Source organism: Streptomyces sp. M41(2017), assembly GCF_002078175.1.
In the GTDB taxonomy this organism is placed as follows: Bacteria; Actinomycetota; Actinomycetes; order Streptomycetales; family Streptomycetaceae; genus Streptomyces.
Map to the genome: position 1 here is coordinate 2,234,333 of NZ_MWFK01000001.1, position 230,686 is coordinate 2,465,018.

A 230,686-nucleotide genomic window follows, 5' to 3' on the forward strand; every position below is an offset into this window, starting at 1 on the left:
GCGCGGGCGTCCGCGATGTGGCCGCCGGGCGGGCCCGTCGCGATCATGGCGAGGGCCGCTCCCTCACACCTTCCGGAGCCCGACGACGCCCCGCCGCGGATGCTGCGGGAGGTCGCCGAGGTGCTGGCCCGCTGCCAGGAGTCCCTGGCCCGCCGCGGCGCCGCCGAGCAGCAGGCGGCCGACGAGCTGGGTGCCCTGCTGGCCCTGCCCGCCGGATCCGAACTGCCTTCGCTCCAGGCGGCGTTGCGGCTCCGTGGGCTGGAGGGTGAGGGGCTCCACCGGGTGATCGTCGCCGAGGCCGCGGCCGTCGGGGCAGGGAGCGCCGACCGGACGGGCGTGGCGGTCCCGGCCGAGGGTGCGCTGGCCGAGGCAGTCGCCCATCTGGACCCCGCGCACGCCGTGGTGGGCCGGCTCCCCGACGGCACGGCCTTCGCCGTCCTCCGCGAGGGCGCACCGGATCCGGCCCCGGGGACGGCGGCGGCGCGGGGGCGGGGAGCGCGGTCCGGAAAGGACGGCCAGGACAGCACCCGGGACACGGCCGGCCCGGGGCGGCGGACCGCGACCGCGGTACGGCCCGCCACGGGAGCCGCGCCGGACCTCCCCGCCGTCTGGGCGCTGCTGTCCGCCGCCGAGCCCGCCGTCGCGCTGCACGGCGGTACCGGCCGGGCCGACAGCGCCGAGGAGCTCAACGGGGCGCTGGCACAGGCCCGTTACGCCCTGGCCTCCGCCCGCACCACTTCGCCCGACGCGTCCGCCGTCATCGACGCGGCGTCGCTCACCGGTCTCGGCACGCTCCTCACCGGCATACCCGCCGAGGTGCGCACCGCCTTCAGCCGGACGGTGCTCGGTCCCCTCTTCGAGCCGGCAACCCGTCCTTCGCCGCCCTGCTGGAGACCCTGGAGATCTTCCTCGCCTGCGACGGATCCTGGTCACGCACCGCCGAGGCCCTCCATCTGCACGTCAACACGGTCCATTACCGCGTGCAGCGCGTCGAGCACTTCACCGGACGCGACCTGTCGAGCCTCTACGACCGCCTCGACCTGCGGGCCGCCCTGCTCTGCCGCCCGGGGCGACCGGCACGGCCATGACCGTGACAGGGGGGTCCGGTGTCTGCGACGCTGGCCCGCCGACGGGAGGGGGCGCATGCTGCTGCGTCAGCTGGAGTATCTGGTCGCGCTCGCCAGGGAACGGCACTTCGCCCGCGCGGCGGACGCCTGCTTCGTGTCGCAGCCGTCGCTGTCCGCCGCGATCCGTCGCCTCGAACACGAACTGGCCGTGCCGATCGTGCGCCGCGGCCGGCGGTACGAGGGCCTCACCCCGGAGGGCGAGGTCGTGCTCGCCTGGGCGCACCGGATCCTCGCCGAACGGGACGCGCTGCACCAGGAGTTGTCGGCGCTGCGCGGCGGACTGACCGGCACCCTGCGCCTCGGCGTCGTGCCAACCGCGCTGCCCGCCGCCTCCCTGCTCACCACCCCGTTCTGCGAACGCCACACGGCGGCCCGGGTCAGCCTGGAGTCGCTGTCGTCGGCGGACATCAACCACGGACTCGCCGAGTTCGAACTCGACGCGGCGATGACGTACCTCGACGACGAGGACCTGCGGCACGTGCGGCGTTTCCCGCTGTACGAGGAGCGCTATGTCCTGCTCACCCCCGTCGACGGCCCCCTCACCGGTGCGACGACGGCGCGCTGGGCGCGGGCCGCGGCCCTCCCGCTGTGTCTGCTCGGCCCGCGCATGCGCAACCGGCGGATCATCGACGAGTGCTTCGCCGCCGACGGTGCCCGGGCGAACCCGTCGATCGAGTCGGACAGCGTCGCCGGCCTGTACGCCCACCTTCCCGGGGGCCGCTGGTCGAGTGTCATCTCCCATGCCTGGCTGCACATGTTCGGGGTGCCGGAGGGGATGCGCGTCGTGCCGCTGGAGGGTCCCGCGCACGGGCCCCGGGTCGGCCTGGTGGTCGCCCGGCACGAACCCCGGTCGGTGCTCGCCCAGGCCTTGCTGACGGTCGCGCGAGAGGCGGGTGTCCGGGATGCGCTCGACGCCCTGCTGAACGAGCACCTGGGCCGGGCCCGCTCATAGCCGCCGGCTATCGGCACATAGCGAGGTTCGCTTTGACCAGCGACTTCGGCCCCGAGGATGGTGGAAAGCACCTTCCGAACAACGGAGTTGAGGAGAGCCGCGTCATGGCCAAGGTGCTCTGCGTGCTGTACGACGACCCGACCGACGGATACCCCACGACGTACGCCCGGGACGACCTGCCCGTCATCGACCATTACCCCGGCGGCCAGACCACGCCCACCCCGAAGGGCACCGACTTCACCCCGGGGAGCCTGCTCGGCAGCGTGACCGGTGAACTCGGCCTGCGGCGCTTCCTGGAGGAGCGCGGTCACACCCTCGTGGTCACCTCCGACAAGGACGGCGCCGACTCGGTGTTCGACCGTGAGCTCGCGGACGCGGACGTCGTGATCTCGCAGCCGTTCTGGCCCGCCTATCTCACTCCCGAGCGCATCGCCGCCGCCAAGAACCTGAAGCTCGCCGTCACCGCCGGTATCGGCTCGGACCACGTCGACCTCGACGCGGCCATCGAGCACGGCGTGACCGTGGCCGAGGTGACCTACTGCAACAGCATCAGCGTCGCCGAGCACGTGGTGATGATGACGCTCTCCCTGGTCCGCAACTACCTGCCCTCCCACCGGGTGGTGCTCGACGGCGGCTGGAACATCGCGGACTGCGTGGCCCGTTCGTACGACCTGGAGGGCATGCACGTCGGGACGGTCGCCGCCGGGCGCATCGGGCTCGCGGTGCTGCGACGGCTCGCCCCCTTCGACGTGAAGCTGCACTACACCGACCGGCACCGGCTGCCGGAGGAGGTCGAGCGGGAGCTCGGGCTCACCTTCCACGCGTCCGCCGAGGACATGGCCCCGCACTGCGACGTCGTCACGATCAACGCGCCGCTGCACCCGGAGACCGAGGGCCTGTTCGGCGACGAACTGCTCGGCGCGATGAAGCGCGGCGCCTACCTCATCAACACAGCGCGCGCCCTGATCGTCGACCGGGACGCCGTTGACCGGGCCCTGCGCGGGGGCCAGTTGGCCGGGTACGCGGGAGACGTCTGGTATCCGCAGCCGGCCCCCGCCGACCACCCCTGGCGGACCATGCCGCACCACGGGATGACCCCGCACATCTCGGGTTCCTCGCTCTCCGCGCAGACCCGCTACGCGGCGGGCACCCGGGAGATCCTGGAGTCCTGGCTGGACGGCACACCGATCCGCGACGAGTACCTGATCGTCGACGGCGGCGCGCTCGCCGGTACGGGGGCCCACTCGTACTCGACCACGACCACCTCGACGACGACCACGAGCACGTCCTGAGCAGGGCCGCCTTCCCCTGACCCCGGGCAGGGTCCGGACCGGACCGGGACCCGACCGGGACCCGGTTCAGGTCCGGTCGATGTGCACGTTGGTCGACTTGACCCGGGCGGTGGCCTCCATGCCGACCTCCAGGCCCAGTTCCTCGACGGCCTCGCGGGTCAGCAGGGAGACCAGCCGGTGCGGTCCCGCCTGGATCTCCACCTGGGCCGCGACGTCGCCGAGCTTGACGGCGGTGACGATGCCGGGGAACGCGTTGCGCACGGAGGTGTGGGAGGGGACGCCGTCCTCACCGCCGGTCCTGGCCAGCTCCACCGAGAACGCGGCGAGGTCGCGGCCGTCGATGAGCCGCCGGCCGCCCTCGTCGCGATGCGTGGTCACCCGCCCGGCATCGGCCCAGCGCCGGGCGGTGTCGGGACTCACCCCGAGAAGCCGGGCGGCCTGGCCGATGGTGTAGGACTGCATACGCGCGACCATAGGCAGGTGGTCCACGCCCCTGCAAGCCGGGCCCGGGAAGGTCACACACCCCGTTCGAACAGGTCGGAGACGGGTCAGAGCGCCGAGGACTCCGCCGCGTACCGCACCATGATGTGCCGCGCCCAGAACGGTCCGAACGCCTTGCGCAGGACCGGTTCGGCCGCCGCCGGGTCGTCGACGCCGAAGTACACGAACCCCCGCGGGTCCGGCGCCACTTCACGCAGCTCGAACCGGCCGTTCCAGCGGCCCATGTCGTCACCGACCCGCTCGACCAGCGCCGCGAGCCGGACCCCGCTGACGTCCGTGGCATGCAGGCGCACCCGGACGCCCTTCTCCGCGTGGGAGCAGACGTCCGCGTCGAACGCCCGGGAGGGGATGCGGTACACGTGGGCGGTCCGCCGGCCCTGGTCGACCGACGAGCCGGTGAAGACGTTCCGGAAGCGGGTGGCGCCGCGCTTCTCGGCGTAGTCGAGCACCCGGTACACGGCGGGTCCCGGCCCCGGCAGGCTGCGTGCCGGCCGGGTGCCGGCACACTCCGTCGTACGCCCCGACGCGAGAGCCGGCCCGGCGTCCGGCCCCCCGGCCGCCGTCGCGCCCTGGACCGCCGCCCCCGGGATCGCCACGAGCGCGACGGCACTCGCCGCCACGACGCCCACGGTCCCCCTGATGCTCCTTCGCCCACCCATCCGGTCCTCCCCGTCCACCGCCGGCCGGTCGCGGCGATGCGCGCGACCGGTACGGGGACGCACGGGAGGGCCGTCCGGTTCACGTCAGCGGCCGGGCCGGCCGCTGACCGCACGGGCAGACCCGCCGACCGCCGGGCACACGGCCCCGTCCACGAGCGACTTCGTCGACGTGATCCGACGGGCCCGTGGTGGAGGTGCCGGCGAACATCCCGCGCCAACAGCCGTCGACGTTCGCCGTGACGGTGGTCCTCGGCGCTCCGGTGGATCCGGACTTCGCCGTCCTCACGATGGAGTACGCGGAGCCGCGCCGTGACCGTCCTTCCCGCGGCCACCGGCTCCGGGGAAGCGTTCACGGTGGCCTCGGCCCTGCGCCTGGCGGAGTGCGCTGGGCGGGCCGGTCCCGGATTGCTGGGGCCGGCCCGTTCCCGTTCCTCCCCGCTCACCCGGCCCGGGCGGTCACCAGCCCGTCAGCAGCAGGTGGTTGAGGAGCAGGGCCAGGGCGGCCTGCGCGATCAGCCAGGCGCGGGGGCGAGGGAGGAACGCGCACGCCGGGAGCATCCACAGGACGAACGGCAGCCAGATGCGTTCGGTCTCCGCCTTGCTCATCCCGGAGAGGTCGGCGGCCAGCAGCGCGATCGACGCGGCGACGACGAGAACGGCGAGCCGGGGAGCGGCCGAACCAGTGCCGGCGCCGGTCGCGATGCCGGTGCCGTCGGCGGTGCCGGGCCGGGGACCGGGGGCGGGCGGCGCGGTGGGGGGCGCCGGACGGCGCAGGGCCGCCGCGGCCAGCCGTACCGTCGTCACCCCCGCCCGGCGCAGGCCCGCGACCGTCGCCGGGCCCCCGATCAGCACCGTGCAGGCGAGGTTCGCCCAGACCCAGTAGCCGTACGGCCGGACGCCGCCCGCTCCTTCGTAGTAGCGGGTGACCAACAGGTGATAGGCATCCCACCAGTTGAAGCCGAGCAGCGTGAACACCAGCGGGACCACGGCGAGTCCGGCCAGCACGAACGGCAGCGGACGCAGCCGGGACCGCGAGCCGAGCAGTACCGCCGCGCCCGCGATCACCGCGAACAGGGTCAGCCCGTACGAGAGATACGCGGTGAGTCCGAGGAGGAGCCCGGAGGCGAGGCCGGCCGCGCGGGGCCGGGGGCCGGTGACCGCGAGGGCGAGGAGGGCCACGGACCAGGCGGCGACCGCGGCGAAGTAGCCGTCCGCGGAGGTGCCCATCCAGACGGCCGCCGGGGCGAGGACCAGGAAGGGCGCGGCCCGCCGGGCGAGCGCCTCGCCCGCCAGGGCCCGGACGGTGACCAGGACGGCCGCCGCCGCCGTCGCGCCGACGGTCACGCACCAGACCCCCGCCCAGGCCCCGCCGCCCAGACCGATCCGGTCGAGGTACACGAACGTGAGCGTGGCGGCCGGCGGATGCCCGGCGATGTGCGCGGGCCAGTGGCCCGGGGAGTGGATCAGGATGTGGTGCGTGAAGTCCCGCAGGGCTGCCGGGATGTCGTGGAAACGGTTCACCGGGGAGATGACCTGGAGGTACTCGTACCGTGCGGTGAGGCGTCCGGCCACACCGCGCTGCCAGCCGTCGATCAGCGCGAGGGAGAACGTCCACGCCGTTCCCGTGCCCCAGGCGGCGGGCAGCAGCCACCGCCAGGGCAGCCGGGCGGCGAGGGACGGTCCGTACAGGACGACGGCGACGGCGACGGCGATCGCGGCCGCGGTACCGGGTCCGACGTGGGGGCCCCAACGTCCGTACAGCGGGGCGGCACTGACGAACAGGGTGCCGTCGCTGTGCTCGATGACGTATCCGACGACCGCCGCCGTCGCGACGAGCAGCGCGGCGGCGACGGCGACCGCCAGGTCGCGTCGGGACTGCCGCGGCCGGTCGCCGAGCAGCGCGCCGGAGAGTTCACCGGAGCGGGCCCGCGCCCGGACCCGGGAACCGGCCGCGGCCAGGGCCCGCGCGACGCCCCGGGACCCGGCCGGAGCCGCGCCCGGTGCGGGACCCGTCGAGACGTCCGCGGCGTCCGGGGTGTCCGAGACATCCGGAGCGTCCGGGGAATCCGGGGAGGGATCCGCGGTGGAGGTCCCGGACGAGGGCGGAGCCGGGGAGGGGACCGGGGACGGGGCGCGGGACACGCCTCCCTGGCGGTCGTCGAGCAGATCGCGGGGGAGGTCGCCGGGGATGTCGCGGGGAAGATCGCGGTTCACCCTCGCACGCTAGGCCGGACAGCCCCCGAGAGAGCCGTGACAGGGGTGGACGTCAGAGTTTCGTCATGGTTTGAGAACCCGTTCGGGGGGTCCCCGCGGCCTACGGTCGGGGCATGCCACGGTCCCCCTCCTCACCCGCGTTCTGGCGCAGTCCGCTGCGCGGTCCCTGGTTCACCTCCCTGCTCGGCGTGGTGCTGCTCGTCGGCATCACGGTGATGTTCGTGACCGGACTCCTGTCGTACGCCGCCTACAACCCGAACCTCGCGGCGGTGAACGACAAGACCCCCGACAAGGGGATCCTCGGGTTCTACCTGTTCTCCTGGCCGACCCATCCGGTCTGGCTGTACCGCCTCACGCAGGGCGTGCACGTCACGCTCGGCATCACGCTGATCCCGGTGCTGCTGGCGAAGCTGTGGTCGGTCGTCCCGAAGCTGTTCGCGCTGCCGCCGGCCCGCTCGCTCGCGCACGCCGTGGAACGGCTGTCGCTCCTGCTGCTCGTCGGTGGTGCCCTCTTCGAGTTCGTCACCGGCGTGCTCAACATCCAGCTCGACTACATCTTCCCGGGCTCCTTCTACACGCTGCACTTCTACGGCGCCTGGGTCTTCATCGCCGCCTTCGTCACCCACGCGGTCCTGCGCGTGCCGATGGCGCTGCGCAACCTGGGCGGGATGCGCCGCCGGGGCGCGTGGCCCGAGGGGGCGGACACGGAACGGTCCGGCGGGCAGCACGCGGCATCGCCGGAGGGGGCTGCCGCGGTGCCGGGGTCGTCCGACACGACGACCGACGGCCCGGGGGCGCCGTCCGGCGACCGGGGTTCGGCGGCTGACGGGCCGGGCCCGGTGTCCGGGAGCCCGGGCGGTTCGCCGGGACCGGCTTCCGACCGGACGGGACCGGCCTCCGACCGGACGAGCGCGGCACCCGAGGGACCGGCTTCGGCAGCCGGGCGGCCGGGTCCTTCGGCCGGCACTCCGGGCCCGCACCCCGGCGTGTCCGGTGCCGTGCCCGTGGAGCCGGGTTCCCTGTCCGACCGTTCGGGCCCGGTGCCCGGCGACGCGGGTCGCGCGCCGGGTGGCGGCGGCGCCGTGTCCGGTGGCGCGGCTGGTGGAGGTGGGCCGGGGGCGTCCGCGGGGGCTGCGCGCGGGGAGGAGAGGCCGCGCGGCGGCCAGGACCGAGTGCCGGGGCAGTCCGTTCCGGCTCCGGCGGCCGGTGAACCGGCGCGTCCCGAGGACGAGTTGATCTCCCCCGACCCGCTGCCGCCCACGGTCTCGCGCCGCGGGGCCATCGCGTTCGTCGGCGGCGGGTCCCTCCTCCTGGCCGCCACCACGGTGGGCCACAGCTTCGACGCGCCGGTGCGCGAGACCGCGCTGCTCGCCCCGCACGGCGGCCCCGAACCGGGTTCCGGACCCGGCGCCTTCCAGATCAACAAGACGGCCGCGTCGCGAGGCATCGACCCGAAGGAGACCGGCGCGGACGCGTGGCGCCTGGTCGTCGCGGGCAACGGACGCACGGTCCGGCTCAGCCGCGCTCAGCTCCAGGAACTCCCCCTGCACGGATCGGCGTTGCCCATCGCCTGCGTCGAGGGCTGGTCGACGTCCGACCAGGCGTGGCGGGGGGTACGACTGCGGGACCTCGCGAAACTCGTCGGCTACGACACCGGCACCGCTCCCGACGTCGTCGTGGAGTCGCTCCAGCGGGCGGGGGCGTTCCGGGTGGCGGCGCTGCGGTACAACCAGGTCCGCGACCCGCTCTCCCTGCTCGCCCTGTCGGTGAACGGCGCCGACCTGACCCCCGACCACGGCTACCCCGCGCGGATCATCGTCCCCGCCGCGCCCGGTGTGCTGAACACCAAGTGGGTGTCCCGGATGACGTTCGGGGCCCTGTGATGACGCGACGGAGGCCTGGGATGGGCGAGGAGAGCGGGACGCGAGGCCGGCCCCCGATGCGGCGCCGTCTCGACGCGCTGCGACGGGGTGCCGCGGCGCGGGGGCGGCGCCTGAGGACGCGGCTGCCGGAGCGGCGCCCGGTGACGCCCCGGGAGGTGATCGGCAGCCCCTTCCAACTCCTGATGCTGGCGTTCACGTTCGCGCTCGCCGCCTACGCGGCGGTGCGGCTGCTCCAGGGGGACTGGTTCAAGGTGGCGCTCTGGTTCGTCGGCGCCGCCGTCCTGCACGACCTGGTGTTCGTGCCGCTGTACGCGGGTGCGGACCGGGTCGTGTCGGAGACGCTGAAGGCGACGGGCCGCCGGAACCTGACGATGTACGTCCGCGTTCCGGCGGCCTTCGCCGGGCTCCTGCTGCTGATCTGGTACCCGCTGATCAGCGGCCAGGTGGCCGACCACTACCGGTCGGCCACCGCCCTGCCCGGCGACAGCTTCCTGGCCCACTGGCTGCTGATCACGGCGGCGCTGTTCGCGGGGTCGGCGCTGCTGCTCGTCCTGCGGTCGCTGCGGCCGCCCCGTCCGGGACCGTTGCGCAGCGCCACGAAGGAGCGGCCGCCGGCCTCCCACTGAGCGACCGTGCGCCACCCGGCCGGGACCGCGTGGCGCAGCAGGGCCGGGGTGCCGACCCGGGCCCACGGGAAGGCGGCCCGGTCGGCGGACGGGCCGCCTTCCAGCCCGTCGGCGTCCTCGCGGGCCGCGTCGTTCCCGGCGTCGCCGGGGTGCGCCGCGCTGACGATCCGCACATCGACGCGTTCGTCGACGTCCGCGCCCGCCACCGTCTCGGCGATCAGCAGCCCGCCGGGAGCGAGCAGTTGGGCCGTACGGCGCAGGAGGGCGGCCGGGTCGCCGCCGATGCCGATGTTCCCGTCGACGAGCAGGGCGGTGCCCCAGCGTCCCTCGCCGGGAAGCGGCTCGAAGACCGACCGGCGCAGGGCCTGGCCGCCGAGCCGCACGGTACGGGCGACGGCGGCCTCGCTGACGTCGATGCCGAGCGCGGGCCGCCCGAGGGCGGCGAGTTCCGCGACGAGCCGGCCCGGCCCGCAGCCCACGTCGAGCACGGTGCCCTCGCAGTGGGCCAGCACCTGGAGGTCCACGGCGTCGGCGCGGGCGCACCAGCGCTCCACCTCCAGCGGGAGAAGCCAGCCGTCGGTGCGCCGCAGGAACAGCGGCCCCCGTTCGGCCCCGAGGGCGTCCGCATAAGGATCGGCGGCCCAGGACCGCCCCCCGCAGCGGGCCCCTTCAGCACCGGCCCTTTCACCACCGGCCCTTTCACCACCGGCACCTTCTCCCCCGACCCTGGCCCCGGACCGGGAACCGGTATGCGCCCGGGTCCGGACTCCAGGATCGCCCCCGGCTCCCACCCCGGCGGGACGGCCCGAGTCCGACGCGGCCTCCCTCCGGGGCGGGAGCGCCGTCCCGGGACGGGAGCCCGTCGCGGACCTGGCCTCCGGGCGGCTCACGTCCTCCGCCGGCGCATGGGTCCCGGCCGCGGCCCCGGGGTCCGTGCTCCCGGACGGGAGCGTCGACGCCGGGTGGGAGTCTCGGCCGATCCGGGGGTCCGTTCCGGTCCGGGTTCGCGGCTCCGGCCCTGCCTCCCTCCCGGGCGCGAGCACCGTCCCCGGCCGGGAGGCCGTGGCGGACGCGGCCTCCGTCCGGGCCGGGACCCCCGCACCTGCCCCGGGCTCCGCTCCGGACCGGACCTCGGTCCCCCGGGCCGTCTCGGGCCCGGGCGTGGCGATCTCCGGGACCGGTCGGGGCCTTCGGGGACCTGTCACACCGGGCGGGGTCGTCCCGCGGGCGGCGCTCATCGGGCGGTACCCCGTCCGACGGTCGCGCGCGCCGTGTCCTGGACCCTGGTGTCCCGCGCCGGGACCCGACCCGGAAGCGGGCTCGGAACCGCGAGCGGAGCCGGTGCCGGGGACGGCAGGGCTGGAGCCGCCGGGCCGCGCAGGCGCGTCAGTTCCGCGGCGAAGGACCCGCCGGGTGCCGCCGCAGCCGCCGCCGTGGCGTCGGGTGCCGTGTCGACGTCGCGCAGCCGGGGGAGGTCCCGGACCCGCAGCCCCGCCTCGACGAGCCGCGCCCGCTGCACGGCACCCGTGGTGTCCGTCGACATCGGTACGCCCCGCAGCAGGGCCGGATCCGGTTCGGCCAGCCCCAGCGCCCAGAAGCCGCCGTCCTCGGCCGGCCCGAAGTAGGCGTCGCAGCCGGTGAAGTCCACGGTGAGGAGCTCGGGCGTCACCTGCGGGGTGTCCATGCCGACGAGCAGCGCGGGCCCGTCGCACCCCGCGAACGCCGCCGCCAGCCGTTCGTCCAGCGTGCCCGCGCACTGGTGTACGACGTCGAAGCCGTCCAGCAGCCAGGCACCGGGCGCTCCGTCCAGGACCAGCACCCGGCGCCGCGCGGGCGTCGCCGCCACCGCGCGCAGGGTGTCGACGAGGGCCGCCTCGGCGAGCGCGGCCGCCTCCTCGGGGGTGAACGGCGGTGTGAGCCGGGTCTTGACCCTGCCGGGCAGCGGCTCCTTGGCGATGACGAGCAGGGTGACGCTCTCGGAGCCCTCGGGGCTCTCGGGACACGCAGGGTCCACGGGACCTGCGGGGCGTGCGGGGCTCACTGGACGGATCCTCCTCGGGGCGATGCGGGTGCCGACGCGGACACGGGGGCCGGCGCCGGTGGGGGAGCGGTGGCCGAGGCGGGCACCGGGGTACGGCCCGGGGCGTCGGCGCCGGGCGGGGCCTGGGCGGGCACGCCGGTGGACCGGGCGGCCGCCGTACCGGGGGTGGACACCGGCGGTTCGGCCAGCACCTGGCTCATGTCCCGGACGGCCTGCCAGGTGCCGCGCCAGGTCCCGGTGACCTTGGAGACACCGGTGCGCGGCAGGTACGGCACGTCGTGCTCGGTGACGCGCCAGCCGGCGTCGGCGGCGCGGACGACCATCTGGAGCGGATAGCCGCTGCGCCGGTCGGTGAGTCCCAGTCCGAGCAGCGCCTCACGGCGGGCGGCACGCATCGGTCCGAGGTCGTGCAGCCGCAGGCCGGTCCGGCGCCGGAGCATGCGGGCCAGCGCGACGTTGCCCGCGCGGGCGTGCGGCGGCCAGGCGCCGCGTTCCCGCGGCCTGCGCCTGCCGAGCACGAGGTCGGCCTCGCCCGCCAGGACCTCGGCGACGAACGGCCGGAGCAGACCGGGGTCGAGGGAGCCGTCGCAGTCGCAGAAGCAGACGATGTCCGCCGTGGCCGCGGTCAGGCCGGCGTGGCAGGCGGCGCCGAACCCGCGGCGCTCCTCGCGTACGACGGTGGCCCCGAGTTCACGGGCCAGTTCGGCGGAGCCGTCGGTGGAGCCGTTGTCCACGACGAGCGCCCGCCAGCCGGGCGGAATGCGGGACAGGACCCAAGGCAGGGCGCCGGCCTCGTCGAGGCAGGGCAGCACCACGTCGACGTCCGGGTTCGGTACGGGATAGGTCGTCACGGCCTCACCCTACGAACGCGAAAGGGATATACCGGACTTCGGGACCTTACGAAACTCGGACGTCGGTGGCGGGAAGCCGCGCCGCGCCCGCCCGGGTGGGACGCTGAAGGCATGCAGCAACCGCACGAATCCCCAGGTACCGGCGCCGACGAGGGCCCGCGTCCCGGCGCGGACACCGGTGTCCGGTCCGGGACGGGCACCGCCGCGAGGAAGGAGACCGCTCCCGGCGTGGCGGCCACCCGCGTCCTCGTCGTGGACGACGACCCGACCGTGGCCGAGGTGGTCTCCGGCTACCTCGACCGTGCCGGCCACCTCGTGGACCGGGCCGCGGACGGTCCCACCGCACTCGCCCGGGCCGCCGCGCACCGCCCCGACCTGGTGGTGCTCGACCTGATGCTGCCGGGCATGGACGGCCTGGAGGTGTGCCGACGGCTGCGCGCCCAGGGCCCCGTCCCGGTCATCATGCTCACCGCGCGCGGTGACGAGGACGACCGGATCCTCGGCCTGGAGGTCGGCGCCGACGACTACGTCACCAAGCCGTTCAGCCCCCGCGAACTCGTCCTGCGCGTCGAGTCGGTGCTGCGCAGGGCCCGCCCCGCCCCGGCCGCGCGCCCCCTGGACGCCGCCGGGCTCACCGTCGACCCGTCGTCCCGCCGCGCCGCGAAGGACGGCGTCGAACTCGCGCTGACCCTGCGGGAGTTCGATCTCCTCGCCTTCTTCCTGCGGCATCCCGGACGGGCGTACGCGCGGGAGGACCTCATGCGGGAGGTGTGGGGGTGGGACTTCGGCGACCTGTCGACGGTCACCGTCCATGTGCGCCGCCTGCGCGGCAAGGTCGAGGACGACCCCGCGCATCCCCGCCTGATCCAGACGGTGTGGGGGGTCGGCTACCGCTTCGCCGACCCCGAGGGCGCGGCCCCCGCCCGTGCCGACCACGCGGCCCCGGCCGACCGGACAGCCCCGGCCCACCCGGACTCCCCTGCCGCACGCCAGGAAGGGGCCCGCCCGTGAACGCGATAGTGGCCATGGCCCTGTACGCCTTTCTCGGCGCCGCCGCGGCGGGCCTGGGCGGGGCGGGCGTCCTGTGGCTGATCCGCCGTCGCTCGCTGACCGCCTCGCTCGCGGTGGTGGCCGCGGTGGCCGTCTGCGCGATGCTGGCGGGCACGCTCGTGGTGGCCTGGGCGATGTTCCTGTCCTCGCACGACCTGTACGTGGTCACCACGGTCGTCGCCATGGCCGCCGTGGTCTCCCTCGCCACCGCGCTGCTGCTCGGCCGGTGGGTGGTGGCGCGCAGCAGGGCACTCACGCTGGCCACCCGTTCCTTCGGCGACGGCGGTGACTTCGCGGCCCCGACCGGCCCGGCGACGGCGGAACTGTCGGCGCTCAGCCGGGAGTTGGCCGCCACCAGCCGCAAACTGGCGGAGTCCCGTGACCGCGAGCGCGCCCTGGAGACCTCGCGGCGCGAACTCGTCGCCTGGATCTCGCACGACCTGCGCACCCCGCTGGCCGGACTGCGCGCCATGTCCGAGGCGCTGGAGGACGGGGTCGCCGCGGACCCGGACCGCTATCTGCGGCAGATCCGCACGGAGGTCGAGCGTCTCAACGACATGGTCGGCGACCTCTTCGAACTGTCCCGCATCCACGCGGGCGCCCTCGCGCTGTCCCCCTCCCGGGTCTCCGTCTACGACCTCGTCGGCGACGCCCTCGCGGGAGCGGACCCGCTGGCCCGGGAGCACGGCGTGCGGCTCGTCGGCGACCGCATCGAGCAGGTGCCGGTCGAGGTGGACGGCAAGGAGATGAGCCGGGTCCTCGGCAACCTGCTGGTCAACGCGATCCGCCGCACCCCCGCCGACGGCACCGTCGCGGTCACCGCCGAACGGTCCGACGTGGGCGTCGTCCTGTCCGTCACCGACGGCTGCGGGGGCATCCCGGAGGAGGACCTGCCGCGCGTCTTCGACACCGGCTGGCGTGGCACCCACGCCCGGACCCCGCCCGCCGGAGCGGGCCTCGGCCTCGCCATCGTCCGCGGCATCGTGGAGGCCCACAGCGGCCGGGCCGCCGTCCGCAACGTCCCCGGCGGCTGCCGCTTCGAGGTGACCCTGCCGATGGCGGCGGGCGCCTGAAACCACACGACACACCGGCCCCCCGGCGTCACCGGCCTCACGGGACCCACCAGGGTCACGGGGCCACCGGCCTCACCGGGCCACCGGCGTCACCAGGCCACCAGCGTCACAGGGCAACCGGCCTCACCGACCCCACCGGCCCCACCGGCGTCATGGGGCAACCGGCCCCACCGGCGTCATGGGGCAACCGGCCCCACCGGCGTCACCAGGCCACCGGACCCACCGACGTCACGGGGCCTCCGGCCTCACCGGGCCTCCGGCGTCACCAGGCCACCGGCGTCACGGGGTAACTGGGCTACCGGACCTACCGGCGTCATGGGGCAACCGGCCTCACTGGGCCACGGGCCCCACCGGCGTCACGGGGTAACTGGGCCACCGGACCCACCGACGTCACGGGGCCACCGGCGTCACCAGGCCACCGGCGTCACGGGGTAACTGGGCTACCGGACCTACCGGGCCCACCGGGTCCCTGCCGGCCTCACCGAGCCACCGGCCTCATCGGACGCACCAGCGTCACGGGGCAACCGGCCTCACCGGGGCCACCGGCCTCATCGGACCCACCAGCGTCACGGGGCCACCGGCCCCACCGGCGTCACGGCGTAACTGGGCCACCGAACCTACCGAACCGGCCGGGGCCACCGGACCCACCGGACCCACCGGGTCACCGGTCTCATCGGGTCCCCACCGGGCCACCGGCGTCACCGGGCCACCGGACCCACCGGGGTCACGGGGCCACCGGCCCGGTGGGGCCGGCTCCGTACCGCCTACTCCCCCTGCAACCTCGCGCCCGCGAACTCCCGCATCCCCTCGGTGAATCCGACCTCCGCCTTCCAGCCGAGTTCGGCGCGCAGCCGGGCCGAGTCGGCGGTGATGTGGCGGACGTCGCCGAGGCGGTACTCGCCGGTCACCACCGGCTCGGGGCCTCCGTACGCGGCGGCCAGCGCGTGTGCCATCTCGCCGACGGTATGAGGGTCGCCGCTCCCGGTGTTGTAGACGGCCAGCGCTCCGGACGGTGAACCCGCCTCCAGCGCGGCCACGTTGGCGGCGGCCACGTCCCCCACGTGGACGAAGTCCCGCCGCTGCCCGCCGTCCTCGAAGACACGCGGCGCCTCACCGCGGGCCAGCGCGGAGCGGAAGAAGGAGGCGACACCGGCGTACGGGGTGTCCCGGGGCATCCCCGGACCGTAGACGTTGTGATAGCGCAGCGACACGGCGGAACCGTCCGTCGAGCGGGCCCACGCGGCCGCGAGGTGCTCCTGCGCCAGCTTGGTCGTCGCGTACACGTTGCGCGGGTCGACGGGCGCGTCCTCCTCCACGAGCCCCGGCGTCAACTCCTCGCCGCAGCGCGGGCACCGCGGCTCGAACCGCCCGGATTCCAGGTCGGCGACGGCCCGCGGCCCCGGGCGCACCACGCCGTGCCGCTCGCACGCGTAGCGCCCCTCCCCGTAGACGACCATCGACCCGGCGAGCACCAGCCGCCGTACCCCCGCGTCCGCCATCGCGGCGAGCAGCACGGCCGTTCCGAGGTCGTTGCGCGACACGTACTCGACCGCGTCGCCGAACCCCACGCCGAGACCCACCATGGCGGCCTGGTGGCAGACGGCGTCGACGCCCGCGAGCGCGCCCGCGACCGCCTCGGCGTCCCGTACGTCCTGTCCGTCCCGCAGGTCGAACACGACGGGTTCGTGCCCGCGCGCCCGCAGCGCCTCGACGACATGACCTCCGATGAACCCGGCCCCGCCGGTTACCAGTACACGCATGCGTTGAACGCTAGGACCGGCAGACCGTTCCGCGGTGGCACCGCGCCCGACACGTCACGGCTCCGTAAGACCTCGCCCGGCCGGCGGGCTCACATGCGCAGCAGGCGCTGGGTGATCTCCCGGTACTCCCGCAGCGCCTGGCGGAGTTCGTCGCCCTGGGTCTCCGGGTCCCGGTCCTGCCAGCCGTCGTGGAGGGCGGCGCGCCGTTCGGTGAGGGCGCTCATGACATGGGCGGCCGCCTCGTCGAACGCGGTCTCGGCCTCTCCGAGTGCCTCGCGCGGGTTGTGCGCGAAGGTGTTGAGGGCGTGGTTGAGCCGCTGGGTGAGTTCGCCCCGCTCGTCCGGCCCGAGCAGGGGGTCAGGGCCTGCCGCGCGACGCCCGGAGGAGCCGGGCTGCCGGTCCGGGGGCTGCTGGGCGCGTGTCTGGTCGTACATCATCGTGGGCCACTTCCTGTACGGCGTACCGGCCGGGCGCGTGAGCGCGATCGGTCGGTACGGTCGAGGACCCGCCCGCGTGGGCTGCCGTCGCGACGACGATCACCTCGGTGATCACTTCGCGGACCGCTGTGCCGGTCACGTCGGTGACCACGGCTGCCACGGTCGTCGGAGAGGCGTGGGCCGGCTGTGCACCGGGCTGTCAGTCAACGCCGGGTGCCTGCCCGTGTCAACGCGGTCTCCGCCCTCGGACGGTTCGGCCGGTGCGGGCGCCGGATCAGTCCGAGGCGGCGGCAGCGCGCCGGTACTCCGCGTTGATGCGCTGGGCCTCCTCCAGCTGGTCCTCAAGGATGACGATGCGGCACGCGGCCTCGATCGGGGTCCCCTTGTCGACGAGTTCGCGCGCACGGGCGGCGATCCGCAGCTGGTAGCGGGAGTAGCGCCGGTGGCCGCCCTCCGAGCGGAGCGGGGTGATCAGGCGGGCCTCGCCGATCGCCCGCAGGAAGCCCGGCGTGGTGCCGAGCATCTCGGCCGCCCTGCCCATCGTGTACGCGGGATAGTCGTCGTCGTCGAGACGACCCGTGAGTGGAGTGTCCGCTGTCATTTCACCTCGTTGTGGCACGCGTCGAGGGGCCCCGATGCCGTACGGCACCAGGGCCCCGAAGGAAATTGAACACCATCTGCCGGCTCCACTGCGGAGCCGACCGTCTGTTTCCGCTCCCTGGCCCGGGTGTCGGGCGGGTGAGCGGGGATCGCGATTGCGTGACCGGGGACCACCTTCCAATCCTGGTCTTGCGGTACCCGCGCCCGAATCCCTCTCGGACGGGGCGATCCTGATGGCGTCTGCTTCCTCAGTCCTTCCTCTGGAGGGATCTCGAGTCGGACCTGCCCGGAACTGCGGCGGCCCGCGATGTCTACAAGAGAAACCCTAATCAAGCGAACGCGCGATGTCTACCATGACGGCGATAGATTTTGGTTCGCTCGTGTCGCAGGAATACTGGGGTGCGCGGGGGCCGGAGCGCCGGGCGGGGCTGCTGAATAGAATCGGCTCCCATGTCGAACCCTGACGAGCTCCTCGTTGACATCTCCGCCATGGTGGAGTCCGGGCACAGTACGCAGATGTCGCTGACGGTGGTCGTCGGCGGCGCCGTCATCACCGGCCGGCTGGCCCCCGAAGCGGTGTGGCGGGAGCGGGTTTCGGAGGTCCTCAGGGACTCGGACCGCCTCGGCCCGTTCTCCGACATCTTCGGCTCCGGCCGGGCGGCGGCCCGTTCCGGGAACGCCCCGGCACCCACCCATCTGCACTTCCACCTCGCCCGCATCCTCCAGGGCAGCGTGGGCATCCCCGAGACCGGCGGCATGTACCGCGTCGCGATCGAGGACGTGGGGGCCTGGACGGTGGGTGACTTCAGCTACTCCGACCACTGAGCCCGTACCGACAACGACAGCGACAGCGTTGGCCACCGGGCGGGCGTGCGGACGCCGCGCGCCCGGTCGCCGGCCGGAACGTCATGAGGGCCCCGCCGACGTGTCGGCGGGGCCCTCATGGCCGTGTCCTGCTCCGGAAGTCCGGACCCGGTGGGTCCGTCGTCCCGGTGGCGTGGGGTGTCCTCAGGGTTCGAGCGGGGCGGGGCTCCCGAGCAGCGCGGACGCGTTCTGCAGCGGGCTGAGCGCGCGCGGCACGGGGGCGACCTCGGGCGTGCGGCAGGTGAAGCCGAGGCGGGCCATGGCGCGGGTGACCTCCCCGCTGGTGAAGTCGCGGCGGTCCTGGCGGGTGATGACCTCACCCACCTGCTTGACCGGGTAGTGGCAGCGGCCGATGATCACGGATTCCCCCGTGATGGGTTCGGGCTTGACGCCCTTCATCGAGTCCAGCACACCGCTCTTGGTGAGATCGAACGGGAAGCGGGCGATGACACAGCGCATGGTGCCTCACAGGTGACGAGAGGAAGCGGGGAACGGGGAGGAGCGGAGGAGAAGCAGCGGAGGGTGCGGCCGGGCGTGTCGCCCAGCGTACGGGCGCCGCGGGGGCGGCAGACCCGGACGCTCAGCCGGACAGGGCGAGGACGCCCGGTGAACGGCGGCGGGCGAGGACGTCCCGGACACGGACGCGGTCGGTGTAGGCGGAGCCGGCGCGGACGACGGCGAGCTGCGCCGCGGTGACCGAGTCCGTGCACTGGTCGTCCTCGTCGCAGACGAGCAGGTACGCGACGCCGGCGCCCGCCATGACGGACAGCGCCACCTCGACGGTCATGTCGGCCCCCACGCGCGGCCCGGAGAGGTCCTCCCGGTCGGCGAGACCCGCGGCGACGGCCCCGGCGGAACGCGTCCGCGCCGGCTGACCCTGCTGCCTCGGCGGAAGCTGAATGATCGTCAAAGGTGCCTCCTGCGGCGTTGTTGCGGAGAGGACGTACGGGGCTGAGCCGGAGCCCGCCGAACGCCGCACCGGAGTCCGGCCCGCGCCGCCGACCCCGCAGGGCGAGCGGCCGGACCGGACGGCTGACGTGCGGCGCGCGATGGGTCCGGTCCGGACTAGCGCTCGGCCGTGGGGCGCGCGGCGGCCTCGGCGGGACGCCGCCCGCCCGCCTCGGACGGGCGGTGCGCGCCCGTACCGGTGGAGCGGCCACCGCCCTGACCGGAGCGGCCACGCCGGCCGCGGGAGGAGCCGGAGACCCCACGCCGGGGCCGGTCCGACACGGGCGCGCGGATGACGACCGGCACACCCGAAGGCGCCTGGGCACCCGTGATGCGGGTCAACTCGGCTTCACCGGAACGGACTTGACTGGTCTGCGGGGTGATCCCGGCAGCCGCCATCAGGCGGGTCATGTCGCGACGCTGGTTCGGTGTCACCAGGGTCACGACGCTGCCCGACTCACCGGCGCGGGCCGTACGGCCGCCACGGTGCAGGTAGTCCTTGGGGTCGCTCGGCGGGTCGACGTTCACCACCAGGTCGAGCTGGTCGACGTGGATGCCGCGCGCCGCGACGTTGGTCGCCACCAGGACCGTCACGTGCCCGGTCTTGAACTGGGCCAGGGTCCGCGTGCGCTGCGGCTGCGACTTGCCGCCGTGCAGGGCCGCGGCCCGCACACCGCTGTTCAGCAGGTGCTCGGTCAGCCGGTCCACCGCGTGCTTGGTGTCCAGGAACATGAGCACCCGGCCGTCCCGCGCCGCGATCTCGGTGGTCGTACGGTTCTTGTCCGCGCCCTGCACGTGCAGGACGTGGTGCTCCATCGTGGTGACGGCACCCGCGGACGGGTCGACGGAGTGGACCACCGGGTCGTTCAGGTAACGGCGGACCAGCAGGTCCACGTTGCGGTCGAGGGTGGCGGAGAAGAGCATCCGCTGCCCGTCCGGACGCACCTGGTCGAGCAGCTCCGTCACCTGCGGCATGAAGCCCATGTCGGCCATCTGGTCGGCCTCGTCGAGGACGGTGATGGAGACGTCGCCGAGGCGGCAGTCGCCGCGCTCGATGAGGTCCTTGAGACGTCCCGGGGTGGCGACGACGACCTCGGCGCCGCCGCGCAGCGCGCCGGCCTGGCGGCCGATCGACATGCCGCCGACCACCGTGGCGAGACGCAGCCGCAGGGAGCGGGCGTACGGGGTGAGTGCGTCGGTGACCTGCTGCGCCAGCTCGCGCGTCGGCACGAGAACCAGGGCGAGCGGCTGACGCGGCTCGGCGCGCCGGCCGGCGGTCCGGGTCAGCAGCGCGAGGCCGAAGGCCAGCGTCTTGCCGGAGCCGGTGCGGCCCCGGCCGAGCACGTCACGTCCCGCGAGGGAGTTCGGCAGGGTCGCGCCCTGGATCGGGAACGGGACGCTGACGCCCTCGTGCCCGAGTGCTTCCAGCAGCGGCGCGGGCAGGGCGAGGTCGGCGAACGCCTCCACGGCCGGCAGGGCGGGGGTCACCGTCACCGGCAGCGCGAATTCGCCCTGCAGGGAGGTCTGCCGGCGTCCGTAGCCCTTCGACCGGCTGGGGCCGCCGGAACGGCCGGAGGACGCGGACCCGAAGCGGCTGCCACCGCTCCTCTTGGGGCCGGCGCCCTCGGATCGGGAACGGGCGAAACGATCGTTCGTGCGCGTGCGGTTCATGCGGAACCTTCCTTGAACGGGCGCGTATCAAGGAATTCCCGCAGCGAATGTGCAGCGCTGAGAATCGCGAGAACGAGCCGAATGAAATACGACACCGAAAGGGATCGGACCGATATCGGTCCGGAGCGGTGAAGAATTCGAGCGGGACGCGGGGCCGGAAATCCGGCACTGTCCCGAAAGCGATGGGTCCGAAACGGCGACGGTGCCGTGCGTCGGAACCGGAGGTCGATGCAGCCGTGCAGGAAACCGGCGGCGGAGCCGAGAAGCGAAGAGGGGGAGCCGGGGCGGTGCCACCGGCGGAACCAGGATTTTCGCGGGCGGTCCCGAGGGGATTCATACCCACGTTCGGGTCGGCCACTCTCGTACGGCGGTCCGGGTGAGGGGTGCTCGGGGGCGGGGCGGGCGACGCCTGTCGCGTCGGCCGGTGCCCGTATCCGTACCCGGGAAAGCGGCGAGCTGGGGCCCGCACCCCAAGGTGCGGGCCCCAGCTGCGCTGTGCGTGCGGGTGTCAGGCGGGAACGATGTTCTCCGCCGTCGGGCCCTTCTGGCCCTGCGCGATGTCGAAGGAGACCTTCTGGCCCTCCTGCAGCTCGCGGAAGCCCTGCGCGGCGATGTTCGAGTAGTGGGCGAAGACGTCGGCGCCGCCGCCGTCCTGCTCGATGAAGCCGAAGCCCTTTTCCGCGTTGAACCACTTCACGGTGCCAGTAGCCATGTCAATTCTCCTTCGGGACGGTGCTCGGAGTCCGCAGTGCGCGGATTCCGCGTCGCCGTGATGATTACCCCGCCGGAAAAAGACCGGAGACACAAAAGAACTCCACCGCAGAAACAAGGGTGGAAGCTCACAAGTTTTTGGGAACCACAACTGCAACTGTTGTCGACAGTAGCACGATGAGATCGCTCATGGGCGCTGCATAACGCCGCACCCCAAACGGATCAAGAAATCCTGAGTGCGTCCGACGCCCATTTCTCACGTGGCGGTCACAGATATTGACTCGCCCGGGTCGCAGCGTTTCTTCGTTTTTTCCTCGGCCCGCCCCCGGCGACGGCAGGGGGCGGGCGGGGGCGGGCGTCGCCGCCGGCCGTGGGGGGGCGCGGACGTCCGCGTCAGTGGTCGTCGTGGATGCTGGTCGCGATGCCGTTGCTGATCACGACCTCGGCGCTGAAGCCCTTCTTGGCGGCCGTCTCCAGCTCGTCCTCGGTGCACTTGGCGCCGGCCCCGCCGGCCTGGGCAGCGTCGCCGCAGATGTCGTCGTAGCCCAGGATCTCGGTGTCCTCGGCGACGAGGAACTCCTGCTCGGTGCCCTTCGTGTCGGAGACCGTGTACTTCCCCGGAGCCAGGAAGGTGACGTTTCCGAACCAGGTGCCGTTGACGCCCTTGCCCTGGTCGATGCCCTCGACGGCGGTGTCACGGGAGTCGGAGCCCGCGTCGGATCCGGAGCCGGAATCCGAGCCGGTGCCGGAGCCCGAGCCCTGCCGGGCGGCGCGCCGCTCGGTCACCAGGGTCGCGACGCCGTCCTTCATCCGGACGTCGGCGCCGACGGCCCCCTTCTTCGTCGCCGTCTCCAACTGGTCCAGCGTGCAGGGCGCGTCCACCTTGGCCCCCGCCTCGCCGCAGATGGTGCCGGCGCCGTAGACCTCGGTGTCGTCGGCGACGAAGAACTCCTGGTCCTGCCGGCCCGGCACCGACACGATGTACTTGCCCGGGGCGAGGTAGGTGACCTTGCCGTTCTCGAACGAGCCGCTGACGCCCTTGGACGTCGCGGCTTTCCTGGCGTCCGAGGCCTTGTCCGCGACGGCCGACGAACCCGATCCGCTCTTGCCGGACGCGTCGGCGCCGGTGCCGTTCTGGCACGCCGTCATCAGCAGCCCGGCGGTGATCGCGGCGGTGGCGAAGACGGCCCTGCGCAGGTGGCGGTTCATCACGGGAGTTCCTTCCGGCGGGACGACGGGGAGCCGGCGTTCCCCGCCGGACTCTCGCTCTGTGTCGACTATGAGGGGCCGGAGAGTCCGCAGGTCACGCCCGTCGTCCCTTCCGGACACCCCCGTGGCAGCGTCGTGACACGGCAACACTTCGGCGGTGAAGGGCGGTTCGGTGACGCGCCGCCTTGCCGCGGAGCGCGGGACGGCGTGCGGCGTGGCTTCTCGCGGGGCCCGCGTCCCGGGGCCACGCGAGAAGCCACCGGCCGGGGGCCGGTGGCTCAGGTGACGCGGGTGGGGCAGGTGGCTGCGCGGTGGTGGCCGTGGTTCACCGCACGGGGAAGCCGAAGGAGTAGCCCTGCTGCTTGAGCCAGGGCAGGACCCGGCGCAACGCCCCGACGGTCTGGGAGCGGTCGCCCCCGGCGTCGTGGAAGAGGAGCGTCGGCCCGTTGGGGAGTTCCTGCTGGACGGTGGTCACGATGGCGTCGGTGCCCGGCCGCTCGAAGTCCTTGGTGTCCACGTTCCAGCCCAGCGGGCGCATGCCCCGGGACGCGGCGAGCTTGCGGCTGTCGGGAGTGAAGGCGCCGCCGGGGGCCCGGTAGTACATCGGGCGGACACCTCCGGACGCCTTGGTGATCATGCGCTCGGCGTCGAGGATCTGCTGGGAACGGTAGGCCGGGGACTTCTTGTCCATGGTGGTGTCGTGCGACACCGTGTGGTCGCAGAGCCGGTGCCCGGCGGCGACCACCTTCTTCACCAGGTCGGGGTGGGCCTGCGCCTGCGTCCCCACCATGCAGAACGTGGCCTTCACCCCGTACTCCCGCAACACGTCGAGCACTTGGGGTGTCCATACGGGGTCAGGGCCGTCGTCGATGGTGATGTTCACGCCGTGGGCGCCCTTGTCCGAGGCGTGCGCGATGCTCATGGCGACGGTCCGGACGGCGGGCTTGACCGGCGCGGCCGCCTTCGCGGAGCCGCCCACGGCGTCGGCCTGCGCGGTCCACACCGAGGCCCCGACCGCGAACAGCGTCACCCCGAGTGCCGCCCCGACCACCTTGCCGTACCAGCCCCGCGTTCCGCCGTGCCGCGCCATGTCCGCCCCGCTCTCACCCAGTGACCCGTCGATGCCCGGTCGCGACGCGACCACTTGGCAGGACGAGAGATGTGCACGAGGGGATGCGCCCGTTACCGATCACGGACAATCCCGGGGGAGTTCAGGGACAACCACTTCGGCGCACGGGTCCCGCTCGCCGACCACTCCGGTGATCATCGCGGCGAGCTGACCGCGGGAGGCCCGGGCGAGAACACGGGCGACGGCGCGGTCTGGTCGCTGCGCGGCGCCTCCGCCGGACCGACGACGGCCGGGGCGCTCTCCTTCGGCCCGTCGGCCACCGGGGTCTCCTGAATCGCCCCGGGCCTCGGACCGCGATCGGTCCGGAGCCTTCTGCCTGGTGCCCCGAGACGGATCCCCATCCGCAGTCGGCCGGTTCGCCGTGCGGACGCGGTGCGCGGCCTGCCCGTTGGTCCGGACAGCAAAAACCCCCGGGTCGTGGACCTGGGGGCTTCATCGGTATCTGTGGAGCGGGTGACGAGAATCGAACTCGCACTCTCAGCTTGGGAAGCTGATGTTCTACCACTAAACTACACCCGCGTAAGACGCCGGTTGGACCGGTGTCGAATGCCCGCTCACTCTACCTCATGCCCGGCTCCCGGCGTCGAAGCCGCGGGGCCCGCCTGTGTCCCACGGGGTGGATGAGGCTGCGGCGAGCCGGAGTTGAGGCGTACGGTGAGGGTCTTCGCGTGGGTCCGGACGGCACCGGAGTGCCGCCTGGAGCTCCGTCCCTTTGATCCCGTAATGTGGCTTTCGTTGTCAGGGCATCAGCCTGACAACGGCTCTTGGGGAAGGGACTCTGGGACTTGATGGAGCACACCGTCGTCCGTTGTGCCGAGGGGCACGTGTTCAGCACCGCGTCGTTCCCGATGCAGCAGGCCGAGCGGCTCGGCCCCGGACGGCTGGTCCGGTGCCCTCGCTGCGCCCGGCTCCGCAGTGTGGTGCCGGTGACCTTGGAGAAGCATTGACGCGGTGAGCCGGTCATGTGACGCCCCGGCACCGGGGCGTCACATCACCGGTGCACGGGAGCGCGGTGCCGTCGCGATTGTGGTGGCCCCGCGCCCCTTGCGTATCCTCAGGGCGTGCTTCTCTCAGACAAGGACATCCGGGCCGAGATCGACGCCGGGCGGGTCCGGATCGATCCCTACGACGAATCCATGGTGCAGCCGTCGAGCATCGACGTGCGGCTCGACCGCTATTTCCGGGTGTTCGAGAACCACCGCTACCCCCACATCGACCCCTCGGTCGAGCAGGCGGACCTCACGCGGCTCGTCGAGCCGGAGGGGGACGAGCCGTTCATCCTGCACCCCGGTGAGTTCGTCCTCGCCAGCACGTACGAGGTCATCTCGCTGCCGGACGACCTCGCCTCGCGCCTCGAGGGCAAGAGCTCGCTGGGCCGTCTCGGTCTGGTCACCCACTCCACCGCCGGGTTCATCGACCCCGGGTTCTCCGGGCACGTGACGCTGGAGCTGTCGAACCTCGCGACGCTGCCGATCAAGCTCTGGCCGGGCATGAAGATCGGCCAGCTGTGCATGTTCCGGCTCAGCTCGCCGGCCGAGTTCCCCTACGGCAGCGACCGCTACGGGTCGCGCTACCAGGGCCAGCGCGGGCCGACGGCCTCCCGGTCCTTCCTGAACTTCCACCGGACCCAGGTCTGAGGCGGTGACCATGTCCTCCGAGTCCTCCGAGTCCTCCGAGCGCGAGAACCTCACCTACGAGAAGTTCGGTGTCGCCGTACGCGAACTCGCCCAGACCATCGCCGACGACGGCTACGAGCCCGACATCGTCCTGTCGATCGCCCGGGGCGGCGTCTTCGTCGCGGGCGGGCTCGCCTACGCCCTCGACTGCAAGAACATCCACCTGGTGAACGTCGAGTTCTACACGGGGGTGGGGACGACGCTGGAGATGCCGGTGATGCTCGCCCCCGTCCCCAACGCGATCGACTTCTCCGACAAGAAGGTCCTGATCACGGACGACGTCGCCGACACGGGCAAGACGCTCAAGCTCGTGCACGACTTCTGCGTCGGCGAGGTCGCCGAGGTCCGCAGCGCCGTGATCTACGAGAAGACCCAGTCCCTCGTGAAGTGCGAGTACGTCTGGAAGCGCACGGACGAGTGGATCAACTTCCCGTGGAGTGTCGAACCGCCGGTGATCCGCCGGGCCGGGCAGGTGCTCGACTCGTAGGCGGTCGCCCGCACGGCGCGACGGCGGTTCGTGGACGTGACGTGACGCGAGAGGGGCTCCCGGTGGTGTGCCGGGAGCCCCTCTCGCGTGTTCTCGGTGCCGTCGGCGTCAGAACGTGCCCAGCTTGATGATCGACAGGATCGCGATGAGCTGGATGGATGACGCGGCGAGCGCCTTCGGCCAGGGGAGGTCGTGGGACTTGCCGACCATCAGGGTCAGCAGCGCGCCCGCGGCGACCCATGTGGCCCAGCCGAGGAGCTGCACGAACGACGCGTCGCCGCCGAGGAACATGGCGACGAGCAGACGCGGGGTGTCCGTGATGGACATGATCAGCATGGAGAGGCCGACCGTGGGCTGCCAGGCGCCGTCGCCGCCGAGCTGGCGGGCCAGGGTGTGGGTGACCACGCCGAGGATGAACGTGCTGAGCACGATGGCGACGGCGGTCGTCAGGACGATCGGGATCGCGTTGGAGAGCGTCGCGTTGATCGCGTCCTCGCGGGCGCCGTCGAAGCCGAACACCGCCAGCAGGCCGTAGACGAACGTCACGACCAGGGCCGGGCCCCACATCGCGTAGTCGCGCATCTGCAGGAAGGTCCTGTTGGGGGCGGTCACGATGCCCCTGAGCAGGTCCTTCCAGTGCAGCCGCGGTCCGACGGGCGGAGCGGTCGCCTGGCCGGCGCGGTACGTGTCGCCCTGGCTGTACGGGTCCTCGCCGATGGAGAAGGCCTGCGTGTGTCCGGGGCTGTTCGCCGCGTACGGGTCCGGGCCCTGCTGCGGGTGTCCGTCGCCGAAGTACTCCGGCTCGCCGTGTCCGCCGCCGCCCTGGGGCCAGCCGCCCTGCGCGTTGCCGCGGTACTGCTGACCGCCGTCCTGCCGGCCGCCGTACGGCGGCTGTCCCCCGTACTGCGGCTGCGAAGGCGCGTTCGGATGACCGTACGGCTGCTGCCCGCCTCCCTGGGGGGCCTGCTGTCCGTACGACGGTTGTTGTTGCGGTCGCGCCTGCGAAGCACGGTTGTCCCGGCCGCCGCGTCCGATCCTGAATCCAGCCACGTTATCGAACGTACCTGGTCCCGGAGAGTGACGTGCCGGGCCCGGGGGATCGGGCCCGGCATTGGGTCCGAGCTGTGACATCCCCTACGGGGCAGACGAGGCAGCCCCCTACGGGTCCCGGAGGGGGCCGCGGAGCAGATCAGCCCGCCAGGACGTTGCCGAAGTAGGCGTCGCCCGAGGGGCCGCCCAGGGTGGTGCCGTTGAAGGACTTCGAGCCGGTGGCGGTGATACCGGAGGCGCCGGCCTTGAAGTACCAGACCGCACCGTCGGCACTGTTCTCGCCGAGCGCGCCGACGACCAGCTCGGCGCGGCCGTCGCCGTTCGCGTCGGTGAGCCGGACCGCGTCGCCGAAGTAGTCCTGGGCCTCGGCGGTGCCCGGGACCCCCGCGCTGTTCTGCGAGAAGGACGTGGAACCGGTGCCGGTCAGGCCGGAGGCGGAGCCGCGCAGGACAGTGACCTGGCCGGCGTGCTTCACCGACCCGATGTACTCGCTGTCCGAGCCGATCGCGACGTCGGCGTATCCGTCGCCGTTGGTGTCGCCCGAGGACAGGCTCCAGCCGAAGCCGTCGTTCTTCTCGCCGGCGCCCGGCACGCCCGCCGAGTCCTGGGTGATCCGCTTCGGCGTACGGGTGCTGAGGCCGCCCGCGGCACCGTACGTCACGGTGATCGCGCCGCCGAGTCCGCCGTCCGGCTCGGTCGACGACTTCTCCATGAAGTTGCCGGTGACGATGTCGCCGTAGCCGTCCTTGTCGACGTCGGCGATCGTGCCCGCGTAACCGCCCGCGAGCTTCTTGCCGAGCTTCGGGCCGGTGGTGGAGCCGGTGTAGAGGACGCTGCGGGTGCGGTAGGCGCCCCCGCTGGTCTCCTCCTGGCCCATGACCAGGAGATCGGTCCTGCCGTCGCCGTTGACCTCGCCCGCGACGAGCTGGTCCGGGTAGACGGTGCTCTGGGCGATCGTGTCGACGCCGATGCGTGCGGCGGCCTTGCCGGTACGGGAGATGGGCCCCCGGAAGATGTTCAGCGCGGGTGTGGCGTTGTTCGCGGCGGCCAGGTCGGTGTGGCCGTCGCCGTCGAAGTCGCCGGCCGCGACCTGCCAGCCCAGCTCGTTGAGGTACTGCGGCAGCGGTGAGGCGATGTCGGTGCCGGACTTCACCCCGCTCGCGCCGCCCCACAGCACCGTGAGGGTGCCGGAGGAGTCGGTGGAGCCGATCCGCTCGCCGTGCACGCCCACGACGATGTCCGTGTAGCCGTCGCCGTCCATGTCACCCGTGGTCACGCGGTCGCCGAAGTAGTCGTACGACTCCGGGGTGCCCGGGACACCGGTGGTGGCCTGGCTGATGATCTGCCGCTTGGAGGTGTCGAGGCCGCTCGCGGTGCCGTAGACGACGGCGACGTAGCCGGCTCCGGACTTGCCGGACACCTTGGCGAGCGGAGCGGCGATGGCCAGGTCGCGGTGGCCGTCGCCGTTGAAGTCACCCGAGAGCCCCGAGGGCGCGGCGGTGGCCGGGGTGGCGGGCAGGGCGGTGAGCAGGCCGGTGGTGAGGGTCGCGGCCAGCAGGAGGGTGCGCTTGCGCAAGGCGGGACTCCGGTAGCGGAAGGGGCGAGTGGGACGGGTGGGGATACCGCCGGACAGGGAGACACGCCGGGCCCGTGAGCGGTGCGGGCCCGGCGTGTCGGGAACGGGGCGCTCGCGGAGGAGCGCCCCGGGTGGTGCGTGGACCGGCCGGCCCGAGGGCCGGCCGGGGACGGGCGGACGGGCCGCCGGGCGGGACTAGTCGGCGAACAGGGCGCCGAACTGCGGCGATCCCGTCGTCGAGACGCCCGAGGTGCTCGGGGACAGGGTCCGGGAACCGGACGTGGTGATCGTCGTGCCGTTGGAGGGCAGGTAGGTGACCGAGCCGTTGCCGGCGTTCTCGTACGAGCCGACGAGCAGGTCCGCCCGGCCGTCGCCGTTGACGTCGTCGAGCTTGACGTCGGCGCCGAACAGGTCGCTCTTCTCGTCGCTGCCGGGGACGCCGGCGGTGCTCTGGGCGAAGGACTGCGTGCCGGAGGAGACCTTCACGCCGCTCGACGAGCCGTAGAGGACGGTGACCATGCCGGTGTCGGTGACACCGTCGATGTCCTCGTTGGGGGCGGAGACGACGAGGTCCTGGAAGCCGTCGCCGTTCACGTCGCCGAGGTCGAGGTCCCAGCCGAAGCTGTCGCCCTTCTCCGAGGTGCCGGGGACGCTGCCGGTGTTCTGGTTGATCCCCGTGGTGCCGGCGGGGCCGGAGGCCGAGCCGTAGGTGATGTTCGCCTGGCCGCCGTCGGAGGAGTCCGGGATGGTCTCGCCCTCGTCGGTGTGGTGGTCCCAGCCGGCGCCGCTGACGATGTCGCCGTAGCCGTCGCCGTTGATGTCGCCGACGCCGGTGATCTGGCCGGGCTTGAGCGCCTCCGCGGAGGCGACGCTGAGGCCGCTCGCCGTGCCGGGCACGAAGTAGTTCGTGTTCCAGCCGGTGCCGTTCTCGAAGCCGTCGACGATCAGGTCGGTGCGGCCGTCGCCGTTCACGTCGCCGGCCGTCAGGCTCAGCGGTCCGTACGGGAAGTCGTTGGAGCCGGACTGGATCGGGGGCTTGACGGTGTAGCGGCCGCCGGGGGTGCCGGCCGTGGTGAAGCCGCCCTTGTAGACGTAGACCGTGCTGGTCGAGCTGCCGACGGCGAGGTCGGCCTTCCCGTCGCCGTCGAAGTCGCCGGCGGCCAGGTCCTTGCCCCAGTAGTCGTGCGAGGAGGGGGAGGGGTCGGTGATGGTGACGCCCTTGCCGGTGAGGCCCGCGGCGGAGCCCCACAGGATGGCGACGGTGCCGCTGTTGGTGTCGGTGCCGACCTTCTCCCACGGGGCGGCGACGGCGAGGTCGTCGTAGCCGTCCTTGTTGAAGTCGGCGTACGCGGTCTCGCCGCCGAAGCCGTCGCCGGCCTCGGCGGTGCCCGGGACGCCGGAGGTGTCCTGGCTGATCGTGGAGCGCTTGGCGGAGGAGACGCCGGTGGCGGTGCCGTAGAGGGCGACGATCTGGCCGGCGGCCTTGTGGCCGCCGACGTACGCGGCGTGCGCCGAGAAGACCACGTCGCCGATGCCGTCGCCGTTGAAGTCGGCCTGCGCGACGTGCGCGGAGTCCGCGGCGGTCGCGGTCGTGACCGAGAAGGTGAGCAGTCCGCCCGTCAGCGCGGCAGCGGTGGCCGTCGCGAGGGCGATACGCACGGAGTGCGGGTGACGCTTGTGCATGCGGGATTCTCCTGCGGCATGCGGGGATGTCTGGCGGACATCCCCTGTCAATGGGGTTCCGACTGCCCGTGTTTGCCGGGAGTTGTCCATGGGGCGTCCGGCGGTTCACTGGGTGATCGGCGAACAGGAGACCGCCGATGGGGGGCGAGGGTTGTACGTGAGTTCGGAAATTCTTTCGTGACGGTCGGGGCCGGTGGGGTGTCCGGGGCGGGGCGGCCGGAGGGGGCGGTGGGCCGGCCGGGCGCGGGGACGCACGACACCCCCGTGTTCCGGGGAACACGGGGGTGTCGGTGGTGCCGGCCGGGGTGAACCGGGCGGCCGGGGGCGTTACTTGACCGGCTCGGGTTCCGGTGCGTTCTCCGACTCCGCCGCGCCCGCCGGGGGCTCGTCGTCGCCGTCGGTGTCGGCGACCGGGGTCTTGACCGAGTCGAGGAGGAGCTGGGCGACGTCGACGACCTGGACGGACTCCTTGGCCTTGCCGTCGTTCTTCTTGCCGTTGACCGAGTCGGTCAGCATGACGAGGCAGAACGGGCAGGCGGTGGAGACGATGTCGGGGTTCAGCGACAGGGCCTCGTCGACGCGCTCGTTGTTGATGCGCTTGCCGATCCGCTCCTCCATCCACATCCGCGCGCCACCGGCACCGCAGCAGAAGCCGCGTTCCTTGTGGCGGTGCATCTCCTGCTGGCGCAGGCCCGGGACGGCGGACATGATCTCGCGCGGCGGCGTGTAGATCTTGTTGTGCCGGCCCAGGTAGCACGGGTCGTGGTAGGTGATGAGGCCCTCGACCGGGGTCACCGGGAGCAGCTTGCCCTCGTCGATGAGGTGCTGGAGCAGCTGGGTGTGGTGGATGACCTCGTAGTCGCCGCCGAGCTGCGGGTACTCGTTGCCGATGGTGTTGAGGCAGTGCGGGCAGGTGGCGACGATCTTCTTCGCCGACTTCGGCTTCTTCGACTCGGGGGTGCTGTTGCCCTCGTCGTCCATCTCCTCGCCGAACGCCATGTTCAGCGCGGCGACGTTCTCCATGCCGAGCTCCTGGAAGAGGGGCTCGTTGCCGAGGCGGCGGGCGGAGTCACCGGTGCACTTCTCGTCGCCGCCCATGATCGCGAACTTGACGCCCGCCATGTGCAGCAGCTCCGCGAAGGCCTTGGTGGTCTTCTTGGCGCGGTCCTCGAGGGCGCCGGCGCAGCCGACCCAGTAGAGGTACTCGACCTCGGTGAGGTCCTCGATGTCGCGGCCGACGACGGGGATCTCGAAGTCGACCTCCTTGGTCCACTCCAGGCGCTGCTTCTTGGCGAGGCCCCAGGGGTTGCCCTTCTTCTCCAGGTTCTTGAGCATCGTGCCCGCCTCGGACGGGAACGCGCTCTCGATCATCACCTGGTAGCGGCGCATGTCGACGATGTGGTCGATGTGCTCGATGTCGACCGGGCACTGCTCGACGCAGGCGCCGCAGGTGGTGCAGGACCACAGGACGTCCGGGTCGATGACGCCGTTCTCCTCGGCGGTGCCGATGAGGGGGCGCTCGGCCTCGGCGAGGGCGGCCGCGGGAACGTCCTTGAGCTGCTCCTCGGACGCCTTCTCCTCGCCCTCCATGGTCTTGCCGCCGCCGGCCAGCAGGTAGGGGGCCTTGGCGTGCGCGTGGTCGCGCAGCGACATGATGAGGAGCTTCGGGGAGAGCGGCTTGCCGGTGTTCCAGGCGGGGCACTGCGACTGGCAGCGGCCGCACTCGGTGCAGGTGGAGAAGTCGAGCAGGCCCTTCCAGGAGAACTGCTCGACCTGGGAGACGCCGAAGACGTCGTCCTCACCGGGGTCGGTGAAGTCGATGGCCTTGCCGCCGCTGGTCATCGGGAGCAGTTCGCCGAGGGCGGTCGCGCCCTTGGCGTCGCGCTTGAACCAGATGTTGGGGAAGGCGAGGAAGCGGTGCCAGGCGACACCCATGTTGGTGTTCAGGCCGACGGTGATCGCCCAGCCCATGGTGACGCCGAGCTTGATCATGGCGGTCAGGTAGACCAGCGTCTGCAGGGTGGAGAGGCTCAGTCCCTTGAAGGCGGCGACCAGGGGGTACGAGGCCCAGTAGGCGGCCTCGTAGTGGTCGACGCCGTGCAGGGCGCCCTCGAGGCCGCGCAGGGTCATGATGGCGAGGCCGATGACGAGGATCACGGCCTCGACGAAGTAGGCCTGGCCGGTCTTGGAGCCCGCGAAGCGCGACTTGCGGCCGGGCTTGGACGGCCGGTTCAGCTGCCGGACCGCGATCAGCACGAGGATGCCGAGGGTCGTGAACAGCGCGATGAACTCGGTGTACAGCTCGTAGGGGAGCCATCCGCCGAGCACCGGGAGGGTCCAGTCGGCCTTGAAGAGCTGACCGTAGGCGGTGACGATGGTCAGGCCCAGGGTCAGGAAGCCGACGGCCACGAACCAGTGCGCGACGCCGATGATGCCCCACCGGTTCATCCGGGTGTGGCCGACGAACTCCTTGGCCAGCGTGACGGTGCGGGCCTTCCAGTCGTCGGTGCGGCTGCCGGCGGGAACGGGCTGGCCGAGCTTGATGAACCGGTAGATCTGTGCGACGGCCCGCGCGATCAGCGCGACGCCGACCACGGTCAGGACCAGCGACACGACGATCGCGGCGAGTTGCATTCGGGGGCTCCTCGGGCCTGCGAGGTGTTCTTCGAGTGCGACCTCGAAGTGATTACTAAGCGGTAACTTATGCAGTCCGTCTGAGACTACCCACTTCTTCCGCCGCACTGTAGCCAGAGGTGCGGTGATCTGCGTCGCTGAGGCAAACCTGAGTGGGTGCGTCGCGGGCGGGCAGACGGTTCCTTTCGTGCCCCCGGGCGTTCTGGCGCAAGGACACGTAAACCCGATCGTGTTATTCGCACAATACTGTGACAATTACCCCTAAATTAGCGATGTGCTGTACGGAATCGCGGCCGCCACGGCCGCTCTGCTCCTGACCGCCGCGCTCACCGCGCTGCTGCGGTCGCTCGCCCTGCGCCTCGGTGCCGCCGGCGGGCCGGGGCTCCTCTCCGCCCCGACCCGGCCCCGCCCGTCCGGCGCGTCCGTCCCGTCCGGCCCGTCCGGCCGGGACCGGCGGGTCCCGCTGCTCGGCGGCATCGCCGTGGCGGGTGCGACGGCGCTCGTCGGCTGCGCCGGCGACTGGACCGGGGCCGCCCCGCTCGGCCCGGAGACCGGCCGTCTGCTGGTCGCCGCCCTCGTCGTCGCCCTGGCCGGTCTCGCCGCCGACCTCCTGCCCGTGCCGCCCGCGCTGCGGCTGACCGCCGTCGCCGGTGCCGCCGTCCTCGCCGTCCCCTACGACGCGCTCGGCGTGCCCGGCGGGGTGCTCGCGGCCGGCTGGATCGTCCTCGTGACCCACGCCTTCCGCTCGCTCGACCAGTCCGACGGGGTGCTCGGGACCGTCGGGGTCGTCACCGCGTTCGCGCTCAGCGGCTGCGCCGCCGCCGAGGTCATGGACGGGCTCGCGGCCCTGCTCAGCGTGCTGGCCGCGGCGCTCACCGGCTTCCTGATGCACGCCTGGCCGCCGGCCCGGATCGCCGCCGGGCGGTGCGGTTCCCAGTTCGCCGGGTTCGTGCTGGCCTCGGCCGTCGTGCTGGTGCACGCGGAGCGGCCCGCCGGGCCCGGGTTCGGCGCCGCGTTCGCGCTGACGGCTGTCGTCAGCGCCGACGCCGTCCTGGTCCTCGTGTCCCGGCGGCGCGCCGGGCGGCCGGTGCTGCGGTCCGCGCCCGACCATCTGGTGCACCGGCTGCGCCGGGCGGGGCTGACCCGGCAGGGCGTCATGGTGGTGATGGGGCTCGCCGCGTTCGCGGGTGCGCTCGTCGGGCTGTCCATCGACCTCGGCTGGCTCGGTGCTTGGGCGGCCCTGTGGGTGGCCGGCGCCGTGCTGCTCGTCGGGGCCGCGGCCGCCCTGCGTCCCGGACCCCGTCCGCGCCGCCCCGGCGTCCGGCCCAGGTCCCGTCCGCATGCGATCCCCGCTCCCGGGGGACCCGCCACAGGGGCCGCGCACCGACCCGGAGGTCTCCTCCGTCCCTCGGCGGATGTGGCGAACGGTGCGGTGAAAGTCCCCTAGCTCCCTGTGAAAAGAGCAGGTCACGGGCTTCCTGCGCGTAAGGAACGGATAAGAGTTGAGCCCCCACGACTCAGGTCTGTTGACCGAGTGGCGGGCGTCGTGCACACTTGAGCCTGTTCCACTCAAGTCATTGTTGGAGGAATCGAAATGGCACGTGCGGTCGGCATCGACCTGGGCACGACTAACTCAGTCGTCAGCGTTCTGGAGGGCGGCGAGCCCACCGTCATCACCAACGCCGAGGGCGCCAGGACCACGCCGTCCGTCGTCGCCTTCGCGAAGAACGGTGAGGTGCTTGTCGGCGAGGTCGCCAAGCGCCAGGCGGTCACGAACGTGGACCGGACCATCCGTTCGGTGAAGCGTCACATGGGCACGGACTGGAAGATCGAGCTCGACGGCAAGAGCTTCAACCCGCAGCAGATGAGCGCCTTCATCCTGCAGAAGCTGAAGCGCGACGCCGAGGCGTACCTGGGCGAGAAGGTGGCCGACGCGGTCATCACCGTCCCGGCGTACTTCAACGACTCCGAGCGTCAGGCGACGAAGGAGGCCGGCGAGATCGCGGGCCTGAACGTCCTGCGCATCGTGAACGAGCCGACCGCCGCCGCCCTGGCGTACGGCCTCGACAAGGACGACCAGACGATCCTCGTCTTCGACCTCGGCGGCGGCACGTTCGACGTGTCCCTCCTGGAGATCGGTGACGGCGTCGTCGAGGTGAAGGCCACGAACGGCGACAACCACCTCGGTGGTGACGACTGGGACCAGCGGGTCATGGACTACCTGGTCAAGCAGTTCCAGGCCGGTCACGGCGTGGACCTGTCCAAGGACAAGATGGCCCTCCAGCGCCTCCGCGAGGCCGCCGAGAAGGCCAAGATCGAGCTGTCCTCGTCCACCGAGACCTCGATCAACCTGCCCTACATCACGGCGTCCGCCGAGGGCCCGCTGCACCTGGACGAGAAGCTCACGCGCGCCCAGTTCCAGCAGCTGACGGCCGACCTGCTGGAGCGCTGCAAGACGCCGTTCCACAACGTCATCAAGGACGCCGGCATCAACCTCTCCGAGATCGACCACGTCGTTCTCGTGGGTGGCTCGACCCGTATGCCCGCCGTCGCCGAGCTCGTCAAGGAGCTGACCGGTGGCAACGAGGCGAACAAGGGCGTGAACCCGGACGAGGTCGTCGCCATCGGCGCCGCCCTGCAGGCCGGTGTCCTCAAGGGTGAGGTCAAGGACGTCCTGCTCCTCGACGTGACCCCGCTGTCCCTCGGCATCGAGACCAAGGGAGGGATCATGACCAAGCTCATCGAGCGCAACACCACGATCCCGACCAAGCGGTCCGAGATCTTCACGACGGCCGAGGACAACCAGCCGTCCGTGCAGATCCAGGTCTACCAGGGCGAGCGCGAGATCGCGGCGTACAACAAGAAGCTCGGGATGTTCGAGCTGACCGGTCTGCCGCCGGCCCCGCGCGGTGTCCCGCAGATCGAGGTCGCCTTCGACATCGACGCCAACGGCATCATGCACGTGACCGCGAAGGACCTGGGCACGGGCAAGGAGCAGAAGATGACCGTCACCGGTGGCTCCTCGCTGCCGAAGGACGAGGTCAACCGGATGCGCGAAGAGGCCGAGAAGTACGCGGAGGAGGACCACGCCCGCCGCGAGGCCGCCGAGACCCGCAACCAGGGCGAGCAGCTCGTCTACCAGACGGAGAAGTTCCTCAAGGACAACGAGGACAAGGTCCCCGGTGACGTCAAGACCGAGGTCGAGGCGTCCGTCGAGGAGCTGAAGGCCGCGCTCAAGGGCGAGGACACCGCGGAGATCCGCACGGCCACCGAGAAGGTCGCCGCCGTCTCCCAGAAGCTGGGCCAGGCCATGTACGCCGACGCGCAGGCCGCGCAGGCCGCGGGCGGCGACGCCCCGGGTGACGGGGCCCCGAAGGCCGACGGCGCGGACGAGGACGTGGTCGACGCCGAGATCGTCGACGAGGACCGCAAGGACGGTGCCGCGTGACGGAGGAGACCCCGGGCTTCGAAGAGCAGCCCGACGTCCCCTCCGGCGCCACCTCCGACGACGCCGACCCGAAGCCCGCCACCCCCTCTGCGGAGGGGGCGGCGGCCCCGGACGGGGACGACAGCGCACAGTTGGCCGGCCTGACGGCACAACTGGACCAGGCACGCACGGGTCTCACCGAGCGCACCGCCGACCTCCAGCGCCTCCAGGCCGAGTTCCAGAACTACCGCCGCCGCGTCGAGCGTGACCGGATCGCGGTCAAGGAGATCGCCGTGGCGAACCTCCTGACCGAGCTCCTGCCCGTGCTCGACGACATCGGCCGCGCGCGGGAGCACGGCGAACTGGTCGGCGGATTCAAGTCCGTCGGCGAGTCGCTGGAGACCGTCGCGGCCAAGATGGGGCTCCAGCAGTTCGGCAAGGAGGGCGAGCCCTTCGACCCGACGATCCACGAGGCGCTGATGCACTCGTACGCGCCGGACGTCACGGAGACGACGTGCGTGGCGATTCTGCAGCCGGGGTATCGCTTCGGCGAGCGCACCATCCGCCCCGCGCGGGTGGCGGTCGCCGAGCCGCAGCCCGGAGCGCAGACGGTCAAGTCCGACCAGTCGGCCGAGCCGGCCGAGGCGGACGAGACCGCCAAGGACAAGGAGAGCGGTGGCCCGGACGAGGGCTGAGCTTGAACGGAAGAGGAAGGAGGGACGTCGGGGATGAGCACCAAGGACTTCATCGAGAAGGACTTCTACAAGGTCCTCGGCGTCCCCAAGGACGCCACCGAGGCCGAGATCAAGAAGGCGTACCGGAAGCTCGCCCGCGAGAACCATCCGGACGCCAACAAGGGCAACGTCAAGGCCGAGGAGCGCTTCAAGGAGATCTCCGAGGCGAACGACGTCCTCGGTGACCCCAAGAAGCGCAAGGAGTACGACGAGGCCCGCGCCCTCTTCGGCAACGGCGGCTTCCGGCCGGGTCCCGGCGCGGGCGGCGGGAACTTCAACTTCGACCTGGGCGACCTCTTCGGAGGCGGTGCCCAGGGCGGCCAGGCCGGCGGAGCCGGTGGCTTCGGCGGCGGCATCGGTGACGTCTTCGGTGGCCTGTTCAACCGCGGCGGCGCCGGTACGGGAACCCGTACGCAGCCCCGGCGCGGCCAGGACATCGACACCGAGGTGACGCTCAGCTTCACCGAGGCGGTGGACGGCGCGACCGTCCCGCTGCGCATGACCTCGCAGGCTCCCTGCAAGGCCTGTTCGGGAACCGGCGACGCGAACGGCACACCCCGTGTGTGCCCGACGTGCGTCGGCACCGGCCAGGTCGCCCGCGGTTCGGGCGGTGGCTTCTCGCTCACCGACCCGTGCCCGGACTGCAAGGGCCGCGGACTGATCTCGGAGAACCCGTGCGAGGTCTGCAAGGGCAGCGGCCGTGCCAAGTCGTCCCGGACCATGCAGGTGCGCATCCCCGCCGGCGTCAGTGACAGCCAGCGGATCCGGCTGCGCGGCAAGGGCGCTCCCGGTGAACGCGGGGGACCCTCCGGCGACCTGTACGTCACCGTCCACGTGGACGCCCACCCGGTCTTCGGCCGCAAGGGCGACAACCTCACCGTCACGGTGCCCGTCACCTTCACGGAGGCGGCCCTCGGCGGCGAGGTGAAGGTGCCCACCCTGGGCGGCCCCGCGGTGACGCTGAAGCTGCCGCCGGGCACACCCAACGGACGCACCATGCGCGCCCGGGGCAAGGGCGCGGTCCGCAAGGACGGCACACGGGGCGACCTGCTCGTCACCGTCGAGGTGGCCGTTCCGCAGGACGTGTCGGGCAAGGCTCGTGACGCGCTGGAGGCGTATCGCGAGGCGACCGCGGGTGAGGATCCGCGGGCGGAGCTGTTCCAGGCCGCGAAGGGAGCATGACGGAGCCATGGACACCACCGGTCGGCGGCGCAACCCGTACGAACTGACCGAGGAGACGCCGGTCTACGTCATCTCGGTGGCGGCCCAGCTCTCCGGACTGCACCCGCAGACCCTGCGTCAGTACGACCGGCTCGGCCTGGTCTCTCCCGACCGCACGGCCGGCCGGGGCCGCCGCTACTCGGCCCGTGACATCGAACTGCTGCGTACCGTCCAGCAGTTGTCGCAGGACGAGGGCATCAACCTGGCCGGCATCAAGCGCATCATCGAGCTGGAGAACCAGGTGGCGGCGCTCCAGTCCCGGGTCGCCGAGCTCCAGTCGGCCCTCGACGGCGCCGCCGCGGCCATGCAGCAGCGCGAGGCCGCCGTGCACGCCTCCTACCGGCGTGACCTGGTCCCGTACCAGGAGGTCCAGCACACGAGCGCCTTGGTGGTCTGGCGTCCCAAGCGGTCGCCCGATCAGTGACCGAAGCACCCGAGAAGGGGCCCGGAGGTTTTCCTCCGGGCCCCTTCTCTCGTGCTGGGCGGAGTCCGTGACCGTTTCCGACCGGTCGCGGTCCGTGGTGGCTCGATCTTTACGGTCCGGGCGGAATGGGGGGGTTGACCGCATTCGTTCGGACGCCCGCAGGACGTGGTCGCGGGATCCGGTGCCGCGCGACGGCTCGCGCCGAGGCTTGATTCCCGGGGTTTACCCGGATGTCAACAAGCCTTAAAGGCAAGGTGGATGGGGTCGCGCGGTCCGGGGCGGCGGTCGCGACGTGTGGATGACAGAGGGTGAAGCTGGGGGGATTGCTGGAACCTCGGGCGTAACCTCTTCCCACCGTGTTCACTTGTGGAACACAGAATGCTGTTGCCATCTCGTTAAGTGGCTACTCCTTGACGCTGAGGTGATCGCCGCGTTGGCTTTCAGCCACCTGGGTCGCAATGCTGCAACCTCGCCCGGAAGGCACCTGATGTGAACACTCGTAACACCGGTCTCCGTCGTACCGTCATAGCCCTGGCCTCGTCCGCCGCCGCCCTCTCGCTCGCCGGCTGCGGGGTCGTCGACGGGCTCGGTGGAAGCGACGCCAAGGCGAGCCCCACGAAGGGCGACGACATCAAGGTGGGCCTCCTCCTCCCGGAGAAGGAGAACACCCGTTACGAGAAGTTCGACTACCCGATCATCGAGGAGCAGGTCAGGAAGCTCACCGAGAAGAAGGGTGAGGTCGTCTACCGGAACGCCGAGCAGGACGCGGGCAAGCAGCTCAGCCAGCTCCAGGAGATGGTGGACGACAAGGTCGACGTCATCCTCCTGGACGCGGTGGACTCGAAGTCGATCGCGAAGGGCGTGAAGAAGGCCAAGGACGCCGGCATCCCCGTCATCGCCTACGACCGGCTGGCGCAGGGTCCGATCGACGCGTACATCTCCTTCGACAACGAGCTGGTGGGCGAGGTCCAGGGCAAGGCCCTGGTCGGCGCGCTGGGCGCCAACTCCGCGGCGAAGAAGATCATCATGATGAACGGCGCGACGACCGACCCGAACGCGGCCCAGTTCAAGTCCGGCGCCGAGGCCGAGCTCAAGGACAAGGTGATCGTCGCCGACAAGTACGACACCAAGGACTGGAACCCGGTCAACGCCAAGGCGAACATGGAAGAGGCGATCCAGAAGGTCGGCCTCGACAACATCGCGGGGGTGTACGCCGCCAACGACGGCATCGCCGGCGCTGTCATCGACGCCCTGAAGAGCGCGGGCGTCAGCAAGGTGCCGCCGGTCACCGGCCAGGACGCCGAACTCGTCGCCGTGCAGCGGATCCTCAAGGGCGACCAGTTCATGAGCGTCTACAAGTCCTACCCGCAGGAGGCGAGCGCCGCCGCGGAGATGGCGGTCGCCCGGGTGCAGGGCCGCTCGATCGAGTTCGACGCGCTGACCCGCGACAAGGTGAACAGCCCGACGAACAAGGACATTCCGGCGCAGCTCGTTCCCGTGGTCGACCTGACCAAGGAGAACATCGAGGACACGGTCCTGCAGGACAGCATCTACACCGTCAAGCAGATCTGCACCGCCCCCTACAAGGCGGCCTGTGACGCTCTGAAGCTCAAGTAGCACCGGGGGCGCCGGAAAGGCCGCCCGGCAGCGGCGGGAGCCTCCTGGCACCCCTGGGGCGGCGCACGACATCGAGGGCCCGGGACATCCGTCCCGGGCCTTCTTCGTGTTCCGTGCGCGTTCCGGACACGGCTCCCCGCCGGACGCCGTCGCGGAGGGGGATATCCGGCCAAGCCCGGGCGGTGCTCCGGGGGTCTTTCGGGGGTCGTTCCCGCGAAGTCCCGGGCGTCCGCGGGGTGCTGCTTGCAGCTTGTTGCAACGGGCGGGGCGGAGGTGCGGATTTATGGTGATCAGGAGGGGCGAAACGGCGCGGGGGGACGGCGCAGCCGTGTTGCGGTGCCGGACGCGTCCGCGCATAGTTGCGCTGCGGAGGACGCCCTGACGCGGGGCTCACGCCAGGGGTCGGAGCTGGAGCCAGAGGTGGGAGATGGCCGGGCACGGGACGGACGGGCATCCGCACGGCGCTGACCGACTGTGCGAGGCCGGCGACCGGGTGTACTCGCGGGCGGTGCGGCGCGGCCGGGTGCCGCGCGACGACGCCGGCCCGGTGCCGTGCCTGCTGGAGCTGGCGCTGCTGCACCCCGACCCCGACGACATGGGCTGGCTGGTGCCGACCTCCCCGCAGGAGGTCATGACCCGGCTGCTGCGCGGGGTGTACGAGGAGGTCAGCGCCAGTCAGGCGCGGGTGGGTGACGCGGTCTCCGCGTTCGAGTGGTACGCCGGTCTCGGCGGCCGCGTGCAGGCGCCCGCGGAGGGCGCCGCGATCCGTGTCCTGGACGGACTGCCGCGGATCCGCGCCGCCATGGACAAGGCGACCGAGGAGTGCGCGAGCGAGGTCCTGACGGTCCAGCCCGGCGGTATCCGGCGCGAGGACGAACTGGTGGAGGGGCTGCACCGGGCGCTGGAGATGCGGCGGCGCGGGGTGCGCATGCGCGACCTGTACACGCATGTCGCCCGGCACGGCCAAGGCCTGCTGAACTACATGGAGTTGATGGGGGACGCGGCGGAGGCCCGGACCCTCGACGAGGTCGTGGAACGGCTCATCCTCTTCGACCGCAAGGTCGCCTTCATCCCCGCCAACTCCGACCGCACCATCGCGCTCGAACTGCGCCATCCGGCGCTGATCGACTACCTGGTCACGGTGTTCGAGCGGTTGTGGCGCCTCGCGATCCCGCTGGCCTCGCCGCTGCCGTCCACCGGCATCGAGGGCATCACCCACCGCGAGCGCTCGATCGCCGCGCTGCTGGCGGAGGGGCATCAGGACGCGGTGGTCGCCGAACGTCTCGGCATCAGTGTCCGCACCTGCCGGGCCCACATCGCCCGGCTCTCGGAGACGCTGGGGGCGGCCAGCCGTACGCAGTTGGGCGTGCGGATCGCGCAGGCGGGGCTGGACGGGCCGCCGCGCTCGCCGGAGCCGTCCCCCGTCACCGTGCCCCGGCACGGCGCGGGTGCGGCCGCCGGCCCCTCCGTGACCGGTCCGGGCGCGGCCGGTGTCCAGGGGCTGCCGGGTCAGGGCTCGCCCGCCCAGCGCTGAGCGGCCGGCCGGTCAGTGGTCCTGTTCCAGGATGCCCGACTGGGCGATCAGGAAGCCGAGTTGGGCGCGGCTGCCGCTGCCCAGGGAGGCCGCCAGCTTCGCGATGTGGGCCCGGCAGGTGCGGACGTTCATCCCCAGCCTGCGGGCGATGGCCTCGTCCACGTGGCCCTCGATGAGCAGCTTGGCTATGGAGCGCTGGACGCCCGTGATGCCGTCCGGGGTGGACTCGTAGGTGACTTCCTCGCGCAGCGGGGTGGCACGTCGCCAGAGCTGCTCGAAGACCCTGGTCAGATAGCGGACGAGGCCGGGGTGGCGCAGTTCGAGGGCGAACTGGTTGTCGTCGCTCGCCGGGATGAAGGCGACGGTGCCGTCGCAGATGATGAGCCGCTCGATCAGCTCCTCCAGCGTCCGGATCTCGATCTTTCCGCTGGCTATCCGGTCCATGTAGGCGGCGGTGCCCTGGCTGTAGCGGACCGTGTGCTGGTAGAGCGTGCGGATGCGGACGCCGCGGTCGGTGAGCGGGCGGTCCCGTTCGAGGGCCTGGTTCAGGATGTGCTCGCTGCGGCGGCCGCCGGGCTGGATGGTGAGCATCTCCGTGTGGCACTCGGAGGTGGCGATGTCGAGCGCGGCGTTGATCCGGTCGATGCCCTCCAGCACGGTGATGGCGTGGGTGGGGGCGGGTGCCATCGCGCTGACCATCATGAACGGCTCGAATGATTCGGTCAGTTCGATGGTGCGCCGCCTGCGCTCCTGGATCTCGCGCTCAATAGGGTGGAGACGCTGGGTGAGCGCGACGGACGGCGGCACCGGGCGCAGCCAGTTGGAGTCGTCGGGATCCGGGCGCAGCAGGGCGAACTCCAGCAGGCATGGCGCTGCCGTCGCCTCGGCCCGGGCGATCCGTCCGGTGCTCAAAGCGCTCGTGTACAAGCGTGCCCCTTCGTCACAAAGTTCCGTGACGGGATGGGGATGTGTCTGGTTTGTGCGTTCTATGGGCAAATCGCCACCCCCCAGGGTCCTGAACATGCAGGAACATGATGCATCGTGTCGGTGGTGGTGACGTGCCTGAATGAGACATCGTCTTCATTACCGGGGGAGAGGATCCGATCAAGTGAGGACGAAGCCGACTATGTACAGGAGAATGCTTCGCTCGGTACTTGCCACCGCTTTCTCCGCGGTTGTGGCTGTCGGGGCCCTGAGTGGTGTGGGTCTCGCGGCGGGGGGTTCGTCGACCACCTCCGCGCCACCGGACAGTGGCTGGGGCAGTGAGCCCGCGGTTCTCTCCCTGGACAGTGGCTGGGGCAACGGGCCGGCGGCTCTCGCTCTGGACAGTGGCTGGGGCAACGCGGCGAAGGCGCTGCCCGCCGACAGCGGCTGGGGCAATGTGGCGAAGGCGCTGCCCGGCGACAGCGGCTGGGGCAATGTACGGACGGACCTGGCCGACAGCGGCTGGGGCAACGCGAAGACGATCGTGCTGGCTGACAGCGGCTGGGGTTTCGTGGCTCCGGCCGGCAGTGCTTCGAGTGACGTCACGAAGGCTTCAGTGGACTCATGACTACACCACCCGACGACCGTTCGTTCCGGCGCGAGATGGCGACCGCGTACCGCTCCGGCTGGCATTTCATCGACCTGGTCACCGCCATCCCCCACAGCGGTGACTCGCTGATGGTGACCGTCTTCGGTGAGCCCGTCGTCGTCACGCGCGACGACGACGAGGACGTACGGGCCTATCGGTGTCTGCGGCGGCCTCGGGGGGCGCCGCAGCCAGTACGGTGCGCCATCCGGTACGGAATGATCTTCGTGAACCTCGATCAGCGCGACGCGCGACTGACCGGGCCCGACATCCCCGATGTAGAGACCATCGCAGCCACCCCCCGCAGTGCCTGACGCGATTCCCCCGTCGTAGTAGATCGCGCAGGTACTTCCCCCCGCAGCGGCGTCACCGTGACCTGAACACGGTGACGCCGCTGCAGTTTTCCCGGAGAACTCCGGGTTTCCGCCGATCCCGGCGAGGGCTGGAACCAGCCGTCGCGACGCGGCGCGCAGCCGGCTCCGCGGGTCGTTCTCAGCCGTGGCCCAGTGCCCGCGTCAGCTCGATCTCGATGACCACGCGGGCCGGGTTCGGGGACGGCACGCGCTCGTAGCGCTCCGAGTACCGCCGCACCGCGTCGGCGACGCGCTCGGGGTCCGTGGACACCCGGGCCAGCCCCTCCAGCGTCGCCCAGCGCCTGCCGTCCACCTGGCAGACCGCCACCCGCGCCCCGTCCGGCCCCGCCGCCCGTACGTGGGCCGCCTTGGCGGTGGCCCCGCCGGTGATGATCCGGGCGAGGCCGGCCTCGGGGTCGTAGGTGACGCCGACGGGCACCACGTGCGGGGTGCCGTCGTGTCGCAGCGTCGTCAGGGTGCAGAGGTGGCGCTCACGCCAGAAGCGCAGGTAGGCGGCGTCGGGTCGCCGCGGGTCCACCGGAAGGGAAGCCATGGGGCCTGAATCTACGCCCCGCTCCGCCCGTTCCTGTCCCGCTCCAGCCTTGAGTGGAATAGACTCAAGTTTGTGCACGTTGCCCGTGTCAGGCAACGGTCGGAACGCCAGGAGGAGGAGAACGCGAACGTGGACGCCGAGCTGACCAACAGGAGCCGGGACGCGATCAACGCGGCGAGCAGTCGCGCCGTGAAGGAGGGGCACCCGGACCTCACCCCCGCCCACCTGCTGCTCGCTCTGCTGGAGGGGCAGGACAACGAGAACATCATCGACCTGCTGACCGCGGTGGAGGCCGATCAGGCCTCCGTGCGGGCCGGCGCCGAGCGCGTCCTCGCCGGGCTGCCCAGCGTGGCCGGTTCCACCGTCGCGCCCCCGCAGCCCGACCGCGAACTGCTCGCCGTCATCGCCGACGCCGCCGAGCGCGCCAAGGAGCTGGGCGACGAGTTCCTCTCCACCGAGCACCTGCTCGTCGGGATCGCCGCGAAGGGCGGCCGGAGCGGCGACGTACTCTCCCAGCAGGGCGCTGGTGCGAAAAAGCTGCTGGAGGCGTTCCAGAAGAGCAGGGGAGGGCGCAGGGTGACGACCCCGGATCCCGAGGGCCAGTACAAGGCGCTCGAAAAGTTCGGTACGGACTTCACCGCCGCCGCGCGTGAGGGCAAGCTCGACCCGGTCATCGGCCGGGACCAGGAGATCCGCCGGGTGGTGCAGGTCCTGTCCCGCCGCACCAAGAACAACCCGGTCCTCATCGGCGAGCCCGGCGTGGGCAAGACCGCCGTCGTCGAGGGGCTCGCCCAGCGGATCGTGAAGGGCGACGTGCCCGAGTCGCTCAAGAACAAGCGCCTCGTCTCCCTCGACCTCGGCGCCATGGTCGCCGGCGCGAAGTACCGCGGCGAGTTCGAGGAGCGGCTGAAGACCGTGCTCGCGGAGATCAAGGACTCCGACGGGCAGGTCATCACCTTCATCGACGAGCTGCACACGGTCGTCGGGGCCGGCGCGGGCGGCGACTCCGCCATGGACGCCGGCAACATGCTGAAGCCGATGCTCGCCCGCGGTGAGCTGCGCATGGTCGGCGCCACCACCCTCGACGAGTACCGCGAGCGGATCGAGAAGGACCCGGCGCTGGAGCGGCGCTTCCAGCAGGTGCTGGTCGCCGAGCCGACCGTCGAGGACACCATCGCCATCCTGCGCGGACTCAAGGGCCGCTACGAGGCCCACCACAAGGTCCAGATCGCCGACCGCGCGCTGGTGGCCGCCGCGACCCTCTCCGACCGGTACATCACCTCCCGCTTCCTGCCCGACAAGGCCATCGACCTCGTCGACGAGGCCGCCTCGCGGCTGCGCATGGAGATCGACTCGTCCCCCGTCGAGATCGACGAGCTCCAGCGGGTCGTCGACCGGCTGAAGATGGAGGAGCTGGCGATCGGCAAGGAGACCGACGCGGCCAGCCGGGAGCGGCTGGACAAGCTGCGCCGCGACCTCGCCGACAAGGAGGAGGACTTGCGCGGGCTCACCGCCCGCTGGGAGAAGGAGAAGCAGTCCCTCAACCGCGTCGGTGAACTGAAGGAGAAGCTCGACGAGCTGCGCGGCCAGGCCGAACGCGCCCAGCGCGACGGTGACTTCGACACGGCCTCCAAGCTGCTCTACGGCGAGATCCCCACGCTGGAAAGGGACTTGGAGGAGGCCTCGGAGGCCGAGGAGGAGGCAGGCCGGGACACCATGGTCAAGGAGGAGGTCGGGCCGGACGACATCGCCGACGTCGTGGGCTCCTGGACCGGCATTCCCGCCGGACGCCTGCTGGAGGGCGAGACCCAGAAACTCCTGCGCATGGAGGACGAGTTGGGCCGCCGGCTGATCGGCCAGACCGAGGCGGTGGGTGCCGTCTCCGACGCCGTGCGCCGCACCCGCGCCGGCATCGCCGACCCGGACCGCCCCACCGGCTCGTTCCTGTTCCTCGGCCCGACCGGCGTCGGCAAGACCGAACTCGCCAAGGCGCTGGCCGACTTCCTCTTCGACGACGAGCGGGCGATGGTCCGCATCGACATGTCGGAGTACGGCGAGAAGCACAGCGTGGCCCGGCTGGTCGGTGCCCCGCCCGGCTACGTGGGATACGAGGAGGGCGGCCAGCTCACCGAGGCGGTGCGCCGCCGCCCGTACAGCGTGATCCTGCTCGACGAGGTGGAGAAGGCGCACCCCGAGGTCTTCGACGTGCTGCTCCAGGTGCTGGACGACGGGCGGCTGACGGACGGCCAGGGGCGGACGGTGGACTTCCGCAACACCATCCTGATCCTCACCTCGAACCTGGGGAGCCAGTTCCTCGGCGGTCAGAGCCTCGCCGATCCGATGAGCTCCGAGGAGGACAGGAAGCGTCAGGTCCTGGAAGTCGTCCGGGCCTCGTTCAAGCCGGAGTTCCTGAACCGGCTGGACGACCTGGTGGTCTTCTCCGCGCTCGACCAGGCGGAGCTGGAGCGCATCGCCCGCCTCCAGATCGACCGGCTGGCCAAGCGGCTCGCCGAGCGCCGGCTCACCCTGGAGGTCAGCGACGCGGCCCTGGCCTGGCTCGCGCAGGAGGGCAACGACCCGGCATACGGAGCGCGCCCGCTGCGGCGCCTCGTCCAGACCGCCATCGGCGACCGGCTGGCCAAGGAGATCCTGGCCGGCGAGGTCAAGGACGGCGACACGGTCCGGGTGGACGCCTTCGGCGACGGCCTGATCGTGGGGCCGGCCACCGGCAAGACGCTGTAACCGGAGCACGGATTCCGGTCAGGGCCCGCGGCTCCGTCGCCGCGGGCCCTCGGCGTGTCCGGAACCGGCCGGCTCCTCCGGCGTCCGGGGGGAGACGGGGCGCCGGTCCCCTGAGGGACCGACATGTGCATGTTCATCCCGCCGTCGCCGCCGCGCCGCCCCGCATACCCCCGTGGCCCATCCCCACCTGGCCCGATGCCTCCGGGTGACCGGATCTTGTCAGCCCCCGGCGGACAGGCCCGGCCAGGGGTTGCCACCCCCCGCCCCGCATGGGGGAGGATGGCAGGATCCGTACGAAGGGAAATACACGGTGAGCATCGACCCGTCCTCGATTCCGAACTTCGGGGGCCAGCCCGAGCCGCAGCCCGGCGGCCCCGCGGGCCCCGTGGTCCCGGATCAGGACCTCGTGAAGCAGCTCCTGGAGCAGATGGAGCTGAAGTACGTCGTCGACGACGAGGGTGACCTCGCGGCGCCGTGGGAGGAGTTCCGTACGTACTTCATGTTCCGCGGCGAGGGTGACCAGCAGGTCTTCTCGGTGCGGACGTTCTACGACCGGCCCCACCAGCTCGAGGAGAAGCCCGCGCTCCTGGAGTCGATCGACGACTGGAACCGCCGCACCCTGTGGCCGAAGGTCTACAGCCACACGCACGACGACGGCACCGTCCGCCTGATCGGCGAGGCGCAGATGCTGATCGGCACCGGCGTCAGCCTGGAGCACTTCGTGTCCTCCACGGTCAGCTGGGTCCGCGCCGCCATCGAGTTCGACAAGTGGCTCGTCGAGCAGCTCGGCCTGGAGCAGGAGATCAACGAGGCGGAGAAGCCCGAGGACGACGGGGAGTAGTTCTCCTCCCCGCGGCGGCGCTCCCCTCGCGCACCCTCGCGGACACGCTCTAGAGCGGGGTGTGCGCGACCACGACGAGATACGCGCCGTAGGCGAACGAGAGCCCGGCCAGGGCACCGACCACCAGGGTCGCGTGCCAGGGGCGGGCTCTCGCCGTCCCCACCAGGGCCGAGGCGAGCGGCAGCAGCAGCGGGAACGCGGGCAGCAGGAAGCGCGGCTTCGACGCGAAGAACCCCGAGCCGCCCAGCGTGATCAGCAGCAGGACCCCGCTGTGCACCAGCAGCGGCAGCGGCGCCCGCTCCGCGATCAGCAGCGCGTACAGCAGCACGGCCGCCGCGACGATCACCATCGCCATGGGGAACGCGAACCGGCCGCCGTGCAGCAGCAGGTGGCGGACGGACCGGAGGGCACCCGCGCCGAGGTCGAAACGCGAGCCCCAGCTCCGCTGCACCGCGAAGTAGCCGCCGAGCAGGTCGCCCCTGCGGTGGCCGACCCACAGCACGTAGCCCGCCCAGCCGAGCGGTGCGAGCGCGGCGCCCGTCCACAGCCTGTGGGAAACCCTGCCGCGGCGGCGCGCGAGCTCGCACACCGCCGCCGCGAGGACCGCGGCGGCCACCGCGAGGCCGTTCGGCCGGGTCAGCCCCGCGAGCGCGGCCAGCACGCCTGCCCACACCCAGCGCCCGTCGAGCACCGCGTACAGGGACCAGGCGGCGAAGGCGGTGAGCAGGGGCTCGGTGTACGCCATCGACAGCACCACCGAGTGCGGCAGCAGCGCCCACAGCAGCACCAGCGCCGTCCCGACCGCCCGGCCGCGCAGCCGGGCCCCGACCGCGTAGATCCCGCACGCCGCGACGGCCGCCGCGAGCCAGGAGACCAGCAGGGCCGCGGTGCTCGCGTTCAGGGGCGTCAGCGCGGTCACCGCGCGCACGAGTCCCGGGTACAGCGGGAAGAACGCCAGGTCGCTGTAGACGACCCCGGGGCGCAGATGCAGGGTGCGGCCGTAGCCGTGTGCCGCGATCCTCAGGTACCAGAGCGAGTCCCAGGACCGCGCGAGCAGTGTCGCCGGATGTCTGCCGGTGGCCCACGCGGTCGCGGCGAGCACGAGCACGCCCGTCGCGCGCGCGGCGGCGAACAGCCCGAGCGCGGTCAGCAGGGGGGACCACCCGGCGCGCGCGCCGCGGGAGGGGCCGACGGTACGCCCGGCGGGTTCCGCGACGGCGGGGCGGGCGAGGGTGTTCGGGTGGGTCACACCCGAACTGTGCGATCCCCGCGGGGGGTTCGCGAGCCGGGAGCACCCGTGCGGGTACGCGTCTCCGCCGCCCGGCGTGGCGCACGGACGGGCACGTCCGCCGGTGCTAGGAACGGTCCTGCTGCCGCCCCGGCGGCCGGGCTACCAGGCCGCCTTCAGTCGTCGCGAGGCCTCCTCCAGCACGTCCGTCCGCTTGCAGAACGCGAACCGCACGAACGGCGCGCCCGCCTCCCGGTGGTCGTAGAAGACGGCGTTCGGGATGGCGACGACGCCGGCCCGCTCGGGCAGCGCGCGGCAGAACGCGAAGCCGTCGGACTCGCCGAGCGGCCGGATGTCGGTGGTGACGAAGTACGTGCCCTGCGGGCGGAACACCGAGAACCCCGCGTCGGTGAGTCCCGCCGCCAGTACGTCCCGCTTGCGCAGCATGTCCGCGCGGAACCCGTCGAAGTACGTGTCGGGCAGCGCCAGTGCCTCGGCGACCGCGTACTGGAAGGGCCCGGAGGACACGTAGGTGAGGAACTGCTTCGCCGAGCGGACCGCCGTCACCAGATCGGGCGACGCCGTCACCCAGCCGACCTTCCAGCCGGTGAAGGAGAACGTCTTGCCCGCGCTGCCGATGGTGACCGTCCGCTCGCGCATGCCGGGCAGGGTGGCGAGCGGGATGTGCTCGGCGTCGTCGAAGACCAGGTGTTCGTAGACCTCGTCGGTCACCACGAGCAGGTCCCGCTCGACGGCGAGCCGGGCGATCTCCGTCAGCTCGGCCCGGGTCAGGACGGTGCCCGTCGGGTTGTGGGGGGTGTTGAGCAGCAGCAGCCGGGTCCGGTCGGTGACCGCGTCCCGCAGCTCGTCGAGGTCGAGCCGGAAGCGGCGGTGCGGGACCCCGCCCGGGGTGTCGGCGGCGGCCTCCTCGTCGGGGCGCAGGGTCACCGGCACCCGGGTGCCGCCCGCCAGGGCGATGGAGGCCGCGTACGAGTCGTAGTACGGCTCCAGGGCGATCACCTCGTCGCCCGGTTCCAGCAGCGCGAGCAGGGCGGCGGCGATGGCCTCGGTGGCGCCCGCCGTCACCAGCACCTCGGTGTCGGGGTCGTAGGACAGGCCGTACCGGCGCTCCTGGTGCGCGGCGACGGCGGCGCGCAGTTCCGGGACGCCCGGCCCCGGCGGGTACTGGTTGCCGCGGCCGTCCCGCAGCGCGCGGACGGCCGCCTCCCGGATCTCCTCGGGACCGTCCGTGTCGGGGAAACCCTGGCCGAGGTTGATCGCCCCGGTGCTCGTCGCGAGGGCGGACATCTCGGCGAAGATCGTCGTCCCGAACTCGGCGAGCCGGCGGTTCAACAGGGGTCGCGCGCTGGAGGTCATGCGCGCCATCCTCCGCCCAAGCCCCGCAGTCCTCAACTCACCGCCGCCGACGGGCACCCGTGCCGGGCCGGGGTCAGCGGGCCCCTCCCGCCGGTCCGTCGGCCGGTCCCGCTGCGCGCCCCCCCCGGCCGGTCCCTCAGTCGATGCAGAACTCGTTGCCCTCGATGTCCAGCATCGGGATGCACGCGTCGTCGCCGTCGTACAGCGTCCGCACGTGGACGGCCCCGAGCGGTTCCAGCCGTGCGCGCTCGGCCTCCAGCGCGGCGAGGCGCTCCTCGCCCACGAGCCCGGTGCCCACCCGCACGTCGAGATGCACCCGGTTCTTGACGGCCTTCCCCTCGGGGACGCGCTGGAAGTACAACCGGGGACCGACGCCCGAGGGGTCGACGCAGGCGAACCACGCGTCCCGCCCCTCGGGCGGCTGCGCGGCCTTGAACGCGTCCCACGTGGCGAACCCCTCCGGCGGCGGCGGGACGACGTACCCGAGCACCTCGCACCAGAAGCGCGCCAGGCGCTCGGGCTCCGCGCAGTCGAAGGTGACCTGGAACTTCTTGATCGACGTCATGGGGCCACCGTAGGGAGGAGCGGCGCCCGGAGGCATCCCCGTTTCCGGATGCTCAGGAGTTGCTCAACTCTGCTTTGGGGCGTGACGCGTGAGGGCATCCCCCTGTCACGCAAGACCGGAATCGAGAAGCACGGCCCACGGGGGGCCGCTTCGGGGGAACGAAAGGAGGGTGACGCCATGATCTTCGGCATCATCCTGGCGGTCGTCCTGCTCGTCGTGTTCGTGAAGGCCGTGAGCGGGGGCAGCAAGCGCAAGCGCCGGTCCGGGGGCCGTTCGGGAAGCGGTTCGGGAAGCAGTGACAGCAGCTGGTGGGCCGGTGGCGGGGCCGCGGCCGGCGGCAGCAGCGCGTCCTGTTCGTCGGGCGGTTCGTCCGGCGGTCACCACGGCGGCCACGGGGGTCACTCCTGTGGGGGTCACTCGTCGTGCGGAGGCTCGTCCTGCGGAGGCGGGTCCTCGTGCGGAGGCGGCGGCGGATGCGGCGGAGGCAGCTGACACGGGGCAGCTGAGCTCCGCGCGGGAACGCGCATCCGGCGCACGGAAGTGCCCGTCGGCAGACCTCTGCCGGCGGGCACTTCCGTACCCCCGGGCGTACGCCGTAGTTGAACAGTTGAGCTGTGCAGCCCTCGGGGGGATGGAAACCCTACGAAGTTGGGTAAAAACGCTGTGGCGGCGCCACCGTTCATGATTCCCTCTAAACCACCACAGCAGCCCTGGTAAATCACCGAAGCGGCCCTGGGCCGACAGGCTTTCGGAAGTCCATCGGATGGTCCTATCGGAACCGTCCTCCGGAAGTCCTTCCGGCCGGGCCGACCGGGCCGTTCCCCCGGTGCCGACCGGCTGCGCCGGAACCCCACCTCACCTTTGCGTGCTAGCGGAGCCGACCCATGCTCACGACCCTGAACACCTCGTACACCGACACGCGCGCGGCCGATCTCGCCTGGACACTGGGCCGCGAACCGCTGCCGGCGCTCGCCACCCTCGATCTCGAACTGGACGGGGCGAAGCTGCAGTTGAGACTGCTCGGCGCGTCCCACCAGGTGCTCCTGGAAGAGGAGCGGGGCAGCTGTTCGGAGACCGTCGCCTGCATCCCCGGCAGCAGCACGCCCCTGCCCCTCGGCGTGGCCAAGCGGTTCGGCGACTGGGAGTACGAGTTCGCGGCCCGCGTCGAGGTCCTGTCGCCCGGCTCCTTCGCGGGCCGCGCCCAGGAGTTGCTCGCGCTGGTCTCGGACCACCCCCAGGGGCTCGCCGGCGTCTTCCCCGGCAGTCCGCACGCCTTCACCGCGATGCTCGCCCAGCGCCACGACGGCCAGGTCCATTGGCGTACGTGGCACGCGTACCCGCAGGACGGGCAGTTGGTCGCGACGCGTACCCGGGTCGGCGTGCGCGCGGACGCCCTCAGCGCGTCCGGGGTCTGAGGAAGCGGGCCGCGGGCCGCGCATGGCCGCCGGGTCCCCGGGGAAGATGCCCGCGCCGGGCCCATGTGCCATGAAGCGCAACGCTTTCCACACGTGTGGGTGACGAAGCGCAGTGGTGCCGTGACGTAGCGTTCGCAGCGTGATCGAACCGCACGCGCCTGCCCCACCCGGCGCGCCGCCGCCCTGGGGCGTCCAGGGCCAGGCGCGGCTGCCCGTCCGCCCGGGCGTCGGCCGGTTCCTCGTCCTGGCCGGCGTCTTCGTCTGCGCGGCCTGCGGACTGGTGTACGAACTGGAACTCGTGGCCCTCGCCTCCTACTTGATCGGCGACTCCGTCACGCAGGCCTCCGTGGTGCTGTCCGTCATGGTCTTCGCCATGGGGGTCGGCTCCCTCGCCGCGAAACGGCTGCGCCCGCGCGCCGCGGCCGGCTTCGGCGCGGTCGAGGCGGCGCTCGCCCTGGTCGGCGGATGCAGCGCGATGGCCCTGTACGCGGCGTTCGCCTGGACCGGCGGCTGGGGCGGCCTGTGGGCGGACGGGTCCCGCTGGCTGCTGGTGGCCTTCTCGCTCGCGATCGGCCTGCTCATCGGCGCCGAGGTCCCCCTCCTGATGGAGCTGATACAGCGCATCCGCCGCCAGGACCCCGGCGGCGCGGTCGCCGACCTGTTCGCCGCCGACTACGTGGGCGCCCTCGTCGGCGGCCTCGCCTTCCCCTTCCTGCTGCTGCCCCTCCTCGGCCAGCTCACCGGCGCACTGCTCACCGGCACGGTCAACGCGGTCGCGGGCGGCGCCCTCGTCCTCGGCCTGTTCCGCAAGGACCTGACCCGCCGGGCGCGCTGGACCCTGCTTGTCGCCAACGTCGTCGTGCTCGGGCTGCTCGCCTCCGCCGCCGTGCTGGTCGACGACTTCGAGCGGGCGGCGCGGCACGCCGTGTACGGAGGCGACGTGCGCGTGGCCCTGCGCAGCGGTGTCCAGGAGGTCGTCCTCGCGGGCGGCACCCGAGGGCACCCGCTGCACCTCTTCCTCGACGGCCGCCTGCGGTTCAGCGGCCACGACGAGCACCGCTACCACGAGGCGCTCGTGCACCCCGCGATGAACGGACCGCACGCGCGCGTGCTCATCCTCGGCGGCGGTGACGGGCTCGCCGCCCGCGAGGTGCTGCGCCACCCCGGGGTGCGCCGGGTCGACGTCGTCGAGATCGACGCGGACGTCGTCCGGCTCGCCCGCCACGACGCCGCGCTCACCGCCCTCAACCACCACGCGTACGACGACCCCCGCGTGCACGAGGTGACGGAGGACGCCTTCACCTGGCTGCGCGGGGCGGCGTCGACGTACGACGTGGTCGTCTCGGACCTCCCCGACCCGGGCATCACCGCGAGCACCAAGCTGTACTCGCAGGAGTTCTACGGCCTGGCCCGGCGCGTCCTCGCCCCCGGCGGGCGTCTCGTCGTCCACGCCGGGCCGCTCGACGGGCGGCGGCGGGTGTTCTGGACGGTCGAGGCGACGCTCCGCGCGGCGGGACTGCGCACCACGCCCTACCGGGTCGCCGGACGGGACTCCGGTTTCGCCGCCGGACCCGACCGCACCACCGGCGGTTCCGTGGGCGCCCCGGGAGACTGGGGCTTCGTGCTGGCCGCCCGGTCGGCCGAGCCGCTGCGGCTGCCCGCCTCCGGGCCGCGGCTGCGCACCCTCACCCGCGCGGCCCTGGCCGCCGACGCCCGGGCCGCGGACCGCAGCCGCCCGCACCGGCCCCTCGCACCGTCCACGCTGGTGCACCCGCGGTACTCCGACTGAGCAGGAGGTGCGGGAATCCCGTCATACCCGGGTGCGGTCCGGGGCGCGCTGGGTAGGCTCGGCTGACATGGAGCATGAGGTGTTCGTTCCGTTTCCGGCCGGGCCGCTCAGGGAGGCACTCGCCGACCCCGTCCGGGTCGCCCGCGCCGTCCCGGGGCTCCAACAGGACGCGTCGGCCGGCCCCGACGCCGGGCAGGACCCCGCCGGGGCCGCGCACCCGCGGCCCGTCCGGGTCGCCGGACGCCTGAAGGTCCGTGTCGCCGGGCACACGATCACCTACCGCGGGGCGCTTCGGCTGACCGCCCGGGAGGACGGTGCGTACGCCGTCGAGGGCGACGGCACGGAGGTGCGGGGCAGGGGCGTGGTGAAACTCGCGCTCACCCTGCGTCTGGCGCCCGCCGAGGGCGGTACGACGCTCGCCTACGGCGGCACGGCCTCCGCCGACGGGCGGCTCACCGAACTCCCCGAGGACTCGGTCGCCGCGGCGGCCCGCCGTCTGCTGACCCGCTTCACGGAGTCCCTGACGGCGAGCCTCACGGCGGAGAACGAGGAGCCGGAGACGCGGCCCCGTGCCGGGACCGAGCCGCGCACCGCCGCCGGCGGGCCCCCACCCGGGCGTGAGCCCGGGGACGCCACGCCGGCCGGGACGGAGGGCGCGCCGGCGACCGGCGCCCGGCCCCCCTCCGACACCGCCCCCGAGACGGACGCGGCGCACGGGACGGGCCCCGAGAGCGCCGGCACCACCCCCGACCCGGACGCCGGGACGGACGCCACGGACGCCGCGGAGCGGACCGATGCGGCGGACCCCGGTGAGGGGTCCGAGCCGTCCGCCCTCTTCGAGACCGACGTACCGCCCTCGTCGCTCGACCCGGGGGCCGAGGACGACGACTTCGGGGACTTCGGGGGAGAGGCCTTCGCCGTGGAGGACGGGGAGCCGGGGGCCGAGGACGCGATGGCCGAGGCGGCCCATGCGCGGCGGACGATGATCGGACGCAGCGCGGAGGAGGTGGACCACGCCCCGCCGCGCGGCCGCTACGCCCCCGTCCCGCCCCCCGAGGCGACCGCCGCCCGCGCCACGCTCCGCTGGGCGGCCCCCGCCGCGGCCATCGCCGTGGCCTCGGCCATCGCCGTCACCCGCGCTCTGCGCCGGCGCCGCTAGGCCGTGTCCCTCGGATCCGGTGGCGCTGCGGCGCGGCCCGGGCGATCGCCGCACCGTGTGCGGTGGGTCCGGAGACGGGACGGCGGGGGACGGGAGTGGACCAGTAGGGTCGCTGTGTGAGTGACGAAGAGATCACGCTGACCGCGGGTGACGCGGAGGTGACCGTGACGCCGGGCAACGGCGGACGGATCGGGAGTCTGCGGGTCGGAGGCGTCGAACTGCTGCGGCAGGGCGCGAAGTTCGGGTGCTTCCCGATGGTCCCGTGGTGCGGGCGCATCCGGGACGGCCGCTTCCTCGACGGCGCGACCGTCCGGCAGATGCCGCTGAACTCCCCGCCGCACGCCATCCACGGCACCGCCCGCGACGGCGCCTGGAAGACCGCCCGCGCCACCGCCCACGAGGCCGTGATCACGTACGACCTGGTGGAGCCCTGGCCGCACCCCGGCCGGGTCACCCAGGCGTTCGCCCTCACCGGGGACGGTCTGACGGTCACCATGTCCGTGGAGACGTACGGGGACTCGTTCCCCGCCCAGATCGGCTGGCACCCCTGGTTCCACCGGAACCTGGGCGACGGCGGCGCGGACGTGCGGGTCGACTTCCTGCCCGCGTGGCAGGAGGAGCGCGGCGACGACCACCTGCCCACCGGCCGCCGCCTCGACCCGCAGCCGGGCCCCTGGGACGACTGCTTCGGCATGCCGGACGGCGTCGACGTCACCCTCACCTGGCCGGAGCGGCTGGAGCTGAAGGTCACCAGCCGCGAGGAGTGGGCCGTCGTCTACGACGAGCAGGAGGCCGCCGTGTGCGTGGAGCCGCAGACCGGTCCGCCGAACGGCCTCAACACCCACCCCCGCCTGGTCACCCCCATCGAGCCCCTCGAAGCCACCATGACCTGGAGCTGGCGGCGCCTCTAAGCTGGCGGCATGAGTGACGTCAACGCAGCAATGCCGGCAGGCACACGCGGCGATCTGCTGCAGCAGATCAAGGACAAGGCCGTGGTGCGCGGCAAGGTGACCCTCTCCTCGGGTCTGGAAGCCGACTACTACGTGGACCTGCGCCGCATCACGCTGGACGGCGAGGCCGCCCCGCTCGTCGGTCAGGTCCTGCTCGACCTGACCGAGGGGCTGGACTACGACGCGGTGGGCGGCCTGACCATGGGCGCCGACCCGGTCGGCACGGCCATGCTGCACGCCGCCGCCGCGCGCGGGCGCAAGCTCGACTCGTTCGTCGTCCGCAAGGCAGCGAAGGCGCACGGCCTCCAGCGTCGCGTCGAGGGCCCCGAGATCAAGGGCCGGCGCGTGCTCGTCGTCGAGGACACCTCGACCACGGGCGGCTCCCCCCTCGAAGCCGTCCAGGCCGTCCGGGAGGCCGGCGCCGAGGTCGTCGGCGTCGCCACGATCGTCGACCGTGCCACCGGAGCCGCCGAGAAGATCGAGGCGGGCGCCGGTGTCCCGTACCTCTTCGCCTACTCCAAGGACGAGTTGGGCCTCGACTGACGACGCCCCCGCGGGACCCCGCCGGGCGCGGGGTCCCGCATGCCGGACACGGGGTGCGGACCATCCGGGCACGTCTGGAAAGATGGGGCCGACGATGACGTCGCCCCCCTAGGTCAGGGCCATAGCACCAGTCCCGTCGTACGGCAGCAGCAGTACGCAGACCCGCACATACAAGGAGCGGACAGATGCCCATCGCAACCCCCGAGGTCTACGCCGAGATGCTCGACCGGGCGAAGGCAGGCAAGTTCGCCTACCCGGCCATCAACGTGACCTCGTCGCAGACCCTGCACGCTGCGCTGCGCGGCTTCGCGGAGGCGGAGAGCGACGGCATCATCCAGATCTCCACCGGTGGCGCGGAGTTCCTGGGCGGCCAGCACAACAAGGACATGGTGACCGGCGCCGTCGCCCTGGCCGAGTTCGCGCACATCGTCGCTGCCAAGTACGACATCACGGTCGCTCTGCACACCGACCACTGCCCGAAGGACAAGCTGGACGCCTACGTGCGCCCGCTGATCGAGGTGTCCGCCGAGCGCGTCGCCCAGGGCCGCGACCCGCTGTTCCAGTCCCACATGTGGGACGGCTCCGCCGAGACCCTGGCCGACAACCTGGCCATCGGCCAGGAGCTGCTCGCCAAGGCCGTCGCCGCGAAGATCATCCTCGAGGTGGAGATCACCCCCACCGGCGGTGAGGAGGACGGCGTCAGCCACGAGATCAACGACTCGCTGTACACGACCGTCGACGACGCGCTGCGCACCGCCGAGGCCCTCGGCCTGGGCGAGAAGGGCCGCTACCTGCTGGCCGCGTCCTTCGGCAACGTGCACGGCGTGTACAAGCCGGGCAACGTCGTACTCCGCCCCGAGCTCCTCAAGGACCTCCAGGAGGGTGTGGGCGCCAAGTACGGCAAGGCGAGCCCGTTCGACTTCGTCTTCCACGGCGGCTCCGGCTCCACCGCCGAGGAGATCGCCACCGCGCTGGAGAACGGCGTCGTGAAGATGAACCTCGACACCGACACGCAGTACGCCTTCACCCGCCCGGTCGTGGACCACATGTTCCGCAACTACGACGGTGTCCTGAAGGTCGACGGCGAGGTCGGCACCAAGTCGAAGTACGACCCGCGCACCTGGGGCAAGCTCGCCGAGGCCGGCATGGCCACGCGCGTGACCGAGGCCTGCGCCGCCCTGCGCTCCACGGGCACCCGCCTCAAGTAGGCGCCACCCGCTCTCGCGCGGCCCCGCGGACGCGGGCGCGCCCGCTCGGCGCACACGGAAGGGCCCGGCACCCCACGCGGTGCCGGGCCCTTCCGTATGCTCCGGGGTATGGCTGTGCCCGAGCGGGACGCATCGGACGACGGACCCGACACCGCCGTCGGACCTGCCCTGCGGATCTCCTCCCCGGCGGGGAAGTGGGTCCTGCTGACGACGGTCCTCGGGTCCAGCATGGCCCTGCTGGACTCGACGGTCGTCAACGTCGCCCTGCCGGCCATCGGCCGTGACCTGGACGCGAGCCTCGCCGCGCTCCAGTGGACCGTCAACGGCTACATGCTCTCGCTGGCCGGGCTGATCCTGCTCGGCGGCTCGCTCGGCGACCGCTTCGGGCGCCGGAGGATCTTCGTCGTCGGCGTGGTGTGGTTCGCCGCCGCGTCGCTGATGTGCGGGCTCGCCCCCAACGTCGGCATCCTCATCGCCGCCCGCGTGCTCCAGGGCGTCGGCGGGGCGCTGCTCACGCCCGGTTCGCTGGCGATCATCCAGGCCTCCTTCCACCCCGCCGACCGGGCCCGGGCCGTCGGCCTGTGGTCGGGCTTCGGCGGCGTCGGGGCCGCCGTCGGACCGTTCCTCGGCGGCTGGCTGGTGGACGGGCCGGGCTGGCGCTGGGTGTTCCTGCTGAACATCCCCGCCGCGCTGGTCTGCGTGCCCGTCGCCCTGCGGCACGTCCCGGAGTCCTCCGGCACCTTCGACGGCACCTCCGACGCGGGGAAGGCCGGGAGCGGGGAAGCCGCAGTACACCGCCGCTTCGACGTCCTCGGGGCGGTCCTCGGCGCGGCGGCCCTCGCCCTGGTGACCTACGCCCTGATCGAGGCCCGGAGCGGGTCCGTGCTCGTACCGGTGACGGCGGTCGCCGGTGTGGCGGCGGGCGTGGCCTTCGTGCGGGTCGAGCGGCGGCGGCCCGACCCGATGATGCCGCCGGACATCTTCGCGTCCCGCCAGTTCACGGCCGTGAACCTGGTGACCCTGTGCGTCTACGCGGCCTTCGGCGGATTCTTCTTCCTGACCGCGCTCCAGCTCCAGGTGGTGGCGGGGTATTCCGCGCTCGAAGCCGGTACCGCGCTGCTGCCCACCACCGCCCTGATGCTGCTGTTCTCCGCCCGCTCCGGCGAGCTCGCCCAGCGGATCGGGCCGCGCATCCCGCTCACGGTCGGCCCCCTGCTGTGCGCGACGGCCATGCTGCTGATGCTGCGGGTCGGCGAGGGCGCCTCGTACGTCGCGGACGTGCTGCCCGCGCTGGTGGTGATGGGCCTCGGCATGGTCACCCTGGTCGCGCCGCTGACCTCGACCGTGCTGGCCTCGGTGGACACCGGGCGGGCGGGGCTGGCGAGCGGCATCAACAACGCGGCGGCCCGTGCCGCCGGTCTCGTCGCCGTGGCCGCGCTGCCCGTGCTCACCGGGATGGGCTCGGAGGCGTACCGCTCGGCGGACGCCTTCGACGCGGCGTTCCGGCGGGCGATGCCGCTGTGCGCGGGCGTACTGGTGGTCGGCGCGGTGCTCGCGTTCACGACGGTGCGCCGTCCCGCCCCGGACTGCCGGCGCCCCGAGTGCCGGACCCACGGCTCGATCCTGGCGCCGCCGCTGGAACCCCGCCGTACCAGCCACGGCACCCTGGGGCCCGCAGGCCCCGCACGCCCGGCGGGCCCGGACACTCCCGGCCCGGGCCTGACCCCCTGACCGTCCGGGCCCGCGGGCGCCCTCCGGGCCTGCCCCGCACGGAAAGGTGCCGCCGCCGCTCCGCCGGGCGGTGGGCCGGGTGCGGGATGCGCCAGACTGGAACCCATGACGATTCACGAGAACCTCCTCGGGGGACCGCCCCCGACCTATCTCCCCGACGACCCGGAGCCGCGTGAGCTCCTCGCGAACGGCACGGCCCCCGCCGACGTCGCCGCCAAGTACCCCACCTCCTCACTCGCCTGGGCGCAGCTCGCCGACGAGGCGTTCGAGCGGGGCAGCGTCGTCGAGTCGTACGCCTACGCCCGTACGGGCTACCACCGCGGTCTGGACTCGCTGCGCCGCAGCGGATGGAAGGGCCACGGCCCGGTGCCGTGGGACCACGAGCCGAACCGCGGCTTCCTGCGCGCCCTGCACGCCCTCGCCCGCGCCGCGCAGGCGATCGGCGAGCAGGAGGAGTACGAGCGCTGCAGCCAGTTCCTGAAGGACTCCTCGCCGACGGCGGCCCAGACGCTGGGCTAGTACCGGACCCCGTCCGTCGGGGGTCCTGATGCGGGTCCGCCTGGTGTGACCAGGCGGACCTTGCGGTTTCGGGGGACGATTGTGGAGGATGCCCGGTGGGGACCGGGGCCCCCGTGTCGGTAACGGCAGGGGCGGACCGCTACCCGGAGCACAACGCAGGAGACAGCGATGTCCCACCAGGCTCAGCCCCCGCAGGCTCAGGAGCCCGAGACCCCGCATCTCGACTTCCAGGGCACGACGCCGTACGAGGACTACGTACAGGCCGACGTGCTCACCCACCTCCAGCACACTCTCTCCGACGACCCCGGAGAGATGGTCTTCCTGGTGACGACCCAGGTCATGGAGCTGTGGTTCACGGTCATCGTCCACGAGTGGGAGACGGCGGCGCGCGCCCTGCGCTCGGACGACATCCCCGTCGCGGTGGCCGCGCTGAAGCGTTCCGTACGGGAGCTGGAGGCGCTGAACGCCTCGTGGCGGCCGCTCGGACAGCTGACCCCGGCCCAGTTCAACTCCTACCGCTCGGCTCTCGGCGAGGGCTCGGGCTTCCAGTCCGCGATGTACCGGCGGATGGAGTTCCTGCTCGGCGAGAAGTCCGCGTCGATGCTCGTCCCGCACCGGGGCGCGCCGCGCGTGCACGCCGAGCTGGAGAAGGCCCTGCACGAGCCGAGCCTCTACGACGAGGTGCTGCGGCTCCTCGCCCGCCGCGGCCACCCGATCCCGGCCGCCGTGCTGGAGCGCGACGTGTCCCGGCGGTACGAGCCCGCCCGCGAGGTGGAGGCCGTCTGGACCGCGCTGTACGCCGGTGACGACAGCGACGAACTGGCCCGTCTCGGCGAGGCGTTGACCGATGTCGCCGAGCTGGTGTGGCGATGGCGCAACGACCACCTCGTCGCCACGCGCCGTGCGATGGGCTCGAAGACCGGCACAGGCGGCTCCGCCGGGGTTGCCTGGCTGGAGAAGCGCGCGCAGAAGAACGTGTTCCCCGAGCTGTGGACAGCGAGGTCCCATGTCTGAGCGAGCCCCCGAGTCCCTGGCCGAGCGGGCTGCGGAGCTCGACGCCGCCGACGAACTCGGCAAGCTGCGTGAGCGGTTCGTGCTCGACGACGTGGTGTACCTGGACGGGAACTCGCTCGGCGCGCTGCCGGTCGACGTCCCCGGCCGGGTCGAGGACGTCGTCCGCCGTCAGTGGGGCGAACTCCGCATCCGCTCCTGGGAGGAGAGCGGGTGGTGGACCGCGCCCGAGCGGATCGGCGACCGGATCGCCCCGCTCGTCGGCGCCGCCCCCGGCCAGATCGTGGTCGGCGACTCGACCAGCGTCAACGTCTTCAAGGCCCTGGTGGGAGCGGTACGGCTCGCTCCCGAGGGGCGGGACGAGATCCTGGTCGACGCGACGACGTTCCCGACCGACGGGTACATCGCGGCCTCGGCCGCCCGCCTGACCGGCTGTGAACTGCGCCCGGTCGATCCGGCCGAGGTGCCCTCGGCGCTCGGCCCGCGCACGGCGGCCGTCCTGCTCAACCACGTCGACTACCGCACGGGCCGGCAGTACGACCTCCCCGCCCTGACCGCCGCGATCCACGCGGCGGGCGCGCTGGTGGTGTGGGACCTGTGCCACAGCGCGGGCGCCCTGCCCGTCGGCCTCGACGAGCACGGCGTGGACCTGGCGATCGGCTGCACCTACAAGTACCTGAACGGCGGCCCCGGTTCGCCCGCGTACCTGTACGTGCGCTCCGACCTCCAGGACCGCTTCGACTCGCCGCTGCCCGGCTGGAACTCGCACGCCGAACCGTTCGGCATGAGCCCGTCCTACGAGCCCGCGCCGGGTGCGCTGCGGGGCCGGGTCGGCACCCCGGACATCCTCTCGATGCTGGCTCTCGAAGCGGCCCTGGAGGTCTGGGACGGCGTCCCGATCGACTCCGTCCGCGCCAAGTCCCTCGCCCTGACGGACTTCTTCCTGGAGTGTGTCGAGGCGTACGTGCCGGAGGGCCGCGTCGAGTCCGTGACCCCGGCAGCCGCCGCGGAACGGGGCAGTCAGGTGGCCCTGCGCTGTGCGGACGCGGGCCCGGTCATGAAGCGGCTGATCGACCGGGGCGTCGTGGGCGACTTCCGCCACCCGGACATCCTCCGGTTCGGCTTCACCCCGCTGTACGTCGGCTTCAAGGAGACGGAACGAGCGGCACGCGTGCTGGCGGAGGTGCTGGGCCAGGAGGTTTGAGCCCCCTCCGGCGTCTGAGGGGCGGGGTCCGGTGCGGAGCCCCGGGGGACGGGAAGGGCAGGGGCGGCGGGGGCGAGAGCCCCGTCCGCCCCACCGCCGTGCGGGACCATCGGCACCCAGGGTCGTCATCGGCACCCAGGGTCGTCATCGGCACCCAGGGTCGTCATCGGTGCCCAGGGTCACCGGGACCACCCCGGCCGCCCAGCGCCACCCGGCCATCCAGGGGTCACGGGGGTTCACCCGGCGACGACGAACACCCCCGCCACCGCGGCGGCCACCGCGGCGGACGCGGCCAGCTCGGCATCGGCGGCACTCGGCACCGCACCGCCGGTGAGCAATCCGTAGTACAGCGGCGCCGAAACGGCCCGCACGACCGCCCCCGCGTCCGTCCCCACCGGCAACTCCCCGCGGGAGACGCCCTGTTCGACGCAGGGTGCCCACTCGGCGACCCGCACCGCGTAGAAACGGCGCAATGCCTCCGCCGTCCGCGCGTCGCAGGCCCCGGCGGCGATCACCGCACGGAACAGGGCTCCCTGCCGGGGGTCGGCGAGCGTCCGCCGTACGAGGTCGGCGTTGGCGCGCAGGTCGCCGAGCACGCTGCCGGTGTCCGCGCGGGGGAGCGACTGCTCGGCCATGTCGCCGAGCAGGTCGGCGACCAGAGCCGTCACGGAGCCCCACCGGCGGTAGACGGTCGTCTTGCCGACCTCGGCCCGCCGGGCGACGTCGGCGAGGTCGAGGTGGGCGAAACCCTCCTCGGCGAGCACGTCGCCCGCGGCCCGCAGGACGGCCGCGCGGACACGTGCGGTACGCCCGCCGGGACGTACGGTGCCGGGCTCGGCGGACTCGGCGGACATGTCGGTCTCCTTCGCGGATCAAGGGCGGCGGCGGGGTCGCGGACCGCCAGCGTAACGAAACGGCAGAACCGTTTGACCCTCACCGAGCGTGACAACCCCGTGTCGACGCACGTCACCGGCCTGATACCGTCCCGGCCAACGGCCGAATTCTTCCCTGGTCCGCCAAATCCGTTTCACCGCTGAGAGGTTGGAGCATGCAGGACGACGCCGCACCCCAGGACGGCTCCGACGCCGAAGAGGCGTCGGCCTTCTCCCACCCGGCCGTGGACCCCGACGTCACGGTGGCGTACGGCGACCACCCCGACCAGGTGATCGACTTCTACGCCCCGCGCGATCCCGACCCGGCGATCCCCACGCCGCTCGTGGTCGTCCTGCACGGCGGCGCGTGGCGGGCCCCGTACGACCGCCGGCATGTCACCCCGTTCGCGGACTTCCTGACCCGGCGGGGTTTCGCCGTGGCGAACGTCGAGTACCGCCGGGGCGAGGCTCCGGCGCAGGCGTCGGGTGGTCCGATCCCCGCGCAGGGCGGGCCGGTGGACCCCGCGGGTCCGGTCGCCGGACGCTGGCCCGAAACCTTCGACGACGTGGCCGGCGCGCTGGACGCGCTGCCCGCGCTGGTGCGCGAGGCGGTGCCCGGGGCCGATCCCCGCCGCATCGTGGTCGTCGGGCACTCGGCGGGCGGACACCTCGCGCTGTGGGCCGCGGCGCGTCACCTGCTGCCCGCCGACGCCCCCTGGCGCACCGAGCGTCCCGCGCCGTTGCGCGGGGTCGTGGCGCTCGCCCCGATCGCGGACTTCGAGGTCGCGGAGAAGCTGGGTGTCTGCGGTGGGGCCGCGCGGCAGCTGCTCGGTGGGGAGGCCGGATTCGACGAGCGTCTGCCGTACGCCGACCCCGTCCGGCTGCTGCCCACCGGGATCGCCACCACCCTGGTCCAGGGGCGGAACGACGTCGTGGTGCCGCAGGCGGTCGCCGAGGCGTACGCCGATGCGGCGGCGAAGGCGGGTGAGGTGGTCGGTCTGACGCTCCTGGAGGGCGTCGGCCACTTCCCTCTCATCGACCCGGCGGCGGACGCCTGCGCGGTGGTCGCCGAGGAGATCGCCCAACTGGCCTGGTAGCCGGCCCGGTTGTCCGGCCCTCTCTGCCTCCACCCGGCCGGGTACAACCCTTCATCGCCCCCTCCGCCCCTGCCCTTCCCGTCCCCCGGTGCTCCGCCCCGGATCCCGCCCCTCAAACGCCGGAGGGGCTGATCCCGCACCCTGTCGTACCTGTAGTACCTGAGACGGACCCCGAAGGACCCTCCTCGGAGGTGACGACCGCGGCGCGGCCGCCGCCTACCGTTCTGAACGTGACCGACACCAGCCACCCCGGCCCGGAGTACCGCCTCGTCGCGGACCTGCGGCAGGACATGTTCCGTGACGTCTTCGCCTACCGTCCGCTGCCCCCGATGCGCACGGACGGCCCCCTCACCCGCCGTCTCTCCGGCACCCTGCGCGCGTACGCCTCCTGGACCCCGCACGCGACCGTGGTGGCCGCCGGTCTGATCGCGATGGCGGCGGGCTACACCGCCGCCGACGGCGACGCCGGCTTCGGGCCCCTGCTGTGCGGCCTCCTCGCCCTGCTGCCGGTACTGGCCACGCTGATCCGCCCGGTCGCGGCGTTCTGGTTCTCGATGGCGGCGGCCCCGGTCGTCGCCGTGTTCGGCGGCGCCTCGGGCGACTGGCCGTGGGCCCCGGGCAGTTTCGTCGCCCAGGTGACGGTGATGACCGTCGTGGCGCTGCGCAGCCGCCCCCGCGTCGCCGCGTGGATGTGGCTGCTGACGGCGGCGTTCAGCATGTTCTCGGAGGCCCTGTTCGGCGGCGGCTACTACGGCTCCAACACGTTCCCGCTGCTGTTCGTCTCCGCGCTGGCCCTGCTGGTCGTCACGGTCCGCACCGTCCGCCGTGCGGCGGACGAGGAGGTGACCGCGCACCAGTCGGAGACGGCGCAGGAGCGCTCCCGGCGCACCCTGCTGGAGGAGCGCACGACGATCGCCCGCGAGCTGCACGACGTCGTCGCGCACCACATGTCGGTGGTCGCCATCCAGGCGGAAGCGGCTCCCTACCGGGTGCAGAATCCGCCGCCCGAGCTGGAGCAGGCCTTCGTCACGATCCGCGAGAACGCCGTCGCCGCGCTCACCGAGCTGCGCCGGGTGCTGGGCGTGGTGCGCGCCGAGGACTACGAGGCCCCGGACGCCCCGCAGCCCACGCTCGCCGACCTGGACGCGCTCCTCGCCAATGTGCGGGAGGCGGGCCTGACCGTGGAGAAGGCGGTCACCGGAGCGGTGCGCGAACTGCCGCAGGGGGTCGAGCTGTCGGCGTACCGGATCGTGCAGGAGGCGCTGAGCAACGCCCTGCGGCACGCGCCGGGAGCGTCGGCCCGGGTGGAGATCGGTTACGTCCTCGGCGGGCTCGGCCTGCGGATAGTCAACGGTCCCGCGCCGGTGACGGCGTCGGCGAAGTCCTCGCACGGCGCGGGGCACGGCATCACCGGCATGCGCGAGCGGGTCACGATGCTGGACGGCGAGATGACGGCGGGGGTGACGGACGACGGGGGCTACGAGGTGGCGGTGTTCCTGCCGGTGCCGTCGGCGGAGGAGACGGGATGACACGGGACACGTTCGGCGGGGCCACGAACGGCGGCACGAACGGTGGCACGGAGGCCGGTCCGATCCGGGTGCTGATCGCGGACGACCAGATGATGGTCCGTGAGGGCTTCTCGGTGCTGCTCGGCGCGATGCCGGACATCGAGGTGGTCGGGGAGGCGGTCAACGGCCGCGAGGCGGTGGACCGGGTCCGCGAACTGGCCCCGGACGTCGTCCTGATGGACATCCGCATGCCGGAGATGAACGGCATCGAGGCGACCCGGGAGATCGTCGCCGCGGACGGTACCGCGAAGGTGCTCGTGCTGACGACGTTCGACCTCGACGAGTACGTGTACCAGGCGCTGCGCGCGGGAGCCTCCGGCTTCCTGCTGAAGGACGCCTCGGCCCGGCAACTCGCGGACGGGGTGAGGGTGGTGGCCGCGGGTGAGGCGCTGCTGGCTCCCTCGGTCACCCGGCGGCTGATCACGGAGTTCTCCAAGCTCGCGGACACGCCCCGGATGTCGGCGACGGCGCACGCGGCGTACGGGGACCTGACCGACCGGGAGACGGAGGTGCTGGTGCTGATCGCGCAGGGTCTGTCGAACGCGGAGATCGCCGCGCGGCTCGTCGTGGCGGAGTCGACGATCAAGACCCATGTGAGCCGCATCCTGGTGAAGCTGGGTCTGCGGGACCGTACGCAGGCGGCGGTGTTCGCGTACGAGGCCCGTCTGGTCACCCCGCGCTGATGCCCTCCGGTCCGTTCCCTCCCTGCCCCGCCCCGGGGCACCTCGCCCCGGGTCACCCCTGTTCAGCGGGGGTCTCCTCGGGCTAGCGTCCGGTCATGGCAGCTTTGGAGACGTCCGCCGCGCAGACCCCGGCCCCGGGGGCCTTCGACCCGTGGGACCCGGCGTTCGTGGCGGATCCGTACCCGGCGTACGAGGAACTGCGCGCACGGGGCCGGGTGCACCACTACGAGCCGACGAACCAGTGGCTGGTGCCGCGTCACGCGGACGTGTCGGCGCTGCTGCGCGACCGCAGGCTCGGCCGGACCTACCAGCACCGGTTCACGCACGAGGACTTCGGCCGGACGCCACCGCCGCCGGAGCAGGAGCCGTTCCACGTGCTCAACGACCACGGGATGCTGGACCTGGAGCCCCCGGACCACACCCGGATCCGCCGGCTGGTGTCGAAGGCGTTCACCCCGCGCACGGTGGAGCGGCTGAAGCCGTACGTGGAGGGGCTGGCCGGGGAGCTGGTCGGCCGGCTGGTGGAGGCCGGCGGCGGCGACCTGCTGACCGACGTGGCGGAGCCGCTGCCGGTGGCCGTGATCGCGGAGATGCTGGGCATCCCGGAGTCCGACCGCGCGCCGCTGCGGCCCTGGTCGGCGGACATCTGCGGGATGTACGAGCTGAACCCGTCCGAGGAGGTCGCGGCGCGGGCGGTCCGCGCGTCGGTGGAGTTCACCGAGTATCTGCGCGTGCTGATCGAGGCCCGGCGCAAGGAGCCGGCGGACGACCTGATCTCGGGGTTGATCGCGGCGCACGACGCGGGCGACCGGCTCACCGAGCAGGAGATGATCTCCACCTGCGTCCTGCTGCTGAACGCGGGGCACGAGGCGACGGTCAACTCCACGGTCACCGGCTGGTGGAACCTGTTCCGGCACCCCGCGCAGCTGGCCGATCTGCGGGCGGACCACACGCTGATCCCGTCGGCGGTCGAGGAACTGCTGCGCTACGACACCCCGCTCCAGCTGTTCGAGCGGTGGGTCCTCGACGACATCGAGATCGACGGGACGACGGTGCCGCGGGGCGCGGAGATCGCGATGCTCTTCGGTTCGGCGAACCGTGACGCCGAGGTGTTCGCGTCCCCGGACACGCTGGACCTGTCGCGGGCGGAGAACCCGCACATCTCCTTCAGCGCCGGCATCCACTACTGCATCGGCGCCCCGCTGGCCCGCATCGAGCTGGCCGCGTCCATGAGCGCGCTGCTGACCAGGGCTCCCGGGCTCCGGCTGACCGAGGAGCCGGTCCGCAAGCCGGGCTTCGTGATCCGCGGCCTGGAGGGCCTGAAGGTCGAGGTCTGAGCCGGCCCTGGGCCCGAGGTCCGGACCGGGACCCGAGGTCCGAGTCGCGCCCGAAGAGCGAGGTCCGAGACGGGCCCGTGCCGGCGGCCCGCGCATGGCCGGGGCGCGCCTCACCAGGGCGTGCCTCACCGTGCTCCGCGTGATCACGTCACGTCGTCAGGTCCCTCCGCCGCAGGGCCACCAGACCGGCAGCCGTCAGGACCGCCGCGAGACCGGTGAGGGCGAGGACCGGGGGCCACGCCATGGCGTCGCCCGGCAGCTTCGGGAGGTGGCCGAAGGGGGACAGCTCCAGGACGGCCCGGGGCACGTCCAGGGCGGGGCCGATCCAGCCGAGCAGCAGGGCGAGGCCGGCCGCCGCCCAGGCACCGGGCGCGAGCCGGGGGGAGAGGCCGTACAGGAGGACGGCGAGGCCGCCGAGCGTCCAGACGGCCGGGATCTGGACCAGGCAGGCGCCGAGGACCGGACCGAGCTCCGCTCCGTGGCCGGCGCCGAGACCCAGTCCGCCGAGCAGCATGACGAGGACCGTGCCGCCGAAAGCGGGGACGAGGTGGCCGGCGGCCCAGCGCAGCCGGCCGACCGCCGCCGCGAGCAGGGGTTCGGCGCGCTGCGAGGTCTCCTCGCCGTGCAGCCGGAGCACGGAGGAGACGACGAACAGGGCGGCGACCATGCCCAGCAGGTTCACCATGGTGGCGAGGAAGGCGTCGGTGATGCCGTTCCGGCCGCCCATCCGTTCGATGACGGCGCGGGTCGCGGCGTTGTCGCCGACCAGGTCGGCGGCGCCCCGGGTGATGGCTCCGAAGGCGGCGCCCGCGGCGAGGAAGCCGAGGCTCCAGCCGAGCACGGCCCCGCGTTGCAGGCGCCAGGCCAGGGCTCCGGCCGTGCCGAGGCGGCCGGTCGCGGGGCCGGGACGGGTGGGCAGGAAGCTCATGCCGACGTCACGGCGACCGGCGAGCGCGTAGGCGACGACGCCCTGTGCGGCGACGGCGGCGGCGAACAGCGCGAGCACCCACCACCGCTCGTCCGCGAAGGCGCGGGTGTTCTCCAGCCAGCCGACCGGCGAGATCCACGTCAGCACGGAGGAGCCGTCGTCGCTCGCCGCGTCGCCCGCCGCCCTGAGGACGAACGCGGCGCCGAGCAGCGCGCCGGTCAGGCCCCTGGCGAGCCGGGCGCTCTCGGTGAACTGGGCGACGACGGCCGCCGCGGTCGCGAAGACCATGCCGACCCCGCCGACGGTCAGTCCGAGCGCCAGCGCGCCGGCCCGGCCCTGACCGGAGAGGCCGGCCGCGACGAGCAGCGCGAGGACACCGTTGGCGACCAGTGCCGCGAGCAGCGCCGCGGTCAGCGGGGCGCGCCGCCCGACCATCGCGGCCGAGACGAGTTCCTGCCGTCCGCTCTCCTCCTCGTCGCGGGTGTGACGGACGACGACGATCAGACTCATGACGGCGGCGAGCACACCGGCGAAGCAGCCGACGCGCCAGGCGGTGAGCCCGCCGAGGGAGTCCGCGAACACCGGTCCGTAGGTGGCGCGCAGGGAGCTGTTGGTGAGCATCTGCCGTGCCACGTCGGCCCGTTCGGCCGGGGTGGCGTACACGCTCTTCAGCGAGCCGGGCAGCGAGAGCACCAGCAGGCCGGTCACACCGATCCACACGGGCAGGGTCACGCGGTCGCGGCGCAGCGCGAGCCGCAGCAGCGTGCCGGTGCCGGCCAGCGGACGCGCACCGCCGCCACGGGCGGCGAAGGCTCCGGCGGTCGTCGCGGTCGTCGCGTTCATCGTGCCGCCCCTTCGGACGCGCCCCGGTCCGCGGCCCGTCGGCCCCCGGTCCCGCTCGCGTCCGGGCCTCCGTCCGCTCCCTCGTCCGGTCGGTCGGTCGAGCCGTCGCCCGCTCCGTCGTCCTGGTAGTGCCGCAGGAACAGCTCCTCCAGGGTCGGCGGGGCGGAGGTCAGCGACCGTACGCCGGAGTCGGTGAGTGAGCGCAGCACGGCGTTCAGCCGCTCGGTGTCGACCTGGAGCCGGACCCGGCTGTGGACGCCGTCGGGCAGTGGCCCGGTGTCCTGGACGTCGAGGCCGTGCACTCCGGGCAGCCCCGCCAACGCGACCGGCGGACCGGTGAGTTCGGCCGTGACGCTGGTGCGGGTCAGGTGCCGCAGTTCCGCCAGGGAGCCGCTCTCCACGGTCCTGCCGGCCCGGATGATGCTGACGCGGTCGCAGAGTTCCTCGACCTCGCTGAGGATGTGCGAGGACAGCAGGACGGTGCGGCCCCGGGCGCGCTCCTCCTGGACGCACCGGCGGAAGACCTCCTCCATCAGCGGGTCGAGGCCCGAGGTGGGTTCGTCGAGGAGGAGCACGTCGACGTCGGAGGCGAACGCGGCGACGAGGGCGACCTTCTGGCGGTTGCCCTTCGAGTAGGCGCGGCCCTTCTTGGTGGGGTCCAGTTCGAAGCGCTCGACGAGGTCGGCCCGCCGTGCCGGGTCGAGGCCTCCGCGCCTGCCTCCGTGCAGCCGTCCGTACAGGTCGATGACCTCGCCGCCGGAGAGGTTGCGCCACAGGGTCACGTCGCCCGGGACGTAGGCGACCCGGCGGTGCAGCTCGACCGCTTCGCTCCAGGGGTCCATGCCGAGCATCTGCGCCGCGCCCGAGTCGGCGCGCAGCAGGCCGAGCAGGACCCGGATGGTGGTGGACTTCCCGGCGCCGTTCGGACCGAGGAAGCCGTGCACCTCACCGGCTTCGACGTCCAGGTCGAGCCCCGCCAGCGCGTGTGTCCCGCCGAACGCCTTGTGGAGCCCGGAGACGCTGATTGCCTTCGTCATGTTTCAGAAAGTACGCTTACTTCAGAAATTTGTGAAGTTAAGGAAAGGTGTGAACCCGGATACACTCGGCGGTGACGCGCGAGCAGGGGAGATGATCGACCGATGGCGGAACCGACCACGACGGACCGGGATCCCGAGGCGGTCTCGCAGTTCGTCGAGGGCTTCGCGGCGCAGCTCGTCGAGGCCGGGATGCAGCGGATGCCCGCGCGGGTCTTCGCGGCCCTGCTGGCCTCCGACGCGGGCGCGATGACCTCCGCCGAGCTCGGTGAGCAGCTCCAGGTCAGCCCGGCCGCTGTCTCCGGTGCGGTGCGCTATCTCGCCCAGCAGCACATGGTCTCGCGCGAGCGGGAACCCGGCTCACGCCGCGAGCGCTACCGCGTGCACAGCAACCAGTGGTACGAGGCGCTGACCAACCGGGACGCGGTGCTCAAGCGCTGGGAGCAGGCCCTGCGCTCCGGCGTCGACAGCCTCGGCCCGGCCAGCCCGGCCGGGCGCCGGCTCTCCGAGACCCTCGCGTTCTTCGAGTTCGTCGACGGCGAGATCGCCGCGATGATGGAACGCTGGCGCGCCCACCGCGAGAAGCTCTACGGCGACGCCTGACGCGTCCGGTCCTGCCGGGCGGTCCGCCCGGGGGGCTCCTCAGCGGACCGTGGGCAGCGTCAGCCCCCAGGCGGACTCCCGGACCGTCCACGTCCGGGTCCGCACCGGGCCGCTCACCACGGAGTCCGCGCGGTAGCGGAAGTCGGCGCCGGAGACCGTGACGCGGTGCCCGGTCAGCCGGAGCGGGGCGGCCTCGGCGCCCACGGACACGGGACGGACCTCGATCTCGGCGCCGGTCCCCGACGCCCCGGGAGTCACCGACACGGCCTCCACGGGCTGGTCCAGGTCCACCACGCAGATGCCGTCGACCTCGATCCGCAGCCGGGAGGGGCCGTGGGAGGGGCCGGCGGCCGGCCGGGTGGGGCGGGAGGCGAGCGTGCGGACCAGCGACTGGCAGGTGCGCAGCCAGGGGTGGGCGCCGTGCTCCCCGGCCTCTCCGGGGACCGTGCCCAGCGCGGCGGCCGGCCGGGCGGGCAGGGACGGGATGCGCAGCGCGCCGAGCACCACGCCGTCGCTGTCGTCCACGAGCAGGTCGAGACGGCGCTCGGCGCCGTCGAGAACCGTCCGGGCCGCGGCCACGGCGCCCGTCGGCACCCCGAGTGCCCGGGACAGCGACAGCACGCCGCCCACGGGCACCAGCGCCAGGCCGCACCCGGCCAGCTCCCGCTGCCGGTGGAGCAGGGCCACCGCCCGCAGCAGGGCGCCGTCGTCCCCGATGACGACGGGGCGCCGCGCGCCCCGGCGGATCAGTGCCCGGGCGAATTCCTCGGGTCCCTCCGGAAGGCACACTTTGGTCGCCGCACCCGCGCTGAGCACGTCTTTCGCGATGCGCACGGACTCGCCGTCCGTCCGTCGGGCGACCGGGTCGATGACCACCAGAAGCTGGTCGGAAGCCGCCACCTCGGTCCTGCCTCGCTTCCTCGGGTAGCATCTTGGTGCAAGAGCCCCTTGCGCTATTGCGCCAGGGGCTTCGTCTATTCCGGGGCATCCGGTCCGACGGTCGCGGCCAAAGGTGGTCGCCGGCGTACTCAGCTGTGTCCAGAAGCAGCCGCGTACGTCCCCGACCTTGGACATGCCCCGCCCGGAAGGGGTGTACGCCTGTGCCCGCACTTGTGCTGCTCGGTGCTCAGTGGGGTGACGAAGGCAAGGGAAAGGCCACCGACCTGCTCGGTGGATCCGTGGACTATGTGGTGCGCTACCAGGGCGGCAACAACGCCGGCCATACGGTAGTCGTGGGCGATCAGAAGTACGCCCTCCACCTCCTCCCTTCCGGAATCCTCACGCCGGAGTGCACTCCGGTGATCGGCAACGGAGTCGTCGTCGACCCGTCGGTCCTGTTCTCCGAGCTGAACGGACTGAACGAGCGCGGTGTCGACACATCCAAGCTCCTGATCAGCGGAAACGCTCACATCATCACGCCGTACAACGTCACCGTGGACAAGGTGACGGAACGCTTCCTCGGTAAGCGGAAGATCGGCACCACCGGGCGCGGCATCGGCCCGACCTACGCGGACAAGATCAACCGCGTCGGCATCCGCATCCAGGACCTCTACGACGAGTCGATCCTCATCCAGAAGGTCGAGGCGGCGCTGGAGGTCAAGAACCAGCTGCTCACCAAGCTCTACAACCGGCGCGCCATCGAGGTGAACCAGGTCGTCGAGGAGCTGCTGGCCTACGCGGACCGGCTCCAGCCGTACGTCGCGGACACCGTGCTGGTGCTGAACCAGGCGCTGGAGCAGGACAAGGTCGTGCTCTTCGAGGGCGGCCAGGGCACGCTGCTCGACATCGACCACGGCACGTATCCGTTCGTGACGTCGTCGAACCCGACCGCGGGCGGCGCCTGCACCGGCGCCGGCGTCGGCCCGACCAAGATCAGCCGGGTCATCGGCATCCTCAAGGCGTACACGACCCGGGTCGGCTCGGGCCCGTTCCCGACCGAGCTGTTCGACGCGGACGGCGAGGCGCTGCGCCGCATCGGCGGCGAGCGCGGTGTGACGACCGGCCGCGACCGGCGCTGCGGCTGGTTCGACGCGGTCATCGCCCGCTACGCGACCCGCGTGAACGGCCTGACCGACTTCTTCCTGACCAAGCTGGACGTGCTGACCGGCTGGGAGGAGATCCCGGTCTGCGTGGCGTACGAGATCGACGGCAAGCGCGTCGAGGAACTCCCGTACTCGCAGACCGACTTCCACCACGCGAAGCCGATCTACGAGACGCTCCCCGGCTGGTCCGAGGACATCACCAAGGCGAAGACCTTCGCCGACCTCCCGAAGAACGCCCAGGCGTACGTCCGGGCCCTGGAGGAGATGTCGGGCGCCCCGATCTCCGCGATCGGCGTCGGCCCGGGCCGTGACGAGACGATCGAGATCAACTCGTTCATCTAGTACGGGACATCAGGCGGACCAGCGCCCCCGGCCGGATCTCCGGCCGGGGGCGCTGTCGTGTCCGGGGACGCGGCGGGGGATTGGACACGGCCCGAAGCCGGGGGACGGGGTGACCGCGGGCGGCGTGAACTGACCGTTACTTGACCGGGAGATGGGGTGCTCCTGGTTCCGGAGGGGCCGGTGGGAGACCACGCTCTACGCGTGTAGTCCCGCACGGCTCGCAAACCTCGTCCGGCCTGTACGTCCACCCCTTCGCCCCCTCCCAGGAGTGTTCCCCATGCCCGTCCCTCCCCTGAACCGCCGGGAGTTCGTCAAGAAGTCGGCCGTCACCGGTGCGGCCGTGGCCGTCGCGGGCACGGTCGCGGCGACCCCCGCGCAGGCGGCCCACCGCAAGCCGCCGAAGCCGCCGCGCACCTGGTCGTTCTCGATCCTCGGCACCACCGACCTGCACAGCCACGTCTTCGACTGGGACTACTACACGGACGCGGCCTACCAGGACAGCAAGGGCAACTCGGTCGGTGTCGCCCGCGTCGCGACCCTGGTCAAGCAGCAGCGCGCCGCGAAGGGCGAGGACCGCGTCCTGCTCGTCGACGCCGGCGACATCATCCAGGGCACCTCGCTGGCGTACTACTACGCGCGCGTCGACCCCATCGTCGGCACCGGCGGCAGGCGGGGGCCCAAGCATCCGATGGCGGTCGCGATGAACGCCATGCGGTACGACGCCGCCGCGCTCGGCAACCACGAGTTCAACTACGGCATCGAGACGCTGCGCCGCTTCGAGGAGCAGTGCCACTTCCCGCTGCTCGGCGCCAACGCGCTGGACGCGAAGACCCTGCGGCCGGCGTTCCAGCCGTACACCGTGAAGCGGATCCGGGTGCCCGGCGCCCCGGACATCAAGGTCGGCGTCCTCGGACTGACCAACCCCGGGATCGCCCTGTGGGACAAGGACAACGTCTCCGGGAAGATGGCGTTCACCGGGCTCGTCGAGCAGGCGAAGAAGTACGTGCCGCGGATGCGGGCGCTCGGCTGCGACGTCGTGTTCCTCACCGACCACTCGGGCCTCGACGGCAGTTCGTCGTACGGTGACGAGCTGCCCTACGTGGAGAACGCCTCCAACCTCGTCGCCCAGCAGGTCCCCGGCATCGACGCGATCCTCGTCGGCCACACCCACACGGAGGTCTCCTCCTACAAGGTGACGAACACCGAGACGGGCAAGGACGTCGTCCTCTCCGAGCCGTACTGCTACGGCATGCGGCTGACCGTCTTCGACTTCGAGCTCGAACTCGTCCGCGGGCAGTGGAAGGTGACGAGCACCAAGGCGCAGACCCTCAACAGCAACACCGTCGAGGAGGACGCCGAGATCACCGGGCTCCTGACGGCCGACCACGACCTGGTCGTCAGGTACGTCAACACCCCGGTCGGCACCTGCACCGCCGACCTCTCCGCGGCGGAGGCGTGCTGGAAGGACGTCCCCGTCATGGACTTCATCCACCAGGTCCAGACGGCCGCCGTCGCCACCGGGCTGTCCACGGCCGACGCGGCGCTGCCCCTCATCTCCGTCGCCGCGCCCTTCAGCCGCACCGCCGACATCCCCCGGGGCGACGTCACCATCCGCGACGTGGCGGGGCTCTACATCTACGACAACACCCTGTACGGCAAGAAGCTCACGGGCGCGCAGCTCAAGGACTACCTGGAGTACGCGGCGAAGTACTACCACCAGGTCCCGGCCGGCACGAAGGTCGACACCGCGACCCTCACCAACGCCAACAGCTTCTGGGACTACATGTACGACACGGCGGCGGGCGTCTCGTACGACATCGACATCGCGCAGCCCGAGGGTTCCCGGATCAAGAACCTCACCCACGCGGGCACTCCGGTCGCCGACGACCAGGTGTTCGTCGTCGCCGTGAACAACTACCGGGCCAACGGCGGCAGCGGCTACCCGCACATCGCGGCCGCCGACATCGCCTACAGCTCCACCAACGAGATCCGCCAGCTGATGATCGACTACGTGACGGCCAAGGGCTCCCTGGACCCGGCGGACTTCGCCGCCGCCAACTGGCGACTGACCCAGAACGGCACCCCGGTCTTCTGACCACCCGTCCGCCCCCCCGCACTCCGTCGCCGCCACCCTCCTCCTCCCCGGAGGGTGGCGGCGGCGGTGAGGTTTCGCGTGTCCCGTCGTGTCCCGACGCGTCCGCGCAGGACCGCCGGGTGAGTGTGGGGGCGGGGCCCGGTGCGGGCCCGGACGCGCCGGAGGACCGCACCAGGAAGCCCCGGTCAGCTGAAGATGATCATCGAGCCCTGGGCGAGACTGCGGGTCGCCGCCGCGTGGAGGCCCAGCCAGACGTGCCGCTCGCGGGCGAAGGGGCTGGCGTCGTAGGGAGCGGGGGCGGCCGGCTCCTCCAGCTCGGTGGGAGCGCTGGGGGGCTGCGGCGGGGCCGGCGGGTTCGCCGGGTCGATGCCGATGACGGGGGCCACGAACTCCAGCTCGCGCAGCAGGGCGTGGGAGGAGCCCAGGGGGCCGCCGCCCGCGAGGAGTTCGTCGTTGGCCAGCGGATGCGGGAAGTCGACCGGGACGTAGGCGCCCGCGTGGTCGTAGTGCCAGACCAGATGGGACTGCTGGGCGTTCGTCTCGAACATCTCCAGCAACTGCTCGTAGTCGCCGCCCAGTTCGTCGACCGGGGTGACGGCGAGCCCGCACATCTGGAGGAGGTAGGCGCGCCGCAGGAAGTGCAGCGCGTCGTAGTCGAATCCGGCGACCGGGGCGACGTCACCGGAGAGGCCGGGCATGTACGCGTACACCGGGACGGGTGGGAGTCCGGCCTCGGCGAGCACCTTGTCGTAGAGCGCGAGTTCCTCGGCGAAGGGGTTGTCGGGGGTGTGGCACAGCACGTCGACGAGCGGGACCAACCACAGGTCACAGGCCAACAGACGGCTCCTCTTGCTCCTTGGTGTGCACGGTGGTCAGGGCAGCGTAGTGCGCGTGGCGGTCCTGTGAAGGGGGCCGTACGCAAGTCCGTACCCGGCGGACCCGTGGGTTCATTCCGCGTCGAGGTGTTCGACGAGGCCGAGCGCGTGCTCGTTGTACGCCGTCACGATCGCCCGCGCCGTCCCGGGGTCGCGGCGGGCGAGGGCGTCCACGAGTTCCGTGTGGGCCGACCACAGGTGGCCCTTGAGGTCCGCGACGTGGCGAAGGTGCTGGACCGTGCAGACCCAGGACTGGACCCGCAGCCGGTGCAGGAAGTCACCGAGGTAGGGGTTGCCGTAGAGGCTGCTGAGCTCGCGCCAGAACCGCAGGTCGTACCCGATGAGGATGTTCAGGTCACCGGCCGAGGCCGCGCGCTGGGCCTCCTCGCCGCGGCGCCGGACGCCGGCGAGCAGGGCGACCGCGCGCGGATCGTCGAACTGCCGCAGGCCGCCGGCCACCAGGGCCTGGAACATGCCCTCCGTGACCAGGCCGCGCGCCTCGATCATGCCGCGGTAGTCGGCGGCCGAGTACTCGTGGACGCGGAAGCCGCGGTGCTGGTCGGCGTCCAGCAGGCCCTGGGCCGACAGATCGACCAGGGCCTCGCGGACAGGGGTGGCGGAGACGCCGTACTGCTCGGCGATCTCCTTGACCGTGAACTCCTGGCCCGGCTGGAGCCGGCCCCCGAGCACCTCGTCGCGGAGCGCGTCCGCGATCTGCTGGCGCAGGGTGCTGCGGGTAACGCCGCCCGCGCGGCCGGTGCCGGCCATGGTGGTGGTCTCACTCCCCGTCGCGTGTCTCCCCGAGCAGGACACCATACGCGGTGGGACGCGGCGGGCCCTCCCCCGCCGCCGTGGCGGAGCGGGGCACCATGCGACCGGCCCCCGCCGCCCGTCCCCCCCTTGTCCCCGGGGAGGACGGGGGTGGGCCGGGGGCGGCGGGGGCGGGGACCGCTACGGCCTCAGACCGTGTGCTCGTCCGCGACCGACAGGGCCTCGTCCAGCACCGCGAGCCCTTCCTTGGCCTCGGCCTCGGTGACGTTGCACGGCGGCACGACGTGCGTGCGGTTCATGTTGATGAAGGGCCACAGACCCCGGGCCTTGGCCGCCGCGCCGAACGCGGCCATCGGCGCGTTCGCCTCGCCCGCCGCGTTGTACGGGACCAGCGGCTCGCGGGTCTCGCGGCTCTTCACCAGCTCCAGCGCCCAGAAGACGCCCGTGCCGCGCACGTCGCCGATGCTCGGGTGGCGTTCCGCCAGCTCGCGCAGGCCCGGTCCGATGACGGTCTCGCCGATGGCGGCGGCCTGGTCGACGATGCCCTCCTCCTCCATGACGTTGATCGTCGCGACGGCGGCGGCGCAGGCCAGCGGGTGCCCCGAGTAGGTGAGGCCGCCGGGGTAGGGCCGCTTGGCGAAGGTCTCGGCGATCTCGGCGGAGATCGCCACGCCGCCCAGCGGGACGTAGCCGGAGTTCACTCCCTTGGCGAAGGTCATCAGGTCCGGCGTCACGTCGAAGTGGTCGGCGGCGAACCACTTGCCGGTGCGCCCGAACCCGGCCATGACCTCGTCCAGGATGAAGACGATCCCGTAGCGGTCGCAGATCTCCCGCACCCCGGCGAGGTAGCCGGCGGGCGGCGTCATGATGCCCGCCGTGCCCGGGATCGTCTCCAGGATGAGGGCCGCTATGGTCCCCGGGCCCTCGAAGGCGATCGTGTCCTCGAGGTGCGTCAGGGCGCGCTCGCACTCCTGGCGCTCGCTGTCCGAGTGGAAGGGGCTGCGGTACAGGAACGGCGCCCAGAAGCGCACGACACCGGCGGCGCCGTTGTCGTTCGCCCAGCGCCGGGGGTCGCCGGTGAGGTTGATCGCGGTGGAGGTGGCGCCGTGGTACGAGCGGTAGGCGGAGAGCACCTTCGGGCGGCCGGTGTGCAGCCGGGCCATCCGGGTGGCGTTCTCGACGGCCTCCGCGCCACCGTTGGTGAAGAAGATCTTGTCCAGGTCGCCGGGGGTCCGCTCGGCGATCAGCCGGGCGGCCTCCGAGCGGGCCTCGACGGCGAAGGCGGGCGCGAACGTGGACAGGGTCGCGGCCTGTTCCTGGATCGCGGCGACGACCTTCGGGTGCTGGTAGCCGATGTTGGTGAAGACGAGCCCGCTGGTGAAGTCCAGATACCGCTTGCCTTCGTAGTCCCAGAAGTACGACCCCTCGGCGCCTGCGACGGCGAGCGGGTCGATGAGCTCCTGCGCTGACCAGGAGTGGAACACGTGCGCGCGGTCCGCGGCCTTCACTGCGGCGCCGGCCTGGGGGTTGGGCTGAGGGGTCATGCGCGCAGCGTAAATGTCCACGGACCGGACGCGATATCGGCGTCCTGTCTGTGGACGGGGCCTTTCCGCGACAGTCTGTCGGGCTTCGCGGCCGCCCCCGGGGCGCGTCCGGCCGACCCGCTCCACCCCATTGACAACATCCTGTCGAATTGACAGCATGCTCACATAGGCTTCCGCCCGCCGAGGAGGAGTGACCGACATGAACGCCACCACGGACACCGGCACCGCACCCCGCAAGCCCGTCCACCTCGCCGTGTACGACACGTTCGCCGACTGGGAGACGGGCCACGCGACCGCGCACCTCGCCCGCGCAGGCCACCCGGTCCGCACCGTCGGCCCCGGCCGCGAACCCGTCACCACCATGGGCGGCCTGCGCGTCCTGCCGGATCTCGCGCTCGACGAGCTGCGCCCCGAGGACAGCGCGCTGCTCGTCCTCACCGGCGCCTCCCTCTGGGACACCTCGGGCGACCTGGCCCCCTTCGCCCGCACCGCCCGCGCGTTCCTCGACGCCGGGGTGCCCGTCGCGGCGATCTGCGGAGCGACCGCCGGCCTCGCGCGCGAGGGCCTGCTCGACGACCGGGCGCACACCAGCGCGGTCTCCTTCTACCTGGCCGCCACGGGCTACGCGGGCGGCGAGAGGTACGTCGACGCGGACGCCGTCACCGACGGGCTCCTGATCACCGCCGGACCCACCGAACCCGTCGCCTTCGCCCGCGAGGTCCTCGGCCTCCTCGGGGTCTACGAGGGAGAGGTCCTGGACGCCTGGTACCGGCTGTTCCACGACTCCGACGCCGCGGCCTACGCCGTGCTGGAGAAGGCGGGCCGGTGAGCCGGCGGCGCCAGGACCTGTTCAGCCGCAGCGCCCTCGCGGTGTTCCGGCTCAACGGGCAGTACCTCTCCGTGGCCGAGGACCTGGCCCGGCCGGCCGGCATCACCGCCGCCTGGTGGCAGGTCCTCGGCGCCGTCCTCGGCGAACCCCTGCCGGTCTCCGGGATCGCCCGCGTCATGGGCATCACCCGGCAGAGCGTGCAGCGCGTCGCGGACCTGCTCGTCGACAAGGGCCTCGCCGCGTACCGGCCCAACCCGGCCCACCGTCGCGCCAAGCTCCTCGCTCCCACCGAGCAGGGCCGCGCGGCCGTCGCCACGATCGGCCCCGGTCACGCCGCCTACGCCGACCGGATCGCCGAGGCGCTCGGCCCCGAAGCGCTCGCCGAGACCGTCCGGGTCCTGGAGCGCCTCTCCGTCGTCCTCGACGGGCTCGCCGCGGAGGACCTCGCGGAACCCGCGCCTCCTGTTACCGAACCGGCACGATCCGTGACGGAACCGTAGACGGGGCCGGCCCGCGGGCCCGGGAGGCCGCACTATCCTCGGGCTGTTGCACACACACGGGGGAGGGTGGGCGCTGCCATGGAGAAACTGGGGGCGGGGGACCCGCGGCAGATCGGGGCGTACCGGCTGCTGGCACGGCTCGGCGCCGGCGGCATGGGGCACGTCTATCTCGCCCGGTCCGACCGGGGACGGACCGTCGCCGTCAAGCTCGTCCGTGCGGAACTCGCCGAACAGGAGGAGTTCCGGGCCCGGTTCCGCCAGGAGGTGCAGGCCGCGCGCCGCGTCGGGGGGTACTGGACCGCGCCCGTCCTGGACGCCGACACCGAGGCCGTGATCCCGTGGGTGGCCACCGGCTACGTCGCCGGGCCCTCGCTCCAGACCGTCGTCGGACACGACCACGGCGCGCTGCCCGAGCGGTCCGTGCGCATCCTCGCCGCCGGACTCGCGCACGCCCTCCGGGACATCCACGCCGCGAACCTCATCCACCGCGACCTCAAGCCCTCGAACGTCCTGGTCACCATCGACGGTCCGCGCGTCATCGACTTCGGTATCGCCCGCGCCCTGGAGACGGTGACCGACGGCGGGCTCACCCGCACCGGCGCGCTCGTCGGATCCCCCGGTTTCATGGCCCCCGAGCAGGTGCGCGGCGACCGCGTCACCCCCGCCTGCGACATCTTCTGCCTCGGCTCGGTCCTGTCGTACGCCGCCACCGGTGCCCTGCCGTTCGGCGCGTCCAACAGCGGTGTGCACGCGATGATGTTCCGCATCGCGCAGGAGGAACCCGATCTGTCGGGAGTTCCCGAGAGCCTGTCCGACCTCGTGCGCGCCTGCCTGCGCAAGGACCCCGCGGCCCGTCCCGGCCTCGACGAGATCCTCGCCCGCACCGGCGCGGAGGACACCGTCGCCGACGGCCGCACCCGCGACCCCTGGCTGCCCAGCGCGCTGGTCGCCCAACTCGGCCGTCACGCAGTGCAGTTGCTGGACACCGAGGACCCCGACGAGCGGCAGGCGCCCGCCGTCGCCGCTGCCCCGGCCCGCCCCGCTCCGCCGCCCGCGCCCGAACGGCCGCTCCCCGTACCGGACATGTCCAGGCCGCCGGCCGCCCCGCCCGTCCCCGCGGGCCCGCCCTCCGCCTCTTCGCCCGCTTCCCCGTCCGCCTCCTCCGCGACGCCCGGCGCGTCCGCGGAGGCGTCCCCGGAGCACGCCCCCGCCCCGCCCGACGACGGGTCGGCCCCGTCCGCACCGGTCGGCCATCTCCCGACGGTCGTCGCGGGCCCGGGAACCACGCCTCCGCCGGCCCCCGCCGGCCCTCACCCCGCGTACGGCTATCCGCAGCAGCACCCGCAGCCGACCGGCCAGGGCCCGGCTCCCGCGTACGGCTATCCGCAGGCCGGCTGGGGCGGACCCCGGGCGCCGTACGGCTCGACGCCCCCGTACGGCCCGGGTGCTCCCACCCCGTACGGCCCCGGCGGCTCCACCCCGCCCTACGGCCCGACCCCGCCGTACGGTCCCACCGCCGTCCCGGCCGGACCCGGACCCGCGCGCCGCAGCGGCCGGTCCACCGCCTTCCTCGTCGTGGTGGCCCTGGTCGTCGCGCTCGGCGCGGGCGGCAGTGTGTACGCGCTGATGAACGGCGGCGGCAGCGGCGGCGACGACTCCAAGGCGTCCCCCGCGACCTCCGCCGGGCCCGCGTCACCGGACGGGAGCGCCTCGCGGGCGCCGTCCGCCGCGTCCGCCTCCCCGAGCGCCGGGGACCCGGCCGCGGGCACCGTCCCCGAGGCCTTCCTCGGCACCTGGGACACCACCATCGACAACGCCACCGGCCACAACACCCGCCGGCTGACCATCCGGCAGGGCGAGGTCGGCGACCCCGTGCTCACCCTCACCGCCGACGGCCCGGCCGGCAGCGGCACCTACCACTGCGTCTTCGAGGCCACTCTCACGGGCGCACCGGCCGGCGGAACACTGGCGATCGGCCCCTCCCAGGTCACCTCCGGCGAACCGCTGTCCTCCTGCTCCCCGGGCGCCGCGTCCGAGATCACCCTCCTGTCGGACGGCGGTCTGCGCCGGGTGAACACGACCTCGGGCGAGGCGCTGGTCTACGAGAAGAGCGGCTGAGCCCGCCCACGGACGAGGCATCGCGGACCCGTCACGCGGGACGTCAACGCATCTTCTCCCGAAGGCTGTTGAAGTTCACCCCTTGTATGTCGGCCGTTCCCCGGCGGCGCCGTACGGTGACCGCACCGCAGCGCCCGGGGGAGTGACTCGCAGTGGAGTGGCTGAGCGCAGAGAACGTCGTGGCCGTCGGGACCGCCGTCATCGGTGTCGTCGCCTCCGCCGTCATGGTCTGGTACGAACGCAGGGTGCCCCGCCGGAAGCGGCTGGGCTACCGCGTGCAGATGGACAACCCCATCGGCGACGACGTCCGCTCGGGGCGCGCGAACGTACGGCTCGGCCTGTTCGACGAGACCCCCGGCATGTCCGACGCCACCCTCGTGCTGCTGCGGATCGAGAACGACGGCGCGCAGAGCATCGCCGGTGACGACTACACGAGCCGCGAACGGCACGGCCTGACCGCCGTGTTCACCGACCGGACCATCCGCGGTGTCTCCGTGACCCAGCCGCCCGGCACCGACCACCTGATGGACCACTTCACCGCGGCGGCGGGCCTCGGCTACGCGGACGGCACCCTGCGCATCCCGCGGGTCCCGCTCAACCGGGGCGAGCACTTCAAGGTGCTCGTCCTGCTGTCCGGCGGCGACGTGGGATGCCCGATACGGCTCATCGGCGGTATCCGCGACGGCGAGGTCCGGCCCAATCGCAGTACGACACCGGACGACCAGCCGCCGTTGTTCAGCCGCGCCGCCCGGCTGATCACCGTGCTGCTCACGGTGTGCGTCGTCACGCTCGCGCTGATCGTCGTGCTCCGCGACGACTCGCCGCCCCCGATCGGCTGCGCGCGGGGCACCCTGACGGTGACCGGGTCCACCGCCTTCGCGCCCGTGATGCGCGAACTCGCCGAGAAGTACGAGGAGGACTGCGCGGGCGCGACGATCACCGTCGACGCCCATGGCAGCACCGCCGGGGTGCGCGAACTCGACGCGGCGGGGCAGGAGTCGAAGAACGGATCACCGGCCGTCGTCGCCCTCTCCGACGGTCCCAAGCCGGGCGACTTCCCCCGGCTGCGGGAGAACCGGGTCGCGGTCTCGGTCTTCGCGCTGGTCGTCGACGACGACATCCCGCTCCGGAACCTGTCGCTGGCGGACGTACGGCGCCTGTACCGGGGCGAGATCAGGAACTGGAAGCAGCTCGGCGGACCCGACCGGCCCGTCCTGCTCGTCAGCCGGGACGCCAACTCCGGTACCCGGCAGGTGTTCCAGCGCCGGGTGCTCGGGCGCGGCGAGATCGCCAACTCCTCGCTGGACTGCGTCCACAAGGACGACGCGACGGCGCCGCTGGTGCGCTGCGAACTCGACTCCACCGACCAGGTGCTGAACACCGTCGCCCGGCTGCCCGGCGCGATCGGCTACAGCGAGCTCAACAACGCCATCGGGCACCAGGGCCTGCACCGGCTGGGCCTCGACGGTCACACCGCATCCGTCGAGGACCTGGAACACGGCACCTCGGACTACCCGTACCGCGAGATCGAGTACGCCTACACCTACGGGCAGCCGCCGGCCGACTCGCTCGCCTCCAGCTTCCTGTCGTACGTCGGCCGGGGCAGCGGCCAGGACGTCGTCCGCACCCACGGCCACCTGCCGTGCGGGACGCCGGTGGGGCTGAGGATCTGCGGCGCGGGCTGACGCTCCCGCGCCGACCTCACCGGGGGGCCGACCTCACCAGGGGCCGTCCTCAGCGGGGCTCCGGCGGGCGCTGACGGGGCATGTTCGGGCGGGTGCCCGGCGGCAGCGGGACCCGGCCGTTGAGATGCGACCCGTCGACCCGGGGCGCGCCGACCGTCGACGACTGGATGCCGAGCGGCGCCGGACCCGTACGGAACTCCACCATCCAGTCCGCCGTCTCCGTGCGCACCAGTTCCGTGACGTCCTCCGAGAACTTCCGCAGCACCCCGAGACACCGCTCGGCCGCCTCGCCGGCGGTCCCGTCGGTGGGGCCGAGCACCTCCCGCACACTCTCCGACGCCCAGTCGAACTGGAGCACCTGAAGGCGGCGCTGCACGGCCTGCGCGGTGGCCACGTCCCTTATCCAGCCGGAGGTCACGCCGAAGAACCGGTCGACGGCGACACAGGCGACGGCGAGCAGCAGCGCCAGATACCCCCAGGGCGCCACCCCGCCCACCGACCCGGTCAGGTCGAGCAGCGGCAGCGCGGCCCCGGCGACGGCGCCGACCGCGGCCCCGCACCGCAGCAGCCGCGCGCCCCACCGCTTCCCCGTCCGGTCGCCGAGGTACCAGGACGCCGTGTCGAGGGCGCCCTGCTCCACCCAGCGGTACAGCTCGTGGAGCCGGTCGGCCGGCTCCCCCCAGTCACCCAGCGGAAACGGCCGGCCCGTCAGATCGCCCGGCCGCAGCCCCGCCCCCTCGCTCCGCCCCTCCTGGGGCGGACCATCGGGCTGCATCTCCGGCTGGCTCACCCGGCACTCCCTCACTGACGGCGGTGACGACGACGGACGACAACGGCGCCGGCACCCGAAGACGGCGGACCCCGGCGCACGACGGCACCGGCGGAGCGCGCAGGCGCGGCCGACGACGCTGACCGTGCGTGACGCCAGGTGACGCGTGGTACGAATGCGCCGCCCCCTTCCTACCGCCCAATGGGTGGCGATGGACCGGGTTTCATCGCTTTTCCGCCCGGAAGAGGGCCTTGATCAGGTATAGGCGTCAAGACGGTCTCACTCGAAAGAGTGCTTGGGCGACGGGCCGGTCGACCACGTAGGCTCGTGCTGGACAGGAAAAACGGTCCGTACAGCCGTACTCGAAACCAGGAGCTGATCGTGATTCCCGGTGGTGGCCAGCCCAATATGCAGCAGTTGCTGCAGCAGGCCCAGAAGATGCAGCAGGATCTGGCGAACGCCCAGGAGGAACTGGCACGGACGGAGGTCGAAGGCCAGGCGGGAGGCGGTCTGGTCCGGGCGACCGTGACGGGTTCCGGAGAGCTCCGCGGTCTGGTGATCGACCCGAAGGCGGTCGACCCCGAGGACACCGAGACGCTCGCCGACCTCGTCGTCGCGGCCGTCCAGGCGGCCAACGAGAACGCCCAGGCGCTCCAGCAGCAGAAGCTCGGCCCGCTCACCCAGGGGCTCGGTGGCGGCAGCGGCATTCCCGGTCTGCCTTTCTAAGACCGGCGGCGGCCAACTACCGTACGCACAGGGAAAAGACGTAAGACGGAACCAGGCGGTACCGAAGCACTCGGAAAGGCAGTCCGTTGTACGAAGGCGTGGTCCAGGACCTCATCGACGAACTGGGGCGGCTCCCCGGCGTCGGTCCCAAGAGCGCGCAGCGGATCGCCTTCCACATCCTCCAGGCCGAGCCGACGGACGTCCGCCGGCTCGCGCAGTGCCTCATGGAGGTCAAGGCGAAGGTCCGCTTCTGCGCGACCTGCGGCAACGTCGCGCAGGAGGAACTGTGCAACATCTGCCGCGATCCGCGCCGCGACCTCACGGTGATCTGTGTGGTCGAGGAGCCGAAGGACGTCGTCGCGATCGAGCGGACCCGTGAGTTCCGGGGCAAGTACCACGTCCTGGGCGGCGCGATCAGTCCGATCGAGGGCGTCGGCCCGGACGACCTGCGCATAAGGGAACTCCTCACCCGTCTCGCCGACGGCACGGTCACGGAGCTGATCCTGGCGACGGACCCGAACCTGGAGGGCGAGGCCACCGCCACGTACCTCGCCCGCATGATCAAGCCCATGGGCCTCAAGGTCACCCGCCTGGCCAGCGGCCTCCCGGTGGGCGGCGACCTGGAATACGCGGACGAGGTCACGCTCGGCCGTGCCTTCGAGGGGAGACGACTCCTAGATGTCTGACGCCACGCTGCACGCGACGAGCCCCGACCCCGACGACTTCTCGGTCCAGATCGCGGACCAGGTGGAGAGCTTCCTGGTCGCCGTCACCGAGGTGGCCAGGGGCGACGAGCCGGATTCGGCCGTGCCCTTCCTCCTCCTGGAGGTGTCCCAGATCCTCCTCGCGGGCGGCCGTCTCGGCGCGCACGAGGACATCGTCCCCGACGAGCGCTACGAGCCCGACCTCGGTCCCGAGGCGGACGTCGACGGCCTGCGCGAGCGGCTCGCGGTGATGCTGGAGCCGATCGACGTCTACTCCGAGGTCTTCGACCCCTACGAGCCCCGCAAGGCGCCGGTCGCCTGCCGTATCTCCGACGACCTCGCCGACGTCATCGCCGACCTGCGCCACGGCATGGCCCACTACCGCGCCGGCCGGACCACGGAAGCCATGTGGTGGTGGCAGTTCTCCTACTTCTCGAACTGGGGCTCCACCGCCTCCGGGGCCCTGCGCGCCCTCCAGTCGCTGGTGGCGCACATCCGCCTGAACCAGCCCCTCGACGACCTGAACGGCCTCGACACCGACCAGGACCTCGGCGAGGACGCCCTCGCGGAGGAGGCGGGTCAGGTCATGGCCCAGGAGATCGCCGGCCCGCTCGGCCTGCGCACCGTCAAGTAGCCCGCTCGTCCGTCCCGCACCCGGTGCCGCGCGATGTGACACCGGGCACTTTCGGAGTGGCCGGGCCGAAGGACGGGCAGGTGCCGTCTCGGAGCGGCCGGATGTCCCTTGCTGACCTGACATCCCGAGTGATCACGTCGTGAGCGGGACATCTCACGATGCGATACCTCGGAAGGGAAATCCGGCCGCTCGTTAGACTGAGCCGACCGCAGTTGTGCGGTGCAGAGACGGATTGAGCGAGGAGCGCACGTGGGCCTTGTCGTGCAGAAGTACGGAGGTTCCTCCGTAGCCGATGCCGAGGGCATCAAGCGCGTCGCCAAGCGAATCGTGGAAGCGAAGAAGAACGGCCACCAGGTGGTCGTGGTCGTTTCCGCGATGGGCGACACGACGGACGAGCTGATCGATCTCGCCGAGCAGGTATCTCCGATGCCCAGCGGACGAGAGTTCGACATGCTGCTGACCGCCGGAGAGCGGATCTCGATGGCCCTGCTGGCCATGGCGATCAAGAACCTGGGCCACAGCGCCCAGAGCTTCACCGGCAGCCAGGCAGGCGTCATCACCGACTCGGTCCACAACAAAGCCCGGATCATCGACGTCACCCCCGGCCGTATCCGTACGGCGCTCGACGAGGGCAACATCGCCATCGTCGCCGGGTTCCAGGGCGTCTCGCAGGACAAGAAGGACATCACCACGCTGGGCCGCGGCGGGTCCGACACCACGGCCGTCGCGCTGGCCGCGGCGCTCGACGCCGAGGTGTGCGAGATCTACACCGACGTGGACGGTGTGTTCACCGCCGACCCGCGCGTGGTGAAGAAGGCGCAGAAGATCGACCGGATCGCCTTCGAGGACATGCTGGAGCTCGCCGCGTCCGGCTCCAAGGTGCTCCTCCACCGCTGTGTGGAGTACGCCCGCCGCTACAACATCCCGATCCACGTGCGCTCGTCCTTCAGTGGACTCCAGGGCACCTGGGTCAGCAGCGCACAGAACCAGCAAGGGGACCAGAAGGTGGAGCAGGCCATCATCTCCGGTGTCGCGCACGACACCTCCGAGGCCAAGGTCACGGTCGTGGGCGTCCCGGACAAGCCGGGCGAGGCCGCCGCGATCTTCCGCGCCATCGCCAACGCCGAGATCAACATCGACATGATCGTGCAGAACGTGTCGGCGGCCACCACGGGTCTGACGGACATCTCCTTCACCCTCCCCAAGACCGAGGGCCGCAAGGCCATCGACGCCCTGGAGAAGGCGAAGGGCGTGATCGGCTTCGAGTCGCTGCGCTACGACGACCAGATCGGCAAGATCTCCCTCGTCGGCGCCGGCATGAAGACGAACCCGGGTGTCACGGCGGGCTTCTTCGAGGCCCTCACCGACGCCGGCGTCAACATCGAGCTGATCTCGACCTCCGAGATCCGCATCTCGGTCGTCACCCGCGCCGACGACGTGAACGAAGCCGTCCGCGCCGTGCACAGCGCCTTCGGACTCGACTCCGACAGCGACGAGGCCGTCGTCTACGGAGGCACCGGGCGATGACCGGACGACCGACGCTCGCGGTCGTGGGTGCGACCGGAGCCGTCGGCTCGGTCATGCTCCAGATCCTGTCCCAGCACGCGGACATCTGGGGCGAGATCCGTCTGATCGCCTCACCGCGCTCCGCCGGCCGCAAGCTGGCCGTGCGCGGTGAGGAGGTCGAGGTGGTGGCCCTGTCGGAGGAGTCCTTCGACGGAGTGGACGTCGCCATGTTCGACGTCCCGGACGACGTGGCCGCCCAGTGGGCCCCGATCGCCGCCGCGAAGGGCGCGGTCGTCGTCGACAACTCGGGAGCCTTCCGGATGGACCCGGAAGTGCCCCTCGTCGTCCCCGAGGTCAATCCGCACGCCGCGCGCGTGCGCCCCCGCGGGATCGTCGCGAACCCGAACTGCACGACCCTCTCGATGATCGTGGCGCTCGGTGCGCTGCACGCCGAGTTCGGGCTGCGCGAACTCGTCGTCTCCTCGTATCAGGCCGTGAGCGGCGCCGGCCGCGCCGGCATCGACACCCTGCGCCGGCAGATGTCGCTGGTCGCCGGTACGGAACTGGGCACGAGCCCCGGTGACGTCCGCCGGGCCGTCGGCGACGACACGGGCCCCTTCCCGGAGCCGGTCGCGTTGAACGTGGTGCCCTGGGCCGGGTCGCTCGCCGAGGACGGCTGGTCCTCGGAGGAGATGAAGGTCCGCAACGAGACGCGCAAGATCCTCGCGCTGCCGCAGCTGAAGGTCGCCGTGACCTGTGTCCGGGTCCCCGTCGTCACCACGCACTCCCTGACCGTCCACGCCCGCTTCGAGGGCGAGGTCACCGTCGACAAGGCGCGGGAGATCCTGGCCACCGCGCCCGGTGTCGTGCTGTTCGACAATCCCGCCGCGGGCGAGTTCCCCACCCCCGCCGACGTGGTGGGCACCGATCCCACGTGGGTCGGACGGGTCCGCCGGGCCCTGGACGATTCGACGGCCCTCGAACTGTTTGTGTGCGGCGACAACCTGCGCAAGGGTGCTGCATTGAACACCGCTCAGATCGCGGAGCTGGTGGCGGCGGAGATCGTCGGCGCCTGACCCCGGACGTCCGGACCCGCGCCGTTCCGCAGGTTCTGCGCCCCCGATGTCCACCAGCCGGAATCTTGGTGGCCGTTCCGGGAGACCTTTGTAGGATCTGCGTTGGTTCAGTGATCAATTTAATGGTCCGGACCACTTGAACCGACCCGTGTCGGCGTCCGAAGATTTCCTCCCCGCTCTCCGCAACCGCGCGGAGGGCGGGGAGCGTCTTTGCGGTCGCCGTTCAGGGGCGACGGGGCAGCGGGCAAACGGGGCACAGGGGAAGAGCTGGTACGCATGAGGGCATCTGGTGCATCGTCGCGCACGCCGTACGGCGTTCCGGCGGGCGGTCCAACGGGCGTACCGGAAGGTGGTGTTCAGGCCAAGACGGCATTCATCGCCAATGTGACGCCCGTCGCGTACAACCCTCCAGGGGGGACGTGTGTCCAACTGGCGTGGCAGAGGTACTCGAATTCACCGCGGTACAGACGAGGGGCACCGCCCTGCGTCCACCCCGCCGACTCCGCAGCCCCGGCGCGCCCGGCGGCATGCCGGTGATCGCGCCCATGCCTGCGACGCGGCCTACCCGCATTCCGGACCAGCGTGACGGCGCCGAGGACATCGCGGCGGCGGGCACGACCGTCGACCATCTCACCGAGACGTACCGGGCGCACTACCGCTCGCTCCTCGGTCTGGCGGCACTCCTCCTCGACGACACCGCCTCCTGCGAGGACGTCGTCCAGGAGGCCTTCATCCGGGTGCACTCGGCGCGCAAGCGCGTGCGGGACCCGGAGAAGACGCTCGCCTATCTGAGGCAGACCGTCGTCAACCTGTCTCGTTCGGCCCTGCGCCGTCGCATCCTCGGCCTCAAGCTCCTCTCGAAGCCGATGCCCGACATGGCGAGCGCCGAGGAAGGCGCCTACGACCAGTTGGAGCGCGACGCGCTGATCAAGGCGATGAAGGGACTCCAGCGCCGCCAGCGCGAGGTCCTCGTCCTGCGCTACTTCGCGGACATGACGGAGGCCCAGGTCGCCGAGACCCTCGGCGTCTCCCTGGGCTCCGTCAAGGCGTACGGCTCACGCGGTATCGCCGCGCTCCGCGTCGCCATGGAGGCCCAGGCATGAGCGCCTCCGACGATCGGTGGCGTCCCGGCGACCCGGGGCGCCCGGAACCCGAGCACAAGCAATCGCACGCTGGGAACGGAACTGTGAACCACGGCCCAGACGAACAGCCCGACACGCACGGGCAGGACGGCCCGGAAGCCGAGGGGTTCGGCTCGGACGAGCTGGCGCTGCGCCGACTGCTGCACCAGGCGGTCGACACGATCGAACCCACCGACGGCACCCTGGCCCACCTGCGCCGCGCCGTGCCGGCCCGGCGGGCCCGCAAGCGCCAGGCCGTGGTCGGTATGGCCGCCGCCGCGCTCTTCATGGGCACGGCGATCCCGGCGGCGGTGCACGTCTCCAACTCCTCCGGGTCGGACGTCAACCCGTCCAACGCGGCCAACAGCTCCGCCGCCCAGGGCGGCGCGAACCAGGACAAGGGCACGGGCAGGGGCGACGGCAAGACGGCGGGCGGCTCGGGCGGCACCTCCAAGGGCAAGGACTCCGGCGGCCGGACCGAGAAGCCGGACAAGGGCAAGGGCGCGGGCAGCGGTGCGGCCACGGGCGGCGGTGCCGACCCGTCGGCGTCGGCCCTGAGCGCGGCCGCGTGCACGACGGAGCAGCTCGGCGGAGCCGCCGGCACCACCGCCGGCCCGGACGCCGCGGGCGCCGTCTACGGCTCCTTCACCGTCTCGAACGTCTCCACCACCGCCTGCACCGTCACCGGCGCGGGCAGCTTCAACGCCACCGCCCAGGGCGCGGCGCAGCAGAGCAAGGTCGGTGTGGCGACGCATGTCGCGGGCGACGCGGCCGGCGGGCTGCCCGACCCCTCGGCGGAGGTGACCTCCCTGGTCCTGCAGCCGGGCGGCTCGTACGTGGTGAAGTTCGCCTGGGTGCCCTCGGAGACCTGCCCGACCATCCCGCCGTCCCCGGACCCGACGCCCACCGAGGGGGCCACCGACACCGGCGGCACATCGTCGGAGGGTGTCGGTGCCGCTCCGCAGCTCTACACCGAGGACGGTACGCAGGACGGCAGCGTCACCGTGTCCAGCACGGCGGCCACGGGAGGCGCGGGGGCCTCGGTGAACGTGCCCAACGCCTGCGCCGGCACGGTCATCCACACCGGAATCCTGACGTCCGCCTGACCGGTCGCCGCCACCACCGGCGGCGTCCGGCCACCGGGCGGCGCGGGAACCCGCTGCTCGTCGGCGGACACCGGCGGACTGGCCCGGCGTTCTCGCGGACGTCGACGGCGCAGTCACCGCAGACTCGACAGACGGCCCTTTGCGGCCGCCCGGCGGCGGATGCGTGAAGGGCCTTCGCGTTCACGGGCCGGCGGCGGCGGGACGGGCTCGGCGGCCCGTTCCGGGGCCCGCGCGGTCGCTACGCGGTGGTGGAGGGTGTGGCGTCGGCGGCGGCTTCGTCACGGGCACCGTCTCCGTCGCGGTCGACCGTGGTGTCGCCCTCGCCGTCGCCGACGGTGTCGCCGGCACCCGTCTCCGGGACGGCCGCGGATCCGGGGGCGTTGCCCTCCTCGGGTCCGGCGTCCGGGAACAGGCCCAGCTCGGCGTCGCGGGCGAACTCGACCTCGCGGCGCAGCAGCCGGAACCACATGAAGACGACGAAGCCCGCGAAGACGAACCACTCGCCGGTGTAGCCGAGGTTCTGGAACGCCTTGAGGTCGAGCCCCGTGTTCTGCGGGGCGGCCGGAGGCACCGCCTTCATGCCGGCGTCGGCCTTGTCGAGGGTGATCCACGCGTCGTACGGGGTGTACGGCACCAGGTTCACCAGGGACGCGGCGCTGATCGCGGCGGTCTGCCCCGAGGGAAGTCCGCCGGCCGTGCTGACCCCGTTCGACCCGGGGCTCTCGGAGGCCTGCAGGGCGCCCGTCACGGTGACCTCGCCGCCGGGGGCGGCCGGGGCCTTCGCCGGGTCGGCCGCACCGGGCAGCCAGCCGCGGACCACGGGCAGTGCCTTGCCGCCGTCCACACGCAGCAGCGTCAGGACGTAGAAGCCCTGCCTGCCGTCCAGTTCGCGGTCGGGCACGAGGAGCTGCTTGCCGTACCGGCCCGTCGCGAGGGTCTGCTTTCCTGACGTCTGCGTCGTGACGGGCAACATGCCGGCCAGCGGCCTGGCGGGGTCCGTCTCGGCCGCCGAGGCCGCCTTGTCCGCCGTCCGGTGGTCCTGCACCCGGTCCTCGAAGCGCCCCAACTGCCATGACCCCATGAAGATGCAGAAGGGGATGGCCAACAGCACGAAGACGTTGATCCCCCACCAGCGGGGCGTCAGCAGGAACCGGTACACATCGTCCACGGTACGGTGCCGCCCCGCGGCACTCGGCCGTGGGGCCCGCTCAGTAGCGCTCCACGAGACGCTCCCGGCCCGCCGGCGGCTCGTACGGCTCGGGCCAGAAGTCCGTGACCGTCGTGATCCTGCCGTCCTCGCCGGCGGTGAAGAACGTGACCGCCTGCATCTCCTCCGGGCCCACGGTGAGACGGATCCACGAGACGGCGTGACCGGACTCGGCCACGACCCGCTCGATCCGCGCGTGCCAGTCGCCCGGGTACTCGCGGTTGAACGCGACGTAGCGCTCTCTGCCGCTGATGCGCTCCCGTGTCTGGGGCAGGGTGTAGACGACGTCCTCGGCGAGCAGGCCGGCGAAGGCCTCCCAGTCCCGGGCGTCGGCCGCGGCCCAGTAGCTCTCGACGGTGGTGCGCAGATCGCTCATGCCAGAAGTCTGCATCCCGCCACTGACACAGCACCTGACCTGCGGGGACGTGACATCGGCCGGACGCGGTCCGGTCCGGGGCCGGGACGCGTGGCGCTCGGCCGCGGGAGAGTTGTCCACAGGCTGGGGATCCCGTCGGCGCGCTGCGGCCCGGGCCAGGCACTATGGGGCCATGACTGAGAGCAGCAGGTCCACCGAGCAGCAGCAGGCCGACATGCCCGACTGGGAGAAGCGCTTCCGGGCACCCCGGGTGTCGCTGCCGGACTGGGCGGAGGACGCCCCGCACCGCTCCCTGTTCGTCTCGAACGCGACCGGGACGTACGAGCTGTACGCGTGGGACCGTGCGACGGGGGAGCAGCGCCAGGTCACCCACCGGGCGAACGGCACGACGGACGGTGTGCTCTCGCCCGACGGCGCGTGGATCTGGTGGTTCGACGACAAGGACGGCGACGAGTTCGGCATCTGGCGCCGCCGCCCCTTCGAGGCCGCCCTGGTCGACGGCGAGACCGACGAACCGGCCGTCCCCGATCTCGACGCCTCGTACCCCGCGGGCCTCGCCATCGGCCGCGACGGACGGACGGCCGTGGTCGGACGCTCGACGGACGACGACGGTTCGACGATCCACCTCGCGCGCGCAGGCGAGTCCCCGGTGGAGATCTACCGGCACCGCGAGTCGGCCGGAGTCGGCGACCTCGCGCACGACGGCTCGCTGATCGCGATCGAGCACACCGAGCACGGCGACGCGATGCACTCCGCGCTGCGGGTGCTGCGCCCGGACGGCTCCGCCGTCGCCGAGCTCGACGACACCGAGGACGGCACCGTCGAGCTGGGGCTCGAAGTGCTGGGCTTCGCCCCGGTGGACGGGGACAGCCGGCTGCTCATCGGACATCAGCGACGGGGCCGCTGGGAGCCCCTGGTGTGGGACGTGGCGACCGGCGAGCAGACGGACCTGGCGCTCGACCTCCCCGGTGACGTCGCCGCCGAGTGGTATCCGGACGGCTCGGCCCTCCTCGTCGCCCACAGCTTCGAGGCCCGCAGCGACCTCTGGCGGTACGACCTCGCCACGGGCGAGCTGACCGAGGTCCCGACCCCGCCGGGCACGGTCTCGGGGGCGACGGCACGCCCCGACGGCACCGTGGAGTACCTGTGGTCCTCGGCGGCCGAGCCGTCGGTGGTCCGCTCCACGACCGGCGCGGTCGTCCTGGACCCGCCCGGCCTGAAGTCCCCGGGGTCGGTCCCCGTGGAGGACGTCTGGGTCGAGGGGCCCGGCGGCCGCATCCACGCCCTGATCCAGAAGCCGGCCGGCACCACCGGTCCGCTCCCCACCGTCTTCGACATCCACGGCGGTCCGACCTGGCACGACAGCGACTCGTTCGCGGCGGGCCCGGCAGCCTGGGTCGACCACGGCTATGCGGTGGTCCGGGTCAACTACCGCGGCTCCACGGGCTACGGCCGCGCCTGGACGGACGCGCTCAAGCACCGCGTCGGCCTCATCGAGCTGGAGGACATCGAGGCGGTCCGCGCCTGGGCGGTGGAATCCGGTCTGGCCGACCCCGAGCGGCTGATCCTCACCGGCGGTTCCTGGGGCGGCTACCTCACCCTCCTCGGCCTCGGCACGCAGCCCGACGCGTGGACGCTCGGTATCGCCGCCGTCCCGGTCGCCGACTACGTCACGGCGTACCACGACGAGATGGAGGCACTGAAGGCGATGGACCGCACGCTGCTCGGCGGCACCCCGGAGGAGGTCCCCGAGCGCTTCGAGGCGTCCTCCCCGCTGACCTACGTCGACGCGGTGAAGGCCCCCGTCTACATCTCGGCCGGCGTGAACGACCCCCGCTGTCCCATCCGCCAGATCGACAACTACGTCACCCGCCTCGCCGCCCGCGAAGCCCCGCACGAGGTCTACCGCTACGACGCGGGCCACGGCTCCCTGGTCGTCGACGAACGCATCAAGCAGGTCCGCCTGGAACTGGACTTCGCGGAGCGGTACTTGGGGAAGTAGGCGGAGCGGTAGCTGTACCTCGCCGCTGTAGCTGTAGCTGTGCCTGGTGCCTGGTGCCTGGTGCCTGGTGCCGGGTGCCGGGTGCCGGGTGCCTCTGGCTGAGGCATGGCGATGACTATGGCTACGGCTATGCCCTGGGCGGCTCGGCTACGGCTCGGCTACGGCTCGGCTACGGCCTGCCCAGGGTGACCCGGCCACGCCCCCCCCAGGGGCACCCCGGCTACGACCCGGCCCGCCGCCGGGGACGCCGTCCGAGCAACTCCGCGAGGCCGCGTCGGGTCGCCGCGAGGACCACACGGTCCTCGGGCTTCAGGACGTAGGTGGCGGGCAGGTCCCACACCAGACTGGGGCCGCGCGAGGAGGCCGCCGAAGCCGCCCGGCGCTGTCCCCGGGGCGCGGTGTCGAGGGCGAGCACCCGCCACGACCCGGCCCGGAAGGCCTCACCCACCGTGCGCCCCTCCAACTGCGGATGGCCGCCCACGTCGATCGCGGCGAACAGCAGCACGCGCCGCTCGACCGGAATCGCCCCGAGGATCTGCCGGCCCATCATCGCCCCGGCGAACGCCGGCGCGGCCAGATGGGACACGCTGCGACTGCGGGTGAGCGCGCCGGGATGCGCGGCCCGCAGGGTGCGGTACACGGCGGTCGCGAAGTCGTCGTCGTACAGCCGCAGGACGACGCGCAGATCGGGCTGCACGCTGCGGGCGTACAGCACGGCCTCCAGGTTCGTGGTGTCCGCGCTGGTGAGGGCCAGCAGCGCGTGGGCCCGGCGGATCTTGGCCGCCTCCAGCACCCCTTCCTGCGTCACGTCGCCCAGCACGACCGGCACACGCAGTCGCCGGGCGAGTGCCAGCCCACGTGCCTCCGGATCGGCCTCGACGCACACCACCGGGATGTGCAGCTCCCGCAGCCGGGCCAGCACGCGGGTGCCGATCTTGCCGACGCCGAGCAGCACCACGTGCCCGGACAGACCGCGCGGCGGCTTGCGCAGCGCGGACCCGCTGCGGAACGTACCGAGCGCCTCCAGCACGGCGGCCAGCAGTACCGGCAGGAGCAGCAACCCGACCATGCCGGAGCAGAGTTGGAGGATCTGGCGCCCCAGTGGCTCACCTATGGCCGGGTCGTTGATGGCGAACAGATCGAGCAGCGTCAGATACGTCGCCTGGAGGGGTTTCTCGCCGGTGACCAGCATCGAGGCGACGGCGAGCCCGACCACGCACGCGACGAGTCCGGCGAACGACCAGCGCAGCCGCCGCGAGAGCAGCGAACCGAAGGACGGGACGACGCCGCGACCCGAGGACAGTTCGGGACCGGCGTACGAGACGTTCTCCAGGACGACGGTGCCGCGCCCGGTGGCGCCGGCCACCGCTCCTTCGTCGGGCAGCAGTTGAGGTCCCTGGGATCCGCTGCCCTCCGAACCGTCGGCGCCGGCCGGGTCGTTGGCCGTCGCGGACAGCAGGGCGAGGGTGCACAGGCCGGGATCGGCGACCTCGCCGGGGGCCGGCGGTGGCCGCTCGACCGCGCGGAGCATCAGCCCGTCGGTCTGGACGACCTTGCTGGTGCCGGCCACGGCGGTGGCGGCCAGCGCGGGGGCGGCGGTGTCGGCGTCGGACAGGACGGTGGTGGACGCGTCGTACACGTCACGGCCCGGGTCGCCGGGATCGGCGGGGTCTCCTGAGGTGCCGGGCCCCTGTGCCCCGGCGCGGAGCGGGGCGCCGGCGAGGGCGGAGGCCTGGTCGAGGAGGGCCTCGATGTGCTGTCCGAGGCGCCGGTTGTAGAGCCGCAGGACGAGCCGGATCCGCGGGTTGAGCCGTCGGGCGGTGAGGGCGGCACGGATGTTGGTCTCGTCGTCGTCGTACACGAGCGCCAGCGCGGCGGCCCGCTCGACCCCGGCGTCGCCGAGCACGTCCTCGGTCGACTCCGCGGCTTCCACGACCCGTTCGGAACCCGGCGGCTCGCCGACGCGCGCACTCGCGGGGGCGGTGCCGTCCCCGCCCCCGTTCCCTCCGGTCGCCCCACTGCCGTTCCCGTTCCCGGACCCGGAGGCCCGGTTGACGGCAGCGGAGACGCGGTCGAACAGCGCGGTGGCCCGTGTCCGCCCGACCACCGGCGGTCGCACGCTCCGCTGCGCGGGCGGTACGACGAGGGTGACCTGTTCGCCGTAGACCCCGCGCAACTCGGCGGCCAGCCGGTGCGCCAGGGCGCCGTCACCGGCCACCACCATGTGAGCGGCGGCGGTGTCGGGCGAGGCGCTCGGAGACGGAAGGTTCACCACGGGAGAGAAGACTGCCGCACGGGCGCGGGCGGTTCCAGTGCCGGATGAGACCCGCCCGTCGCCGCTCGGTCCGCCGGGACGAGACGCGGGTCACAGGCGGTGATGTCACAACGGACGCGGTCCGTCCCGTCCAAGGGGTTGAAGCACCACGGGAGGCCACCGCATGTGCGGCACACGTGACATAGGAGAAGCCATGGAAGCCCGTCTGAACCTCTTCGCCAGCCCGGTCGCCGCGAAGTTCGGGAAGCACCTCAACGCGGCGGGCAAGGTGCTCGCCGACTCGACCCTGCCGGCCGCGACGCAGGAACTGGTGAAGCTCCGCGCCAGCCAGATCAACGGCTGCGGTTTCTGCACCGACATGCACACCAAGGACGCCGAGCACGCCGGCGAGACGTCGGTACGCCTCAACCTGGTCGCCGCCTGGCGGGAGGCCACGGTGTTCACCGACGCCGAGCGCGCGGCCCTGGAGCTGACGGAACAGGCCACCCGCATCGCCGACGCGGCGGGCGGCGTCACCGACGAGTGCTGGGCGAACGCCGCCAAGTACTACGACGAGGAGCAACTCGCCACTCTGGTCTGCGTCATCTCCCTCATCAACGCCTTCAACCGGGGCAACGTCATGATCCAGCAGCCGGCGGGCGGTTACCGGCCGGGGCAGTTCGCCTGAGGGGGCCCACGGGGGGCACGGCGGGGGCCCGGTCGCCATCGTGCGACGGGGCCTCTGCCAGTACTTTCTCCTCCCGCCCGCACGACCGGGTCCCCGGACGGGGAACCGCCCGCCCCCAGCGCGCCCTTGTGCGCGTCCTCCCCGCGCTGCTGCCATGTCGACATCGGCACCGACGAGGCCAGAGGGGGCAACCATGCTTCAGCTCACCGTCGTTCGATGGAATCGGTTCGGACACGACCGTCTCTACGCCAATCTTCCCGACGGCACGGCGGCAGGCTGGGCCGACCGCACGACGGGCACGATCACCGTCCTGCTCACGGACTATCTGGGCCCGGTGACGTCCGTCCTCGCACCGCACCTGCCGGGAAACAGGCCGGACTCACCGGCAACGGAAGCCCCCTCGCACACCGGGGCACCCCTCCGTGAGGGAGCGTCGTCCCACAGGGGCGGGCCGTCCTCCGAGGGGGAACCGTCGCGTGCGGAGTCACCGTTCCGTGGGGGAGTGCTGTCCCGCGGGGGCGCACCGTTCCCCGAAGGGTCGCCGTCGCACGGGGGCACGCCGTCCCGCCGGACGGTGCCGGACTTCCGCGGTCGCCAGAACGGGCTGCGCAACGCTCCGACACCGGAGGCAGCACCGGTGGAGAAGGCGGCGGCGACGCCCCACCTCATGGCCCCCACGAGCCCTACGAGCCCTACGAGCCCTACGACTCCGATGGCCCCGCTCCACCCACCCCTGACTCCCCTCCTCCCACCCCTGACCCCACTGGACGACCTGGCGGAGAACGCGCCCGGTACGGCACTCCGGCCGAGGATCGACGAGGGCTCGGCGGGTCCCGTCGCACGGGCCCTGGCCCGCATACTCGGCCGCCCGGCCGACGGGGAGTCGTGGCGCAAGGGCGCGGGGGGCGAACGCCGCGTCGGCGCCGAACTCGACCGGCTGCGCCGGCACGGTTGGCACGTCCTGCACTCCATCCCGTTGCCCGGGGACGTGGACCTCGACCATCTCCTGATCGGGCCCGGCGGAGTCTTCAGCATCAACACCAAGAACCACCCGGGAAAGCCGGTCTGGGTCGGCGACGACGCCGTGAAGGTCGACAACGGGGACCCCCGGCCGTACGCCCGCAGGAGCCGATCCGAAGCGGAGCGGGTCCAACGCGTCCTCGGCCACTACTGCGGCTTCACCGTCCCGGTCGACCCGGTCCTCGTCTTCGTCGGCATCACCGACCTGGAGGTCGAAGCGACCCAGCTCCGGGTGAGGGTCTACAGAGAACGCGAGGTCTCCTCCCTGGCCCCCTTGACCGGCGTCTGGACCCCGGCCCAGGTCACACACATCCACAGCGTCGCCCGCCACCGGAGGACCTGGCTGGAGGCTTGATGGAGGGGGACGGGGACGGGTATCCCAAGATCCGCCCCAGGATTTCTCCCGGGAGTGCCCGCAAAAGCAGAAGGACCCCCTGTACTCACATGGGGTCCTTCTGGTGATCTACCTGTCGGGGTGGCGGGATTTGAACCCACGACCTCTTCGTCCCGAACGAAGCGCGCTGCCAAGCTGCGCTACACCCCGATCGTCGCTGCTCTCGCGGCGACGTCGTTTACTTTAGCCCACTGGTGCCCGGAGACGAAATCCGGTTTTCGAGGCCTCGTACGCGGCGTCGGACCGGGTCCGGGCGGACGTGGTCGACCGCGACGATGAGCAGGGCCAGGGCGTAGAAGGCGACGCCGAGGATGGCGGTGTTGCCGAGGACGCCCGCGTAGCCGTGGCGCTCCGCGTCGACGAAGGGGTACAGGTAGCGGACCGGGTTTCCCGGCGCGATCGCCGCCCCGCGGGCCAGGGAGAAGACCAGGTAGGCGAGCGGGTAGAGCAGCCAGGTCACCGCGTTCCGGAACGCCAGCGGGGCCGGTCGTGTCAGCAGGAGCCAGTCGAGGACCACGGCGATCGGGGTCACCGTGTGCAGGAGATGGTTGGCCACCGCATGCCAGCCGGAGAGCGTGTCGACGCCTCCGGTCATGGAGAACGGGCTCGACTCGTTCGCCAGGAGCAGGTGGTACACCAGGCCCGTGATCGAGATGTAGATCAGCGTGCCGCCCGTCAGCACCCCGGGCAGGGGGCGCCGGGCCGACCAGGCCCGGCGGGCCGATGCCGCGAAGACCAGCGCGACCAGCACGTTCGTCTGGATGGTGAAGTAGCTCAGCACCCGGACCGGACTGCCCAGCTTCACGTCGATGGCCACGCCCGCCGCCGCCGCGAGCGCCACCAGGATGCGGAAGACCGCCGTGAACGGGCGGCGCGTGGGCGTGACGACCGCCGTCGCCGGGACGAAGGAGACGATCGGCGGGGAGATACCCGGTATCGCGGGGAGATCGGGTATGTCCCGGGGCATGGGGGTGATCATGGCCCCACGCTAAGCGGATCGGTCGAATCGGGCGATATGGGATGCGGCGAGTGGGTGTCGTCGGAGTGGAGCGGCACGGAGGGAGCGACCCGGAGGGGCCGAGCGCGGAGTGGCACGGAGGGAGCGACCCGGAGGGACCGAGCGCGGGGTGGGCTCCAGTACAGGGGAGCGGGGTCCGGTACAGCGGGGCGGGATCCAGTACGAGGGGGTGGTGGCCGCTGCCCGTGGCGTCCGTGGTCCGGTGCGGGATCGCCGGGGCGTCCTCCGAAGATGCCCCGGCGGGACGGGGAGCGATCCCGTTCCGCGTCGCCCGTGCTTCCTACTGGCGGGCCACCAAGGTGAGCAGCGAAGCCTCCGGCGGGCACGCGAAGCGGACCGGGGTGTAGCGGTTCGTGCCGCAGCCCGCTGAGACGTGCATGTAGGAGGTCCGGCCCTCCGCCGTGTGCGTGGAGAGGCCCTTGACGCGGTCCGTGTCCAGGTCGCAGTTGGTCACGAAGGCGCCGTAGAAGGGGAGGCAGAGCTGGCCGCCGTGGGTGTGGCCCGCCAGGACCAGGGGATAGCCGTCGGCGGTGAACGCGTCCAGGGTGCGCAGGTACGGGGCGTGCACGACGCCCATCGAGAAGTCGGCGGACTCGGACGGGCCGCCGGCCACGCGTGCGTACCGGTCGCGCTTGATGTGCGGGTCGTCGAGGCCCGTCAGCTCGATCTCCGAGCCCTCTATCTTCAGGGTGCCCCGGGTGTTCGTCAGGTTGAGCCAGCCCGCGGTGTCGAAGCCGTCCCGCAGGTCCTCCCACGGGTTGTGGATGGCGCTCACCGCGGGTTTGTTGCCGTTCAGTCCGTGACGGCCCTGGGCTTTCTCGAACAAGTACCGGGCGGGGTTGCGGAGTTTGGGGCCGTAGTAGTCGTTCGAACCGAAGACGTACGCCCCCGGGAACTCCATCAGGGGGCCCAGCGCGTCCAGGACCTCGGGCACGCCCTCCGGGTCCGAGAGGTTGTCCCCGGTGTTGATCACGAAGTCGGGCCGCAGGCCGGCCAGGGAACGCAGCCAGCGCTGCTTCTTGCGCTGCCCGCCGACCATGTGGATGTCGGAGACCTGCAGGACGCGCAGCGGTCGCATGCCCGGCGGCAGGACCGGGACCGTCACCCGCCGGAGGCGGAAGGAACGGGCCTCGAACCCTGCCGAGTAGAGCAGACCGGCGGCGCCCACCGCCGTGATTCCCAGGGGTACTCCGTATCGCGCGCGCATACGTCCATCGTGTCAGACCCCGCCAAGTCCGCGTGCCCCCCTGTGGACAACCCCGTACGAAAGCGCGTGGCTTCTGCCGGGAGGGCGTTGGGGGACCGGCGGGCACGCTGCGAAATCAACGGGCGGCCACCTCACCGCACCTGCGACACTTGGCGGCATGACCACGCTCAAGTCGAAGTTGCAGGAAGACCTCAACGCCGCGATCAAGGGGCGCGACGAGCTGCGCTCCTCGACGCTCCGGCTCACCCTCTCCGCGATCACCAACGAGGAGGTCGCGGGCAAGACCAAGCGCGAGCTCTCCGACGACGAAGTGCAGAAGGTGATCACGCGCGAGGCCAAGAAGCGCCGTGAGGCTGCCGAGGCCTTCGCGCAGGGCGGGCGTGCCGAGTCGGCCGAGCGGGAGCGGGCGGAGGGCGAGGTTCTCGCCGCGTACCTGCCCAAGCAGCTGTCCGACGAGGAGCTCCAGCAGATCGTCGCGCAGGCGGTCGAGGAGGCGAAGTCGGCGGGCGCCGAGGGGCCGCGTGCCATGGGCCAGGTCATGAAGATCGTGAACCCGAAGGTGGCCGGTCAGGCCGAGGGCGGACGTGTCGCCGCCATCGTGAAGCAGCAGCTCGCGGGCTGATCCGCGGCCGGGCCGCACCGTCGCGGGGTCCTCGTCCCGCAAGAGCGACGAGTGACGAGTTTGCGAGTCGTGGGCCCGTGGATCGTGGGCTCCGTGCGGCGCGCGGTGCGTGACGTGCCAGCACGTCGGCAGGGCAGCGGAAAGGGCACCTTCGAGGCGAAGCGGGAAGCGCGTGTGCCGCTTCCTCCGCCACGAAGGTGCCCTTTTCCATGACCGACGTCGGAACGCCGGAACGCCGGGGCCTACGGGTCAGCGCTGGCCGCCGTCCCCATTGCCGCCGTTGCCGTTTCCGCCGTTCCCGGTACCGCTGTTGCTGTTCCCCTGGATGAATCCCTCGGGGATGGAGAAGGAAGGCGTCGGGAACGTCCCGCCGCCCCCGTCGTTCTGGCCGCTGATGGTGTTTCCGAGGGTGGTGGCGCCGTTGACGGTGCCGCCCGGATTGCCGTTCTGGTCGCCGTTGCCGTCGTCGTCGCGGCCCTTGTCGCGGTTCTTGTCCTTGTCGAGGTCGGGGATGTCGACCTTGTTGAAGGGAGGGGCGTCCTTGCCGACCAGCGCGCCCGTCATCAGGTCCCGCCAGATCGGTCCGGGGACCTCACCGCCGTAGACCTTGTCGTGGTAGACGCCGCCGATCGAGATGCCCACCATGTGGACCCGCTGGGAGGCGCTGCCGACCCAGACGGCGCCCGACAGGTTCGGCGTGTAGCCGACGAACCAGGCGTTCTTGCGCTCGTCGGTGGTACCGGTCTTACCGGCGTTGGCGCGGTCCGTGAGGCCGGCCTGCTGGCCCGTACCGGAGTCGATCACGCCGCTCAGCAGGGTGCTGACCGTGTCCGCGGTCTTCTCCGACATGGCCCGCGAGCACGTCGACTTGGGCACTTCGATGGACTTCTCGCGCTCGCCGACCTGCTGGCTGATCGACTCGATGGCGATCGGCGTGCAGTACATGCCGCGGGACGCGAAGGCGGCGTACGCCGTGGCCATCGTGAGCGGCGAGATGCCCTTGGCGCCCAGGGCGATGGACGGCACCTGGGGGAGCTTGTCGCCGTTGCCCTGCACGACGCCAAGCTTGTCGATCTGGTTGATCACCGGGCAGAGGCCGATGTCGGAGATCATCTGCACGAAGTAGGTGTTGACCGACTTCGCCATCGCCTCCTTCAGCCGGTAGGGACCGACCTCGGAGGCGCTCTCGTTCGGGACGATCTCGTTCGACTGGTTCGTCCAGGGCTTGCTGCTGCAGGTCTGCACGGGGCTGGGGTACGGCATCTTGTTCGGCGACGAGTACTGCTGCGTCGCCGGCTTGCCCTGCTCCAGTGCCGCCGCGGCCACGAAGGGCTTGAACGTCGAACCGGTCGGGAAGCCGTAGTTCGAGCCGCCCATGCCGTAGTTCACCGAGTAGTTGTACTCGGTCTCGTTCTTCCCGTAGCCGTACGGCTTCGACTGGCCCATTCCGAGGATCTTGCCGGTGCCGGGCTCCACCAGGGTGCCCGCCGCCGCGACCTTGTCGGACTTGTTGACGTGATCCTTTATCGAGGTCTGGATCGACTCCTGGGCCTGCGGGTCGAGCGTCGTACGGATCGTCAGACCGCCCTGGTTCCAGAGCTTGGCGCGGGCCTCCCGCGTCTTGCCGAAGACCGGGTCGCTCTTGAAGACGTTCTCCACGTACTTGCAGAAGAAGCTGGCGCCCGCGACCGCCGTGATGCAGCCGTTCTTCGGCTGGCTGACGTGCAGCCCGAGCTTGGCCGCCTTGGCCTTGTCGGCCTCCTGCTGGGAGATGTCGTGCACCTCGGCCATGCGCTGCAGGACGGTGTTGCGGCGCTTGGTGGCCTCCTCCTCGTCGTTCACCGGGTCGTACCGGCTGGGCGACTGGACGATGCCCGCGAGGAGCGCCGACTCCTGGAGGTTCAGGTCCTTGGCGTGCTTGGAGAAGTAGCGCTGGGCGGCGGCCTCGACCCCGTAGGCCTGCTCGCCGAAGAACGTGATGTTCAGGTAGTTCTCGAGGATCTTCTTCTTGCCCAGCTTCTCTTCCAGCTGGATCGCGTACTTCAGCTCGCGGATCTTGCGGCCGATGGTCTGCTGGGTGGCCTGCGCGACCTTCGTCGGGTCGTCACCGGCCTCCTCCACGAAGTAGTTCTTCACCAGCTGCTGGGTCAGGGTGGAGGCGCCCTGGGCCACTCCGCCGTTCTGCGCGTTCTGGTTGACCGCGCGCAGGATGCCCTTCAGGTCGACCGCGCCGTGCTGGTAGAAGCGCGAGTCCTCGATCGCGACGATCGCCTTCTGCATGTACGGCGACATGTCCTTGAGGTCGACCACCGTGCGGTCGCGCGAGTACACCGTCGCGATCTGACCGCCCTTGCTGTCCAGGATCGTCGTCCGCTGGCTCAGCGCGGGACTCTTCAGGTTGTCCGGAATGTCGTCGAATCCCTGGACCGAACCCTTGGCCGCGAGGCCGAGCGCGCCGGCGGCGGGCAGGGCGATTCCGGCCATGACGGCGCCCGCGAGCACGCTGACACCGAGGAACTTGGCGGCCTGCTGCGTAGGGGACAGACCACCGCCCGAGCGCTTCTTTGGCATGAGGGCAGCCTACGTTCTCATTCGCCGGACACGCGTATATGCCTTGGCCTAAGCTGCTCTCAACTGTCACAGCAGTGCGGCTACGTATCAATACGTCCGGCGACCCCGAATCGTTCCGGACGGTCCACGATTGTTGTGGAGGGCGTGTCCGAATCAGCCTTGTGTGTCACCCGGCGTCCGTTGTGACTCAACTGAACTGTCCCGGTTTGCCGGGATCATCACGCATGTCCTCAGCTCACTCCCCCGGGTGATCTGCCGCTTACGCATAGTCCGTTCGGGCCATTCAAGATTGGGCCCGAAGGGGGTGTTGCGCTGTGCCCACCTTCCGTAACGTCCTCAACTGGCGGCGGTGAATATGCCGCTGCCGCCGTGGGGGAGCCTCGATTCGGGAGAGGACGGCGCCGGTATGGGCTGGGTAACCGACTGGAGTGCGCAGGCGGCCTGCCGCACTACCGATCCGGATGAACTGTTCGTTCAAGGAGCAGCGCAGAACAGGGCCAAGGCAGTGTGCACCGGATGTCCGGTACGCACGGAGTGCCTCGCCGATGCGCTCGACAATCGCGTCGAATTCGGCGTGTGGGGTGGCATGACCGAGCGGGAGCGCCGTGCTTTGCTGCGCCGCCGGCCGACGGTCACCTCGTGGCGTCGCCTGCTGGAGACCGCGCGTACCGAGTACGAGCGCGGGGCGGGCCTGCTCCCTCTGGACGAGGAAGAGGTGTACGAGCGCTACGCGGCGGTGGGCTGAGAGCCGTTCACGGTCGCCCGCCCGGCGACCGGACCCCGAGGCGCCCCGCAGGCACAGGACGTCGCCACGGCTGAGAAGCCGGGGTGTCCGAGCCGGCCGTGGTGCCGGGGTGATCGCGGTGCCGAGCCGGGACGACGTGTCCGGGGGGAACATCGGGGCGCGCGCGGGTGGGATGCCGTCCGTCGCCTCCCGTGTCACTGAGGCACGCCCGACGGGCGGTGCCGACGGACGCGGTGTGCCGTGCGGATCGGGCTGATGGATGTCCGTCCGGTTGTCCGCAGCCTCACCGGGGGGCCGCGGCGCCAAGGGTGGGGCGAGGACGTCGGGCGACGAACTCCGGGCGCCCTGAGGGCGAACAGGGTGCCGTTCGCCGCTGCCGTCCGCCGCTCAGCTCTCGGGCAGCTCCGGCTTGTGCGCCGCGAGCCGGTTCCCGATGTCCCGCAGTCCGGCCAGATCGTGTACATCGCCGGGCAGCGCCGCCACTTCCGCCACCGCGACCTCGGGATGGCGCGCGGCGAAGCGGTCACGCGTGCGCTGCTCGCGGGAGAGCAGCTGCATGCGCTCGGCGTGCAGCCTCAGCAGACCTGCCGTGAGCTGGTCGACGGAGCGCTCGGGGTCCGTGGCGGCGGAACCGTCGCTGTCGGGGGTGGTGTCCGTGGTGGCCGTCCTGGGCGGGGCGTCGGGGGAGCCTTCGTCAGGAGCCGCTGTCTCGGAAGCCGTGGAATCTGAACTGCCGTACGTGTCGGGAGAGTTACGAAGACCAGCTTTCCCGTCCCCCTGATCGACAATGCGGGCGTCGGCAAGATTTTCCGCGATGGCGGATTCCTCGTCCTCCGCCGCGGCCGAATCAAGATCCTCCGCGGCGGAGAGCGCCCGCTCGGCGGACAGCCGGGCCGCCCCGCTCCCGTGCACGCGGTTGAGTACCAGCCCTGCGAACGGCATGTCCTCGGCGGCCAGCCGCTGGACGAAGTACGCCGCCTCCCGCAACGCGTCCCGCTCCGGGGCCGCCACCACGAGGAAGGCGGTGCCGGGCGCCTGGAGCAGCTTGTACGTGGCGTCCGCGCGCGTGCGGAAACCGCCGAACGTGGTGTCCATCGCGGACACGAACGTCTGGACGTCCTTCAGGAGTTGGCCCCCGAGGAGCTTGCCCAGGGTGCCGGTCATCATCGACATCCCGACGTTCAGGAACTTCATGCCCGCCCGGCCGCCCAGCTTCGCCGGCGCCGTCAGCAGCCGGATCAGCCGCCCGTCCAGGAAGGAACCGAGCCGCTTCGGGGCGTCCAGGAAGTCCAGTGCGGAGCGGGACGGCGGCGTGTCGACCACGATCAGGTCCCACTCGTCCCGGGCCCGCAGCTGGCCCAGTTTCTCCATCGCCATGTACTCCTGCGTGCCCGCGAAGCCCGCCGAAAGTGACTGGTAGAAGGGGTTGTTGAGGATGGCGGCCGCGCGCTCGCCGTCCGCGTGCGCCTCGACGATCTCGTCGAACGTCCGCTTCATGTCGAGCATCATCGCGTGCAACTCGCCGCTGCCCTCGACGCCCTTCACCCGGCGCGGGGTGTTGTCGAGCGAGTCGATGCCCATGGACTGCGCCAGCCGGCGCGCGGGGTCGATGGTGAGGACGACGACCTTGCGGCCGCGCTCCGCGGCGCGCAGCCCGAGAGCCGCCGCCGTGGTCGTCTTGCCGACGCCGCCCGAGCCGCAGCACACCACGATGCGGGTCTTCGGGTCGTCGAGCAGCGGGTCGAGGTCGAGGACACGAGCGGGGTCCAGACTCATGACATCCCTTGCTTCCGCAGCTGTGCGGCCAGTTCGTACAGACCGGCCAGGTCCATGCCCTCGGCGAGCAGCGGCAGTTCGTGCAGGGGCAGGCCCTGCTCGGCCAGCACGCTCCGCTGCTCGGTCTCCAGGGCGTGCCGCTCGGCGTACTCCTCCGCCTGTTCGAGCAGGGGGTCCACCAGCCGCTCGGCCAGTCCGCCGCGGCGCGCGCCGCCGAGGCCCGCCGCCGAGAGCGACTTGGCGATCGCCGTCCGCGGCGCGGTCTCCACGAGGGCCAGGTCGGTGTCGTCCAGGAGCGCCGGGCGCACCATGTTCATGACGATCCGGCCGACGGGGAGCTTCGCGGCGCGCAGCTCCGCGATCCCGTCCGCGGTCTCCTGTACGGGCATCTCCTCCAGCAGCGTCACCAGGTGGACCGCCGTCTCCGGCGACTTGAGGACGCGCATGACGGCCTGGGCCTGATTGTGTATCGGGCCGATCTTCGCGAGACCGGCGACCTCGTCGTTCACGTTCAGGAAGCGGGTGATGCGGCCCGTCGGGGGCGCGTCCATCACCACGTAGTCGTACGTGAAGCGGCCGCTCTTCTCCTTGCGCCGCACCGCCTCGCAGGCCTTGCCGGTGAGGAGGACGTCCCGCACACCGGGCGCGATGGTGGTCGCGAAGTCGATCGCGCCGAGCTTCTTGAGGGCCCGGCCGGCGCCGCCCAGTTTGTAGAACATCTGGAGGTAGTCCAGCAGCGCCAGTTCCGCGTCGATGGCGAGGGCGTACACCTCCCCGCCGCCCGGAGCGACGGCGATCTTCCGCTCTTCGTAGGGCAGCGCCTCCGTCTCGAAGAGCTGTGCGATGCCCTGTCTGCCCTCGACCTCGACGACGAGGGTGCGCTTGCCCTCTGTCGCGAGGGCGAGCGCTAGGGCTGCGGCCACCGTGGTCTTGCCGGTACCGCCCTTGCCGCTGACGACCTGGAGCCTGCTCACGTATTCGAGCCTAACCAGTCCGCGGCCGGAGTAAGCAGGAGGCTGTGGACAAGCTGCGCGCGGGACGGGTCGATGTGGCCGGATGCGGTGGGTCGCCCGGGGGCGGTGGGTGGTCCTCGGCAGCGGCTACAGTCGGCCGTATGACCAAGTGGGAATACGCAACCGTGCCGCTGCTCGTCCATGCCACGAAGCAGATTCTGGACACCTGGGGCGAGGACGGCTGGGAGCTCGTCCAGGTCGTGCCCGGGCCGAACAACCCCGAGCAGCTGGTGGCCTATCTGAAGCGCGAGAAGTCCGCATGAGCGGGGCGGTCGAGGCGAAGCTCGCCGAGCTCGGCCTGACGCTGCCCGGGGTGGTCCCGCCGCTGGCGGCCTACCAGCCCGCCGTGCAGTCCGGCGTGTACGTGTACACCGCCGGCCAGCTTCCGATGGTGGACGGGAAGCTTCCGGTCACCGGGAAGGTGGGCGCCGAGGTCACGGCCGAGGAGGCCAAGGAGCTGGCCCGGACGTGCGCGCTGAACGCCCTGGCGGCCGTGAAGTCGGTCGCGGGCGACCTGGACCGCATCGCGCGGGTCGTGAAGGTCGTGGGCTTCGTCGCCTCCGCGGCGGACTTCACCGGGCAGCCGGGCGTGCTGAACGGCGCGAGTGAGCTGCTGGGCGCGGTGCTCGGCGACAAGGGCGTCCACGCCCGGAGCGCGGTCGGGGTGGCCGTGCTGCCGCTGGACGCGCCGGTCGAGGTCGAGATCCAGGTCGAGCTCACGCACGCGTAGTCCTTCGGGCGGGGCGCGGGCGCGCTTGTGACTTCGGTGTGGCCCCTTCCGCCGGACGCCGGAGGGGCTGAGGAATCAGCCCCTTTCCGGCGTTCGAGGAGCGGGTCCGGGGCGGTGCCCCGGGTGGGGTCGGGCAGGGGCGGCAGCGGCGAGAAACCGCTTGTGGGGCGGTGGGGTCTCGAACATCCGCCCGGCTCGGGATAGCCTCCGGCCATGGGGAATGGGCAGTGGTTTCCGGCGGAGTGGCCGGATCGGATCCGGGCTCTCACCGAGGGCACGCTGACGCCGGTCACACCCCGGCGCGCGGCCACCGTGATCCTGGTCAAGGACAGCCAGAGCGGCCCTGTGGTGCACATGCTGCGCAGACGCGCCTCCATGGCCTTCGCCGGAGGCGCGTACGCGTATCCGGGCGGCGGTGTCGACCCCCGCGACGACGACCAGCAGGTCCGCTGGGCGGGCCCCACGCGCGCGTGGTGGGCCGAACGCCTCGGCGTGGACGAGACCTCGGCCCAGGCCATCGTCTGCGCGGCCGTACGGGAGACCTACGAGGAGGCGGGCGTCCTGCTCGCCGGCCCGAGCCCGGACTCCGTGGTCGGGGACACCACTGGTGACGACTGGGAGGCGGACCGGGCCGCCCTGGTCGCCCGGGACCTGTCCTTCGCCGAGTTCCTCGACCGCAGGGGCCTCGTGCTCCGCTCGGACCTGCTCGGGGCGTGGGCCCGATGGATCACCCCCGAGTTCGAGTCCCGTCGTTACGACACCTGGTTCTTCGTGGCCGTCCTCCCGGAGGGCCAGCGCACGCGCAACGCCTCCACGGAGGCCGACCGGACCGTGTGGATCCGCCCCGCCGACGCCGCCGCCGGCTACGACAAGGGCGAGCTGCTGATGATGCCGCCCACCATCGCGACGCTGCGGGGTGTCGTCGACCGGGGGAGCGCCGCCGACGCCCTCGCCGCGGCGGCGGCCCGCGACATGACCCCCGTCCTGGCCGAGGCGCGTCTGGAGGACGGCGAGGTCGTCCTCTCGTGGCCCGGGCACGACGAGTTCACCAAGCACATCCCGACGGGCGGAGCCTCCGCATGACCGACGCAGCCGCCCTCCCCGGTCAGCCCCGAGGTGGCGTCCTCTCGGGCTCCGCCACCGCGCGCGCGGTGAACGTCCTCGCCCCCAACGCCTCCGCGATGACCCTGGACGGCACGAACACGTGGATCGTGTCCGAGCCGGACTCCGAGCTCGCGGTGGTCATCGACCCGGGGCCTCTGGACGACGGTCACCTGCGGAACGTGCTGGACACGGCCGAGAAGGCCGGCAAGCGCGTCGCGCTGACCCTCCTGACGCACGGGCACCCCGACCACGCCGAGGGCGCGGGACGGTTCGCCGAACTCACCGGCACGAAGGTGCGGGCGCTGGATCCGGCGCTGCGGCTGGGCGACGAGGGGCTCGCGGCGGGCGACGTGATCGGCCTCGGCGGGCTCGAACTCGTCGTCGTCGCCACCCCGGGGCACACCGCCGACTCGCTGTGCTTCCATCTCCCGGCCGATCAGGCCGTGCTGACCGGGGACACCGTCCTGGGCCGCGGGACGACCCTGGTGGCCCATCCCGACGGCCGCCTGGGCGACTATCTCGACTCGCTGCGCCGGCTGCGGTCCCTCACGGTCGACGACGGCGTCCACACCGTGCTGCCCGGGCACGGGCCCGTGCTGGAGGACGCGCAGGGAGCGGTCGAGTTCTATCTCGCCCACCGAGCCCACCGGCTCGCCCAGGTGGAGACGGCGGTCGAGGACGGCCACCGCTCCCCGGAGGCGGTCGTCGCGCACGTCTACGCGGACGTCGACCGGTCCCTGTGGCCCGCCGCCGAACTCTCGGTCCGGGCGCAGATGGAGTACCTGCGCGAGCACGGGCTCATCTAGAGCGGCACCGACGCCGACGGGGCCCGGTCTCGGGAGGAGACCGGGCCCCGTCGGCGTACGGGCGAAGGTGTCAGCGCGAGCGCTTGGCGAGCCGCTCGACGTCGAGCAGGATCACCGCGCGGGCCTCCAGACGGAGCCAGCCACGGCCCGCGAAGTCGGCGAGCGCCTTGTTGACGGTCTCCCGGGAGGCGCCGACCAACTGGGCCAACTCCTCCTGCGTGAGGTCGTGCACCACGTGGATGCCCTCTTCCGACTGCACGCCGAAGCGGCGCGAGAGGTCGAGGAGGGCGCGTGCGACACGGCCGGGCACGTCCGAGAAGACCAGGTCGGACATCTGGTCGTTGGTCTTGCGCAGACGCCGGGCGACAGCGCGCAGCAGGGCGGCGGCCACCTCGGGGCGTGCGTTGAGCCAGGGCTGGAGGTCGCCGTGGCCGAGGCCGAGCAGCTTGACCTCGGTGAGGGCGCTGGCGGTCGCCGTACGCGGGCCCGGGTCGAACAGCGACAGCTCGCCGATCAGCTCACCGGGGCCGAGAACGGCCAGCATGTTCTCGCGTCCGTCGGGGGAGGTGCGATGCAGCTTCACCTTGCCCTCGGTGACCACGTACAGGCGGTCTCCGGGGTCCCCTTCATGGAAGAGAGCATCGCCGCGCGCGAGCGTCACCTCACTCATGGAGGCGCGGAGCTCCGCGGCCTGCTCGTCATCGAGCGCCGCGAAGAGCGGGGCGCGCCGCAGAACGTCGTCCACGAGTTCTCTCCTTGTCGACCTGCTCAGGGGATCTTGTTCCCCCTTGGTACCAGGGGACCGTGTTCCCCATCTTGCCGGACGGTCCAAACAGTGTGATCAGTCACAAGTCTGCCGCACTGGCGTCCCAACGAGTGCGGCAGGGGGCCAATTGGGGGCCGATCTTCAGGGTCCGGGGCGGATGTCGGTGCCGGGCTCTAGGCTGGCCGGGTGTCCAAATCGCCGGTGAGAGCACAGGCCAAGGGGGCTGGGCGGATGGTTGTACGTCGCGATTCCGCTGTGGGCGAACAGGTCCCCGACGGAACCAAAGAGCCGACAAAAGCGGCAGGCTCGACACCGGCGAAAGAGGCCGTCAAGAAGGTGACGGCCACCAAGGCGGCCTCCAAGAAGGCGGTCTCCAAGAAGGGTGCTCCTGTGGAGGATGTCTCCGGGAAGGCCGCTCCCGCGCGGAGCGCCACCGGCAAGAAGGCCGCGTCTCCGGCGGCCGCCGCCAAGAAGGCCGTAGCCAAGAAGGCCGCGCCCGCCAAAGCCGCGGCCAAGAAGTCGGCGCCCGCGAAGGCCGCGGCCAAGAAGACGGCGCCCGCGAAGGCCGCGGCCAAGAAGTCGGCGCCCGTGAAGACCGCGGCCAAACAGACCGCCGTGAAGAAGGCCCCGCCCGGCCAGGCCGCCGTCGCCGAGCCGCCGCGCGACGAGTCGCACACCGCTCTCGTCCGCCGGGCGCGCAGGATCAACCGCGAGCTCGCCGAGGTGTATCCGTACGCCCACCCGGAGCTGGACTTCCAGAACCCCTTCCAGCTGATCGTGGCCACGGTGCTGTCCGCGCAGACCACCGACCTCCGGGTGAACCAGACGACCCCGGCGCTCTTCGCCAAGTACCCGACCCCCGAGGACCTCGCCGAGGCCAACGTCGAGGAGGTCGAGGAGATCCTGCGCCCGACCGGGTTCTTCCGGGCCAAGACCAAGTCGGTCATAGGGCTCTCCAAGGCCCTCCGGGACGACTTCGGGGGCGAGGTGCCCGGACGCCTCGAAGACCTCGTCAAGCTGCCCGGAGTGGGCCGCAAGACAGCCTTCGTGGTGCTCGGCAACGCGTTCGGGCGACCCGGCATCACGGTGGACACCCACTTCCAGCGGCTGGTGCGGCGCTGGAAGTGGACCGAGCAGACCGAGCCGGACAAGATCGAGGCGGCCGTCGGCGCGCTCTTCCCGAAGAGCGAGTGGACGATGCTGTCGCACCACGTGATCTTCCACGGACGCCGCATCTGCCATGCTCGCAAGCCGGCCTGCGGCGCCTGCCCCATCGCCCCGCTCTGCCCGGCGTACGGGGAGGGCGAGACCGATCCGGAGAAGGCCAGGAAGCTCCTGAAGTACGAGAAGGGCGGCTTCCCCGGCCAGCGGCTCGACCCCCCGCAGTCCTATCTGGACGCGGGAGGCATCCCCGCACCCCCACTGGGCGCCGGATGACGGAACGAACACGGCCCCGGCGGGCGTTGGGAACAGCAGAACGGGGGTGGCGATGACGCGCACGGGCAACACACGGGACGCGAGCAACACGCAGGGCGGACAGGTGCAGGTCTCCAGGGACGGGCTGCCCGACTGGCTGGATCCGGTCGCGCACGCCGCGGAGACGGTCGAACCGCTCCAGCTGAGCCGCTTCCTGCCGCCGACGAACGGCACGGGGCGCCAGTCCGCCGTGCTCATCCTGTTCGGCGAGGGCGCGCGCGGCCCGGAGCTGCTCCTCATGGAGCGCGCCGGCACCCTCAGATCGCACGCCGGGCAGCCGTCGTTCCCCGGCGGCGCCCTCGACCCCGAGGACGGCGACCCGGCGGGCGAGGGCCCGTTGCGCGCCGCCCTGCGCGAGGCGGAGGAGGAGACGGGCCTCGACCCGAGCGGTGTCCAGCTCTTCGGCGTCCTGCCCAAGCTCTACATCCCGGTGAGCCACTTCGTGGTGACTCCGGTGCTCGGATGGTGGCGCCGGCCGACGCCGGTCGGAGTCGTCGACCCGGGCGAGACGGCCCGCGTCTTCACGGTCCCCGTGGCGGATCTCACGGACCCGGCCAACCGTGCGACCACCGTGCACCCCAGCGGACACCGAGGCCCCGCATTTCTGGTCGAATCGGCCCTGGTCTGGGGCTTCACGGCCGGAGTGATCGACAAGATCCTGCACTACGCGGGCTGGGAGCGCCCGTGGGACCGCGAGAAGCAGGTCCCGCTCGACTGGCGCGCATGACAAGGTGACCTCCGTGAATGTGCTGGACATCCTGTTGCTGGTCGCCGCCGTGTGGTTCGCGATCGTGGGCTATCGCCAGGGCTTCGTCGTCGGCATCCTGTCGGTGATCGGCTTCCTGGGCGGCGGCCTCGTCGCCGTCTATCTCCTCCCGGTGATCTGGGGCTGGGCGACCGAGGACAGCAAGGTGAGCACGAGCGCGGCCGTCGTCGCGGTGGTCGTCGTCATCGTCTGCGCCTCCGTCGGCCAGGCGCTCACCACCCACCTCGGCAACAAGCTCCGCCGGTACATCACCTGGTCCCCGGCCCGCGCCCTGGACGCGACGGGCGGCGCCCTCGTGAACGTCCTGGCGATGCTCCTGGTGGCCTGGCTGATCGGCTCGGCCCTCGCGGGCACGACGCTGCCGACGCTCGGCAAGGAGGTCCGCAGCTCCAAGGTGCTCCTCGGCGTGTCGCGGGCGCTGCCCTCGCAGGCCAACACCTGGTTCGCCGACTTCTCCTCGGTCCTCGCGCAGAACGGCTTCCCGCAGGTCTTCAGCCCCTTCGCCAACGAACCCATCACAGAGGTCCGGCCGCCGGATCCCGCGCTCGCCGCCAGCCCCGTCGCCGCCCGCTCGCAGCGCTCCATCGTCAAGGTGATGGGAACCGCCCAGAGCTGCGGCAAGGTCCTCGAAGGCACCGGATTCGTCTTCGGCGACCGCCGGGTGATGACCAACGCCCACGTGGTCGGCGGGGTCGACGAGCCGACGGTCCAGATAGGCGGCGAGGGCCGGAAGTACGAGGCCAAGGTCGTCCTGTACGACTGGGAGCGCGACATCGCCGTCCTCGACGTGCCGGACCTGAAGGCGCCCGCGCTGCGGTTCAGCACCGAGGACGCGAGCAGCGGGGACAGCGCGATCGTGGCGGGCTTCCCGCAGAACGGCTCGTACAACGTGCAGCCGGCGCGGGTGCGGGGCCGCATCACGGCCAACGGGCCGGACATCTACCACCGCAAGACGGTGCGCCGTGACGTGTACTCGCTGTACGCGACGGTCCGGCAGGGCAACTCCGGCGGACCTCTGCTGACACCCGAGGGCAAGGTGTACGGAGTGGTCTTCGCGAAGTCGCTCGACGACGCCGACACCGGCTACGCGCTCACCGCGGACGAGATCCAGAAGGACATCGCCAAGGGGCGGACGGCCAATCAGCAGGTGGACAGCGACAGCTGCGCGCTCTGACCGAGGGCTGGGGCGTCAGCCGCGGGGATGGCGGAGCCGTACCGAGACCCAGCGGGCCCGGCGGCGCAGAATGTGCGGAATCCCCACGCGAGGATCGGCACCCGTCAGCTGCGGGGTGCCCCTCTGATGGGAGCTCAGACCCGAGGCCGAGCGGCGATTGCGTGCTGCGTCACTGTAGTCGTGCGTCCAGCCCATACCCCGACGTCTGCCCGGGCCCCAAGGTCCATAACCTCGCCCGGAGCCCCCAATTGGCCTATGCGGCAGGCAATTGGCTGTTCGAGGAACAGGTGTTCACCGTCCGCCCGCAGAGGAGGGATACGGGCCGTGTTCGGACGGTTTCGGAGGGCTGATCGAGGGTCACCGATCGGGTTCGGGATCCTTCAGCCAGTTGATCAGTTCGGTGGAGAACGCGACCGGATCCTCCTCGTGCGGGAAGTGCCCGAGCCCGTCGAACAGACGCCAGCGGTAGGGCGCTTCGACGTACTGGCCCGAGCCGGCCGCACTGCGGGTGCGCATCACCGGATCGAGCGAGCCGTGCAGATGCAGGGTCGGCACCCGCACCGGCCGCTTCATGCGCCGGTTGAACTGGATGCCGTCCGGGCGGGCCATGGAGCGCACCATCCAGCGGTACGGCTCGACGGAGCAGTGCGCGGTCGACGGGATGCACATGGCCCGGCGGTAGGTGTTCACGGCGTCGTCGTCCGGCTGCCGCGGCCCCGACCATTCCCGGACCAGACGGCCCACCAGGGCGCCCTCGTCCGCCACCAGTTGGCGCTCGGGGATCCAGGGTCGCTGGAACCCCCAGATGTAGGAGCCCGCCGCGCTCTGCCGGACGTCGGAGAGCATCGCGGACCGCCAGCGGCGCGGATGCGGCATGGACGACACGGCGAGCCGGCGCACCAGCTTGGGCCGCATGACGGCCGCGGTCCACGCCAGGTAGCCGCCCAGGTCGTGCCCGACCAGCGCGGCGTCGGGCTCGCCCAGGGACCGGATGACCCCGGTGATGTCGAGGGCGAGGTTGGCGGGGTCGTAGCCGCGCGGGGTGCGGTCGCTGCCGCCGACACCCCGCAGGTCCATGGCGACCGCCCGGAACCCGGCGTCGGCGAGCTCTCCCAGCTGGTGCCGCCACGTCCACCAGAACTGCGGGAAGCCGTGCAGCAGCAGGACGAGCGGCCCGTCGCCGACCTCGGCGATGTGGAAGCGCGCGCCGTTGGCGGCCACGTCCCGATGGGTCACCGCGCGTCCGCCGGGGAGGTCGATCCGAACGGCGGAAGCGGGTTGGGCCGAAGGTGTGGCGGGGTCCGTCATGAGGACGAGCGTGCCACAGCCTTGACGGCGTCCTCGACCGGCACGGGCCGGGGGTGCGGCTTGGCGTTCGGCAGGACACCCGCCGTCTCCTTCACGGAGGCGGCCACCTTCTGCGGGCCCTGGCTCTTCTTGACCTTCTTCGCGAAGAACAGACCGATCAGCGCGAGAACGGCCGCGACCAGTACGTTCGCCGCGAACGACAGCAGGAAGCAGATCGCGAGGTTCCAGTCGCTCCAGGTCCGGATGCCGTAGGCGAGGGCGAAGCTGAGCATCGGCAAGGAGAAGATCAGCACCCCGATGGCCGCCGAGAACGCGCCGCCACTGGCAGCGCCGCGCTTGACGTCCTGCTTGAGCTGCGCCTTCGCCAGCGCGATCTCGTCGTGCACCAGCGCGGACATCTCGGTCGTCGCCGAGGCGAACAGCTGGCCGATGCTGCGTTCGGCGCCGACCGGGCTGCCGTCGGGTGCACTCATCGCGATCTCCCTCTTCTGCATGTGTTTGTGCCGTCCTGTCAGATCATGCCGGACGGTCGTTCCCCTCGCCTGCCCCACCCGCCACTTCGGCAAGCCTGCGGTGTTCCGCGGCCTTCCGCTCGTAGATCTCGGCCATGCGCAGGTGGTACGCCGGGTTGTCCTGTTCGTAGATGTCGGGGATGCCGTCGAGGTCCTCGTCGCGCTCCTCCGCCTCGCACAGCGCACGGTACTTGGCGTTCCTTATCTTCAGGAGCGCCGTGGCGAGCACGGCCGCGATGAGCGAGCCGATCAGTACGGCCGCCTTCGTCTCGTCGGTGAGGGAGGTGTTGCCGACGAACGCGAGTTCGCCGATGAGCAGCGAGACGGTGAAGCCGATGCCGGCGAGGGTGGCGACGGCGGCGACGTCGGCCCATTCGAGTTCGTCACTGAGCGAGGCCCGGGTGAACCGGGCCGTCAGCCACGTACCGCCGAAGATGCCGATGGCCTTGCCGACGACGAGTCCGAGCACGACGCCCAAGGTCTCGGGCCGGGTGAAGACGTCGCCGATGGCTCCGCCGGAGATCGAGACGCCCGCGCTGAACAGGGCGAACAGGGGGACTGCCAGGCCTGCCGACACCGGGCGCACCAGGTGTTCGATGTGCTCGCCGGGGGAGTGGTCCTCGCCTTCGAGCGGGTGACAGCGCAGCATCAGGCCCATCGCGACGCCGGCGATGGTGGCGTGGATGCCGCTGTTGTACATCAGCCCCCAGATGACGAGGGCGAGCGGGACATAGATGTACCAGCCGCGGACGCCCTTGCGCAGCAGCAGCCAGAAGACTCCGAGACCGACGACGGCCCCGCCGAGTGCCGGGAGGTTGATGGAGTCGGTGAAGAAGACGGCGATGATCAGGATCGCGAAGAGGTCGTCGACGACGGCGAGGGTGAGCAGGAAGGCGCGCAGCGCGGACGGCAAAGACGTCCCGATGACGGCGAGTACGGCGAGCGCGAAGGCGATGTCCGTGGCGGTGGGGACGGCCCAGCCGTCGAGGGAGCCGCCGCCGACCACGTTGGTCAGGGCGTAGACGACCGCGGGTACGGCCATGCCGCAGACCGCGGCGACCACGGGCAGCAGCGCGGCCTTGGGGTCGCGCAGGTCCCCGGCGACGAGTTCGCGCTTCAGCTCGATTCCGGCGACGAAGAAGAACACGGCGAGCAGGCCGTCGGCCGCCCAGTGCGCCACGGACAGGTCGAGTCCGAGGGCGGCGGGTCCGAAGTGGAAGTGCGAGACGCTCGCATAGCTGTCCTGCAGGGTGTTGGCCCAGATCAGCGCCGCGACCGCCGCGATCAGCAGGAGGACACCGCCGACGGTCTCGGCGCGCAACGCGTCCGCGACGAAGTTGCGTTCGGGCAGGGACATCCGTCCGAAGAACTTACGGGCGGTGGTGCGGGGCGCGGTCACGGTGAGGACCTCCGGTCGGCAGGCAGGACTGAGCACTCGCCGACCAGACTTCCCGGCACACCATGATGGATCTTGTCGCGTCTTTGACGTTTTACCTACGGTACCCACCGTACGGCCCGGGTCGGCACCGGGTGTCTTCACATTACGGGGAAATCGGACACGGACTGGCGTGACGCCGCGCTGGTACCCCTGATCGCGCTCAGGTATCCGGAATCGAGCGGGTGGTGCTTCCGGTCGAGCCGAAGCCGCTCGAACGCGGCCGGAGGCGCCGGAAACCGCGGAGGGGTGGCGGAGTCCGGAAACCGGATGCTCCGCCACCCCTCCGGGCGGCCGTGCGGTAACGGTGCCGCGTCAGTCCTCGCTGGGCGCGGCCGGCAGCTTGGCCTGGATGAGGTCCATCACCGTGGAGTCCGCCAGGGTGGTGACGTCGCCGACCGCGCGGTTCTCCGCGACGTCGCGCAGGAGGCGGCGCATGATCTTGCCCGACCGCGTCTTGGGCAGCTCGGCGACGGGGAGGACTCGCTTGGGCTTGGCGATCGGGCCGAGTACGGAGCCGACGTGGTTGCGCAGGTCGGCGACGAGTCCTTCGTCCTCGGCGGTGGCGGTGCCGCGCAGGATGACGAAGGCGACGATGGCCTGTCCGGTGGTCTCGTCGTTGGCGCCGACGACGGCGGCCTCGGCGACCGAGGGGTGGGAGACGAGGGCGGATTCGACCTCGGTGGTGGAGATGTTGTGTCCGGACACGAGCATGACGTCGTCGACGCGGCCCAGCAGCCAGATGTCGCCGTCGTCGTCCTTCTTGGCGCCGTCACCGGCGAAGTACTTGCCCTCGAAGCGTGACCAGTAGGTGTCGAGGAAGCGCTGGTCGTCGCCCCAGATGGTGCGGAGCATGGAGGGCCACGGCTCGGTCAGGACCAGGTAGCCGCCCCCGCCGTCGGGGACTTCGTGGGCCTCGTCGTCGACGACGGTCGCGGCGATGCCGGGCAGCGGGCACTGGGCGGAGCCGGGCTTGGTCTCGGTGACGCCGGGCAGCGGGGAGATCATCATGGCGCCGGTCTCGGTCTGCCACCAGGTGTCGACGATGGGCGTGCTGTCGGCGCCGATGTGCTTGCGGTACCACATCCAGGCTTCGGGGTTGATCGGTTCACCGACCGAGCCGAGGATGCGCAGCGAGGACAGGTCGAACTTCGCGGGGATGTCGTCGCCCCACTTCATGAAGGTGCGGATCGCGGTGGGCGCGGTGTAGAGGATGGTGACGCCGTACTTCTGGACGATCTCCCAGAACCGGCCCTGGTGCGGGGTGTCCGGGGTGCCCTCGTAGATGACCTGCGTCGCGCCGTTGGAGAGCGGTCCGTAGGTGATGTAGGAGTGTCCGGTGACCCAGCCGATGTCGGCCGTGCACCAGTACACGTCCGTCTCGGGCTTGAGGTCGAAGACGGCGTGGTGCGTGTAGCTGGCCTGGGTGAGGTAGCCGCCGGAGGTGTGCAGGATGCCCTTCGGCTTACCCGTCGTCCCCGACGTGTAGAGGATGAACAGGGGGTGCTCGGCGTCGAAGGCTTCCGGCGTGTGCTCGGCGGACTGCCGGGCGACGATGTCGTGCCACCACACGTCGCGGCCCTCGGTCCAGGCGACGTCCTCGCCCGTACGGCGCACGACCAGCACCTTGGCGACCCCGTCGGCCCGGCTGACGGCGTCGTCGACGGCGGGCTTGAGCGCGGAGGGCTTGCCGCGGCGGTAACCGCCGTCCGCGGTGATGACCAGCTTCGCGTCGGCGTCCTTGATGCGGGCGGCGATCGCGTCGGCGGAGAAGCCGCCGAAGACCACCGAGTGCGCGGCGCCGATGCGGGCGCAGGCCAGCATCGCGACGACGGCCTCGGGGATCATCGGCAGGTAGACGGCGACCCGGTCGCCCTTGCCGACGCCGAGTTCGGTCAGCGCGTTCGCGGCGCGGCTGACCTCGTCCTTCAGCTCGGCGTAGGTGATCGCGCGGCTGTCGCCGGGCTCGCCCTCGAAGTGGATGGCGACGCGGTCGCCGTTGCCGGCCTCGACGTGCCGGTCCACGCAGTTGTACGCGACGTTCAGTTTGCCGTCGGCGAACCACTTCGCGAACGGCGGGTTCGACCAGTCCAGCGTCTCGGTCGGCTCGGTGGCCCAGGTCAGCCGGCGGGCCTGCTCGGCCCAGAAGCCGAGCCTGTCAGCCTTGGCCTGCTCATACGCCTCCGCCGTCACATTGGCGTTCGCCGCCAGATCGGCGGGCGGCGCGAACCTGCGCTCTTCCTTCAGCAGGTTGGCCAGGCTTTCGTTGCTCACGACATCTCCCTTTCCCAGGGTGTCCGTTGTGTCCCAGGCCACAGCTCATCAGACCGGGGGGCCCGATGACAAGGGTCGACCCCAAATTGGTTTAGACCTATCATCCGTCACCGCTCCGGCCCGTCGGCCCTGTGGCACGTCCTCGCCACGGGGTGCGGCCCGGCCGGCCCCCACAAGATCACACGCGGCCGGACGCCCCGGCAGGCGGGGCCACACCCTGATGCACGGACGAGGCGGACCCCGGGTTCACGCACCACCCCGCCCGGCATCGCCGCCGCTCCCTCCGACCGGACGTGCCGTCGAGGGGACTGAGAGGCGGAAGGGGAGAGGGGAGAGGAGGGGGAGAGGAACGGGCGGGGCGGACAACGAAGGGGAAAGGGAAACGGGGAGACGTCGTCAGGCGTCAGGCGTGGTGCGCGGCCCCGTCGACCAGGGCCGCGCACCAACGTCCCTCACGCCGGGTGACGCAGATCGTCCGCCGCGCCGACGTGACCGAACAGCTCGGCCTCGTCGTCGGCCAGCAGATACGCCTGGGCCTCGCCGACGTGGAAGTACATCCCGTGCAGTTCGAGAGCGCCCTCGTTCAGCGCCCGCGCGACGGAGTCGTGCGCCCGCAGGTGCTCCAACTGCTGCACCACGTTGGTCAGGCAGAGCTGCTCGACCGTGTCGGCGGGCGCCCGCCCGGTGAGGCGCGGCTTCGTGCGCCCCTCGTCGGCCATCCGCTCCACGCTCGGCCGCCCGTGCCGCAGCCACCGCTTCAACGGCGTGAGAGCCCCTCCGGGCTCCGACGCCAGCAGCGCCTGCATGGCTCCGCATCCGGAGTGCCCGCACACGGTGATGGACCGCACCTTGAGCACGTCCACGGCGTACTCGATGGCGGCGGCCACCGAGTCGTCCCCGCTCTCCTCGCCGGGCAACGGCACGAGGTTGCCCACGTTCCGCACGACGAACAGGTCACCCGGACCACTGGAGGTGATCATCGACGTGACGAGACGGGAGTCGGCGCACGTCAGGAACAGTTGGGAGGGCCGCTGCCCCTCCCGCGCGAGCCTGGCCAGCTCCTCGCGCACGAGCGGGGCGGTGTTGCGCTGGAACGCGCTGATGCCGCGCGCCAGTTGGTGCCCACTCGGCCGGGGCTCAGGCGACTCCTCGTCGCGCCCGTCGGAAGGGGCACCGGAGGAGGCGGATTCCATGGCGCTGGGATCCTCGCAGTGATGGTTGCGCCAGGGCGTCCAGGGGCGGCAGCGGCAGTGCGTGGAGTCGGCCGGCTCGGCGATCCGTGTCCCGGCCCGCCCGGTGATCTCCACCGAGCCGCCCTGGGCGCTGTGCGCGCTCTGCCAGTCCTGCAGCGACTCGAACGCCGCGTGGTCCATGAACGAGCCGTCCAACTCCACGACGGTATCGGCGCCGCGCGGGATGAGATGGAGGGCGCGGCTGAGGCGCGGCACCGCCAGGAACGTCAACTGCCCTCGTACGCGGACGTGATGGACTCCCTCCCTCTCTTCGTGCGTGATGCGGGTGCGGGTGAGGCGGTGCAGGGCGACACCGACGGCCACGGCGACCCCCAGCGCCACGCCCTCGAGAACCCCGAGGAACACGACGCCGAGCGTGGTGACGGCGTAGACCAGCACTTCACGGTGGCGGGTGACCGTGCGGATGTGGTGCAGGGACACCATCTGGATGCCGACGGCCATCACCAGGGCGGCGAGCGATGCGAGGGGGATCAGCTCCAGGATCGGGACCATCAGCAGCGCGGCAACTACTACGAAAACGCCGTGCAGCATCGTGGAGTTCCGGCTCACGGCGCCTGCTTGGACATTCGCGGAACTGCGGACGGCGACACCGGCGACCGGCAGTCCGCCGAGCGCGCCGGAGACCACGTTGGCGGCACCCTGGCCGAGCAGTTCCCTGTCGAGGGCGGAACGGCCCACGCGGGCCTGGAGTTCCGGTCGGGCACTCACCAGCTTGTCCACCGCGACGGCACCGAGCAGTGACTGCACGCTGCACACCAGGGTCACGGTGAGGACGGCCGCGGCGACGCCGAGCACCGGACCCTCGGGGAGGCCGGCCAGCGCGTGGCTGCTCCACGACGGGAGGTCGACCCTGGGCAGGGTCAGTCCGGCGAGCGAGGCGGTCGCCGTGGCGCCGGCGACGGCGACCAGGGCGGCGGGCACCTTGCGCAGCAGTCGCCCGGTGCGCCCGGGCAGGCGCGGCCAGGCGAACAGCAGCACCAGCGTCAGCACGCTCATGGACACCGCGGCGGGCTGCATGCGCGCCACCTGGTCCGGCAGGCCGACGAGGTTGGCGAGGACGGAGCTCTGGGGCACGCCCCCGAGCACGATGTGCAGCTGGGCGACGGCGATGGTGACGCCGATACCGGCGAGCATGCCGTGCACGATCGCGGGACTGACCGCCAGTGCCGTCCGCGCGACGCGCAGGCAGCCGAGGCCGAGTTGGGTGATGCCGGCGAGCACGGTGATGCCGCAAGTCGCGCGCCAGCCGTAGTGGTGGATCAGCTCGGCGGTGACGACTGTCAGGCCGGCGGCGGGGCCGCTCACCTGGAGTGCAGAGCCGCCGATGCGCCCGGCCACGAGTCCGCCGACGGCGGCGGCGACGAGGCCGGCCTGGAGCGGTGCGCCGGTGGCGAGGGCGATGCCGAGGGACAACGGGAGGGCGATCAGGAAGACCGCGATCGAGGCCGACAGGTCCGCGCTCTCGATGCGGAATCGGCGGGGCGGGGGCGGTGGGGGGCTGTGGGGCTCGTGGGTGCGCGCGGGCCGAGTGGGGTCGGCGGCGCGAGTGGGGACGCAGGCAGACATGTTCCCGTCTCCTCCGGGGCAGCGCGGTCGCGGAACAGGTGGTCCCCCGTCCGATTGCGGCGGGGGGCGGGTCGCGGCCGTGGGTCACGGCGTGCAGCGGCGGGATTTTCAACGCTCGGTAAACGGATCGTAATGCAGGGTAAAGGGCTCATGCGGTAAATCGGAGCAAATGGGGCAGTAAATCACCCTCGGGGGTGAAGCAAGCTTTTGATCGGCTTGTCGTACTTATTCCTTCTCGGTCCCGTGAAACCTTGGCGGCGCTGTCGACCCACAGCTGCACACCAGCCACATGACGCCCTGACCAGGGTTGACCGACCGAGGAAAAGGAGGGCGGAGATGGCCGCCACCCAGAGGATCGCCGCGGGTGTAGCACTCGCCGCGGCCTGCGCCACGGCGCTCGCCGGTTGCGCGGGCGGTACCCCCCCTTCTCACGCCACGCACGCCGCGAAGAAGGCGGAGGGTGCGCCCGCCCCCAAGACCGCGGTCCGTCTGATCGGCGACGGTTCCACCTCGTACACCGGGGCGCAGCCGCACCTGCCCCGGCCCGAGCGGCTGAAGCCCGGCCAGAAGCCGCCGCAGTTCGTGGTCTTCTCCTGGGACGGTGCAGGTGAGGACAGCCAGAAGCTCTTCTCCCACTTCCGGAAGATCTCCAAGGCCAACAACGCCACGATGACGTACTTCCTCAGCGGCGTGTACATGCTGCCGGAGGACAAGCGCGACCTGTACCGCCCGCCCCAGCACTCGGCCGGCAGCTCGGAGATCGGCTTCAACGACCAGCAGGGCATCGAGGACACCGTGAAGCAGCTGCGCGGCGCGTGGCTGGAGGGCAACGAGATCGGCACCCACTTCAACGGCCACTTCTGCGGCACGGAGGGCGGGGTCGGCCAGTGGTCGGTCGCGGACTGGAAGAGCGAGATCGCCCAGGCGAAGTCGTTCGTGAAGTCCTGGAAGACGAACACGGGCCTGAAGAAGGAAGCGGCACTGCCCTTCGACTACGACAAGGAACTCATCGGCGCCCGCACCCCTTGTCTGGAGGGTCGACAGAACTTCTTGAAGGCCGCCCACCAGCTGGGCTTCCGCTACGACACCAGTGGCGTCAACGACCAGCTCTGGCCGCAGAAGAAGGAGGGCCTGTGGGATCTGTCGATGCAGCTCGTGCCCTTCCCCGGCCACTCCTACGAGCAGCTCACCATGGACTACAACTTCATGGTCAACCAGTCGGGCACCCAGACCCAGGGCGACCCCGACAAGCAGCAACTCTGGGGCGACCAGATGCGTGACGGCCTGCTCAAGGGCTTCGAGCGCGCCTACGAGGGGAACCGCGCGCCGCTGGTGATCGGCAACCACTTCGAGTCCTGGAACGGCCGCACCTACATGCGCGCCGTCGACGAGGTCGTCGAGCGCGTCTGCACCAAGGCCGAGGTCCGCTGCGTCTCCTTCCGGCAGCTCGCCGACTGGCTGGACGCCCAGGACCCGGCCACCGTCGCCAAGCTGCGCGGCCTCACGGTCGGTGAGGCTCCGAAGCAGGGCTGGGCGTCCTTCCTCTCCGGAAGCCCCGCCCCGGCCCCGAAGGGCGTCCCCGGCGCGCCGGCCCTCAAGCAGTAACGGCGCACCGGTCCGGACCGGCCCCCTGGCTCCTCCCGGGAGGAGCTGGGGCCGCCCGGCCGCTCAGGCCGTGGCCAACGGGCTCCCGCCGAGCACGAAGCCGGGGTCGACCTGCTCCGAGAGGTCCGCCCCGGTCCTGGAGTTGCCCCAACTGGCCGCGTTCTTCAAGTGGAAGTGCACCATCTGGCGCGTGTACCGGTCCGGGTCCCGCAGCCCGTACGTGGCGTCGGCGGCGGTCCTCAGGCAGGACAGCGCGCGCCGGTTGGCCTCCTCCAGGAGCTCGAACCGGGGCGGCCTGCCCTTCTCCATGGCGCGCACCCAGTCGGAGTGCCCGACCGTCACCAGGAGGTCGTCACCGACTTCCGCGCGCAGGAAGTCGATGTCGTCCTGGCCCTGCACCTTGTTGCCGACGACCTTGAGGGTGACGCCGAAGTCCTGGGCGTACTCCTTGTACTGGCGGTAGACGGATACCCCCTTCCGGGTCGGCTCGGCGACAAGGAACGTGATGTCGAAACGGGTGAAGAGGCCGGACGCGAAGGAGTCGGAGCCGGCCGTCATGTCCACCACGACGTACTCGCCGGGGCCGTCGACGAGGTGGTTCAGGCAGAGCTCCACCGCGCCGGTCTTGGAGTGGTAGCAGGCGACTCCCAGGTCGGCCTCGGTGAACGGGCCGGTGACCATCAAACGGATCGTGCCGCCGTCGAGTTCCACCGGCCGCGCGCAGGCGTCGTACACGGGGTTGGACTCGTCGACCCGCAGCAGCCGTGACCCCTGGCCGGGCGGAGTCGTCTTGATCATCGTCTCGGCGGAGGCGATGCGCGGATTCGTACCGCGCAGATAGTCCTTGATGAGGGGCAGCCGCTCACCCATCGCGGGGAGGGCCGCGGCCTCCGTCTCCTCCAGGCCGAGCGCCGGCCCCAGATGCTGATTGATGTCGGCGTCCACGGCGACGACGGGGGCCCCGGAGGCGGCGAGATGGCGGACGAAGAGCGACGACAGGGTGGTCTTGCCACTGCCGCCCTTCCCGACGAAAGCAATTTTCATGTTCACCAAGAGTAGTGCGTTGATCGCACTCCGTGCTCGCACTGCGTGAAGAAGACCACTCCTTCGTGGGGTGTGGCCGCTCAGTGCGTAGGGTCGTACTCATGAGTACGACAGGTGCGACCGCCGATCCGCTCGCGGCTCTGGCCTCGCTTCCCGGGGTGGCCGAGTCCGTGGAGTCCGTCCGCAAGGCCGTGGACCGCGTCTACGCGCACCGCATCATGCGGCGCCGCAGCAACGAGATCACGTCCGAGGCGGCACTGCGCGGTGCGCGCGGTTCCGCGGCGGTGTCCGGAGCCGACTGGGCCCTCGAAGAGGTGCGCCGCCGCACCGACTTCAGCTCGGACGACGAGGCGCGCACGGTCGGCGCGGCTTTGCGGCTGACCGCCGAGGCGGGGCAACTCCTGTCCATCTGGCGTCAGTCGCCCCTGCGGGTGCTGGCCCGGCTGCATCTGGTGGCGGCGGCAGACCAGGGCGACGACACCGGCCGGCCGCGACAGCGTGGCGAACGGGTCGACGAGCCCCTGGTGGAACTGCCGCTGCCGGACGCGGACGAGGTCGCCGGCCGGCTCGAAGGACTCTCGCAGCTGATCATCGCCGGTGGCTCGGCACCCGCGCTGGTCACGGCGGCCGTCGTCCACGGTGAGCTGATCGCCTTGCGCCCGTTCACCTCCCGCAACGGGCTGGTCGCGCGCGCTGCCGAACGGATCGTGCTCATCGGAAGCGGTCTCGACCCCAAGTCGATCTGTCCGGTGGAGGTCGGTCACGCGGAGCTGGGCCGCGCGGCCTACGTGGCGGCGCTGGACGGCTACGTCTCCGGTACACCGGAGGGCATGGCGGCCTGGATCGCGCACTGCGGCAAGGCTGTCGAGCTGGGGGCGCGCGAGTCCGCGGCGGTCTGCGAGGCGCTTCAGCGAGGTGCGGCCTGACGGGAAGGCCTGTGCGGCCCGCGGGCCGGCAAAGGAAAGACCCTGAACAGGGTTGCGGCGGTACGAGTTCTCGTACCGCCGCTGGCATGTTCACCGGGTTACCAAGCGTCCTCGGATGTTGCCCATCAGGTCGGGAACTTCAGCCCGTCACCTGGTGCGGCTGGCCCGTAATCGACGGGTCGACGTCGCGTGGGTGCTCGATGTCCATGCGCGGTCCGTGGGGCCTTGTTGCGTTCAAAGGTGATCCTCGCGGATGTCCTTGGTCTCGCGGGCCGTTAAACCCTTTGTACTCCTGGTCCGCAGGAAGCGGAACCCCTGGCCGCAGTTCTTTACTTTTAGGTTCAAAGGGTGGGAAAAGGGCGCTCGCGTGTTGCCCGCGCGCGCGTGTCGACGCTCGCACGGTCCCGCGCGAGACCCGATGCGGTCCCGCGCGGGAAGCCCTTGTCCGCCCGTGGGTGTGCGGATCAGACCGCGGAGGCGCGCCGCCGGCTCGCGTACCAGACGAGCCCGGCCGTCGCGGCCGCCGCTCCTATCGCCGCAGCCGCGACCAGGGCGGGCCGGGGCGGTACGGACAGGTTGGGCAGCCGCTGCTTGAGGCGGACGGGGCGGTGGAAGTCGAGGATCGGCCAGGAGCGGGCGACCGCCTCGCGGCGCAGGGTGCGGTCGGGGTTCACGGCGTGCGGGTGGCCGACGGACTCCAGCATCGGCACGTCCGTCGCCGAGTCGCTGTAGGCGTAGCAGCGGGAGAGGTCGTAGCCCTCGGACGCGGCCAGGTCCTTGATCGCGTCGGCCTTCGTGGGTCCGTACGCGTAGTACTCCACCTCGCCGGTGAAGCAGCCGTCCTCGCCCACGACCATGCGGGTGGCCACCACGCGGTCGGCGCCGAGCAGTTCACCGATCGGCTCGACCACCTCGGCCCCCGACGTGGACACGATCACGACGTCCCGGCCGGCGGTGTGGTGCTCCTCGATGAGGGACGCGGCCTCGTCGTAGATGATCGGGTCGATGAGGTCGTGGAGCGTCTCCGCGACGATCTCCTTGACCTGCTGGACGTTCCAGCCGCGGCACATCGACGACAGGTACTTGCGCATCCGCTCCATCTGGTCGTGGTCGGCGCCACCGGCCAGGAACACGAACTGGATGTACGCGGTGCGCAAGGCCGCCCTGCGGTTGATCAGTCCGCCTTGGTAGAACGACTTGCTGAACGTGAGCGTGCTCGACTTCGCAATGACCGTCTTGTCCAGGTCAAAGAAGGCGGCTGTACGAGGCAAGGAGTGGTTTTCCACAAGGCTGAGCATAGGGCCCACCATTCGGCGTAAGGTGAGCCACGTGGGTTTGCCTGAGAAGGCTCTCGGGTACACCATGGAAGTCACGGATCGTTCGCGACCGTGCTAACCCGGTCCGGCTCCTCCCCCCCCCGAGTCGGCCCGTGGGGACGACCCCCGCTCTCCCCCCCGGCGGGGGTCGTCGCATGTCCGGATGCGGTTTCTCCCTCTTCTGCGCGGCCTCGGAGCCACCTCGGCACCGTTCGGGCCGCGCATTGTTCATGACCGTGATCCGTGACTGTGTGTAGTTGCCGGACTGCTCTACGGAAGCCTTTGAAGGCTCGCTGGTATGGGTGAAGGGGATATTCACAGGCCCTGAGTTGTCCACAGATTTCGACCAAGATCCACACGATTTCCCGGATCGCTGCACCGTGATTCCCACGCGCTCCGCTCGCCGCCCGTTCATGACGGGTTCCGTTTGTCGGACGCGTTTGGCCGGTTCGTATCGGCCGTTCATATGGAGGCCGCTCGCCGGCTCTTCATACGGGCGGGAATCGCGGGGTCCTGGAGGGCCCCGCGCACGAAGCAGCGAAGGGGGCTGGAGATCGTGGCGGGAGCCATCACACATGACCCGTTGCCCACCGCCGAAGGGCGGCAGGGCGGACCGTTGATCGTCACCGAGGACGCCGAACTGCTCGACGACCTGTTGCGCCTGTGCGCGGCGGCGGGCGCGCGGCCCGAGGTCCATCACGGGATTCCGGAACGCAGGGACAGCTGGGAGGCGGCCCCCCTCGTCCTCGTCGGGGACGACGCCGCTCTCCGGGTGCGTGGGGCCTCCCGGAGAAGGGGAGTGGTGCTGGTCGGCCGGGACCAGGACGATTCCGGAGTCTGGCGGCGAGCCGTCGAGATCGGGGCCGACCACGTTCTGATGCTGCCGGACGGCGAGCAATGGCTGGTCGACCGGATCGCCGACGTGGCGGAGGGGATCGGCAGGCCCGCCCTCACCGTCGGCGTCCTCGGCGGGCGAGGTGGTGCCGGTGCGTCCACGCTGGCCTGCGCGCTCGCCCTCACCTCGGCGCGCCAGGGAAGGCGCACCCTGCTCGTGGACGCGGATCCCCTGGGAGGCGGACTCGACGTACTCCTGGGCGGCGAGGCGGCCGAGGGGCTGCGCTGGCCGGCGTTCGCCGCCTCCCGCGGAAGGGTCGGCGGGGGTGCCCTGGAGGAGTCGCTCCCCGAGCTGCACGCACTCCGTGTCCTCAGCTGGGACAGAGGTGACGCGGTGACCATTCCGCCGCGTGCGGTACGGGCGGTCCTCGCAGCAGCCCGACGGCGTGGTGGCGCTGTGGTCGTCGACCTGCCCCGCCGCATCGACGACGGCGTCGCCGAGGTCCTCTCCCAACTCGACGTGGGGATTCTGGTGGTCCCGGGTGATCTGCGCGCCATCGCGGCGGCCGGGCGGGTGGCGTCCGCGGCCGGCATGGTCCTGCGCGACCTGCGGGTCGCGGTACGGCGCCCGTTCGCTCCCGGACTGGACGGCCGTGAGGTCGCTCGACTGCTCGATCTTCCCCTGGTGGGCGAAGTACCCGAAGAACCCTCTCCGTTGGACGGCGGGCCACCGCCCGGGAGCGTGGCGCGAGGTCCACTGGCCCGGTTCTGCACGGCCTTCTGGGAGCGGATCCCTGTCGAAGGAGGGGGCGTATGAGCTGGGACGCGACGACTGGAATGGACTGCGGAGCGGGTCTCGAAGAGCGAGGGGGGAGGCGACCACAGGATCCGTGCCAGGTCTTGTCCTACGGGCGGACGGACACGAGGGACGGGCCCGAACGCGCCTCGCCCAGGGGCACACCGGTCGGGTGGGACGGACAGGGGAGGGAGCCGTACGGGGGACGCTCGACCGGACCGACGGATGCGAGGGACGTGTCCGGCGGCTTCCTGACCAGCCGGGCGGAGACGTGGTCGGGGGCCAAAGGAGCGACGCTCGGCCCACGGCGGGAGGCATGGCCCGGGGCCGACGAGCCCGCGGAATTGCTGGACGGGGTGCGGCAGTGGCTCGCCGAGAGCGGTGCCGAACCGACCCCGGCGAGGGTGGCACAGGCCCTGCGTGCGCAGGGCCGCGTGCTCGGGGATGCCGAAGTCCTCGGTGCCGCCGAGCGATTGCGGTCGGAGCTGGTCGGCAGCGGCCCGCTCGAACCGCTGCTCGCCGACCCCTCGGTGACCGATGTCCTGGTGTCGGCACCCGACCGGGTCTGGGTGGATCGGGGCGGCGGCCTGGAGCTGACGTCCGTGTCCTTCCCGGACGCGGCAGCCGTGCGGCGTCTCGCGCAACGCCTCGCGGCGGTGGCGGGCCGAAGGCTGGACGACGCCCGGCCATGGGTGGACGCCCGGCTGCCCGACGGGACGCGGTTGCACGCGGTGCTGCCACCGGTCGCCGTCGGCTCCACCTGCCTCTCGCTGCGCGTCGTGCGGCCCCGTGCGTTCACGCTCGACGAGCTGATCGCGGCGGGGACGGTTCCGCCAGGCGGGGACCGGGTGCTCCGAGCGCTTCTGGACGCCAGGTTGTCCTTCCTCATCAGCGGGGGCACGGGGTCGGGCAAGACGACCTTGCTCAGCGCGCTGCTGGGTCTCGTGGGCCCCGGGGAGCGGATCGTGCTCGCCGAGGACTCGGCGGAACTGCGGCCCGACCATCCGCATGTGGTCCGCTTGGAGGGGCGGCCGGCCAATCAGGAGGGCGTCGGTCTCGTCGCGCTCCAGGACCTGGTCCGGCAGGCCCTGCGGATGCGGCCCGACCGGCTGGTCGTGGGCGAGGTGCGTGGTCCGGAAGTCGTCTCGTTGCTGGCGGCACTGAACACGGGTCACGAGGGCGGCTGCGGCACCGTCCACGCGAACGCGGCGGCTCAGGTCCCCGCTCGCCTGGAGGCGCTGGGTACCGCGGCGGGACTCGATCGGGCGGCCCTGCACAGTCAGTTGGCGGCCGCCCTGTCCGTGGTGCTGCACCTCGTCCGGGACCGGGCGGGCCGGCGTCGGATCGCCGAGGTGCACGTCCTCGAACGCGACCCTTCGGGGCTGGTGGTCACCGTGCCGGCGCTGCGGTGGGGCGAGGACGCCTTCGTGTACGAGCGCGGCTGGGAGCGGTTGCGGGGGCTGCTCCGGGACGGCGGGCAAGGCCGTCCCGGTCCGATGCGCGTCGATGCGAGGGGAGTGCACGGGGTCGAAGGCGCTGCCCGAGCCGAGGGCCCCCCTGTGACAACGGGACGAGAAGCGGGCGCGACCGCGCCCGGAGACCTGGCGGCGAACGGGGAGTGGGATGGCGATCGGTGAGACGGCGGACGTGCAGGTGAGCGCCGCCATGGCGTGTGCCGGGATCGCGGCATGGCTGATGAGCGGGCGCCGCGGCGGAGCGCGCAGGGCACGGCTGCTGCTCGCGGGCGGCGGGGCCGAGGGGGCCGGTCCGCCCCGACAGGAGTGGATCGGCGCCATGTGGAGGCGACTGCGGGAACGGACGCGGCCCGAAGCCTGGTCACTGGTGGCCGGATTGGTGATCGCGGTGATCGGCTCGTCGGTGGTGCCGCTTCTCCTGGGGGCGGCCGGAGTCCCGCTGCTGGCACGGGTGAGGCGGGCGTCGGAGGCGCGGCGGGCGCGGGAACAGCGCGGCGACGCGGTGATCGCCCTCTGCGGTGCTCTCGCCGGTGAGGTACGGGCCGGACGGCAGCCGGGCGAGGCGTTGCTCGGAGCGGCGCGCGACTCGGACGGGTTAGGTGACGGCCAGCCGGTGGTGTTGGCGGCGGCCCGGTTCGGCGGGGACGTTCCGGGTGCGCTCACCGAGGCGGCACGTCAGCCCGGAGCCGACGGCCTGGTGGGGCTCGCCGCGTGCTGGCGCGTCGCCGTGGACCGGGGTGCGGGACTCGCCGCGGGCCTGGACCGGCTGGAGGGCGCTCTGCGTGCGGAACGCGATCAAAGAGCGGACATGCGTGCCCAGTTGGCGGGATCACGTTCAACCGCCTCGATGCTCGCCGGCCTGCCGGTCCTCGGTCTGTTGCTCGGCACGGCGCTCGGTGCCGATCCGCTGCACGTACTGCTGCACACGGGCCCCGGGCTGGGATGCCTGCTGGTCGGCGGGGTGCTGGAGGGCGTGGGCCTGTGGTGGGCGCTGCGGATCGTGCGAGGGGCGGAGGCGGCATGAGCGCGGAGGTTGTCCACAGGCTGGGGGCGCTCGTGTGCGGGGTGATCCTGCTCGGGTCGTCCGCCCGGTGGATCGGCGCGGCGCGGCGCGAGAGAAGGATGCGTGGACGCCTGGCCGTGCTGCTTGCCCTGGAGTCGCCTCCACCACGACGGCGCCTCGACATCGGCGGATCCGGTCGCAGATGGCTGCCCGTGCCGGCGGCGGTGTGTGTCGGCTGGGTGTTGATCGGCGGTCTCATCGGGGCTCTGATGGGCCTGGTGGCCGGTGTCGGGGTCCGGTGGTGGCGGGAGCGGAGGCTGCGGAGCGACGCCGCGGACCCCGTCGAGTACGACGAGGCGCTGGCGGCCCGGCAACTTCCGCTCGCCGCCGACCTGGTGGCCGCGTGCATCGCTGCCGGGGCGAGCCCCGTGACGGCGGCCCAGGCGGTGGGCGAGGCCTTGGGCGGACCGGTGGGCGAGCGACTCGCACGGGGCGCGGCCGAGGTGCGGCTCGGGGGTGAACCGGCCGAGGCATGGCGGAGGTTGGCGTCGATACCGGGCGCCCAGGGGCTGGCACGGCTGCTGGAACGGGCGGGTGACTCGGGTGTGCCGGCCGCCGTACCGGTCGGGAGGCTCGCGGCGGAGGCGCGTGCCGCGTGGGGGCGCACGGCGACCGCGGGGGCACGCCGGGCGGCCGTGATGGTCACCGCGCCGGTGGGGCTGTGCTTTCTCCCCGCGTTCCTCGCGATCGGTGTGCTGCCCGTGGTGATCGGGCTGGCCGGCGGACTGTTGAAAGGGGGTGCCGGCTGACGGACGGCGCTGGTGGTTGACGAAGACAGGTGGCCGCATCACGTGGACCACACGACAGGCAGGGTTCGACCTTACGGGGGTTGGAATGCGCAGGACGGTACGGGTTCTGAGGCGAGGACGTGCGCGGACGCGGGCGTGGATGTTCACACGGCTGGTGCGGAGGGACGCCGGGATGGTCACGTCCGAGTACGCGGTCGGAGTCATCGCGGCGGTGGCCTTCGCGGCCGTGCTCTACAAGGTGGTGACGAGCGGGCAGGTCAGTGAGGAACTGCAGGGCATCGTGGGGAGGGCACTCAATGGCCAGACGTGAACGGGGCCGGCGGGCCGCCCAGTCGGGGGCGGACGGAGGCGGTAGGGACGGCGGGTTCGTGACCGCCGAGGCGGCCGTGGTCCTGCCCTCCCTGGTGCTGGTCGGGATCACGCTGGTCTGGGCCCTGCTCGCCGCGTCCGCGCAGATCCAGTGCGTGGACGCGGCGAGGGCGGGTGCTCGGGCGGCGGCACGCCAGGACTCCCCGGACGCGGTCGTGGCGACGGCTCGCCGAGCGGCTCCCGCCGGTGCGAAGGTCACGGTGCGCCGCGAGACGGACCTGGTCAGGGTGACGGTCGACGCGCGGACGCCCGGGCCCGCAGCGCTGTCGCTCGGGGTCGGCGACGAGGCGGTGGCACTGGCGGAGGAGACGGTGGGGGTGAGCGGGCCATGAGGAGGCGGAGCGCCTGGTGGGAGCAGGGCCGGGTCCGGGATGCCATCGGGGATGACGGGAGCGGAGGCGGCCGGGGTCGGGGAGGAGCGCGGCGAGGGATGGACTCCGACCGGGGGTCGGCCACCGTGTGGGCGGTCGGTGCGATGGCCGCGCTCTGCGCCGTGTTCCTCGTGGTGCTGGCGATGGGACACGCTGCTGTGACGCGGCACCGGGCGGCAGGGGCAGCCGATCTGGCCGCCCTCGCTGCGGCCGATCACTGGAGTGACGGCGGCACGGTGGCCTGCGCCCGCGCGGACCGGGTGGCTCGGGCGCAGAACGCGCGGCTCGTCCGGTGTGCCGTCGAGGGCGAGATCTCGGACGTGACGGCGGCGTCGGAGGACGGACTCTTCACGTCCGAGGCCAGGGCACGGGCGGGACCGCCGGGGACCGGAGTGGCCGATCGGCCGGCGACTGGTCGGCCGATCGCAGAGGCATCGGTGGCGGCCGGGACGCCGGAGAGCGCCGGAGGGGGTGGGCTTCCCGCGTCGCGGAGGTCGGGGAGAGGTTCGCCCATCGCGGCGAGACGTCCCAGGTCGTGAGAGCGGCGCGAGGCCCCGTCCGGCGGCCGGTGTCACTCGTCCGGCGCAGCCCGCAGGAGTTCTGTGAGGAGGCGTACGGCGCCTCGCTTGTGCAGGGGGTCGTTGCCGTTGCCGCACTTGGGGGACTGGATGCAGGAGGGGCAGCCGGCGTCGCACTCGCAGGAGGCGATGGCCTGGCGGGTGGCGGTGAGCCAGGAGCGGGCCGTGTGGAAGGCGCGCTCGGCGAATCCGGCGCCGCCCGGGTGGCCGTCGTAGACGAAGACGGTGGGCAGCAGTGTGTCCGGGTGGAGGGGGACCGAGACGCCGCCGATGTCCCAGCGGTCGCAGGTGGCGAAGAGCGGCAGCATGCCGATCGACGCGTGTTCGGCGGCGTGCAGGGCGCCGCCGAGGATCTCCGGGTTGATCCGGGCCGCGTCCAGTTGGTCCTCGGTGACCGTCCACCAGACGGCGCGTGTACGGAGTGTGCGAGGAGGGAGGTCGAGCTTCGTCTCGCCGAGCACCTCGCCGGTGATGAGACGTCGGCGGAGGAAGGAGACGACCTGGTTGGTGACTTCGACGGAGCCGTAGCACAACCGTCCCTCGCCCCAGGGGACTTCGACGTCGGTTTCGAGGACGGCGATGGAGGTGGTGTCGCGGGCGACCGTCGAATACGGCGGGGCGGCCTCCTCGACCAGGGCGACGGAGTCCTCCAGGTCCAGTTTGCGCACCAGGTACGTGCGGCCCTGGTGCAGGTGGACCGCGCCCTCGTGGACCGCGGTGTGCGAGGCGCCCGCGTCGACGGTGCCGAGCAGTCGCCCGGTGCCGGCCTCGACGACCTGGACCGGTGTGCCGCCCTCGCCGCGGATGTCGGTCAGGTCGGCGGCCCGTTCGCGGCGTGTCCAGTGCCAGGCAGTCGCCCGGCGGCGCAGCAGTTTCGCGGCCTCCAGCTGCGGCAGCAGATCGGCGGTGGCCGGCCCGAAGAGTTCGAGGTCGGCGTCGGTGAGGGGGATCTCCGCCGCCGCGGCGCACAGGTGCGGGGCGAGGACGTACGGGTTGTCGGGGTCGAGGACGGTGGATTCCACCGGCTGGTCGAACAGGGCCTCGGGGTGGTGGACGAGGAAGGTGTCCAGCGGGTCGTCGCGGGCGACGAGGATGGCCAGCGCGCCCTGTCCGGAACGGCCGGCGCGGCCCGCCTGCTGCCAGAGCGAGGCGCGGGTGCCGGGGTAGCCGGCGATGACGACGGCGTCGAGGCCGGAGATGTCGACGCCGAGTTCGAGGGCGGTGGTGGCGGCGAGGCCGAGGAGCTCTCCGGAGTGCAGGGCGCGCTCCAGGGAGCGGCGTTCCTCGGGGAGATAGCCGCCCCGGTAGGCCGCGACGCGCCGGGCGAGAGAGCGGTCGACCTCGGCGAGGCGTTCCTGGGCGATGACCGCGACGAGTTCGGCGCCGCGCCGGGACCGTACGAAGGCGATCGAGCGCATGCCCTGGACGGTGAGGTCGGTGAGGAGGTCGGCCGTTTCGGCGGTTGCCGTACGCCGGACGGGTGCACCTTTCTCGCCGTGCAGTTCGGTGAGCGGAGGCTCCCAGAGGGCGAACACCAGTTCCCCGCGAGGGGAGGCGTCGTCGGCCACCTCGACGACCGGGAGGCCGGTCAGGCGGCGGGCCGCGACGGAGGGCTCCGCGGCGGTCGCGGAGGCCAGCAGGAAGACGGGAGAGGCGCCGTAGCGGGCGCACAGGCGGCGCAGTCGGCGCAGTACCTGGGCGACGTGGGAGCCGAAGACGCCGCGGTAGGTGTGGCACTCGTCGATGACGACGTACCGCAGGGAGCGCAGGAAGGAGGCCCAGCGGGGATGGGACGGCAATATCCCGCGGTGCAGCATGTCGGGGTTGGTCAGGACGTAGTTGGCGTACTGGCGGACCCACTCGCGTTCTTCGAACGGCGTGTCGCCGTCGTACACGGCCGGGCGGATCGCATTGCCCAGCGGTTGTGAAAGTTCCTTCACGGAACGGCGCTGATCGGCTGCGAGGGCCTTCGTGGGGGCGAGGTACAGGGCCGTGGCTCCCCGGCCGTTCGGCGCCTCGGAGCCGTCCAGGAGGGCTGTGAGGACCGGGACGAGGTAGGCCAGGGACTTGCCGGAGGCGGTGCCCGTCGCGACGATCACCGATTCGCCGTCCAGGGCGTGCTCGGCGACGCGTGCCTGGTGGGCCCACGGGTGTTCGATACCCGCTGCCTGCACCGCGGCGATGACCTCCGCACGGATCCGGTCCGGCCAGACGGCATGCCGACCCGCTCGCGGGGGCAAGTGCTCCGTATGAGTGATGCGCGAAGCCCGGCTCGGCCCCGAGGCGAGCCGGTCCAGGACAGTGCTCGGCGAGGGGCGGGAAGCTGTGTCCGTCGAGGATCGATCGGATCGGTGATTCTTGGCCATCGGCATCGAGTGTGTCACTGGCATGACGGACAATGGACCCAAGGCGTCGTGCACGCCTGCCGGTAAGTGATTGAATGCCATCGCGGCTGGCGAACCGTCCCGGGGGCTCTGCCGAGGTGTCCCATGGGGCGACCGCTCGATAGCAAGGTGCTGGAGGATCCGTGGACCTGTCCCTGTCGACTCGCAATGTGTCCGGCCCCAATGGCGACCGTACGGTCGTCGAGGTCGGCGGCGAAATCGATGTATATACCGCGCCCAAGCTGCGCGAGCAGCTGGTCGAGCTGGTGAACGACGGCAGCTTCCACCTCGTCGTCGACATGGAGGGCGTGGACTTCCTCGACTCCACCGGTCTCGGCGTCCTGGTCGGCGGCCTGAAGCGCGTCCGTGCCCACGAGGGCTCGCTGCGTCTGGTCTGCAACCAGGAGCGCATTCTGAAGATCTTCCGTATTACCGGTCTCACCAAGGTGTTCCCGATTCACACCTCGGTGGAGGAGGCGGTCAACGCGACCGACTGACCACCGGTCTCCCGGGTTCCGTCCCGGGCTCGAGAAGTGGGAGGCCGGGCCAGCGGCCCGGCCTCCTGACAGCACGCCCGTAGTTCAGAGGGGGATGCATGGCCACCGTTGAACTCCGCTTCAGCGCGCTGCCCGAGCACGTCAGGACCGCCCGACTGGTGGCGGCAGCGGTGGCGCGCAGGGCCGGAGTGGACGAGGCCGTACTCGACGAGGTCAGGCTCGCTGTCGGCGAGGCCTGCTCCCGTGCCGTCGGGCTGCACCAGAGCGGCGGTATCTCGGCGCCGGTGCATGTGTCGCTGATCGAGGAGGAGAAGCAGTTCTCCATCGAGGTCGGTGACGAGGCGCCCGGTTCGGTGCCCGGTGGAGCGGCGTCCGGCGCCGCTTCCGGCGGCCCGGACGTGGAGACCGAGGAGGACGAGATGGGCCTCGCGGTCATCAGCGGTCTCGTGGACGACGTGGAAGTCATCGCCGGAGAGCACGGCGGACTGATCAGGATGAGCTGGCCCACCACGCCGCCGGCCGTGGCTCTTACCTGACAACCGCCGCTCTTTTTTTCTTGCCCCGAAGGGCCCTACTCGGTGGGGCCCTTCGGCATGTCCGGGGTCGCGAACGGCGCGCCCGACGCGCGCACGGCACCCCTGCTCCGCGCCGCCCCCGGTTTCTCCCGCGGCTCTTCCGTCACGTCCGCGACGTGTGAAACAGCAGTACGCGGCACCTGGGCGCCCATATGGATGATCGATTACGGCGTTTCGTGAATTCATTCACGATCGGGCGGGTGATATCCGGATCGTGAGTCAATGGCTCAGGGGCATTACTGCATTCGGGTCCTGTGGCGCCCGACGATCATTTGCTGAAGAGTACGTGAAGATTATTTCCGCTTACCGCGCACTGTTTTGATCAGGTTCCGGTACCTACAATCCGTCCACATCTTGAGCTCAGCCCAAGCGTCAAGGAGGACGAATGGCGGGGCTTTCTACCCCTCAGCAGTTTGACCACCCCACAACCCTCGCAGCCGCGGTACTGACGGACGGGAACCGCCTCATCGTGGTGGTCATCGCCGTCGTCGCGCTGGCGGCGCTCGTGGTCGCCGGGATCCTGGTGCGCCAGGTTCTCGCGGCCGGCGAGGGAACCGACAGCATGAAGGAGATCGCGAAGGCGATCCAGGAGGGTGCCAATGCCTACCTGGGACGCCAGATGCGCACGCTCGGCGTATTCGCCGCCGTGGTGTTCTTCCTGCTCATCCTGCTTCCCGCGGACGACTGGAATCAGCGCGCCGGGCGATCGATCTTCTTCCTGATCGGCGCGGCATTCTCGGCGACCACCGGCTATATCGGTATGTGGCTCGCCGTTCGGAGCAATGTCCGCGTGGCCGCCGCCGCGCGGGAAGCGACCCCGGCAGAGGGTGAGCCCGAAAAGGATCTCACCGCGGTCTCGCACAAAGCCATGAAGATCGCTTTCCGTACCGGTGGCGTCGTCGGCATGTTCACGGTGGGGCTCGGTCTGCTGGGCGCCTCCTGTGTGGTGCTCGTGTACGCGGCCGACGCGCCGAAGGTCCTGGAGGGCTTCGGTCTCGGCGCGGCGCTGATCGCCATGTTCATGCGTGTCGGCGGCGGCATCTTCACCAAGGCCGCCGACGTCGGCGCCGACCTGGTCGGCAAGGTCGAGCAGGGCATTCCGGAGGACGACCCCCGTAATGCCGCGACCATCGCCGACAACGTGGGCGACAACGTCGGCGACTGCGCGGGTATGGCCGCCGACCTGTTCGAGTCCTACGCCGTCACGCTCGTCGCCGCGCTGATCCTCGGCAAGGTGGCGTTCGGTGACGCCGGGCTCGCGTTCCCGCTGATCGTGCCCGCGATCGGTGTCCTCACCGCGATGGTCGGCATCTTCGCGGTGGCGCCCCGCCGCTCGGACCGCAGCGGCATGTCCGCGATCAACCGCGGGTTCTTCATCTCCGCGGTGATCTCCCTGGTGCTCGTCGCCCTGGCCGTCTACATCTACCTGCCCGGCTCCTACGGCGACCTGGACGGTGTCACGGACGCGGCGATCAAGGCCAAGGGCGGCGACCCGCGTGTCCTCGCGGTCGTCGCCGTCGCGATCGGCATCGTGCTGGCCGCGCTCATCCAGCAGTTGACCGGCTACTTCACCGAGACCAGCCGCCGTCCCGTGCGGGACATCGGCAAGAGTTCCCTGACCGGCGCGGCCACCGTCGTCCTCGCCGGCATCTCCATCGGTCTCGAATCGGCCGTCTACACCGCCCTGTTGATCGGCCTCGGCGTGTACGGGGCGTTCCTGCTCGGCGGTACGTCGATCATGCTGGCGCTGTTCGCGGTCGCGCTCGCCGGAACCGGCCTGCTGACCACCGTCGGCGTCATCGTCGCGATGGACACCTTCGGGCCGGTCTCCGACAACGCGCAGGGCATCGCCGAGATGTCCGGCGACGTCGAGGGCGCGGGCGCTCAGGTGCTCACCGACCTGGACGCCGTCGGCAACACCACCAAGGCCATCACCAAGGGCATCGCCATCGCCACCGCGGTCCTCGCCGCCTCGGCCCTCTTCGGCTCGTACCGTGACGCGATCACCACGGCGGCGAGCGACGTGGGGGAGAAGGTCTCCGGACCGGGCGCGCCGATGAACCTGATGATGGACATCTCGCAGCCCAACAACCTGGTGGGTCTCATCGCGGGCGCCGCGGTCGTCTTCCTCTTCTCGGGGCTGGCGATCAACGCGGTGTCGCGGTCCGCGGGTGCCGTGGTCTACGAGGTGCGGCGGCAGTTCCGCGAGCACCCCGGGATCATGGACTACAGCGAGAAGCCCGAGTACGGGCGCGTCGTCGACATCTGCACCAAGGACGCGCTGCGCGAGCTGGCGACCCCGGGTCTGCTCGCGGTGCTCACGCCGATCGCCATCGGGTTCACGCTCGGCGTCGGGGCGCTCGGCTCGTTCCTCGCGGGCGCGATCGGCACCGGCACGCTCATGGCCGTCTTCCTCGCCAACTCCGGCGGCGCCTGGGACAACGCCAAGAAGCTCGTCGAGGACGGGCACCACGGCGGCAAGGGCAGTGAGGCCCACGCCGCCACCGTGATCGGCGACACGGTCGGCGACCCCTTCAAGGACACGGCGGGGCCGGCGATCAACCCGCTGCTGAAGGTCATGAACCTGGTGTCGCTGCTGATCGCTCCGGCCATCGTCAAGTTCTCGTACGGCGACGACAAGAGCGTCGGTGTAAGGGTGTTCATCGCGATCCTCGCCTTCCTTGTGATCGCGGGCTCCGTCTACATGTCCAAGCGGCGTGGGATCGCCATGGGCGATGAGGAGGACGACAACGACGGAGCCGCCAAGTCGGCGGATCCGGCGGCGGTTTCGTAGCGCACGGTTCCGTCCCTGCCGCGGCACTGAGCCGAGTGCCAGGTGGGGGCGGGTTCAACGGGCGGGCGCACGGCGTGTGTTGACACGTCGTACGCCCGCCCTGTGTGTGTTCACTTCGATGCCGTGAGCCTTCTCTCGCTTGGTGCAAATGGCTTCAATAAGTTTCTAAGCGGACATTCGGCATACTGGTGTCACCCACTTGACGTGTATGTTCCGGGGCCGAGAGCCATGGAAGGGACCAAACCGGTGAACAAGAAGCTCGCGGCCGCACTGTCCGGCGGTGCGGTACTGGTACTCGCGCTGTCCGGATGCAGCAGCGACGACGGCAACGACAAGCTGGACTCCTGGGCCAAGCAGGTCTGTGACGCGGTGAAGCCGCAGGCGCAGAAGATCGAGGACGCGAACGCCGCGATCCAGAAGCAGACCTCGGACAACAGCACGCCGGAAGCCGTCCAGAAGACGGACGCGAAGGCCTTCCAGGACATGTCCGACGCCTACGAGGCGATCGGCACCGCCGTCGACAACGCCGGACCCCCGGACGTCGACGACGGCAAGGCGAAGCAGACCAACGCGGTCAAGGAACTCAAGGGCATCTCCGCGTCGTACGCCGACCTCAAGAAGCAGGTCGACAAGCTCAACACCAAGGACCAGGCCAAGTTCGCCGACGGTCTCAAGGACGTGGCCACCCAGCTCGACAAGCTGAGCCAGAGCGGGAACGACGCGCTGAAGAAGCTGGAGGAGGGCGACGTGGGCAAGGCGATGTCGCAGCAGGAGAGCTGCAAGACCGCCTCGGGGAGCCCGGCGGCCACCCAGGGCTGAGCCACTCGCGGTCGGCCCGGCGGGCGTCGGCGTCCCCGGAAGCCGCCGGGGCCGACCCCGACCGTCCCGCAGGACCGACCGGCAGGGCGCAAGCCTTCCGCGCGCGACACCACGCCGAGAGCCCGATGCTCTCGGCGTGCCGCGTTCGACGACTCCCGAGGCGCCTTGGCGGCCGTGGGTGCTTGGGGCAGAGGGCTCTGCGGGGTTGTCCACAGGCGCGGGCAGAGCGCTGTCCACAGGTGTGGGTGCCCGCGGACGACAGCGGACACAATGGGAGGCGTGAGTCACAGCAGCCTGTCACCCTTGCCCTCGTCCGACCGTGCCGACGTCGCCGCCCGGCTCCGGAGCGCCCTGCTCGGCGCTTCCTTCACCGCCGACGGACTCCTCGACCTGCTCGGCGCCCCCGCCTACGCGGCGCTGGCACGCAGCGAGACCGTTCCCGCCCTCCGGGCGACCCGGGGCGACACACCGCTGGAGACCCTCGTCCGGCTCTTCCTGCTCCAGCAGCCCGTGCCCCGCGCGCGGGTGGCCGACGTGCTGCCCGTCGAGGACGCGCTGGAGAGCGGCTGGCTGACCCCGGCCGGCGAGGACGAGGTGGCCGCGACCGTCGACATCCGCCCCTACGGCGGGCTCGACGGCGAGGACTGGTTCATCGTGTCCGACCTCGGGTGCGCCGTCGGCGGCGCCGGTGGCATCGGCAGCCGGGAGGAAGGTGTCGTCCTCGGTGTGGGCGGCGCGTCCACGACGCTGGCCGGCATCACCGTCCGCACGCCCGTCGACTCCGCGCTCGACCTCGGCACCGGCTCCGGGATCCAGGCCCTGCACGTCGCGCAGCACGCCACGCGCGTGACGGCGACCGACCTGAACCCCCGTGCCCTGCACATCACCGCGCTGACCCTCGCCCTCTCCGGCGCACCCGCCGCCGACCTGCGCGAGGGCTCCCTCTTCGAGCCGCTCCGCGCCGACGAGACGTACGACCTGATCGTGTCGAACCCGCCCTTCGTCATCTCGCCCGCCGCCCGCCTCACGTACCGCGACGGCGGCATGGCCGGGGACGATCTGTGCCGCACGCTCGTTCAGGAGTCGGGGAACCGGCTGAACGAAGGGGGGTACGCCCAGTTCCTGGCCAACTGGCAGCACGTGGAGGGCGAGGACTGGCAGGACCGGCTGCGCTCGTGGGTGCCGCGTGGCTGTGACGCGTGGATCGTCCAGCGGGAGGTCCAGGACGTCACGCAGTACGCGGAGTTGTGGCTCCGCGACGCCGGAGACCACCGCTCCGACCCGGCGGAGTACCAGGCGCTCTACGACGCGTGGCTGGACGAGTTCGAGGCACGCAAGGTGAAGGCCGTCGGCTTCGGCTGGATCACCCTGCGCAGGACGGCCGCCGCGGAGCCGTCGATCACCGTCGAGGAGTGGCCGCACTCGGTGGAGCAGCCGCTCGGCGAGACCGTGCGCGCCCACTTCGACCGGGTCGACTACCTGCGGGCGCACGACGACGCCGGCCTGCTCGCCGGACACTTCAGGCTCGTGACGGAGGTCGTGCAGGAGCAGGTCGGTCTGCCCGGCGCCGAGGACCCGGAGCATGTGGTGCTGCGTCAGCACCGCGGGATGCGCAGAGCCACCAAAGTGGACACGGTCGGCGCGGGCTTCGCCGGTGTGTGCGACGGCACGCTGAGCGCCGGGCGGATTCTCGACGCCATCGCCCAACTGGTCGGCGAGGATCCGGTGTTGCTGCGCGACCGGACGCCCGCGCAGATCCGGCTCCTGGTGGAGCAGGGGTTCTTGGAGCCGGCGGAGTAGCGGGAGAGGCGGAGCCGGCGAACGGCCCGGAGCGGGCCGGCGCGGCTGGGCGGCGCCTCGGGCCGGCGCGGCCGGGGGGCGCCCCGGCCCGGGGCGGCCGGACGGCGCCTCGCCGTTCCGCCTCCTGGGACTGCGGCTCTCCGGCTCGCTCAGGACGCGGAACCGGCCAACCTCGACCGGGTCGGCTGGTGCGGGCGGGGGACGGCCCCGCCGGCCCTTCGGTGCCGGTCGGCCGGTCGCCGCGACGGGCACGGCCTGCACCGGGCGGCGGCGGTGGGGGCCACGCCGGGCAAGCGGAGGCCCGGTCGAGGCCCGCACGGGGCGCGGGCGAGGCTCGGTACGGTCCGGGTCGAGGCCCGGCGCGGGCGGCGGTCGCCGTGCGTTCACCGTGGGTTCGCGTCGGTGTCGCCGGGACGTGTCAGCCTCCCGAGTCCGGGCTCGGGGCGGAAGGGCAGATCCATGGAAAGCGGACCGACGATCTTCACAGGGGTGGTGTTCGCCCTGTTCGGGGGCGGGCTGCTGGCCTGGACCGGGATCCGGCTGCGGCAGGGCGAGCCGGTGGCCCACGGTGTGAACCGCGTCGCATCGGCGGCCCTCGCGACTCTCGCCGGAGCGGTGGCGCTCCTGGTCGGAATGTGGTGCTTCACCCGACTCTGAGAGAATCCCTCACGCGCGAGGGACAACGCGCGTGAGGAGCACGACTTCGGTAACTGGGAAGTTACGCTCCGGATGGGCCCGAAAGAGCTGGTCGGCACTCCGGGCGGCAGGAATGGCGGTAGTCGGGTTACCGTTCGAGTGGCCGTTGCGGGCTTTTCCCGTTTGACACGGGGGCGGGATGTACCGTCACACTCCGCAGCGTCAGCATGACCCGACCCCTCGGGAGCCGAGCCCCCGGGGAGCACCGCGTCGACCGGAGAGAAGAGCGAAGTTGTCCCCGACCAGCGACACCGCACACGGCGGCCGCCGACTCGTCATCGTCGAGTCGCCTGCCAAGGCGAAGACGATCAAGGGCTATCTCGGCCCCGGCTATGTCGTCGAAGCGAGCGTCGGGCACATCCGTGACCTCCCCAACGGCGCCGCGGAGGTGCCCGAGAAGTACACGGGTGAGGTCCGCCGCCTCGGCGTCGACGTAGAGAACGACTTCCAGCCGATCTACGTGGTCAACGCCGACAAGAAGGCCCAGGTCAAGAAGCTCAAGGACCTGCTGAAGGACTCCGACGAACTCTTCCTCGCCACCGATGAGGACCGCGAGGGCGAAGCCATCGCGTGGCACCTCCTGGAGGTCCTGAAGCCCAAGGTTCCCGTCCACCGGATGGTCTTCCACGAGATCACCAAGGACGCGATCCGCAGCGCCGTCGCCAACCCGCGCGAGCTCAACAAGCGCATGGTCGACGCCCAGGAGACCCGCCGCATCCTCGACCGCCTCTACGGCTACGAGGTCTCGCCGGTCCTGTGGAAGAAGGTCATGCCGCGCCTGTCGGCGGGCCGTGTGCAGTCCGTGGCGACCCGGCTCGTCGTCGAGCGGGAGCGCGAGCGCATCGCCTTCCGTTCCGCCGAGTACTGGGACCTGACCGGCACCTTCGGCACCGGCCGCGCCGGGGACGCGAGCGACCCGTCCAACCTGGTCGCCCGTCTGACCTCGGTCGACGGCAAGCGCGTCGCCCAGGGCCGCGACTTCGACTCGCTCGGCCAGATCAAGGGCGCGAACACGCTCCACCTGGACGAGACGAACGCCCGCGCGCTCGCCGCGGCCCTCCAGGACACGAACTTCGCGGTCCGCTCGGTCGAGTCCAAGCCGTACCGCCGCTCGCCCTACGCGCCGTTCCGTACGACCACGCTCCAGCAGGAGGCCTCGCGCAAGCTGGGCTTCGGCGCGAAGGCGACCATGCAGGTGGCCCAGAAGCTGTACGAGAACGGCTTCATCACCTATATGCGTACGGACTCCACGACCCTGTCCGACACCGCGATCGGCGCCGCCCGCGCCCAGGTCACGCAGCTGTACGGCGCCGACTACCTGCCGGCCCAGCCGCGCACGTACGCCGGGAAGGTCAAGAACGCGCAGGAGGCGCACGAGGCGATCCGTCCCTCGGGTGATCGTTTCCGCACCCCGGCGGAGACGGGCCTGACGGGCGACCAGTTCAAGCTGTACGAGCTGATCTGGAAGCGGACCGTCGCCTCGCAGATGAAGGACGCGGTCGGCAACTCCGTCACCGTCAAGATCGCCGGCAGGTCCTCGGACGGCCGGGACGCCGAGTTCAGCGCGTCCGGCAAGACGATCACCTTCCACGGCTTCCTCAAGGCGTACGTCGAGGGCGCGGACGACCCGAACGCCGAGCTCGACGACCGTGAGCGCCGTCTCCCGCAGGTCAGTGAGGGCGACCCGCTGTCGGCCGAGGAGATCACGGTCGACGGCCACGCCACCAAGCCGCCGGCCCGCTACACCGAGGCCTCGCTGGTCAAGGAGCTCGAAGAGCGCGAGATCGGCCGCCCGTCGACGTACGCGTCGATCATCGGCACGATCCTCGACCGCGGTTACGTCTTCAAGAAGGGCACGGCCCTCGTGCCGTCCTTCCTGTCGTTCGCCGTGGTCAACCTTCTGGAGAAGCACTTCGGACGGCTCGTCGACTACGACTTCACGGCCAAGATGGAGGACGACCTCGACCGCATCGCGCGGGGCGAGGCCAAGGCCGTGCCGTGGCTGAGGCGGTTCTACTTCGGCGAGGGCGACGCGAGTGGCGCCGCCGAGGCCGGCAACGGCGACGGCGACCACCTGGGCGGCCTCAAGGAGCTCGTCACGGACCTGGGCGCCATCGACGCCCGCGAGGTGTCGTCCTTCCCGGTCGGTAACGACGTGGTGCTCCGCGTCGGCCGCTACGGCCCGTACGTCGAGCGTGGCGAGAAGGACTCCGAGAACCACCAGCGCGCCGACGTGCCGGAGGACCTGGCACCGGACGAGCTGACCATCGAGCTCGCCGAGGAACTGCTCGCCAAGCCGAGCGGCGACTTCGAGCTGGGTGCCGACCCGCAGTCGGGTCACCAGATCATCGCCAGGGACGGCCGCTACGGCCCGTACGTCACCGAGGTGCTCCCCGAGGGCACCCCGAAGACGGGCAAGAACGCCGTGAAGCCGCGGACCGCTTCGCTGTTCAAGTCGATGGCGCTCGACACGGTGACGCTCGAGGACGCCCTCAAGCTGATGTCCCTTCCGCGCGTCGTCGGCAAGGACGCCGAGGGTGTCGAGATCACCGCGCAGAACGGCCGGTACGGCCCGTACCTGAAGAAGGGCACGGACTCGCGGTCGCTCACGGCCGAGGACCAGCTCTTCACCATCACGCTGGAAGAGGCGCTGGAGATCTACTCCCAGCCCAAGCAGCGGGGCCGCGCGGCCGCCAAGCCGCCGCTCAAGGAGCTGGGCGAGGACCCGGTCAGCCAGAAGCCCGTCGTGGTCAAGGACGGCCGCTTCGGTCCGTACGTGACCGACGGCGAGACGAACGCGACCCTGCGGTCCGACGACAGCGTCGAGGGCATCACGCCGGAGCGCGGCTACGAGCTGCTCGCCGAGAAGCGCGCCAAGGGTCCGGCGAAGAAGACCGCGAAGAAGGCACCGGCCAAGAAGGCGACCGCCAAGAAGGCCCCGGCCAAGAAGACGGCCGCGAAGAAGACGACGACCGCGAAGACGGCCGCCAAGAAGGCGCCCGCCAAGAAGACCGCCGCGAAGAAGACGGCGGCCTCCGAAGGCTGAGCCGGCCTCGGCCCGAAGCCGGCCGACGCGGCCGAACTCGGTCGGGACCGGTGGAAACCAGCCGAATCCGGAAACGTCCGAAGGGTGCGGCCGACTCGGTCGGCCGGCCCGGCGGGTCCCGCCGCCGGAGCGACGAAGCCAAGCTCCACGGCCCGTGAACTTTCCGCGACCCGGCGGTGTTCACAGGCTTTCCGCCCAGGTCAGAGCAGGTGCGCCCCCGGACCGAAAGGTCCGGGGGCGTCCGTATGTTCGGGCACCCCTTCGGGGAGTCAGTGGGTCCGGATAGGCTGGCGGGATGACGCGAGCCGAGCAGCCAACGGCCCACAATCCGGCCCCCGACGACGCCCTGGTCGCGGATTCACGCGAGCGCGCCGTGCGCGCGCTGTTGCGCCAACCGCAGTTGAAGCGGTTGTGGAGCGCGCACCTTGTGGGAGGTGTCGCGGACGTGCTCGCCCTGCTCGTCCTGGTCGTCCTCGCCCTGCAGGCGGCGATCTCCGAGGGCTCCTTCGGCGGTGGCTACCGCGGAGCGGCCCTCGCCGTGGCGGCCGTCTTCGGGGCACGCGTCCTCGCGACGCTGCTCTTCGGAGCCGTACTCCTGGGCCCCCTGACCACCCTGACCTCACCGGACGGTCTCCTCGACCGGCGCTGGACCATGCTCGGAGCGGACGGTCTGCGGGCCGCCCTCCTCATCGTCGCGCCGATGTGGATCGACTGGACCCCGGACAACGCCCTCGCCGTCCTGCTGGTCATCGCCTTCGTGGCCGGAGTCGCCGAGCGGTTCTGGTCGGTGTGCCGGGAGGGCGCGGCCCCCGCGCTGCTGCCCGCGCCGCCGCTGGAGGGCGCCACGGTGCGCCCGCTGCCCGACCACATGGACGCACTGCGGCGGCTGTCGCTGCGCACGGCGTTCGTCTCGGTGCCCGCCGCGGCCGCCACCCTGGTCGTCGTCTCCCTCGTCAGCAACCTGCTGGGCGCCGGGATCGACTGGTTCGACCAGCACCAGGCCGCCCTCGCCTCGTACGTCGCGGCCGGCCTCTTCGCGGCCTGCCTCTCCGTCGTCACCTTCCTCGAACTGCCCGACGTCCGCACTCCGCGCGCGCGGTCGCCGCTCGAAGGACTGCGCCGCCCGAAGACCGGCACCGGCGTCGACAAGGGCCGCACCGGCGCGATCCCGCTCCTGGTGCCGGCCTGTGCCGCGGTCGCCGGAGCCGTTTCGGCCGCCGTCGCCGTCGCCGTCCTGGAGGCCAAGGACCTCGGCGGCGGACCGGTGACCTACGGCCTGCTCGTGCTGGCCCTGACCGGCGGTGTCGTCGCCGGTATCCGCACGGCGCCCTCGCTGCTGCCGTCGCTGTCCCGGCGCCGCCTGCTGGCCCTCGCGATCGCCTTCACCGGCGTCGCGCTGCTGGCCGCCGGACTCGTCCCGGACGTCACCACCGTGCTGCTGATCGTCGCCTTCGCGGGCGTCGGCGCGGGCGTCGCCGCCAACACCGGGCACGCCCTGCTCGACCAGGAGACCGAGGAGTTCCGGCGCGCCCGGACCACCGAGCACCTGCACGCCGTCGTACGGCTCTTCGTGGGGGCCGGCGCGATCGTCGCGCCCCTGGTGGCCGCCGCCATCGGTCCGCACCGCCTGGAGAACGGCAAGTTCGTCTTCGCGCACGGCGGCGCCGCCTTCACCCTGATGCTGGTCGGCGCGCTGCTGCTGCCCGTCGCCGCCGTGGTGCTCGCGAAGGTCGACGACCGTTCCGGGGTGCCGCTGCGCAAGGACCTGCTGGACGCGCTGCGCGGCGGCGACGATCCGGACGAGGTGCCCACGACGAACGGCTTCTTCATCGCCCTGGAGGGCGGCGACGGAGCGGGCAAGTCGACGCAGGCCCAGGCACTCGCCGACTGGATCCGCGGCAAGGGTCACGAGGTCGTGGTCACCCGCGAACCGGGCGCCACTCCCGTCGGCAAGCGGCTGCGCTCGATCCTTCTCGACGTGTCGTCCGCCGGACTCTCGCACCGCGCGGAGGCGCTGCTGTACGCGGCCGACCGCGCGGAGCACGTCGACACGGTGGTGCGGCCCGCGCTGGAGCGCGGCGCGGTCGTCATCTCCGACCGCTACATCGACTCCTCCGTCGCTTACCAGGGCGCGGGCCGCGACCTGTCGCCGACGGAGATCGCCCGGATCAACCGGTGGGCGACCGCCGGTCTCGTCCCGCACCTGACGGTGCTGCTGGACGTGTCGCCGGAAGCCGCCCGCGAGCGGTTCACCGAGGCGCCCGACCGTCTGGAGTCGGAGCCGCTGGAGTTCCACACGCGCGTGCGGTCCGGTTTCCTCACGCTCGCCGCCGCCGACCCGGGCCGCTACCTGGTGGTCGACGCGGCCCAGGAGCCCGAGGCCGTCACCACGGTCGTCCGGCACCGGCTCGACATGATGCTGCCCCTCTCCGAGGCCGAGGTGAAGGCCCAGGAGGAGGCGCGCAAGGCCGCCGAGGAGGAGGCCCGCCGCAAGGCCGAGGCCGAGGCCGCCCGCAAGGCCGAGGAGGAGCGCCAGGAGCGCGAGCGTCAGGAGCAGCTCGCGAAGCTGCGCGCCGAGGAGGAGGAGCGCAAGCGGCGCGAGCTGGAGGAGGCGCAGCGGCGCGAGGCCGAGCGGCAGGCGGAGGAGGCCCGGCAGCGTGCCGAGGAGTCCCGCCGTCGCGCCGAGGAGGAGCGGGTCCGCAAGCTCGCGGAGGAGCAGGCCCGCGCCGCCGAGCAGGAGCGTCTGCGCCGGCAGGCCGAGGAGGAGGCACGCCTGCGGGCCGAGGCCGAGGAGCGTCGCCTGGAGAAGCAGCGCAAGGCCGAAGAGGCGCTGCTGCGGGCCGAGCAGGCCCGGCAGCTCGCCGCGGACGCGGCGGCCGCCTCGGCAGCCGCGGCGGCTTCGGCCGGTTCCGCGGCGTCGAGGACCGGAGCGGGCTTCGGGACCGGTGCGCCGGCCGGTGGCACGACCCGGACCGGTTCCGGTGCCGGCACGGGCCGGACCGACGAGGCCGCGGACGCGTCGGCGTCCGGGTCCGGGCAGACCGCCCCCAGGTCCTCGCGCACCGCACCGGCTCCGGTGCCCGACAACGAGACGACGGTGCCCACGCCCGTCGTGCCCGATCCGTCGGCCGCGCGGCCGACGGACGAGACGGCCGTGCTGCGCGCGGTACGACCGGACGCCGACACCGACACCGACCGTGGCGGCTCCGGGGCGCGTTCGACGTCCCGCAAGGAGCCGCGGCGCGACGTCGAGGAGACGGCCACCCTGCCCAAGCCGCCGACGCCGGACCGCGCGGCGGACGAGACCGCGGTACTGCCGCCCGTCACCCCGGGCGCGGCCGACGAGACAGCGGTGCTTCCTCCGGTACGGGACCGGGGTGCGGACGCTTCGGCCGACGCGGCGTCCGGTGCTCCGGCCGACCGGATGCCCCGGGGCTTCTTCCGCGACGAGCGGCCGGCGTCGACGCCGGGCCAGGAGCCCGAGAGTTCCGTCGACCGCACGCGTGAACTGCCTCAGGTGGACGAGACGGGCACCCCCCGGCGCCGGCCCCGCTCCGACTGGGCCGAGGAGACCCCGCTCGACGACCTCCCGACCCTGGCCGACGAACTGCTCGGCCCGCGCGACGAGGACGACCGGGACGAGGGACGCGGCAGGCGCCGCCGGTAGGACCGGGCAGAAGCCCTGCCGCCAGACCCCGGCCGGTGGTGGGTGCGGGAACGTACGCACCTGGAACCCGCCGGGGCCGGCGGCTCCGGCCGTTGCGGTTCTGTGTGTCCCGCGGCGGGCCGTCTCGCGTTGCGTCGCGCCCGGGTGCAGTGCGGAGGCGGCAGGCTTCGGGCGCCGGCATCGGACCGCCGGGGCCGATTGTCGGTGGGGACCCGCACAATGGACGACGCACGACAAAACGCGACGGAAGGGCGGGCCCCATGCCTGTGTGGGACGACCTGGTGGGCCAGGAGAAGGTGAGCGAGCAGCTCGCCGCCGCTGCCCGGGACGCCGACGCCCTCGTCACGGCCGTCACGGCGCGGACCCCGGTCCCCGAGGCGTCCAAGATGACCCACGCCTGGCTGTTCACCGGCCCGCCCGGTTCGGGCCGTTCCACCGCGGCGCGCGCCTTCGCGGCCGCGTTGCAGTGCGTCAGCCCCGACCGCGCGCTGGGCGGAGTCCCCGGCTGCGGGTTCTGCGACGGCTGTCACACGAGCCTGGTCGGCACCCACGCCGACGTGCAGATCGTCCGCACCGACCTGCTCTCCATCGGCGTCAAGGAGACCCGCGAGCTGGTCCGCCGCGCGCAGTTGTCCCCGGCCGTCGGCCGCTGGCAGGTCATCGTGCTCGAGGACGCGGACCGCCTCACGGAGGGCGCGGGCAACGTCCTGCTGAAGGCCGTCGAGGAGCCCGCCCCGCGTACGGTCTGGCTCCTGTGCGCGCCGTCCATCGAGGACGTGCTGCCCACCATCCGCTCCCGCTGCCGGCTGCTCACCCTGCGCACCCCACCGGTCGAGGCGGTCGCCGACATCCTCGTACGGCGTGACGGCGTGGAGCCCGACGTGGCGGCCGTCGCCGCGCGCGCGACCCAGGGGCACATCGGGCGGGCCCGTCGCCTCGCCACCGACCCGAGCGCCCGCCGGCGCCGGGCCGCGGTCCTCAAGCTCCCGATGCGGATCGACGACGTCGGCGGTTGTCTGAAAGCGGCTCAGGAGCTGATCGACACGGCCTCGGAGGACGCGAAGCAGCTCGCCGAGGAAGTGGACGTCAAGGAGACCGAGGACCTGAAGACGGCGCTCGGCGCGGCGCAGGGCGGCCGGATGCCACGGGGTACGGCGGGCGTCATGAAGGAGCTGGAGGACCGGCAGAAGCGCCGAAGAACGCGTACGCAGCGCGACAGCCTCGACCTGGCGCTGATCGACCTCACCATGTTCTACCGCGACGTGCTGGCGCTGCAGCTCGGCTCCCGCCTGGCCATCGCCAACGCGGAGGCGGGGGACACGCTGGAGCGGCTGGCCCGCGGCAGTTCGCCGGAGTCGACCCTGCGCCGCATCGACGCGATCGCCGCGTGCCGCGAGGCACTCGACCGCAATGTCGCACCGCTGCTCGCGGTGGAGGCGATGACGATGGCGCTGCGGGCGGGCTGAGCCGGGTCACGCGGACGGGCCGGGTTCCCTCGGGCACCCGTTCCGCGGACAGGGGGCGGCCCGGCGCCGGTCGGGCCGCCGCCCCGTAGAGGTCTCTCCACGTGCCGAGAGGCAACCCCGGTCACGGGACAAAGGCCGCCCCGTGTGACGGCGGCGGCCGTCCGCTCCGCCCGGTCGGGGGTGCCGCATCCGGTGACAGGTTGACCGAGTCACTCGTACGAGCCGCACAGGCGACTGAAGGTGATCAATTGATCGCGCACGGTTACGCTCGCGAGATGGACCTGAGGCGCACCTCCCGGCCGACCCGACCCCTCCGTGCGAGCGGCGTGCTGCTGGCCGCCGCGGCGCTGCTCATCTCCGCCTGCTCCTCCGGGAGTTCCACGGCGACGGCCGCGAAGGCGGACGCGGTGCTGACCGCGCTGCCGCGGGCCACTCCGGCGGCGCTGTCGCCGTACTACACGCAGAAGCTGAACTGGCGCAGCTGCGGTGTTCCCGGCTTCGAGTGCGCCACGATGAAGGCGCCCCTCGACTACGCGAAGCCGGACGCCGGTGACGTGCGACTGGCGGTGTCCCGCAAGAAGGCCACGGGCCCGGGCAAGCGCCTCGGCTCGCTCCTGGTCAACCCGGGCGGCCCCGGCGGCTCGGCGATCGGCTACCTCCAGTCGTACGCCGGCATCGGGTATCCGGCGGACGTCCGCGCCCGCTACGACATGGTCGCGGTCGACCCGCGGGGTGTGGCCCGCAGCGAGCCGGTCGAGTGCCTCACCGGCCCCGAGATGGACACGTACACCCAGACCGACAGCACGCCGGACGACGGCCGGGAGACGGACCAACTGGTCGCCGCGTACAAGAAGTTCGCGGAGGGCTGCGGCGAGCGGTCGCCCGAACTGCTGCGGCACGTCTCCACCGTGGAGGCGGCCCGGGACATGGACATCCTCCGGGCGGTCCTCGGCGACCAGAAGCTGAACTACGTGGGGGCGTCGTACGGGACGTTCCTGGGGGCCACGTACGCGGGTCTCTACCCGGAGCGCGCGGGCCGGCTCGTGCTGGACGGCGCACTCGACCCGTCCCTGACCGCGCGCAAGCTCAACGAGGAGCAGACGGCGGGGTTCGAGACGGCGTTCCAGTCCTTCGCGAAGGACTGCGTCCGGCACAGCGACTGCCCGCTGGGTGACGCGGGCACGGGTCCGGACGAGGTGGGCCGGAACCTGAAGGCGTTCTTCCAGCAGCTCGACAAGACGCCGATCCCGGCGGGCGACGCGGACGGCCGCAAGGTCGGCGAGGCGCTCGCGACGACCGGGGTGATCGCGGCGATGTACGACGAGTCGGCGTGGCCGCAGCTGCGTGACGCGCTCACCTCCGCGATGAAGGAGAAGGACGGCGCGGGCCTGCTCGCCCTCTCCGACAGCTACTACGAGCGGGACGCCGACGGGAAGTACGCGAACCTCATGTTCGCCAACGCCGCCGTGAACTGTCTCGACCTGCCCGCCGCCTTCTCCACGCCGGACCAGGTGGAGGAGGCGCTGCCCTCCTTCGAGAAGGCGTCCCCCGTCTTCGGCGAGGGGCTGGCCTGGGCCTCCCTGAACTGCGCCTACTGGCCTGTGAAGAACACCGGGGAACCGCACCGCATCGAGGCGAAGGGCGCGGCCCCGATCCTCGTCGTCGGCACCACCCGGGACCCGGCGACCCCGTACCCGTGGGCGAAGTCCCTCGCCTCCCAGCTCTCCTCCGCGACCCTCCTCACCTACGTCGGCGACGGGCACACCGCGTACGGCCGAGGCAGCGCCTGCATCGACTCCGCGATCGACCGCTACCTCCTCCAGGGGACCCCTCCGGAGAAGGGAAAGCGCTGCTCATAGCCCTGTTGCACCCGCACTCCCCGGAGGCCTCGGGGGGTGTGCGGAGCACCCCTCGAAACTGTGTAGACTTACCGCGTTGCTGATCGCACCATAGGTGTGGGCAGCGCGCCGCCTTAGCTCAGATGGCCAGAGCAACGCACTCGTAATGCGTAGGTCTCGGGTTCGAATCCCGAAGGCGGCTCTTGTGAAAGCCCGGGTCAGACACCGCTGACCTGGGCTTTTCTGTTGTCTGGAGCTGGGAGATCGGGTCTTCTGCGAGGAGGCCCAGAGGGCTGCGTGAGCGGAAGTGGCCAAGGGGTGGCCACGTGCGCGGCGAGTGTGCAGAGGGGTGGCCACTCAATGACGTGCCCAGTTGCTGTCCGCTGTCAGCGTTGTTGTGGGGGGCCAACAAGGCATGGGGCGTGTCGTTGCCGACCTCGAGCAGGTGTGCTCCCGCCAAGTAGTCGGGCTCGGGTCTTGAATGGTGTAGGGCTCTGGCCGGGTGCCGGAGCCCTCTGCGGTATTGGGGCGGTGTCATTCGGGTTGTGTCCCGTGTCGTGACCGTGTCGCGGTGTAGGGGATCAAGCGTTACGCGTTCCCGGTACGAGGGCCCTGACGGTCTCCGGAGTCGTGCGGTCCACGAGGCGCCCTGCTGGCGCGAGTTGGTCACCCGGTCTGCCGGAGCCACCGTCTCCGACCTGCGGACTCCGGCGCCTTGATCGGCTACACCACCCGGCGAGTGGCCATCGTCATTCGCTGGAGATGTCGGAATGAGGTGCCAGCGGTGGCGTGGCGGGCGGGGGGTGTGACCTTGCCCAGGGGAGGGAGTCGGCGATCCGATTCATCTCGACTGGCGAACCCATCGGATCTTATGGGTCACCGGCACCATATTTTATTTGAGTGGCCATTGACATGATGTTCGTTGTGATGGCAATGTTATGTGCGGGCGTCCTGAATAGGTTACGTGGAAAGTGAGAAGAAGATGGCTTCGCAGGAGGACGACAGCATCGGGGAGCGGTGCCGCCAGGAGGGCGGACTGATCGAGGTCACCCTCGGAGATCTCCGCGAAGAGCTCGGATACAAGAAGCTGGGGAAGTGGGTCCTCGTTGAAGTGGCGGAGGCCCTGGGTAAGGCCAAGCTTGGATACTTCCCGCCCGACATGCTCGACCCCCACCACAACATCGAGCCCCGGCAGTGGCAGGCGGTGTGGATCTACGACAGGGACGGCAGTCCGCGTGCGCAGGTGATCGACGCCGTGCTCCATCCGGACCAACACGACGTCCGAGGCGCCTTGGATGGGTTGGCTGCTGGTCGCCCCGACGCAATGACGCCCGAACAGAAGCTTGCGCAAATCCGCGAGTTGGTTCGCGAGTAGGTGCACTGCGGAGCTAGGTGACCCCGCCTGTCGAGCAGGCCCGTCCAACTGGCCACTCAAGGTCATACCCGATCGGTGTCGGTGACGCGTTTCGTCGGCGTAAGCCGTGATCGGCCCTGATCAGGTATCCATCAGTACCCCCGTCGGGAAGAACTGAAGGCCGTCATGAACCTCAGCAGCACCCCGCTCGCGCACAGAACGATCCTTACCGTTCCCCACGCTGAGAACCCCTTTCAGGATGTCCGCCGGATCAGCGCTCGATGGCTGACCGGCAAGTTCGGCACCGCCCCCTTCACCTCTGGTCATCACCACCTTGACGAGGTGTCGGTGCTGACCAACCAGGCGGCCTACCTCGCCGATGGCGCGGAGCACGCGATACGTCTTCAGCTGCGCGAGGACAAGCCCGAGGCCACATGGCGCACCACTATCACCGCCGTCGCGTTCGCAGACTCCTCCGCACTGCTCTCGGTCGGTCTGGAGGTCTTCCCCAACGTCGATACGCCGCTGACTCCCGGCCGACCGGGCCTAGTTCGGGACTTGGTCCGGGATCTGAAGCCCATTGACGGCCCGGCACCACTGACCCTCGATGCCCAGAGCGTGAGTGCTGAGCAAGTCGACACCCTGATTGACGTGCTCTGCGACCCCACGCGGCGCATGCCCGTGATTGTGGCGGCCCGGCCGCTCCGTGCCAACCCGCTGTGGTCGCAGCGCCTGGGTAAAGCGATGCCGCGGTGCGCCGGCGCGGCATCGCTGTATCTGCTCGCGGACACCGAGGCCGTCGATGCCTTCCGCGATGCGATCGGCGAGTATCACCGTGTCGCCCCCGGTGCGGTGCGGACGTTCCTGACCGACGTCGATCCGGCATGGCCGAAGGACGCCTCACGCCATCGGTTCCTGACTATGGCCCGGATGAGCGATCCCCAGGATCGGGCCTGGTACGGCCTAGCCCGTACTGTCGAGCGGCTCTCCACCGAGGCCCCACTGCCGGAGGCCCTGCGTACCCTCTCGTTCCCGAACGACGCAGGCCAGCGCCACCGCGAGGAACGGCAGGCTGCTCTGGCAGCCGTGCGGCCATCCGACGAGCTGGCAGTGATGCGCAAGGACGTCGAGGAGCTTAAGGCGCTGCTGGCCCAAGCGGACGAAGAGCTCAAGGAAGCGGCACTTACGTCCGAGTTGTCGTCGCGGACCGTGGCCTCCATGGAGGAGCAACTCCACATAGCCGTCGAACGGGCGGACGGGGACATGGAAGAGGCTCTGCGTGCGCTGGACGACGTGGAGCGGGCACGGGCCGAGGGGGACGTGCTGCGACGTCGGCTTCGTGACGCAGGCCGCTATGAGGACACCGTCGTCGTCGAGCAGCCCGCGGGGATGCCGGACTCGTTCGAAGAACTGTGGGAGCGGTTGGGTACGTTCGAGGGGATCCTGATCACGGCGGACAAGAGTAGAGCCCTGGAACTCGACGAGGCGGAGCGGGCTCGCGTGTGGGCGGCGAAGGCATGGAACGCCCTGCGGGCGCTGGACTCCTACGTGCAGGCGGCCCGGGATGGTTTCAACGGTGGCTTCTACCAGTACTGCACGTCCGGCCGCCCCGGTGCGGTGAACTGGCCGCTCAAGCAGTTGGCCACGGCCGAGTCCGAGACGACGATGAACAAGTGGGGCGCAGAACGGATTTTCGCTGTTCCTCAGGAGGTGGACTCCTCGGGACGCAAGGAGATGCAGGCTCACCTGAAGCTCGATTCCAAGGGCAGTACCTCGCCGAGGGTCTACTTCGTGGACGATACGAAGGGCGTCACCGGGCAGATGATCGTGGGCTACATCGGGCCTCATCTGACCAACACGAAGACCAACTAGTCAGCGACTCGACCCGCGCCAGCAAGGCCGGTCAGACACATGCTGACCGGCCTCCGTTAAGGACGTGTCGTCATGCCGTCTGGGCTCGGCCATCGACGTGGTGCCGGCAGTTATCGGAGGTGGGCTGCGCCAAGCGTGCTGATCGATCAGCTCCGGCGGAGATCGACAGAGGCCGCTTACGGGCTCGAGGCACAAGTTTGACGACGGCCTCGGCGGCGGCACGTGCGAGGTCGTCGAGGACGGCCTGGTAGATGTCCCGGGTGATGCGGGTGTCGCTGTGGCCGAGGGTTTCTGAGACGACCTTGATGTCTACGCCCGCCGCGAGCATGAGGGTCGCGGCGCCGTGGCGGAGGTCGTGCAGTCGGATCGGCGGCAGTCTGGCCTCGGCCACCAGGCGCTCGAACAGGTCCGAGACCTTGCCGGGGTGGAGCCAGGAGCCGTCCTCCTCGGTGAAGATACGACCGGTCAGCTTCCAGGCTGTGCCCCACTTGTGGCGCTCCTGGTCCTGGCGCTCGCGGTGCACCTTGAGGCCTTCGTTGGTCTCCTCGTCAAGAGCGATGACCCGGATGCCGCTGTTGGTCTTGGGTGCGCCTTCGATGACCTCCCAGCCGTCTTGGACGAGCTGGGTGGCCACGGTGAGTGAGGCGTTCTCGTAGTCGTGATCGATCCAGCGCGGGCCGCATCCCTCGCCCCGGCGCAACCCCCGGAACGCGACCAACCGCCACATGATCTCCAGGCGCTCACCCTCGATGTGATCGAGGAAGTGGCCGGTCTGCTCCAGCGTCCAGACCATGACAGGGGAGGGCTTCTCGCCGGTCGCCCGCCAGTGGGCAACCCGCTCGTCGGTCCAGATGAGTGCCTTCGGCTTCGTTCCCGGTAGTAGCTCGACGTGCTCGGCCGGGTTAAAGCTCGGCATCCGCTGCTGTGCGATGGCGACGTTCAGAGCGGCGCGGAGTGTGGCCTTGATGTTTGGTTGGGTGTTGAGGCCGGTGGTGCGACGGAAGGGCGGCATCTCGTCGATAGCCGCTTGAAGCCATTTACGGCGGGCGCGGTTCTCCGCGCCCTTCCGCGGGATGGCCTTCAACTCTTTGAGGGCGGCACGCCGCTGGGTATTCTGCTCCCCAACCTCGATGTTCGCCTCGTTGATGGCGTCGAACATCTTGTTGATGTGGCCGACCCGCAGCTTGTCGAGGCGGATCTCGCCAAGGTGCGGTTTGAGGTGGACGCGGATATCCACCGCGTACCGCTTGATCCCCGTAGGCCGAAGGCGCTTGCGGCCTTCGAGCCACTCCTCGAGCCACTCGCCCACGGTCGTCTTGGAGTTGAGCACCTCGCCGACCTTGAACCGACGACGGGTCTCGTCATAGTCGGGCAGGGGCTCCTTGGTCTTGCCGCAGGCCTCCAGCAGGTCACTGATCGCGAGCTGTCCAGCTGGGTCGTCTTCTTCCGGTATCGACATCAGAGCGCGGACCTTGCTCAGCGCCTCAGCGGCTGCGGTCGATGATTCGAAGCCGCTGTTCGCGCGAGCCGATCCGTACCTCGACACCGTGACGGATTCCGAGGGCCCCGAGGCCGCGCATGTCCCGGGAGAAGCCCTCCTTGAGCTCGACCGTTTCCGGATTCAGCCTCAGATTGACCACGAGTAGGCGGTTGCGTGGCTGCACGCGCACTGTGGCCACGTTCACGATCCGCCGGTAGGCGACGTAGAGGAGCTGGGGCTCCTTGAATACATCCCGGTGGGATATCAGCAGCTCGTCGAGTCCCGCGTACAGCTCCTTGAGATCGTCGGGTGACTCATCGAGAAACTGCTGGACCGACTTCGGCGAAGCAGACGCCGCACTGGGCGATCCCGACGCTCTGCCTCGCGCGGAGGTGCGGCTGCCGCCGGCCGAAGCGATGAGCTGCAGCGTGAGTACATCCTCGAAGACCCGGTACGTCACCAGGTCGATCCGGTGGCCGATCATCTCCACAGCCACTGTGTCGTGGCGGGTGAAGGCGCCAGCGACGCAGACGATCCGTGGAGCGCTCCAGTCGATGTCCGCGGCAGCCTGGTCGCCGAGCTTCTCCCGGGTCAGACCTTCGAACTCGTGGTGATGGTCGTGTAGCCACCACAGGTATGAAAGCCCCTGGCTGATGACGTTCTGGTCGCGGTTTCGCTTGTACTCGACGATGACGGGCGTGCCGTTCTCGTCCAGCCCGAGGGAGTCGATCCGGCCTCCGTGATGGCCGGTGCGGTACTCGGTCGCGAGGCAGCGGACGCCAAGCATGGCCTCCATGTTGGCCTCGATCAGCCGCTGCAGCTCGACCTCCACCCGCACGGCCGCTCCAGAGACCTCAGTAGCCTGCCCGCCTCTCACCCTGAAGACCTTCAGATTGCTCATGAGCCTCCCCACCCCAACTTGATCGCCGGGAAGGAACAATGGGCGCCAGGAAGCATTTATTCCGGTTCCAGTCGGATCAGCCTTGTTGCCCGGGGGGACCGCTCGCCGCCGGAGGCACCCACAGCCGAACGGTGCGGTCGATGCTGGCGGTGGCGAGCACGGTGCTATCCGGCGAGAAGGCGACCGCCGTCACGGCGTCGTGGTGGCCGGTGAGGGGTTCGCCGACCGGCTGATGGGTGGTCGGATTCCACAGACGCACGCTGTGATCCTTGCTGGCTGTAGCGATCAGACCGCCGTCGGGAGAGAAAACCAGGGCCGCGACGGCGTCGCTATGGCCGGTGAGGGGCTTTCCATCGGGCTGGTACGTTGCCGCGTCCCACAGCTGAATCGAGTGATCGTCGCCAGTGGTAGCGATCAGACTGCCGTCGGGGGAGAACGCGACGGAGCTCACGGAGCCTCTGTGACCATCTAGGAGTTCGCCAGTTGGCTCACGGCTGGTGGCGTCCCACAGAGATACTGTGCCTGCATCCGTGGCGGTGGCGATCAGACTCCCGTCGGGGGAGAACGCGATCCCAGTGACGACCCCGTGATGGCCGGTCAGCGGGACACCGGCGGGTTGTTGGGTGGCAGGCACCCACAGCCGTACGGCAGCACCATCATTGGCGACGGCGAGCAGGGTCCCGGTGGGCGAGAAGGCCATCGACGTGATGGGGCCGAGGTGGGAGGCCAAGGGGCTGCCCGACGCCGGTACTCGGGTAGCCGCGTCCCACAGGCGTACCGAACCACCCTCGTCCGCTGTGGCGATCAGGGTGCCGTCAGGGGAGAAAGCCACCACCCTCACGGAGTCTCGGTGACTGGTCAGATGCCTGCCGACCGGCTGCCGGTTGGCGGGATCCCAGAAGCGCACCGTATCGTCAGCGCTCGCCGTAGCGAGTTGGGTTCCGTCAGGCGAGAACACCACCGACCAGACCGCGTCCCGGTGCCCGATCAGGGGAGCTAGAGAGATGCCCTCGCCGTTCGTGAGCGCGGTGAGGACGCTGCGACTGGCGAGGCCCCGTGCGGTCAAGAGGTTTACATGGGTGCGTAGTTGGTCATTCTGGGCGATCAGGTTCTCGGGCGAGTCATCTTCATATCGTGCACGCTGTGCCGAGGAAGGCGCTGGTTGGTTGTCCTCGGCTTCGCATAGCCGCACCGTTTGATCGTAGCCAGCGGTGGCGAGCAGGCCGCCGCTGGGGGAGAAGGTGACGGCTGTGGCGGCGCCGGTGTGGCTGGTCAGTGGCGTTCCGACAGGCCGGCGGGTGGTCGGGTCCCAGAGACGCACCGTACCGTCGGCGGCGGCGGTGGCGAGCAGGCCGCCGCCGGGGGAGAAGGTGACGGCTGTGGCGGCGCCGGTGTGCCCGGTCAGTGGCGTTCCGACAGGCCGGCGGGTGGTCGGGTCCCAGAGACGCACCGTGCCATCGTCGCTGGCGGAGGCGAGCAGGCCGCCGCTGGGGGAGAACGCTACCGATCTGACGGGGCCGTCATGGCCGATCAAGGGCTTACCGACAGCTTGGCGAGTAGCGGGGTCCCAAAGACGCACCAATCCGTCGAAGCTGGCGGTGGCCAGTAAGGCGCCGACGGGGGAGAACGTGACGGCCGTGAGGGCGCGGGCATGGCCGGTCAATGGCTCGCCGACCGCTTCATAGGTGTACCGGTCCCAGCGACATACCGTGCGGTCGTAGCTGGCGGTGGCCAGCAAAGCGCCGTCGGGGGAGAACGCGACGGCCATGACACCTTTCTGTTTCTTGGTCGGGAGCGCTATGACCTCTTCATGGGTGGTCGGGTCCCAGAGACGGACCCTGCCATCGTCGCTGGCGGTGGCCAGTAGACCGCCGTCCGGAGAGAACGCGACGGACCTTACGGTCGTGGTGTGACCGGTCAGCGGCTTGCCGACCGCTTGACGGGTGGCTGGATCCCAGAGCATCACGATCCCGGCGGCGCTGCCGGTGGCCATCAGGTTGCCGTCCGGGGAGAACGCCACTGACCACACGAAGCCGGAGTGGGGTAGGACCGGTGGTGTGTGACGGAACCTTAGGGGCTGGTGATTCTCGATCGGCGCGGGCGGGTTCGTCGGCGGTGACGACGTTTCGTGGACCTGTGCTGAGGGCCGCCACGCGCCATCCACGACTGGCTGCTGAACGGACTCGGGCGCGGTCGGCGCGTGGCGGGCCTCGTCACGTAGGTTCGCGAGCCGGGCCCGGCCCGTACGCCAGGGCTCAACCCTTGGATCATTCCGGCCCACGGGGGACCGGTCGTCGTTCGCGAGGCTGAGTAGCGACCGGACGAGGGCAATCAGGAAGTTGACACTCGGCAAGCGCTTCCCGTTGAGGATCTCGCTGATCGCGGAGGATGAGAGTGACTGTCCAGGGGGTGCGTTACCGCTGATATCGCTTAGGGAGGGTTCGCCGCATTCGATCCGCAGCTTCCGGAGCCTGGAGGCGAAGTCCGCGAGTTCTCGCTGATAAGCGGCCTCGGAGACGTCCTCATGCGCCACGTACGTCCCCCCGATGGTCTGTGGGACTCAGCCTACGACGCTGGTTGCCGAACATCACCGAATTCCGCCGAACACCACCATACGGAGTGGGTGTTCGTCCGGAGAGCCGCCCGGTACGGCGATGGCCTGCGAAGATCGGGCTTCTCCGGGTCTGTTCGTGCCGTAAGAGGCATGCCGGATAAGGCTGGTGTGCTGGGCGCATGGATGAAATCGAAGAGCCCAACTCGCCCACTGTTCCTCAGGTCGTCCCCACGCCCGGACCGGTACCGGAGGCACCGACGCGTGATCGCGTACTTGACCTGGTCGCGTTGTTGATCCTGATCACGCTCGTGACGGGCGTCTTCATGCTGGCCGGCCCTGAGGCGTTCACCGCGGTCACCAGTGTCGGGCTGGGCCTGTTCGCGGCCTGGCGTGGCAGGCCGCCGCGGTCGTGAACGGCTCCGTATGTATAGAGGGGGCGGGGCCGCTGCACACCGGTGGCATCGGCTCCGGTCGGGGTCTTACACGAGAACGGCCGCCAGACTGCCGCGCGTACTCCCTCGTTCCGGGGCCGACGTGGGCCGACACGTTGGACTGGTGTGCGACAGACTCCGACCCCAGGCGGCGCGTTGGGTCCCGGAGGCCTAAATCCGATCGGAACGGTCCGCCGACTGCGGTTGGCGTGTGGCGCTTCTTGTGACCTTGGCCATGTGCGACGGGAGGCCGGGCCTGGAGCGACCCGCGGATGATCCCAGTGAGCGGGTCGCGCGACGGGGCCTGGAGGTACGTGAGCCGGCGGGGCTCGTTTTCCCTTGCCGACCTGGGCGCGCTCCTCGCGGATGCCGCTGGGGCTCAGGTCCGAGGGTCCGACCTCTGGTCCACGGCCCCACGAGGGTCGACGATAACGGCTTGGGATCGTAGGTCGAACCAGCTTCGGCCAGTCGTGGGAATGAGGTGAACTTTCTCTAAAACCGTCACGCGACTCACAATTTCCGCGGTATGCTTTCGCAATGTCTGAACTGCAAGAAGAGCCAAAGCGGGATCGCACCGGGGTCGAGCTGTTCGCGGGCGCGGGCGGCCTGGCGATGGCGGTCCACGGGGCGGGCTTCCGGCCATTGCTGTTCAACGAGTTCGCCCCGCGGGCGTGTCAGACCCTGGAGGCGAACGGGGCCAAGCTTCGAGGGGACGAGGAGCGCATCCCTGAGCCCGGGGAGCCGTGGCCTCTGGTGGCGGGGGACGTCCAGGACCTGGATATGAGCTATCTGCTCGGTCGTGTGGACGTGCTCGCCGGCGGCCCGCCGTGCCAACCGTTCAGCCTGGGTGGGATCGCCAAGGGGGACGAGGACAAACGCAACATGTTCCCGCAGATGTTCAAGGCGATGCGCCAGATTCGCCCCAAGGCCGTCCTCTGCGAAAACGTTGTCGGACTACTCAGGCCATCGTTCAAGCCCTACCTCGACTACATCTTGCGCGAGATGGAGATGCCGTTCGAGCTGCGCGACCCGGAGGCCACCTGGCAGGAGCACGACCAGACCCTCATCGATGCTGGGGGCAAGCCTGCCAGCGACCCGTCCGAGCGCTACAAGGTGGTGATGACGCGCGTGAACGCCGCTGATTACGGGGTCCCTCAGATCAGGCACCGCATCATCATCGTCGCCTTTCGGGAGGACCTCGGGGTCGACGTCGACCAGTTCGAGGAGGACGTGCTTCCCCAGTACTCGGAGGAGGCGTTGCACCGGTCCATGCTCAACGGCTCCTATTGGAGGCGTCACGACGTCGACCCGCATGTGCGTGCCCGGGCCATGGCCAGGATCCCCAATGGCGTTCCACTTGATTCGGACGGATCGAAGAAGCCCTGGCGCACCTTCCGAGACGCCATCGCCGGCATCGATGAGAACGAGGGGAAGCCCTTGCCGAAGATCCCCTGGGACAGGCTGGACCGCCGTGAGTATCGCGCCGGGGGTTTCACCGACCACATCGGATGGCCCGACGCTCGGATCTACAAGGGCCACACGCCTAATGAGCTGGATCGTCCGGCCAAAACTGTGAAGGCCGGCGTGCATGGTGTTCCTGGTGGCGAGTCGGTCATGCTGACCGATGAACTGGAAACCCCAGGAGGCACCACTTATAAGCACAGGTACATGACCGTGCGTGAGACCGCCCGCGTCATGACATTCCCTGATGATTGGAAGCTCGAAGGCCCTCGTGGGGAGAAGATGCGGCAACTGGGCAACGCGGTCCCGGTGAAGCTAGGTGCGGTATTCGCCGATGCGGTAGCGAAGGCCCTCGATACGGCGCAGGGGCCAAGGCCGTGAGCGATGCGCCCAAACCGCATCAGAACCGGTGGAATGACAAGTTGCCCCCAGACCGTGCCTGGAAGGGACGGGCGGGACGGACTCGGAAAGCTCTATCCGCTGAGCAGGACAAAGCGGCTGGCGGTCACCATCGGCGTCTAGTTGACCTGGGTGACGGCCGCGTGGCTTACGCCTCGGTCTCGTTGAGGATTCTGCCCAACACTCGGCGTATCCGCGCGGTACTGCGTTGGGGCGATGGACGGAAGTCCCCGGAGCGCTACCTGGGCGAGGTCGAACATGACACTCGTGCGGCCAACCTTGCTCAGGGCTGGCGCCTGGCCTGGGATAAGGGCCTCTTGAGGGAGGAGACCTTGCCCGACAACTCGACAGCCTCGACTCCTGCGGTCCGTGCCTCCATGAGGGGCAACCGTGGTAAGGACACGAAGCCTGAGAAAGCCCTCCGGTCGCTTCTCTTCAAGGAAGGGCTCCGCTACCGGGTCCACGCACTGCCGGTCCAGGGCCTCCGGCGGAGCGTTGATGTGCTGTTCCCGAAGGCGCGAGTAGCGGTCTTCGTCGACGGCTGCTTTTGGCACGTCTGTCCGGAACATCACCGACCAGCGACCAAGAACACGGGCTTCTGGAGGGAGAAGTTCGCCGACAACCAGCGGCGGGACGCTGAGACCAACCGGATCCTGGAGGAAGCGGGCTGGACGGTCATCAGGGCGTGGGAACACGAGGCGCCGGAGGACGTGGCCCGGCGGGTTATCTCAGCGGTCCGAGGCGTGACCGGCGCGGCGTAGTTACAGCTCCTCACCGAGCAGTAGGTCATCGATGGCGTCGTTCAACCTGCGCAGAACGATACGGCCATCACCATCGCTGTACGCGAGGATGGGACTCTCCGTATCGAGACCTGCCTCGGCGAGAATCCCCAAGGGGATCTGCACCCGGCCGCTCGCATCGATGGTGACTTGCGCGGGTTCCCGGATCATGAGGCGAGTCTCGCACGCGTGAGGTTCAGAGGCACTCCTCGGAGCGGGGCGGCATCACCAGGGGTTTCGAGATCTTTGTCCCGCAGGTGTCGGTGGCGCCCATTAGGGTTGACGGCATGCTGATGGATGCTCCAGGAGCGTGCCTGACCCGGGCCGGCGGTGGGCAGCTTGACGCTGGTGGGCGATCTTCACGTCCCGCTTGCCAGGCATGTGATCACGACGAAGACGGGGGCCGGCCGTGACCGAGGACCAGTACATCAATGTCACCCCACACCCGCGGATCTTGGGTGTGCTCGGCGACATCGAGTTCTCGCACTGGCAGTGCCTGGCAGAGTTGATCGACAACTCGTTCGACGAGTTCCAGGCGGCCGGTGCGACGGTGGACCGACCCTCGGTCGCGGTCTCGCTCCCTCCGGCGAACTCGAGGCGCGCGACGGCTGAGATCACGGTGCAGGACAATGGCCGGGGCATGAGCCTGGAGGCTGTCACCAACGCCATCAGCGCGGGCTGGACGAGCAATGGCCGACACGGTTCCCTAGGCCTGTTCGGCATGGGTTTCAACATCAGCACGGCGCGACTCGGTCGGCGTACCACAGTGCGTACTAGTCGGGCGGGTGACCCGGACTGGGTCGAGGTGACCCTGGACCTAGTGCAGATCGCCAACTCCTCCAAGTACCAGGCGCCATACCGCACGGTGCCCAAAACTAATCGTGAAGAACATGGCACTACGGTCACCATCAGCGACTTGAAGCAGGAGCAGTACGCCACGCTCTGTCGCCCGCAGACGCAGAACGTGATCCGGGAGAAGCTCGGAGACGTCTACAGCTACCTATTGTCGGAGAAAGGCTTCCTGCTCACTCTCAATGGCAAGAAAGTAAGGCCGCGCCTGCCCTGCGTCTGGGACGAGAAGCGGACTGTCACGCGCCAGGGTGTGGAGATCCATGCGGTCCAGGAGATCGATCGCGAGCTGAGCCCCAAAAACGCCTGCATGGCTTGCGGGTATTGGAGCTCCGCCGACGCTGAGCGATGTGAGGAATGCGGGCAGGACCGCTTGGAACTGAGGGAGCGCAGGATCTGGGGTTGGATCGGGATCCAGCGGTACGTCCACCGTACCGACTACGGGCTGGACTTCCTTCGCAACGGACGAAAGATCCTCCTCAAGGACAAGCGGGTCTTCTACTGGGAAGACGAGGATGGTCTCGCCGAGGCGGATCCTGAGTACCCCATCGACTCCGGAGTCGTGAAGATGGGCCGGATTGTCGGTGAGATCCACTGCGATCATGTCGCTCCGAACTATCAAAAGACCGCGTTTGAGTTCGAGACCGCCGAATGGCGGCAAATCCTGCGTGAGGTCCGGGGAACAAGCCCCCTGCGTCCAAAGATCGCGAAGAACCTCGGGCTGCCGGAGAACCGCAGCCCCCTTGCCTTGCTCTACGCGGGCTTCCGCCGCCAAGACCCGGGGCTCAACTATCTGATCCCTGGTGACGGACGCAACGCTCTCCACGAGACGGCCGCTAAATGGGCCGCGCTAATGCGGAAGGGATCCGCCGAGTACCAGACCGACGAGGTGTGGTACCGCGCGGCCTACCAGCACGACAACCCGATAGCCGCGGATCCGGAACCGGGGAATGACGACATCCTCCCCGGGCTCGGCGCTGGTTTCCTTGATCCGGATGACGAGACTGAAGGCGGGGCGGAGCCCGACACGACCACGACGGGCCAAGAGCCGCCTGAGGACGAAGCCGCACCGGTGGAGACGTTGGACCAGCGGCTCCAGCGATACCGAGATCACGCCGACCCCATCGTCGACCTGACGGGCCCGTACTACCTTGAAGACCTGGGCCGCGTGGACCTGATGGCTTGGGCGGTCAGCGGCCAGCATTTGGTCACCAAAGACGGACGGCCCGCGCCTGTGATCGTCTCGATGGTCCGAGCGCCGCAGTTGGAGGTATTCGTCGATACCGGTCACTCGCTTTTCCGTGAATACGGGACGGATATACGTGACTTGGCACTCATCGAGGTTGCGGAGTTTATGCGAGTGCGGGCGAACAACGTGGCGATGCCCCTGAGCGAGATCGTCGCGCAGCTCAAGACCCATACCTCTAGCCCCAGGCTGACGCCGGCGGCGACGGCGGAGGAATCCGAGCGACTTCTCGAACAGGTGCGTATCGCTATGGTGGCGCCCGTTTCGGCGAATCCTGCGGTGCACTGGCTGCTGCTCACGAAGGACGAACGAGCCGACGCCGAACGCCGGTTCGCGGTCGAGGCCGGTGGAGCATCCCCTTGGAACGACGCGATCTCCAATGGTGAATTCATCCGCTATGTCCCGGCCAGCGCCGTCATCCGCATCATCCAGGACTCCCCGGAGACCTTCCTCGATGGGTGCGTCTTCAAGCGCGGGTACATCGCTCTAAGCGATCCCGGGGCACGAGAGCTCGTCGTAGAGCGACTGCTTAACCCTCTGGGGGATCTCGCGCTGCTGGAACAGCACCGCCCACGCCTCGACGTCGAGGAGTTGGCCCGGATCAGGATCAGCTGCCGCCTCATCGCGCGCGACCTCGCTGACAACACGTAGGGAGAGCGGAATGCAATTCCTCGACGCCGCCTCCCTGCTGGACTCCGGACCACTGCAGTTTCCGCGTCGTATCGAGCGCCTGCTGTGGCATCTGGGCTTTTCCGATGTGTCCAACATCGACGGCTCCGGCGACGAGGGCGGTGACATTCTTGCCCTCCGCAAGGGCGAGACTTGGGTGGTCCAGTGCAAGTGGAAGCGACGCGGAGCCGTAGGAGCCGACGCGGTGGACGAGGTCGCCCGCGCCCGGGATCACTATCGCGCTCACAAGGCGGTCGTCGTCACCAACACTCGCTTCAGCCCTGGCGCTCGGCAGCGCGTGGCGAATCTGGCACGCCTAGGTCCTGGAATCCTCTTGTGGGGCGGAACAGACCTAACGACTAGTTTCGACCGGGTACCGCCTCGCTTCGGACGAGTGACGCCTCGGCCTTATCAGGCTGAGGCACTCCAGGCGTTGACCACCGATCTCGATGCCTCTGGTCGTGCACTGCTCGTGCTGGCCACGGGCCTGGGTAAAACGGTCGTCGGAGGCGAGGTGATCGCGACGCATCTGCGACGCGCTCCCCAGGACCAGGTCCTGGTTGTCGCACACGCCAAAGACCTCGTCCAGCAACTAGAGCGGGCGCTCTGGCGACACCTTCCCAAAGACGTTCCAACACGGCTCCTCACGGGCGACACTCGTCCTGATGACCTCTCTGGTCTTACCTGCGCGACGGTCGGCTCGGCGCTGTCCGCCGCACGATTTGGATACCGTCCGGGGCTCGTCATGATCGACGAAGCCCATCACGTGGGCGAAGAAGGCCAGTACGACGAGCTGTTGGAGCTCCTCAGTTCGGCTCGCCACCTGGGCGTCACCGCGACCCCGTGGCGTGGTGATAAGCACGACATCACCCATCAGCTCGGCGCCCCCAGCTTCAGCCTGGGGATCGAGGAGGGAATGCGGCGCGGCTACCTAGCCCAGGTCGACTACCGCCTGTTCGTCGACGACATCGACTGGGACATCGTCCGCGAGGCCAGCGACCACTCATACGGACTGGCCGAACTCAACGCGAAGCTCTTCCTGCCGCAGAGAGACGAAGCAATCCGCGACGAGTTGGCTACAGCATGGGCCACCACGGCCAATCCCCGGGCCATTGTCTTCTGCCGCACCATCGAACACGCCGAGCGGCTCGCTGACATGCTGCGGCGCACCCCCCTTTGGTCAGGTGCCCTCGCTCTCCATGCGGGACTCGTCAAGAGGGAACGGCAGAACCGGCTGCTCGCCTTCCGGGCCGGCGAGGTACCCATCCTCACAGCGGTCGACATCCTCAACGAGGGCGTTGATGTGCCGGACGTGAATATCCTCTGCTTCGCACGAGTCACGCACTCCCGCCGAATTTTCGTTCAGCAGCTTGGTCGAGGGCTCCGCCTGCGCGAGGGAAAGGAGCGAGTCACGGTGTTGGATTTCGTAAGCGACCTCCGCCGCATCGCTGCCGCACTCAAGCTCAAGCGTGCGCTTGACGGGGATGGTGAGGTCGAGACCCTGGCGAAGATCACCCCGTCGAACATCGACTTCAGCGACCAGAAGGTGGCCACGCTCATGGATGAGTGGATCAAGGACGCGGCCAGTCTTGAGACCACGTACGACGAGCATCGACTCCAGTTCCCCGCCACCCGCGCCCCCCAGGAGTAATCACCGTGGCCTTGCAGCACTTGCCTGCTCCCATTCGCGAACGCCTCCTCATCGAGATCTACCAACAGGCCAATGACCTGGACTGGGAGTTCTTGAGCAACACCGAGAAGACGAACCAGTATCGGAGATGGATCGAGGATCCCAAGGTCGGTGGAGTCCTGCTCTCCTACGGGCCGGAGAAGGACGCCAGGGTCTGGATCAAGGATGTCCCGATGAAGGAATACGCCCGAGCGCAGGAAGGGATCGGGACCTACGTCCGCTACGCGGTAAACCGGTTCCAGGGGCCCGAGGAAATCGTCCGTGCGGCATGTGGCAGCGGCTGGGTGATGAAACCCGATTCGGTTGGAGAGAAGCCGAACCACTGCTACGCCATCGCTGGCGACGCCACTCGATACGTTTGCTGGGGCCGCGCCGGAACCTTTCGTGACCTTGTCTGGGCCGCGTTGAATGAGGCCATCGACTCGGTGGAGCGGCCCGCGATCGTCATCACGACCCGCAACGGTGAGACCGTCTCCACGGCTGAGCGTACGCGCCAGGAACGAGTGGCTCAGCGTTGTGGCGCGGACCTGCGATACCTCCACCGCGAGATGATCCCGAACCCTGATTACCTTGGAGCGGCGGGTGGCGGCCATGGTCCATCGCAACCCACCCTCATTGACTAGGTGCGCTGTCCGCTCCTTCAGTAACCTCAACCGCAGGCAGGCACTCGCCTGACCCCGTCGATTGCCTGCTCGCACAGGACTTCGGCGCCTCTGAGTAGCTCGGTCAGCTTCGGGCTGTCGCCGTACTGTCGATCACGGCACTCGGATACCGGGCGAGACGATGATCTGTGCCCGGCCGGTGGGTGGCCGCCGGGCCTAGGAGGGCGAGTGTCTGGAGACGGAAACCGCGCGCTTGTGGATGTCGGCTGGGCTGTGGCGGATCTGCTGCGAGGCAGCATGACAGCCAATCAGCAGCGACGGGTGATCCTCCCGTTCACCGTGCTACGCCGGATGGACTGCTTGCGCCGGTATGAGTCGGACCTGCGACTGAAAGCGACAGCTGGGGATGGTGATAGCGGTCTCGCCGACACCGCTTCGGCCGCGGTGACGGCGGGATCGGACAGGACCGGCGGCGCGCCGGACACCTCGGACAGCCTCGGCGACCTGCTCACTGCGGTTGACGAGACGTCGTCGGACGCCGAGTCGATGCTCGCCGAAGCGCTGGGGCGCTTTGTACAGGCGTTCTCGGCCGAGGTCGTGGAAGTACTGGATGCGTTTGAATTCGCCAATTCGGTAAGGCGGTTGGCAAGCGCGAGTGTGCTGCGCCGGGTGGTGTCCCGGTTCGCCGAATTCGACCTGAACCCTGATGTCGTCTCCGACCAGGAGATGGGGCTGGCGTACGAGGAACTGGTTTGGCGTCTCATTGACACGGCGCCGGAGGAGTCGGGCGAGCACACGAGCCCCCGGGATGTGACCAAGCTGGCCGCCGCACTGCTGCTCGGCCTAGACGCGGCGACGCTGGACCCGGCGGGCGCGCCGATCGCGGTCCATGACCCGTGTTGCGGCACCGGAGGCATGTTCACCGCCGTCGAGGACTTCCTGCGTGGCCTGGACAGTCCCCCCGAGGTGACGTTTTTCGGCCAGGAGATTAACTCGGAAAGTCGCGCCACGGCCCGTTCAGCACGCATGATGGCAGGCGCGGGTCGAACGGGCATCTTGTCCGGGAACGTCCTCAGTGACGACAGGTACCGAGGCGAAACGTTCGACTATCTGCTGTCGAACCCTCCGTGGGGCGTGGAGTGGCGGCGGGCGCGCGACGAAGTTAAGCGCGAGGCTGAGGAGTTGGGCCATGCCGGCCGCTTCGGGGCGGGATTGCCCCGTGTCAGTGACGGCTCCTGGCTCTTCGTGCAGCACATGGTCGCCCATATGCGGCCGCCGGCCGACGGCGGTGCCCGGGCAGCCCTCTTGTTCCCCGCCCTGGCGCTGAACCGCGGCGGTACCGGATCGGACGAGGCGAAGCTCCGGCAGTGGCTCTTGCGGAACGACCTGCTGGAGGGTGTGGTCGCCCTGCCCGCTGATCTGTTCGTCAACACCAGTATCCCGGCGAGCCTGTGGCTGCTGTCCAACCGTAAGCCGCCCCGACTGCGTGGGAAAGTCATCGCGTTGGATGCCCGGGGACACTTCGCGACCCTGCGACGGACGCTGGGCCGCAAACGGCGGTACCTGACCGGCCAACACATTGCCCGCCTCACCGAGCACTACGAGACCGCGTACGCCGGTAGTGCGGAGGAGACGCAGGAAGTTGACGGTGAGAGCGGGGCGTTGCTGCTCGACATCGATGACCTCGGCTACCAGGAAGTCACGGTCGAGCGGCCGCTGCGGCAGCACTTCGAGGTGGACGACGCCACCATCACCGATGCCGAGTCCTGGCGGACACCGGCACGTTTCGACGGAATGCCTGCCCTGGTGGGCGCTCTTCGCACGCTGAGCGGGCAGAACTGGTCTACCTGGGACGCGTTCGAGGGCGCCTTCTCCACGGCGCTGAAGAACGTAGGTCTGACGGTGGACCTCCCGCGCGTGTTGTCGCGCCGAGTGCGGCAGGCCGTGGCCGTATCGGCTCCGGATGGTGAGCCCCAGAAGGACGAGCGCGGGCGTCCACTGCCGGATCCCGAGCTGCGGCACAAGGTGAGGGTCCCTATGGGGCAGAACGTGGACGATTTCATCGAGCGCGAGATCGCGCCCGAGTACCCGGACATATTGCGCGACCAGGTCGGCGTCGACATCGGCTACACGCTGCCCCAGGCCCCCTTCCTGGCCGGCGGACCTGGTACGGGCTTCGGGCCGCTTTCCACGGTGGCACGGCGCGTGGGAACCGTCTCACCCGGCAGGCGAGCCCCGGCGGACCTACGCCTGCTGAGCGGCAGAAACCTCCAGACGATCCCGACAGCGGCGGAACTCACGGAGGCTCCCCGGCCAGGGCAGGCAGTGGCTGTCTGCACCGGCGGTGACGTGGTGGGACTCGGATCTAACTGGCGTTTGCTGCCAGCGGAGTTCGGGGACGCCGTGACCGCTTTGACCGTGTTGCGTCCGATCGGCAACAGCGGGCGAGCTCTGTGCGAGTGGATGCGGACCCGGGCGAGCGAAGAGGACGGCCCTTACTCGCGCTCGCGCGTGGCGATGAACTCGCCTGTACCCGTCGAGCTGATCAAGGACCCTGAGTTCAACGCCCATCTGGACGACCTCGACCACGGCAAGGCGGCACTCGCCGTCACGACCTCAAGGATCCTTCCGAACGTGTTCCAAGGCCTGCAGGCCGGCCTCGACGAGATGCGCCGTGCCGCCATGGCCTCCGCGTACGAGGCGCGCATCATCGAAGAACTTGTCCAGCCGCTCGGGGACCCGGTCCGACGGGCCGAGTGGACCTACCCGTACCACGTGGCGGCGCTGGCCCGGCAGTACCGCATCGCCACGACACCGGCCCACCGGAAGGACGCTCTTCTGAAACTCGCGGAAGGCGTGGCGCGCTGTGTCGGGGTGCTTGCCGTCGCGGTCCAGATCCACCGTGACCAGGGCTACGTCGACCCCCTTCGTAGGAACAGATCTCTCTCGCGGGGCGGTGCGACCTTCGGGACCTGGGAGAAGCAGATCGAAGCCCTCGTCAAAGCCGGGCCTGTCCCCGAACTTCCAGAGCTGGAAGGCGCCCTGGACCCCGGTGGGGTGCTCGGAACGCTGCGCGAACTGCGCGGGATGCGGAACGATTCCAGTCACGCGAGCAGGGTGCAGCCGGAACACAAGCTGGAGCGGGAGGCAGACGCTCTCCAGCCGCTGGTCGTTGCGGCCCTGGAATCGGTGGGCTGGCTGTCCGCCCTCCGCTGGGAGCTGGTCGACACCTGCGCGTACACAGGCAACGGCGGATTCACCCTGATCGGGCGACGTCTCCAAGGGAGCCATCCCGACTGGGAGCCCTTCGAGCGCTCGTACCCCGACACCCTCGCCCCTGACCGCATCTACGTGGAAGGCCCCTCCTCCCCGCAGCCGTTGTCGTTGTGGCCCGTCGCACGAGCCGAGGTCTGCGAGGACTGCGACGCACGGGAGCTGTTCCTGTTCCACAAGTTCGACAAGATGAGCGGGGACATCACGCTGCGCTGCGGCAGGGACCACAAGTTCCCCCGGGACGACAGCTGAAGAGTGTCCCGTAGCGGAGGGCCCCGGCACGGTGCTCCGGGAGCTGGAGCTGCCCGCCGCCGGTATCCGGGAGTTCGCCGACACGTGCCCTTGCGAGGGCACACAGGCGCCATCGTGATCACAGATGGTGGATGTCGCCAGCCCGTCGACGCCCTGCCCGGCTGTGCGACTGCCTCCTAGACGACCTGGCTGCGCGCGCATCCGGGCGTGGTGTGATCGGACGGTACGCGGACTACGTGTCAGATCCTGCCGCTCAGCGTAGTCCGGGGCCGTTGCTGGCTCGCTAGTCAGTAGGAGAGGCGTTAGGCCACGTACCCCGGGCGAGAGCGGCAAACCGTCGCGGTCACCTGGGAGTTCAGTGCCTGGTCTTGCCCGCGAAGGAGCCTTGACAATCAGTCAATAACCGCTGTGGCGAGTGGAGTTACTGCGAGAACGAGGCGCGAAGCCGATTCGAGCGGTGCTACGCTACGAGGTCAGAAGCGCAGTACGCACATAGCTCTCATCTTTCACACCACATCGCAGGTCACGCGAGGGGCTTCCCGGACGTGCCAATCGGCTTCTTGCCTAAATCCTTCGAACTAGGAGCTTCGCCATGTCGGCGTTCCTTCATGGTCGTGCGTTCGTGCCGACCGATACCCCAGCGCAGCGATACGACGCCCTCCTCGGCTGTCTCTCCCGGCGTATCGTCAGCCAAGCCACCGGTACTTCCATCCCTACCGGGACTCGGCTCCTCGACCAACCGCAGAAGCGGCTGTGGCTTGGCATGCTCGCGAGCGAGGCGAAGTTGGTCTACGAGACCAACGCTGGCTTCCGCGGCCTTCAGATCACCCCGCCCGCCCAAGGGTTCTCCTTCCGGGTGCGGACGCTGCCAGACATCCTCACCATCGAGGTCTCTGCGGCGACCTTCTTGGCGCTGCATCCAACCGTCGATGAACAGCGCGCCTCCGCGAGCACCACACTCGACGTGGTCGATTCCAACAGGTCTGTCGCAAACAAGGGGACAGCGGGGCCCACACGGACGTCTAGCGGAATCGCCGGAGGCGGCTCGCCGCAGACCCGCGCGGCGGCGGTAAACGGCGCGGCCTCAAAGTACCCCCTCGCCCAAGTGTGGGCGAAGGCCGCGATGGGCCCCGTGCGGATCCACGTGCGCATCCCTGCGGGCGAGGCCCTTTCAATGCGCGTCGGAGAGGAGGAGATCGCCGCAGCCATGCGTTCGGCCGCGACACGTCACGGCCACCAGCTCTTCCAACAGCGCTTGGGCGCGCCTGCGAATGGATCCCTGCCTCAAAGCCACGACTTGGTTGATGAGCGGACGTGGGCCGCGTATAGCGCCCGCAATCTACTTCCGGCCAAGGACATGACCCTGCCCGAACATCGGGCGGCGGTTGAGATCGAGGTCACGCGCGTCGATGGTGCCTTCGAGGTCTTCGTCGCGGTGGTAAACACCACCCCCGCGCCACGAGATCAGCTCATCGACGGTATTCGTCCCTACGACGAGGCGTACCTAGACACTCGCCTGTACGAGGTCGTCCTGGCGGCGACGCTCGACACGAGCGTCCAACCCTATGAGCTGGAGCAGGTTGCCCAGTCGCACCGCTATGAGCGGACCGTGCCCGCGTTCGGTCACGCGTCCCCCGTCTCGCATCGTGACCATGACGGACGCACCACGCTTCGAACCGAGTTCGCCGCGACGGAGCCTACTTGGCGCGCGTATCCGAGGGAGACGTCCAAGGATGCCGTCGGCCGAGAGGTCCGCATCGACACTTCCTTCGACTCCCTCGTCGCGGACCCGGTCAGGACCGTCTCCACGCTCGTAGAGCTTTTGGACGTCTGGGTCGAGGACAACTGGGGCACGTCTGCGCTTGATGCTCTCCAGGGGGCGCGTGGCTGGAACGACAAGGCGCGTGCGGAGGCGGAAAAGGACGCGCGGGCCGCGCGTGCGGAGGCGGCCTGGGTGCGTGCTGGGCTGGACATCCTCCGTTCCGACGCGAACGTGCGGGAAGCGTTCGTGGCGGCGAACAAGGTCGTCAAGGCCGCTGCTGACGGCCAGTACGATGCCTGGCGCCCGTTTCAGATCGCCTGGATCGTTGGATGCCTGCCCGGCATGGTTGACCCCAAGAAGCACCGCGAGGTGAACATCGTTTGGTTCCAGACTGGTGGAGGCAAGTCCGAGGCGTATCTCGGCCTGATGCTCGTCACGCTCTTCTACGGCAGGTACACCGGAGTCACCCGAGGCACTCAAGTGTGGGCCCGCTTCCCCTTGCGCCTCCTGGCCCTCCAGCAGACCGAGCGCTTCGCGAAGATGGTCATGAACGCGGAGATCCTGCGGCGCGAGGATCCACGCATCCGCGACACGGGAGCCTTCGGAATCGGATACTTCGTCGGCGGCGGCAACACGCCGAACCGGCTGCGCAAGCCCGACGGCAGCAATTACTACAACGGACCGGATCCCACCGATCCCGCGACCGCTGAGGCGTGCAGGGTCTTGGACGACTGCCCGTTGTGTGATCAGAGCCTCACGGTCAGGTGGGACGACCCGAGCCACACCATGCGTCACATCTGCGAGAACTCCGCGTGTGAACTGGCTGGCGTCCTGCCCGTTTGGGGAGTGGACGACGACATTTACCGCCGGGCACCATCCGTGCTCGTCGGCACCGTCGACAAGCTCGCGCAACTCGGCCAGAACCAGGCCTTCCAAATCCTCCTCGGTCGCCCTCACTCTCTGTGTCCCAGGCACGGCTATTCCGCTAACCCCGTCTGGTGCTCTGTCTTCGGGTGCAAGGAGGTACGGCGCGCGGTACCCAAGGGGTTCGGACATGTACGGCTGGAGATCGCCGATGAACTCCACCTGCTCGACGAGAGCCTGGGCGCCCTGGACGGCATGTACGAGTCGTTGCTGCAGAGGATCAGCGAGCATCTCAAGAACGATCCGTTCCAGATCGTCGCCGCTACCGCGACCATCGAGGGCTACCAGAACCAGGTGCGTCACCTCTACGACCGCGAAGCCCGGCGCTTCCCGGTCAATGGCCCCGAAGCTGGGGAGACATTCTGGTCGACCACACGGAAGGGCGACCCGCTGCGCCGTTTCCTGGGGGTGCGGTCTCGGGCAAGCACCATGGTGACCGCCACCAGGGAAGTCGCGGTGGTTCACGACCAATGGGTACGTGACCTGTGCGACGACCCCAAGAGCGTCGTCGCGGAAGCGGGCCTCGACGCGAACGACCCCACGATGGTCGAGGAAGCACGACGCGCGGGTGAGGATCTCTTCGAGGTATTGGTCGCCTACTGCCTGCGCAACGAGGACCTGACCAGCTTCATCCGGGACCCTGCGGTGCGTGAGCTCTTGGACAGCGAGGATAACCTCGCGATCATCAATGGCGATACCAGCCCTGAGGTGATTCGGTCGGCTGTCGCCCGGTTGCGGAAGCCTCCGGGCGACGCTTCGGAGCGTGTCAGGCTAATCGCCGCCACGAAGGCGATCGGGCATGGGTTCGACGTCGCCCGTCTTGGCGTCATGGCCGTCATGGGAACTCCGACCCAGGCGTCGGAGATCATCCAGGCGTCCGCCCGCGTAGGCCGGCGCTTTCCCGGACTGGTCGTGAACGTGATCAACCCCGGCCGAGACCGGGACGCGAGCGTCTTCCGCTACTACCCCGAGTGGATCCGCTACCTGGACCGCCTTGTTCACAAGGTGCCCGTGAACCGCGAGTCGGTGCCCGTCCTCAAACGAGTCCTGCCGGGTGGATTGATGGCCTGGCTTCTGCAGGTCCTCGACCGTGGCTGGATCACAGGGGGACGTAGGCGACGCTCTCTGGCGGACTCCACCGCGTTCCGTGACGCCGTGGATGTTGGAGCGCTCGACCGAGCGCTACTCGTGTCCCTGCTGCGTCATGGGTTCGCCATCGACGACACGAGTGTCTACCACCGGATGCACCGCGAGGCCATCGACAGCTGGGTCGACGACCACCTGGCCATGCTCCCGTTGCGAGCGGAAGCCGGCACGCGCCTCCCAGATCTGTTGCACCCTTCCGTGCCCCGATCGCTTCGCGACATCGAGGAGCCGCTGACCATCTACGGCGAGTTGTAGCCGCACGCCCACACCGCGTCGCTCCCCGCCGTTCCACTCCCGTACTCGGAGAGAGTCCCCATGGTCTTCGAACAGCTCAACCGCAGTAACATCCAGGCGCTCTGGCGCTATATGCCGGGCCAGCCCTACAACTGGTCCTCCAAGGGCTCAGTCCTTGGCGAGCCACCCCGCCAGGTAACCCCTCTCGACGTTCCCGAGGGCTGGGTGGCTCCACAACTCCGCCGACTTCTTCTGCCCTTCGCCAGCGCGGCGAACAATGATCCACGAGCCAGCGCCGAGCTGACCGCGATCGACCGTCGTCAATTCAGTCTCGTGAAGGCCGAGGACCTCCGTGCCGTTCGCTTTCCCAACACCTTCCTGTGTCGCGCCTGCGGCGCCTTCCGGCACGTCCGTCTGACGGACACCGCGCCCACCTGCCCCACCTCCAGCCACGGGCGGATGGAACAGTTTTCCTGGTGCGAGGTGCACGAGTGTGGTCACCTGAGCGAGATCACGGCGCCTCGATGTGCTGCCGGCTGTCGCGCCGCGATGCGCCTGAACAACACCCGCGACCTGAATACGTCCCGTTGGTACTGGAGTTGCGACCGCTGCCATCGGCGATCCGAAGAGCCCGTCGTCAAATGGTGCTCAACCTGTCGCGATGGCCGTCCCCAAGTGATGAGGGTCCCTCAGACAGCGGCCTACTACCCGCAGCAGATCACCGTCATCAACCCGCCCACTCGGGGCGACTATGGCGCGCTCGCATACGAAGGCGTGTACGGCGCCGCGGTGGCGCAGAGCCTTGGCGCGCTACCCAGAGGAGCCGAGGGCCTCCGGCAGGCCGGAGGCGCCAGCGCGACGGGAGGCGCCGTAGAGCAGGCGAGAGAGATGGCGCAGACACTCGGCCTCAATCCTGGCGACGAGCTGTACGACCAACTCATCGCCACGGCCAGGACGCGTGAGGACGACGCGCCTGCTTGGGGCGCGCGTGTCGAGGCGCTCGGCCGCGACCCAGAGACCATCGAAGCTTTCGGGGAGGAATGCCGACAGCTCGGCCTAGCTTGGGATGCCAAGCCCTTGATGGTCCAAAACCTCTTGGACGGTGAGGCCGGGACCCAACTGGAGGCCTACTACCAGCAGTATCCCAAGCTGATCTCCCACTACGGGTTCGCCGACGTGACGCTGCTGCGGGAGCTTCCGATCGCCTACATCGTGGCGGGACACACGAGGATCAGCAGCAACGCGGTGGCCACCACTCGCCGCGGTACACAGACCAGGCAGCAGTTCCGCTTCTTTCCGGCTGGCCGTGACAGCAAGTTCCCGATGTATGGGGTGCGTACTGAAACCGAGGGCCTGCTGTTCGAGTTGGACAAACTCGCCGTAGTGAGGTGGCTCGTCGACTCCGGCGTCATCGAGGACCCCCGCCTGCGTACCCAGGAGGAGGCTCAGGAATGGATCTTCCAATTCAGCGATCCGGTGCTGGACGCCTTCAACGCTCCCGAAAACCCCGTTACGAAGGCTGCCCTCGGTCTCGTCCACTCCATGGCGCACCGCACGATGAAGGCCCTCGCCACCCGGTGCGGGCTCAACGTCGATTCGCTGGGGGAGTACCTCTTCCCGTCAAACTGCGCCTATCTCGTCTATGCCAACACCCGCAGTAACTTCACTCTCGGCGGTCTCGAACACGTGTACAGGTTCGACCTTGAGGACGCGTTGTGTGAGCTAGACGCGGAGACTCGCTGCGTCTTCGATCCCCCGTGCCGACGCGACTTTGGTGGGGCGTGTGCGGCGTGCCTCCACATCTCCGAGGTCGCCTGCGCGCGGTTCAATACCGTGCTGGATCGAAATCTGCTGTTCGGCACACTCCCTCCGCTCGTCTCCGACCCCGCCGGAGCCTCCTCCCAGCCCCGGACGAAAGGCGAACGGCGATGGCGCGGGTACTGGAGCCGCTGAGACCTCTGGTCTCCCTTCTCCTGCAGGCGCCGGACCCCGTAGGCATTGCGGCGGCCGCGATCGATATCACGGCCGCCGGTGGGACGGGTCCCGAGGTGACGGCCCTCATCGCGAATGTCGTGACCGATCGGCGTCTCGTGTCGTACGCCCTCATCCATGCCAGCGTCCTCGACGAAGGTGGACAGCTCACGAAGGCGGCGCCGTTGTTTCTCGCCCGAGCGCATGCCATGGTGGCGATGTCTGTCGAGGACGGATGGGAACTAGTACTGACCGTCCCGGCCTTCTTGAAGGACTCCCTCGCCACGATGTCGCGAGACAACGGGGGGCCGGGGCTCCCACTCGACACCGGCCGCACGATCCGGCTGGTCGCGGAAAGCGCCCGAACGCATTTGGTGATCGCCGCGCCCTACCTACATCCGTCCTTGGCCAACGCGCTGGCGCCAGCCCTCGCCACCCTCTTGGCAGCTGGTGGGACGGCCACCCTGATATCCAGGGCGTTGGGCTGGGCGGCGCCAGACCGTTCAGACGCCAATGTGGAAGCCGTGGCGGTGCTGCGGGAAGCGGCTGGCGAAGCCAGCGGCAGGTTGAAGGTGTGCTCCTGGGACGAGAGCGGACTAGGAGTCCACTTCAAGGTTGTGCTTGCCGATGATCAACTTGCGTACGTCGGCTCTGCCAACCTCACCCCAGGGGGAACCGAAGCCCACGCGGAAGCAGGCGTGCTCCTGCGGGGAAAGCAGGTGAGATCGCTCTCTCGCTGGCTTCGCGCTGTGGCTGATGAGCTCACGCGAAGGTCGGTAGGGTGACGGAGGGCCACGCCGGCCCCGCACCAAAGACGACCACTGGTCTTTGGGCAACCTGTGTAGGTCCAACAACTGTTGTTTGTAGTCGTCGGAGCGCAGTGCAGGGGGACCGGGGTGGCCAAGGGGTGGCCGGACGCCTTTGGACGGTGCAGTACGAGGTACCGCCGCTCAGCATGGCGCACGTGGTCTGATCAGGCACAACAGCATCACGCGGCATCAGCCGTCACCAGGCGGCACGATCACTCGTGGCCTCGTAATGCGTAGGTCTCGGGTTCGAATCCCGAAGGCGGCTCGGAATTACCCCAGGACTCACTCGCCGTGACCTGGGGTTTTTTCATGCCCTGATGGGTGGGGCTCAGCCGTGGGCCTGTTGGGCGTGGCGGGGGAGCAGGCCGACCAGGAGCAGGGTGAGGAAGTTCAGGGCTGCCGCCGTGGCGAAGATCAGTTCCGCCGCGGAGAGGTAGGAGCTCAGGGACGGGTGGCCCACGCGGGCGAAGAAGAGGGTGCCGAGGGCGGCGACGCCCATCGCGCCCGCGAACTGCTGGACCGCGTTGAGCAGACCCGCGCCCGTGCCGACCTCCTCGGCGGTGGCGTCGCCGATGATGAAATCGACCAGCGGCACGAAGACCAGGCCCGAGCCGAAGCCGGTGAGGAGCAGCGCGGGGGCCAGGTTCCACACGGTGATGCCGGCGGCGAAGTGGGCGACGGACCACCACAGGGACAGCAGGCCGACGACCGCGACGGCCAGTCCGAGGTGCAGGGTCGCTCGTCCCAGCTTCTCGGCGAGCACGGCGCCCGCGAGGAGGACGGCGACGGCCGTGCCGAGGGCCCAGGGGATCAGGGCGAGGCCGGTGTGCAGCGGCGTCCAGTGCAGGCCCTGTTGCAGCAGCAGGTTGATGACGAGGACGAACGCGCTGAGTGAGGCGTAGAACCCGGCGACGATCAGCAGGCCGACGACGAAGCTGCGCTTGCGGAACAGTGACGGGGTGATGACCGGGTGGCGGCTTCGCCGCTGGGAGACGACGAACGCGGCGAGCAGGGCGACCGAGGTGGCCGTCATGGCGTAGGTCCAGGCGGGCCAGCCGAGTTCGCGTCCTTGGATGAGCGGGACGATCAGCAGGGCCGAGGCGGCGGTGAGCAGGCCGACGCCGGTGAGGTCGAGGCGGGCGGTCGCGTCTTCGCCGCCCCGCTGGGGGAGGACCCGCCAGGCGAGGGCGCCGGCCAGGACGCCGAGCGGCACGTTGATGAGGAAGATGGAGCGCCATTGGCTGCCGAACAGGTCGAGGTGGAGCAGCCAGCCGGCCAGGATGGGCCCGCCGACCATGGTCAGGCCCATCAGTGGGCCGACGGGGGTCAGCGCCTTGCGCAGGTGCCGGGGCGGGAACACGACCTTCACGAGGGCCAGGCCCTGCGGGATCATCACCGATCCGCACAGTCCCTGCAGGGTGCGGGCGACGATCAGGAAGAGCGGGTCGGGAGCGAGGCCGCAGGCCAGTGACGTCAGGGTGAAGCCGGTCATGCCGAGCAGGAACAGGCGGCGGCGGCCGAGCACGTCCCCGAGCCGGCCCGAGGTGACGAGGCCGAGCGCGAAGGCGGCGGTGTAGGCGCTGAGCACCCACTGGACGGTGACCTGTCCGCCGCCGAGGTCGGCGTGGATGGACGGGCCGGCGAGGGTCGCGATGCTGGAGTCGATGAGATCCATGACGTCGGCCATGACCACGACGATCAGGACGAGCCATGCGGTCCGTGAGGGCGGACCGTCGGCGGGAGGGGCGGGAGGAGTGGCGGGCGCTTCGGGTGAGCGCTGGTCAGAGGACACGAACACTGTTCTACATAGGAATGGTGTTCGTGGCAAGGCGAACGGTGTTCCTCGTGACGTGGAACACTGTTCGTCCATTGGTTAGACTGCCCGCATGTCACCGACTCCGGAGCAACGCCGTGCGGCCCGGCACCAGCTCGGCACCGGCACGAGCGCTTCCACGGCCCGGCGCGGACCGTCCGGCGGGCGCAAGAAGCCGATCACGGTCGAGGCCATCATCGGCACCGCCTTCGCCATCGTCGAGGCGGAGGGGTACGAGGCCCTCACGATGCGGCGGGTGGCCACCGCGCTGGAGACCGGGCCGTCGTCGCTCTACGCCCACGTGGTCAACAAGGAGGACCTGGACGAGCTGCTCATCGGCCGGCTCTGCGCCGGGATCGAGCTGCCGGAGCCGGATCCCGCGCTCTGGCGGGAGCAGCTCGTCGACGTGTGCACCCAGCTGCGTGACCAGTACCTGCGGTACCCGGGCATCTCCCGCGCGGCCATCGCCGCCGCCCCGTCGAACCTGGAGACGCTGCGCGTCGGCGAGGGCATGCTCGCGCTCCTGCTCGCCGGAGGCGTCGACCCGCAGATCGCCGCCTGGGCCCTCGACTCGCTGTCGCTGTACGTCAACGCCTACAGCCTCGAGGTCGCCCTGGTGAACAGCCGGCTCGGCCGCGGTGAGGACGAGTGGGTCGTGAGCCGCGAGGAACTGCTGCGCCGGTTCGCCGCCCTGCCCGACGACACCTTCCCGCACACGAAGCGCCACGCCGCCGAACTCACCGCCGGAACGGTCCACGACCGCTTCGACTTCACCCTCCGCCTGATGATCGACGGGCTCCCGGGGGCGCGGCGCGACGGCTGAGGCGGCGGGGCGTCCGACGGTCGGGGCGGCGGCCGGTGGCTCAGTGGCCCTCCTTGTCGTGGGCCGAGACCGGGATCGTCTCCTTGCGGAAGAAGGCCGGGCGGAACGCGCCGTACAGGAGCATCAGGACGGCGCCGACGAGCAGCGCTCCGATGCCGGTCACGAAGACGCCGCCGAGCTGCCAGTGCGGCGGGAACGGCAGGGTCCACGACGTGCTGCCGTAGTCGGCGGCGGAGTAGACGATGCAGGCGTTGATGAAGAAGTAGAGCAGCATCGCGCCGCCCAGGCCCGGCATGATGCCCCGGGTCCAGAGATCGCGTGGGCTGCGGGTGAGGACCCTGCGGTAGTACCAGACACAGGCGAAGCCGGTGAGGCCGTAGTAGAAGGCGATCATCAGGCCCACGGAGCCGATGGAGTCGGCGAGGACGTTCTCGCTGACCTGCGTCAGCATCACGTAGAAGGCGATCGAGGCGATGCCCATGCCGACGGTGGACCAGGTCGGGGTGAGGAAGCGCGGGTGGATGCGTGCGAAGCGCTGCGGGATGGCCTTGAACGCTGCCATGGAGAGGGTCGTGCGGGCCGTGGGCAGGATGGTCGTCTGGGTGGAGGCCGCGGCCGAGGTGAGGACCATGACGATCAGGAGCTTGGTGGCGACCTGGCCCCAGCCCCCGTCGCCGAACACCTCGGAGCCGAGGCTGGACAGGACGTCCCCGGAGTTGTCGGGGTTGCCGAGGCCGATGCCCTTGTCGCCGACGCCGGCGAACGACTGCGCGGACGTCGTGACCATCAGGTAGACGAGCAGCAGGACCACGGTGGAGATGACGGCGGCGCGGCCCGGGGTGCGGTCGCGGTCGGCGGTCTCCTCGTTCACGGACACGGCGGTGTCCCAGCCCCAGTAGATGAAGACCCCGGCGAGGATGGACTTGGTCAGGTCGTCGAACGAGTTGATCTCGAAGGGGTTGAACCACGACCAGGAGACCTCGGAGGAGACGGCCGGGGCCGTGCCGCCGTACACCTTGACCAGGGCGGTGACCGCCAGCAGGACCAGCACCACGACCTCGATGGTGAGCAGCGCCTTCTGCAGGTTGGCCGACAGCTCGATGCCGATGTAGCAGATCAGGGTCATCAGGGCGATCCACACGACGCCGACGAAGGTGACCCAGAACGTGTTCTGCGCGAGCCCGTCCGCGCCGATCAGCTGGAAGCCGTACGCGCCCGCGATCTGCGCCAGGTTGGCCATCACGATGATGTCGGCGGCGATGATGCCCCATCCGCCGAGCCAACCGGTGCGGGGGCCGAACGCGCGGGACGCCCAGGTGAACGTGGTGCCGCAGTCGGGATCGGCCCGGTTCAGTTCCTTGTAGCCGTAGGCGATCAGGAACATCGGGACGAAGGCGAGCACGATGATGATGGGCGACTGGAAGCCCACGATGCCCACGATGACGCCGAGGGTCGCGGCGAGGCTGTAGGCGGGGGCGGTGGAGGCCAGCCCGATCACCGTGCTGGAGAACAGGCCCAGGGCGCCGCCCTTCAGGCCCTTGTCCGTGGCTCCCGGTCCCTGCGGGGGGAGCGGCGCGGGCGGCGGGACGGATGGTGAGCTCATGACGCCCTCCGGAACCTCGTGGCGCCCGCTGGTGCTGGACCGGGCGCCCGCTCTCCTCAGCATGGACCCGCGGGGCTCCGGGGGCGATCCGTGCGGCGGACGGTTCCCGGACCGGTGGGGTCAGGCGAGCGCCGCGGTGACGTCCAGGGCCCGCAGATGCTGCGGATTCAGGACCTGTGAGGAGGGGGCGGAGGCCGCCGTCAGTTGTTCGGCCGCCGTGGCGGGGGTGACCGCGGCCAGCTGCGAGGGGGTCCTCGAGAGGGGAGTGGTCATGTCGTCGTGGTGGTTCGGGATGAGCAGGGGCGGGTTGCCGGTCGCGGACAGCAGGCGCTCCACGTAGCGGTGGAGGGCCGAGTGGGAGGTCATGGCGATCGTCGCGATGTCGGGGCGGATGCCCGCCAGCTCGCGTTCCGCGAAGTTGCTCGCCCCCATGAGGAGGATGCTCGGGCCGCCGTCCACGGTCACCTGGTACGCCAGGGTGTCGCCTTCGACGAGGTCGCCCAGGGTGGCGGGACGGCGGGGCGGGGCGGTCCTGGTGCCCGGGGCGAAGTAGCCGTGGTCGGCCTGCTGGCTGTGCAGGCTGCGGAACACCTCGACCGTGTAGCCGTCGAACTGGAGGTACTCGCCGCCCTTGACCGGAATCACATCCTCCATCCGGGCGTGTGGTGTACCCATCGCCGTCAGCAGATGGCTCACGGTCTCGTCGCACACCGCGCGGATGCGGTGCCTCGCCCAGGCGGGACGGGCCAGCAGCTGCGGTACGTCCGCCACGTGGTCGAAGTGTCCGTGGCTGACGAGGATCAGCTCCGGGGCGCCGCGCAGGTGGTGGGCCGCGAGCTGTTCCACCGCCGTACGGTCGCAGCGGAGCGGGAGGGACGGGTCCAGGTCGCCCTTCCTGTCCGCGTACGGCATCCGGCTCAGGTACGGGTCGAAGAGGATGCTGCGGTCGCCGTCGATGACGATCTCCCAGCCGGAGACGCCCAGCCAGCGCATCCGCACGGAGGTCGCGTACGGGGCGCCGCGTCTCGCCGTCGGCGCCGCCGCGACCAGGCCGGTGGCGCCCGCCGCCGTGCCGGACACCGCCAGGACTCCCTTGAGGACCGCACGCCGGCCGGCCATGTTCTGCCCCGCTTCCTCTGACGACTGATGACCGACGACTGACGAGGGTCATGAGTCCGAGGAACGCTACGACAAGGGGTGGCGTATGGGGGGATTTTCGGTCATTGCGGCGGGGGTGTCGGGAGGGGCCGGCGGGTCGGGGGGACCCGTGATCCGGACGACACCCCCAGGTCCGGCGGGGGTTCGCTCACGCGCGCCGGGCGGCCGGGGCCGGCCGCCCGCCGGGTGCCCGGTTCACCTCACCCGGTCCCCGGAGAGCGGGATACCGGTGGCGCGCAGGAGCTGCTCGTCCTGCTGGAGGATCGCCTGCATCAACTCCCGCAGGCGCGAGCCGGGGTTGATGCCGATCTGCTCGCGCAGGATCTCCTTGGCGCGGTGGAAGACGCGGATGGCGTCGGCCTGCCGGCCCTCGCCGTAGTACGCCTTCATCAGCCCCGCGTAGAGGTCCTCGCGCAGCGGGTCGTGGTCGACCAGTTCCGACAGCTGGGAGATCGCCTCGCCGTAGTGGCCGAGCCCGACGTCGATCAGGGCGCGCAGTTCGGCGGCGGCGGTGCGCTCGCGGTCCAGGGCGTCGCCCTTCATGCGCAGCCGGCTCGACGTGACGTCCGTGAGGGCGGCGCCGCGCCACATGCCGAGCGCGCCGTCGAGGGACTCGGAGGCGCTCTTGTACTGGCCGCGGGCGTGGAGTTCACGGACGTGCCGTACGGCGTCGCGGAAGACGAACACGTCGATGCGGTCGGCCGGTACGCGTAATTCGTAGCCCAGGGTGTGCGAGGCGAGCGCGTCCCGGGTGAGGCCGGCGTCGGCCAGCGCGGTGCGGATCATCCAGGCGGAGGTCTGGAGCTGTCCGGAGACGGTCAGCGGCGGTTCGCCGTCCCAGGAGTCCTCGATGATCGCTTCCTTGGTGGTGACCTGTCCGGGCTTCAGCGCCAAGGAAGCGAGGAACCGTCGCTGCCGCTGACCCCGGATGGGTATCGGTATCCCGTTTCTCACCAGGGTCACGGGGCCGAGGAGCTGGATCGTCAGGCTGGACCTGCTGTTCATGACGGTTCCCCTTGTTTGTGTGAATCAAGCCGTCGCCCAACAGGGGCTGAGGTGGTGACGGAACGGAGGGGAACCGCCGCGGGGACCTGGAGGGGTGGTCCCGTCGGCGTTTCGTGGAGCGTGCTGGTGCGTCCCCCGTACCGTCGGCTCAAGTGCTCCGTGACGTCCGACCGCCGCCGGTCCCGGGGTGCCGGTTCCCGCCGCTCCGGTCCCGGGGTGCCGGTCCCGCTGTGCTGGTCACGGATGGGTGGATCTCTCGGTGGCGCTCGCCGGCGGAGGTTCCGCCGGCGGACGTGGCTCGGTCGGTGTCGTGCGGGGTTCAGCCGAGGTTCTTCAGGAACTTGGCCGCGATGGGGCCGGCGTCCGAGCCGCCGGAACCGCCGTCCTCCAGGAGGACCGACCAGGCGAGTTCCCGGTCGCCCTGGTAGCCGATCATCCAGGCGTGCGTGCGGGGCGGGCTGTCGTTGCCGAACTCGGCGGTGCCCGTCTTGGCGTGCGGCTCGCCGGGGAGGCTCTTGAGGGCCCAGCCGGCTCCGTCGGTGACGGTGGCGCGCATCATGTCGCGCAGGCTGCCGACCACGCCCGGCTCCAGCCGGGCCGGGGCCTCGTGGCGTTTCTTCACCGCGTCGGGCACCAGGACGGGCTGCTTGAAGGCGCCCTCCTTGACCGTGGCCGCGATGGAGGCCATGACGAGCGGCGAGGCCTGGGTCCTGGCCTGGCCGATGGTGGAGGCCGCCTTGTCGTTGTCGCCGTCCGCCACCGGGACGCTCCCGTCGTACGTGGCGGTGCCCGCGTCCCAGGTGCCGCCGATCCCGAAGGCCTCGGCGGTGTCGTGCAGCGCCGCGTCGGACAGCTTGCCCCGGGCCCCGACGAAGAAGGTGTTGCAGGAGTGGGCGAACGCGTCCTTGAACGTCGAGCCGGCGGGCAGCACGAACTGGTCCTGGTTCTCGAAGCGTTGGCCGTCGACGTAGGCGAACTTGGGGCAGTCGGCCTTGTCGGAGGGCCGCATCCCCTGCTTCAGGAGGGCGGCGGAGGTGACGACCTTGAAGGTGGAGCCGGGCGGATAGCGGCCCTCCAGGGCGCGGTTCATGCCGGAGGGCATGTTGGCCGCGGCGAGGATGTCGCCGGTGCTCGGGTCGACGGCGACGAGGGCGGCGTTCTTCTTGACGCCGTCGAGCGCCGCCGCGGCGGCCTCCTGCACCTTCGGGTCGATGGTCGTCCGCACCGCCTTGCCCGCGTCCTTGCCGGAGCCGGTGAGCCGCTTCACGACGCGGCCGCTCTCGCGTTCCACGACGACGACGGACCGGGCCGCGCCTCCGCCTCCGGTGAGCTGCTTGTCGTAGCGGGCCTGGAGTCCGGAGACGCCCTTTCCGGTCTTCGGGTCGACGGCGCCGGCGAGGGACGCCGACTGCAGTTCGTCGCCGTTGCGGTCGAGGATCTCGGCGCGTTCCCGGGACTTCAGCGCGAGCGTCTGACCCGGAACCATGTCCGGGTGAATGAGGGGGGTGTGGAATTCGACCGTCCAGTCGCCGCTCTTCCGGATGAGCCGGGCCTTCGAGTGATACGTGTATTCCCCGGCACCGGAAAGCGTCATCCTGACGGTGAACGGAATCTCGACTTCCCCTTCCGCTTTCCGTTTTCCGGTGCCCGCGGTGATCTCCGTCCGCGACGGATCCAGGTTCGTCATGACGGACTTGATCAACGACGTGGCGTTCTCGGGGGTGTCCGTCAGCCGGCCCGCCCGCTGGGCGTCGCCCGACGCCCACGCGGTCAGGAACGTGTCGAGCTGCCCGGTGGCGGCGGCTACCTGTGGATCGTCGCCTTCGTCCCCGACCAGGGCGTTGTAGGCCCAGTAGCCGATTCCGGCGGTCGCCGCAAGTGCCACAAACGTTGATACGACGGCGCGACGGCGCGACCTGCGCCTGTCGTACCGCGGGTGGTCAACATAGCCATCCGAACGAATCATGTGGCGCAGATTAATCGTCCGGCCCTCTCCGGTCTCTCCCCGGCCGCACGGTTCAAGACAAGGTAAAGGAGAAAGAAATCATGGACGGGTCGTGGCGGGTATCCGACCCCTCCGCTTCGTCGTCCTGGGGCCCGGCCGAATACGCCCGGGTGGCCTGGCCGGGAACGAGCGCTCATTCGCCTTTAGTGGTCTAGACCTCAGAAGGAAAGGCCGCCCGGCGGGCCCGTGTCGGGATCAACAGTGGCCTGAACTCATCAGGGGCGGGGTTCATCGGCGCGTGATATCGGACGAACCCTGTCCGATTTGAAGAGAGTCGAATCGGAACCCATTGTTCCGCCCGGTCTTCGGGCTCTCTCCGCGCACTCCCCGACGCGCTCTCCGATATGCCGGAGAGAGGCCGCGAAGAGGGGCCCTGGTCAGGGTGGCCGCGACGTGTTCACCGCTGACCGAGTCTGGAGACCATCCATGTCCCGTGTATCGACCGGCCCCAGCAGCAAGCCGACCGCAGCGCACGCGCTCCTCGCGCGACTGCGGGACCACGGCGTGGAGAAGGTGTTCGGCGTGGTCGGCCGTGAGGCCGCCTCGATCCTCTTCGACGAGGTCGAGGGGATCGACTTCGTCCTCACCCGGCACGAGTTCACCGCCGGCGTCGCCGCCGACGTGCTCGCCCGCATCACCGGACGCCCGCAGGCCTGCTGGGCCACGCTCGGCCCCGGCATGACCAACCTCTCCACCGGCATCGCCACCTCGGTCCTGGACCGGTCACCGGTCATCGCGCTGGCCGCCCAGTCGGAGTCGCACGACATCTTCCCCAACGACACGCACCAGTGCCTGGACTCCGTGTCGATCATCGCGCCGATGTCCAAGTACGCGGTGGAGCTGGAGCGTCCGCACGAGATCACCGACCTGGTCGACTCCGCGGTGACCGCCGCCATGACCGAACCGGTCGGCCCCAGCTTCATCTCGCTGCCGGTCGACCTGCTCGGCTCCTCCGAGGGCATCGACGCCGAGGCGGAGCGGCCGCCGGCGCGGACCCCGGGCAAGCCGATCGGCGCCGTGCAGGACGGCTGGGAGCAGGCCGCCGACGAGGCCGCCGAGCTGCTGAAGACCGCCCGGCACCCCGTCCTGGTCGTCGGCGCCGCCGCGATCCGCTCCGGCGCGGTGCCGGCCCTCCGCGCGCTGGCCGAGCGGCTGAACGTGCCGGTCATCACGACGTACATCGCCAAGGGCGTCCTGCCGCACGGACACGAGCTGAACTACGGCGCGGTCACCGGCTACATGGACGGCATCCTGGACTTCCCCGCGCTGGAGACCCTGTTCGGCCCCGCCGACCTCATCCTCACCGTCGGCTACGACTACGCCGAGGACCTGCGGCCCTCGATGTGGCAGAAGGGCGCCGAGAAGAAGACCGTCCGCGTCTCGCCGACCGCCAACCCGATCCCGCGCGTCTACCGGCCCACCGTCGACGTCGTCACCGACGTCCTCGCCTTCGTCGAGCACCTCGACGCCGCCACGGTCTCCCTCGCCGCCAAGGAGCGGCACGACATCGAGCCGCTGCGCGCCCGCGTCGCCGAGTTCCTCGCGGACCCGACGGCCTACGAGGACGGCATGCGCGTCCACCAGGTCATCGACTCCATGAACACCGTCATGGAGGAGGTCGCCGAGTCCGGCGAGGGCACGATCGTCTCGGACATCGGCTTCTTCCGGCACTACGGCGTCCTGTTCGCCCGCGCCGACCAGCCCTTCGGCTTCCTCACCTCGGCCGGCTGCTCCAGCTTCGGCTACGGCATACCCGCCGCCATGGGCGCCCAGCTCGCGCGCCCCGGCCAGCCCACCTTCCTCATCGCGGGCGACGGCGGCTTCCACTCCAACAGCGCGGACCTGGAGACCATCGCCCGCCTCAACCTCCCGATCGTGACCGTCGTCGTGAACAACGACACCAACGGGCTGATCGAGCTCTACCAGAACCTCGGACACCGTCGCAGCCACGACCCGGCGGTCAAGTTCACCGGCGTCGACTTCGTCGCGCTCGCCGAGGCCAACGGCGTCGAGGCGACCAAGGCGGCCGACCGGCAGGAGCTGCTCGCCGCGCTCCGCAAGGGTGCCGAGCTGGGCCGCCCGTTCCTGATCGAGGTCCCGATCAACTACGACTTCCAGCCCGGTGGTTTCGGGGCGCTGAGCATCTGATCATGGCCTCCCAGGACCTTCCCGCGGCCTTCGGGTTCCTGGCCTCCGCTCGCCCGAGCGGGGGCCGGGCCCCCCGAGCCGCCTTCGCCACCCGGGGCACCCACACCGGCGTCGACCTGATACTGCGCTCGCAGACCCTCGGCGCGACCCTGGTGCACACCCCCGGAACCCCGCCCGACGCCGCCCTCGCGCACGACGCCGACACCGCCGTCGTGCTCGCCGGGGAGATCTACAACCGCGGCGACCTCTCCTCCGTCCTCGGAGCCGGCGCCGACCCGTCCGGCGACGCCCAGCTGCTGCTGGACCTGCTGCGCCGCTACGGTCTGCACGCCTTCCGCCTGGTCAACGGCCGCTTCGCGGCGGTCGTCTGTTCCGGCGGGCGGGTGCTGCTGGCCACCGACCACGCCGGCTCCGTCCCGCTGTACGTGTGCGCCGGTCCCGGCGAGGTCACGGCCTCGACCGAGGCCAAGACCCTGTCCGGGCACGGCGGTCCGCGCGGCTTCCCGTTCGCGGACGCCCGCCGGGTGCGCGGACTGCCCGGCGTCTACCAGGTGCCCGCGGGCACCGTGATGGACATCGACCTCGGCTCCGGCACGGCGGCGGCGCACCGCACCTGGGCGCCGCCGCTGGCCCGCCGGATCATGGACGAGAGCGAGGCCGTGGACGCCGTGCACGCGGCGCTCGACCGGGCGGTGAGCGCCCGCGTCACCCCCGGCGCCACCCCGCTGGTCGTGCTCTCCGGCGGCATCGACTCCTCCGGGGTGGCCGCGCTCGCCCACCGAGCCGCCGGGCACATCGACTCGCTGTCCATGGGCACGGAGGTCTCCGACGAGTTCGCACAGGCCCGCACGGTCGCCGACCACCTCGGCAGCCGGCACCGGGAGATCACCGTTCCGACGGCCGATCTGCTCGGTCAACTCCCGTACGCCATCTGGGCGTCGGAGTCCGAGGACCCGAACATCATCGAGTACCTGCTGCCCCTCGTCGCGCTCTACCGCGCGCTCGACGGGCCGCCCCGCCGCGTGCTCACCGGGTACGGCGCCGACATCCCGCTCGCGGGCATGCACCGCGAGGACCGCCTGCCCGACCTGGACACGGCGGTCGCGTACGACATGGCGACGTACGACGGACTCAACGAGATGTCGCCGGTGCTGTCCGCCGTGTGCGGCCACTGGTCCACGCACCCGTACTGGGACCGTGACGTGCTCGACCTGCTCGTCTCGCTGGAGGCGGGGCTCAAGCGCCGCTACGGGCGCGACAAGTGGGTCCTGCGGGCGTCGATGGCCGAGCTGCTGCCCGAACAGACCGTGAAACGGCCGAAGCTGGGCGTCCACGAGGGCTCCGGCACCACCTCGTCCTTCTCTCTGCTGCTGCTGGAGGAGGGCATCGCCGAGCGCTCCGTCGACGCGGCCAAACAACAGGTGGTGCGGCTGCTGTTCGACCGCACCGTGGTGGGGGGCGAGGACCCCGGCCAGGTGAGCACCACCGAGGTGGTCCGCTCGGTCGCCGAGCGGCTGCGACGGGGTGCGGCATGAGCGCGCCCGCTGCCCGCACCCGACCGGACTCCCCTGTGTCCGACCGAAGATCGCCCGGCACGGTCCCGGCCGGGACCCCGCGCACCGCCGACCTCCCGGAGGGGAACTGAGCCGTGGAACGCATCGACTCGCACGTCTCGCCCCGCTACGCCCAGATCCCCACCTTCATGCGCCTGCCGCACGACCAGAACCCGCGCGGCTACGACGTCGTCGTCATCGGCGCCCCCTACGACGGCGGCACCAGTTACCGGCCCGGCGCCCGCTTCGGACCCCGTGCGATCCGCAACGAGTCCGGGCTGATCCACGGCGTCGGCATCGACCGGGGGCCGGGCACCTTCGACCTCATCAACTGCGTCGACGGCGGCGACATCGACCTCACGCCGTTCAACATGAACATCGCGATCGAGACCGCGCAACGGCATCTGGCGGAACTGCTCAAGAGCAACGCCGCCTTCATGATGCTGGGCGGCGACCACTCCCTGACCGTGGCCGCCCTGCGGGCCGTCGCCGAGCAGCACGGCCCCGTCGCCGTCCTGCACCTGGACGCGCACTCCGACACCAACCCGGCCTTCTACGGCGGGCAGTACCACCACGGCACCCCGTTCCGGCACGGCATCGAGGAGAAGCTCATCGATCCGGCCGCGATGGTGCAGATCGGGATCCGCGGCCACAACCCGAAGCCCGACTCCCTCGACTACGCCCGCGGCAACGGCGTCCGCGTCGTGACCGCCGACGAGTTCGGCGACCTCGGCGTGGCCGGCACCGCGGACCTCGTACGGGAACGGGTCGGAGGACGGCCCGTGTACGTGTCGGTCGACATCGACGTCGTCGACCCGGCCTTCGCCCCCGGGACGGGCACCCCCGCGCCAGGCGGTCTGAGCTCCCGGGAGCTCCTCGCCCTGCTGCGCTGCGTCGGCGACCTCAGACCGGTCGGCTTCGACGTCATGGAGGTCTCGCCCCTGTACGACCACGCCGGGATCACCTCCGTCCTGGCCACCGAGATCGGCGCCGAACTGCTCTACCAGTACGCCCGCGCCCACCGCGCCCCGGCGTAGCCCCGAGGCACTCCCGGCCGGCGCGGCCCGCGCACCGTCGCATCCCGACGCAAAGGAGACATCGCACCCATGGCTTCTCCGATCATCGACTGCACCGCCCACCAGGAACACCTGCGCGCTCTCGCGGCCGAACTCCCCGCGGTGCCGCGCGCCGACCTGTACGGCTTCCTGGAGCAGGCGAAGGCCCTGTCCGAGCGGCTGCCGCGCGAGATAGGCGCCGCCCTCGACAGGTTCAACGCCGAGGGCACCGAGGACGGCTATCTGCTGCTGCGCGGACTGCCGTTGGAGGCGGAGGACGAACTGCCGCCCACGCCCACCTCCACGCCCGCGCCGGTGGACCGGGGCCGGCTGCTCATGGAGGCGATGCTCGCCGTCGCCGGCCGTCGGCTCGGACTGCACACCGGCTACGCCGAGTTGCGCTCCGGCACGGTCTACCACGACGTGTATCCCTCGCCGGGCGCGCACTACCTCAGCTCGGAGACCTCCGAGACGCTCCTGGAGTTCCACACCGAGATGGCGTACCACGTCCTCCAGCCGAACTACGTCATGCTGGCCTGCTCCCGCGCGGACCACGAGCGCCGTGCGGAGACGCTCGTCGGCTCGGTGCGCAAGGCGCTCACCCTGCTCGACGAGGACACGAAGGCGCGGCTCTTCGACCGCAGGCTGCCCTGCTGCGTCGACGTCGCCTTCCGCGGGGGCGTCGAGGACCCGGGGGCGATCGCCGAGGTCAAGGCGCTGTACGGGAACGAGAAGGACCCGTTCCTCGGCTACGACCGTGAGCTGCTCGCCCCCGAGGAGCCGGCCGACAAGGAGGCCGTCGCCGCCCTGTCGCAGGCCCTGGACGACGTGACGGAGGCCGTGAAGCTGACCCCCGGCGACCTCCTGATCATCGACAACTTCCGTACCACGCACGCCCGTACGCCGTTCAGCCCGCGCTGGGACGGCAAGGACCGCTGGCTCCACCGGGTGTACATCAGGACCGAGCGCAACGGGCAGCTGTCGGGTGGTGAACGGGCGGGCGACGTGGTGTCGTTCTCCCCGCGCCGCTAGGCCGTGTCCGGCCTGGGCGGACCGTCCGCCGGGCGGCCGTCGAGCCCCCTTCGCGCACCCCGATCCTGGCCCCGGGGCGCGCGGAGGGGGCCGCGGCGCGTTCGGCTCGTTCTCGGTGGCGCCCCGAGCGGCGCGTGAAACGCTGGCTCACTGGAAGCAACGCAGACGGGAGACGATGACATGTCCGACTCCACATCGACGGCTCGGGCGACGCCGCTGGGCTTCGCCGTGCACACCGCCCCGGTCGGTCTCGGCGACGACGGCCGGGACGACTTCACCGTGCTCGCCTCGACCGTCCCGGCCCAGGTCAGCGGGGTGTTCACCCGGTCCCGGTTCGTCGGGCCGAGCGTTCTGCTGAGCCGGGAGGCGGTCGCCGACGGACAGGCCCGCGGGGTGGTCGTCCTGGCCCGCAACGCCAACGTCGCGACCGGCCGGGAGGGCGAGGCCAACGCGCGCGAGATCCGCGCCTCGGTCGCCGCCACGCTGGGCGTGCCCGACGGGGAGGTGCTGGTCGCCTCCACCGGCGTGATCGGCCGCCAGTACCCCATGCCGCAGATCCGCGAGCACCTCAAGTCGCTGGCCCTGCCGTTCCCCGAGGGCGGTTTCGACCGGGCGGCCCGCGCCATCATGACCACCGACACCCGGCCCAAGGAGGTCCGGCTGCGCTGCGGTGACGCGACGGTCGTCGGCATCGCCAAGGGCGTCGGCATGCTGGAGCCCGACATGGCCACGCTGCTCACGTTCTTCGCCACGGACGCCCGCCTCGACCCGGCCGAGCAGGACCGGATCTTCCGCCGCGTCATGGACCGCACGTTCAACGCCGTCAGCATCGACACGGACACCTCGACCAGCGACACCGCGGTGCTGTTCGCCAACGGGCTGGCCGGCGACGTCGATCCCGGCGAGTTCGAGCAGGTCCTCCACGAGGCCGCCCTCGCGCTCGTCAAGGACATCGCGAGCGACGGCGAGGGGGCGAGCAAGCTCATCGAGGTGCGCGTGACGGGGGCCCGGGACACATCCCAGGCCAAGCGGGTCGGCAAGACCGTCGTCAACTCGCCGCTCGTGAAGACCGCCGTGCACGGCAGCGACCCCAACTGGGGGCGGGTCGCGATGGCGGTCGGGAAGTGCTCCGACGACACGGACATCGACCAGGACGTGGTGCGGATCCGGTTCGGGGAGACGGAGGTGTACCCGACGGGGTCCGTCGACGTGGCCGAGGAGGACGCCGTGCGGGCCGCTGTCGCGGAGCACCTCAAGGGGGACGAGGTGGTCATCGGGATCGACCTCGGGATCGCCGAGGGGGAGTTCACCGTGTACGGCTGCGACCTCACCGAGGGGTACGTCCGCCTCAACTCGGAGTACACGACCTGACGGAACCCAGCGGATTCCCGCCCCTCCGCCGCTGCCCGTCCCGTACCGGGGGCGCTGCCCCCGGCCCCGTTCCTCGGTCGCCGGAGGGGCTGTTTCCCAGCCCGTCCGGCGACCGAGGAACGCCCGGGTATGCCGAGCCCGCACGTGCTATGCGTTCCCCCTGCCCAGGGGCCCTCCGGGTGGTCGGGCGAGCCCAGGATGGGAGCGGAATGCATCCGGCAGGAGGGCCGCAGGGACATGGAGAGCACGAGGACCGACACCGGCGAGACCGGGTACGACGCGGGGGTCCGGGGCGTGGTGAGGCCGGGCGACGCGCTCGGCGGCACGCTCCGCCTCGTCCGCACCGACGACTTCGACTCGCTGGACCCCGGCAACACGTACTACGCGTACACGTGGAACTTCCTGCGCCTCATCGGGCGGACGCTCGTCACCTTCGACACCGCGCCGGGCAAGGCGGGCCAGCGCCTCGTGCCGGACCTGGCGGAGGCGCTCGGCGAGGCCTCGGAGGGCGGCCGGGTGTGGACGTACCGGCTGCGCGAGGGACTGCGGTTCGAGGACGGCAGCCCGGTCACCGCCGGTGACGTCAAGTACGCGATCGCCCGCAGCAACTACGGGACCGACGTGCTCGGCGCGGGGCCCACCTACTTCCGGCATCTGCTGGGCACCGACTACGGCGGCCCGTGGCGCGAGCCCGACGTCGACGGGCCGGTCACCCTGGAGACACCCGACGAGCGCACCCTCGTGTTCCGGCTGGCGGAGCCGTTCGCGGGGATGGACCTGCTGGCGACGATGCCGAGCACGACCCCGGTACCGCGCCGGCTCGACACCGGCGCCGCCTACCGGCTGCGGCCGGTCGCGACGGGCCCGTACCGCGTGGTCTCGTACACCCGCGGTGAACTCGCCGTCCTGGAACGCAATCCGCACTGGGACCCGGAGACCGACCCGGTGCGCAGGCAGCGGGCCGAACGCGTCGAGGTGCACCTCGGCAAGGACCCGCACGAGGTCGACCGGATGCTGCTCGCCGGGGAGGCGCACATCGACCTCGCCGGGTTCGGGGTCCAGCCCTCGACCCAGGAGAGGATCCTGGCGGACCCGGCGCTGCGCGCCGACGCCGACAACCCGCTGTCCGGGTTCACCTGGATCTACTGCCTGTCGAGCCGGATCGCGCCGTTCGACAACGTGCACGCCCGCCGCGCGGTGCAGTTCGCCACCGACAAGGCCGCGATGCAGGAGGCGTACGGCGGTTCGGTCGGCGGGGACATCGCGACGACGATTCTGCCGCCGACCCTCGACGGCCATCAGGACTTCGACCGGTACCCGGTGGGAGCCGAGGGGCGAGGTGACCTGGACGCGGCGCGGGCCGAACTCGCCGCCGCCGGGATGCCCGACGGGTTCCGGACGAAGATCGCCGCCCGCAAGGACCGGCTGAAGGAGTACCGGGCCGCCGAGGCGCTGGCCGCCGGGCTCGCCCGGGTCGGGATCGAGGCCGAGGTCCTGGACTTCCCCTCGGGCGACTACTTCGACATCTACGGCGGCTGCCCCGCCTATCTGCGCGAACACGGCATCGGGATCATCATGTTCGGCTGGGGCGCCGACTTCCCCGACGGGTACGGGTTCCTCCAGCAGATCGTCGACGGCCGGGCCATCAAGGAGCGCGGCAACCAGAACATGGGTGAACTCGACGACCCGGAGATCAACGCCCTGCTCGACCGCGGTGCGACCTCCTCCGACCCGGCCGAGCGGGCGGAGATCTGGCACCGGATCGACCGCCTCACCATGGAGCACGCGGTGATCGTGCCGTACCTGTACCCGCGCTCGCTCCTCTACCGGCACCCGGACGCCCGCAACGTCTACGTCACCGGGTCCTTCGGGATGTACGACTACGTGGCGCTCGGAGCCGGCTGAGGCATCGCGCGCGGGTCCTGCCGGGGGGTCCCCGTGGCCCCCGGCAGGGCGAGGCCCCGGCAGGACTGCGCCGCCTCGTGGAACTCCGCCTCGAAGCGGCCCAGCCGGTGCAGGAAGCTGCGGGTGGACCCGGTGAGATCGGTACCCCGCGCGCTGCGCAGCAACAACTGTGCCCCCAGGCCGAGTTCGAGCCGGTGGATGCGGCGGGTCAGCGCGGACTGGCTGATGGAGAGCACCGCGGCCGCCCGGTTGATGCTGCCGTGCCGCGCCACCGCCCGCAGCACGTGCAGGTCGTCGACGTCGAGCTTCCGGGTGCCCTGCGCGATGTCCGGTGCGGCCGGTGCGGCCGGCGCCGGTGCGGCCGCGCGGGCGGCGCCGGTCGTCCGCTCGCGGTACCAGCTGGTCCACCAGGGATCGGTGAGCAGGTCCGGGTGACGGTCGGCGAAACGGTGCAGATAGCGGTCGGCGAGCAGCTCGGCCAGGTGCTCCGCGAGGGCGCCGGGGACGACCGTCGGGTCGACGAGGAGGCTGGTGGAGCGGTGCGGGCGCTCCACGAGGGACCGGTGGACCACGGAGGGGGCGACGACGGCCGGGCGGGTCGGGGAGCCGAGGCCGATCGCGTCGCCGCGCCGCAGCATGCCCCGGGCCACGGACGCGCCGGTGACGTGGAGGGCGGCGGGGGCGGGCAGCCCGGCGGCCTGGAAGACTCGCGCGACCAGGACCTCGGAGTCGGGGCCGACCTCGGACACCCAGGTCTCGTCCCGCAGATCGGCGAGCGGGACGGCGCCGCCGCCGGCCAGCCGGTGGCCCTGGGGCAGGGTGACCCACAGCGGGTCGTCGAGGACCGGGTAGGTGCGCACCGGACGTTCGAGGGACCGGCCCGGGGCATCCAGGCTCCAGGTGTGCGCCGCGTCCACGTGGTAGCCGGCGAGCCGGCGCATGACCTGCTGGGGCGTGTCGTGGTGCACCGACAGCAGGATGTCCAGGGCGGCGGCGGCGTCCTCGACGACGTCCTCCAGGAACGGTTCGGCGGACGCGATGGCCAGGACGGCCGGGGCGTCGACGGCCTCGGGGCCGTGCCCGAAGATGTCCGTGCGGACGGCGAGGTCGACCTGGCGGAAGAACCGGCGGCCGGCGGCCAGCAGGCGGGAGCCCGCCGAGGTGAGGCGCGCGGTGTGCCGGCCCCGCAGGGTCAGCGGCAGCCCCACCGCCTTGTCCAGGCGCTCCAGTTGGCGCTCGACGGCACCGCCCCGGGAGCCGGTCCGGCGGGCTGCCTCGGCGAGGTCCCCGCACTGCCCGACCGCGTCCAGCAGGGACAGGTCGGGGCGGGTGAAGGGGAAGCCCGCCGGGGTGCCGGGGGACGTCGTGGGGGACGCCGGAGCGGGCGCGGCGGCGGCGGAGGAGGAGAAGGAAGAAGAGGGGAAAGGAGTCGGCCGGTCGAGAACAGAGGCGAGTGCAGGATGTACCGCAGGCGTTGTTTCTGACCCGGAAGACAATGTCGGTTTCCTTTGTGGTCAAGGACTGTGCCGTGTGATTGTCCGCAGTGGCTCGATGAATTCGGAGGGGCCGAATTCTCCGTACGTCGCTGCGGCGATGCTAGGCACGTCCTCTCTCCGGGCTCTCCTCACGTCGGGAGAGGCCCCGGAGACCGTCCGGAGACCGGTTCCGGCAGGGTCGTTCAGGCCTGGTCGGTCGGACGGATGAAGATCTCGTTGACCGTCGCGTGGGGCGGCGCGGTGACGGCGTAGCGGACCGCCTCGGCGATGTCGGTGGCCTGCAACTGCCGGATCTTGGCGACCCGTTCCTCGATCGCGGCCTTCGTCGGCGCGTGGGTGATGTGCTCGCGCAGCTCCGTCTCGACCGTGCCCGGCTCGACGACCACGACACGCACCCCGCGTTCGGTGACCTCCTGGCGCAGCCCCTCGCTGAAGCCGTTCACGGCGAACTTGCTCGCGTTGTAGCCGGCCGCCCCGCGCCCGGCGACGCGGCCGGCGATCGAGGAGATCTGCACGACCGTGCCCTGGCTCCTGAGCAGGTGCGGAAGGGCCGCGTGGGTCATGTACATCAGGCCGAGGACATTGGTGTTGATCATCCGGGTCCAGTCGGTGGTGTCGGCGTCCTCGACGGGGCCGAGCAGCATGATCCCGGCGTTGTTCACGAGGATGTCGAGGCGTCCCAGGGTCTCCACGGTGGACCGGACGGCGTCGGCCGCGGCCCGCTCGTCGGTCACGTCCAGTTCGACGACGTGCACCGTCGCGCCGTCCGCGGCGAGTTCGTCCGCGAGCGCGGTCAGCCGGTCGACCCGACGGGCCGCGACGGCGACCGCCGCGCCCTCCGCGGCGAGCGCCCGCGCGGTGGCCGCGCCGATCCCCGAACTCGCGCCCGTGACGAGCGCGACCTTTCCCTGCAGTGCTGACGTCGTGGTCATGGTTCTCCCCGGGGGCGAGTGCCGGTGCGTGGACAGGTCCGGGAGCGCGGCCGGAACACCGGGCCGATGCGGCCGGGGCGTCTCCTGATGTCGGCCGGGACGCCGGACCAATTCATTCGGGACGCCGCGACGTTAGCAGCAGGGCCGTGCCCGGTGAATGGCCGAAGGAGCCGCAGGTTATGACTGTTTCCGGCCGGTTATGCGCGCCGGGGCCCGGGCCACGACGCCTCCGTGCGGGCACGGCAGATTGGGACGGCGACAGCACGTCGGCGCGACCCCTGTGCAGCGACCTGCGCAGCGATAGGCGGTGGATGATGCAGAACGACGCGGCACTCCAGGACGAGAAGGCGGCCCCCTCGTACCCGATGCCACGGGTCTGTCCCGTGGACCCGCCCCCGCAGCTCGCCGGACTGCGTGCCGGTCCGGCCGCGAGCAAGGTCACCCTGTGGGACGGCAGTCAGGTCTGGCTGGTCACCTCCCACGCCGGGGTACGGGCCGTGCTCGGTGACCGCCGGTTCACCGCCGTCACCAGCGCCCCGGGCTTCCCGATGCTGACGCGCACCTCCCAACTGGTGCGTGCCGCGCCGCACACGGCCTCCTTCATCCGCATGGACGACCCGGACCACTCCCGGCTGCGGTCGATGCTCACACGGGACTTCCTGGCCCGCCGCGCCGAGGAGATGCGCCCCGTGCTGCGGGAGCTGCTCGACGAGATGCTGTCCGCGCTGGTCTCCTCCGGGGAGCGGCCCGTCGACCTCGTCACCGGGCTGACGACACCCGTGCCCTCCAAGGTCATCACCCTGCTCTTCGGGGTGTCCGAGGGGGACTTCATCGAGAGCCGCAGCGCGATCCTCATCGACCGCGGCTACACCCCCGACCAAGTGGCGGCCTCGCGGGACGAGTTGGACGGCTTCCTGCGTGAGCTGGTCGAGCAGCGGGTCGCCGACCCGGGCACCGACCTGGTGAGCCGGCTCGTGACCGAGCAGGTGCGTCCCGGCCGGCTGAGCGTCGAGGAACTCGTGCCGATGTGCCGGTTGCTGCTGGTCGCCGGACACGGCACGACCGCCAGCCAGGCCGCGCTCAGCCTGCTCAGTCTCGCCACCGACCCGAACCTGGCCGGCGCGCTCGCCAAGGACGAGAGCCTGCTGCCGAAGGCGGTCGACGAACTGCTGCGCTTCCACTCCATCGTGCAGAACGGCCTGGCCCGCGCCGCCGTCGAGGACGTCCGGCTCGACGACGTGACGATCCGGGCCGGGGAGGGCGTCGTCCTCTCGCTGGCCGCCGGCAACCGCGACGAGGGCGTCTTCCCGTCCCCGGACACGCTCGACCCGCACCGCGACGCCCGCCGCCACCTCGCCTTCGGCCACGGCATCCACCAGTGCCTCGGCCAGTGGCTCGCCAAGGTCGAGATCGAGGAGATGCTCGCGGCCGTCCTGCGCTGGATGCCCGGCGTGCGGCTCGCGGTGCCCTTCGAGGAGCTGGACTTCCGCCACGAGGTGTCGAGTTACGGGCTCGGTGCGCTGCCGGTGACCTGGTGAGCGACGACGAGCACGGGCCGGGCGCCACCGACCGGGAGCCGGGCGCGGAACAGGGCGCGGAACAGGGCGCGGAGGGCGGGTCGGGCCTGACGATCGCCATCGTGCCCGACGCCTGCTGCGCCATGGGCCGGTGCGCCGCGACCGAACCCGACCTCTTCGACCAGGACCCGGACACCGGCACCGTCGTCCTGCTCGACGCCACCCCCGCACCCGCCCTGCACGCCTCGGCCCGGCTCTGCGCCGAGCTGTGCCCGTGCGGCGCGATCACGGTCACCGAGAGCTGAGTGGAGCGATGATGATCCAAGCCCCTGGTTCCCCGTCCGCCGCCCCCGAGGCGGCGCTCGCGGCCGACGACTCCCCGATGGGCGAGGCGGCGCGCTGGGCGGTCGGGCTGCTGACGGCACCGGACCTCGCGGCGGACGACGTCACCGTCGAACGCTTCGTCCCCACCTTCCCGCCCCGGCGCAGCGAGGGCTTCTCCGTGACGCTCGGCGAGTGGCGCGAGAAGGGGCCGTTCACCGTCCTGGACTACCAGCCGATCGCCCACAAGGGATGGGTCACCCTGGGCGGCCCGGCCGGAGTGCGCAACACGCTGTCGCTCACCCTCGACTCCTCCGGTCTGATCCGCATCCTCACCTTCCTGCCCGAGATCCAGATCCCCGCCATAGCCGACTGGTACGCGCTGGAGGACGCGCTGCGCACGCCCGGCGTCGACCACTCCGTCCTCGCCGCGCGTCTGACGCCCGACGGGATCGAGGTCCTGCACGCCTCCGACGCGGACCGGCCGATGCCCACCGGCTCGGCGTACAAGCTCTACGTGATGCGGGCCCTCGTCCAGGCCGTCGAGAACGGCGAGCTGACCTGGGACGACGAGGTCACCGTCCGGCCGGAACTGCGCAGCCTGCCCACCGGCGACATGCAGGACCTGCCGGACGGGACCCGGGTCTCCGTGCGCGAGACCGCGTACAAGATGATCGCGATGAGCGACAACACCGGCGCGGACCTGATCGCCGACCGGATCGGCCGGGAGGCCGTCGAGCGGGCCGTCGCCGCGTCCGGGCACCACGAACCGGCGCTCCTGCGGCCCTTCCTGACCAGTCACGAGGTCTTCGAACTGGGCTGGGGGGCACCGCAGTTGAGGACCGCGTGGACCGAGCGGGACGAGGCGGGGCGGCGCGACCTGCTGCGGTCGATCGCCCGCCCGATGACGGTCCGCGGCTCCGACCTCGGCGCGACCGTGCACCGGCTCGGCCTCGACTGGCACATGACGGCGTACGACGTCCTGCACGTCCTCGACGGGCTGCGCGGCGACAGCGCGCGGGACACCACCGGCACGGTCGAGCACATCCTGACCGCCTACCCCGGTATCGCCGTCGACCCGGCACGGTGGAGCAGGGCCTACTTCAAGGCCGGCTCCTGCCCGGGCGTCATGATGTTCTGCTGGCTCCTGGAGGACGGTGACGGCACCGCGCACGTGCTGGTGCTGCGCCAGTCGGCCGACGAGCAGAAGCCCATCGGTGACGGTCTGTTCCTGCGCGGCCTCGGCTCGCGCGTCGTCAACTCCGCTCTCCTGACGGCGAAAGCCGCGCGGTGACCGTCCGGGACCGACTCCTCGCCGTCCTCGTCGCCGTGCTGTGGGGACTGAACTTCCTCGCGGTGCGCGTCGGTCTCGACCACTACCCGCCCTTCTTCCTCTCCGCGCTGCGCTTCGTCGTCCTCGCCGTACCGGTGATCGTCTTCGTGCCCCGCCCGAAGGTCCCGGTCCGCTGGCTGGTGATCTACGGACTCGGCTTCGGCGCCATGCAGTTCGGGCTGCTCTTCCTCGCCATCGACCAGGGCATGCCCTCCGGACAGGCCTCGGTGGTGGTGCAGGCGTCGGCGCCCTTCACCATGCTGCTCGGCGCGCTGCTGCTGGGTGAGCGGATCTCCCGGCGTCAGCTGGCCGGTGTCGCGGTCGCCGTCGTCGGTATGTCCGTGATCGCCGTGGAGCGGGCCCGCAGCGCCGCCCTGCTTCCCCTGCTGCTGACCCTGCTCGCGGCGCTCGGCTGGGCGTTCGGCAACATCGCCAGCCGGCAGGCGCGGCCCGACCACCCGCTGCGGTTCGCCCTGTGGATGTCGGTCGTACCGCCCCTCCCGCTGCTGGCCCTCTCGGCGGCCATGGAGGGCCCCGGCACCGGCTGGCGCGACGTCGGCGCCTCCTTCTCCGCCGACGGCTGGCCCGGCCTGGTCGCGCTCGTCTACACCGCGCTGGCCGGCTCGGTGGTCGGATCCGGCATCTGGACCACCCTGCTGAAGCGGTACGAGGCGGGGAAGGTCGCGCCGTTCTCCATGCTGGTGCCCGTGGTCGCCGTCCTCGCCGCCTGGCTGGCCCTCGGCGAGCAGCCGACCGCCTGGTCCGCGATCGGCGGCACGGCGGTCGTCGCGGGCGTCCTGGTCGGTACGGGCTGGAACCCCTTCCGGCGACGCGGCGCGGCGGCCCGGCGGGGCGTGGGACCTGTCCCGGTGGAGGGCGGCGGCGCCGTTCCCGCGCAGCCGGGCCCGCACGAACGCGAGCAGCCGCGGACCACTCGGCACTGACCGGTCCGCTCGCCGTCCCGGGCCCGCCGCGCGGGCCCGGGACGGCCGCGGCCGTGACGCCCTCCCGGGCGCCCCGCCTCGTACGGCTCTCGGCGGACCGGCACGGGCCGGAGACCCCTGGGCCACGGGCCATGGGCCTCCCGCTCCGCCTGTCGGCTTCACCTTCCCCTCCGTCTTCCGCTGCACCTTCGGCAGGGAAATGCCGGCGACGAACCGCGCGCGCCGCCTGCCGGTGACCGGAGCGCTCCCCTCCCGCCCGGCGGGGCCCGCGTCGCCCACGGCGTGACGGCTCGCCGCCGGTCCGGCCGTCACCCGCGACGGCCGGTCCGACCGTCACGACCGACGGACGGCCGTGCCGCTCCCCGGGGAGCGTCACGGCCGTCGGGTGTCTCGCCAGGCAGGGCCGGTCAGTCGGAGCCGGTCGTCCCGACCAGGCCCGTCCAGGTCGTCCAGCGGTCCGCCGGGGCGAAACCGAGGTCGGCGTTGACCGCGATCATCGCGGTGTTGTCCTCGGCGTTCGCCGTCTCGATCAGCCGGACGGCGGGCTCGTGCCGCAGCACGTACGCCAGGTTCGCGAGCTTCAGCAGCGTGCCCAGCCGGTGGCCCCGGTGCGCCCGGTGGACCACGGTCATGCCCTGGAGCGCGTAGGCGGGATTGCCGGTGGTCTTGGAGACGCTGGTGTACCCGGCGAGCCGTCCGCTCGCCTCGTGCACCACACCGGTGTGGTACGCCTTCCGGCCGCGCCCCACCCGCATGGTCTCGAACTCCCGCGCGTAGCTGGTCGCGACCTCCCGGTCCGCAGCGGCGTCCTCGTCGAACGACTCGTCGCCCAGGGACTGTTCGAGCATCGAGACCGGTACCGCGTACGCATCGGGGGTGATGGTCCCCCAGGTCACCAAGCCGTAGCCCGGGGGCACGTCGGGCACTCCCGAGGCGAGCGGGTCGTGGACGCCGAGGTCCAGCCACTGGTGCACGCCGGCCGGCGCCGCGGCCCGCCGTGCGCCGACCGCGGCGGCGAAGGCCGCGGGGGCGGTGTCCCGCTCGGGGCCACCGGGCAGGGCCTCCACCACGGTGCCGGAGAGCACGGAACGGCCGTGTCCCGCGGCGAGTTCGGCGGCCCGGCCGTACAGCGCCCGCCCGATGCCCCGGCGGCGCAGCTCCGGGTGGACGAGGAGCTGGTCGACCCGCGCGACGTCCGCGCCGTCGGGCAGCGCGAGCCGCAGCGCGCCGACGACGCGGTCGCCCCGGCCCTCGTGGCGGACGACCCAGTCCTCCAGCTTCGTGGCGGGCGGCGGGAAGCGCAGCGAGCCCGTCATGTCGGCGGCGCAGGGTGGCGCGGCGCCCGGCACGTCGCCTGCCGCGTCGTCGAGCAGCGTCAGCCACTGGCGGACGGTGGTCTCGTCGTCGGCGGCCAGCGGGCTGAACCGCAGGCCTCGGGTGCTGTCGTTCACGGTGTTGTCTCCCGGTCGGTGCTCTCGGTGCTCTCGGTGCTCTCGGCGCGGCCGGGGGCGACGCCCATCGCCTGGACGTCGTAGAGCCCGAAGGCGGGATGGACGTAGACGTTCGTGACCCATGGGTTGCGGAAGTGCAGGGTCTTGTCGTGGACCAGGGGGAGGATCACGGCGTGGTCCATCACCAGGCGTTCGATCTCCCGCCAGTGGCGGGCCCGTTCGGCGGGATCGGTGGTGTGCAGGCTCCGGTCGACGAGGTCGTTGACGCGCGGGTCGTCGAGTTCGGAGATGTTCCAGTTGCCGCCGTTGCGGCGGATCTGCCGGCCGTCGACGAGGGGCGCGAGGAAGCCGTACTCGGTGGGGAAGTCGGCGCCCCAGTCGGTGACGACGAGCCCCAGGGCGTGCTTGCGGATCGTGTCCGGGTGTCCGGCGCCCAGGCTGAAGTAGCTGGCGACGTCCAGTTCCTTCACGGTCAGCCGGATGCCGACGCGGGCCACCGACTCCGCCACGGCGTCGGCGACGAGGCGGAACTTGCCGCGCTGGGTGCCGATCACCGCCTCGAAGCCGTCCGGCAGTCCCGCCGCGGCGAGTTCGGCGCGGGCCGCGTCGAGGTCGCCGCGCAGGTCGGGTCCGGTCGGATAGGGATCGAGGGCCTGGTGGGCGGGGAGCCGGGGCGGGAAGAGCGCCGTGGTCAGGTCGCCGCCCGTCACCGGTCCGCCGCGGGCCTGCTGGAGCAGGATCTTGTCGGCGGCGTAGTGCACGGCCCGCCGCGCGTGCACGTCGTCGAACGGCGGGACGTGCGGCTGGATCGAGACGAAGTGCAGGAAGCTGGTGCGCGGGTTGTCGGTGCGCGAACGCAGCACGCCGTCCGCCGTGACCCGGCTCTGCGCCGCGTGCTGGAGTCCCCGGCCTTCGAGGTTGATGTCGAACTCGCCCGCGATCAGGCGCCGGTCGAGCTCGTCGACGTCGACCCCGATGGTCAGCTCGACCCGGTCGGGCAACGCCGGGCGGACCGGGTCGCCCGCCCGGTCCCAGTACGGGTTGCGCTCAAGGTGCAGGAAGCGGCCCGGCCGGTGCGCGGCGATGCGGTAGGGGCCGCTGGAACGCGGGTTCTCCCCATACTCGGCACCGAGGTCGGCGCGGCGCGGCACGGGGGCGGCCGCGGGCTGCGCCATCAGGTGGTCGAAGTCGGAGAAGGGCCGCCGCAGCCGGAAGACGATCGTGCGGTCGTCGGGCGTGCGCACCGACTCCAGCGGCTCGTCGGTGCGGTACGGGCCCGGGTAGGGGTGTGCCGGATCGTCCAGCAGCGGGATCAGGTACGTCGGTCCGCCGGGCAGCACGTCCTGCGCGAACACCCGCTGCACCGCGTTGCGTACGTCGTCGGAGGTGATCGGCGAGCCGTCGTCGTAGCGCAGACCGGGGCGCAGCCGGTAGGTCCAGGTGCGGCCGCCGTCACCGACCTGCCCGGGACCCTCGGCGAGGTCCGGGACGGGCACGAGCCCGGCGGGGCCCGCGTCGGTGGGGTACGCCATGAGGGTGCGGTTCAGCATCCGCTGGAGCAGCCAGACCCAGACGTAGTAGGTGCGGGCCGGGTCGAGGGAGTCCACGTCCGCCGAGGACACCAGCCGCAAGGTGCCGCCGCGCGCGGTCGAGGGGTTGACCGTCGCTCCGACGGCCGCGTTCCAGCCGGCGCCCGCGCGCGTGAGTCGTTCCGTTCCCGTGCTCATCGTGTGGTCGTCTCCCGGTCGGAGGGGCGAAGGGGAGTGTCCGTCTCCCCGGCGGGACTCCCGGCTCCGGCCGCCGCCCGCGTGGCCGCCCGGCGGGGCACACGGGCCGTGCCGCCGGATTCGGTGCGTGGCGCGCGGGCCGTCTCGCCGCCGGATTCCGTGCGGTCCAGCCGGAGCAGGAACGCGTGCTCCTCGCTCGCCAGGCAGCCGCGGGCGAGCTTCGCCTCGATGCTGCCGATCCCGGCGTGCAGGACGGACACGCCCTCGCGGGCGGCCGCTTCGAGGACGCGGTAGTACAGGACGTCGTAGTAGAGCGGCAGTTTGCCCTGGGCCTCGTAGTCGAATCCGGCGCGGTGGCCGAACCACTGCTCCTCGCCGCGGGCGCGGGACCGCAGCACCATCCCGAAGCCGATGATGGCGCCGTCCTGCCGTGCCACCGAGACCATCGCGTCGTCGCCCATGACCTCGGAGATCCAGCTGAGGAGGCCCGCCGAGTGCTCGGGGCTCGCCGGATTGCCGTACTTGCGCAGCAGGTTGCAGTCGAGCTCGCCGAGGCGCGGAGCCAGCGCCTTGGTGAGCGGTTCGAGGTGCACCTCGACCTTCGCCTCGGCGAGCGCCCGGCGTTCCAGGCGCACCCGGCGGCGCCGGTGCTTGCTCATGTTCGCGAGGAACTCGTCCCAGCCGCCCGGCGGGACGGGCAGCCAGGCGTAGTGCGCCGACAGGTGCGAGCGGTAGCCGCGCGCATGCAGCAGGTCCACCAACGCCGCGTCCCGGACGTCGACATGGGGGAAGCAGACGCTCGCCGCGCCCCGCTCCCGCGCGAGCTGCTCGGCCCGTTCCACCAGCGCCTCGACGTCCCCCGGTCCCGCGTGCGGGCCGGCCAGGGCGCGGGTGCGGCCCAGGTGCCGGCCGCCGCACACCAGCGACGGCAGCAGGGCGGCGGGATCGCCCCCGGCGACCTCGCGCAGGACGGCCTCCGCCTCGGGTGTCCCGCCGTCCTCCAGCGCCCGGGCGAGCATCGCGTCCGGGCGGGCCAGCAGCCACGGCACCGAGTCGTCGGCCCACGCGGCGACCAGCCCGGCGACCGGGTCGCCGTCCCGGTGCCGCATCAGGAAGTCCATCGTGGTGCCGGAGTTGCGCTCCTGCACCGCGAGCCAGCGCGAGGTCTGGAAGAAGTCCTCCGCGCCGAGCAGCTCGTCCCAGCCGGCGTCCGGCAGGCCGGCGGCGTCCGCCACCGGCCGCACGTCGCTCCGGCCGGCCGCATACGGACCGGTGCCGGTCACAGCTCCCGCGTCCCGTCCTCGACGACGAAGTCGAGGTGGGCGGCGGCCTTGTCGGCGAGGGCCTGCGCCTCCAGACGGTCGGGTCCGCTGCAGTAGGTGAAGCCGACGCAGGCGGAGTTGTCCATCCGCTGGAGCAGGTGGTCGCCCTTCTCCACGTGCAGCAGCACCTGGACGCCCGGCACCGCGGCGGCGGCCTCCACGCCGTCGACCCGCTCCAGGACGCCCCGCCGCTGCGGGTAGATCATGCGGACGGCCGCGCCGCCGGAGTGCCGGACCGGTTCGATCGCCGGGACCTCGCCGATCGTCAGCAGCCAGGCGTCCAGGATGGGGCTGCGCCCGGTCACGTCGGTGACGAGCATCGTCATGCAGCTCGACGGGGTGCGCGGGTTGGCCTCGATGATCCGCCAGCCGGACTCGGTGCGCCGCACCTCGGTGTGGCAGGGACCGTGGTCGTAGCCGATGGCCTCCAGGGTGCCGATGACCGCGGAGTAGAGCTCGTCACGCTCCTCGTCCGGCAGCGGCACAGGGAAGGTGTGGCCGCACTCGATGTAGGCCGGGTCGCCGAAGAGGTCCTTCGAGGTGACGCCGAAGACGTGCGTGTGGCCGTTCACGGTCATGGTCTCGACACTGACCTCGACGCCCTCGACGTACGTCTCCAGCAGGACGTCCCCGGAACGCGGCTGGCCGCGCAGGCTCTGCCGGATGCCGGACAGCTCCTCCCAGGCCTCGACGAGCTGATCCATGTCGTCGACGCGGCGCACTCCGTAACTGATGGCCTCCGCGGGGGGCTTGGCGATCATCGGGAAGCCCAGCCGGTCTGCCGCCTCGGCGAGCTGCCCGGGGTCGCTGACCAGCATGTGCGGGATGTTGTAGGGCACGTCGCCGAGCGCCACACGCAGCCGGTCCTTGGTGTTGGCCCGCTCCACGGCGGCCGGGTCGGGGCCGGGCAGGCCGAGGCGGCGGGCCGCCTGAGCGGCGAGCACCGTGTGGTAGTCGGAGAACGACGTGAGGCCGTCCACGAGGGACCTGCCGTCCTCGCCGGTCACCACGGACAGCACCGCTTCGAGGTCCGTGGTGTCGACGTCCACGACCCGGTCGACGGCCGCGGCGAGCGGGTGCGCGTCCCAGTCGTGCCCGTGGGTGTACCAGGACCGGTCTCCGGTCAGCAGCCACACCTCCAGACCGTGCTCGCGGGCCTGGTGCAGGCCGAGGACGAACGGGTGGTTCTGCATGTGCTCGACGATCGCGATGCGCTTGCCGACGAACATCGCGTAGTCGGCCAAAGGTGTTGTCATGGGGACCGCCTCCATGGTCCCGCCCGCCGATCAGCTCGGGGGCGGTGCAGTCGACTGGCGTTGAACACCAGTTGACCGTGCCGGTCCCGGGGCGGCCATGAATCGGGTGGTCACGCGCATAGGCGGTCGGCGAGGCGCATAGGGGCACCGACTGCCGGGCCGGTCCGCGCGCGGTTCGTCCACGCGGTCCGTCCGCGCGTTGAGGTTCACGCCGGGCGTGGCTGCGTCAGGGCCGCCAGTCCGCCGAGGACGGCGAACAGGGCCAGGAACGCGGCCGTGGCACCGTCCCCGACCGCGTTCTCGACGACGTGCCCGCCGATCAGGAACCACGCCACCGTGCCCCCGAGCAGCAGGAGATGATTGCCGCGTTCGCCGAGCAGACGCATCCCCGCCCACAGCAGCAGCGGCATGGACAGGACACCGGCGATCCCGGCGAGCAGCGATTCGAGGGACCCGGCGAGGAAGGCGTCCCCGCTCGCGTCGCGGACGCCCTGCGCCCAGGAGCGGCAGGACGTCCAGATCCCGAAGCAGACGACGGCGGACACGGCGGTGACGGCGGTGCCCTTCGCCCAGCGGGTGACCCGGCCGGCGGTGGTGCGGTTCGTCATGGTGGCAGCCTTCCATGGCACGGGACGGGGGCCCGGGTGCACGCACCCGGACCCCCGCCCTCATGTCGTCTCAACTCACCGTGTGCGGAGCCGCGTCGGCTGGCTCACAGCGAGTGCTGCAGGCTGTCGGCGTACAGCCGGGCGCCCGCGATCTTCGGGTGGAACGACTTCATGGACGGTGCCACGTTGCCCGGCAGCCAGTCCCAGTCGCGGTTGTCGGCCTTCGAGTGACCGGACAGGACGATGCCGTTCACGTCCTCCGGGTCACCGCAGATCGCCTTGCCGGCGAACTCGTCGCGCGGGTCGGAGAACACCGCCTTGGCGCTGTACGCGGTGTTGGCGTCGTTGACCGCGCCCTGCATCTCGGCGGCGAGGGTGTCGGCCATGCCGTTCAGCCACGGCGCCTCCTCCGTGCCGATCCCGATGACACAACTCCCGTCCTTCTCCAGGAGCTTCGGGTAGCCCATGAGCACGATCTTGGCGTTCGGCGCCTTCTGGTGGAGCGCGCCGAGCATGCTCGCCAGCCGTGGCCTGATCTGGTCGTGCAGCCAGGTGGGCGCCCAGTCCTCCAGGGAGCCGGTCTTCTGGCCGTTCTTCTGTCCGGTGTCCGGATCGACGGCGTCGATGGAGTTGTTGTTGCACACGGTCAGCGCCGTGATGCACTCCTGGACGATGTCGGCGAACCGGGCGTCGTTGCCGCCGATGGACAGGGTCACCAGGGTGGTGTTCTGGTCGAGGTAACCCTGCTGGATCTGCGGGAGTTCACTGCTCTGGCCCTGGTTGAGGATGTTGAAGTGCCGGGCGCCCGAGCAGGCGATGAAGTGGTAGTCCATGGCCGCGTCGCGGTCGTCGGCCATCGCGCCGATCGACTTGGTGTAGCCGGGCAGGGTGGCCTGCCGCGACCAGGCGTACTTGGACCGGTGGCACTTGTCCTCGGTGTCCGGCTGGGACGCGTCGTAGTAGTCGGACTCGGGGTAGTAGTCGTCACCGCCGTTCGCCGAGGCGCCCTCGCCCGAGGAGTAGGAGTCGCCCATCGCGACGACCTGGTTGGCGGGCTTGGCGCCCATCGGCTGGAAGCCGACGGAGTCCCAGGCGACGTCCTCGGTGCCCTTGCCGTCCTGCGTGACGTTCGACAGCGAGACGGTGGGTGTGCCGGTGAAGTTGAAGACCCCGAGGGAGACCCACTGGTTCTTCATCACCCGCTGGAGCAGCGTCCGGTTGGGGCTGGTCGAGTTGGAGCCGCCGACCTTGTACATCGCCTGCCGGGTGTGCGCGCCGTGGTCCGGCAGGTGGATCCACACCCGCATCCAGCCGCGGTCCGCCTTGTTCAGCGTCCAGGTTCCGGTGGTCTGGAGCTTGGTCGCGTCCGCCGTCCCGCTCTTGTTGGTGTGCGAGAACCAGAAGTGGTTGCCGTAGGCGGCGCCGATCTGGTGCAGGTCGATCCGGCCCGAGGCGGTGCCGAAGCCGAAGCCGAAGGTGCCCGCCGAGGAGACGGCCCCGCAGGATCTGCCACTGGATCCGGCCGGTACGACACCGTTGTCGACGTCGTCGACGACGTAACTGCCGGAGGGCAGACCGGACGAGCAGTCGGGCGGGTACGAGTTGGCGTCCGGCTGCTCGGGATAGGTGTCGTCGAACCGGTGGAGGGCGTTGCCGCACAGGGCGGCCGAGGTGCAGTTCTTCCAGGTGGCGGCCTTGGTGAACCAGCACTTCAGGTACAGCGGGTCCGAGGTGCTCGGGTCGCCGGGCAGCAGGCAGGGGCCGCCACCGGTGTTGTTGGTGGCGCTGTCACTGATCTTCGACGGGTTGCAGTTGTTGCTGCTGTCGCAGAACAGGGAGATGGGCGGCTTGGCCGCGGTGCGCGCGGCGGTCGTCGTCCACCAGGCGGCGCGGTAGCCGGGCTGGAAGTCACCGGGGGCGAACATCGCCGAGATCGGGCGGGCCGCCCAGCCGATGACCTTCTCCTCGTACGGCCAGTCCTGCGGGTGCGCGGCGTGGCTGTAGTCGTCACCGCCGGCCGAGTTCTCCAGGAACGGGGTGCGGTTCTCCTTCCACAGCGGGTTGGCCGGGTTGTTGGTCCAGCCGAGGCCCCACTTGCCGGCGTTGCTGCCCGCGTCCGCCTTCAGGTGGTAGCCCGTGTTGTACGACCACAGGGCGGCGAACCAGTTCTCGATCCACTGCGGGCTGCCGTCGTTGATGGTGATCCCGTCGGCGCGGGTCTGGTTCCACTTCTCGACCAGGATGTTCACGCCGGACGCGATGTTCGCCGCGTAGTCGAGGGCGACGGCCTCCTGCTGCGCGGGTGTCTTCGTCGGCTGGCCCTTGCCCGGCAGCCGCATGCCGTCGGTGACCTGGGTGACGCCGTATCCGCAGTCGGACTTGCTCCAGTCGATGGCCCACGGGTCGGTCTGGGTGCCGTCGGAGGAGTAGGAGACGCCGTAGAAGTTGCCGACGAGCGGGTTCGCGGTGACGCCGGGGACGGCGTACCGGGTCGCCTGCCACATGTTCGACTCCTGCGCGGTGACGCCGAGCATCACCTGCGCGGGGATGTGCCAGTTGGCCCCGCTGCCGCCGCTCAGCGACTGGAGCGGGAACAGGGTCTGCGGCGCATAGGCGCCCATGCCCGTGTTCTTCCAGTTCGCCGCGCGGGTGGCGCCCTTGTTGAGGGTGCCGACGACGGCCTGGTCCACGGCCCACTCGATCTGCCGCGGGGTCGGCTGGAAGGCCTGCTTCTTCGGGTCGTTGCGCGGCACCGAGCACGTCCGGTCGGTGTCGACCGGGGCGGCCATCGGGCTCGCCTTGCCGGTCTTGTCCGCGGCGGACTTCCCTGCCGCGGACCCCGCGGGTGCGGCCAGCGCCGGGCTCATCGCGGTCGCGGCGCGCTGGGCGGCCGCGTCACCGATCCGGTTGCCCGGGGCCGCGTCGAGGACGGTGCTCCTCCCCGTGTCCAGGGCCTTCAGCGTGATGCGGGCCGCGCGTGCCGAGAAGGAGTCCTTCTGGGAGATCCGGGAGTCCTTGCCGTCCGCCCAGGCGGTCGTCACCGCGGCGCCGCCGCGACTGGAGATCCGGGCGTCCTTCGCGATGCCGCCCGGGTTGCGGACGGCCGGGGGAAGAGATCCGCCCGTCTTCGCCGAGCCCGTCACGTAGACCGCTCCGGAGGGGGTGCGCGCCAGGTCGAACGCGGTGAGCGAGCCCTCTCCGAGCTGGGTGGCCCGGCCCTTGCTGTCAGGGGTGCGCAACGCGCCCGCGGCGACGCGAGAGACGGCGGCCCGGTCGTCGGTGGAGGACTTCTCGGCGCCGCCGGGCAGCCGGTCGATGAACGTGACACCGCCGTCGGCGTCGGGCTGCAGCTGGAAGGGCACGGCGTGCGTGACGGCCACGGTCCTCACCGTGCCGCCCTGGACGCGGACGACCCGGTTGCCGCGGGCGCCGACGATCGCGCCGTCGACGGGGACCGCCGAGGTGACCTGGCCGGGCACCTTCGTGGCCGCGGTCCTGCCGGTCGCCGCGGTGACCGAGACGAGCCGCGTCTCGTTCGTCCGGGAGGTCGACTCGTCGGTGAACTGCGAGAACACGGCGTTCTCGGTGGTGCCGCAGCCGGGGGAGAAGTAGCCGAGGGTGGCCTGGAAGGGGAGTTTGCGCACGGCCCCGGACCGCAGGTCCACGATCGCGGTGAACGCGCCGCGGCTCAGCAGGTCGGGCTTGTTGGTGAAGGTACGCGGCGCGTAGGCGACGGCCGCGTACCGGCCGGAGCCGGTCAGGCAGGCGTTGCCGATCCAGGTGTCCGTCTCGAAGCCCGGTTCGGACAGTGAGGCGGCGGTCTTCCAGGCGTAGCCGCTCTTCTCGTCGGCGATCATCACGTGGAAGCCGGTGCCGTCGCCGGACGTGGTGAACGCCCGGTCGGCGGACGCGGAGTAGTTCTTGCCGAGCAGTTCGGCGCGCTGCTTCGCGGGGACCGCGTCCGGCCGGCTCTTCGCCGGGTCCTTCCCGTCCGCGGGAACGGACTTGGGGGTCGCGGACCAGCCGTCGGCCGCGCCCGGAGGGGCCGCGTTCGCATAGGCCTGCGTCGTGCCGATCCCGCAGGCCACCGCTATCGCGACGGCCGTGGCGACCGGGACACGCGCCTTCCTCAGTCTGCTGCGTCTCAACGTCGTTTCCTTCATGTGGGGTTCACGCCCGGGTCGGGGCATGCGACCTGTGGGGGGAGAGCGAGCAGCGTGGCACCGGCCGCTCTTCGGCCTGTCCCCACCAACTCCTTCGCGTCCGTGGCCGGTTTGCGCTGAGTGCGCGTACTCAGGTGTCCCGGGGGCCCCTCTGCCACCCTGGACGGCATGTCCTCGCGCAAGCGCCTCCCGGCTCGCTCCGCCCCGACCACCGCGACCGCCCTGCCCGCCCTGGCTGCCCTGGCGTGCCTGTCTGCGGTCTTCTGCCTGAGCGGCTGCGGCACCGACCGTCCGGCCGCGGCACCGGGCGGAGTTCCCGGCTCGCCCTCACCGGTGTCCTCCTCTGCGTCCTCTCCGGTGTCCTCCTCGGCCGCCACGCCCGCGAGCCCGCACGCCGAGCCGGACCGCGGCGACAGCGCGCCGCACAACGCGGAGAACAGCATCGGACGCCGGCCCGGCGCGATGACGGCGGCGGACCGGGAGGCGGCGCGCAAGGAGGCCGCGAGGGTCCGACCCGTACTGGAGAGACTCCGCACCGAGGGCCGCATCGCCCCGGACGCCGTACGCCCCGCGCTCGCCGCCCTCGGGTTCCCGCCCGCCGACCTGCGCGTCCAGGCGCCGTGGTCGCGCTGGAACGTGGACCACGCGGAGAAGGTGCCGGGCACGCTCTACGGAATCCGGATCGGCGCCACGGCCTGCGTCTCCGGGATGCTGGATGCCGGCCAGGCGTGGACGGAGGTCACGGGCCCCTACCCGGAGACGGGATGCGTGGCGCCTCCGGTGGCGCACTGATCGCGGCCCGGAAGGCACTCTGACGGGCCGTCACCTGTGCATCCGGCGGGAAGATCCGCGAGACGGCGGGGTCCGACGGCGGACGTATGGGCGTAGACCCGGACGTACGCGCCGCGTACTCGGGGGCGTACGTGAGGGGGCTTTCCGGTGAACGGCTAGCATCGCGGCACAGTTGTCGGCCGGAATGGGGTGGGTGTCGTGTCACAGGCGGAGGAGGGGCCGCGGATCGCCGTTGCCGTGGTGACCATGGGCAACCGCCCCGCCGAGGTCGACGCCCTGCTGACCTCCGTGGCCAAGCAGGATCTCGCGCCCACCCGGATCGTGATCGTCGGCAACGGCTGCCCGCTGCCCGAGTTCGCCGAACGCCTCGGCCTGCCCGGCGAGGTGACCGGGATCGAACTCGACGAGAACCTCGGCTGCCCCGGTGGCCGGAACGTGGGCCTCGCCCGGCTGCGTGAGTTCGGGGACGTGGACGTGGTCGTCGAACTCGACGACGACGGACTCCTCGTCGACGGCGACGTCCTGCGCACGGTGCGCGACCTGTACGCGGCCCGGCCGCGCCTCGGCATCGTCGGCTTCCGCATCGCCGACGAGCAGGGCGAGACGCAGCGCCGCCACGTGCCGAGGGTCGGGGCGAAGGATCCGATGCGCGGCGGCCCGGTCACCGGCTTCCTCGGCGGCGGCCACGCGCTGTCCATGCCGATGCTCGCCGAGACGGGGGACTGGCCCGCCGAGTTCTTCTTCGCACACGAGGAGACCGACCTGGCCTGGCGCGCCATCGACGCCGGCTGGACCGTCCTCTACGAGCCCGGGCTGCTCCTCCAGCACCCCAAGACCTCGCCGGCCCGGCACGCCATCTACTACCGGGTCACCGCCCGCAACCGGGTCTGGCTCACCCGCCGCCGGCTGCCTCTGCCGCTCATCCCGGTCCACCTGGGCATCTGGATCGTGCTCACGCTCCTGCGGACCCGGTCGGCCGGCGGACTGAAGGCCTGGTTCGGCGGCTTCGCCGAGGGGCTGCGGCAGTCCGGCGGCGAACGGCGCCCGATGCGCTGGCGCACGGTCTGGCGTCTCACCCGGCTCGGCCGGCCGCCCGTCATCTAGGGACAACCGTCCGGATCCGGCCGGAAGGCGCCGGGATCGCGGGCGCACCCGCCGGGCGGGCCAGCCCCGGACGCCCCGCGCACGCCCCACGGGCACGGGTGGAAGTCCGGCACAGGACAGACGGAGGCCCCGGTCGCTCACCTCGACGACCGGGGCCTGCCACGTCCCGGATCCGGCCGCGGCGGCGACACTCCCCCGAGTTACGCGTAGTACGCGCGCACCGTCGGGCCAGATCCGATGAAGTGATCACATCAGGCCACACCAACGGATCGCTAACATGAGGCCAACGTTCCCGGGTGGGAACGGTCGGACGGCCGACGGGGGCCGTCGGCAGGGGACGCGAACGCGTCGTGGCGCGTGGTCACCGAGGCCGGGCGGGAAGGCAGTGGGGCGGTGTGATGCGGAACGGGCTGCGGTTCGGACTGCTGGGGCCGCCGGTCCTCCACGGCGCCGACGGTGAGGTCGTCCCGATCGGCAGCGGCAAGACCCGTGCCCTGCTGGCCGCACTCCTCCTCGAACCGGGCCGGGTCGTCTCCGTCGACGCCCTCGAGGACGCGCTGTGGGGCGGTGCGCCTCCCGCCTCGGCCCGGGCCTCGCTGCACAACCACGTGACCCGGCTGCGCCGCCTCCTCGACGATCCGGAACGGCTGCGCGCCGTACCGCCGGGCTATGTGCTCCGGGTCGCCGAGGGCGAGCTGGACGTGCGCCTCTTCGAGCGGCACGCCACCGCGGCGCGCGACGCGCACGCCGGACACGACGCCGAGCGGGCGCTGCGGGAATCCGCCGCCGCGCTCGCGCTCTGGCGCGGCACCCCGCTGAGCGGCCTGCCGCCCGAGGCCGGTGGACACGCCCTCGTCCAGCGCCTGGAGGAGGCACGGCTGCTGGTCCTGGAATGGGGGTACGAGGCGGAACTGCGCCTCGCGCCGACCGCGGCCCGGCTCGACGGGCTCGCCCCCGAACTGTCCGCCCGGATCGCCGAACATCCGCTCCGCGAGTCCTTCCACCGGCTGCTGATGCTCGTCCTGCACCGCACCGGACGCCCGGCCGAGGCCCTCGCCGTCCACCGTGACCTGCGGGCCCGCCTGATCGAGGACCTCGGCATCGAACCGGGCCCCGCGGTCCGCGAGGCCCACCTGGAGATCCTGCGCGCGACGGACCGGGACGCGCACATCAGCCCCGCCGCCGCGCGGGCACCGGGGACGGCCCGCACGCGACCCGAGGACGGGAACCCCGCGCGCAGGCGCACCGGTGACACCGGCCGTGCCGATCACTCGGGCGCGCCGACGCAGGACGGTGACCGCACCGGCACGCGGACCGGGGACACGGAGGGTACGGTCACGGGCGCCGGCACGGGTGCCGGCACCGACCGGGAGGGGCAGGCGCCCGCGCCACTGTCGCGCCCCGCCCAACTGCCGCCGTCCCCGGCGCACTTCGTGGGCCGCGTGGACCTCCGGGACCAGCTCGTCCGGATCCTGCGCCCGCAGCAGCCCGCCGCGTTCCCGGAGCCGCCACCCCGGTCCGGCGGCGGATGGCACCCCCACTGCACGGCCCCCGCCTCCACCCGCGTCACCGTGATCAGCGGCATGGCCGGCGTCGGCAAGAGCGCACTCGCGCTGCACGTGGCCCACGAGTTGAGGGAACGTTTCCCCGACGGTCAGCTGTACGTGAACCTGCACGGCGCCACCCCCGGCATGACCCCGATCACCGCGGGCCAGGCCCTCGCTGCACTCCTGCGCGACCTGGGCGTGGAACCCCGCCGCGTCCCCGAGAACGCCGATGCCGCGGCCGCGCTGCTCCGCTCGACCCTCGCACCGACCCGCACCCTCATGGTCCTCGACGACGCCTCCCACGCCGCCCAGGTGCGCCCGCTGCTGCCGGCGGGACCGGACTGCGCGGTGATCGTGACGAGCCGCTCACCGCTCACCGCCCTCGACGGCGCCCACCGCTTCCCGCTCGCCCCCCTCACGGACGAGGACAGCGCGGCCCTGCTCCGCGCCGTCTCCGGCCGCGAGGACGGCCTCGACAGCGGACACCCCCTCGTCGAACTCACCGGCCGGCTGCCCCTCGCCCTCCGTGTCGTCGCGGCCCGCCTCGCCGCACGCGGCGCCCTCACCCCCGACGCGCTGGCCGGTCAACTCGCAGCCACCGAAGGGCGGTTGCATCACCTGGAGTACGACGACCTGAGCGTGCGCCGCTCCCTGGCCGTCGCGCACGACGCACTGCGCGCCTCCGACCGCGAGGCGGACCGGGACGCCGCGCTCGCGCTGTGCCGGATCGGCGCGCTCGACCTGCCCGTCTACGGAGCCGCCCTGCTCGCCCGCCTCACCGGTACCGGCGAGCGCCGCGCCGAGGCCGCCCTCGACCGCCTCGTCGACGTCGCCCTCCTGGAGGAGACGGCGTACGGCCGCTACGCGCCCCACGACCTTGTACGGGACTTCGCCCGGGAGATCGCGGGCGCCGCGGAGTGCGTCCTCGCCACGAGGGGCCCGGTCCCGGACGCCGCCTCACCGCGCCCGGACGGCTCGGGCGCCGCCGGCCCGGCCCCCGAACCGGGAGCGCGCGGACCGGAAGCCCCGGGCGACCGGCGCGCCACCGCACCCGGCGGACATGACGCGATCGTCGCCGAGCGGGCCCTGCGCTGGTACGCGGCGGTCGCCGCCCGGTCCCTGGAGGCGATCCTCGAACCCGGGCTCGACCGCGAGGACCGCAGCAGACCGACCGCCTCACAGCCCGCCGGCCACCCGGCGGACGTCGCCTCCGCACCCGCCTTCCGCTCGGCCCGCGAGGCCTTCGCCTGGGGCGACTCCGAGCTGGCGAACGCGGTCGCGCTGGCGGAGCGGTACGCCCGCACCTCCCCGTACGTCCCCCTGCTGGCCCGCATGCTCAACCCGTACGTCCAACGCAGCGGACACGTGGCCGAGTTGGAGCGACTCCAGCGGGCCGCGCTCGAAGGGGCACGGCTGCTCGGCGACGAGGCGGCGGAGGCGTACGCGCTCGGCGACCTCGGCGGGCTGCACTTCATGACGGGCCGGGCCGGCGAGGCCCTCGCCCTGAACGACGAGGCGCTCGCGATCTGGCGCCGCCTGGGCGTGCTGTCCTGGGTGCGCCGGGGCCTGAACAACCGGGGCATGCTCCTCGAAGGCCTCGGCCGCTACGACGAGTCCGGAGAGGCCCTGCTGCAGAGCCTGCAGTTCTCCCGGGAACTCGGCGACCCGCACATGGAGGCCGTGACCTACAGCCACCTCGGCAACCTGTACGAGCACAGTGATCCCCGGGCCGCCATCGACCACCACAAGCGCAGCCTCGCGATCGGCGAGGCCGTCCAGGACGTGATCATCCGGCACTCCGCGCACTGCAACATCGGCTACGCCCACCTCACGCTCGGCGAACCGGCCGCCGCCGTACCCCACTTCGAGGAGAGCCTGCGGGTGCTGGGCAGTCACGGCGACTGGCACGGGGAGTCGCAGACCCGGCTCGGCCTGGTGCGCGCCCTGCGCGGTGTGGGTCACCGGGAACGGGCGGCGCGCGAGTGCGACCTGCTGTGCTGCCGCGCCGACCGCCGCGCCGACCGGTACACCGGCGGCCTCGCCCGGCACCAGCGGGGCCTGCTGCTGCGCGAACAGGGCGACGCCCGGGCCGCGTACCGCGAGTGGGCGTCGGCCCTGGAAGCCCTGGAGGACACGGACAGCCCGGTCGTGGGCGAACTGCGAAGGCTGCTGGCGACGTGATGCCGGCGGACCGGAGGCGGTTCCGCCCGCGGCCCGACCGCGGGTGTCCGGCCGCCGGGTGACCGTTTCGCTCACGGGGTTCACAGGGGCGCCGATCGCGGGACGACCGCCGGGACCAGCGACGGCGAGCCCGACTGGCGCCGGCCTGTCGGCGGCGGGTGCGCGGTGGTCGGGCGAACGACGCCCGGTTCCTTGACGCCGGCACCACCGACGGCCGGACCGGTGCCGCCTGACCGCCGAGCACCGCCCGGCCGCCGAGCACCGCCCGGCCGGACGACCGTCGGCTGACCGTCGGACCGTCCCGCTGTCATCGGCCGGACCGCCGACCCTGGACGGGGCAGGGTCCTTCACGGATGGCGCGGGCGGTTCGGTGCGGAGGGGTGTGTCGCGCCGTGCGGATCGGCTACTTGGCGTCCGCGTAGCAGCTGACGACCGCTGTCGTGAACGGGAAGCGGACCGGGGTCTCGCCGAAGGTGAGGCGGCCGGCGAGTTCGGCCGCGTCGCGGATGGCGGCCACGACGGCGTCGGCCTCCTCGGCGGGACAGTGCACGATCACCTCGTCGTGCTGGAAGAAGACCAGCTCGGCGGCGAGGCCCTCGCAGGTGCGGCGCAGCCCCGCCAGCATCAGCAGGGCCCAGTCGGCGGCGCTGCCCTGTACGACGAAGTTGCGCGCGAACCGGCCGCGGGCGCGGGAGTCGGAGGACGCGTACCCCGGCACCCAGCCCTGGCCGGCGGGCGTCTCGGCGGGATCGTCCTGCGGGATGCCCGCCTCGTCGCCGTCGTCCCGTGCTCCGGCGGCAGGGGGGCAGGTCCGGCCGAGCCAGGTCCGGACGAGCCGGCCCTCCTCGCCGGCGCGGGCCGCGTCGTCCACGTAGGCCACGGCCCGGGGGAAACGGCGGCGCAGGAGTGCGAGGTTCTTGAGGCCGTCGCCGGACGTCTGTCCGTACACAGCGCCGAGCACGGCGATTTTGGCCTGGGCCCGGTCGCCGGAGAAGGCCCGGTCCGATACCGACTGGTAGAGGTCGCTCTCGCGGCCCGCGACCTCCATCAGGCCGGGGTCGCGCGAGATGGCGGCGAGGACCCGCGGCTCCATCTGGTCGGCGTCGGCGACGACCAGCCGCCAGCCGGGGTCGGCCACGACCGCCCGGCGGATCACCTTGGGGATCTGCAGGGCGCCCCCGCCGTTGGTCACCCAACGCCCGGTGACGGTTCCGCCCGGGAGGTACTCGGGGCGGAAGCGGCCGTCGCGGACCCAGTCCTGGAGCCAGGACCAGCCGTGGGCCACCCAGATCCGGTACAGCTTCTTGTACTCCAGGAGGGGCTTCACGGCCGGGTGGTCGAGGGACTCGATCTCCCAGCGCCGGGTGGACTTGACCTTGATCCCGGCCTGCGCGAACGCCTTGACGACGTCGGCGGGCAGATCGGGTCGGACGCGTCTGCCGAAGGCGGCGGAGATCTCGTCGGTCAGCTCGGCGAGGCGGCGCGGCTCGCCGCCTCCGGTGTAGCGCTCGCCGAGCAGTTCGTGCAGGACGTCACGGTGGACGTCCGCGCTCCACGGGAGCCCCGACTGGTTCATCTCGGCGGCGACCAGCATCCCCGCGGACTCGGCGGCGGTCAGCAGCCGCATCCGCTCGGGGTGGGCGCCGGTGTCGTGACGCCGCTGTTGCTCGGCGTAGACGGCGAGGAGATCCGCGAGCGGCAGGTGGACGGGGCGCGGCTCGAAGAGGGAGGACTGCGAACCGGGCTCGGCGGAACGCTGCGGAGGATCCGGCGGCACGGGGCCGCCGCGCAGTCGTGCCAGCGCGGCGGCCGCCGAACGGGGCTCGCCCAGCCGCCCCTCGTGCCCGAGCAGCAGGGTCTCGGCGGCCTCCATGTCGTAACACCGCTCCACTCGCACCCCCGTGGCGAGCAGACGCGGATACACGTCGGCCGTCGAACGCCACACCCACCGGGTCACGTCCGGCCGGGTCCGCACGGCCTCGGCGAGGTCGGGCTCCCGGCGGACCGGCCCGGCGGGCAGCCCGTCCGGGCCGAGGGCGGCGATCTCCGCGCCGCCGTCCTCGGCCGGCGCGAGAGCCCAGCGCTCGGTCATGCCTCCGAGTCTCGCAGGGGGGTCTGACAACGCCGTCCGGCGACGCCACCAGCGGCTTCACGGCGTGCCTCCGCGGCTTCCCGCGAGCCACCCGCACGGTCTCCCCGCACCTCTCCCCGCGGTGCCGCCCCCGCACGCTCTCCACGTGCGGTCTCGCTACGCGGTCCCCTCGGGAGCCTGCTTCTGCCGCACGATCTCGTCGAGCAGGGCGACGATGTGGGCCTCAGCCGCCGCCTTGTCGACGCCCACACCGCTGAGGACGCCCGTGCCGTTCTCGAACTCCAGCAGGGCGAGCAGGATGTGTTCGGTGCCGACGTAGTTGTGCCCGAGGCGCAGGGCCTCACGGAAGGTCAGCTCCAGGACCTTCTTGGCGGCCGGACCGTAGGGGACCAGTTCGGGGATCTCGTCGGCGGCGGGCGGCAGGGCGGCGGTGGCGGCCTCGCGGACGGTGTCGAGGGAGACGCCCTGCGCGGTGATCGCCCGCGCGGCGAAGGCGTCGGGCTCGCTGAGAAGGCCGAGGACGAGGTGCTCGGGAAGCCCCTCGGCGTTCCCCGCCGCCTTGGACGCCTCGTGCGCGGCCATGACCACCTTGCGGGCCCGTTCGGTGTAGCGCCCGAAGCCCTGACTGGGGTCCAGGTCCACCTCCGCCTTCGGCACGAACCGCTTCTGCGCGGCCTGCCGGGTGACGCCCATGCTCTTGCCGATGTCCGTCCAGGACGCGCCCGATCGCCGTGCCTGGTCCACGAAGTGCCCGATCAGGTGGTCGGCCACGTCGCCCAGGTGGTCGGCCGCGATCACCGCGTCCTGAAGCTGGTCGAGCGCGTCGCTGTGCACCTTCTTGATGGCGTCGATGAGGTCGTCGAGCCGTACGGATGCCTTGCCGGGTGGGTTCGTCGTCATGTGTCAACGCTAGGTTGACAGTGCTGGACTGTCAACCCGCAGTTGACAGTTGGCCCGGGGGGTCACTGTCCTCCCGTGGAGTCCGAGGGAATGTGCAGGACGGGATGTGCAGGACGGGATGTGCGGCGTGGGATGTGCACGCCGGACATATCGGTGACGGTCCAGGCGTCGACAGCCGGCGGGGCTCGGTGCCGGCAACCCGCGCGCTCGGCAGCGGCGGGAACGGGCCCCGGGCTCCTCGCCGTCCACCGGCGGGTGCCCGGCGACGGGGGGACTCCACCGCCGGGCGGACGAGCCGCCGAGCCGCCGGTCCACCGGGCCGCCGAGCTGCCGGGCCGCCGGTCACCGGGCCCTCGGGTCTCCCTCACGCCCGTCGCCAGGCGCCCGCCACGGAGGCCGCCACCCCGATCACGAGGCACACCGCGACGCATCCGGTCAGCGGACCCCACGGCACCGTCACCGTCACGGGAGCCGACAGCCGGCCGAGGGCTCCCGCCAGTCCGGCGAGGTTGACCGCGGCGACGGCGGCTCCGAGGGCCGCTCCGACGCCGACCGCCAGCGCAGCCTCGCCCGCGACCATGCCCAGCACCTGGCCCCTGGTGGCGCCCGCAAGGCGCAGGGACCGCAGTTCGGCGCCCCGCGCGGACGTCGCCATGAGGCAGGTGCCCGCGAGGGCGATGCCGGCGTAGACCAGCGCGATGCCGAGAACCACCAGGAACCCGAGCCGGGTCTGCGCCCCGGAGCGCGGTCCGGTCGCGGCCAGCCATTCCGCGGTCGTCCGCACGGTGCCGCCGGAGGCACGCAGCGCGCTCGTCACCGCCCCCGGATCGGCCCCGGGCCGCAGCCGTACATCGAGGCGGTCGACGTGGGCCCCCGGCGCGTTGGCTGTCGTCACATAGGCGCCGTTGTCGCCCGTGCCCCGCGCCAGCACGGCGACGATCCGCAGTCGCGCGGGCCGCCCGTCACCGAGCCGGACGTCGACCCAGGAACCGACCGCGCCGTGCCGCCACTCCCCGTCGACGACGATCGACCGGTCGTCGAGATCGCGCACGTCCCCCGCGGCCACCGGCAGCCGGGTCACCGCCGCGAACGCCGCCACGTCGTCCACCGCGCGCGCCTGCGACCGTACGAGCGCGGTCCCGTCCTCCCGGGTGAAGACGGCCGTCGACGCGGTTCCGGACACCGTCGCGCCGGGCACCCGTACCTGTCTCAACCGCTCGCCGGTGACGACGAGTTGAGCCGTGGTCCGCTGCCGCGCCTCGGCGGCCCGGGCGCCGGTGACCGTCGCAGCCGAACCGAGCAGCGATCCGGCCAGCGCGACCGTCACCAGGGCCGGCGCGGCCACGGCGGCGGTGCGCCGGACGGACCCGGCGGCGTTCGCGCGGACCAGGACGCCGTACGCGCGGGGCAGCCGCCGCAGCGGAAGCAGTCGGACGAGAGGCCCGACCAGCGCCGGTGCCAGCACGGCGACCGCCGTGACGAGCACCATCGGCTGGGTCGCGTAGGTCTTGCGCTTCAGCAGGGCCGCCGGGTCCGCGTACAGCGTCCAGGCCGTCAGGCCGAGCCCGGCCGTCAGCAGGACCGCCCCGGCCACCCGCCGCGATGCGGGCATCACCCCCGTGTCGACGGACGCCTCCCGCAGCGCCTCCAGAGGGCCGGTCCGTCCGGCGCGCCGAGCCGCCGCCCAGGCGCCCGTGACCGCCACCAACACTCCGACAAAGAAGGCGACTTCAAACGGCCAGTGCGTCCCCGGCCGCAGGGCGAACCAGGGTGGCGCCACCTTGCCGTCCACCAGCTCCCGCACCAGCGTGGGCGCGGCGGCGCCGCCGAGTGCGCAGCCGAGCGCGGAGGCCACCAGGCCCACCGCGAACGCCTCCCCGAGCACGGTCCGCCGGACCTGCCCGGGCAGCGCCCCCGCGAGCCGCAGCAGCCCGAACTCCCTTCGCCGCAGGGCCACCACGAACGCGAACGTGGACGCCGTCACGAAGACCGCGACGAAGGCCGTCACCCCGGCCGCCGTGCCCAGCAGCGCGTCGACCCCCACCAGCGCCTGGGCGTCCCGGGCGGCGGACGGGTCGGCGAGATGCCGGTCGTCACCGGTCAGGACGCGGCCCCGGTCGCCGACGAGACGCCGTACGGCCGGGGCGGGGGCGTCGACGCCGACCGCGTCGCGGGCCGCGCCGTCGGTGCGCACCCGCCCCAAGGTCCGCAGTTCGGCCAGGAGTTCGCCGTCCACAGGGTGTGGATGGGCGAGTGACTTCGACACCCGGGCCGTGTCCGGGCCCCGTCGTACTTCCATCGTGACCGTGTCCCGTCCCATGACCACGACCGGCGAGGCCGCGAAGCGGGTCGGCGGCCGCGGGGGCGCGTCCGTCGCGGCCGCCAGGCCGAGCCCCATCGCCGTCATCACCGCGACCCCGAGCGCGACGGCGACGAAGCAGCCGAGGAACGAGGGCCACCGCGCCCGCAAAGACCGCAGGCTCAGCATGACCGGCGTCCCGGAACGGCAGGGGCCGGCGCTCTGCGCGGCGGCGCGTGCGGCCGGGGGGCGGCGGTGGTCCGTGCGGTGGTGAGTGTCATGGCTCCAGCGAACCGCCCGGCGGCCGCCCGGACACGACCACCAGGGGGCGTCTTGGGGGTGGGGCCGGCCATACCCCGAGGGCATCGCCGGGCCCGTGAAACGATCGGAGCATGAGTACGTCCAGCACCGTGGAGCGCGCTTTCGAGGCCGCCCTCTACGCCGACTCCGACGCGGCCCTCGACACCGGCGCCTCCCTGCTCGCGGCCGACCCGGCGTCCGACGCCGAACTCGCCCGTCGGGAGCGCGAGTTCGTCACGGCGGCCTGGCGTCGCGGCTGGCAGCCCGCCGACGTCGTACGTCTCGTACGGCGTGACCTGGACGACCTCCACGTACGCCTGGTCACCTCCCTGATCCTCCAGGAGCAGAGCGGCGACGGTTCACCGCGGGGCGCGCGCTGGGCCGCGCAGCTCGACGAGCTGGCCGGCACGCCGCACGAGGTCCGCACCGACCGTTTCTCCCACGCCACCGCGGCCCTGGAACTGTGCCGTCTGCTCCTGCGCCTGCCGTCCATCGAGCCGCTGGAGACCCCGCACACGGCGGCTCCCGCCTCCGCCCCGCGCGAGACGCGCATGCTCAGCCGCATCCGCGCCCTCCTCGCCAAGGCGGAGGCCACCGGCTTCCCGGAGGAGGCGGAGGCGCTGAGCGCCAAGGCGCAGGAGCTGATGGCGCGGCACAGCATCGACGAGGCGCTGCTCGCGGCCCGGACCCACGCGAAGGACGGGCCCGGCGCCTGCCGCATCGGTGTGGAGCCGCCGTACGAGACGGCCAAGGCGGTGCTCCTGGACGCGGTGGCCGGGGCCAACCGCTGCCGCGCCGTCTGGAACGACGCCCTCGGTTTCTCGACCGTGGTCGGTTTCGAGGCCGACCTGGAGGCCGTCGAACTCCTCTACACCTCGCTCCTCGTGCAGGCCACGGGGGCGATGGCCAAGGCCGAGGCGGCCCAGCGGGCGGGCGGCCGCAAGCGTACGAAGACCTTCCGGCAGTCGTTCCTCGCCGCGTACGCGCACCGCATCGGCGACCGGCTCGCCTCGGTCGCCGAGGGGCAGGTGACCGCGACGGCGGGGGAGCTGCTGCCGGTGCTCGCGGCCCGTGACGTGGCGGTGGCGAACCATCTGGACGAGATGTTCCCGCAGACCGTGACGACCCGGATGCGCGGAATCACCGACGAGGCCGGCTGGCACGCGGGCGCCGCAGCAGCCGACCGAGCCCAGGTCGCCCCCCACCCCCGCCTCCCGAGAAACCCCGACCACCCCCGATGAACACCCGGCCCCAGTGGGGGCCGGGGGACGGACGACCGGCTGCCGTCGTTCAGGGGCGCGGGGAACTGCGCGCCAAGCCCCCAGTGGGGGCCGGTTGGCGGACGGCCTGCTGCTGTCGTTGAGGGGCGCGGGGAACGGCGCGCCCAGCCCCCGCCGGCCGGTGGGGGCTCGACTGCCGGGCGCCGGCGCAGACGCGGATGTGGTCGTCGGCGCGGACGCAGACGCCGGAGCGGTCGCGCTCAGTCCCCGGCGTGCTGGAACGGCGTCACCGTCGCGTTCGGCGCACCCGCCGCCCCCTTGCCCGCCACCGGGCCGTAGGACCACGGGAAGTCCTGGGTGGCACCGGCGTCGGGGAAGCCGATCGTCAGGGTCTTCGCGGCGAGGCTCTTCGCGTCGCCCTCCGCGCCCCGCACATAGGTGATCGTGAAGGACGCGGTGTCACCCTTGGCGAGGGTCAGCTCCTCGGGCTGCGCGGAGTCGTCGGCGCCGATCTCCGCCGCGCTCCCGGCCGCCGCCTTCACGGAGAGCCGGGGCACACCCTTCAGCGTGCAGCGCGCACCCTTGTTGGTGAGGGTGACCGGGACGTTGCCCGTGTCCCCTGCGGCCGTCGCGGCGTTCGCGGGGCCGACCTGGAGACCGGCGTCGCCGATCGCGCAGGCCGCGGTGGCGGCCTTCGTGGCGGAACCGGAGCCGGCCGGGTCCCCGGACTTCCCGGAGCCGCTGGAGCCGCCGTCGTCGCAGGAGGTCAGGGCGAGGGCCGCCGCGAGGACGGTGACGGCGATGGGCAGAGCGCGCATGGGTTCCCCTGGGGGTCGGAACGATGTGCATGGATCATCACGCACGCGGGTCCGCCGATGTCGCGCACCCCTCACCGTTCACCCGACCGGGACCGTTATCGCCCGTTTCTGCCCGCGGACCGCCTCGGCGCCGACCGAATCGGCCCCTCCGTCCGCCGAACGGGACCGGCCGGGCGCACGGGAGGGGCCGCACGCCCCGCGTCATCCGCCCGGAGACGTCCCGGTCACGTCCGATACCGGTCCCGTCAGGACCCCAGCCCGAGGCTCGCGGTCGGCAGACCCGTGGGCAGCTTGCCGCCCTCGCTCTTCGTGTACGTCTCCTCGCCGAGCGCGCCCCGCCAGGTGACGTGCAGGGTCCGGCCGGCGACGGAGTCGACCGTACCGACGGCGCGGTCCTTGCTGCCGTCGGTGCAGGCGAGACGGATGGTCCGGGTGCCGGACTTCTCGGCGGTGGTGCCACTGCACATGGTGCCGCCGGTCGCGAAGAGGCCCGCCTGCTCGCCATTGACCATCAGCACCACGGCCTTGCCGCCCGCCGTGGTCAGCCAGCTGCCCGACAGGTCGCCGCCCGCCGAGGCCGTTCCGCCGGAGCCGCCGCCCGTGCCCCCGTCGTCGGTACCGGTGCCCGCCGTCGCGGAGGGGGCGGCGCCCGTCGGCTTGTCCTCGGAGCCGCCGCCGTCGCCGCCGCTGCAGCCGGTGAGCGCGAGCCCGGCCGCCAGACCCGCGGCCGCGGCCGTGAGACGTGCCCGGCGGAACGGGAAGGTCGCCGTAGTCACTGAAGCCCCCAAGAGTGGGTCGGATGCCGCGTCGCCTGAACGGCGGCAGCAAGTTACCAGGACAGTCCGAGGGTTCCCCGAGTCCGTCATCGGATGTCACGCGTAGGGAATCTCCTACGGTTGACGCGTAGGAAATCTCCTACCTATCCTGACTACATGAACATCAGCCACGCCTCCTTCGTCACGCTCCCCGTCGCCGACCAGGAACGGGCCCTGCGCTTCTACCGGGACGTCCTCGGTTTCGAGGTCACCGCCGACCTGGAGATGCCGCCCGGCCGCTGGCTCCAGGTGGCGCCCGCCGGGGCGCAGACGGTCTTCACGCTCTCGGGTCCGGGCATGGGCGGTTTCACGCCGGGTGAGAGCCGGGGGATCATGTTGGTCACGACCGACGTCGACGCCGACTGCGCTCGGCTCGTCGCCGCCGGGGTGGCGGTGGAGGGCCCGGACGACCTCCCCTGGGGCCGGATGGCCTCGTTCAGCGACCCGGACGGCAACGGTCTGATGCTGATCACGGAGAAGGCCCTCGACACGGCCTCGTAAGAGAAGGGTGCGGAGCGCGCCATGACGGTGACCGGAGCGGAGCTGTGACCGGTGCGGACCGGGTGACGGGACCATCCGCCGGCCGGTCGGCACACACGATCGCACCCGAGGCCGCCTCCGCCGGTGCCCCCTCGGCGACGGTCACCCCTGCCGCCGCCACGCCCCCCGCCGCTTCCTCCGCGCCCGCGCCGGACAGCGGGGCCGGTCCCGGAGCCCGCGAGGACCTGCTGTTCGCCGCGCTCGCCAACGGCACCCGCCGCGAGGTGCTCCGGCTGCTGCGGGAGCGCGGGCCCCAGCCCGTCCAGGCGCTGGCCGACCAC

180 protein-coding genes, 3 tRNA genes and 5 pseudogenes (2 of these 188 cut by a window edge) are annotated in these 230,686 nt (G+C 71.4%); 113 read left to right on the forward strand and 75 right to left on the reverse strand.

Annotation, left to right across the window (positions count from 1 at the left end; translation table 11 throughout):
- Positions 1-65, reverse strand: a pseudogene (locus tag B0675_RS09830) (molybdopterin cofactor-binding domain-containing protein); its annotated part reaches 940 nt to the left of the window's first position; the annotation flags it as partial.
- Positions 66-902: 837 nt separating this feature from the next.
- Here B0675_RS09830 and B0675_RS41910 point away from each other — a divergent pair.
- The 3 genes from B0675_RS41910 (at position 903) to B0675_RS09845 (ending at position 3,371) form a co-directional block, all read left to right on the forward strand.
- Entirely contained in the window at positions 903-1,088 is a 186-nt protein-coding gene (locus tag B0675_RS41910) for a helix-turn-helix domain-containing protein (RefSeq protein ID WP_241539921.1), read from the forward strand.
- A 55-nt stretch (positions 1,089-1,143) separates the two neighbouring features.
- Positions 1,144-2,079, forward strand: a complete 936-nt coding sequence (locus B0675_RS09840; protein ID WP_081218438.1) for a LysR family transcriptional regulator — start codon at positions 1,144-1,146, stop codon at positions 2,077-2,079.
- 104 nt (positions 2,080-2,183) lie between these two features.
- Complete coding sequence (locus B0675_RS09845) at positions 2,184-3,371, forward strand: NAD-dependent formate dehydrogenase (protein ID WP_081218439.1); 1,188 nt, start codon at positions 2,184-2,186, stop codon at positions 3,369-3,371.
- A gap of 66 nt (positions 3,372-3,437) precedes the next feature.
- Here B0675_RS09845 and B0675_RS09850 read toward each other — a convergent pair whose 3' ends face one another.
- From B0675_RS09850 to B0675_RS09860, 3 genes are all read right to left on the reverse strand, one after another.
- A complete protein-coding gene (locus tag B0675_RS09850; protein WP_081221695.1) occupies positions 3,438-3,833 on the reverse strand; it encodes a helix-turn-helix transcriptional regulator in 396 nt (131 codons plus the stop codon).
- An 86-nt stretch (positions 3,834-3,919) separates the two neighbouring features.
- Complete coding sequence (locus B0675_RS09855) at positions 3,920-4,501, reverse strand: hypothetical protein (protein ID WP_081218440.1); 582 nt, start codon at positions 4,499-4,501, stop codon at positions 3,920-3,922.
- Positions 4,502-4,987: 486 nt separating this feature from the next.
- Positions 4,988-6,430, reverse strand: a complete 1,443-nt coding sequence (locus B0675_RS09860; RefSeq protein ID WP_081221696.1) for a hypothetical protein — start codon at positions 6,428-6,430, stop codon at positions 4,988-4,990.
- A 428-nt stretch (positions 6,431-6,858) separates the two neighbouring features.
- Between B0675_RS09860 and B0675_RS41915 the strand changes: the two are divergent.
- The 3 genes and pseudogenes from B0675_RS41915 to B0675_RS40490 all read left to right on the forward strand — a co-directional run.
- Positions 6,859-7,407: pseudogene (locus B0675_RS41915) on the forward strand (hypothetical protein); the annotation flags it as partial.
- Between the two features lie 564 nt (positions 7,408-7,971).
- Positions 7,972-8,628: pseudogene (locus B0675_RS41920) on the forward strand (molybdopterin-dependent oxidoreductase); the annotation flags it as partial.
- A gap of 182 nt (positions 8,629-8,810) precedes the next feature.
- Complete coding sequence (locus B0675_RS40490; RefSeq protein ID WP_241539922.1) at positions 8,811-9,254, forward strand: hypothetical protein; 444 nt, start codon at positions 8,811-8,813, stop codon at positions 9,252-9,254.
- Positions 9,255-9,505: 251 nt separating this feature from the next.
- Here the strand turns inward: B0675_RS40490 and B0675_RS09875 are convergent.
- From B0675_RS09875 to B0675_RS09885, 3 genes and pseudogenes are all read right to left on the reverse strand, one after another.
- A pseudogene (locus B0675_RS09875) lies at positions 9,506-10,492 on the reverse strand (hypothetical protein); the annotation flags it as partial.
- Positions 10,489-11,268, reverse strand: a complete 780-nt coding sequence (locus B0675_RS09880) for a DUF2064 domain-containing protein (RefSeq protein ID WP_081218443.1) — start codon at positions 11,266-11,268, stop codon at positions 10,489-10,491. The gene B0675_RS09880 and the pseudogene B0675_RS09875, both read right to left, overlap by 4 nt.
- A gap of 23 nt (positions 11,269-11,291) precedes the next feature.
- A complete protein-coding gene (locus B0675_RS09885) occupies positions 11,292-12,146 on the reverse strand; it encodes a glycosyltransferase family 2 protein (RefSeq protein ID WP_081218444.1) in 855 nt (284 codons plus the stop codon).
- A gap of 111 nt (positions 12,147-12,257) precedes the next feature.
- On the opposite strand from B0675_RS09885, the gene B0675_RS09890 reads away from it, so the two are divergent.
- Both B0675_RS09890 and B0675_RS09895 read left to right on the forward strand, forming a co-directional pair.
- A complete protein-coding gene (locus tag B0675_RS09890; RefSeq protein WP_241539744.1) occupies positions 12,258-13,157 on the forward strand; it encodes a response regulator transcription factor in 900 nt (299 codons plus the stop codon).
- Entirely contained in the window at positions 13,154-14,269 is a 1,116-nt protein-coding gene (locus tag B0675_RS09895; protein WP_107482597.1) for a HAMP domain-containing sensor histidine kinase, read from the forward strand. Before B0675_RS09890 ends, B0675_RS09895 begins: the two co-directional genes overlap by 4 nt.
- A 764-nt stretch (positions 14,270-15,033) precedes the next feature.
- On the opposite strand, the gene B0675_RS09900 is transcribed toward B0675_RS09895, so the two are convergent.
- The 3 genes from B0675_RS09900 to B0675_RS09910 all read right to left on the reverse strand — a co-directional run bounded on the left by B0675_RS09900 (position 15,034) and on the right by B0675_RS09910 (position 17,067).
- Positions 15,034-16,029, reverse strand: a complete 996-nt coding sequence (locus B0675_RS09900) for an NAD-dependent epimerase/dehydratase family protein (protein ID WP_081218446.1) — start codon at positions 16,027-16,029, stop codon at positions 15,034-15,036.
- A gap of 89 nt (positions 16,030-16,118) precedes the next feature.
- Positions 16,119-16,463 (reverse strand): hypothetical protein, encoded by a 345-nt coding sequence (locus B0675_RS09905; RefSeq protein ID WP_107482770.1) that lies wholly within the window; start codon positions 16,461-16,463, stop codon positions 16,119-16,121.
- Positions 16,464-16,740: 277 nt separating this feature from the next.
- On the reverse strand, positions 16,741-17,067 hold the full coding sequence (locus B0675_RS09910; protein ID WP_081218448.1) for a MerR family transcriptional regulator: 327 nt from the start codon (positions 17,065-17,067) through the stop codon (positions 16,741-16,743).
- Between the two features lie 449 nt (positions 17,068-17,516).
- On the opposite strand from B0675_RS09910, the gene B0675_RS09915 reads away from it, so the two are divergent.
- Positions 17,517-17,891 (forward strand): hypothetical protein, encoded by a 375-nt coding sequence (locus B0675_RS09915; RefSeq protein WP_081218449.1) that lies wholly within the window; start codon positions 17,517-17,519, stop codon positions 17,889-17,891.
- 183 nt (positions 17,892-18,074) lie between these two features.
- Here the strand turns inward: B0675_RS09915 and B0675_RS09920 are convergent, their stop codons facing one another.
- The 6 genes from B0675_RS09920 to B0675_RS09945 all read right to left on the reverse strand — a co-directional run bounded on the left by B0675_RS09920 (position 18,075) and on the right by B0675_RS09945 (position 23,559).
- Positions 18,075-18,389, reverse strand: a complete 315-nt coding sequence (locus B0675_RS09920; RefSeq protein ID WP_081218450.1) for an SCO5918 family protein — start codon at positions 18,387-18,389, stop codon at positions 18,075-18,077.
- Positions 18,390-18,510: 121 nt separating this feature from the next.
- Positions 18,511-18,717 (reverse strand): hypothetical protein, encoded by a 207-nt coding sequence (locus B0675_RS40500; protein ID WP_107482771.1) that lies wholly within the window; start codon positions 18,715-18,717, stop codon positions 18,511-18,513.
- A 278-nt stretch (positions 18,718-18,995) separates the two neighbouring features.
- Positions 18,996-20,549, reverse strand: coding sequence for a DEAD/DEAH box helicase (locus B0675_RS09930; RefSeq protein ID WP_081218451.1), 1,554 nt, complete (start codon positions 20,547-20,549; stop codon positions 18,996-18,998).
- Positions 20,550-21,057: 508 nt separating this feature from the next.
- Positions 21,058-21,261: a cold-shock protein gene (locus B0675_RS09935; protein ID WP_030224351.1), complete on the reverse strand. Its 204-nt coding sequence runs from the start codon at positions 21,259-21,261 to the stop codon at positions 21,058-21,060.
- 392 nt (positions 21,262-21,653) lie between these two features.
- The gene (locus B0675_RS09940; RefSeq protein WP_081218452.1) at positions 21,654-22,469 is read right to left on the reverse strand and encodes a hypothetical protein; all 816 of its coding nucleotides are present in this window, start codon (positions 22,467-22,469) and stop codon (positions 21,654-21,656) included.
- A gap of 325 nt (positions 22,470-22,794) precedes the next feature.
- A complete protein-coding gene (locus B0675_RS09945; RefSeq protein WP_081218453.1) occupies positions 22,795-23,559 on the reverse strand; it encodes a polysaccharide deacetylase family protein in 765 nt (254 codons plus the stop codon).
- Between the two features lie 69 nt (positions 23,560-23,628).
- On the opposite strand from B0675_RS09945, the gene B0675_RS09950 reads away from it, so the two are divergent.
- A complete protein-coding gene (locus B0675_RS09950; RefSeq protein ID WP_081218454.1) occupies positions 23,629-23,871 on the forward strand; it encodes a hypothetical protein in 243 nt (80 codons plus the stop codon).
- 172 nt (positions 23,872-24,043) lie between these two features.
- On the opposite strand, the gene B0675_RS09955 is transcribed toward B0675_RS09950, so the two are convergent.
- Positions 24,044-24,117, reverse strand: a tRNA-Gly gene (locus tag B0675_RS09955).
- A 542-nt stretch (positions 24,118-24,659) separates the two neighbouring features.
- Between B0675_RS09955 and dcd the strand changes: the two genes are divergently transcribed.
- Complete coding sequence (gene dcd / locus B0675_RS09960; protein WP_010985889.1) at positions 24,660-25,235, forward strand: dCTP deaminase; 576 nt, start codon at positions 24,660-24,662, stop codon at positions 25,233-25,235.
- A gap of 10 nt (positions 25,236-25,245) precedes the next feature.
- Positions 25,246-25,761 carry a phosphoribosyltransferase gene (locus B0675_RS09965; protein ID WP_081221700.1) on the forward strand — a complete coding sequence of 172 codons (516 nt, stop codon included), beginning with the start codon at positions 25,246-25,248 and terminating at the stop codon, positions 25,759-25,761.
- 108 nt (positions 25,762-25,869) lie between these two features.
- Here the strand turns inward: B0675_RS09965 and B0675_RS09970 are convergent, their stop codons facing one another.
- From B0675_RS09970 to B0675_RS09985, 4 genes are all read right to left on the reverse strand, one after another.
- Complete coding sequence (locus B0675_RS09970) at positions 25,870-26,892, reverse strand: Yip1 family protein (protein ID WP_081218455.1); 1,023 nt, start codon at positions 26,890-26,892, stop codon at positions 25,870-25,872.
- 58 nt (positions 26,893-26,950) lie between these two features.
- Positions 26,951-28,387 carry an FG-GAP-like repeat-containing protein gene (locus B0675_RS09975; protein WP_081218456.1) on the reverse strand — a complete coding sequence of 479 codons (1,437 nt, stop codon included), beginning with the start codon at positions 28,385-28,387 and terminating at the stop codon, positions 26,951-26,953.
- Between the two features lie 195 nt (positions 28,388-28,582).
- Positions 28,583-30,070, reverse strand: a complete 1,488-nt coding sequence (locus B0675_RS09980; protein ID WP_081218457.1) for an FG-GAP and VCBS repeat-containing protein — start codon at positions 30,068-30,070, stop codon at positions 28,583-28,585.
- Positions 30,071-30,397: 327 nt separating this feature from the next.
- Positions 30,398-32,704 (reverse strand): (Fe-S)-binding protein, encoded by a 2,307-nt coding sequence (locus tag B0675_RS09985; protein ID WP_081218458.1) that lies wholly within the window; start codon positions 32,702-32,704, stop codon positions 30,398-30,400.
- A 274-nt stretch (positions 32,705-32,978) separates the two neighbouring features.
- Here B0675_RS09985 and B0675_RS09990 point away from each other — a divergent pair, with 274 nt between their 5' ends.
- From B0675_RS09990 to B0675_RS10020, 7 genes are all read left to right on the forward strand, one after another.
- Positions 32,979-34,151: an MraY family glycosyltransferase gene (locus tag B0675_RS09990; RefSeq protein WP_081218459.1), complete on the forward strand. Its 1,173-nt coding sequence runs from the start codon at positions 32,979-32,981 to the stop codon at positions 34,149-34,151.
- Positions 34,152-34,298: 147 nt separating this feature from the next.
- The gene (gene dnaK / locus B0675_RS09995) at positions 34,299-36,152 is read left to right on the forward strand and encodes a molecular chaperone DnaK (protein ID WP_081218460.1); all 1,854 of its coding nucleotides are present in this window, start codon (positions 34,299-34,301) and stop codon (positions 36,150-36,152) included.
- Positions 36,149-36,826: a nucleotide exchange factor GrpE gene (grpE, locus tag B0675_RS10000; protein ID WP_081218461.1), complete on the forward strand. Its 678-nt coding sequence runs from the start codon at positions 36,149-36,151 to the stop codon at positions 36,824-36,826. Before dnaK ends, grpE begins: the two co-directional genes overlap by 4 nt.
- Before the next feature lie 33 nt (positions 36,827-36,859).
- Positions 36,860-38,047, forward strand: coding sequence for a molecular chaperone DnaJ (gene dnaJ / locus B0675_RS10005; protein ID WP_081218462.1), 1,188 nt, complete (start codon positions 36,860-36,862; stop codon positions 38,045-38,047).
- Between the two features lie 7 nt (positions 38,048-38,054).
- Positions 38,055-38,510 (forward strand): helix-turn-helix domain-containing protein, encoded by a 456-nt coding sequence (locus B0675_RS10010; protein ID WP_081218463.1) that lies wholly within the window; start codon positions 38,055-38,057, stop codon positions 38,508-38,510.
- A 489-nt stretch (positions 38,511-38,999) separates the two neighbouring features.
- Positions 39,000-40,127, forward strand: a complete 1,128-nt coding sequence (locus tag B0675_RS10015; protein ID WP_081218464.1) for a substrate-binding domain-containing protein — start codon at positions 39,000-39,002, stop codon at positions 40,125-40,127.
- 427 nt (positions 40,128-40,554) lie between these two features.
- Positions 40,555-41,661, forward strand: coding sequence for a helix-turn-helix transcriptional regulator (locus tag B0675_RS10020; RefSeq protein ID WP_081218465.1), 1,107 nt, complete (start codon positions 40,555-40,557; stop codon positions 41,659-41,661).
- A gap of 12 nt (positions 41,662-41,673) precedes the next feature.
- Here the strand turns inward: B0675_RS10020 and B0675_RS10025 are convergent, their stop codons facing one another.
- Entirely contained in the window at positions 41,674-42,684 is a 1,011-nt protein-coding gene (locus tag B0675_RS10025; protein ID WP_081218466.1) for a helix-turn-helix transcriptional regulator, read from the reverse strand.
- 154 nt (positions 42,685-42,838) lie between these two features.
- Here B0675_RS10025 and B0675_RS10030 point away from each other — a divergent pair, with 154 nt between their 5' ends.
- Both B0675_RS10030 and B0675_RS10035 read left to right on the forward strand, forming a co-directional pair.
- Entirely contained in the window at positions 42,839-43,213 is a 375-nt protein-coding gene (locus B0675_RS10030; RefSeq protein WP_179165201.1) for a hypothetical protein, read from the forward strand.
- Positions 43,210-43,545 (forward strand): hypothetical protein, encoded by a 336-nt coding sequence (locus B0675_RS10035; protein ID WP_081218468.1) that lies wholly within the window; start codon positions 43,210-43,212, stop codon positions 43,543-43,545. The genes B0675_RS10030 and B0675_RS10035 overlap by 4 nt, the downstream gene beginning before the upstream one ends.
- Before the next feature lie 178 nt (positions 43,546-43,723).
- On the opposite strand, the gene B0675_RS10040 is transcribed toward B0675_RS10035, so the two are convergent.
- On the reverse strand, positions 43,724-44,137 hold the full coding sequence (locus B0675_RS10040) for a TIGR03618 family F420-dependent PPOX class oxidoreductase (RefSeq protein WP_081218469.1): 414 nt from the start codon (positions 44,135-44,137) through the stop codon (positions 43,724-43,726).
- Positions 44,138-44,266: 129 nt separating this feature from the next.
- Here B0675_RS10040 and clpB point away from each other — a divergent pair, with 129 nt between their 5' ends.
- Together clpB and B0675_RS10050 are read left to right on the forward strand one after the other, a co-directional pair.
- On the forward strand, positions 44,267-46,879 hold the full coding sequence (gene clpB / locus B0675_RS10045) for an ATP-dependent chaperone ClpB (protein ID WP_081218470.1): 2,613 nt from the start codon (positions 44,267-44,269) through the stop codon (positions 46,877-46,879).
- 310 nt (positions 46,880-47,189) lie between these two features.
- Positions 47,190-47,720, forward strand: coding sequence for a YbjN domain-containing protein (locus B0675_RS10050; RefSeq protein WP_081218471.1), 531 nt, complete (start codon positions 47,190-47,192; stop codon positions 47,718-47,720).
- A gap of 49 nt (positions 47,721-47,769) precedes the next feature.
- Here B0675_RS10050 and B0675_RS10055 read toward each other — a convergent pair whose 3' ends face one another.
- From B0675_RS10055 to B0675_RS10065, 3 genes are all read right to left on the reverse strand, one after another.
- Positions 47,770-48,969: a glycosyltransferase family 39 protein gene (locus tag B0675_RS10055; protein WP_081218472.1), complete on the reverse strand. Its 1,200-nt coding sequence runs from the start codon at positions 48,967-48,969 to the stop codon at positions 47,770-47,772.
- A gap of 141 nt (positions 48,970-49,110) precedes the next feature.
- Positions 49,111-50,334, reverse strand: a complete 1,224-nt coding sequence (locus B0675_RS10060) for a pyridoxal phosphate-dependent aminotransferase (RefSeq protein WP_081218473.1) — start codon at positions 50,332-50,334, stop codon at positions 49,111-49,113.
- Between the two features lie 127 nt (positions 50,335-50,461).
- On the reverse strand, positions 50,462-50,890 hold the full coding sequence (locus B0675_RS10065) for a VOC family protein (RefSeq protein ID WP_081218474.1): 429 nt from the start codon (positions 50,888-50,890) through the stop codon (positions 50,462-50,464).
- Between the two features lie 177 nt (positions 50,891-51,067).
- Between B0675_RS10065 and B0675_RS10070 the strand changes: the two genes are divergently transcribed.
- The 11 genes from B0675_RS10070 to kynU all read left to right on the forward strand — a co-directional run bounded on the left by B0675_RS10070 (position 51,068) and on the right by kynU (position 62,419).
- On the forward strand, positions 51,068-51,382 hold the full coding sequence (locus tag B0675_RS10070) for a hypothetical protein (RefSeq protein WP_081218475.1): 315 nt from the start codon (positions 51,068-51,070) through the stop codon (positions 51,380-51,382).
- A gap of 392 nt (positions 51,383-51,774) precedes the next feature.
- On the forward strand, positions 51,775-52,305 hold the full coding sequence (locus tag B0675_RS10075) for a DUF2617 family protein (RefSeq protein WP_081218476.1): 531 nt from the start codon (positions 51,775-51,777) through the stop codon (positions 52,303-52,305).
- A 139-nt stretch (positions 52,306-52,444) separates the two neighbouring features.
- Positions 52,445-54,094: a polyamine aminopropyltransferase gene (locus tag B0675_RS10080; RefSeq protein WP_081218477.1), complete on the forward strand. Its 1,650-nt coding sequence runs from the start codon at positions 52,445-52,447 to the stop codon at positions 54,092-54,094.
- A gap of 67 nt (positions 54,095-54,161) precedes the next feature.
- A complete protein-coding gene (locus tag B0675_RS10085; RefSeq protein WP_179165275.1) occupies positions 54,162-55,253 on the forward strand; it encodes a carbon monoxide dehydrogenase in 1,092 nt (363 codons plus the stop codon).
- Between the two features lie 116 nt (positions 55,254-55,369).
- The gene (locus B0675_RS10090) at positions 55,370-56,164 is read left to right on the forward strand and encodes an aldose epimerase (protein WP_081218479.1); all 795 of its coding nucleotides are present in this window, start codon (positions 55,370-55,372) and stop codon (positions 56,162-56,164) included.
- 9 nt (positions 56,165-56,173) lie between these two features.
- A complete protein-coding gene (pyrE, locus tag B0675_RS10095; protein ID WP_081218480.1) occupies positions 56,174-56,746 on the forward strand; it encodes an orotate phosphoribosyltransferase in 573 nt (190 codons plus the stop codon).
- Between the two features lie 185 nt (positions 56,747-56,931).
- A complete protein-coding gene (fbaA, locus tag B0675_RS10100; RefSeq protein ID WP_081218481.1) occupies positions 56,932-57,954 on the forward strand; it encodes a class II fructose-bisphosphate aldolase in 1,023 nt (340 codons plus the stop codon).
- A 108-nt stretch (positions 57,955-58,062) separates the two neighbouring features.
- A complete protein-coding gene (locus tag B0675_RS10105) occupies positions 58,063-59,685 on the forward strand; it encodes an MFS transporter (RefSeq protein WP_081218482.1) in 1,623 nt (540 codons plus the stop codon).
- A 105-nt stretch (positions 59,686-59,790) separates the two neighbouring features.
- Complete coding sequence (locus tag B0675_RS10110; protein WP_081218483.1) at positions 59,791-60,204, forward strand: DUF3151 domain-containing protein; 414 nt, start codon at positions 59,791-59,793, stop codon at positions 60,202-60,204.
- A gap of 168 nt (positions 60,205-60,372) precedes the next feature.
- A complete protein-coding gene (locus B0675_RS10115) occupies positions 60,373-61,218 on the forward strand; it encodes a tryptophan 2,3-dioxygenase family protein (RefSeq protein ID WP_081218484.1) in 846 nt (281 codons plus the stop codon).
- Complete coding sequence (gene kynU / locus B0675_RS10120; protein WP_081218485.1) at positions 61,211-62,419, forward strand: kynureninase; 1,209 nt, start codon at positions 61,211-61,213, stop codon at positions 62,417-62,419. Before B0675_RS10115 ends, kynU begins: the two co-directional genes overlap by 8 nt.
- Positions 62,420-62,655: 236 nt before the next feature.
- Here kynU and B0675_RS10125 read toward each other — a convergent pair whose 3' ends face one another.
- Entirely contained in the window at positions 62,656-63,273 is a 618-nt protein-coding gene (locus B0675_RS10125) for a TetR/AcrR family transcriptional regulator (protein ID WP_081218486.1), read from the reverse strand.
- Between the two features lie 194 nt (positions 63,274-63,467).
- Between B0675_RS10125 and B0675_RS10130 the strand changes: the two genes are divergently transcribed.
- The 4 genes from B0675_RS10130 (at position 63,468) to B0675_RS10145 (ending at position 67,976) form a co-directional block, all read left to right on the forward strand.
- The gene (locus B0675_RS10130; protein ID WP_081218487.1) at positions 63,468-64,388 is read left to right on the forward strand and encodes an alpha/beta hydrolase; all 921 of its coding nucleotides are present in this window, start codon (positions 63,468-63,470) and stop codon (positions 64,386-64,388) included.
- A 290-nt stretch (positions 64,389-64,678) separates the two neighbouring features.
- Positions 64,679-65,917: a histidine kinase gene (locus B0675_RS10135; RefSeq protein ID WP_081221701.1), complete on the forward strand. Its 1,239-nt coding sequence runs from the start codon at positions 64,679-64,681 to the stop codon at positions 65,915-65,917.
- Between the two features lie 68 nt (positions 65,918-65,985).
- Positions 65,986-66,639 (forward strand): response regulator transcription factor, encoded by a 654-nt coding sequence (locus B0675_RS10140; protein WP_081221702.1) that lies wholly within the window; start codon positions 65,986-65,988, stop codon positions 66,637-66,639.
- Between the two features lie 95 nt (positions 66,640-66,734).
- Complete coding sequence (locus B0675_RS10145; protein WP_081218488.1) at positions 66,735-67,976, forward strand: cytochrome P450; 1,242 nt, start codon at positions 66,735-66,737, stop codon at positions 67,974-67,976.
- Between the two features lie 148 nt (positions 67,977-68,124).
- On the opposite strand, the gene B0675_RS10150 is transcribed toward B0675_RS10145, so the two are convergent.
- Both B0675_RS10150 and B0675_RS10155 read right to left on the reverse strand, forming a co-directional pair.
- On the reverse strand, positions 68,125-69,747 hold the full coding sequence (locus B0675_RS10150; RefSeq protein ID WP_081218489.1) for an ABC transporter permease: 1,623 nt from the start codon (positions 69,745-69,747) through the stop codon (positions 68,125-68,127).
- On the reverse strand, positions 69,744-70,784 hold the full coding sequence (locus B0675_RS10155; protein ID WP_081218490.1) for an ABC transporter ATP-binding protein: 1,041 nt from the start codon (positions 70,782-70,784) through the stop codon (positions 69,744-69,746). Before B0675_RS10155 ends, B0675_RS10150 begins: the two co-directional genes overlap by 4 nt.
- Positions 70,785-70,886: 102 nt before the next feature.
- Here B0675_RS10155 and B0675_RS10160 point away from each other — a divergent pair, with 102 nt between their 5' ends.
- Positions 70,887-71,384, forward strand: coding sequence for a MarR family transcriptional regulator (locus B0675_RS10160; RefSeq protein ID WP_081218491.1), 498 nt, complete (start codon positions 70,887-70,889; stop codon positions 71,382-71,384).
- 39 nt (positions 71,385-71,423) lie between these two features.
- On the opposite strand, the gene B0675_RS10165 is transcribed toward B0675_RS10160, so the two are convergent.
- Complete coding sequence (locus B0675_RS10165) at positions 71,424-72,284, reverse strand: diacylglycerol kinase family protein (RefSeq protein ID WP_107482598.1); 861 nt, start codon at positions 72,282-72,284, stop codon at positions 71,424-71,426.
- A gap of 200 nt (positions 72,285-72,484) precedes the next feature.
- On the opposite strand from B0675_RS10165, the gene B0675_RS10170 reads away from it, so the two are divergent.
- A complete protein-coding gene (locus B0675_RS10170; RefSeq protein WP_081218493.1) occupies positions 72,485-73,768 on the forward strand; it encodes an adenylosuccinate synthase in 1,284 nt (427 codons plus the stop codon).
- A 277-nt stretch (positions 73,769-74,045) separates the two neighbouring features.
- Entirely contained in the window at positions 74,046-75,863 is a 1,818-nt protein-coding gene (locus tag B0675_RS10175) for a 5'-nucleotidase C-terminal domain-containing protein (RefSeq protein WP_081218494.1), read from the forward strand.
- A 185-nt stretch (positions 75,864-76,048) separates the two neighbouring features.
- Here B0675_RS10175 and B0675_RS10180 read toward each other — a convergent pair whose 3' ends face one another.
- From B0675_RS10180 to B0675_RS10190, 3 genes are all read right to left on the reverse strand, one after another.
- Positions 76,049-76,699, reverse strand: a complete 651-nt coding sequence (locus B0675_RS10180) for a hypothetical protein (protein WP_081218495.1) — start codon at positions 76,697-76,699, stop codon at positions 76,049-76,051.
- Positions 76,700-76,810: 111 nt separating this feature from the next.
- Positions 76,811-77,506 (reverse strand): GntR family transcriptional regulator, encoded by a 696-nt coding sequence (locus tag B0675_RS10185; RefSeq protein WP_081218496.1) that lies wholly within the window; start codon positions 77,504-77,506, stop codon positions 76,811-76,813.
- A gap of 191 nt (positions 77,507-77,697) precedes the next feature.
- Positions 77,698-79,053 (reverse strand): aspartate aminotransferase family protein, encoded by a 1,356-nt coding sequence (locus B0675_RS10190; protein WP_081218497.1) that lies wholly within the window; start codon positions 79,051-79,053, stop codon positions 77,698-77,700.
- 199 nt (positions 79,054-79,252) lie between these two features.
- Here B0675_RS10190 and B0675_RS10195 point away from each other — a divergent pair, with 199 nt between their 5' ends.
- The 4 genes from B0675_RS10195 to B0675_RS10210 all read left to right on the forward strand — a co-directional run bounded on the left by B0675_RS10195 (position 79,253) and on the right by B0675_RS10210 (position 84,185).
- Complete coding sequence (locus B0675_RS10195; protein ID WP_081221703.1) at positions 79,253-79,882, forward strand: DJ-1/PfpI family protein; 630 nt, start codon at positions 79,253-79,255, stop codon at positions 79,880-79,882.
- Complete coding sequence (locus B0675_RS10200; protein ID WP_081218498.1) at positions 79,879-80,382, forward strand: MarR family winged helix-turn-helix transcriptional regulator; 504 nt, start codon at positions 79,879-79,881, stop codon at positions 80,380-80,382. The genes B0675_RS10195 and B0675_RS10200 overlap by 4 nt, the downstream gene beginning before the upstream one ends.
- Before the next feature lie 78 nt (positions 80,383-80,460).
- Positions 80,461-82,500, forward strand: a complete 2,040-nt coding sequence (locus B0675_RS10205) for a serine/threonine-protein kinase (protein WP_081218499.1) — start codon at positions 80,461-80,463, stop codon at positions 82,498-82,500.
- Positions 82,501-82,652: 152 nt separating this feature from the next.
- Positions 82,653-84,185 (forward strand): substrate-binding domain-containing protein, encoded by a 1,533-nt coding sequence (locus tag B0675_RS10210; protein WP_081218500.1) that lies wholly within the window; start codon positions 82,653-82,655, stop codon positions 84,183-84,185.
- A 49-nt stretch (positions 84,186-84,234) separates the two neighbouring features.
- Here the strand turns inward: B0675_RS10210 and B0675_RS10215 are convergent, their stop codons facing one another.
- On the reverse strand, positions 84,235-84,975 hold the full coding sequence (locus tag B0675_RS10215; RefSeq protein ID WP_081218501.1) for an SLATT domain-containing protein: 741 nt from the start codon (positions 84,973-84,975) through the stop codon (positions 84,235-84,237).
- 360 nt (positions 84,976-85,335) lie between these two features.
- Here B0675_RS10215 and B0675_RS10220 point away from each other — a divergent pair, with 360 nt between their 5' ends.
- From B0675_RS10220 to B0675_RS10250, 7 genes are all read left to right on the forward strand, one after another.
- Positions 85,336-85,680, forward strand: a complete 345-nt coding sequence (locus B0675_RS10220; protein WP_081218502.1) for a YbaB/EbfC family nucleoid-associated protein — start codon at positions 85,336-85,338, stop codon at positions 85,678-85,680.
- 86 nt (positions 85,681-85,766) lie between these two features.
- Positions 85,767-86,366, forward strand: a complete 600-nt coding sequence (gene recR / locus B0675_RS10225) for a recombination mediator RecR (protein WP_081218503.1) — start codon at positions 85,767-85,769, stop codon at positions 86,364-86,366.
- Positions 86,359-87,018: a DUF5063 domain-containing protein gene (locus B0675_RS10230; RefSeq protein ID WP_081218504.1), complete on the forward strand. Its 660-nt coding sequence runs from the start codon at positions 86,359-86,361 to the stop codon at positions 87,016-87,018. The genes recR and B0675_RS10230 overlap by 8 nt, the downstream gene beginning before the upstream one ends.
- A gap of 249 nt (positions 87,019-87,267) precedes the next feature.
- Entirely contained in the window at positions 87,268-88,545 is a 1,278-nt protein-coding gene (locus B0675_RS10235; RefSeq protein ID WP_081218505.1) for an aspartate kinase, read from the forward strand.
- Entirely contained in the window at positions 88,542-89,600 is a 1,059-nt protein-coding gene (locus B0675_RS10240) for an aspartate-semialdehyde dehydrogenase (protein WP_081218506.1), read from the forward strand. Before B0675_RS10235 ends, B0675_RS10240 begins: the two co-directional genes overlap by 4 nt.
- 434 nt (positions 89,601-90,034) lie before the next feature.
- Positions 90,035-90,703: a SigE family RNA polymerase sigma factor gene (locus tag B0675_RS10245; RefSeq protein ID WP_081218507.1), complete on the forward strand. Its 669-nt coding sequence runs from the start codon at positions 90,035-90,037 to the stop codon at positions 90,701-90,703.
- Positions 90,704-90,786: 83 nt separating this feature from the next.
- Positions 90,787-91,827 carry a hypothetical protein gene (locus B0675_RS10250; protein WP_081218508.1) on the forward strand — a complete coding sequence of 347 codons (1,041 nt, stop codon included), beginning with the start codon at positions 90,787-90,789 and terminating at the stop codon, positions 91,825-91,827.
- A gap of 238 nt (positions 91,828-92,065) precedes the next feature.
- Here the strand turns inward: B0675_RS10250 and B0675_RS10255 are convergent, their stop codons facing one another.
- Complete coding sequence (locus B0675_RS10255) at positions 92,066-92,986, reverse strand: SURF1 family protein (RefSeq protein WP_081218509.1); 921 nt, start codon at positions 92,984-92,986, stop codon at positions 92,066-92,068.
- Positions 92,987-93,035: 49 nt separating this feature from the next.
- Positions 93,036-93,410, reverse strand: a complete 375-nt coding sequence (locus B0675_RS10260; protein WP_081218510.1) for a nuclear transport factor 2 family protein — start codon at positions 93,408-93,410, stop codon at positions 93,036-93,038.
- Between the two features lie 172 nt (positions 93,411-93,582).
- Between B0675_RS10260 and B0675_RS10265 the strand changes: the two genes are divergently transcribed.
- A complete protein-coding gene (locus B0675_RS10265; RefSeq protein WP_081218511.1) occupies positions 93,583-95,412 on the forward strand; it encodes a prolyl oligopeptidase family serine peptidase in 1,830 nt (609 codons plus the stop codon).
- Positions 95,413-95,632: 220 nt separating this feature from the next.
- Here the strand turns inward: B0675_RS10265 and B0675_RS10270 are convergent, their stop codons facing one another.
- Entirely contained in the window at positions 95,633-97,636 is a 2,004-nt protein-coding gene (locus tag B0675_RS10270; RefSeq protein ID WP_081221704.1) for an NAD-binding protein, read from the reverse strand.
- A 244-nt stretch (positions 97,637-97,880) separates the two neighbouring features.
- Here B0675_RS10270 and B0675_RS10275 point away from each other — a divergent pair, with 244 nt between their 5' ends.
- Together B0675_RS10275 and B0675_RS10280 are read left to right on the forward strand one after the other, a co-directional pair.
- A complete protein-coding gene (locus B0675_RS10275) occupies positions 97,881-98,354 on the forward strand; it encodes a carboxymuconolactone decarboxylase family protein (RefSeq protein ID WP_081218512.1) in 474 nt (157 codons plus the stop codon).
- A 712-nt stretch (positions 98,355-99,066) separates the two neighbouring features.
- A complete protein-coding gene (locus B0675_RS10280; protein ID WP_241539745.1) occupies positions 99,067-99,729 on the forward strand; it encodes a nuclease-related domain-containing protein in 663 nt (220 codons plus the stop codon).
- Positions 99,730-99,844: 115 nt separating this feature from the next.
- On the opposite strand, the gene B0675_RS10285 is transcribed toward B0675_RS10280, so the two are convergent.
- The 3 genes from B0675_RS10285 to B0675_RS10295 form a co-directional block, all read right to left on the reverse strand.
- Positions 99,845-99,918 (reverse strand) — tRNA-Pro (locus B0675_RS10285).
- A 28-nt stretch (positions 99,919-99,946) separates the two neighbouring features.
- Positions 99,947-100,747 (reverse strand): Pr6Pr family membrane protein, encoded by an 801-nt coding sequence (locus B0675_RS10290; protein WP_107482599.1) that lies wholly within the window; start codon positions 100,745-100,747, stop codon positions 99,947-99,949.
- A gap of 319 nt (positions 100,748-101,066) precedes the next feature.
- Positions 101,067-101,993: a metallophosphoesterase gene (locus tag B0675_RS10295; RefSeq protein WP_081218513.1), complete on the reverse strand. Its 927-nt coding sequence runs from the start codon at positions 101,991-101,993 to the stop codon at positions 101,067-101,069.
- A gap of 157 nt (positions 101,994-102,150) precedes the next feature.
- Here B0675_RS10295 and B0675_RS10300 point away from each other — a divergent pair, with 157 nt between their 5' ends.
- A complete protein-coding gene (locus B0675_RS10300; protein WP_081218514.1) occupies positions 102,151-102,615 on the forward strand; it encodes a GatB/YqeY domain-containing protein in 465 nt (154 codons plus the stop codon).
- 249 nt (positions 102,616-102,864) lie between these two features.
- Here the strand turns inward: B0675_RS10300 and B0675_RS10305 are convergent, their stop codons facing one another.
- Positions 102,865-105,186, reverse strand: a complete 2,322-nt coding sequence (locus B0675_RS10305; protein WP_081218515.1) for a transglycosylase domain-containing protein — start codon at positions 105,184-105,186, stop codon at positions 102,865-102,867.
- Between the two features lie 406 nt (positions 105,187-105,592).
- On the opposite strand from B0675_RS10305, the gene wblA reads away from it, so the two are divergent.
- Positions 105,593-105,931: a transcriptional regulator WblA gene (gene wblA / locus B0675_RS10315; RefSeq protein ID WP_028799159.1), complete on the forward strand. Its 339-nt coding sequence runs from the start codon at positions 105,593-105,595 to the stop codon at positions 105,929-105,931.
- Positions 105,932-106,318: 387 nt separating this feature from the next.
- On the opposite strand, the gene B0675_RS10320 is transcribed toward wblA, so the two are convergent.
- Positions 106,319-107,707 carry an ArsA family ATPase gene (locus B0675_RS10320; RefSeq protein WP_081218516.1) on the reverse strand — a complete coding sequence of 463 codons (1,389 nt, stop codon included), beginning with the start codon at positions 107,705-107,707 and terminating at the stop codon, positions 106,319-106,321.
- A complete protein-coding gene (locus tag B0675_RS10325) occupies positions 107,704-108,681 on the reverse strand; it encodes an ArsA-related P-loop ATPase (RefSeq protein WP_081218517.1) in 978 nt (325 codons plus the stop codon). Before B0675_RS10325 ends, B0675_RS10320 begins: the two co-directional genes overlap by 4 nt.
- 140 nt (positions 108,682-108,821) lie before the next feature.
- On the opposite strand from B0675_RS10325, the gene B0675_RS40505 reads away from it, so the two are divergent.
- From B0675_RS40505 to B0675_RS10340, 4 genes are all read left to right on the forward strand, one after another.
- Positions 108,822-108,983 (forward strand): DUF4177 domain-containing protein, encoded by a 162-nt coding sequence (locus tag B0675_RS40505; RefSeq protein ID WP_075033571.1) that lies wholly within the window; start codon positions 108,822-108,824, stop codon positions 108,981-108,983.
- Positions 108,980-109,450 (forward strand): RidA family protein, encoded by a 471-nt coding sequence (locus tag B0675_RS10330; protein WP_081218518.1) that lies wholly within the window; start codon positions 108,980-108,982, stop codon positions 109,448-109,450. Before B0675_RS40505 ends, B0675_RS10330 begins: the two co-directional genes overlap by 4 nt.
- A gap of 213 nt (positions 109,451-109,663) precedes the next feature.
- Complete coding sequence (locus B0675_RS10335) at positions 109,664-110,533, forward strand: NUDIX domain-containing protein (protein WP_081218519.1); 870 nt, start codon at positions 109,664-109,666, stop codon at positions 110,531-110,533.
- A complete protein-coding gene (locus B0675_RS10340; RefSeq protein WP_081218520.1) occupies positions 110,530-111,360 on the forward strand; it encodes an MBL fold metallo-hydrolase in 831 nt (276 codons plus the stop codon). Before B0675_RS10335 ends, B0675_RS10340 begins: the two co-directional genes overlap by 4 nt.
- A 70-nt stretch (positions 111,361-111,430) precedes the next feature.
- Here B0675_RS10340 and B0675_RS10345 read toward each other — a convergent pair whose 3' ends face one another.
- The gene (locus tag B0675_RS10345) at positions 111,431-112,105 is read right to left on the reverse strand and encodes a Crp/Fnr family transcriptional regulator (protein WP_016642758.1); all 675 of its coding nucleotides are present in this window, start codon (positions 112,103-112,105) and stop codon (positions 111,431-111,433) included.
- A gap of 252 nt (positions 112,106-112,357) precedes the next feature.
- On the opposite strand from B0675_RS10345, the gene nth reads away from it, so the two are divergent.
- The 3 genes from nth to B0675_RS10360 are packed head-to-tail and all read left to right on the forward strand — an operon-like array spanning position 112,358 to position 115,542.
- Positions 112,358-113,563 (forward strand): endonuclease III, encoded by a 1,206-nt coding sequence (gene nth / locus B0675_RS10350; RefSeq protein WP_081218521.1) that lies wholly within the window; start codon positions 112,358-112,360, stop codon positions 113,561-113,563.
- Between the two features lie 52 nt (positions 113,564-113,615).
- Complete coding sequence (locus B0675_RS10355) at positions 113,616-114,329, forward strand: CoA pyrophosphatase (RefSeq protein ID WP_081218522.1); 714 nt, start codon at positions 113,616-113,618, stop codon at positions 114,327-114,329.
- Positions 114,330-114,342: 13 nt separating this feature from the next.
- A complete protein-coding gene (locus B0675_RS10360) occupies positions 114,343-115,542 on the forward strand; it encodes a MarP family serine protease (protein WP_081221706.1) in 1,200 nt (399 codons plus the stop codon).
- Positions 115,543-115,557: 15 nt separating this feature from the next.
- Here the strand turns inward: B0675_RS10360 and B0675_RS41925 are convergent, their stop codons facing one another.
- From B0675_RS41925 to B0675_RS10390, 6 genes are all read right to left on the reverse strand, one after another.
- Positions 115,558-115,737, reverse strand: a complete 180-nt coding sequence (locus tag B0675_RS41925; protein WP_081218523.1) for a hypothetical protein — start codon at positions 115,735-115,737, stop codon at positions 115,558-115,560.
- A 162-nt stretch (positions 115,738-115,899) separates the two neighbouring features.
- The gene (locus B0675_RS10370) at positions 115,900-116,850 is read right to left on the reverse strand and encodes an alpha/beta hydrolase (RefSeq protein ID WP_081218524.1); all 951 of its coding nucleotides are present in this window, start codon (positions 116,848-116,850) and stop codon (positions 115,900-115,902) included.
- On the reverse strand, positions 116,847-117,323 hold the full coding sequence (locus B0675_RS10375; protein WP_081221707.1) for a phage holin family protein: 477 nt from the start codon (positions 117,321-117,323) through the stop codon (positions 116,847-116,849). Before B0675_RS10375 ends, B0675_RS10370 begins: the two co-directional genes overlap by 4 nt.
- Before the next feature lie 43 nt (positions 117,324-117,366).
- Complete coding sequence (gene nhaA / locus B0675_RS10380; RefSeq protein WP_081218525.1) at positions 117,367-118,761, reverse strand: Na+/H+ antiporter NhaA; 1,395 nt, start codon at positions 118,759-118,761, stop codon at positions 117,367-117,369.
- A 351-nt stretch (positions 118,762-119,112) separates the two neighbouring features.
- Positions 119,113-121,113 carry an acetate--CoA ligase gene (acs, locus tag B0675_RS10385; RefSeq protein WP_081218526.1) on the reverse strand — a complete coding sequence of 667 codons (2,001 nt, stop codon included), beginning with the start codon at positions 121,111-121,113 and terminating at the stop codon, positions 119,113-119,115.
- Between the two features lie 410 nt (positions 121,114-121,523).
- Positions 121,524-123,890, reverse strand: a complete 2,367-nt coding sequence (locus tag B0675_RS10390; protein ID WP_081218527.1) for a SulP family inorganic anion transporter — start codon at positions 123,888-123,890, stop codon at positions 121,524-121,526.
- Between the two features lie 336 nt (positions 123,891-124,226).
- Here B0675_RS10390 and B0675_RS10395 point away from each other — a divergent pair, with 336 nt between their 5' ends.
- Positions 124,227-125,495, forward strand: coding sequence for a hypothetical protein (locus tag B0675_RS10395; protein ID WP_081218528.1), 1,269 nt, complete (start codon positions 124,227-124,229; stop codon positions 125,493-125,495).
- A 63-nt stretch (positions 125,496-125,558) separates the two neighbouring features.
- Here B0675_RS10395 and B0675_RS10400 read toward each other — a convergent pair whose 3' ends face one another.
- Entirely contained in the window at positions 125,559-126,539 is a 981-nt protein-coding gene (locus tag B0675_RS10400) for an ATP-binding protein (RefSeq protein WP_081218529.1), read from the reverse strand.
- 101 nt (positions 126,540-126,640) lie between these two features.
- Here B0675_RS10400 and B0675_RS10405 point away from each other — a divergent pair, with 101 nt between their 5' ends.
- Positions 126,641-127,465 (forward strand): Fic family protein, encoded by an 825-nt coding sequence (locus B0675_RS10405; protein ID WP_081218530.1) that lies wholly within the window; start codon positions 126,641-126,643, stop codon positions 127,463-127,465.
- A gap of 464 nt (positions 127,466-127,929) precedes the next feature.
- Here the strand turns inward: B0675_RS10405 and B0675_RS10410 are convergent, their stop codons facing one another.
- Positions 127,930-128,763: an HAD family hydrolase gene (locus B0675_RS10410; RefSeq protein WP_081218531.1), complete on the reverse strand. Its 834-nt coding sequence runs from the start codon at positions 128,761-128,763 to the stop codon at positions 127,930-127,932.
- A gap of 574 nt (positions 128,764-129,337) precedes the next feature.
- On the opposite strand from B0675_RS10410, the gene ssd reads away from it, so the two are divergent.
- The 7 genes from ssd to B0675_RS10445 all read left to right on the forward strand — a co-directional run bounded on the left by ssd (position 129,338) and on the right by B0675_RS10445 (position 134,977).
- A complete protein-coding gene (gene ssd / locus B0675_RS10415) occupies positions 129,338-130,432 on the forward strand; it encodes a septum site-determining protein Ssd (protein WP_081218532.1) in 1,095 nt (364 codons plus the stop codon).
- A 323-nt stretch (positions 130,433-130,755) separates the two neighbouring features.
- Entirely contained in the window at positions 130,756-132,048 is a 1,293-nt protein-coding gene (locus tag B0675_RS10420; RefSeq protein WP_081218533.1) for a TadA family conjugal transfer-associated ATPase, read from the forward strand.
- Positions 132,035-132,910, forward strand: coding sequence for a hypothetical protein (locus B0675_RS10425; protein WP_081218534.1), 876 nt, complete (start codon positions 132,035-132,037; stop codon positions 132,908-132,910). The genes B0675_RS10420 and B0675_RS10425 overlap by 14 nt, the downstream gene beginning before the upstream one ends.
- Positions 132,907-133,698 (forward strand): type II secretion system F family protein, encoded by a 792-nt coding sequence (locus tag B0675_RS10430; RefSeq protein WP_081218535.1) that lies wholly within the window; start codon positions 132,907-132,909, stop codon positions 133,696-133,698. Before B0675_RS10425 ends, B0675_RS10430 begins: the two co-directional genes overlap by 4 nt.
- A 139-nt stretch (positions 133,699-133,837) precedes the next feature.
- Positions 133,838-134,008, forward strand: a complete 171-nt coding sequence (locus B0675_RS10435) for a DUF4244 domain-containing protein (protein ID WP_241539746.1) — start codon at positions 133,838-133,840, stop codon at positions 134,006-134,008.
- Positions 133,995-134,399, forward strand: a complete 405-nt coding sequence (locus B0675_RS10440) for a TadE family type IV pilus minor pilin (RefSeq protein WP_081218537.1) — start codon at positions 133,995-133,997, stop codon at positions 134,397-134,399. Before B0675_RS10435 ends, B0675_RS10440 begins: the two co-directional genes overlap by 14 nt.
- A gap of 98 nt (positions 134,400-134,497) precedes the next feature.
- Positions 134,498-134,977 carry an Rv3654c family TadE-like protein gene (locus tag B0675_RS10445; RefSeq protein ID WP_179165276.1) on the forward strand — a complete coding sequence of 160 codons (480 nt, stop codon included), beginning with the start codon at positions 134,498-134,500 and terminating at the stop codon, positions 134,975-134,977.
- A 32-nt stretch (positions 134,978-135,009) separates the two neighbouring features.
- Here the strand turns inward: B0675_RS10445 and B0675_RS10450 are convergent, their stop codons facing one another.
- A complete protein-coding gene (locus tag B0675_RS10450; protein ID WP_081218539.1) occupies positions 135,010-137,463 on the reverse strand; it encodes a DEAD/DEAH box helicase in 2,454 nt (817 codons plus the stop codon).
- Between the two features lie 80 nt (positions 137,464-137,543).
- Here B0675_RS10450 and bldG point away from each other — a divergent pair, with 80 nt between their 5' ends.
- From bldG to B0675_RS10515, 13 genes are all read left to right on the forward strand, one after another.
- Positions 137,544-137,897: an anti-sigma factor antagonist BldG gene (bldG, locus tag B0675_RS10455; protein WP_028799135.1), complete on the forward strand. Its 354-nt coding sequence runs from the start codon at positions 137,544-137,546 to the stop codon at positions 137,895-137,897.
- Positions 137,898-137,995: 98 nt separating this feature from the next.
- Positions 137,996-138,433, forward strand: coding sequence for an ATP-binding protein (locus tag B0675_RS10460; protein ID WP_081218540.1), 438 nt, complete (start codon positions 137,996-137,998; stop codon positions 138,431-138,433).
- Between the two features lie 424 nt (positions 138,434-138,857).
- Positions 138,858-141,266, forward strand: a complete 2,409-nt coding sequence (locus tag B0675_RS10465; RefSeq protein ID WP_081218541.1) for a sodium-translocating pyrophosphatase — start codon at positions 138,858-138,860, stop codon at positions 141,264-141,266.
- A gap of 228 nt (positions 141,267-141,494) precedes the next feature.
- Complete coding sequence (locus tag B0675_RS10470; RefSeq protein WP_081218542.1) at positions 141,495-142,085, forward strand: small secreted protein; 591 nt, start codon at positions 141,495-141,497, stop codon at positions 142,083-142,085.
- Positions 142,086-142,355: 270 nt separating this feature from the next.
- A complete protein-coding gene (locus B0675_RS10475; protein ID WP_241539747.1) occupies positions 142,356-143,885 on the forward strand; it encodes a class I SAM-dependent methyltransferase in 1,530 nt (509 codons plus the stop codon).
- Between the two features lie 459 nt (positions 143,886-144,344).
- Positions 144,345-144,542 carry a hypothetical protein gene (locus B0675_RS10480; protein ID WP_081218543.1) on the forward strand — a complete coding sequence of 66 codons (198 nt, stop codon included), beginning with the start codon at positions 144,345-144,347 and terminating at the stop codon, positions 144,540-144,542.
- A gap of 271 nt (positions 144,543-144,813) precedes the next feature.
- On the forward strand, positions 144,814-147,627 hold the full coding sequence (gene topA, locus B0675_RS10485; protein WP_081218544.1) for a type I DNA topoisomerase: 2,814 nt from the start codon (positions 144,814-144,816) through the stop codon (positions 147,625-147,627).
- Positions 147,628-147,922: 295 nt separating this feature from the next.
- Positions 147,923-151,294 (forward strand): dTMP kinase, encoded by a 3,372-nt coding sequence (gene tmk, locus B0675_RS10490; protein WP_081218545.1) that lies wholly within the window; start codon positions 147,923-147,925, stop codon positions 151,292-151,294.
- A gap of 260 nt (positions 151,295-151,554) precedes the next feature.
- Entirely contained in the window at positions 151,555-152,760 is a 1,206-nt protein-coding gene (locus B0675_RS10495) for a DNA polymerase III subunit delta' (RefSeq protein ID WP_081218546.1), read from the forward strand.
- Between the two features lie 275 nt (positions 152,761-153,035).
- Positions 153,036-154,619 carry an alpha/beta hydrolase gene (locus tag B0675_RS10500; protein WP_081218547.1) on the forward strand — a complete coding sequence of 528 codons (1,584 nt, stop codon included), beginning with the start codon at positions 153,036-153,038 and terminating at the stop codon, positions 154,617-154,619.
- Positions 154,620-154,726: 107 nt separating this feature from the next.
- Positions 154,727-154,800: transfer RNA gene (locus B0675_RS10505), tRNA-Thr, on the forward strand.
- Between the two features lie 762 nt (positions 154,801-155,562).
- A complete protein-coding gene (locus B0675_RS10510; RefSeq protein ID WP_241539748.1) occupies positions 155,563-155,973 on the forward strand; it encodes a hypothetical protein in 411 nt (136 codons plus the stop codon).
- Between the two features lie 165 nt (positions 155,974-156,138).
- Positions 156,139-157,824, forward strand: coding sequence for a hypothetical protein (locus B0675_RS10515; protein ID WP_081218548.1), 1,686 nt, complete (start codon positions 156,139-156,141; stop codon positions 157,822-157,824).
- A 70-nt stretch (positions 157,825-157,894) separates the two neighbouring features.
- Here B0675_RS10515 and B0675_RS10520 read toward each other — a convergent pair.
- From B0675_RS10520 to B0675_RS10530, 3 genes and pseudogenes are all read right to left on the reverse strand, one after another.
- Positions 157,895-159,337, reverse strand: a pseudogene (locus B0675_RS10520) (site-specific integrase); the annotation flags it as partial.
- Positions 159,309-160,205, reverse strand: a complete 897-nt coding sequence (locus B0675_RS10525) for a transporter (protein WP_081218550.1) — start codon at positions 160,203-160,205, stop codon at positions 159,309-159,311. The pseudogene B0675_RS10520 and the gene B0675_RS10525, both read right to left, overlap by 29 nt.
- A 76-nt stretch (positions 160,206-160,281) precedes the next feature.
- Positions 160,282-162,738: a hypothetical protein gene (locus B0675_RS10530; protein ID WP_081218551.1), complete on the reverse strand. Its 2,457-nt coding sequence runs from the start codon at positions 162,736-162,738 to the stop codon at positions 160,282-160,284.
- A 200-nt stretch (positions 162,739-162,938) separates the two neighbouring features.
- Between B0675_RS10530 and B0675_RS40970 the strand changes: the two genes are divergently transcribed.
- The 3 genes from B0675_RS40970 to B0675_RS41745 all read left to right on the forward strand — a co-directional run bounded on the left by B0675_RS40970 (position 162,939) and on the right by B0675_RS41745 (position 165,811).
- Positions 162,939-163,172 carry a hypothetical protein gene (locus B0675_RS40970; RefSeq protein ID WP_143661059.1) on the forward strand — a complete coding sequence of 78 codons (234 nt, stop codon included), beginning with the start codon at positions 162,939-162,941 and terminating at the stop codon, positions 163,170-163,172.
- 555 nt (positions 163,173-163,727) lie between these two features.
- The gene (locus B0675_RS10535; protein ID WP_081218552.1) at positions 163,728-165,032 is read left to right on the forward strand and encodes a DNA cytosine methyltransferase; all 1,305 of its coding nucleotides are present in this window, start codon (positions 163,728-163,730) and stop codon (positions 165,030-165,032) included.
- A gap of 350 nt (positions 165,033-165,382) precedes the next feature.
- Positions 165,383-165,811: a very short patch repair endonuclease gene (locus tag B0675_RS41745; protein WP_081221710.1), complete on the forward strand. Its 429-nt coding sequence runs from the start codon at positions 165,383-165,385 to the stop codon at positions 165,809-165,811.
- Here B0675_RS41745 and B0675_RS10545 read toward each other — a convergent pair whose 3' ends face one another.
- Entirely contained in the window at positions 165,812-166,000 is a 189-nt protein-coding gene (locus tag B0675_RS10545; RefSeq protein ID WP_081218553.1) for a hypothetical protein, read from the reverse strand. It abuts the gene before it with no gap.
- Positions 166,001-166,238: 238 nt separating this feature from the next.
- Here B0675_RS10545 and B0675_RS10550 point away from each other — a divergent pair, with 238 nt between their 5' ends.
- The 7 genes from B0675_RS10550 to B0675_RS10580 all read left to right on the forward strand — a co-directional run bounded on the left by B0675_RS10550 (position 166,239) and on the right by B0675_RS10580 (position 181,232).
- Complete coding sequence (locus B0675_RS10550; RefSeq protein ID WP_081218554.1) at positions 166,239-168,575, forward strand: ATP-binding protein; 2,337 nt, start codon at positions 166,239-166,241, stop codon at positions 168,573-168,575.
- Between the two features lie 10 nt (positions 168,576-168,585).
- Positions 168,586-170,244: a DEAD/DEAH box helicase family protein gene (locus B0675_RS10555; RefSeq protein ID WP_081218555.1), complete on the forward strand. Its 1,659-nt coding sequence runs from the start codon at positions 168,586-168,588 to the stop codon at positions 170,242-170,244.
- A 5-nt stretch (positions 170,245-170,249) separates the two neighbouring features.
- Positions 170,250-170,906 (forward strand): hypothetical protein, encoded by a 657-nt coding sequence (locus B0675_RS10560; protein ID WP_081218556.1) that lies wholly within the window; start codon positions 170,250-170,252, stop codon positions 170,904-170,906.
- Positions 170,907-171,113: 207 nt separating this feature from the next.
- Positions 171,114-174,410: a class I SAM-dependent DNA methyltransferase gene (locus B0675_RS10565; protein ID WP_081218557.1), complete on the forward strand. Its 3,297-nt coding sequence runs from the start codon at positions 171,114-171,116 to the stop codon at positions 174,408-174,410.
- Positions 174,411-175,002: 592 nt separating this feature from the next.
- Entirely contained in the window at positions 175,003-178,497 is a 3,495-nt protein-coding gene (locus tag B0675_RS10570) for a helicase-related protein (protein WP_081218558.1), read from the forward strand.
- 60 nt (positions 178,498-178,557) lie between these two features.
- On the forward strand, positions 178,558-180,429 hold the full coding sequence (locus B0675_RS10575) for a hypothetical protein (protein WP_143661060.1): 1,872 nt from the start codon (positions 178,558-178,560) through the stop codon (positions 180,427-180,429).
- A complete protein-coding gene (locus B0675_RS10580) occupies positions 180,405-181,232 on the forward strand; it encodes a phospholipase D-like domain-containing protein (protein WP_081218560.1) in 828 nt (275 codons plus the stop codon). The genes B0675_RS10575 and B0675_RS10580 overlap by 25 nt, the downstream gene beginning before the upstream one ends.
- Before the next feature lie 352 nt (positions 181,233-181,584).
- On the opposite strand, the gene B0675_RS10585 is transcribed toward B0675_RS10580, so the two are convergent.
- Positions 181,585-183,048, reverse strand: a complete 1,464-nt coding sequence (locus tag B0675_RS10585) for a DHA2 family efflux MFS transporter permease subunit (protein ID WP_241539749.1) — start codon at positions 183,046-183,048, stop codon at positions 181,585-181,587.
- A gap of 94 nt (positions 183,049-183,142) precedes the next feature.
- Between B0675_RS10585 and B0675_RS10590 the strand changes: the two genes are divergently transcribed.
- The gene (locus B0675_RS10590; RefSeq protein ID WP_081218562.1) at positions 183,143-183,892 is read left to right on the forward strand and encodes a TetR/AcrR family transcriptional regulator; all 750 of its coding nucleotides are present in this window, start codon (positions 183,143-183,145) and stop codon (positions 183,890-183,892) included.
- Between the two features lie 40 nt (positions 183,893-183,932).
- On the opposite strand, the gene B0675_RS10595 is transcribed toward B0675_RS10590, so the two are convergent.
- The 4 genes from B0675_RS10595 to B0675_RS10610 all read right to left on the reverse strand — a co-directional run bounded on the left by B0675_RS10595 (position 183,933) and on the right by B0675_RS10610 (position 189,624).
- A complete protein-coding gene (locus B0675_RS10595; RefSeq protein ID WP_081218563.1) occupies positions 183,933-185,495 on the reverse strand; it encodes an APC family permease in 1,563 nt (520 codons plus the stop codon).
- 120 nt (positions 185,496-185,615) lie between these two features.
- Complete coding sequence (locus B0675_RS10600) at positions 185,616-186,614, reverse strand: MBL fold metallo-hydrolase (RefSeq protein WP_081218564.1); 999 nt, start codon at positions 186,612-186,614, stop codon at positions 185,616-185,618.
- Between the two features lie 234 nt (positions 186,615-186,848).
- Positions 186,849-187,658 carry a BTAD domain-containing putative transcriptional regulator gene (locus B0675_RS10605; protein ID WP_081218565.1) on the reverse strand — a complete coding sequence of 270 codons (810 nt, stop codon included), beginning with the start codon at positions 187,656-187,658 and terminating at the stop codon, positions 186,849-186,851.
- 319 nt (positions 187,659-187,977) lie between these two features.
- Complete coding sequence (locus tag B0675_RS10610) at positions 187,978-189,624, reverse strand: penicillin-binding transpeptidase domain-containing protein (protein WP_081218566.1); 1,647 nt, start codon at positions 189,622-189,624, stop codon at positions 187,978-187,980.
- A gap of 465 nt (positions 189,625-190,089) precedes the next feature.
- Here B0675_RS10610 and B0675_RS10615 point away from each other — a divergent pair, with 465 nt between their 5' ends.
- The 6 genes from B0675_RS10615 (at position 190,090) to B0675_RS10640 (ending at position 198,727) form a co-directional block, all read left to right on the forward strand.
- Positions 190,090-191,811, forward strand: a complete 1,722-nt coding sequence (locus B0675_RS10615; RefSeq protein ID WP_081218567.1) for a thiamine pyrophosphate-binding protein — start codon at positions 190,090-190,092, stop codon at positions 191,809-191,811.
- A 2-nt stretch (positions 191,812-191,813) separates the two neighbouring features.
- Positions 191,814-193,346: an asparagine synthase-related protein gene (locus B0675_RS10620; RefSeq protein ID WP_081218568.1), complete on the forward strand. Its 1,533-nt coding sequence runs from the start codon at positions 191,814-191,816 to the stop codon at positions 193,344-193,346.
- Between the two features lie 113 nt (positions 193,347-193,459).
- Positions 193,460-194,401 (forward strand): agmatinase, encoded by a 942-nt coding sequence (gene speB, locus B0675_RS10625; RefSeq protein WP_081218569.1) that lies wholly within the window; start codon positions 193,460-193,462, stop codon positions 194,399-194,401.
- A 69-nt stretch (positions 194,402-194,470) separates the two neighbouring features.
- Positions 194,471-195,451, forward strand: a complete 981-nt coding sequence (gene cs1, locus B0675_RS10630; RefSeq protein WP_081218570.1) for a clavaminate synthase Cs1 — start codon at positions 194,471-194,473, stop codon at positions 195,449-195,451.
- Positions 195,452-195,631: 180 nt separating this feature from the next.
- The gene (gene argJ, locus B0675_RS10635; protein WP_081218571.1) at positions 195,632-196,822 is read left to right on the forward strand and encodes a bifunctional glutamate N-acetyltransferase/amino-acid acetyltransferase ArgJ; all 1,191 of its coding nucleotides are present in this window, start codon (positions 195,632-195,634) and stop codon (positions 196,820-196,822) included.
- Between the two features lie 237 nt (positions 196,823-197,059).
- Positions 197,060-198,727, forward strand: a complete 1,668-nt coding sequence (locus tag B0675_RS10640) for an ABC transporter substrate-binding protein (protein ID WP_081218572.1) — start codon at positions 197,060-197,062, stop codon at positions 198,725-198,727.
- Here B0675_RS10640 and B0675_RS10645 read toward each other — a convergent pair.
- Together B0675_RS10645 and B0675_RS10650 are read right to left on the reverse strand one after the other, a co-directional pair.
- Positions 198,703-200,223 carry a LysR family transcriptional regulator gene (locus tag B0675_RS10645; protein WP_241539750.1) on the reverse strand — a complete coding sequence of 507 codons (1,521 nt, stop codon included), beginning with the start codon at positions 200,221-200,223 and terminating at the stop codon, positions 198,703-198,705. The genes B0675_RS10640 and B0675_RS10645 overlap by 25 nt on opposite strands.
- Before the next feature lie 182 nt (positions 200,224-200,405).
- Positions 200,406-201,155, reverse strand: a complete 750-nt coding sequence (locus B0675_RS10650; protein ID WP_081218573.1) for an SDR family NAD(P)-dependent oxidoreductase — start codon at positions 201,153-201,155, stop codon at positions 200,406-200,408.
- A 311-nt stretch (positions 201,156-201,466) separates the two neighbouring features.
- On the opposite strand from B0675_RS10650, the gene B0675_RS10655 reads away from it, so the two are divergent.
- From B0675_RS10655 to B0675_RS10670, 4 genes are all read left to right on the forward strand, one after another.
- Positions 201,467-202,693, forward strand: coding sequence for a cytochrome P450 (locus B0675_RS10655; RefSeq protein WP_241539751.1), 1,227 nt, complete (start codon positions 201,467-201,469; stop codon positions 202,691-202,693).
- An 86-nt stretch (positions 202,694-202,779) separates the two neighbouring features.
- A complete protein-coding gene (locus B0675_RS10660; RefSeq protein ID WP_107482774.1) occupies positions 202,780-202,977 on the forward strand; it encodes a ferredoxin in 198 nt (65 codons plus the stop codon).
- Between the two features lie 11 nt (positions 202,978-202,988).
- Entirely contained in the window at positions 202,989-204,287 is a 1,299-nt protein-coding gene (locus B0675_RS10665) for a serine hydrolase (protein ID WP_081221714.1), read from the forward strand.
- A complete protein-coding gene (locus tag B0675_RS10670; protein WP_081218574.1) occupies positions 204,284-205,270 on the forward strand; it encodes an EamA family transporter in 987 nt (328 codons plus the stop codon). Before B0675_RS10665 ends, B0675_RS10670 begins: the two co-directional genes overlap by 4 nt.
- A gap of 407 nt (positions 205,271-205,677) precedes the next feature.
- Here B0675_RS10670 and B0675_RS10675 read toward each other — a convergent pair whose 3' ends face one another.
- From B0675_RS10675 to B0675_RS10700, 6 genes are all read right to left on the reverse strand, one after another.
- Positions 205,678-206,721 carry a GNAT family N-acetyltransferase gene (locus B0675_RS10675; RefSeq protein WP_081218575.1) on the reverse strand — a complete coding sequence of 348 codons (1,044 nt, stop codon included), beginning with the start codon at positions 206,719-206,721 and terminating at the stop codon, positions 205,678-205,680.
- A complete protein-coding gene (locus B0675_RS10680) occupies positions 206,718-208,448 on the reverse strand; it encodes an ABC transporter substrate-binding protein (RefSeq protein WP_081218576.1) in 1,731 nt (576 codons plus the stop codon). The genes B0675_RS10675 and B0675_RS10680 overlap by 4 nt, the downstream gene beginning before the upstream one ends.
- Complete coding sequence (locus tag B0675_RS10685; protein ID WP_206602717.1) at positions 208,445-209,731, reverse strand: GNAT family N-acetyltransferase; 1,287 nt, start codon at positions 209,729-209,731, stop codon at positions 208,445-208,447. Before B0675_RS10685 ends, B0675_RS10680 begins: the two co-directional genes overlap by 4 nt.
- Positions 209,728-211,026, reverse strand: coding sequence for an ATP-grasp domain-containing protein (locus B0675_RS10690; protein ID WP_081218577.1), 1,299 nt, complete (start codon positions 211,024-211,026; stop codon positions 209,728-209,730). The genes B0675_RS10685 and B0675_RS10690 overlap by 4 nt, the downstream gene beginning before the upstream one ends.
- Before the next feature lie 206 nt (positions 211,027-211,232).
- A complete protein-coding gene (locus B0675_RS10695; protein ID WP_081218578.1) occupies positions 211,233-211,634 on the reverse strand; it encodes a hypothetical protein in 402 nt (133 codons plus the stop codon).
- Positions 211,635-211,738: 104 nt separating this feature from the next.
- Positions 211,739-215,782, reverse strand: coding sequence for a GDSL-type esterase/lipase family protein (locus B0675_RS10700; RefSeq protein WP_081218579.1), 4,044 nt, complete (start codon positions 215,780-215,782; stop codon positions 211,739-211,741).
- Positions 215,783-215,965: 183 nt separating this feature from the next.
- Between B0675_RS10700 and B0675_RS10705 the strand changes: the two genes are divergently transcribed.
- From B0675_RS10705 to B0675_RS10715, 3 genes are all read left to right on the forward strand, one after another.
- Positions 215,966-216,589, forward strand: coding sequence for a hypothetical protein (locus tag B0675_RS10705; RefSeq protein ID WP_081218580.1), 624 nt, complete (start codon positions 215,966-215,968; stop codon positions 216,587-216,589).
- A gap of 189 nt (positions 216,590-216,778) precedes the next feature.
- Entirely contained in the window at positions 216,779-217,693 is a 915-nt protein-coding gene (locus B0675_RS10710) for a glycosyltransferase (protein ID WP_081218581.1), read from the forward strand.
- A 398-nt stretch (positions 217,694-218,091) separates the two neighbouring features.
- Entirely contained in the window at positions 218,092-221,421 is a 3,330-nt protein-coding gene (locus B0675_RS10715; protein ID WP_107482602.1) for an AfsR/SARP family transcriptional regulator, read from the forward strand.
- Between the two features lie 403 nt (positions 221,422-221,824).
- Here the strand turns inward: B0675_RS10715 and B0675_RS10720 are convergent, their stop codons facing one another.
- The 3 genes from B0675_RS10720 to B0675_RS10730 all read right to left on the reverse strand — a co-directional run bounded on the left by B0675_RS10720 (position 221,825) and on the right by B0675_RS10730 (position 226,901).
- The gene (locus B0675_RS10720; RefSeq protein ID WP_081218582.1) at positions 221,825-223,513 is read right to left on the reverse strand and encodes a bifunctional 3'-5' exonuclease/DNA polymerase; all 1,689 of its coding nucleotides are present in this window, start codon (positions 223,511-223,513) and stop codon (positions 221,825-221,827) included.
- A 156-nt stretch (positions 223,514-223,669) separates the two neighbouring features.
- Positions 223,670-224,413 carry a Clp protease N-terminal domain-containing protein gene (locus tag B0675_RS10725; RefSeq protein ID WP_081218583.1) on the reverse strand — a complete coding sequence of 248 codons (744 nt, stop codon included), beginning with the start codon at positions 224,411-224,413 and terminating at the stop codon, positions 223,670-223,672.
- A gap of 364 nt (positions 224,414-224,777) precedes the next feature.
- Positions 224,778-226,901 (reverse strand): ABC transporter permease, encoded by a 2,124-nt coding sequence (locus B0675_RS10730; protein WP_081218584.1) that lies wholly within the window; start codon positions 226,899-226,901, stop codon positions 224,778-224,780.
- 203 nt (positions 226,902-227,104) lie between these two features.
- On the opposite strand from B0675_RS10730, the gene B0675_RS10735 reads away from it, so the two are divergent.
- Positions 227,105-228,253, forward strand: coding sequence for a DUF2786 domain-containing protein (locus tag B0675_RS10735; RefSeq protein WP_081218585.1), 1,149 nt, complete (start codon positions 227,105-227,107; stop codon positions 228,251-228,253).
- A 239-nt stretch (positions 228,254-228,492) separates the two neighbouring features.
- Here the strand turns inward: B0675_RS10735 and B0675_RS10740 are convergent, their stop codons facing one another.
- Together B0675_RS10740 and B0675_RS10745 are read right to left on the reverse strand one after the other, a co-directional pair.
- A complete protein-coding gene (locus B0675_RS10740; RefSeq protein WP_081218586.1) occupies positions 228,493-229,050 on the reverse strand; it encodes a DUF4232 domain-containing protein in 558 nt (185 codons plus the stop codon).
- Between the two features lie 245 nt (positions 229,051-229,295).
- On the reverse strand, positions 229,296-229,826 hold the full coding sequence (locus B0675_RS10745; protein WP_081218587.1) for a hypothetical protein: 531 nt from the start codon (positions 229,824-229,826) through the stop codon (positions 229,296-229,298).
- A gap of 156 nt (positions 229,827-229,982) precedes the next feature.
- Between B0675_RS10745 and B0675_RS10750 the strand changes: the two genes are divergently transcribed.
- Entirely contained in the window at positions 229,983-230,366 is a 384-nt protein-coding gene (locus B0675_RS10750) for a VOC family protein (RefSeq protein ID WP_081218588.1), read from the forward strand.
- A gap of 224 nt (positions 230,367-230,590) precedes the next feature.
- Positions 230,591-230,686, forward strand: the 5' portion of a protein-coding gene (locus tag B0675_RS10755) for a metalloregulator ArsR/SmtB family transcription factor (RefSeq protein ID WP_081221716.1). Its footprint extends 222 nt past the window's final position; only the first 96 of its 318 coding nucleotides appear in the window; the start codon lies at positions 230,591-230,593; its stop codon lies beyond the right edge, outside the window.

Bases quoted from the DNA above. Each gene is read 5' to 3' on its own strand.
- B0675_RS10155 (WP_081218490.1), bottom strand. From the start codon at position 70,784: ATGACGAAGGCAATCAGCGTCTCCGGGCTCCACAAGGCGTTCGGCGGG.
- B0675_RS10135 (WP_081221701.1), top strand. From the start codon at position 64,679: ATGTTCCGTGACGTCTTCGCCTACCGTCCGCTGCCCCCGATGCGCACG.
- B0675_RS10040 (WP_081218469.1), bottom strand. From the start codon at position 44,137: ATGGCTTCCCTTCCGGTGGACCCGCGGCGACCCGACGCCGCCTACCTG.
- B0675_RS10370 (WP_081218524.1), bottom strand. From the start codon at position 116,850: ATGACGGACCCCGCCACACCTTCGGCCCAACCCGCTTCCGCCGTTCGG.
- B0675_RS09935 (WP_030224351.1), bottom strand. From the start codon at position 21,261: ATGGCTACTGGCACCGTGAAGTGGTTCAACGCGGAAAAGGGCTTCGGC.
- B0675_RS10470 (WP_081218542.1), top strand. From the start codon at position 141,495: ATGGAAGGGACCAAACCGGTGAACAAGAAGCTCGCGGCCGCACTGTCC.
- B0675_RS10115 (WP_081218484.1), top strand. From the start codon at position 60,373: ATGTCCCACCAGGCTCAGCCCCCGCAGGCTCAGGAGCCCGAGACCCCG.
- tmk (WP_081218545.1), top strand. From the start codon at position 147,923: ATGACGCGAGCCGAGCAGCCAACGGCCCACAATCCGGCCCCCGACGAC.
- argJ (WP_081218571.1), top strand. From the start codon at position 195,632: ATGTCCGACTCCACATCGACGGCTCGGGCGACGCCGCTGGGCTTCGCC.
- B0675_RS10435 (WP_241539746.1), top strand. From the start codon at position 133,838: ATGTTCACACGGCTGGTGCGGAGGGACGCCGGGATGGTCACGTCCGAG.
- B0675_RS10610 (WP_081218566.1), bottom strand. From the start codon at position 189,624: ATGATTCGTTCGGATGGCTATGTTGACCACCCGCGGTACGACAGGCGC.
- B0675_RS10320 (WP_081218516.1), bottom strand. From the start codon at position 107,707: ATGAGTCTGGACCCCGCTCGTGTCCTCGACCTCGACCCGCTGCTCGAC.
- B0675_RS10290 (WP_107482599.1), bottom strand. From the start codon at position 100,747: ATGATCACCCCCATGCCCCGGGACATACCCGATCTCCCCGCGATACCG.
- B0675_RS10465 (WP_081218541.1), top strand. From the start codon at position 138,858: ATGGCGGGGCTTTCTACCCCTCAGCAGTTTGACCACCCCACAACCCTC.
- B0675_RS10475 (WP_241539747.1), top strand. From the start codon at position 142,356: ATGGGAGGCGTGAGTCACAGCAGCCTGTCACCCTTGCCCTCGTCCGAC.
- B0675_RS09920 (WP_081218450.1), bottom strand. From the start codon at position 18,389: ATGCGCTGTGTCATCGCCCGCTTCCCGTTCGATCTCACCAAGAGCGGT.
- B0675_RS10145 (WP_081218488.1), top strand. From the start codon at position 66,735: ATGGCAGCTTTGGAGACGTCCGCCGCGCAGACCCCGGCCCCGGGGGCC.
- B0675_RS10545 (WP_081218553.1), bottom strand. From the start codon at position 166,000: ATGATCCGGGAACCCGCGCAAGTCACCATCGATGCGAGCGGCCGGGTG.
- B0675_RS10330 (WP_081218518.1), top strand. From the start codon at position 108,980: ATGAGCGGGGCGGTCGAGGCGAAGCTCGCCGAGCTCGGCCTGACGCTG.
- B0675_RS10725 (WP_081218583.1), bottom strand. From the start codon at position 224,413: ATGACGACGAACCCACCCGGCAAGGCATCCGTACGGCTCGACGACCTC.
- B0675_RS09890 (WP_241539744.1), top strand. From the start codon at position 12,258: ATGCAGCAACCGCACGAATCCCCAGGTACCGGCGCCGACGAGGGCCCG.
- B0675_RS10615 (WP_081218567.1), top strand. From the start codon at position 190,090: ATGTCCCGTGTATCGACCGGCCCCAGCAGCAAGCCGACCGCAGCGCAC.
- B0675_RS10620 (WP_081218568.1), top strand. From the start codon at position 191,814: ATGGCCTCCCAGGACCTTCCCGCGGCCTTCGGGTTCCTGGCCTCCGCT.
- B0675_RS10355 (WP_081218522.1), top strand. From the start codon at position 113,616: ATGACGCGCACGGGCAACACACGGGACGCGAGCAACACGCAGGGCGGA.
- B0675_RS10125 (WP_081218486.1), bottom strand. From the start codon at position 63,273: ATGTCCGCCGAGTCCGCCGAGCCCGGCACCGTACGTCCCGGCGGGCGT.
- B0675_RS09850 (WP_081221695.1), bottom strand. From the start codon at position 3,833: ATGCAGTCCTACACCATCGGCCAGGCCGCCCGGCTTCTCGGGGTGAGT.
- B0675_RS10270 (WP_081221704.1), bottom strand. From the start codon at position 97,636: ATGGTGGTGGCCGGTGACGGCGCCCTGGCGCACCGGCTGGCCGCCGAG.
- B0675_RS09900 (WP_081218446.1), bottom strand. From the start codon at position 16,029: ATGCGTGTACTGGTAACCGGCGGGGCCGGGTTCATCGGAGGTCATGTC.
- B0675_RS09940 (WP_081218452.1), bottom strand. From the start codon at position 22,469: ATGAACCGCCACCTGCGCAGGGCCGTCTTCGCCACCGCCGCGATCACC.
- B0675_RS10450 (WP_081218539.1), bottom strand. From the start codon at position 137,463: ATGGCATTCAATCACTTACCGGCAGGCGTGCACGACGCCTTGGGTCCA.
- cs1 (WP_081218570.1), top strand. From the start codon at position 194,471: ATGGCTTCTCCGATCATCGACTGCACCGCCCACCAGGAACACCTGCGC.
- B0675_RS10605 (WP_081218565.1), bottom strand. From the start codon at position 187,658: ATGAACAGCAGGTCCAGCCTGACGATCCAGCTCCTCGGCCCCGTGACC.
- B0675_RS10230 (WP_081218504.1), top strand. From the start codon at position 86,359: ATGTCTGACGCCACGCTGCACGCGACGAGCCCCGACCCCGACGACTTC.
- B0675_RS09965 (WP_081221700.1), top strand. From the start codon at position 25,246: ATGTCCTCCGAGTCCTCCGAGTCCTCCGAGCGCGAGAACCTCACCTAC.
- B0675_RS10265 (WP_081218511.1), top strand. From the start codon at position 93,583: ATGACTGAGAGCAGCAGGTCCACCGAGCAGCAGCAGGCCGACATGCCC.
- B0675_RS10065 (WP_081218474.1), bottom strand. From the start codon at position 50,890: ATGACGTCGATCAAGAAGTTCCAGGTCACCTTCGACTGCGCGGAGCCC.
- B0675_RS10690 (WP_081218577.1), bottom strand. From the start codon at position 211,026: ATGACAACACCTTTGGCCGACTACGCGATGTTCGTCGGCAAGCGCATC.
- B0675_RS10190 (WP_081218497.1), bottom strand. From the start codon at position 79,053: ATGACCCCTCAGCCCAACCCCCAGGCCGGCGCCGCAGTGAAGGCCGCG.
- B0675_RS10695 (WP_081218578.1), bottom strand. From the start codon at position 211,634: ATGACGAACCGCACCACCGCCGGCCGGGTCACCCGCTGGGCGAAGGGC.
- B0675_RS10655 (WP_241539751.1), top strand. From the start codon at position 201,467: ATGATGCAGAACGACGCGGCACTCCAGGACGAGAAGGCGGCCCCCTCG.
- B0675_RS10595 (WP_081218563.1), bottom strand. From the start codon at position 185,495: ATGAGCTCACCATCCGTCCCGCCGCCCGCGCCGCTCCCCCCGCAGGGA.
- kynU (WP_081218485.1), top strand. From the start codon at position 61,211: ATGTCTGAGCGAGCCCCCGAGTCCCTGGCCGAGCGGGCTGCGGAGCTC.
- B0675_RS10600 (WP_081218564.1), bottom strand. From the start codon at position 186,614: ATGGCCGGCCGGCGTGCGGTCCTCAAGGGAGTCCTGGCGGTGTCCGGC.
- B0675_RS10240 (WP_081218506.1), top strand. From the start codon at position 88,542: ATGACCGGACGACCGACGCTCGCGGTCGTGGGTGCGACCGGAGCCGTC.
- B0675_RS10730 (WP_081218584.1), bottom strand. From the start codon at position 226,901: ATGCTGAGCCTGCGGTCTTTGCGGGCGCGGTGGCCCTCGTTCCTCGGC.
- B0675_RS10010 (WP_081218463.1), top strand. From the start codon at position 38,055: ATGGACACCACCGGTCGGCGGCGCAACCCGTACGAACTGACCGAGGAG.
- B0675_RS10640 (WP_081218572.1), top strand. From the start codon at position 197,060: ATGGAGAGCACGAGGACCGACACCGGCGAGACCGGGTACGACGCGGGG.
- B0675_RS41925 (WP_081218523.1), bottom strand. From the start codon at position 115,737: ATGGGCTGGACGCACGACTACAGTGACGCAGCACGCAATCGCCGCTCG.
- B0675_RS10150 (WP_081218489.1), bottom strand. From the start codon at position 69,747: ATGAACGCGACGACCGCGACGACCGCCGGAGCCTTCGCCGCCCGTGGC.
- B0675_RS10525 (WP_081218550.1), bottom strand. From the start codon at position 160,205: ATGAGCAATCTGAAGGTCTTCAGGGTGAGAGGCGGGCAGGCTACTGAG.
- B0675_RS10665 (WP_081221714.1), top strand. From the start codon at position 202,989: ATGATCCAAGCCCCTGGTTCCCCGTCCGCCGCCCCCGAGGCGGCGCTC.
- B0675_RS10735 (WP_081218585.1), top strand. From the start codon at position 227,105: ATGAGTACGTCCAGCACCGTGGAGCGCGCTTTCGAGGCCGCCCTCTAC.
- B0675_RS09980 (WP_081218457.1), bottom strand. From the start codon at position 30,070: ATGCACAAGCGTCACCCGCACTCCGTGCGTATCGCCCTCGCGACGGCC.
- B0675_RS10535 (WP_081218552.1), top strand. From the start codon at position 163,728: ATGTCTGAACTGCAAGAAGAGCCAAAGCGGGATCGCACCGGGGTCGAG.
- B0675_RS10495 (WP_081218546.1), top strand. From the start codon at position 151,555: ATGCCTGTGTGGGACGACCTGGTGGGCCAGGAGAAGGTGAGCGAGCAG.
- B0675_RS10205 (WP_081218499.1), top strand. From the start codon at position 80,461: ATGGAGAAACTGGGGGCGGGGGACCCGCGGCAGATCGGGGCGTACCGG.
- B0675_RS10590 (WP_081218562.1), top strand. From the start codon at position 183,143: ATGTCACCGACTCCGGAGCAACGCCGTGCGGCCCGGCACCAGCTCGGC.
- B0675_RS09970 (WP_081218455.1), bottom strand. From the start codon at position 26,892: ATGTCACAGCTCGGACCCAATGCCGGGCCCGATCCCCCGGGCCCGGCA.
- pyrE (WP_081218480.1), top strand. From the start codon at position 56,174: ATGAGTGACGTCAACGCAGCAATGCCGGCAGGCACACGCGGCGATCTG.
- B0675_RS10720 (WP_081218582.1), bottom strand. From the start codon at position 223,513: ATGACCGAGCGCTGGGCTCTCGCGCCGGCCGAGGACGGCGGCGCGGAG.
- B0675_RS10025 (WP_081218466.1), bottom strand. From the start codon at position 42,684: ATGTTCAGGACCCTGGGGGGTGGCGATTTGCCCATAGAACGCACAAAC.
- B0675_RS10555 (WP_081218555.1), top strand. From the start codon at position 168,586: ATGCAATTCCTCGACGCCGCCTCCCTGCTGGACTCCGGACCACTGCAG.
- B0675_RS10185 (WP_081218496.1), bottom strand. From the start codon at position 77,506: ATGGCCGGCACCGGCCGCGCGGGCGGCGTTACCCGCAGCACCCTGCGC.
- B0675_RS10035 (WP_081218468.1), top strand. From the start codon at position 43,210: ATGACTACACCACCCGACGACCGTTCGTTCCGGCGCGAGATGGCGACC.
- B0675_RS10405 (WP_081218530.1), top strand. From the start codon at position 126,641: ATGAGTACGACAGGTGCGACCGCCGATCCGCTCGCGGCTCTGGCCTCG.
- B0675_RS10680 (WP_081218576.1), bottom strand. From the start codon at position 208,448: ATGAGCACGGGAACGGAACGACTCACGCGCGCGGGCGCCGGCTGGAAC.
- B0675_RS10460 (WP_081218540.1), top strand. From the start codon at position 137,996: ATGGCCACCGTTGAACTCCGCTTCAGCGCGCTGCCCGAGCACGTCAGG.
- B0675_RS10130 (WP_081218487.1), top strand. From the start codon at position 63,468: ATGCAGGACGACGCCGCACCCCAGGACGGCTCCGACGCCGAAGAGGCG.
- B0675_RS10570 (WP_081218558.1), top strand. From the start codon at position 175,003: ATGTCGGCGTTCCTTCATGGTCGTGCGTTCGTGCCGACCGATACCCCA.
- nth (WP_081218521.1), top strand. From the start codon at position 112,358: ATGGTTGTACGTCGCGATTCCGCTGTGGGCGAACAGGTCCCCGACGGA.
- dnaK (WP_081218460.1), top strand. From the start codon at position 34,299: ATGGCACGTGCGGTCGGCATCGACCTGGGCACGACTAACTCAGTCGTC.
- B0675_RS09840 (WP_081218438.1), top strand. From the start codon at position 1,144: ATGCTGCTGCGTCAGCTGGAGTATCTGGTCGCGCTCGCCAGGGAACGG.
- B0675_RS10075 (WP_081218476.1), top strand. From the start codon at position 51,775: ATGCTCACGACCCTGAACACCTCGTACACCGACACGCGCGCGGCCGAT.
- B0675_RS10020 (WP_081218465.1), top strand. From the start codon at position 40,555: ATGGCCGGGCACGGGACGGACGGGCATCCGCACGGCGCTGACCGACTG.
- B0675_RS40505 (WP_075033571.1), top strand. From the start codon at position 108,822: ATGACCAAGTGGGAATACGCAACCGTGCCGCTGCTCGTCCATGCCACG.
- B0675_RS10300 (WP_081218514.1), top strand. From the start codon at position 102,151: ATGACCACGCTCAAGTCGAAGTTGCAGGAAGACCTCAACGCCGCGATC.
- B0675_RS10650 (WP_081218573.1), bottom strand. From the start codon at position 201,155: ATGACCACGACGTCAGCACTGCAGGGAAAGGTCGCGCTCGTCACGGGC.
- B0675_RS09950 (WP_081218454.1), top strand. From the start codon at position 23,629: ATGTGCACGAGGGGATGCGCCCGTTACCGATCACGGACAATCCCGGGG.
- B0675_RS10740 (WP_081218586.1), bottom strand. From the start codon at position 229,050: ATGCGCGCTCTGCCCATCGCCGTCACCGTCCTCGCGGCGGCCCTCGCC.
- B0675_RS10305 (WP_081218515.1), bottom strand. From the start codon at position 105,186: ATGCCAAAGAAGCGCTCGGGCGGTGGTCTGTCCCCTACGCAGCAGGCC.
- B0675_RS10060 (WP_081218473.1), bottom strand. From the start codon at position 50,334: ATGGCGCGCATGACCTCCAGCGCGCGACCCCTGTTGAACCGCCGGCTC.
- B0675_RS10440 (WP_081218537.1), top strand. From the start codon at position 133,995: ATGGCCAGACGTGAACGGGGCCGGCGGGCCGCCCAGTCGGGGGCGGAC.
- B0675_RS10275 (WP_081218512.1), top strand. From the start codon at position 97,881: ATGGAAGCCCGTCTGAACCTCTTCGCCAGCCCGGTCGCCGCGAAGTTC.
- B0675_RS09905 (WP_107482770.1), bottom strand. From the start codon at position 16,463: ATGTACGACCAGACACGCGCCCAGCAGCCCCCGGACCGGCAGCCCGGC.
- B0675_RS10430 (WP_081218535.1), top strand. From the start codon at position 132,907: ATGAGCGCGGAGGTTGTCCACAGGCTGGGGGCGCTCGTGTGCGGGGTG.
- B0675_RS10410 (WP_081218531.1), bottom strand. From the start codon at position 128,763: ATGCTCAGCCTTGTGGAAAACCACTCCTTGCCTCGTACAGCCGCCTTC.
- wblA (WP_028799159.1), top strand. From the start codon at position 105,593: ATGGGCTGGGTAACCGACTGGAGTGCGCAGGCGGCCTGCCGCACTACC.
- B0675_RS40490 (WP_241539922.1), top strand. From the start codon at position 8,811: ATGCTGGCGTTCACGTTCGCGCTCGCCGCCTACGCGGCGGTGCGGCTG.
- B0675_RS10480 (WP_081218543.1), top strand. From the start codon at position 144,345: ATGGAAAGCGGACCGACGATCTTCACAGGGGTGGTGTTCGCCCTGTTC.
- B0675_RS09985 (WP_081218458.1), bottom strand. From the start codon at position 32,704: ATGCAACTCGCCGCGATCGTCGTGTCGCTGGTCCTGACCGTGGTCGGC.
- B0675_RS40970 (WP_143661059.1), top strand. From the start codon at position 162,939: ATGGATGAAATCGAAGAGCCCAACTCGCCCACTGTTCCTCAGGTCGTC.
- B0675_RS10160 (WP_081218491.1), top strand. From the start codon at position 70,887: ATGGCGGAACCGACCACGACGGACCGGGATCCCGAGGCGGTCTCGCAG.
- B0675_RS10715 (WP_107482602.1), top strand. From the start codon at position 218,092: ATGCGGAACGGGCTGCGGTTCGGACTGCTGGGGCCGCCGGTCCTCCAC.
- B0675_RS10105 (WP_081218482.1), top strand. From the start codon at position 58,063: ATGGCTGTGCCCGAGCGGGACGCATCGGACGACGGACCCGACACCGCC.
- B0675_RS10395 (WP_081218528.1), top strand. From the start codon at position 124,227: ATGGCCGCCACCCAGAGGATCGCCGCGGGTGTAGCACTCGCCGCGGCC.
- B0675_RS10110 (WP_081218483.1), top strand. From the start codon at position 59,791: ATGACGATTCACGAGAACCTCCTCGGGGGACCGCCCCCGACCTATCTC.
- B0675_RS10195 (WP_081221703.1), top strand. From the start codon at position 79,253: ATGAACGCCACCACGGACACCGGCACCGCACCCCGCAAGCCCGTCCAC.
- B0675_RS10260 (WP_081218510.1), bottom strand. From the start codon at position 93,410: ATGAGCGATCTGCGCACCACCGTCGAGAGCTACTGGGCCGCGGCCGAC.
- B0675_RS10705 (WP_081218580.1), top strand. From the start codon at position 215,966: ATGTCCTCGCGCAAGCGCCTCCCGGCTCGCTCCGCCCCGACCACCGCG.
- B0675_RS10515 (WP_081218548.1), top strand. From the start codon at position 156,139: ATGAACCTCAGCAGCACCCCGCTCGCGCACAGAACGATCCTTACCGTT.
- B0675_RS10175 (WP_081218494.1), top strand. From the start codon at position 74,046: ATGCCCGTCCCTCCCCTGAACCGCCGGGAGTTCGTCAAGAAGTCGGCC.
- B0675_RS10500 (WP_081218547.1), top strand. From the start codon at position 153,036: ATGGACCTGAGGCGCACCTCCCGGCCGACCCGACCCCTCCGTGCGAGC.
- B0675_RS10445 (WP_179165276.1), top strand. From the start codon at position 134,498: ATGGACTCCGACCGGGGGTCGGCCACCGTGTGGGCGGTCGGTGCGATG.
- B0675_RS09845 (WP_081218439.1), top strand. From the start codon at position 2,184: ATGGCCAAGGTGCTCTGCGTGCTGTACGACGACCCGACCGACGGATAC.
- B0675_RS10335 (WP_081218519.1), top strand. From the start codon at position 109,664: ATGGGGAATGGGCAGTGGTTTCCGGCGGAGTGGCCGGATCGGATCCGG.
- B0675_RS10085 (WP_179165275.1), top strand. From the start codon at position 54,162: ATGGAGCATGAGGTGTTCGTTCCGTTTCCGGCCGGGCCGCTCAGGGAG.
- B0675_RS10580 (WP_081218560.1), top strand. From the start codon at position 180,405: ATGGCGCGGGTACTGGAGCCGCTGAGACCTCTGGTCTCCCTTCTCCTG.
- B0675_RS10750 (WP_081218588.1), top strand. From the start codon at position 229,983: ATGAACATCAGCCACGCCTCCTTCGTCACGCTCCCCGTCGCCGACCAG.
- B0675_RS10375 (WP_081221707.1), bottom strand. From the start codon at position 117,323: ATGAGTGCACCCGACGGCAGCCCGGTCGGCGCCGAACGCAGCATCGGC.
- dnaJ (WP_081218462.1), top strand. From the start codon at position 36,860: ATGAGCACCAAGGACTTCATCGAGAAGGACTTCTACAAGGTCCTCGGC.
- B0675_RS10575 (WP_143661060.1), top strand. From the start codon at position 178,558: ATGGTCTTCGAACAGCTCAACCGCAGTAACATCCAGGCGCTCTGGCGC.
- B0675_RS10390 (WP_081218527.1), bottom strand. From the start codon at position 123,890: ATGTCTGCCTGCGTCCCCACTCGCGCCGCCGACCCCACTCGGCCCGCG.
- B0675_RS09930 (WP_081218451.1), bottom strand. From the start codon at position 20,549: ATGAACCGCACGCGCACGAACGATCGTTTCGCCCGTTCCCGATCCGAG.
- B0675_RS10340 (WP_081218520.1), top strand. From the start codon at position 110,530: ATGACCGACGCAGCCGCCCTCCCCGGTCAGCCCCGAGGTGGCGTCCTC.
- B0675_RS09915 (WP_081218449.1), top strand. From the start codon at position 17,517: ATGTCGAACCCTGACGAGCTCCTCGTTGACATCTCCGCCATGGTGGAG.
- B0675_RS10295 (WP_081218513.1), bottom strand. From the start codon at position 101,993: ATGCGCGCGCGATACGGAGTACCCCTGGGAATCACGGCGGTGGGCGCC.
- B0675_RS40500 (WP_107482771.1), bottom strand. From the start codon at position 18,717: ATGACCGTCGAGGTGGCGCTGTCCGTCATGGCGGGCGCCGGCGTCGCG.
- fbaA (WP_081218481.1), top strand. From the start codon at position 56,932: ATGCCCATCGCAACCCCCGAGGTCTACGCCGAGATGCTCGACCGGGCG.
- B0675_RS10070 (WP_081218475.1), top strand. From the start codon at position 51,068: ATGATCTTCGGCATCATCCTGGCGGTCGTCCTGCTCGTCGTGTTCGTG.
- B0675_RS10425 (WP_081218534.1), top strand. From the start codon at position 132,035: ATGGCGATCGGTGAGACGGCGGACGTGCAGGTGAGCGCCGCCATGGCG.
- B0675_RS10280 (WP_241539745.1), top strand. From the start codon at position 99,067: ATGGCCCCGCTCCACCCACCCCTGACTCCCCTCCTCCCACCCCTGACC.
- B0675_RS09945 (WP_081218453.1), bottom strand. From the start codon at position 23,559: ATGGCGCGGCACGGCGGAACGCGGGGCTGGTACGGCAAGGTGGTCGGG.
- B0675_RS09910 (WP_081218448.1), bottom strand. From the start codon at position 17,067: ATGACAGCGGACACTCCACTCACGGGTCGTCTCGACGACGACGACTAT.
- B0675_RS10400 (WP_081218529.1), bottom strand. From the start codon at position 126,539: ATGAAAATTGCTTTCGTCGGGAAGGGCGGCAGTGGCAAGACCACCCTG.